Annotated in this window: 217 protein-coding genes, 5 tRNA genes, 1 pseudogene and 1 riboswitch (2 of these 224 only partly in view); of the genes and pseudogenes, 90 read left to right on the forward strand and 133 right to left on the reverse strand. The window is 42.5% G+C overall.

What is annotated here, in order from left to right:
- The 3 genes from acnB to Q91_RS05535 form a co-directional block, all read left to right on the forward strand.
- Nucleotides 1-1,768, forward strand: the 3' portion of a protein-coding gene (gene acnB / locus Q91_RS05525) for a bifunctional aconitate hydratase 2/2-methylisocitrate dehydratase (protein WP_015005902.1). Its footprint begins 830 nt before the window's first position; 1,768 of the gene's 2,598 nt are visible here — the last part of the coding sequence; its start codon lies off the left edge, out of view; its stop codon occupies nucleotides 1,766-1,768.
- Between the two features lie 390 nt (nucleotides 1,769-2,158).
- Complete coding sequence (locus tag Q91_RS05530; RefSeq protein ID WP_015005903.1) at nucleotides 2,159-5,581, forward strand: PAS domain S-box protein; 3,423 nt, start codon at nucleotides 2,159-2,161, stop codon at nucleotides 5,579-5,581.
- Nucleotides 5,568-7,241 (forward strand): EAL domain-containing protein, encoded by a 1,674-nt coding sequence (locus tag Q91_RS05535; RefSeq protein WP_041230503.1) that lies wholly within the window; start codon nucleotides 5,568-5,570, stop codon nucleotides 7,239-7,241. Before Q91_RS05530 ends, Q91_RS05535 begins: the two co-directional genes overlap by 14 nt.
- A gap of 239 nt (nucleotides 7,242-7,480) precedes the next feature.
- On the opposite strand, the gene Q91_RS05540 is transcribed toward Q91_RS05535, so the two are convergent.
- The 7 genes from Q91_RS05540 to sthA all read right to left on the reverse strand — a co-directional run bounded on the left by Q91_RS05540 (nucleotide 7,481) and on the right by sthA (nucleotide 16,343).
- On the reverse strand, nucleotides 7,481-9,160 hold the full coding sequence (locus Q91_RS05540; RefSeq protein WP_015005905.1) for an ABC transporter ATP-binding protein: 1,680 nt from the start codon (nucleotides 9,158-9,160) through the stop codon (nucleotides 7,481-7,483).
- A 10-nt stretch (nucleotides 9,161-9,170) separates the two neighbouring features.
- Nucleotides 9,171-10,322, reverse strand: a complete 1,152-nt coding sequence (locus Q91_RS05545; RefSeq protein WP_015005906.1) for an ABC transporter permease — start codon at nucleotides 10,320-10,322, stop codon at nucleotides 9,171-9,173.
- 73 nt (nucleotides 10,323-10,395) lie between these two features.
- Nucleotides 10,396-11,787, reverse strand: a complete 1,392-nt coding sequence (locus Q91_RS05550) for a CmpA/NrtA family ABC transporter substrate-binding protein (RefSeq protein WP_050999770.1) — start codon at nucleotides 11,785-11,787, stop codon at nucleotides 10,396-10,398.
- Nucleotides 11,788-11,957: 170 nt separating this feature from the next.
- Nucleotides 11,958-12,536: an ANTAR domain-containing response regulator gene (locus Q91_RS05555; RefSeq protein ID WP_015005908.1), complete on the reverse strand. Its 579-nt coding sequence runs from the start codon at nucleotides 12,534-12,536 to the stop codon at nucleotides 11,958-11,960.
- A 50-nt stretch (nucleotides 12,537-12,586) separates the two neighbouring features.
- Nucleotides 12,587-13,873, reverse strand: coding sequence for a hypothetical protein (locus Q91_RS05560; protein WP_015005909.1), 1,287 nt, complete (start codon nucleotides 13,871-13,873; stop codon nucleotides 12,587-12,589).
- A 307-nt stretch (nucleotides 13,874-14,180) separates the two neighbouring features.
- A complete protein-coding gene (locus Q91_RS05565) occupies nucleotides 14,181-14,870 on the reverse strand; it encodes an SIMPL domain-containing protein (RefSeq protein ID WP_015005910.1) in 690 nt (229 codons plus the stop codon).
- A 60-nt stretch (nucleotides 14,871-14,930) separates the two neighbouring features.
- Nucleotides 14,931-16,343, reverse strand: a complete 1,413-nt coding sequence (sthA, locus tag Q91_RS05570; protein WP_015005911.1) for a Si-specific NAD(P)(+) transhydrogenase — start codon at nucleotides 16,341-16,343, stop codon at nucleotides 14,931-14,933.
- An 86-nt stretch (nucleotides 16,344-16,429) separates the two neighbouring features.
- Between sthA and Q91_RS05575 the strand changes: the two genes are divergently transcribed.
- Complete coding sequence (locus Q91_RS05575) at nucleotides 16,430-17,251, forward strand: ferritin-like domain-containing protein (RefSeq protein ID WP_015005912.1); 822 nt, start codon at nucleotides 16,430-16,432, stop codon at nucleotides 17,249-17,251.
- Between the two features lie 24 nt (nucleotides 17,252-17,275).
- On the opposite strand, the gene Q91_RS05580 is transcribed toward Q91_RS05575, so the two are convergent.
- Together Q91_RS05580 and Q91_RS05585 are read right to left on the reverse strand one after the other, a co-directional pair.
- Nucleotides 17,276-18,001: a UDP-2,3-diacylglucosamine diphosphatase gene (locus Q91_RS05580; RefSeq protein WP_015005913.1), complete on the reverse strand. Its 726-nt coding sequence runs from the start codon at nucleotides 17,999-18,001 to the stop codon at nucleotides 17,276-17,278.
- Nucleotides 18,002-18,004: 3 nt separating this feature from the next.
- Entirely contained in the window at nucleotides 18,005-18,601 is a 597-nt protein-coding gene (locus tag Q91_RS05585; protein ID WP_015005914.1) for a peptidylprolyl isomerase, read from the reverse strand.
- Between the two features lie 198 nt (nucleotides 18,602-18,799).
- Between Q91_RS05585 and cysS the strand changes: the two genes are divergently transcribed.
- Nucleotides 18,800-20,191 (forward strand): cysteine--tRNA ligase, encoded by a 1,392-nt coding sequence (gene cysS / locus Q91_RS05590; protein WP_015005915.1) that lies wholly within the window; start codon nucleotides 18,800-18,802, stop codon nucleotides 20,189-20,191.
- Here cysS and folD read toward each other — a convergent pair.
- Nucleotides 20,188-21,042: a bifunctional methylenetetrahydrofolate dehydrogenase/methenyltetrahydrofolate cyclohydrolase FolD gene (folD, locus tag Q91_RS05595; RefSeq protein WP_016390713.1), complete on the reverse strand. Its 855-nt coding sequence runs from the start codon at nucleotides 21,040-21,042 to the stop codon at nucleotides 20,188-20,190. The genes cysS and folD overlap by 4 nt on opposite strands.
- Nucleotides 21,043-21,169: 127 nt before the next feature.
- Between folD and Q91_RS05600 the strand changes: the two genes are divergently transcribed.
- From Q91_RS05600 to Q91_RS05700, 22 genes are all read left to right on the forward strand, one after another.
- A tRNA-Pro gene (locus tag Q91_RS05600) sits at nucleotides 21,170-21,246 on the forward strand.
- Between the two features lie 18 nt (nucleotides 21,247-21,264).
- Nucleotides 21,265-21,341, forward strand: a tRNA-Arg gene (locus Q91_RS05605).
- 77 nt (nucleotides 21,342-21,418) lie between these two features.
- Nucleotides 21,419-21,494 (forward strand) — tRNA-His (locus Q91_RS05610).
- Between the two features lie 95 nt (nucleotides 21,495-21,589).
- Nucleotides 21,590-22,369, forward strand: coding sequence for a class I SAM-dependent methyltransferase (locus Q91_RS05615; protein WP_190274375.1), 780 nt, complete (start codon nucleotides 21,590-21,592; stop codon nucleotides 22,367-22,369).
- 163 nt (nucleotides 22,370-22,532) lie between these two features.
- Nucleotides 22,533-24,827 carry a DNA translocase FtsK gene (locus Q91_RS05620; RefSeq protein WP_016390711.1) on the forward strand — a complete coding sequence of 765 codons (2,295 nt, stop codon included), beginning with the start codon at nucleotides 22,533-22,535 and terminating at the stop codon, nucleotides 24,825-24,827.
- A 3-nt stretch (nucleotides 24,828-24,830) separates the two neighbouring features.
- Nucleotides 24,831-25,463: an outer membrane lipoprotein chaperone LolA gene (gene lolA / locus Q91_RS05625; RefSeq protein WP_015005918.1), complete on the forward strand. Its 633-nt coding sequence runs from the start codon at nucleotides 24,831-24,833 to the stop codon at nucleotides 25,461-25,463.
- Nucleotides 25,463-26,761 carry a replication-associated recombination protein A gene (locus Q91_RS05630; RefSeq protein ID WP_015005919.1) on the forward strand — a complete coding sequence of 433 codons (1,299 nt, stop codon included), beginning with the start codon at nucleotides 25,463-25,465 and terminating at the stop codon, nucleotides 26,759-26,761. Before lolA ends, Q91_RS05630 begins: the two co-directional genes overlap by 1 nt.
- A gap of 64 nt (nucleotides 26,762-26,825) precedes the next feature.
- On the forward strand, nucleotides 26,826-27,170 hold the full coding sequence (locus Q91_RS05635) for a BON domain-containing protein (RefSeq protein WP_016390708.1): 345 nt from the start codon (nucleotides 26,826-26,828) through the stop codon (nucleotides 27,168-27,170).
- 10 nt (nucleotides 27,171-27,180) lie between these two features.
- Complete coding sequence (locus tag Q91_RS05640) at nucleotides 27,181-27,657, forward strand: FKBP-type peptidyl-prolyl cis-trans isomerase (protein WP_015005921.1); 477 nt, start codon at nucleotides 27,181-27,183, stop codon at nucleotides 27,655-27,657.
- Between the two features lie 53 nt (nucleotides 27,658-27,710).
- A complete protein-coding gene (locus Q91_RS05645; protein WP_015005922.1) occupies nucleotides 27,711-29,111 on the forward strand; it encodes a mannose-1-phosphate guanylyltransferase/mannose-6-phosphate isomerase in 1,401 nt (466 codons plus the stop codon).
- A gap of 227 nt (nucleotides 29,112-29,338) precedes the next feature.
- Complete coding sequence (locus Q91_RS05650) at nucleotides 29,339-32,092, forward strand: YdbH domain-containing protein (RefSeq protein ID WP_015005923.1); 2,754 nt, start codon at nucleotides 29,339-29,341, stop codon at nucleotides 32,090-32,092.
- 16 nt (nucleotides 32,093-32,108) lie between these two features.
- The gene (locus tag Q91_RS05655) at nucleotides 32,109-32,312 is read left to right on the forward strand and encodes a YnbE family lipoprotein (protein WP_016390705.1); all 204 of its coding nucleotides are present in this window, start codon (nucleotides 32,109-32,111) and stop codon (nucleotides 32,310-32,312) included.
- Nucleotides 32,313-32,320: 8 nt separating this feature from the next.
- Nucleotides 32,321-32,653 (forward strand): YdbL family protein, encoded by a 333-nt coding sequence (locus Q91_RS05660; RefSeq protein ID WP_020162142.1) that lies wholly within the window; start codon nucleotides 32,321-32,323, stop codon nucleotides 32,651-32,653.
- A 327-nt stretch (nucleotides 32,654-32,980) separates the two neighbouring features.
- Nucleotides 32,981-33,622 carry a RimK/LysX family protein gene (locus Q91_RS05665; RefSeq protein ID WP_159430355.1) on the forward strand — a complete coding sequence of 214 codons (642 nt, stop codon included), beginning with the start codon at nucleotides 32,981-32,983 and terminating at the stop codon, nucleotides 33,620-33,622.
- A 3-nt stretch (nucleotides 33,623-33,625) separates the two neighbouring features.
- Nucleotides 33,626-35,149: an inactive transglutaminase family protein gene (locus Q91_RS05670; RefSeq protein ID WP_015005926.1), complete on the forward strand. Its 1,524-nt coding sequence runs from the start codon at nucleotides 33,626-33,628 to the stop codon at nucleotides 35,147-35,149.
- Nucleotides 35,146-36,108 carry an alpha-L-glutamate ligase-like protein gene (locus Q91_RS05675; RefSeq protein WP_015005927.1) on the forward strand — a complete coding sequence of 321 codons (963 nt, stop codon included), beginning with the start codon at nucleotides 35,146-35,148 and terminating at the stop codon, nucleotides 36,106-36,108. Before Q91_RS05670 ends, Q91_RS05675 begins: the two co-directional genes overlap by 4 nt.
- Nucleotides 36,109-36,196: 88 nt before the next feature.
- Nucleotides 36,197-37,378 carry a CHASE domain-containing protein gene (locus tag Q91_RS05680; protein WP_015005928.1) on the forward strand — a complete coding sequence of 394 codons (1,182 nt, stop codon included), beginning with the start codon at nucleotides 36,197-36,199 and terminating at the stop codon, nucleotides 37,376-37,378.
- A 74-nt stretch (nucleotides 37,379-37,452) separates the two neighbouring features.
- On the forward strand, nucleotides 37,453-37,953 hold the full coding sequence (locus tag Q91_RS11645) for an ATP-binding protein (protein ID WP_202948159.1): 501 nt from the start codon (nucleotides 37,453-37,455) through the stop codon (nucleotides 37,951-37,953).
- Nucleotides 37,954-37,979: 26 nt separating this feature from the next.
- Complete coding sequence (locus Q91_RS05685; protein WP_015005930.1) at nucleotides 37,980-38,405, forward strand: response regulator; 426 nt, start codon at nucleotides 37,980-37,982, stop codon at nucleotides 38,403-38,405.
- Nucleotides 38,406-38,417: 12 nt separating this feature from the next.
- The gene (locus tag Q91_RS05690) at nucleotides 38,418-39,185 is read left to right on the forward strand and encodes an SDR family oxidoreductase (protein WP_015005931.1); all 768 of its coding nucleotides are present in this window, start codon (nucleotides 38,418-38,420) and stop codon (nucleotides 39,183-39,185) included.
- Nucleotides 39,186-39,204: 19 nt separating this feature from the next.
- Complete coding sequence (locus Q91_RS05695; RefSeq protein WP_015005932.1) at nucleotides 39,205-39,648, forward strand: tautomerase family protein; 444 nt, start codon at nucleotides 39,205-39,207, stop codon at nucleotides 39,646-39,648.
- A 19-nt stretch (nucleotides 39,649-39,667) separates the two neighbouring features.
- Nucleotides 39,668-40,501: an MBL fold metallo-hydrolase gene (locus Q91_RS05700; RefSeq protein ID WP_015005933.1), complete on the forward strand. Its 834-nt coding sequence runs from the start codon at nucleotides 39,668-39,670 to the stop codon at nucleotides 40,499-40,501.
- 209 nt (nucleotides 40,502-40,710) lie between these two features.
- On the opposite strand, the gene Q91_RS05705 is transcribed toward Q91_RS05700, so the two are convergent.
- The 3 genes from Q91_RS05705 to tnpB all read right to left on the reverse strand — a co-directional run bounded on the left by Q91_RS05705 (nucleotide 40,711) and on the right by tnpB (nucleotide 44,421).
- On the reverse strand, nucleotides 40,711-42,183 hold the full coding sequence (locus Q91_RS05705; RefSeq protein ID WP_040514660.1) for an IS91 family transposase: 1,473 nt from the start codon (nucleotides 42,181-42,183) through the stop codon (nucleotides 40,711-40,713).
- Between the two features lie 232 nt (nucleotides 42,184-42,415).
- Nucleotides 42,416-44,002 (reverse strand): IS66 family transposase, encoded by a 1,587-nt coding sequence (locus Q91_RS05710; protein ID WP_015005934.1) that lies wholly within the window; start codon nucleotides 44,000-44,002, stop codon nucleotides 42,416-42,418.
- A 68-nt stretch (nucleotides 44,003-44,070) separates the two neighbouring features.
- Nucleotides 44,071-44,421: an IS66 family insertion sequence element accessory protein TnpB gene (gene tnpB, locus Q91_RS05715; RefSeq protein WP_007105253.1), complete on the reverse strand. Its 351-nt coding sequence runs from the start codon at nucleotides 44,419-44,421 to the stop codon at nucleotides 44,071-44,073.
- 508 nt (nucleotides 44,422-44,929) lie between these two features.
- Here tnpB and Q91_RS05725 point away from each other — a divergent pair.
- The 9 genes from Q91_RS05725 (at nucleotide 44,930) to Q91_RS05765 (ending at nucleotide 58,074) form a co-directional block, all read left to right on the forward strand.
- Entirely contained in the window at nucleotides 44,930-46,645 is a 1,716-nt protein-coding gene (locus Q91_RS05725) for a GGDEF domain-containing response regulator (RefSeq protein WP_015005935.1), read from the forward strand.
- 35 nt (nucleotides 46,646-46,680) lie between these two features.
- Nucleotides 46,681-47,166: a hypothetical protein gene (locus tag Q91_RS05730; protein ID WP_041230504.1), complete on the forward strand. Its 486-nt coding sequence runs from the start codon at nucleotides 46,681-46,683 to the stop codon at nucleotides 47,164-47,166.
- A 317-nt stretch (nucleotides 47,167-47,483) separates the two neighbouring features.
- Nucleotides 47,484-50,381 carry a DEAD/DEAH box helicase family protein gene (locus Q91_RS05735; protein WP_015005937.1) on the forward strand — a complete coding sequence of 966 codons (2,898 nt, stop codon included), beginning with the start codon at nucleotides 47,484-47,486 and terminating at the stop codon, nucleotides 50,379-50,381.
- Nucleotides 50,382-50,391: 10 nt separating this feature from the next.
- Nucleotides 50,392-51,864 carry a restriction endonuclease subunit S gene (locus Q91_RS11415; RefSeq protein ID WP_015005938.1) on the forward strand — a complete coding sequence of 491 codons (1,473 nt, stop codon included), beginning with the start codon at nucleotides 50,392-50,394 and terminating at the stop codon, nucleotides 51,862-51,864.
- 2 nt (nucleotides 51,865-51,866) lie between these two features.
- A complete protein-coding gene (locus Q91_RS05745; RefSeq protein ID WP_015005939.1) occupies nucleotides 51,867-52,712 on the forward strand; it encodes a DUF1837 domain-containing protein in 846 nt (281 codons plus the stop codon).
- A gap of 2 nt (nucleotides 52,713-52,714) precedes the next feature.
- Nucleotides 52,715-54,820 carry a DEAD/DEAH box helicase gene (locus Q91_RS05750; RefSeq protein WP_015005940.1) on the forward strand — a complete coding sequence of 702 codons (2,106 nt, stop codon included), beginning with the start codon at nucleotides 52,715-52,717 and terminating at the stop codon, nucleotides 54,818-54,820.
- A 3-nt stretch (nucleotides 54,821-54,823) separates the two neighbouring features.
- On the forward strand, nucleotides 54,824-56,314 hold the full coding sequence (locus Q91_RS05755; protein ID WP_015005941.1) for a class I SAM-dependent DNA methyltransferase: 1,491 nt from the start codon (nucleotides 54,824-54,826) through the stop codon (nucleotides 56,312-56,314).
- Nucleotides 56,314-57,147 (forward strand): GIY-YIG nuclease family protein, encoded by an 834-nt coding sequence (locus Q91_RS05760; RefSeq protein ID WP_015005942.1) that lies wholly within the window; start codon nucleotides 56,314-56,316, stop codon nucleotides 57,145-57,147. Before Q91_RS05755 ends, Q91_RS05760 begins: the two co-directional genes overlap by 1 nt.
- Before the next feature lie 135 nt (nucleotides 57,148-57,282).
- Nucleotides 57,283-58,074: a hypothetical protein gene (locus Q91_RS05765; protein WP_015005943.1), complete on the forward strand. Its 792-nt coding sequence runs from the start codon at nucleotides 57,283-57,285 to the stop codon at nucleotides 58,072-58,074.
- 41 nt (nucleotides 58,075-58,115) lie between these two features.
- Here Q91_RS05765 and Q91_RS05770 read toward each other — a convergent pair.
- Together Q91_RS05770 and Q91_RS05775 are read right to left on the reverse strand one after the other, a co-directional pair.
- A tRNA-Leu gene (locus Q91_RS05770) sits at nucleotides 58,116-58,203 on the reverse strand.
- A gap of 64 nt (nucleotides 58,204-58,267) precedes the next feature.
- Nucleotides 58,268-58,915, reverse strand: a complete 648-nt coding sequence (locus Q91_RS05775; RefSeq protein ID WP_015005944.1) for a response regulator — start codon at nucleotides 58,913-58,915, stop codon at nucleotides 58,268-58,270.
- Between the two features lie 66 nt (nucleotides 58,916-58,981).
- A riboswitch (cobalamin riboswitch) is annotated at nucleotides 58,982-59,189 on the forward strand.
- 110 nt (nucleotides 59,190-59,299) lie between these two features.
- On the opposite strand from Q91_RS05775, the gene Q91_RS05780 reads away from it, so the two are divergent.
- Nucleotides 59,300-61,123, forward strand: a complete 1,824-nt coding sequence (locus tag Q91_RS05780; protein ID WP_015005945.1) for a TonB-dependent receptor domain-containing protein — start codon at nucleotides 59,300-59,302, stop codon at nucleotides 61,121-61,123.
- Between the two features lie 36 nt (nucleotides 61,124-61,159).
- Here Q91_RS05780 and Q91_RS05785 read toward each other — a convergent pair whose 3' ends face one another.
- The 4 genes from Q91_RS05785 to Q91_RS05800 all read right to left on the reverse strand — a co-directional run bounded on the left by Q91_RS05785 (nucleotide 61,160) and on the right by Q91_RS05800 (nucleotide 64,326).
- Nucleotides 61,160-61,942: an ABC transporter ATP-binding protein gene (locus Q91_RS05785; protein ID WP_015005946.1), complete on the reverse strand. Its 783-nt coding sequence runs from the start codon at nucleotides 61,940-61,942 to the stop codon at nucleotides 61,160-61,162.
- Complete coding sequence (locus Q91_RS05790) at nucleotides 61,939-62,940, reverse strand: iron ABC transporter permease (RefSeq protein ID WP_015005947.1); 1,002 nt, start codon at nucleotides 62,938-62,940, stop codon at nucleotides 61,939-61,941. The genes Q91_RS05785 and Q91_RS05790 overlap by 4 nt, the downstream gene beginning before the upstream one ends.
- 22 nt (nucleotides 62,941-62,962) lie before the next feature.
- Nucleotides 62,963-63,808, reverse strand: coding sequence for an ABC transporter substrate-binding protein (locus tag Q91_RS05795; protein ID WP_015005948.1), 846 nt, complete (start codon nucleotides 63,806-63,808; stop codon nucleotides 62,963-62,965).
- A gap of 107 nt (nucleotides 63,809-63,915) precedes the next feature.
- The gene (locus Q91_RS05800; RefSeq protein ID WP_015005949.1) at nucleotides 63,916-64,326 is read right to left on the reverse strand and encodes an MAPEG family protein; all 411 of its coding nucleotides are present in this window, start codon (nucleotides 64,324-64,326) and stop codon (nucleotides 63,916-63,918) included.
- A gap of 107 nt (nucleotides 64,327-64,433) precedes the next feature.
- Between Q91_RS05800 and Q91_RS05805 the strand changes: the two genes are divergently transcribed.
- From Q91_RS05805 to Q91_RS05815, 3 genes are all read left to right on the forward strand, one after another.
- Complete coding sequence (locus Q91_RS05805) at nucleotides 64,434-65,282, forward strand: fumarylacetoacetate hydrolase family protein (protein WP_015005950.1); 849 nt, start codon at nucleotides 64,434-64,436, stop codon at nucleotides 65,280-65,282.
- 194 nt (nucleotides 65,283-65,476) lie between these two features.
- Nucleotides 65,477-66,073: a LexA family transcriptional regulator gene (locus tag Q91_RS05810; RefSeq protein ID WP_015005951.1), complete on the forward strand. Its 597-nt coding sequence runs from the start codon at nucleotides 65,477-65,479 to the stop codon at nucleotides 66,071-66,073.
- A 25-nt stretch (nucleotides 66,074-66,098) separates the two neighbouring features.
- Nucleotides 66,099-67,379: a Y-family DNA polymerase gene (locus Q91_RS05815; RefSeq protein ID WP_015005952.1), complete on the forward strand. Its 1,281-nt coding sequence runs from the start codon at nucleotides 66,099-66,101 to the stop codon at nucleotides 67,377-67,379.
- Nucleotides 67,380-67,489: 110 nt separating this feature from the next.
- Here Q91_RS05815 and Q91_RS05820 read toward each other — a convergent pair whose 3' ends face one another.
- Together Q91_RS05820 and Q91_RS05825 are read right to left on the reverse strand one after the other, a co-directional pair.
- Entirely contained in the window at nucleotides 67,490-68,725 is a 1,236-nt protein-coding gene (locus Q91_RS05820) for an ABC transporter permease (RefSeq protein WP_015005953.1), read from the reverse strand.
- Nucleotides 68,719-69,405, reverse strand: coding sequence for an ATP-binding cassette domain-containing protein (locus Q91_RS05825; RefSeq protein WP_015005954.1), 687 nt, complete (start codon nucleotides 69,403-69,405; stop codon nucleotides 68,719-68,721). Before Q91_RS05825 ends, Q91_RS05820 begins: the two co-directional genes overlap by 7 nt.
- A gap of 161 nt (nucleotides 69,406-69,566) precedes the next feature.
- On the opposite strand from Q91_RS05825, the gene Q91_RS05830 reads away from it, so the two are divergent.
- A complete protein-coding gene (locus Q91_RS05830; RefSeq protein ID WP_015005955.1) occupies nucleotides 69,567-70,178 on the forward strand; it encodes a DUF3299 domain-containing protein in 612 nt (203 codons plus the stop codon).
- A gap of 30 nt (nucleotides 70,179-70,208) precedes the next feature.
- Here the strand turns inward: Q91_RS05830 and Q91_RS05835 are convergent, their stop codons facing one another.
- Genes Q91_RS05835 through Q91_RS05855 form a run of 5 tightly spaced genes read right to left on the reverse strand, consistent with a single transcriptional unit; the run spans nucleotide 70,209 to nucleotide 73,137 of the window.
- Nucleotides 70,209-71,213 (reverse strand): GTP-binding protein, encoded by a 1,005-nt coding sequence (locus Q91_RS05835; RefSeq protein WP_015005956.1) that lies wholly within the window; start codon nucleotides 71,211-71,213, stop codon nucleotides 70,209-70,211.
- Nucleotides 71,203-71,625 (reverse strand): phosphoribosyl-AMP cyclohydrolase, encoded by a 423-nt coding sequence (hisI, locus tag Q91_RS05840; protein ID WP_015005957.1) that lies wholly within the window; start codon nucleotides 71,623-71,625, stop codon nucleotides 71,203-71,205. The genes Q91_RS05835 and hisI overlap by 11 nt, the downstream gene beginning before the upstream one ends.
- Entirely contained in the window at nucleotides 71,622-72,050 is a 429-nt protein-coding gene (locus Q91_RS05845) for a MerC domain-containing protein (protein WP_015005958.1), read from the reverse strand. The genes hisI and Q91_RS05845 overlap by 4 nt, the downstream gene beginning before the upstream one ends.
- 19 nt (nucleotides 72,051-72,069) lie before the next feature.
- A complete protein-coding gene (locus Q91_RS05850; RefSeq protein ID WP_015005959.1) occupies nucleotides 72,070-72,531 on the reverse strand; it encodes a Fur family transcriptional regulator in 462 nt (153 codons plus the stop codon).
- Nucleotides 72,532-72,540: 9 nt separating this feature from the next.
- Complete coding sequence (locus Q91_RS05855; protein WP_016390653.1) at nucleotides 72,541-73,137, reverse strand: DUF2796 domain-containing protein; 597 nt, start codon at nucleotides 73,135-73,137, stop codon at nucleotides 72,541-72,543.
- 897 nt (nucleotides 73,138-74,034) lie between these two features.
- Between Q91_RS05855 and Q91_RS05860 the strand changes: the two genes are divergently transcribed.
- From Q91_RS05860 to Q91_RS05875, 4 genes are all read left to right on the forward strand, one after another.
- A complete protein-coding gene (locus tag Q91_RS05860) occupies nucleotides 74,035-74,346 on the forward strand; it encodes a hypothetical protein (protein WP_015005961.1) in 312 nt (103 codons plus the stop codon).
- Between the two features lie 175 nt (nucleotides 74,347-74,521).
- Nucleotides 74,522-75,082 (forward strand): CBS domain-containing protein, encoded by a 561-nt coding sequence (locus Q91_RS05865; RefSeq protein ID WP_015005962.1) that lies wholly within the window; start codon nucleotides 74,522-74,524, stop codon nucleotides 75,080-75,082.
- A 149-nt stretch (nucleotides 75,083-75,231) separates the two neighbouring features.
- Entirely contained in the window at nucleotides 75,232-76,668 is a 1,437-nt protein-coding gene (gene nhaD, locus Q91_RS05870; protein WP_015005963.1) for a sodium:proton antiporter NhaD, read from the forward strand.
- A 291-nt stretch (nucleotides 76,669-76,959) separates the two neighbouring features.
- Nucleotides 76,960-77,958: a dihydrodipicolinate synthase family protein gene (locus tag Q91_RS05875; protein WP_015005964.1), complete on the forward strand. Its 999-nt coding sequence runs from the start codon at nucleotides 76,960-76,962 to the stop codon at nucleotides 77,956-77,958.
- Nucleotides 77,959-77,985: 27 nt separating this feature from the next.
- Here the strand turns inward: Q91_RS05875 and Q91_RS05880 are convergent, their stop codons facing one another.
- Nucleotides 77,986-79,047, reverse strand: a complete 1,062-nt coding sequence (locus tag Q91_RS05880) for an alanine dehydrogenase (RefSeq protein ID WP_015005965.1) — start codon at nucleotides 79,045-79,047, stop codon at nucleotides 77,986-77,988.
- Between the two features lie 133 nt (nucleotides 79,048-79,180).
- Here Q91_RS05880 and trxB point away from each other — a divergent pair, with 133 nt between their 5' ends.
- The 4 genes from trxB to infA all read left to right on the forward strand — a co-directional run bounded on the left by trxB (nucleotide 79,181) and on the right by infA (nucleotide 81,932).
- Nucleotides 79,181-80,140: a thioredoxin-disulfide reductase gene (gene trxB, locus Q91_RS05885; RefSeq protein WP_015005966.1), complete on the forward strand. Its 960-nt coding sequence runs from the start codon at nucleotides 79,181-79,183 to the stop codon at nucleotides 80,138-80,140.
- Between the two features lie 16 nt (nucleotides 80,141-80,156).
- Nucleotides 80,157-80,849, forward strand: a complete 693-nt coding sequence (gene aat, locus Q91_RS05890) for a leucyl/phenylalanyl-tRNA--protein transferase (protein WP_015005967.1) — start codon at nucleotides 80,157-80,159, stop codon at nucleotides 80,847-80,849.
- A complete protein-coding gene (locus tag Q91_RS05895) occupies nucleotides 80,846-81,619 on the forward strand; it encodes an arginyltransferase (protein WP_015005968.1) in 774 nt (257 codons plus the stop codon). The genes aat and Q91_RS05895 overlap by 4 nt, the downstream gene beginning before the upstream one ends.
- A 94-nt stretch (nucleotides 81,620-81,713) precedes the next feature.
- Complete coding sequence (gene infA / locus Q91_RS05900; RefSeq protein ID WP_015005969.1) at nucleotides 81,714-81,932, forward strand: translation initiation factor IF-1; 219 nt, start codon at nucleotides 81,714-81,716, stop codon at nucleotides 81,930-81,932.
- 83 nt (nucleotides 81,933-82,015) lie between these two features.
- Here infA and clpA read toward each other — a convergent pair whose 3' ends face one another.
- The 5 genes from clpA to aceB form a co-directional block, all read right to left on the reverse strand.
- The gene (gene clpA / locus Q91_RS05905; RefSeq protein ID WP_015005970.1) at nucleotides 82,016-84,280 is read right to left on the reverse strand and encodes an ATP-dependent Clp protease ATP-binding subunit ClpA; all 2,265 of its coding nucleotides are present in this window, start codon (nucleotides 84,278-84,280) and stop codon (nucleotides 82,016-82,018) included.
- Nucleotides 84,281-84,283: 3 nt separating this feature from the next.
- On the reverse strand, nucleotides 84,284-84,613 hold the full coding sequence (clpS, locus tag Q91_RS05910) for an ATP-dependent Clp protease adapter ClpS (protein WP_015005971.1): 330 nt from the start codon (nucleotides 84,611-84,613) through the stop codon (nucleotides 84,284-84,286).
- Between the two features lie 373 nt (nucleotides 84,614-84,986).
- Nucleotides 84,987-85,550 carry a hypothetical protein gene (locus Q91_RS05915; protein ID WP_015005972.1) on the reverse strand — a complete coding sequence of 188 codons (564 nt, stop codon included), beginning with the start codon at nucleotides 85,548-85,550 and terminating at the stop codon, nucleotides 84,987-84,989.
- 141 nt (nucleotides 85,551-85,691) lie between these two features.
- Entirely contained in the window at nucleotides 85,692-87,290 is a 1,599-nt protein-coding gene (locus tag Q91_RS05920) for an isocitrate lyase (protein ID WP_015005973.1), read from the reverse strand.
- A 100-nt stretch (nucleotides 87,291-87,390) separates the two neighbouring features.
- Nucleotides 87,391-88,974 carry a malate synthase A gene (gene aceB, locus Q91_RS05925; RefSeq protein WP_015005974.1) on the reverse strand — a complete coding sequence of 528 codons (1,584 nt, stop codon included), beginning with the start codon at nucleotides 88,972-88,974 and terminating at the stop codon, nucleotides 87,391-87,393.
- A gap of 124 nt (nucleotides 88,975-89,098) precedes the next feature.
- Between aceB and Q91_RS05930 the strand changes: the two genes are divergently transcribed.
- The 6 genes from Q91_RS05930 to Q91_RS05955 all read left to right on the forward strand — a co-directional run bounded on the left by Q91_RS05930 (nucleotide 89,099) and on the right by Q91_RS05955 (nucleotide 94,659).
- Complete coding sequence (locus Q91_RS05930; RefSeq protein ID WP_083856989.1) at nucleotides 89,099-90,007, forward strand: LysR family transcriptional regulator; 909 nt, start codon at nucleotides 89,099-89,101, stop codon at nucleotides 90,005-90,007.
- Nucleotides 90,008-90,151: 144 nt separating this feature from the next.
- Nucleotides 90,152-90,601 carry an NUDIX hydrolase gene (locus tag Q91_RS05935; protein ID WP_015005976.1) on the forward strand — a complete coding sequence of 150 codons (450 nt, stop codon included), beginning with the start codon at nucleotides 90,152-90,154 and terminating at the stop codon, nucleotides 90,599-90,601.
- A 22-nt stretch (nucleotides 90,602-90,623) separates the two neighbouring features.
- A complete protein-coding gene (gene mnmA, locus Q91_RS05940) occupies nucleotides 90,624-91,721 on the forward strand; it encodes a tRNA 2-thiouridine(34) synthase MnmA (RefSeq protein WP_015005977.1) in 1,098 nt (365 codons plus the stop codon).
- A 14-nt stretch (nucleotides 91,722-91,735) separates the two neighbouring features.
- Nucleotides 91,736-93,115, forward strand: a complete 1,380-nt coding sequence (gene purB / locus Q91_RS05945; RefSeq protein WP_015005978.1) for an adenylosuccinate lyase — start codon at nucleotides 91,736-91,738, stop codon at nucleotides 93,113-93,115.
- Between the two features lie 207 nt (nucleotides 93,116-93,322).
- Entirely contained in the window at nucleotides 93,323-93,841 is a 519-nt protein-coding gene (locus Q91_RS05950; RefSeq protein WP_015005979.1) for a hypothetical protein, read from the forward strand.
- A complete protein-coding gene (locus Q91_RS05955) occupies nucleotides 93,838-94,659 on the forward strand; it encodes a NolW-like protein (protein ID WP_015005980.1) in 822 nt (273 codons plus the stop codon). The genes Q91_RS05950 and Q91_RS05955 overlap by 4 nt, the downstream gene beginning before the upstream one ends.
- A gap of 3 nt (nucleotides 94,660-94,662) precedes the next feature.
- Here the strand turns inward: Q91_RS05955 and Q91_RS05960 are convergent, their stop codons facing one another.
- The 6 genes from Q91_RS05960 to Q91_RS05985 all read right to left on the reverse strand — a co-directional run bounded on the left by Q91_RS05960 (nucleotide 94,663) and on the right by Q91_RS05985 (nucleotide 99,636).
- Nucleotides 94,663-96,018, reverse strand: coding sequence for an ATP-binding protein (locus tag Q91_RS05960; RefSeq protein WP_015005981.1), 1,356 nt, complete (start codon nucleotides 96,016-96,018; stop codon nucleotides 94,663-94,665).
- A 17-nt stretch (nucleotides 96,019-96,035) separates the two neighbouring features.
- Nucleotides 96,036-96,716 carry a response regulator transcription factor gene (locus tag Q91_RS05965; protein WP_015005982.1) on the reverse strand — a complete coding sequence of 227 codons (681 nt, stop codon included), beginning with the start codon at nucleotides 96,714-96,716 and terminating at the stop codon, nucleotides 96,036-96,038.
- A gap of 15 nt (nucleotides 96,717-96,731) precedes the next feature.
- Nucleotides 96,732-96,998, reverse strand: coding sequence for a PepSY domain-containing protein (locus Q91_RS05970; protein ID WP_016390636.1), 267 nt, complete (start codon nucleotides 96,996-96,998; stop codon nucleotides 96,732-96,734).
- Nucleotides 96,999-97,082: 84 nt separating this feature from the next.
- Nucleotides 97,083-98,054, reverse strand: coding sequence for a S49 family peptidase (locus Q91_RS05975; protein WP_015005984.1), 972 nt, complete (start codon nucleotides 98,052-98,054; stop codon nucleotides 97,083-97,085).
- 2 nt (nucleotides 98,055-98,056) lie between these two features.
- Nucleotides 98,057-98,701, reverse strand: a complete 645-nt coding sequence (locus Q91_RS05980) for an HAD family hydrolase (protein ID WP_015005985.1) — start codon at nucleotides 98,699-98,701, stop codon at nucleotides 98,057-98,059.
- Nucleotides 98,698-99,636 carry an RluA family pseudouridine synthase gene (locus tag Q91_RS05985; RefSeq protein WP_015005986.1) on the reverse strand — a complete coding sequence of 313 codons (939 nt, stop codon included), beginning with the start codon at nucleotides 99,634-99,636 and terminating at the stop codon, nucleotides 98,698-98,700. Before Q91_RS05985 ends, Q91_RS05980 begins: the two co-directional genes overlap by 4 nt.
- Nucleotides 99,637-100,127: 491 nt before the next feature.
- Here Q91_RS05985 and Q91_RS11420 point away from each other — a divergent pair, with 491 nt between their 5' ends.
- The gene (locus Q91_RS11420; RefSeq protein ID WP_015005987.1) at nucleotides 100,128-102,695 is read left to right on the forward strand and encodes an Rne/Rng family ribonuclease; all 2,568 of its coding nucleotides are present in this window, start codon (nucleotides 100,128-100,130) and stop codon (nucleotides 102,693-102,695) included.
- A 109-nt stretch (nucleotides 102,696-102,804) separates the two neighbouring features.
- Here the strand turns inward: Q91_RS11420 and Q91_RS05995 are convergent, their stop codons facing one another.
- Nucleotides 102,805-103,257: a PaaI family thioesterase gene (locus Q91_RS05995; protein WP_015005988.1), complete on the reverse strand. Its 453-nt coding sequence runs from the start codon at nucleotides 103,255-103,257 to the stop codon at nucleotides 102,805-102,807.
- 499 nt (nucleotides 103,258-103,756) lie between these two features.
- Between Q91_RS05995 and Q91_RS06000 the strand changes: the two genes are divergently transcribed.
- Genes Q91_RS06000 through Q91_RS06020 form a run of 5 tightly spaced genes read left to right on the forward strand, consistent with a single transcriptional unit; the run spans nucleotide 103,757 to nucleotide 108,175 of the window.
- Nucleotides 103,757-104,155 carry a Zn-ribbon domain-containing OB-fold protein gene (locus Q91_RS06000; protein WP_015005989.1) on the forward strand — a complete coding sequence of 133 codons (399 nt, stop codon included), beginning with the start codon at nucleotides 103,757-103,759 and terminating at the stop codon, nucleotides 104,153-104,155.
- Nucleotides 104,156-104,158: 3 nt separating this feature from the next.
- On the forward strand, nucleotides 104,159-105,310 hold the full coding sequence (locus Q91_RS06005; RefSeq protein WP_015005990.1) for a thiolase: 1,152 nt from the start codon (nucleotides 104,159-104,161) through the stop codon (nucleotides 105,308-105,310).
- 1 nt (nucleotide 105,311) lies between these two features.
- Nucleotides 105,312-106,505, forward strand: coding sequence for a CaiB/BaiF CoA-transferase family protein (locus Q91_RS06010; protein ID WP_015005991.1), 1,194 nt, complete (start codon nucleotides 105,312-105,314; stop codon nucleotides 106,503-106,505).
- Nucleotides 106,506-106,533: 28 nt separating this feature from the next.
- A complete protein-coding gene (locus tag Q91_RS06015) occupies nucleotides 106,534-106,995 on the forward strand; it encodes a flavodoxin family protein (RefSeq protein WP_015005992.1) in 462 nt (153 codons plus the stop codon).
- 13 nt (nucleotides 106,996-107,008) lie between these two features.
- Nucleotides 107,009-108,175, forward strand: coding sequence for an acyl-CoA dehydrogenase family protein (locus tag Q91_RS06020; protein ID WP_015005993.1), 1,167 nt, complete (start codon nucleotides 107,009-107,011; stop codon nucleotides 108,173-108,175).
- A 19-nt stretch (nucleotides 108,176-108,194) separates the two neighbouring features.
- On the opposite strand, the gene Q91_RS06025 is transcribed toward Q91_RS06020, so the two are convergent.
- From Q91_RS06025 to Q91_RS06050, 6 genes are read right to left on the reverse strand one after another with little or no spacing between them, the layout of a single operon-like run.
- Nucleotides 108,195-108,974 (reverse strand): citryl-CoA lyase, encoded by a 780-nt coding sequence (locus Q91_RS06025; protein ID WP_015005994.1) that lies wholly within the window; start codon nucleotides 108,972-108,974, stop codon nucleotides 108,195-108,197.
- A 47-nt stretch (nucleotides 108,975-109,021) separates the two neighbouring features.
- Entirely contained in the window at nucleotides 109,022-109,447 is a 426-nt protein-coding gene (locus tag Q91_RS06030; RefSeq protein ID WP_015005995.1) for a MaoC family dehydratase, read from the reverse strand.
- Nucleotides 109,444-109,842, reverse strand: coding sequence for a MaoC family dehydratase (locus Q91_RS06035; protein ID WP_223253227.1), 399 nt, complete (start codon nucleotides 109,840-109,842; stop codon nucleotides 109,444-109,446). The genes Q91_RS06030 and Q91_RS06035 overlap by 4 nt, the downstream gene beginning before the upstream one ends.
- 41 nt (nucleotides 109,843-109,883) lie before the next feature.
- Nucleotides 109,884-110,900, reverse strand: coding sequence for an MBL fold metallo-hydrolase (locus Q91_RS06040; RefSeq protein ID WP_015005997.1), 1,017 nt, complete (start codon nucleotides 110,898-110,900; stop codon nucleotides 109,884-109,886).
- 15 nt (nucleotides 110,901-110,915) lie between these two features.
- Complete coding sequence (locus tag Q91_RS06045) at nucleotides 110,916-112,046, reverse strand: acyl-CoA dehydrogenase family protein (protein WP_015005998.1); 1,131 nt, start codon at nucleotides 112,044-112,046, stop codon at nucleotides 110,916-110,918.
- A 17-nt stretch (nucleotides 112,047-112,063) separates the two neighbouring features.
- The gene (locus Q91_RS06050) at nucleotides 112,064-113,263 is read right to left on the reverse strand and encodes an acyl-CoA dehydrogenase family protein (RefSeq protein ID WP_015005999.1); all 1,200 of its coding nucleotides are present in this window, start codon (nucleotides 113,261-113,263) and stop codon (nucleotides 112,064-112,066) included.
- 528 nt (nucleotides 113,264-113,791) lie between these two features.
- On the opposite strand from Q91_RS06050, the gene Q91_RS06055 reads away from it, so the two are divergent.
- On the forward strand, nucleotides 113,792-115,180 hold the full coding sequence (locus tag Q91_RS06055) for an MmgE/PrpD family protein (protein WP_015006000.1): 1,389 nt from the start codon (nucleotides 113,792-113,794) through the stop codon (nucleotides 115,178-115,180).
- Nucleotides 115,181-115,238: 58 nt separating this feature from the next.
- On the opposite strand, the gene Q91_RS06060 is transcribed toward Q91_RS06055, so the two are convergent.
- The 4 genes from Q91_RS06060 to Q91_RS06075 form a co-directional block, all read right to left on the reverse strand.
- Nucleotides 115,239-115,853, reverse strand: coding sequence for a TetR/AcrR family transcriptional regulator (locus tag Q91_RS06060; protein WP_015006001.1), 615 nt, complete (start codon nucleotides 115,851-115,853; stop codon nucleotides 115,239-115,241).
- 42 nt (nucleotides 115,854-115,895) lie between these two features.
- On the reverse strand, nucleotides 115,896-117,548 hold the full coding sequence (locus Q91_RS06065) for an electron transfer flavoprotein-ubiquinone oxidoreductase (protein WP_015006002.1): 1,653 nt from the start codon (nucleotides 117,546-117,548) through the stop codon (nucleotides 115,896-115,898).
- An 80-nt stretch (nucleotides 117,549-117,628) separates the two neighbouring features.
- On the reverse strand, nucleotides 117,629-118,567 hold the full coding sequence (locus Q91_RS06070; protein WP_015006003.1) for an electron transfer flavoprotein subunit alpha/FixB family protein: 939 nt from the start codon (nucleotides 118,565-118,567) through the stop codon (nucleotides 117,629-117,631).
- Nucleotides 118,567-119,313, reverse strand: a complete 747-nt coding sequence (locus Q91_RS06075; RefSeq protein WP_015006004.1) for an electron transfer flavoprotein subunit beta/FixA family protein — start codon at nucleotides 119,311-119,313, stop codon at nucleotides 118,567-118,569. The genes Q91_RS06070 and Q91_RS06075 overlap by 1 nt, the downstream gene beginning before the upstream one ends.
- A 249-nt stretch (nucleotides 119,314-119,562) precedes the next feature.
- Between Q91_RS06075 and Q91_RS06080 the strand changes: the two genes are divergently transcribed.
- Nucleotides 119,563-120,228, forward strand: coding sequence for a nitroreductase (locus tag Q91_RS06080; RefSeq protein ID WP_015006005.1), 666 nt, complete (start codon nucleotides 119,563-119,565; stop codon nucleotides 120,226-120,228).
- A 61-nt stretch (nucleotides 120,229-120,289) separates the two neighbouring features.
- Here Q91_RS06080 and Q91_RS06085 read toward each other — a convergent pair whose 3' ends face one another.
- The 8 genes from Q91_RS06085 to Q91_RS06120 all read right to left on the reverse strand — a co-directional run bounded on the left by Q91_RS06085 (nucleotide 120,290) and on the right by Q91_RS06120 (nucleotide 128,228).
- On the reverse strand, nucleotides 120,290-121,492 hold the full coding sequence (locus tag Q91_RS06085) for an NnrS family protein (RefSeq protein ID WP_015006006.1): 1,203 nt from the start codon (nucleotides 121,490-121,492) through the stop codon (nucleotides 120,290-120,292).
- 114 nt (nucleotides 121,493-121,606) lie between these two features.
- Entirely contained in the window at nucleotides 121,607-122,008 is a 402-nt protein-coding gene (locus Q91_RS06090; RefSeq protein WP_041230508.1) for an MAPEG family protein, read from the reverse strand.
- An 85-nt stretch (nucleotides 122,009-122,093) separates the two neighbouring features.
- Entirely contained in the window at nucleotides 122,094-122,930 is an 837-nt protein-coding gene (locus Q91_RS06095) for a CoA transferase (RefSeq protein WP_015006008.1), read from the reverse strand.
- Nucleotides 122,931-122,945: 15 nt separating this feature from the next.
- Nucleotides 122,946-123,809: an SDR family oxidoreductase gene (locus Q91_RS06100; protein WP_015006009.1), complete on the reverse strand. Its 864-nt coding sequence runs from the start codon at nucleotides 123,807-123,809 to the stop codon at nucleotides 122,946-122,948.
- A gap of 29 nt (nucleotides 123,810-123,838) precedes the next feature.
- A complete protein-coding gene (locus Q91_RS06105) occupies nucleotides 123,839-124,603 on the reverse strand; it encodes an enoyl-CoA hydratase-related protein (protein WP_050999771.1) in 765 nt (254 codons plus the stop codon).
- A 5-nt stretch (nucleotides 124,604-124,608) separates the two neighbouring features.
- Nucleotides 124,609-125,379, reverse strand: coding sequence for a 3-hydroxyacyl-CoA dehydrogenase (locus tag Q91_RS06110; RefSeq protein WP_015006011.1), 771 nt, complete (start codon nucleotides 125,377-125,379; stop codon nucleotides 124,609-124,611).
- A gap of 11 nt (nucleotides 125,380-125,390) precedes the next feature.
- On the reverse strand, nucleotides 125,391-126,563 hold the full coding sequence (locus tag Q91_RS06115) for a thiolase family protein (RefSeq protein ID WP_015006012.1): 1,173 nt from the start codon (nucleotides 126,561-126,563) through the stop codon (nucleotides 125,391-125,393).
- A gap of 39 nt (nucleotides 126,564-126,602) precedes the next feature.
- Nucleotides 126,603-128,228 (reverse strand): long-chain fatty acid--CoA ligase, encoded by a 1,626-nt coding sequence (locus Q91_RS06120; protein WP_238538318.1) that lies wholly within the window; start codon nucleotides 128,226-128,228, stop codon nucleotides 126,603-126,605.
- 295 nt (nucleotides 128,229-128,523) lie between these two features.
- Here Q91_RS06120 and Q91_RS06125 point away from each other — a divergent pair, with 295 nt between their 5' ends.
- On the forward strand, nucleotides 128,524-129,084 hold the full coding sequence (locus tag Q91_RS06125; RefSeq protein ID WP_015006014.1) for a DUF2889 domain-containing protein: 561 nt from the start codon (nucleotides 128,524-128,526) through the stop codon (nucleotides 129,082-129,084).
- A gap of 154 nt (nucleotides 129,085-129,238) precedes the next feature.
- Here the strand turns inward: Q91_RS06125 and Q91_RS11650 are convergent, their stop codons facing one another.
- Both Q91_RS11650 and Q91_RS06135 read right to left on the reverse strand, forming a co-directional pair.
- Nucleotides 129,239-129,634 carry a hypothetical protein gene (locus tag Q91_RS11650; RefSeq protein ID WP_015006015.1) on the reverse strand — a complete coding sequence of 132 codons (396 nt, stop codon included), beginning with the start codon at nucleotides 129,632-129,634 and terminating at the stop codon, nucleotides 129,239-129,241.
- A gap of 122 nt (nucleotides 129,635-129,756) precedes the next feature.
- The gene (locus Q91_RS06135; RefSeq protein WP_015006016.1) at nucleotides 129,757-130,314 is read right to left on the reverse strand and encodes a hypothetical protein; all 558 of its coding nucleotides are present in this window, start codon (nucleotides 130,312-130,314) and stop codon (nucleotides 129,757-129,759) included.
- 108 nt (nucleotides 130,315-130,422) lie between these two features.
- Here Q91_RS06135 and Q91_RS06140 point away from each other — a divergent pair, with 108 nt between their 5' ends.
- On the forward strand, nucleotides 130,423-130,668 hold the full coding sequence (locus tag Q91_RS06140; RefSeq protein ID WP_015006017.1) for a hypothetical protein: 246 nt from the start codon (nucleotides 130,423-130,425) through the stop codon (nucleotides 130,666-130,668).
- A 390-nt stretch (nucleotides 130,669-131,058) separates the two neighbouring features.
- On the opposite strand, the gene Q91_RS06150 is transcribed toward Q91_RS06140, so the two are convergent.
- The 5 genes from Q91_RS06150 to Q91_RS06170 form a co-directional block, all read right to left on the reverse strand.
- Nucleotides 131,059-131,625 (reverse strand): SLATT domain-containing protein, encoded by a 567-nt coding sequence (locus Q91_RS06150; RefSeq protein ID WP_041230510.1) that lies wholly within the window; start codon nucleotides 131,623-131,625, stop codon nucleotides 131,059-131,061.
- The gene (locus Q91_RS06155) at nucleotides 131,603-132,484 is read right to left on the reverse strand and encodes a nucleotidyltransferase domain-containing protein (RefSeq protein WP_015006019.1); all 882 of its coding nucleotides are present in this window, start codon (nucleotides 132,482-132,484) and stop codon (nucleotides 131,603-131,605) included. Before Q91_RS06155 ends, Q91_RS06150 begins: the two co-directional genes overlap by 23 nt.
- Nucleotides 132,485-132,525: 41 nt before the next feature.
- A complete protein-coding gene (locus Q91_RS06160) occupies nucleotides 132,526-133,170 on the reverse strand; it encodes a hypothetical protein (protein WP_015006020.1) in 645 nt (214 codons plus the stop codon).
- A 170-nt stretch (nucleotides 133,171-133,340) separates the two neighbouring features.
- Entirely contained in the window at nucleotides 133,341-134,366 is a 1,026-nt protein-coding gene (locus Q91_RS06165; protein ID WP_015006021.1) for a MaoC family dehydratase, read from the reverse strand.
- A gap of 16 nt (nucleotides 134,367-134,382) precedes the next feature.
- Complete coding sequence (locus Q91_RS06170; RefSeq protein ID WP_015006022.1) at nucleotides 134,383-135,237, reverse strand: CoA ester lyase; 855 nt, start codon at nucleotides 135,235-135,237, stop codon at nucleotides 134,383-134,385.
- Nucleotides 135,238-135,689: 452 nt separating this feature from the next.
- On the opposite strand from Q91_RS06170, the gene Q91_RS06175 reads away from it, so the two are divergent.
- Complete coding sequence (locus Q91_RS06175; protein WP_015006023.1) at nucleotides 135,690-137,717, forward strand: FAD-dependent oxidoreductase; 2,028 nt, start codon at nucleotides 135,690-135,692, stop codon at nucleotides 137,715-137,717.
- 37 nt (nucleotides 137,718-137,754) lie between these two features.
- Complete coding sequence (locus Q91_RS06180; RefSeq protein WP_015006024.1) at nucleotides 137,755-138,957, forward strand: acetyl-CoA C-acyltransferase; 1,203 nt, start codon at nucleotides 137,755-137,757, stop codon at nucleotides 138,955-138,957.
- A 118-nt stretch (nucleotides 138,958-139,075) separates the two neighbouring features.
- Here Q91_RS06180 and Q91_RS06185 read toward each other — a convergent pair whose 3' ends face one another.
- The 5 genes from Q91_RS06185 to Q91_RS06205 are packed head-to-tail and all read right to left on the reverse strand — an operon-like array spanning nucleotide 139,076 to nucleotide 146,439.
- The gene (locus Q91_RS06185; RefSeq protein WP_015006025.1) at nucleotides 139,076-140,875 is read right to left on the reverse strand and encodes an acyclic terpene utilization AtuA family protein; all 1,800 of its coding nucleotides are present in this window, start codon (nucleotides 140,873-140,875) and stop codon (nucleotides 139,076-139,078) included.
- Nucleotides 140,868-142,838 carry an acetyl-CoA carboxylase biotin carboxylase subunit gene (locus tag Q91_RS06190; protein ID WP_015006026.1) on the reverse strand — a complete coding sequence of 657 codons (1,971 nt, stop codon included), beginning with the start codon at nucleotides 142,836-142,838 and terminating at the stop codon, nucleotides 140,868-140,870. Before Q91_RS06190 ends, Q91_RS06185 begins: the two co-directional genes overlap by 8 nt.
- A gap of 3 nt (nucleotides 142,839-142,841) precedes the next feature.
- Nucleotides 142,842-143,648 carry an enoyl-CoA hydratase/isomerase family protein gene (locus tag Q91_RS06195; protein WP_015006027.1) on the reverse strand — a complete coding sequence of 269 codons (807 nt, stop codon included), beginning with the start codon at nucleotides 143,646-143,648 and terminating at the stop codon, nucleotides 142,842-142,844.
- A 1-nt stretch (nucleotide 143,649) separates the two neighbouring features.
- Complete coding sequence (locus Q91_RS06200) at nucleotides 143,650-145,269, reverse strand: acyl-CoA carboxylase subunit beta (protein ID WP_015006028.1); 1,620 nt, start codon at nucleotides 145,267-145,269, stop codon at nucleotides 143,650-143,652.
- Between the two features lie 9 nt (nucleotides 145,270-145,278).
- Complete coding sequence (locus Q91_RS06205; protein ID WP_015006029.1) at nucleotides 145,279-146,439, reverse strand: acyl-CoA dehydrogenase family protein; 1,161 nt, start codon at nucleotides 146,437-146,439, stop codon at nucleotides 145,279-145,281.
- Between the two features lie 163 nt (nucleotides 146,440-146,602).
- Between Q91_RS06205 and Q91_RS06210 the strand changes: the two genes are divergently transcribed.
- Entirely contained in the window at nucleotides 146,603-146,797 is a 195-nt protein-coding gene (locus tag Q91_RS06210; protein ID WP_015006030.1) for a hypothetical protein, read from the forward strand.
- 10 nt (nucleotides 146,798-146,807) lie between these two features.
- On the opposite strand, the gene Q91_RS06215 is transcribed toward Q91_RS06210, so the two are convergent.
- The 8 genes from Q91_RS06215 to Q91_RS06250 all read right to left on the reverse strand — a co-directional run bounded on the left by Q91_RS06215 (nucleotide 146,808) and on the right by Q91_RS06250 (nucleotide 155,743).
- Entirely contained in the window at nucleotides 146,808-148,250 is a 1,443-nt protein-coding gene (locus Q91_RS06215; RefSeq protein ID WP_015006031.1) for an NAD-dependent succinate-semialdehyde dehydrogenase, read from the reverse strand.
- 38 nt (nucleotides 148,251-148,288) lie between these two features.
- Nucleotides 148,289-150,385 carry an acetate--CoA ligase family protein gene (locus Q91_RS06220; RefSeq protein ID WP_015006032.1) on the reverse strand — a complete coding sequence of 699 codons (2,097 nt, stop codon included), beginning with the start codon at nucleotides 150,383-150,385 and terminating at the stop codon, nucleotides 148,289-148,291.
- 140 nt (nucleotides 150,386-150,525) lie between these two features.
- Nucleotides 150,526-151,329, reverse strand: a complete 804-nt coding sequence (locus Q91_RS06225; RefSeq protein ID WP_015006033.1) for an enoyl-CoA hydratase-related protein — start codon at nucleotides 151,327-151,329, stop codon at nucleotides 150,526-150,528.
- A 14-nt stretch (nucleotides 151,330-151,343) separates the two neighbouring features.
- Complete coding sequence (locus Q91_RS06230) at nucleotides 151,344-152,675, reverse strand: acetyl-CoA hydrolase/transferase family protein (RefSeq protein ID WP_015006034.1); 1,332 nt, start codon at nucleotides 152,673-152,675, stop codon at nucleotides 151,344-151,346.
- A 74-nt stretch (nucleotides 152,676-152,749) separates the two neighbouring features.
- The gene (locus tag Q91_RS06235) at nucleotides 152,750-153,163 is read right to left on the reverse strand and encodes a MaoC family dehydratase (protein ID WP_015006035.1); all 414 of its coding nucleotides are present in this window, start codon (nucleotides 153,161-153,163) and stop codon (nucleotides 152,750-152,752) included.
- Nucleotides 153,164-153,178: 15 nt separating this feature from the next.
- Nucleotides 153,179-154,327 (reverse strand): acyl-CoA dehydrogenase family protein, encoded by a 1,149-nt coding sequence (locus Q91_RS06240; RefSeq protein WP_015006036.1) that lies wholly within the window; start codon nucleotides 154,325-154,327, stop codon nucleotides 153,179-153,181.
- Between the two features lie 26 nt (nucleotides 154,328-154,353).
- Entirely contained in the window at nucleotides 154,354-155,136 is a 783-nt protein-coding gene (locus Q91_RS06245; protein ID WP_148271132.1) for a crotonase/enoyl-CoA hydratase family protein, read from the reverse strand.
- On the reverse strand, nucleotides 155,126-155,743 hold the full coding sequence (locus Q91_RS06250; protein ID WP_015006038.1) for a TetR/AcrR family transcriptional regulator: 618 nt from the start codon (nucleotides 155,741-155,743) through the stop codon (nucleotides 155,126-155,128). Before Q91_RS06250 ends, Q91_RS06245 begins: the two co-directional genes overlap by 11 nt.
- Nucleotides 155,744-155,876: 133 nt before the next feature.
- Between Q91_RS06250 and Q91_RS06255 the strand changes: the two genes are divergently transcribed.
- The 7 genes from Q91_RS06255 to Q91_RS06285 are packed head-to-tail and all read left to right on the forward strand — an operon-like array spanning nucleotide 155,877 to nucleotide 164,185.
- Nucleotides 155,877-157,037 carry an isovaleryl-CoA dehydrogenase gene (locus Q91_RS06255; RefSeq protein ID WP_015006039.1) on the forward strand — a complete coding sequence of 387 codons (1,161 nt, stop codon included), beginning with the start codon at nucleotides 155,877-155,879 and terminating at the stop codon, nucleotides 157,035-157,037.
- 2 nt (nucleotides 157,038-157,039) lie between these two features.
- Nucleotides 157,040-158,221, forward strand: a complete 1,182-nt coding sequence (locus Q91_RS06260; protein WP_015006040.1) for a thiolase family protein — start codon at nucleotides 157,040-157,042, stop codon at nucleotides 158,219-158,221.
- A gap of 32 nt (nucleotides 158,222-158,253) precedes the next feature.
- On the forward strand, nucleotides 158,254-159,861 hold the full coding sequence (locus tag Q91_RS06265; RefSeq protein ID WP_015006041.1) for a carboxyl transferase domain-containing protein: 1,608 nt from the start codon (nucleotides 158,254-158,256) through the stop codon (nucleotides 159,859-159,861).
- Nucleotides 159,862-159,873: 12 nt separating this feature from the next.
- Entirely contained in the window at nucleotides 159,874-161,877 is a 2,004-nt protein-coding gene (locus Q91_RS06270; protein ID WP_015006042.1) for an acetyl/propionyl/methylcrotonyl-CoA carboxylase subunit alpha, read from the forward strand.
- A 3-nt stretch (nucleotides 161,878-161,880) separates the two neighbouring features.
- On the forward strand, nucleotides 161,881-162,780 hold the full coding sequence (locus Q91_RS06275) for a hydroxymethylglutaryl-CoA lyase (protein WP_015006043.1): 900 nt from the start codon (nucleotides 161,881-161,883) through the stop codon (nucleotides 162,778-162,780).
- Nucleotides 162,781-162,816: 36 nt separating this feature from the next.
- Nucleotides 162,817-163,518, forward strand: a complete 702-nt coding sequence (locus Q91_RS06280) for a CoA transferase subunit A (protein WP_015006044.1) — start codon at nucleotides 162,817-162,819, stop codon at nucleotides 163,516-163,518.
- A 10-nt stretch (nucleotides 163,519-163,528) separates the two neighbouring features.
- On the forward strand, nucleotides 163,529-164,185 hold the full coding sequence (locus Q91_RS06285) for a 3-oxoacid CoA-transferase subunit B (RefSeq protein ID WP_015006045.1): 657 nt from the start codon (nucleotides 163,529-163,531) through the stop codon (nucleotides 164,183-164,185).
- 242 nt (nucleotides 164,186-164,427) lie between these two features.
- On the opposite strand, the gene Q91_RS06290 is transcribed toward Q91_RS06285, so the two are convergent.
- Nucleotides 164,428-165,186 (reverse strand): NUDIX domain-containing protein, encoded by a 759-nt coding sequence (locus tag Q91_RS06290; protein WP_015006046.1) that lies wholly within the window; start codon nucleotides 165,184-165,186, stop codon nucleotides 164,428-164,430.
- 92 nt (nucleotides 165,187-165,278) lie between these two features.
- On the opposite strand from Q91_RS06290, the gene Q91_RS06295 reads away from it, so the two are divergent.
- The 3 genes from Q91_RS06295 to Q91_RS06305 are packed head-to-tail and all read left to right on the forward strand — an operon-like array spanning nucleotide 165,279 to nucleotide 168,526.
- Nucleotides 165,279-166,421, forward strand: a complete 1,143-nt coding sequence (locus Q91_RS06295; RefSeq protein ID WP_015006047.1) for an acyl-CoA dehydrogenase family protein — start codon at nucleotides 165,279-165,281, stop codon at nucleotides 166,419-166,421.
- Nucleotides 166,422-166,478: 57 nt separating this feature from the next.
- Nucleotides 166,479-167,336, forward strand: a complete 858-nt coding sequence (locus tag Q91_RS06300) for a MoxR family ATPase (RefSeq protein WP_015006048.1) — start codon at nucleotides 166,479-166,481, stop codon at nucleotides 167,334-167,336.
- A gap of 8 nt (nucleotides 167,337-167,344) precedes the next feature.
- Complete coding sequence (locus tag Q91_RS06305; protein WP_015006049.1) at nucleotides 167,345-168,526, forward strand: VWA domain-containing protein; 1,182 nt, start codon at nucleotides 167,345-167,347, stop codon at nucleotides 168,524-168,526.
- A gap of 9 nt (nucleotides 168,527-168,535) precedes the next feature.
- Here the strand turns inward: Q91_RS06305 and Q91_RS06310 are convergent, their stop codons facing one another.
- The 9 genes from Q91_RS06310 to Q91_RS06350 all read right to left on the reverse strand — a co-directional run bounded on the left by Q91_RS06310 (nucleotide 168,536) and on the right by Q91_RS06350 (nucleotide 179,386).
- Complete coding sequence (locus tag Q91_RS06310; RefSeq protein ID WP_015006050.1) at nucleotides 168,536-169,153, reverse strand: flavin reductase family protein; 618 nt, start codon at nucleotides 169,151-169,153, stop codon at nucleotides 168,536-168,538.
- Between the two features lie 280 nt (nucleotides 169,154-169,433).
- Complete coding sequence (locus Q91_RS06315; protein ID WP_015006051.1) at nucleotides 169,434-170,342, reverse strand: SDR family NAD(P)-dependent oxidoreductase; 909 nt, start codon at nucleotides 170,340-170,342, stop codon at nucleotides 169,434-169,436.
- 36 nt (nucleotides 170,343-170,378) lie between these two features.
- Entirely contained in the window at nucleotides 170,379-171,179 is an 801-nt protein-coding gene (locus Q91_RS06320) for a crotonase/enoyl-CoA hydratase family protein (protein WP_015006052.1), read from the reverse strand.
- A gap of 17 nt (nucleotides 171,180-171,196) precedes the next feature.
- Nucleotides 171,197-172,231 carry an acyl-CoA dehydrogenase family protein gene (locus Q91_RS06325; protein ID WP_015006053.1) on the reverse strand — a complete coding sequence of 345 codons (1,035 nt, stop codon included), beginning with the start codon at nucleotides 172,229-172,231 and terminating at the stop codon, nucleotides 171,197-171,199.
- A complete protein-coding gene (locus tag Q91_RS06330) occupies nucleotides 172,228-173,376 on the reverse strand; it encodes an acyl-CoA dehydrogenase family protein (RefSeq protein WP_015006054.1) in 1,149 nt (382 codons plus the stop codon). The genes Q91_RS06325 and Q91_RS06330 overlap by 4 nt, the downstream gene beginning before the upstream one ends.
- Nucleotides 173,377-173,451: 75 nt before the next feature.
- On the reverse strand, nucleotides 173,452-174,624 hold the full coding sequence (locus Q91_RS06335; RefSeq protein WP_015006055.1) for an acyl-CoA dehydrogenase family protein: 1,173 nt from the start codon (nucleotides 174,622-174,624) through the stop codon (nucleotides 173,452-173,454).
- Between the two features lie 13 nt (nucleotides 174,625-174,637).
- On the reverse strand, nucleotides 174,638-175,783 hold the full coding sequence (locus Q91_RS06340; protein ID WP_015006056.1) for a CaiB/BaiF CoA-transferase family protein: 1,146 nt from the start codon (nucleotides 175,781-175,783) through the stop codon (nucleotides 174,638-174,640).
- A 249-nt stretch (nucleotides 175,784-176,032) separates the two neighbouring features.
- Entirely contained in the window at nucleotides 176,033-179,071 is a 3,039-nt protein-coding gene (gene amt, locus Q91_RS06345) for an ammonium transporter (protein ID WP_041230511.1), read from the reverse strand.
- Between the two features lie 225 nt (nucleotides 179,072-179,296).
- Nucleotides 179,297-179,386, reverse strand: a tRNA-Ser gene (locus tag Q91_RS06350).
- Nucleotides 179,387-179,584: 198 nt separating this feature from the next.
- Here Q91_RS06350 and Q91_RS06355 point away from each other — a divergent pair.
- Nucleotides 179,585-180,256, forward strand: a complete 672-nt coding sequence (locus Q91_RS06355; RefSeq protein ID WP_015006058.1) for a Bax inhibitor-1/YccA family protein — start codon at nucleotides 179,585-179,587, stop codon at nucleotides 180,254-180,256.
- A gap of 59 nt (nucleotides 180,257-180,315) precedes the next feature.
- Here Q91_RS06355 and serS read toward each other — a convergent pair whose 3' ends face one another.
- The 3 genes from serS to crcB are packed head-to-tail and all read right to left on the reverse strand — an operon-like array spanning nucleotide 180,316 to nucleotide 182,294.
- Complete coding sequence (gene serS, locus Q91_RS06360) at nucleotides 180,316-181,593, reverse strand: serine--tRNA ligase (protein WP_015006059.1); 1,278 nt, start codon at nucleotides 181,591-181,593, stop codon at nucleotides 180,316-180,318.
- A gap of 24 nt (nucleotides 181,594-181,617) precedes the next feature.
- Nucleotides 181,618-181,923: a DUF190 domain-containing protein gene (locus tag Q91_RS06365; protein WP_015006060.1), complete on the reverse strand. Its 306-nt coding sequence runs from the start codon at nucleotides 181,921-181,923 to the stop codon at nucleotides 181,618-181,620.
- Nucleotides 181,920-182,294: a fluoride efflux transporter CrcB gene (crcB, locus tag Q91_RS06370; RefSeq protein WP_015006061.1), complete on the reverse strand. Its 375-nt coding sequence runs from the start codon at nucleotides 182,292-182,294 to the stop codon at nucleotides 181,920-181,922. Before crcB ends, Q91_RS06365 begins: the two co-directional genes overlap by 4 nt.
- 388 nt (nucleotides 182,295-182,682) lie before the next feature.
- Here crcB and Q91_RS06375 point away from each other — a divergent pair, with 388 nt between their 5' ends.
- The 5 genes from Q91_RS06375 to Q91_RS06395 are packed head-to-tail and all read left to right on the forward strand — an operon-like array spanning nucleotide 182,683 to nucleotide 187,456.
- Nucleotides 182,683-184,017, forward strand: a complete 1,335-nt coding sequence (locus tag Q91_RS06375) for a TRZ/ATZ family hydrolase (protein WP_015006062.1) — start codon at nucleotides 182,683-182,685, stop codon at nucleotides 184,015-184,017.
- A 9-nt stretch (nucleotides 184,018-184,026) separates the two neighbouring features.
- Nucleotides 184,027-184,737 (forward strand): bifunctional 2-polyprenyl-6-hydroxyphenol methylase/3-demethylubiquinol 3-O-methyltransferase UbiG, encoded by a 711-nt coding sequence (gene ubiG / locus Q91_RS06380; protein WP_015006063.1) that lies wholly within the window; start codon nucleotides 184,027-184,029, stop codon nucleotides 184,735-184,737.
- Nucleotides 184,738-184,743: 6 nt separating this feature from the next.
- Entirely contained in the window at nucleotides 184,744-185,427 is a 684-nt protein-coding gene (locus Q91_RS06385; protein WP_015006064.1) for an HAD-IA family hydrolase, read from the forward strand.
- Nucleotides 185,428-185,442: 15 nt separating this feature from the next.
- Nucleotides 185,443-186,711 (forward strand): DNA recombination protein RmuC, encoded by a 1,269-nt coding sequence (gene rmuC / locus Q91_RS06390; protein WP_015006065.1) that lies wholly within the window; start codon nucleotides 185,443-185,445, stop codon nucleotides 186,709-186,711.
- Entirely contained in the window at nucleotides 186,704-187,456 is a 753-nt protein-coding gene (locus Q91_RS06395; RefSeq protein WP_015006066.1) for an SDR family NAD(P)-dependent oxidoreductase, read from the forward strand. Before rmuC ends, Q91_RS06395 begins: the two co-directional genes overlap by 8 nt.
- Here Q91_RS06395 and Q91_RS06400 read toward each other — a convergent pair.
- The 3 genes from Q91_RS06400 to Q91_RS06410 all read right to left on the reverse strand — a co-directional run bounded on the left by Q91_RS06400 (nucleotide 187,444) and on the right by Q91_RS06410 (nucleotide 190,193).
- Nucleotides 187,444-188,562: a cysteine desulfurase family protein gene (locus Q91_RS06400; RefSeq protein WP_015006067.1), complete on the reverse strand. Its 1,119-nt coding sequence runs from the start codon at nucleotides 188,560-188,562 to the stop codon at nucleotides 187,444-187,446. The genes Q91_RS06395 and Q91_RS06400 overlap by 13 nt on opposite strands.
- Nucleotides 188,563-188,576: 14 nt before the next feature.
- The gene (gene cysE / locus Q91_RS06405) at nucleotides 188,577-189,365 is read right to left on the reverse strand and encodes a serine O-acetyltransferase (protein WP_015006068.1); all 789 of its coding nucleotides are present in this window, start codon (nucleotides 189,363-189,365) and stop codon (nucleotides 188,577-188,579) included.
- A 69-nt stretch (nucleotides 189,366-189,434) separates the two neighbouring features.
- Complete coding sequence (locus tag Q91_RS06410; protein WP_232228598.1) at nucleotides 189,435-190,193, reverse strand: RNA methyltransferase; 759 nt, start codon at nucleotides 190,191-190,193, stop codon at nucleotides 189,435-189,437.
- Nucleotides 190,194-190,251: 58 nt separating this feature from the next.
- Between Q91_RS06410 and Q91_RS06415 the strand changes: the two genes are divergently transcribed.
- Nucleotides 190,252-191,052 carry an inositol monophosphatase family protein gene (locus Q91_RS06415; RefSeq protein WP_015006070.1) on the forward strand — a complete coding sequence of 267 codons (801 nt, stop codon included), beginning with the start codon at nucleotides 190,252-190,254 and terminating at the stop codon, nucleotides 191,050-191,052.
- A gap of 71 nt (nucleotides 191,053-191,123) precedes the next feature.
- Here the strand turns inward: Q91_RS06415 and secF are convergent, their stop codons facing one another.
- From secF to Q91_RS11835, 9 genes are all read right to left on the reverse strand, one after another.
- Nucleotides 191,124-192,059: a protein translocase subunit SecF gene (secF, locus tag Q91_RS06420; protein ID WP_015006071.1), complete on the reverse strand. Its 936-nt coding sequence runs from the start codon at nucleotides 192,057-192,059 to the stop codon at nucleotides 191,124-191,126.
- Between the two features lie 3 nt (nucleotides 192,060-192,062).
- Complete coding sequence (secD, locus tag Q91_RS06425) at nucleotides 192,063-193,922, reverse strand: protein translocase subunit SecD (RefSeq protein WP_015006072.1); 1,860 nt, start codon at nucleotides 193,920-193,922, stop codon at nucleotides 192,063-192,065.
- Between the two features lie 21 nt (nucleotides 193,923-193,943).
- The gene (gene yajC / locus Q91_RS06430; protein WP_015006073.1) at nucleotides 193,944-194,303 is read right to left on the reverse strand and encodes a preprotein translocase subunit YajC; all 360 of its coding nucleotides are present in this window, start codon (nucleotides 194,301-194,303) and stop codon (nucleotides 193,944-193,946) included.
- A gap of 36 nt (nucleotides 194,304-194,339) precedes the next feature.
- Complete coding sequence (tgt, locus tag Q91_RS06435; RefSeq protein WP_015006074.1) at nucleotides 194,340-195,455, reverse strand: tRNA guanosine(34) transglycosylase Tgt; 1,116 nt, start codon at nucleotides 195,453-195,455, stop codon at nucleotides 194,340-194,342.
- A gap of 1 nt (nucleotide 195,456) precedes the next feature.
- Nucleotides 195,457-196,485 (reverse strand): tRNA preQ1(34) S-adenosylmethionine ribosyltransferase-isomerase QueA, encoded by a 1,029-nt coding sequence (gene queA, locus Q91_RS06440; RefSeq protein WP_015006075.1) that lies wholly within the window; start codon nucleotides 196,483-196,485, stop codon nucleotides 195,457-195,459.
- An 817-nt stretch (nucleotides 196,486-197,302) separates the two neighbouring features.
- Nucleotides 197,303-198,025, reverse strand: coding sequence for a hypothetical protein (locus Q91_RS06445; RefSeq protein WP_020162242.1), 723 nt, complete (start codon nucleotides 198,023-198,025; stop codon nucleotides 197,303-197,305).
- A complete protein-coding gene (locus Q91_RS06450) occupies nucleotides 198,015-198,296 on the reverse strand; it encodes a heavy-metal-associated domain-containing protein (RefSeq protein ID WP_015006077.1) in 282 nt (93 codons plus the stop codon). The genes Q91_RS06445 and Q91_RS06450 overlap by 11 nt, the downstream gene beginning before the upstream one ends.
- A gap of 10 nt (nucleotides 198,297-198,306) precedes the next feature.
- On the reverse strand, nucleotides 198,307-198,705 hold the full coding sequence (locus Q91_RS06455) for a hypothetical protein (RefSeq protein WP_015006078.1): 399 nt from the start codon (nucleotides 198,703-198,705) through the stop codon (nucleotides 198,307-198,309).
- Nucleotides 198,702-198,929 carry a GDCCVxC domain-containing (seleno)protein gene (locus tag Q91_RS11835; protein WP_083857009.1) on the reverse strand — a complete coding sequence of 76 codons (228 nt, stop codon included), beginning with the start codon at nucleotides 198,927-198,929 and terminating at the stop codon, nucleotides 198,702-198,704. The genes Q91_RS06455 and Q91_RS11835 overlap by 4 nt, the downstream gene beginning before the upstream one ends.
- A 74-nt stretch (nucleotides 198,930-199,003) precedes the next feature.
- Here Q91_RS11835 and Q91_RS06460 point away from each other — a divergent pair, with 74 nt between their 5' ends.
- Complete coding sequence (locus tag Q91_RS06460) at nucleotides 199,004-199,438, forward strand: helix-turn-helix domain-containing protein (protein ID WP_020162243.1); 435 nt, start codon at nucleotides 199,004-199,006, stop codon at nucleotides 199,436-199,438.
- Nucleotides 199,439-199,521: 83 nt separating this feature from the next.
- Here Q91_RS06460 and Q91_RS06465 read toward each other — a convergent pair whose 3' ends face one another.
- From Q91_RS06465 to Q91_RS06580, 24 genes and pseudogenes are all read right to left on the reverse strand, one after another.
- A complete protein-coding gene (locus tag Q91_RS06465) occupies nucleotides 199,522-200,892 on the reverse strand; it encodes a dicarboxylate/amino acid:cation symporter (RefSeq protein ID WP_015006080.1) in 1,371 nt (456 codons plus the stop codon).
- Nucleotides 200,893-200,942: 50 nt separating this feature from the next.
- Nucleotides 200,943-201,209, reverse strand: coding sequence for a DUF5676 family membrane protein (locus tag Q91_RS06470; protein ID WP_041230512.1), 267 nt, complete (start codon nucleotides 201,207-201,209; stop codon nucleotides 200,943-200,945).
- Nucleotides 201,210-201,247: 38 nt separating this feature from the next.
- Nucleotides 201,248-201,718 carry an ion channel gene (locus Q91_RS06475; protein WP_015006082.1) on the reverse strand — a complete coding sequence of 157 codons (471 nt, stop codon included), beginning with the start codon at nucleotides 201,716-201,718 and terminating at the stop codon, nucleotides 201,248-201,250.
- A complete protein-coding gene (locus Q91_RS06480; RefSeq protein WP_015006083.1) occupies nucleotides 201,715-204,921 on the reverse strand; it encodes an efflux RND transporter permease subunit in 3,207 nt (1,068 codons plus the stop codon). The genes Q91_RS06475 and Q91_RS06480 overlap by 4 nt, the downstream gene beginning before the upstream one ends.
- Nucleotides 204,914-206,458: an efflux RND transporter periplasmic adaptor subunit gene (locus Q91_RS06485; RefSeq protein ID WP_015006084.1), complete on the reverse strand. Its 1,545-nt coding sequence runs from the start codon at nucleotides 206,456-206,458 to the stop codon at nucleotides 204,914-204,916. The genes Q91_RS06480 and Q91_RS06485 overlap by 8 nt, the downstream gene beginning before the upstream one ends.
- Nucleotides 206,451-207,818: a TolC family protein gene (locus Q91_RS06490; RefSeq protein WP_020162249.1), complete on the reverse strand. Its 1,368-nt coding sequence runs from the start codon at nucleotides 207,816-207,818 to the stop codon at nucleotides 206,451-206,453. The genes Q91_RS06485 and Q91_RS06490 overlap by 8 nt, the downstream gene beginning before the upstream one ends.
- 94 nt (nucleotides 207,819-207,912) lie before the next feature.
- On the reverse strand, nucleotides 207,913-208,263 hold the full coding sequence (locus tag Q91_RS06495) for a hypothetical protein (protein ID WP_015006086.1): 351 nt from the start codon (nucleotides 208,261-208,263) through the stop codon (nucleotides 207,913-207,915).
- Between the two features lie 119 nt (nucleotides 208,264-208,382).
- Nucleotides 208,383-208,700: a hypothetical protein gene (locus Q91_RS06500; protein ID WP_015006087.1), complete on the reverse strand. Its 318-nt coding sequence runs from the start codon at nucleotides 208,698-208,700 to the stop codon at nucleotides 208,383-208,385.
- 26 nt (nucleotides 208,701-208,726) lie between these two features.
- Entirely contained in the window at nucleotides 208,727-209,086 is a 360-nt protein-coding gene (locus Q91_RS06505; protein WP_015006088.1) for a hypothetical protein, read from the reverse strand.
- A gap of 105 nt (nucleotides 209,087-209,191) precedes the next feature.
- Nucleotides 209,192-209,446 (reverse strand): hypothetical protein, encoded by a 255-nt coding sequence (locus Q91_RS06510; RefSeq protein ID WP_041230513.1) that lies wholly within the window; start codon nucleotides 209,444-209,446, stop codon nucleotides 209,192-209,194.
- Nucleotides 209,447-209,524: 78 nt separating this feature from the next.
- Nucleotides 209,525-210,187 (reverse strand): isoprenylcysteine carboxylmethyltransferase family protein, encoded by a 663-nt coding sequence (locus Q91_RS06515; RefSeq protein ID WP_015006089.1) that lies wholly within the window; start codon nucleotides 210,185-210,187, stop codon nucleotides 209,525-209,527.
- A 21-nt stretch (nucleotides 210,188-210,208) separates the two neighbouring features.
- Nucleotides 210,209-210,505: a DUF2933 domain-containing protein gene (locus tag Q91_RS06520; protein WP_015006090.1), complete on the reverse strand. Its 297-nt coding sequence runs from the start codon at nucleotides 210,503-210,505 to the stop codon at nucleotides 210,209-210,211.
- Between the two features lie 4 nt (nucleotides 210,506-210,509).
- Nucleotides 210,510-210,875: a cupredoxin domain-containing protein gene (locus tag Q91_RS06525; protein WP_015006091.1), complete on the reverse strand. Its 366-nt coding sequence runs from the start codon at nucleotides 210,873-210,875 to the stop codon at nucleotides 210,510-210,512.
- 12 nt (nucleotides 210,876-210,887) lie between these two features.
- On the reverse strand, nucleotides 210,888-213,164 hold the full coding sequence (locus tag Q91_RS06530) for a heavy metal translocating P-type ATPase (protein WP_015006092.1): 2,277 nt from the start codon (nucleotides 213,162-213,164) through the stop codon (nucleotides 210,888-210,890).
- A gap of 4 nt (nucleotides 213,165-213,168) precedes the next feature.
- Nucleotides 213,169-213,435 (reverse strand): MerR family DNA-binding protein, encoded by a 267-nt coding sequence (locus Q91_RS11745; protein WP_238538374.1) that lies wholly within the window; start codon nucleotides 213,433-213,435, stop codon nucleotides 213,169-213,171.
- 33 nt (nucleotides 213,436-213,468) lie between these two features.
- Nucleotides 213,469-213,627, reverse strand: a pseudogene (locus tag Q91_RS11750) (MerR family DNA-binding transcriptional regulator); the annotation flags it as partial.
- Between the two features lie 746 nt (nucleotides 213,628-214,373).
- Complete coding sequence (locus Q91_RS06545; protein WP_015006094.1) at nucleotides 214,374-214,724, reverse strand: hypothetical protein; 351 nt, start codon at nucleotides 214,722-214,724, stop codon at nucleotides 214,374-214,376.
- 16 nt (nucleotides 214,725-214,740) lie between these two features.
- Nucleotides 214,741-215,295: a cytochrome c gene (locus Q91_RS06550; protein ID WP_015006095.1), complete on the reverse strand. Its 555-nt coding sequence runs from the start codon at nucleotides 215,293-215,295 to the stop codon at nucleotides 214,741-214,743.
- A 90-nt stretch (nucleotides 215,296-215,385) separates the two neighbouring features.
- On the reverse strand, nucleotides 215,386-215,685 hold the full coding sequence (locus Q91_RS11570) for a hypothetical protein (protein WP_026362614.1): 300 nt from the start codon (nucleotides 215,683-215,685) through the stop codon (nucleotides 215,386-215,388).
- Between the two features lie 56 nt (nucleotides 215,686-215,741).
- Nucleotides 215,742-216,494 carry a copper resistance protein B gene (locus Q91_RS06560; protein ID WP_015006097.1) on the reverse strand — a complete coding sequence of 251 codons (753 nt, stop codon included), beginning with the start codon at nucleotides 216,492-216,494 and terminating at the stop codon, nucleotides 215,742-215,744.
- A gap of 13 nt (nucleotides 216,495-216,507) precedes the next feature.
- Nucleotides 216,508-218,382: a copper resistance system multicopper oxidase gene (locus Q91_RS06565; protein WP_015006098.1), complete on the reverse strand. Its 1,875-nt coding sequence runs from the start codon at nucleotides 218,380-218,382 to the stop codon at nucleotides 216,508-216,510.
- A gap of 27 nt (nucleotides 218,383-218,409) precedes the next feature.
- A complete protein-coding gene (locus Q91_RS06570) occupies nucleotides 218,410-218,919 on the reverse strand; it encodes a DUF411 domain-containing protein (protein ID WP_015006099.1) in 510 nt (169 codons plus the stop codon).
- A gap of 113 nt (nucleotides 218,920-219,032) precedes the next feature.
- Complete coding sequence (locus Q91_RS11575) at nucleotides 219,033-219,410, reverse strand: hypothetical protein (RefSeq protein WP_148271133.1); 378 nt, start codon at nucleotides 219,408-219,410, stop codon at nucleotides 219,033-219,035.
- A gap of 213 nt (nucleotides 219,411-219,623) precedes the next feature.
- Complete coding sequence (locus Q91_RS06580) at nucleotides 219,624-220,334, reverse strand: hypothetical protein (protein WP_148271134.1); 711 nt, start codon at nucleotides 220,332-220,334, stop codon at nucleotides 219,624-219,626.
- A 589-nt stretch (nucleotides 220,335-220,923) separates the two neighbouring features.
- Between Q91_RS06580 and Q91_RS06585 the strand changes: the two genes are divergently transcribed.
- The 3 genes from Q91_RS06585 (at nucleotide 220,924) to Q91_RS06595 (ending at nucleotide 222,020) form a co-directional block, all read left to right on the forward strand.
- The gene (locus tag Q91_RS06585) at nucleotides 220,924-221,460 is read left to right on the forward strand and encodes an STY4526/YPO1902 family pathogenicity island replication protein (RefSeq protein WP_015006101.1); all 537 of its coding nucleotides are present in this window, start codon (nucleotides 220,924-220,926) and stop codon (nucleotides 221,458-221,460) included.
- A 97-nt stretch (nucleotides 221,461-221,557) separates the two neighbouring features.
- Nucleotides 221,558-221,797 carry a hypothetical protein gene (locus Q91_RS06590; RefSeq protein WP_020162263.1) on the forward strand — a complete coding sequence of 80 codons (240 nt, stop codon included), beginning with the start codon at nucleotides 221,558-221,560 and terminating at the stop codon, nucleotides 221,795-221,797.
- Between the two features lie 4 nt (nucleotides 221,798-221,801).
- A complete protein-coding gene (locus tag Q91_RS06595; RefSeq protein WP_015006103.1) occupies nucleotides 221,802-222,020 on the forward strand; it encodes a hypothetical protein in 219 nt (72 codons plus the stop codon).
- Nucleotides 222,021-222,066: 46 nt separating this feature from the next.
- Here Q91_RS06595 and radC read toward each other — a convergent pair whose 3' ends face one another.
- The 6 genes from radC to Q91_RS06625 form a co-directional block, all read right to left on the reverse strand.
- Complete coding sequence (gene radC / locus Q91_RS06600; protein ID WP_015006104.1) at nucleotides 222,067-222,558, reverse strand: DNA repair protein RadC; 492 nt, start codon at nucleotides 222,556-222,558, stop codon at nucleotides 222,067-222,069.
- 113 nt (nucleotides 222,559-222,671) lie between these two features.
- Nucleotides 222,672-223,145: a DUF3577 domain-containing protein gene (locus tag Q91_RS06605; protein WP_015006105.1), complete on the reverse strand. Its 474-nt coding sequence runs from the start codon at nucleotides 223,143-223,145 to the stop codon at nucleotides 222,672-222,674.
- Between the two features lie 212 nt (nucleotides 223,146-223,357).
- Nucleotides 223,358-224,902: a conjugal transfer protein TraG N-terminal domain-containing protein gene (locus tag Q91_RS06610; protein ID WP_015006106.1), complete on the reverse strand. Its 1,545-nt coding sequence runs from the start codon at nucleotides 224,900-224,902 to the stop codon at nucleotides 223,358-223,360.
- A 345-nt stretch (nucleotides 224,903-225,247) separates the two neighbouring features.
- Nucleotides 225,248-226,597 (reverse strand): integrating conjugative element protein, encoded by a 1,350-nt coding sequence (locus Q91_RS06615; protein ID WP_148271136.1) that lies wholly within the window; start codon nucleotides 226,595-226,597, stop codon nucleotides 225,248-225,250.
- Nucleotides 226,594-227,607 (reverse strand): TIGR03756 family integrating conjugative element protein, encoded by a 1,014-nt coding sequence (locus tag Q91_RS06620; RefSeq protein WP_015006108.1) that lies wholly within the window; start codon nucleotides 227,605-227,607, stop codon nucleotides 226,594-226,596. The genes Q91_RS06615 and Q91_RS06620 overlap by 4 nt, the downstream gene beginning before the upstream one ends.
- Nucleotides 227,607-228,086 carry a TIGR03757 family integrating conjugative element protein gene (locus Q91_RS06625; RefSeq protein WP_041230517.1) on the reverse strand — a complete coding sequence of 160 codons (480 nt, stop codon included), beginning with the start codon at nucleotides 228,084-228,086 and terminating at the stop codon, nucleotides 227,607-227,609. The genes Q91_RS06620 and Q91_RS06625 overlap by 1 nt, the downstream gene beginning before the upstream one ends.
- A gap of 289 nt (nucleotides 228,087-228,375) precedes the next feature.
- Between Q91_RS06625 and Q91_RS06630 the strand changes: the two genes are divergently transcribed.
- A complete protein-coding gene (locus Q91_RS06630) occupies nucleotides 228,376-230,337 on the forward strand; it encodes a cytochrome c/FTR1 family iron permease (protein ID WP_015006110.1) in 1,962 nt (653 codons plus the stop codon).
- 23 nt (nucleotides 230,338-230,360) lie between these two features.
- Here the strand turns inward: Q91_RS06630 and cadR are convergent, their stop codons facing one another.
- Nucleotides 230,361-230,686 carry the 3' portion of a Cd(II)/Pb(II)-responsive transcriptional regulator gene (gene cadR / locus Q91_RS06635; protein ID WP_015006111.1) on the reverse strand. Its footprint extends 82 nt past the window's final position, so the window shows 326 of its 408 coding nt (coding positions 83-408); its start codon lies off the right edge, out of view; the stop codon is at nucleotides 230,361-230,363.

The raw sequence follows: 230,686 nt of genomic DNA on the forward strand, positions 1-230,686 counted from the left end.
AATTGCGCCAATTTTCTTTAACACAATGGAAGATTCAGGCGCATTACCGATTGAAATGGATGTGTCTAAATTACACATGAATGATGTTATTGATATTTATCCATATGAAGGAAAAGTCACTAAAAGTGGCACCGATGAAGTGTTGGCTGAATTCAAATTAAAATCAAACGTGATTCTTGATGAAGTTCAGGCTGGTGGCCGTATTCCTTTAATTATTGGACGTGGTTTAACATTACGCGCACGTAAATCACTTGGCTTGGAAGCATCAGAGATATTTAGAACTCCAGAAGCTCACGAAGATAGTGGTAAAGGCTTCACCTTAGCGCAAAAAATGGTTGGTAAAGCCTGTGGCGTAAAAGGGATTAGAGCTGGCGTTTACTGCGAACCACATATGACCACTGTTGGTTCACAAGATACAACAGGCCCGATGACTCGTGACGAATTGAAAGATTTGGCTTGCTTAGGTTTCTCAGCAGACCTAGTGATGCAATCTTTCTGTCATACTGCGGCTTACCCTAAGCCAGTTGATGTTACAACTCACCACACCTTGCCAGACTTTATTATGAATCGTGGTGGCGTGCCGTTACGTCCGGGCGATGGAATTATCCATTCATGGTTAAACCGTATGTTGCTTCCAGATACTGTGGGTACAGGTGGTGACTCTCATACACGTTTCCCATTAGGTATTTCATTCCCTGCTGGTTCTGGTCTAGTAGCCTTTGCTGCAGCAACAGGTGTTATGCCATTGGATATGCCAGAGTCTGTTTTGGTGCGCTTTACTGGTGAAATGCAACCAGGTATTACGCTACGTGATATGGTCAATGCTATTCCTTTAGCGGCTATCGACAAAGGTTTACTAACGGTAGCGAAAGAAGGCAAAATTAATGCTTTCTCTGGTCGTATTCTTGAAATTGAAGGCTTACCTGATTTGAAAGTTGAGCAAGCATTTGAACTATCGGATGCTTCTGCGGAGCGTTCAGCGGCCGGCTGTACTATTAAGTTAAACAAAGAACCTATCATTGAATATCTGAATTCAAATATCACCATGTTGAAATGGATGATTGCTGAAGGTTATGGTGATGTTAGAACGATTGAACGTCGTATTACTTCAATGGAAGAATGGCTGGCTAATCCAGAACTAATGGAAGCCGATGCCGATGCTGAATATGCAGAAATCATTGAAATTAACATGAGCGATATTCACGAGCCTATTCTTGCATGCCCTAATGACCCTGATGATGTCAAAACATTATCAGATGTTGCTGGTACAAAGATTGATGAAGTTTTTATCGGTTCTTGTATGACAAATATTGGTCATTTCCGAGCAGCGGGTAACTTATTGCAAGAGTATGGCGGTGTAACCCCAACTCGTTTGTGGATTGCACCTCCAACTAAAATGGATGAGGCGCAATTGACAGCAGAAGGTTATTACAATATTTATGGAACATCAGGTGCACGTACTGAAATGCCAGGGTGTTCGCTTTGCATGGGGAACCAAGCACGTGTTGCAGAGAAGTCTACAGTTATTTCAACCTCTACACGTAACTTCCCTAATCGTTTAGGAAATGGTGCTTTTGTCTACTTAGCGTCGGCAGAACTGGCAGCAGTGGGGGCAATATTAGGTAAGATTCCAACTAAAGAAGAGTATATGGAATACGCCAATAAAATTGATACCATGGCGGATGAAACATACCGATACTTAAACTTTGATCAAATTGAAGAGTATCAAAAATCAGCGGATACAGTGAAGATTGCTGCTAAAGCTTGATATTGCTAGATAGTTAGGTAAGAAAAAAGGCGCTGTTTTAACAGCGCCTTTTTTTGTGATATTGTTTTTTCAAATGATTTTAAATTCATCTAAAAAAATGATGCGTGAATTTTGCAGTATGAAAGGCTCTGGGGATATTCAAATCAACTTATTATTTAATGTACCCCAGTCATAGATGGGTGAATGAACTGAATAAAGTTGTTTATCAATAATTTAATGATACAGTTATATATAAATTCCCGCTGTTTTACTTAGTTTCAAGTTTCGGGCAATATACCAATAAATATTATTATTTTGGTAAAAGTGAAACTCCATATGAATAGTAGATAAGGACTATGTTGATTTAGAAAAAAGGAATATTTTCGATTTTATTAACTTGGAGCGTTCTTAATGAGACTAAGTACCCGTTTATCCATTATTGTTTTTAGCCTTGGCTTAACAATAACTGTACTTAATTTATATGCTGTAAGACATGAGGTCCTCCAACAGCAAACACACACACACAGAATATTTGCTGAAACGTTAGTTCGCACCATGGCGAGTGTGGTTGCCGATGATGTGATTAATGGTGATAAGGAGCAATTAACACAAATGCTGCAGGTTGCTCAAAACTACAAGAATAACTCGATTGAGTATTTGTATGTTATAGATAGGGAGGGTCATCTTTTTGCCCATTCATATGATACAGACTTCCCTAAATTTTTAAATAAACAGATTGCTAAGTACCCATCAACACTGAATGGTTCGAGACCAATTAATCTCGTTGCTCAATATAATATTGAAAATCGGGGGCTTATTTATGAATATGCTGTTGCACTAACTCCCAGCCTTTCGGGGCAAATGCACCTTGGATTAAACCAAACGAAAATTCAGGTAGCTGTTAATACGGCTAGTAAAAAAACACTCTTCTTCGGTATGGTGTTATCTATGCTATTTACATTGCTAGCATGGCTCGCTACTCGCTATGTAGTTCGTCCAATTGAACAAATTTCCACTACGTTACAGAATTATCAACCTGGGGGAAGTATCGACTTTTCATTTAAGCAATCAGACGCCCTAGATATTCAAACACTTAAGTACTCGTTAAAAGAAGCTTTCAATTCTCGTGATTACTATGAAAACCTTTTAAAGCAACGAGAACAAGACTTAGAGGTGACATTGAGTAGTATTGGAGATGCGGTTATTACTACTGATGAACAGGGACATGTGACTCGAATGAACCATGTTGCAGAAACGTTAACTGGCTGGTCAATAGAAGAAGCGCAAGGGCAGACAGTCAAAACAATTTTTCCTATTATCAATGCGTCTACAAAAGAGCCAATACCAAACCCTGTGGAAAAGGTACTCGAAACCGGTGAGACGGTTTATTTGAGTAACCATACGACCTTAATATCAAAAGAAGGTGATGAATATCAAATTGCAGACTCAGCAGCAGCTATTCGTGATGTAAATAATAATATTTTGGGCATGGTGTTAGTGTTTAATGATGTAACTGAGCAGTATGAGTTACGCCAAGCAGCGCTTCAAGCTCAACAGCAAGTTGAAAAAGCATTTAATGATATGCAGACGATGGTCGCTGTCCTAGATACTGATTTTAGAGTTACTTTTATCAATAATACGCCGCTAGAATCTCTCAGTCTTAAAGCAGAGGATGTTATTGGGAAAGAATTTTGGATGAATGACTGGTTTACTTATAACTCAGCTCTCCAAAAGACTATTCAGAGTGATTGTATCGAAGCCTTTAATGGGCGAAAGACGCTACGCGATATTGAGATAATGACTAATAACGGTGTACTGGCTCTTCAGATAGGCTTTCACCCTATACGCGATGAGAACAATAAAGTTACTCAGTTAGTAGCTGAAGGTGTTGATGTCAGTGTACGTAAGCACCTGGAAACTGAGATGCGCGCATCAATGCAGCACCTACAGCTATATCGCGAACAAACGCCATTGGCAGCTATAGAATGGAGCATCGATTTTGAGGTTGTTAATTGGAATAAAGCGGCAGAGTTAATGTTTGGTTACACACTCAAAGAAGTCGAAGGGCGTAACTTTTCCGACATGATATTACCAGAAAGTGCAGTGATAGATGTCGATAAAATATGGCAGGGCTTGATGACGAATACGGGTGGTAAAAACAGTAGAAATGAGAATGTTACAAAAGAAGGCAAGATCATCTTATGTGAGTGGTATAACAACCCGCTGATTAATGAGTCAGGTCAGGTGATTGGTGCAGTCTCGCTGGTTCGAGATATAACACAGGAACATGCTTCGCAACAAGCATTGATGAAAAGTGAACAAGAGCAACGCGATATTCTGGACACACTCAGGGACGGCATTATTACGCTTAGTGAGACGGGGGTCATACAGTCCTTTAACCGCGCTGCCGAGCATTTATTTGGTGTAAGTAGCGTAGAAGCAATTGGTCAAAATATATCGATATTAGTACGTGAAAAAGATGAAGGTCAGCCTGAGGGTTATAGTCAAGCAAACGCCATGTGTCTTTTAGCTGGTTCTCGCGAAGCTGTTGGTGTATACAAAAAAAACACCACATTCCCTATGCGCCTTACCCTTGCAGAGTTGCCAGTTTCAGCTAATGGACAACACCGATTTGCCTGTTCATGCCAAGACTTAACTGAAATAAAGTCTCAGCAAGCTCAGATTCAACGGGCACAGAAAATGGATGCTTTAGGCAAACTGGTGGGTGGTATAGCGCACGATTACAATAATATGTTGGGGGTTATTTTAGGTTATACCAGTCTCATGGAAATGAAATTTTCCAATGTTAAAGGTTTGCAAAAATACATTGGAAATATAAGCCAGGCAGGGGAACGAGCAAGACAGTTGACTAAGCGGATGCTTGCTTTTTCTAAGCAAAAGAGCACAGAGGCTGAAGCCGAAGCCGAAGCGGTTGATGTTAATAGTCTAGTGGATGATCAAAAAGATCTAATTAACAAGTCACTAACAGCAATGATCACAGTTCATTACCAACTGTGTGACTCACTAGGGCTTATATGGATTGATAAAAGTGAACTTGAAGACACGTTGCTGAATTTAGTGATCAATGCTAAACATGCCATGCCAGATGGAGGGCAACTAACTGTTAGTACAGGTGCCGTGCACCTTTCTCAGATAGAGGCAGAGATGCTTGGATTAACTGAAAATGATTATATAACATTATCGGTTAAAGATAATGGCTGCGGAATAGATAAAGACATTGTAGATTTCATCTTTGACCCATTCTTTACGACGAAAGGTATTGATGGAACAGGGCTTGGTTTAAGCCAAGTATATGGTTTTGCAGGGCGATCTGGCGGTACGATAAAAGTATATTCAGAAAAAGGCCTAGGCAGTGAGTTTACCTTATATTTCCCTCTGTATCGTGGTGAGGAAAGGAATGATACTGGCCCTATTGAAGTAAAACCATATCGTCAAGGTGAAGGGCAAGCAATTTTAGTCGTCGATGACGAACCTGCTTTACGAAAGCTAGCTCTAGAAATTTTAACGTTGGCTGGCTATCAAGTGTTGCTAGCAAGAAATGGTAACGAGGCTATAGAGATGTTAGCAACAACGAAATTTGACTTGGTTTTAAGTGATGTCATTATGCCTCAAATGGATGGTTATCAGCTTGCGAAGCATATCAAAGAAAATTATCCGAGTATTAAAGTTCAATTGGCTACGGGCTTTAGCAGTAATCGTCACTCAGCAATGAAAGATAAAAGTTTGCAGAACAACATGATGTATAAACCGTATCGTACAGGTGAATTGCTAAGGCGAGTTTCAACGTTGATCTATGGTAATGATGATGATTGAAGTTAAAAGTTATGAGCTATGGCATTGGGCTCCAGAGATGAGTGTAGGGATAGATGCTATTGATAAATATCACAAACGCTTATTTCAGTTATTTTATGAAGCTCATGTGATAGCCGAGAATGGGGGTGAGAGGGCGCTGCTAAATAAATTAGCAATGGGCCTTCTCCTATATGGAGAATCATATTTTACGCGTAAAGAAGCTATTATGCAGTCATTGAGTTACCCGTTTGCTGATAGTGAAGTCGCTCTTCACCAAATGATAAGTCAAGAATTACACCAGAAATTCAAAAATACCGTTAAAGAAAATGGGGACATTGCAGGGTTCATTGTGTATCTAAAAGACTGTTTTATAGAGTATCTAAATAAAACGAATCAACATATTAAGCGGTTTAGCAAGGAGCATGAACGAGAAATTGAAGACGCTCTAAATGTAGATGGGTTTCTTACGCTACCAGAGGAAATTATTATTTATGTGGTAGATGATGAGCCGCAACAAGTTGAAATGCTTAAAGAATTGATTGAGGTAGCTGGGTTTTCTGCAAAAGGTTTTACATCGGCAGTTGAGTTTATCAATCAGCCTGTTAGTAGTGATGATATCGTGGTGCTTGATTTAAATATGCCAGAAATGGATGGTATCGAAGTGATGAGGCACCTTCATGCAAAGGGAAGCGTGCCAAGTTATGTACTGATTAGTGGATTTGATGAGAAAGTGCTACATTCCGCTAGACAATTTGCTGATGCAAAAAAAGTGGTCGTTGCTAGAACATTAACAAAACCACTGGAGCCATATAGTTTTATTGATGAAATAAAGCAAATATATACCCATAAGAAGATCATGCTTGATAAAACTGACCTTTCTCCATTAATCTCAACATCTAGCACATCATTATTTACTCTGGCAGATTTACAGCACGCAATTGAGTCTCACTATTTGGTTATTTTTTATCAGCCACAGATTGAATTAAGGTCAGGGAAAGTAGTTGGTTTTGAAGCATTAGTTCGTTTGCAACACCCCGAGCGTGGCATGATATTTCCGGATCAATTTATAGGTCTAGCAGAACAAAATAATCTGATTTCAAGTATTACCAATGAAGTGATAGATTTGGTCATCACTGATTACGGCTTATTTTGTGAAAAAAGTATTGAACCAAACATTTCAATTAACATTTCTGCACAAGATTTATTGGATTTATCTTTACCAGAGCAATTAAGTACGAGGCTAGCTAATGTTGGTATCCCAACAGGAGCCATTACTTTTGAGTTAACAGAATCAGCAGTTTTAACATCTATTTCTGACTCGCTAGATATTATGAATAGACTCCGAATGAAAGGCTTTGCCTTATCAATTGATGATTTTGGTACAGGTCACTCATCACTTGTGCAACTTTACCAAGCACCCTTTACAGAGCTGAAAATTGACCGTAGCTTTGTGATGAAAATGTTAGACGATGACGAAGCAATGTCTATCGTCAAAGTTTGCATTTACCTTGCTAAAGAATTAAAAGTGGAAACGGTTGCTGAAGGTGTTGAAACAGAGGAGATATGGAATAAACTAAAGGAGCTAGGCTGTGACATTGCGCAAGGCTTCTACCGCGCAAAACCAATGTCATTAAAAGCGTGTTGTGATTGGTTAACGACAGAGTTTAATATCAAGAGTTAGCGTGAACCATGTTTAGCGGCTTGATAGCAAAAACAATTCGAACATAATGATATTAAACTGAAAGAAAGTCTCTATAAGGTTTAACGAAAAATGTAAATAATAAGCGCCTTTAAAAGGTTTGAGGTTAGCAGAAATTTGTACGAAGGAGCGTTTTTGAAAAATGGACCAATCGGCTGGTTTGTTAGATAAAAAGGCGCTGTTAAAACAGCGCCTTTTATGGCTTTAGCGTTTCTAATAGCTTAGTGATTATCACACTCTGCTAGGAAGGTTAGCAGCTCTTCCCTGTATTTATAATAATCAGGGTGCGATACCAGTGCCTTACGTGTTCGAGGACGTGGTAAATCCACTTTCATAACTTTACCAACCTTAGCATTAGGTCCATTGGTCATCATCACAACACGATCAGCCAGTAAAATAGCTTCATCAACATCGTGTGTCACCATAATGGCAGTGACTTTAGTCCGTGTCCAAACTTCCATTAACACCTCCTGAAGCTCCCACCTTGTTAAAGAATCTAACATACCAAATGGTTCATCGAGTAACAGTAATTTAGGGGAGAGGGCGAAGGCACGTGAAATACCGACACGCTGTTTCATACCATTTGAAAGTTCAGCGGCTTTCTTATTGAAGGCTTCACTTAAGCCCACTTTACTTAAATAGTACTCAACAATGCTATTTCGTTCTGCTGGGGTGCAATGCGGATAAACTCGCTCGACGCCTAAAGCAACATTTTCTTTCGCACTTAACCAAGGAAAAAGGCTAGGGGCTTGGAAAACAACTGCTCTGTCAGGGCCCGCGGCACTGACTTCTTTCTTGTCCAAAACAATACCGCCATCGCTGATGTCGGTTAACCCTGCGGTCATAGACAATACAGTCGATTTGCCACAACCGGAATGGCCAATAATTGAAATAAACTCGCCTTTTCCTATATTTAGTTCAAATTTATCGACTACTGTTAAGGGACCTTTCGGTGTTGGGTAAACCTTGGTTAAATTAAAATACTCTAAGTATTTTTTATCACCCATATTATTTGAATAAGGTTTCAGTGCATCAGGCTTCTCGTCGTCACTAAGACCAAAGTCACTGGCTGTATTAGGCTGGACATTGGGTAATTGATAAACATTACTTGTTGAATCAGCACTATCACCGATGCCGACACTCATTAAATATTGAGTAATATCACTGCGTAATTTTTTAAAATTTTCATCATGGTTCATGGCTGTTCTATCGCGCGGCCTTGGCAGATCAACAATGAATTCGGGACCAAACGTAGCATTTGGCCCCGGGTTTAATGGAATAATCCGGTCGGCCATTATCAACCCTTCATCTACATCATTCGTGATGAGTACCACGGTTTTTTTCTCTTGTTCCCAAATTCTAATGATTTCATCTTGTAGGTTCGCGCGCGTTAATGCATCTAGTGCGCTGAGTGGCTCATCTAATAATAAAACATGTGGGCTTGCCGCCAAAGCTCGTGCAACATTAACACGCTGTCGCATACCACCAGATAGTTCAGAAGGGTGCCTATGCGTCGCATGCGACAATCCCACCATATTGATGTATTTTTCTATGCGTTCTGTTCGTTCAGAAGCAGAAAGATCACTAAAGACAGAATCAACAGCTAATGCAACGTTTCCAAAAACAGTTAACCAAGGCATTAAGGAGTAGCTCTGAAAGACAACACCGCGTTCTGAACTGGGGCCAGTAACTTTTTTACCTTCCATTGTCACTTCACCACTATCAGGTTTAATTAAACCTGCAATAGTGGAGATAAGGGTAGTTTTACCTGTGCCCGAGAACCCAACAATAGCAACAAATTCACCTTCTTTAATATCAAGGTTAATATTGCTCAGAACGTCACTTTTATTGTGACCACTACCGTAGGATTTACTAATATTTTTAAGTGCTAAAAATGACATATCTTTTCTCCTACATTGCGTCGCCGTATGAAAAATATTTTTGCAGCGTCAACATGATACGATCGAGCATAAAACCGATAATACCAATAGTAAACACAGCAACCATAATTTTTCCTAACGATTGAGAACTGCCATTTTGGAATTCATCCCAGACAAATTTACCTAAACCTGGGTTTTGCGCTAGCATTTCTGCAGCAATTAATACCATCCAACCGACACCAAGTGATAGACGTAAGCCTGTAAAAATTAATGGCAGCGAACTAGGTAAAACAATTTTAGTGACTGTTTTCCACCACCCGAGTTGTAAAACCTTTGAGACATTCATTAAGTCTTTATCAATAGTAGATACGCCGACGGCTGTATTAATTAGAGTTGGCCATAATGAACACAATGTTACTGTGATGGCCGATACAAGAAAGGACTTGCTAAATGTAGCGTCCCCCTCAACCACATACAGTGCACTAACAATAAGTGTGACTATAGGTAACCAAGCCAATGGAGAAACAGGTTTAAATATTTGAATAATCGGGTTAATGGCAGCATTAAAAGCAGGGCTTAATCCGCAAATAACACCCAGTGGAATAGCCACAACAGAGGCTAATAAAAAGCCTGCGAAAACAGTCCATAAACTGGTCATAATTTGTTGCGGATAGGTTGCTTTGCCAGTGTAATCACGAATTTTAATAACCGCATCTGGGTTCTTTTCAAGCTTTTTAGCATTACGAACTTCCTGACGTTTGTAAAAAGCGACTTCTTTTTCTTTCTCTTTGTAGTGGTCGGCGGCAAGGCTTTTTGTTTCTTGCCATACCGCAGCAGGGCCAGGAATAGCGCCTAGGCTCGTTTGGATTTTCGCAGCGCCCCAGTCCCAAAACCCAATAAATATCAACATGGCTAATACCGGCACACCAATAACTTTTATCGCTTCTTTTAGCTGTACAACAGGGTCTTCACCAGCCAACAGTTTTACGATGGGTATAAACCAAGTAAAGCCAATTAGTTCTAAAAAATTATTAATTTTTACGGAAATTTTAACGCCTTCATTGGCGACCTTTTTTTCAGGCTTATTGGCAACAGACTCTTGTGAGTCTGCTGATGAATTTGTAGTGTTACTCGCTTCTTGATTTTTCATATTTTTATCTTCTAATGCTGTATCAACAGGCATAGTGTTACCTCTAGTTTTTTTGTTAAATAGGTACCCGCATCATCACGGGTACCTATCATTGTCATACCGTTATTTACTTAACAGTGTCTTTTCCTTTTAAACCAATGTTGAACTTCTCTAGGTAAGCATTGGGTGTGCGGCCATCAAAGGTGATGTTATCGATAAAGTGAGTTTGTGGTTCGCGGTAACCATCGGTATCCCAAGGCATATCTGCTTTAGAAATTTTCCCTTCTTCTAACAACTCTTTAGCGGCTGCTAAATAAATGTCTGGACGGTAGACTTTTTTTGCAATGTCGTGGAACCATTGATCTGATTTTTCGTCGGTAATTTGACCCCAGCGGCGCATTTGGGTTAAGTACCAAATAGCATCTGAATAATAAGGGTAGGTAGCAAAGTAGCGGTAGAAAACGTTGAAGTCTGGTAAGTCACGTTTATCGCCTTTTTCATACTCAAATGTGCCTGTCATGCTGTTAGCGATTACATCGTAGTCAGCACCAACATATTCAGATTGAGACAGGATTTTTACCGCTTCTGGACGGTTTGCATCGTTGTTAGCATCTAACCATTGCGCTGCACGAATTAATGCTTTAATAACGGCTTTATGTGTATTGGGGTTCTTTTCTGCCCACTCTGCACTAACGCCAAATACTTTTTCTGGGTTATTTTTCCAAATTTCATAATCTGTCACAACAGGAACGCCAATACCTTTAAAGACGGCTTGCTGGTTCCAAGGTTCTCCAACGCAATAGCCATAAATAGTACCGGCTTCAAGCGTTGAAGGCATTTGAGGAGGAGGGGTAACCGATAATAAAGCATCCGCATCAATTTGACCGGTGATATCCGTTTTTGAATAATAGCCCGGGTGGATTCCGCCTGCAGCTAACCAATAACGTAGCTCATAGTTATGTGTTGATACGGGGAAAACCATGCCCATATTAAAAGGCTTACCTTCAGATTTATATCGATCAACAACTGGCTTCAGTGCGGTCGCACTAATAGGGTGCACTGGCTTACCATCAGCACCTTTGGGGATATTAGGTTTCATTTCTGCCCAAATATCATTTGAAACAGTAATCGCATTACCATTTAAATCCATACTAAAGGCAGTAATAATATCCGCTTTAGTGCCAAAACCTATGGTTGCACCAAGTGGTTGCCCGGCAAGCATATGTGCACCGTCTAGCTCGCCATCAATCACACGGTCAAGTAACACCTTCCAATTCGCTTGTGGTTCAATGGTGACATACAGGCCTTCATCTTCAAAAAAACCTTTTTCATAGGCAACCGCTAACGGTGCCATATCTGTTAATTTGATAAAACCAAACTTAAGTTCATCTTTTTCAAGTTCTTCAACGGCATGTGCAGCCGTTAAACTACCTGCCATTGTTAACGCTAAAGCAGCCAGACAGCTTTTAAACATGCCTCCGATGTTTCGTTTACTGAAAGTCTTACGATTTTTTTTCATTTTTTTTCCTGTTTACGTTTATAAAATGCAAAAAAAACGCCCGCCGCTTATTTTCGTTTTAAAGAAAACAAGCTAGCAGACGTCTTTGTCTTGTGACCTTATAAGGTCTATTAAGTTTTAAGCCCCAAGTTCGGGGGTGGTACTATTCGTTAGAAATTAAAAAGCAATACCTATGCCAATATTTCACTTGCTGAGATTATGCTTTCTGCTAGATCTACCATTTTGATATTTTTATTCATCGCCATTTTACGCATTGCTTTATAAGCTTCATTTTCACTAATTTTAGAGCGTTGCATAATAATGCCTTTTGCTTTATCGATAATCTTACGTTCACTTAACGTATTTTTCGTTCGCTCTAACTCTTCTTTAATAAGCTGTTGCTCGTTAAAACGAAAACAAGCGGTATCAATAATAGACACAATACGTTTGGCCTGAAGGCCATCTACAATATAAGCACTTACACCTACTTTAATGGCTGCTTGAATAACATCTCTACTGTCTTCGTAGGTAAAGACAATAACCGGAATAGGGTTTTGCACGTTAATTTGTTGTATACAACTAAATAATTGATCAAAACGTTTTTCCGTTACTGCCATCACAATATCTATAGAGCCAGTAAGAGCAGCACGACTAATGTCGCTTAACTGTGATGTAACGGCTGTTACCTCGTAAATAGAGTCAGATAAATGCCCCTGAACATCTAGGAGGTCATCAGCCGTTGTATTAAATAATAGGATTCTAGGTTTCATTAAGTGTCGATTAATGCTTCTTTAAAAAAAGGCTTATATCAATGCCATGACTAGAATTTTGCGCTTACAAAAGCCCACAATTTAGTCGTATCAACGGCTGTTGGGCCGATATTTAAAGCATTATTGTCAGCATTGTAATCTGCATACTTGAGACCAACGGTGTAGTTTTTACCTACTTTTTTAGTAGCCATCAAATCAAACTCAGTACCGTAATCGTAGCTATTATTATCTGAACTAAAGTCATGATAAGCTGCCACAAATTTTATGCCATAAGCAGTCGTCACAGCTGTTAAGTAAATATCTTCAACACCATCACCTGGGGTTACTAAGAATTTATCCGCCCAGCCTTGGTAAGCGTGATTTGTTCCAAGAATTGTTACAAAACGGTCAGCGCCGCCATTACCTTCTTGTAATTCATAACTGGCTTTTAACAATAGCATGTTGATAGGCCCATTAAATGATATTTTTGTGCCGAGTTCAGCCAAAATATAATCAGCATCTATTGAGTTAGGGTTATCAGCGGCATCTGATTGGGTGGCGTATTCAGCTGTATAAATAACCTTAGTCGCATCACTGATAGGCTTAGCACCGCTAAGTCTTAGACCATATGTATTGGTTGAAAAAGCATCTGCATTTTCAAAGTCATATAAATATGCATAAGCTTCAATTTTTGCAGCTTTAAAACCACTATATTGGATATTAAATAAATGTGAATCACTGTCAAAATTATCAAGTGGTTCAGGCGCATCTTCACCAAAGATACGATTTACATTCCATACATAAGCATAATTAATGGTTGTATCACTAAGCGACTGATTAGAAATAGAGAATGCATCCAGTGTTTGCCAATTTTGACGCCAAGCAACCGTACCGATATGCCGATGAAAGGGTGCACCACGATATGTCAATGCTTGTCGCCCCAATTTTACAGACATGTCTTCAAGCCCTGTGTAAAACAAGTAACCTTGATTAAGCTCTGTTTCATTAGGATCAGCAATAACAGGGTATTTAGCACCTTTGGCTTGAGATGGATGCGCATAATTGTTACTAAATAAGCTATGAACACTTTCTACTTCACCAAAAAGCCCAAACCCATAATACGTTCCTGTTTTATAGGCCGCCGTTAATCTAGCGGTATAAGCGTTTGCTTCTTCAGATAAGTTTTCTTGATCGACATTTTCATAACGTAGTCTAGCGCTGTAACTGGCTTTACCACTGGATAGGGCATTTAATATAGATTCCTCCGCCTGCGCTAAAGGAGCTGTTGTCATTAGTATCGTGCTAGCAATAGCGCCTACTATGATAGGGTTTGAGTGACTTTTTTTGTTGCTTTTCATATTAACTCTCTACGTTAAATTTTTTTAAAAAAACATAAAACCTAAAGCAACCAACACGAATATACCGAGTTAGCGCCTTTGCTTTATAAATTAAGGTGTTCATGACTGCGCCGTTACAGTGTGTTATGACTTAATCGAAAGAAATAACAGCTACAAGTAGTGCAATGGTTATGCCAAGTTTAATTTATTGGCAATACAGTGATTGGTAGAGGCTTATGAGGCAAATAAATGCTGCGTCGCATCCTTTAGGTGCTGATATGATAGATAGGCACTAAAATGGTGCGAATGAGAATTAAGCTTGTTAGCCTTAGTCTACTAGGCGAATTGAGCCATTAACATTGACTTGGATAGTTGACGTGTTCTGTTGTAAGTTAGCAGGAGCAGCTTCATCAGTTGCACTGCTTGAAAGCATTCTTGATTTGGCGTAATAGACTGGGCGATGCTGGTTGTTCGAATGGATATTAATTTGATGAACAATATACATATTTTTATCGAACTCGTTAGTGATCGTTTGTGCTTGCGCCTTAAAGTCGGCAATAGCTTGTTTTGTTAATAATTGTTTAGTTGCATTTAATTTTTCTTCTGAGACTTGGTAGCGCAAGGATTTAATTAGTAATTCTTTTTGTAATAAGCCAATCAGCTTGCCTAAGTCCTCACTGTCTTTACTTTCTAGCGTTATAGTTTGAATACCACGCCAAGCTTTAAAAATACGTTTGTTATAAAGTTGATGAGATGTGTATTGCCCACCTTTAACTTTAACGGTTTTAAAGGGGGCGGCTGTTTTAAGAGCCCAAGACATTTTTTGGTTGATTTGTTCAGCCAAAACAGCGGGGTCGTAATGTTCAGCTTCAACAGCAATACTGGCCAGCATCGTATCGGTTTCAACCTCTAAACTAGCAGAAGCTTGTAAATTAACAACTCCATCAAACGGCTTATCATGAGCCATTAGAGGGCTGGTTAAAAATATTAAATTAAACAACAAAATCCATTTATTCATCTTTAACTCATTATTTTATTGGGGTGTAACTTACTATACGGGCCTAAGCTGAATACTATCTTAATGGTTATCTAGTCGGTTTAAACCATTTAAAGCAGCCACTCGATAAGCCTCAGCCATTGTTGGGTAGTTAAAGGTTGTATTAGTAAAATACAGCAGGGTATTTGCTTCGCCTTTTTGCGACATAATCGCCTGCCCAATATGTATAATTTCAGCCGCTTGGTCACCAAAGCAGTGCACACCTAATATTTGTAATGTTTCTGAGTGAAAAATTATTTTTAATAAACCCTGAGTTTCACCAGAAATTTGCGCTCTTGCCAGTGAATCGAAACGTGAATAACCGGTTTCATAAGGTACTTTTTGCTCGGTCAATTCTTTTTCTGTGTAGCCAACTGAACTAATTTCCGGATTAGTATAAATGCCTGTTGGAATGTCTTTAACCAGAGTAGCATCACAAAAACCATCAACGATATGGGTTGCGGCAAAACGGCCTTGATCATAAGCGGCGCTGGCTAAACTTGGATAGCCAATAAAATCTCCAACCGCATAAATATGTTCTTTACCTTCCACTTGGTAATTCTCGTTAACATTAATTTGACCGCGAGAGTTAGGGGTGATGCCGACTTTGTCTAATGCTAGGTCATCAAAGTTACCGGTCCTACCATTGGCCCATAGAAAAATATCAGTTTTAATCTTTTTTCCTGAAACCAATTGGGTAACAACGCTTTTATCGTCAGGTATTATTGAATCGTATTCTTCACTAGAGCGGATAACAACACCTTGGTTTCGCATATCATGGCTTAAGGCATGTACGATTTCTTCATCTAAAAAGGCCAGCAAAGTAGAGTGCGTATTAATAAGGTTAACTTTAACCCCTAACCCTTGAAAGATAGAAGCATATTCGGAACCAATAACGCCCGCTCCATAGATTGTAATTGAGCGTGGTGTGAAGTCTAAGTCTAAAATAGTATCGCTATCAAAAACATTATGATGATTAAAATCCACATCATCAGGACGATAGGGGTGAGAGCCAGGCGCCAACACAAATACCTTGGCAGTTATTTTTTTTACTTTACCACCGGCATTAGGTTTAACCTGCATTGTATTTTCATCAACAAAACTAGCTGTGCCGTATAGCAAGTCAAGATTGTTGCGTTCATAAAAGCCATCTCGCATATCAACCTGTTTTTTTATCACGTCGGTAGCAGAACTTAAAAGTTGAGGAAACGTTAAGTGAAGTCGGCCACCGCAGGCTTCTTTAAACCATCTATTGCGATTAAATTGAATAACACGCTGAACCGCTTGACGTAATGCTTTTGAGGGAATTGTTCCCCAATGAGTACAGCCACCGCCAACCTCTTTATATTTTTCTATGATGGCAACTTTTTTACCTTCTTTACAAGCCTTCATTGCGGCGCCTTCACCTCCTGGGCCTGTGCCTACAACAATTACATCATAGTCATATGTACTCATTAATTGTTCTCATAATTATTTATAAACGTCTGAGCAAGTATACAACAGATACGATAAAATCTGCTTTTCGCCAAGAGTATTTATTAATGCCTGATTTTTTTAATTCGCTCGAAAATGCCTTATTGAGCTCATCGGTTAACGAAACGATTGAGATGACACGGCAAGCTTTTGAGTTGTGCCATCAAAATAGCTCTTTTATTGAGCCAGTAAACCGCATTATTAAACCAATAGACTTCGTACGTTTTCCTGACAAGCCCATCTGTGTTGCACCCAGAGATTTACCACGTAGGCGGCTAGGAACAGAAGTAGGTAAGCGCTCATTTATACACGCTATCGCACACATAGAGTTTAATGCGATTAAATTAGCCCTAGATATTGCTTATCGTTTTAAAGGTATGCCGGCACAGTTTTATAAAGACTGGGTCTATGTTGCTAATGATGAATGTAAGCACTTTCAATTACTATGCAATCATTTAGCGACCTATGATTGTCAATATGGTGACAATCCATCGCATGATGGTTTATGGAGTATGGCCGTTAAAACAGACGATAATTTACTTGCTCGTTTATCATTGGTTCCACGTTACCTAGAAGCTCGTGGGCTTGATGTTACCCCAGCCATGTTGGAAAAACTATATGCCCAAAAAGATATGGACACAGCGGCCATTTTAGAAATTATTTTAGAAGATGAAGTGACACATGTTGAATTTGGTACAAAATGGCTAGATTTTGTTTGTGAAAACGAAGGAGTCGAGCGTGAAGATGTGTTTTTCGAACATGTTGAACGCTTATTAAAAGGTCAAATACTCGGCCCATTTAATAAACCTTTACGGCTCCGGGCCGGTTTTACGCCCAGTGAGTTGTTAGAGCTTGAACGCCTTGATAAACGTAAATTAAAGCAAACATAATATATAGAACCAGCTACGTTAAGACTAAGAAAGTTCGATGAGCTGATAACCGTCTTCACTCCAGTCGAGAACACTGCCGCTATGATCCCATTCTGCTAAAACAAAACGTTCAATCTCTTCCCCGTCCGCAATATGCGAGTGAATATCTGGTCTGTGTGTATGCCCGTGAATAAGACGTTTTACCTGATGTTTTTTAACATAATTAACAACGGTAGAGGTATTAACATCCATAATCTCCATCGACTTGTTTGCTTTATTTAAATGACTTTCTTGCCGGTAGTGTTGAGCCATCGCCAAGCGTTCTTGAAGAGGTTTAGATAAAATGCTTTGTTGCCATTCAGGCGTGTGCGTTAAGTCTCGAAATTTTTGGTATTCGACATCATCACTACACAACAGGTCGCCGTGCATTAATAAGGTACTCGTGCCAAATAAATCAATAATATATTCGTCTTCTAAGCTGACCACCTGAGTATCAGCAAAAAACTTTTTGCCGACCAAGAAGTCTCTATTGCCCGCCAAGAAGTACACCTTAACTCCCTTGGAAGTAACTTTGGCTAAGTGTGTTTTAACTGCTTCATTAGGCGGGGTTGGGTCATCGTCACCAACCCATACGTCAAACAAGTCGCCCAAAATATATAAAGCTGACACATCACTACTTAAGGACTCAAGATAGGCTAAAAATCGCTGCGTATTTTCAGGCCTATCTTGGGTAAGGTGTAAGTCAGAAATAAAATGTATGTGCTGAGTCACGAATTACTTAATAACCTCAGCTTTCTCAATAATGACAGTTTCTTGAGGAACATCCGTTGGGAACATACCACCAGAGCCAGTAGGAATAGCGGCCATTTTATCAACAACATCCATACCGTCAGTTACTTTGCCAAAAACAGCATATCCCCAACCTTGTTGTGTTTTTGAACTGTGGTTTAAAAAGTCATTGTCAGCCAAGTTAATAAAAAATTGTCCTGTTGCTGAGTGCGGGTCACCAGTTCGTGCCATTGCAATCGTGCCACGGTCGTTAGCTAAACCATTATCGGCTTCATTTTGTATAGCACTGTTGGTTTCTTTCTGTGCAAAATCAGCGGTAAAACCACCGCCTTGTGCCATAAAGTTAGGAATGATTCGGTGAAAAATAACGCCTTCATAAAAGCCTTCTTCAACGTAAGTGACAAAGTTTTTAACAGTATTAGGTGCTTTTTCGGCATCCAACTCTAGAGTAATATCGCCTTGGTTTGTGGTTAGTTTAATAGTTGTCATGCTCATATTTTTATCCGTTGCGTAAGTTGCAGTTGCGAAAAGTAGGGCGCTAGCAATAGATACCTTTAAAAATTGGATTAACTTTTTGGTCATCAGTAAAACTCCTACAATAAATTAAGCTGTGTATCTTATCTTCTTAGCTGGTTTTGATAAAGCTCACACATTCGTTATTTTAAAAACTCGAGCTTTAAACAAAACAGGGCGGCTTAATATGATTAATATCGCATGCTAATCATGCCGAGATTCAATGAATCGGTTATTATTCGCCCTTAAATAATGTTGGTTATAAAAATGAGCGCACTAAAAATACACAATACCTTAACAAAGCAGAAAGAAACTTTTGTTCCAATCAACAAAGGAGAGGTTAATTTATACGTATGCGGTATGACCGTTTATGATTTTTGCCATATCGGACATGCGCGAGTTATGGTCGTTTTTGATGTTGTTTCAAGGTACTTAAAGTACTTAGGGTATAACGTTAAGTATGTGCGCAATATTACTGATATTGATGATAAAATTATTACTAGATCGATTGAATCGGGTGAGGATTTCAAGCAATTAACTAAGCGCTTTATCGATGAGATGCATCAAGACGAAGCTTCATTAAACGTCCTTTCTCCCGACATCGAACCGTTAGCAACCGACTCGATGGAGGCTATTATTACTATGATCGAACAGTTGATTGCTAATGATAATGCCTATGTTGGGCCAAATAATGATGTGTATTATTGCGTTGAATCGTTTGAGAATTATGGCCAATTATCAGGCCGAAAACTAGATGATATGAATGCAGGAGAGCGGGTAGATGTTGATAGCAGTAAACGTAACCCCTTTGATTTTGTTTTATGGAAGTCTGCTAAGCCTGATGAACCTTCATGGTCATCGCCTTGGGGTAATGGTCGGCCTGGATGGCATATAGAGTGCTCTGCAATGGCAACGTGTTGCCTTGGAAACCATTTTGATATTCATGGAGGTGGAATGGATTTACAGTTTCCTCACCATGAAAATGAAATTGCTCAATCAGAAGCAGCAACAGGTGAAAAATACGTTAACACTTGGATGCACAATGGTTTTGTGCGCATTGATGATGAAAAAATGTCCAAATCACTGGGTAACTTTTTCACCGTGCGAGATGTGTTGAAAAAATACCGCGGGGAAGAAATTCGCTTTTTCGTGCTATCAAGCCATTACCGCAGCCCATTGAATTATTCAGACGATCAGTTAACTGAGTCACGTTCCGCATTAGAACGGCTTTATACAGCGCTACGTGATGTCACGCCTGTAAAAAATGAGGTTAAATCAACGTATATCGAACAATTTGAAAATGCGATGAACGATGATTTTAATTCTGCAAAAGCCATTGCCGTACTGTTCGAATGCGCAAACGAATTAAATAAATTAAAACATACACAACCAGAGCAGGCGGCAAAAACCGCAGCTGACTTATTAACAATGGCCGAACCGCTGGGTCTTTTGAGCCAAGACCCGGATCTGTTTTTAAAATCAATGGCGGGACAAGATGCCAGTATCAGTAATGAAGAGATAGAAGCTCAAATTAATCAGCGCCTTGAAGCTAAAGCGAATAAGAACTGGGGCTTAGCTGATCAAATTCGCGATAGCTTAAAAGAACAAGGCGTTATTTTAGAAGATAAGGGGCCTGAAACAACTTGGCGCAGGGGTTAACTGCTTTGTAATTCAGCTGCTTGTAAGGTGTTTTCAAGTAAAGAAGCGATGGTCATTGGGCCAACACCACCTGGTACGGGTGTTATCCAACTTGCTTTTTTTGAAGCCGTTTCATAATCAACATCCCCAACCAGCTTACCTGACTCTAGACGGTTAATACCGACATCAATAACCACAGCGCCTGGTTTAACCCAGTCACCCTTTACAAAACTTGGAATCCCAACCGCGGCAATAATAATATCTGCACGTTTAACATGCGCCTCAAGATCAACTGTACGACTGTGACAAGTGGTTACGGTACAACGAGCCATTAATAATTCTAATGAAACAGGCCGACCCACAATATTAGAGGCGCCAATAACAACAGCTTCTTTGCCCTCAAGGGCAAGCCCAGTGCTTTTAAGTAAGGTCATAATGCCTTTAGGTGTACAAGACCTTAAAACCGGCATACGAAGCGCTAAGCGACCTATATTATAAGGATGGAAGCCATCTACATCTTTAAGCGGGTCAATCGCTTCGATGATTCTTTCCTCATTAATATGCTCTGGTAACGGTAGCTGGACAAGAATCCCGTTAATAGCCGAATTATTATTTAGGTCATCAATTAAATTAAGGAGCTCCTCCTCAGTAACACCATAAGGAAAGGTCTTTGATAAAGAATAGAAGCCGACTTCTTCACAGGCATTACATTTATTACGTACATAAACTTCAGAAGCGGGGTTTTCACCTACCAAAATGACCGCTAAACCGGGTTTTGATAAACCACGAGAAATTCGACCGTCTGTTTGTTTTTTTATTGCAGCTCTTAGTTCAGCTGAGATTTTTTTTCCATCAATCGTTTGAAATGTCATATTTTTTAAATTTTTTAAGGTTCTTTGTTAAATTTGTTAAAGAAGCGTTGACCAAAATTACCGTGTGCCGTATTATCGCCCACCTACAGACTTATTGCATTATTTATGCATTTTTTCTGAAGGAAGTCGGGGTGTAGCGCAGCCTGGTAGCGCAACTGCTTTGGGAGCAGTGGGTCGGGAGTTCGAATCTCTCCACCCCGACCAATTTTTACTTATGCTGAAGCGCTTGTAGCTCATCTGGATAGAGCATCGGCCTTCTAAGCCGAGGGTAACAGGTTCGAGTCCTGTCAAGCGCGCCATTAAGGCTAGGTTAAGTTGGTTATACCCTTTAAGAGATAAAAATTGTAAATTTAAGTTCTGTTTAAAATCGTCGATGGTGGGTGTAGCTCAGTTGGTAGAGCCCCTGACTGTGACTCAGGTTGTCGAGGGTTCGAGTCCCTTCATCCACCCCATTTTACGATTATTCTTTCCGTTAAATATGCCTAGTCATTTCACTGTTTTAGTTTTTAAACTAAAATTCGGTGTTATTTTCTTAGCAGGCCATATTTTGCCATTTAAACCATTTCCCATCTTGCTCACTGAGCCAAGCGAACCACCTCCTGAGATCAAATACCTTATTAATAAGGGTGATTATCGACTCATCGACACTGACGATACCTCTGAAGCTTGTTTGTTAATCTATAACGATAGACGCCTTAACCTTCAACTACGAACGACTAATAAACCTTTGCAGCTATGCATTGATTTCATCAATGGCAAAGCTAAGCACCGTAGACAATATGGTGGAGGTAAAAACCAGCCTCTGGCAAAAGCGTGCGGGCTAAATAAACACCCAGATTGGAGTATTTTAGATGCCACTGCTGGACTGGGAAAAGATGCCTTTGTTTTAGCTAGCCTGGGTGCGCAAGTCACTTTATGTGAAAGACACCCCGCCTTATATGGTTTATTAGCCGATGCCCTTGATCGAGCCACTCATGATAGTAGCGTTGCGGATATTGCTGATAGGATGAAATGCATTTATCAAGACTCAATAACTCACTTAAATACTTACCAACATATTAATAGTAAATTACCGGATATAATTTACTTAGACCCCATGTATCCAGAAAGAAAAAAATCGGCAAAAATAAAAAAAGAAATGCAAGTATTACAATATCTTGTCGCACATAATTCAAATAATAATGAGCTTTTAGAGACGGCACTGAAAACTGCCATGCATCGTGTTGTAGTGAAGCGACCAAAATCTGCAGCTCCACTCAATGAGTGCTTTCCGAGTTACACTATTAATAGTGTGAATACACGATACGATGTGTATGTTAATTCATAGATTATGCCTGTCGAGAAGATCCCTTCTTTAAGCTCAACATTTGTTATGAAAATGATAAGATAGAACATGAGAATAGTCGCCTATCAGTCTTAAAGTAGCCTGTATATTGCAATTAATCAGTCGGAAAAAAGCACACACTTAACCAGTTTAAATAAATTATTACGTGAATCAAAAAACGACAACTTCAACGCCTTCGCCCGCACATTTACAGATTGTAAAGCTGTTAAAAGAGTCGGCTTTTTTGGTATTACTTGCTGTCAGCTTATTTTTGCTGGGCTCACTTTTTAGTTATCACGTGGACGATCCTGGTTGGACGCATAGTGGCACGGGACAGGCTGTATTAAATATCACCGGAGTTGTTGGCGCATGGATAGCAGACTTCATGTTATCTATCATGGGATTTATGGCGTTTGCTCTTCCTTTTATGTTAATGAGCAGCGCATGGAAGTTCTTATCTGAAGCACGTTCCAAACATGTTGATACACTCACGCACCAAGTCATTCGTTGGGTTAGCTTTATTGTATTTTTAGTTGCCGGAGCTGGCTTGTTAGACATGCATTATTACCAACGTTGGCTCACCATTCCTGGTTCACCGGGAGGCATTATTGGCTTAGAGTTAACAGATTTTCTAACACATCTGTTTGCTTTTCAGGGCGCAACACTTATTCTCTTGAGCTTCTTCCTTATCGGTATCACACTTTCTACTGGGCTTTCATGGCTAGGTCTGATGGATAAACTTGGTGCCTTATCAATAAAAGCATTTCGCCTGTTAAAAGCCTACATTGAAGATAGCAAAGAACGTAAAACGTCTGTTACCGTCAAAAAACAACGTAGTGATTCATTCAAAAAGCAATCGAAAATATTTGCAGCCAAGCCGAAAGCACGAATTGAGCCTGTTATTAGAGAAATAAAAAGCAGTGAGCGTGTTGAAAAAGAGCGACAAGTAGCGTTATTTGATGAGCCTGCAGGTGCCTTGCCAGGCTTGGCATTATTAGATAAGGCTACCGAGCAGGTTGAAGGGTATTCTAAAGCAGCGCTTGAAGCACTGTCGAAATTGGTTGAATTAAAACTGCAAGATTTTGGTGTTGAGGTCGATGTAGTCGCAGTTAATCCGGGCCCTGTTATTACACGGTTTGAAATTCAACCCGCGCCGGGCATAAAAGCCAGTCGAATTAGCGGCCTTGCTCAAGACTTGGCGCGCTCGATGTCCACACATAGCGTACGTGTTGTAGAAGTTATTCCTGGCAAATCTGTGATTGGCTTAGAAATACCCAATGAAGCACGTGAAATGGTGAGGCTTAGTGAAATACTATCTTCTCAAGCGTATGAAAAATCAAACTCTCCTTTAACATTGGTGTTAGGTAAAGACATTTCCGGTCAACCTACGGTTGCTGACTTGGCTAAAATGCCGCACTTATTGGTTGCTGGCACAACCGGTTCGGGTAAATCTGTTGCCATTAACGCGATGATTTTAAGCTTGCTATATAAAGCAACACCGGAACAAGTTCGAATGATCATGATTGATCCAAAAATGCTTGAGCTATCAGTCTACGAAGGTATTCCACATTTATTAACCCCTGTTGTAACTGATATGAAAGAGGCATCCAATGCATTGCGTTGGTCTGTTGCCGAAATGGAAAGGCGTTATAAATTAATGTCCTTATTGGGTGTGCGAAATTTAAGCGGCTATAACAAAAAAGTAAGAGATGCAATAAAAGAGGGGAGCCCTTTAGCTGACCCATTATGGGAGCCAACACCCTTTATTGATGAGGATGAGGCTGGCACACTGACTGAGTTACCTCAAATAGTCATCATAATAGATGAGCTTGCCGACATGATGATGGTGGTTGGTAAAAAAGTTGAAGAGTTGATTGCCCGGCTTGCGCAAAAAGCACGGGCCTCTGGCTTACATTTAGTGTTGGCAACACAACGCCCATCGGTTGATGTGTTAACTGGCCTAATTAAAGCCAATATTCCTTCAAGAATAGCCTTTCAAGTGTCATCAAAAATTGACTCGCGTACGATACTCGATCAGTCCGGTGCAGAATCCTTACTAGGTAATGGTGATATGTTGTATCTACCCCCAGGTTCTGGTTTGCCACAACGTGTTCATGGAGCATTTGTGGATGATCATGAAGTGCATAAAGTTGTTAAACAACTTAAAAAATCAGGCAAAACAAATTATATAGATGGCATTTTGACCGCCTCTGACCCGGCTGAGTTTGACGGGGGAGGGTCTGGTGGTGGCTCGGAAGATTCCGATGAGCTGTATGATCAAGCCTTAAAAATTGTAACAGAGACACGCAGAGCATCCATTTCTGGTGTACAGCGCCAATTAAGGGTTGGTTATAATCGAGCCGCACGAATGATTGAAGAAATGGAACGCTGTGGCGTTGTCGGTCCATTACAATCGAATGGTTCACGTGAAGTATTGGCCCCACCACCACCTGAGTTATAAATTATGAATACACTTCGTAGCGTTTTTTGCTGTTTTGTCTTATTTGCTTTTACTTTACCAAGCGTCGCAAAAAGCAGCGAAGATAATCTAGCGCTTCATTTGCAACACTATGTAAACCTTAGCGGTCAATTTACTCAGGTCATTAGCAGTGAACAAAGCTCTTTTATTCAATCATCAACCGGTGAGTTCTGGATAAAAAAGCCCAATCAATTTCGTTGGCACTACGCAACGCCTTATGTGCAAAAAATTATCTCAAACGGGGATAAGCTTTGGGTCTACGACGAAGACCTTGAGCAAGTTACCATCAAAGATGCGTCGCAATCGGTTGGTTCCTCGCCTTTAGCAGTAATTCTTGGCTCTATTGAACTTGATACGCTTTTTAATATTACTCAGTTGGATAACAGCGAGCAATTAGAATGGTTAATGCTAACGCCTAAAGAAGACTCAAGTGGTTTTGAATTTATTAAGGTGGGTTTTAAAGATGGCCTACTCAACAAAATGCGTCTGCATGATAGTTTTGGCCAAACCACCAATTTATTATTTACTGATGTGACCATTAACGAGCCTATTGTAGACGAAACCTTCGAGTTTATTGTGCCCGATGGCGCTGATGTTTTTGAAGAAACACCGAACTAATGAAACCCAGTGAACCGTTAGCCGATCGCCTTCGTCCCACCTCGTTACAGGAATTTTCAGGTCAACAACACCTTTTATCTGAGGGTAAACCCCTTTATGAAGCAATTCAATCAGGGCAATTACACTCGCTCGTTTTATGGGGCCCTCCAGGTGTTGGTAAAACAACCTTAGCAAGAATCATTGCGCAACAAGCCGAGGCCGACTTTATTTCACTTTCAGCTGTTTTAGCCGGCGTTAAAGATATTCGAGCCGTTGTTGAGCAAGCAAAAAAAAATCGTATAGATAAACAACAAAACACGCTTCTTTTTGTTGATGAAGTACACCGTTTTAATAAATCACAACAAGATGCTTTTTTACCACATGTAGAAGCCGGAGTTTTTACGTTCATTGGCGCGACCACTGAAAACCCCTCTTTTTCGCTCAATAATGCATTATTATCCAGAGCGCGTGTTTACACATTAAAATCACTTGAAGAAGACGATTTGCGAGCTATCCTTAATCATGCCTTAACGGATAAAAACAAAGGGCTCGATAGCCAGTTTACTATCGACAATGAGGCCATTCAATTATTACTGAATGCCTCAGATAAAGATGCCAGACGGTTATTAAATTTTATTGAATTAAGCGCTCAACTGGCTTCTGCAAACGAACATAAAACCATTACAACCAATATAATTAATGAGGTTGTTCAAGACGGAGTGCGGCGTTTTGATAATCACGGTGAAGACTTCTACAATCAAATATCGGCGTTACATAAATCCGTTCGTGGTAGTGACCCCGATGCCTCGCTATATTGGTTAAAACGCATGCTTGATGGCGGATGCGATCCGTTATATGTCGCACGACGTATTGTCCGTATTGCCTCTGAGGATATCGGTAATGCAGACCCACGTGCGTTACAAATAGCTTTAAATGCCTGGGAAACACAAGAAAAATTAGGCAGCCCTGAAGGTGAGTTAGCACTTGCGCAAGCAGTAATTTACTTGGCCTGTGCAGCAAAAAGTAACGCCGTATATAGCGCTTTCAATGCAGTTGACAGCGTTATAAAAAAAACAGGTAGTTTGGATGTTCCTTATCACCTTAGAAATGCGCCAACAGCCTTAATGAAACAAGAGGGCTATCATGAAGGTTATCGTTACGCACATAATGAGCCCAATGCCTTTGCTGCAGGGGAAAATTATTTACCAGAGGCGCTTATTGGTTCGACTTATTACGAACCAGTTGATCGTGGACTTGAAATAAAGATTGCTGAAAAGCTTCGATACTTAAGAGAACTTAACCAACAAGCAAAAAAATAAAATATTCCGCTATATTAAAAGGTATTATTACCACTCATTAACTGACACATTAATTGATTTAGCAATGAATAAATTTATTACTCTGCTTATTTTACCCCTTCTGCTTTTCCTAAGTGCTTGCACAACCGTGTTAATTGGTGGCGCTGGTGCTGGCGGTTATGCAGTTGGTACTGACGAGCGACCTGTTGGTGTTATATCAGAGGATATTTCTATAACCACTCGAGTCAAAACTACATTAATCAAAGATAAGCAGATTGATGCTTTTGATATTAATGTTGATACCTACCGTTCCGTGGTCACCCTATATGGACATGTTAAGAGCTCAGCTCAATTAAATCGAGCCATAAGTCTTACAAGCTCGGTAAAAGGGGTTAGTAAAGTGATTTCAAAATTGACGGTCATTCAATAATAGAGCTGCTATGAAAATTTTACTTATTATTGTTGTCATTGCAGCCGTTTTTTATCTGGTTCAGTATTTTTTAAATGGTAAAGCAACGTTAAACGCTAAAGATAATATTCAAGCTGGTGAAGAGTTCTTAGCAAAAAACGCTGAACAAGAGGGCGTTATAACCACCGCATCAGGTTTACAATACAAAGTTCTTTCACCAGGTGATGGTGAAGTGCACCCAACTTCGACCGATAAAGTGACCGTTCATTACCATGGTACTTTGTTAGATGGAACGGTCTTTGATAGTTCTGTAGATCGAGGTGAGCCCATTGCCTTTGGCCTAAACCAAGTCATTAAAGGCTGGACTGAAGGTGTGCAGTTAATGGTAACAGGTGAAAAAACACGTTTTTTTATACCCAGCAAATTAGCGTATGGCAACCAATCTATGGGGGCCATTAAAGGCGGTTCAACGCTTATTTTTGATGTTGAGTTGATTGCTATTGATTAACGTATTTTATTAGGCATTATGCAGTTACTGAGTAGGATTAAATAAGGAAGTTTATGATTCCAGTTATTATGTCGGGTGGAAGTGGTACACGCCTGTGGCCACTGTCTAGAAAGAACAAACCTAAGCAGTTTATTGCTTTATTTGGCGAAAATACCATGTTTCAAGAAACGCTAAATCGACTTAGTGGACTTGAGGGTATTCAATCACCTATTGTTGTCTGCAATAACGATCATCGCTTTATGGTAGCAGAGCAATTGCAAGAATTAAGAATCACCTCAGCTAATATTATTTTAGAACCTGTTGGGCGAAATACTGCGCCAGCGCTCGCTACATCAGCGTTAGAAGCTCAAAAAATGGGCGATGATCCAGTTTTATTAGTCTTAGCCGCAGACCATGTTATTGATGACCTTACAGCTTTTCATCAAGCTATTGAAGCTGCAAAAATACAAGCAGAACAGGGCAAGATTGTAACGTTTGGTATCGTGCCCACTTCCCCAAACACCGGTTACGGTTATATTCAGGCCGATCAAAAAAACACCATCAGCCCCGTTAAAGCGTTTGTAGAAAAACCAGACTTACAGACTGCTACGCAATATGCCGACTCAGGTAATTTCTATTGGAATAGTGGGATGTTTATGTTCAAAGCATCCACGTTGATTTGTGAATTAGAAAAATATTCACCTGAGATTTTGTCCAGTTGCCGTGAAGCTTTAGCTAAAGGTACGAAAGATCTCGACTTTACTCGTTTGGATGTTGCTTCATTTGAAGCTTGTGACTCAGACTCAATAGATTATGCAGTGATGGAACATACCAGCAAAGCCGTTGTTGTACCGTTAGATGCCGCCTGGAGCGATGTTGGTTCCTGGTCTTCCTTATGGGAATGCGCGCAGCAGGACGCCGATAATAATGTTTTACAAGGCGACGTGATCGTTGAAGATGTGCAAAATGCTTATATTCATAGTGAGCACCGTTTGGTATCTGTTATAGGGTTAGATGATATTGTTGTTGTTGAAACCGCTGATGCCGTCATGGTCGCGAGTAAAAAATCTGCACAAAATGTAAAAAGCATAGTCAACCGACTGGTAAATGAAGACCGTAAAGAGGCAGAAAACCACCGTCTATGTTATCGCCCTTGGGGACATTATGACGCTATTGATGTTGGTGAACGGTTCCAAGTTAAACGAATTACGGTTAAACCAGGCGCTTCATTATCATTACAAATGCACCACCATCGTGCTGAACACTGGATTGTAGTGACAGGCACGGCAGAAGTTACCTGCGATGATAAAGTTATGCTGGTTTCAGAAAACCAATCCACTTACATCCCAGTTGGTACCAAACATAGATTACATAACCCTGGTCGAGTTTTGCTCGAAATGATTGAGGTACAGTCAGGGGCTTATTTAGGTGAAGATGACATTATTCGTTTTGAGGATGATTATAGTCGGACATAATCATCGAGCCCTCTGAGATATTATATAAAGCTCTATAATGACTAATACAGGGTTGTTTTTGAATTAATTAGATAGAACCCGAATGTCGACGAGTGCGAATTAACATCTATTTTTATCGTCTGTAGAAAAATGTTTTTAAATGAAAAATGGCGTATTATTTAAAAGCTCTTTAATCACGCTTGCTAACTATTGTATGTTTGCCTCCCCAGGACGATAGATTGTCTTTCATGCCCAAAATACGTGGTGTACTTATAGCGTTTAGCGCTATAGTTTTCTTATTCCTTCTCTCATACATCGCGTTACCTTGGCTTGTACAAACAGCACTGACATCTTCATTAAGCAAGTACGACATTGAAGTTACAAACATTCAGTTCGATCGCCCATCGTGGAAACAACTTTCTTCACGCTCATTTCAGTTAAAGTCATTATCATTAAGATTTGAAGAGCAGGTAGACGTTGATATAGCAAATACATTCATCAACTTTAATACACCTTCCGCATACTTGGTTTTGGTTAACATCGACTCTATTGATATACGGATAAATAAACCTTCTTCGAATAACACTGTTACTGACATTAATTTATTTGATGTTTTGCCAAGTGCTTTAATCGATGATCTACCTCAAGTACGTATGCTTGTTAACTCGTTAACGGTCCATCAACCTCATTTAGAACTCAAGGCGTTCAGGATTGATTTATCAAATGGATTATTAACCGTCCAAACCATATTAGGTGACGGTTTTTTTAACAAAGGTTCCAAAGTATTTAAGCAGTTAATCGACACCAATATTTTATTAAAAATAAATACGCAAAATGAACTTGAATTAAACATATCAGATACCGCCGCTAATCCATTACTAGCGTTGAGCCTTAAGTTAACAAAACAAGGTGATCTACTGAAAGGGGACGTGCAGCTTAACAGTGAATTAAATGCTTTCGAGTGGCCAACAATTAATGGTAGTGCGATAAGTGTTAATAGCAATCAATTGGTCAGTAGCAACCAATTCACATTACCTGCCACACAACGGTTCTCTATAGATGAGATTACACAACTTACCGGCGTTACTAAGATACAAAATACCAGTCATTTTTCTAACCAACACACAGCAGCAACGACTAAAGTCACCACCGACACAACGCTAAGGTTTTCATTAGACAAAGGAAAATTTCGTTTAACGCTCGTAGACCCTAAACAACCTATTGTAGAAATAAACGGCTATCTAAAACGTTTCCTTATGCCCGATAACAACTACAAAATGATGGATGAAATGGGCACTTTGCTTGCCAATCTAAAGGAGCCTCTCACCATCGAGTATGATCTATTGGCTGATTTGAATAACCCTTTCTCAATTATAGATGGCAGCTTTACCCTAGAATACATTGAAAAGAACAAAAAGCTGATCGATGTACAGTTTTCTAACATGGAGGTTATTACCCCAGAAAACAGTCACAGAAGCCATTATCAGTTTCAGCTCAAAGGTAATCTACACCTTGCTAATATTTATCGTCCACTCGATATAGAAAACCTCTTTATTAGCAAACTAAGAGGTGAGGTTAACAGCCGAGTAAGCATTCAAGATCATCACTTGATGATTCAGCCGTTGTCGAAAAATCGTTTTGAAATACATTCTTTACGTTTTAATGAATACAAAGCCAAAACACTTTTCGTAAACATTCCAAACCAAACGCTTTCTATTAATTTAAACACGCAAGATGTTTCCGCTATGAAATTTGCATTAGGTGGTCAAAACCTTGATAGCAATCAATTAAACATTAAAAAATGGGGGCTTACAGCAAACGCAAGCCTCCAGCAGCATAAGATGAGTATTCGTTCTTCAATTGACGCAATGAATCTGGCGTTGTTAGATCAGACATACTATATCCCACCCATGATTATTAAAAACCAACTCTGGTTTAAAGACTTAAGTGCAACTAAAGCATCGCTTAAACTCGCCAATATTTGTAACGACCCCATCCTTTTCGCAAACTGGCAACCTAAAAACAGTACAGAGCATTTAATTGATATCCATTGGCAGCAGACTTTTTCAACACATAAGACATTCAGAAAATGGCTTAACACACCAATACTTCCATTTGACATGACTGGCGGGAGCTTTGCGGGAGACGCGGTTATTGAATTAAACAAGGGTGAAACTGAATTTAAGCAATTCAAGGTCTCATTACACGACGCACAAGGTGTTTATCAGACAGGTACATTTAAAGGGGTTCAGCTTCAGTTAAGTTCACCCTCGCAACAATTGGGGTCATATAAAACACAACAGGCGGTTACGTTTGACACCTTTTATGCTGAACTTAACGGCCACATTAATGAATTAAATATGGGTATCAAGGCAAACAATATCGAGCTTAATGGCGTACTTTATAATCAACTAAACGAGTGGCATTTTAAAACCCCGTTAAGCAAAGCGACCGTTTTTTCAGGTTTAGTAGAAATTCAAAATGAAGACATTAATTTTAACAATGCTATACAACTGGAGTTGATCGTAGATCGCTTGGATTTATCTGAATTGGTCAGAACGCAAAACATGGATGGCTTATATACCAGTGGCAAATTATCAGGACGTATTCCTGTGCACTATATAAACGGGCAATTCAACGTATCGGATGGCCATATGAATAGCATCGATGGCGGGAAAATACGTTACACCACACCTTTAAGCCAAAGCACAAATATAAATGATCAACTCAAATTAACCTTCGATGTACTGGAAGACTTTAACTACACAACGTTAAACAGCAAAATAATTTACGATGATGATACGCTATTGTTTAAATCTGCTATTTCTGGGCGTAATCCAACTGTTGCCAATGGCCGTTTAATCAACTTAAACTTAAATACTGAAGTCGGCTTAAAAGGGGCTCTTGAAACAATGCGCATTCAATCAGGTATTGATTTAAACATAGAAGCGTTTATACGCTCTAAAATAAAGCATTCAAATAATCAATATTATTGCCAATAAAAACATGAGGTTTTGTATGAAAAAAATAGCCCCCATCGCATATATAACATGTATTGGCTTGTTGCTAAGCTCGATATTTGGATGCACGCCAACCGTCAAAGTAGAAGCGTCAGACAAGCCCATTACAATCAATTTAAATGTAAAGATTGAACACGAAATTCGAGTCAAGGTTGATAAAGAGCTAGACTCCATACTGTCTGAAGATTCAGGCTTATTTTAAGAGGAACGATGATGAAATACGTACAAATTTTATTAACTGTTTTTATGCTCACACTATCAACAGTTTCTTTAGCCATTGATCTACATAGTGCAAAAGATCAAGGTTTAGTAGGAGAAACGCCGAACGGGTATTTAGCCAGCCCCGTTAGTGCTCCATCAGCTGACATTAAAGCACTCATCAGTGATATTAATGCCAAACGGAAACAAAAATATGCCCAAGTTGCAGCAAAAGTTGCTAAGCCATTAAGCGTCGTTGAACAACTGGCAGGGAAAAAAGCTATTGAAAAAACAAGCAAAGGGCATTTTATTCAATTTCCAGATGGCCAATGGGTCAAAAAGTAACGACAAACGCTTATCCCTTTAACTTTGAAACTATTTTGCTTTTAGCATTAAGCGCTTGTACATGCCTAAGTAATTAAAATTTATTGGCATCAATTTCTGCAGTGACAGGCATAACATATTAGCGAATACTACGGAGTAGTATCTGTCTACACTGTACGCTGCTGAGCAAGAAGTTAAATTAAATACTGTGTTATATTAGGCTCCAGCAAATACTCGGAATTCACTTCTTTATTCATTTTTTTATGCTCTAACCAGCACAAAAATAGCGTGATACCATAATGGACACGGCTATACCTAAACTTTCAATCTACTTTGTCGGTGACGTTTGTGAGCACACTGTTTTATCCCATCCAACTTCTTCGTTCTACAACAAGCTTTATTTACACCTTATTTCTATTAAGTGTTTTGTTTATTAGCGGTTGTAGCACAATACCACCGATCGATAAAAAGGAACCAGTAATAACTGCACCGGTATGCCCTGTGTGTAAACCAACGACTTGCCCTAAAGTTGCTGAACCCATAAAAAAAGTAGCTAAAAAAACAAGAGGGGAGTTAAATCTACCCGTGATAGGAGGCGTTGAAAATGTTGTTGTTGAGCCTCTAAATTTAAAATTTGAAGCACGTATAGATACCGGAGCAAAATCCACCTCGATACATGCAGAAAACATCCAGCTCATTGAACGTGAAGGCAAGCGCTTTGTGCGCTTTTCATTATACGATAGTAAAACCAAATCACTCGTTGAGGTAGAACGTCGTTTTCGTAGGCGAGTAATTATCAAACAGCAAGATGGGAATAATGAAATGCGATACGTCGTCACATTATGGTTAACTCTCGGCAAGAATAAAGATGAGGTTGAAGTGAACTTGACCGACCGATCTGCCTTTGACTATCAGCTATTAGTTGGGCGTAATTTATTAACTGACCGAGCTATAGTTGATGTTAGTTTACGTCATACCTTAAGGCCTTAAAACTTGTCATCTACACATAAAATCACCATCATCGCGCTATTTATGATCCTGCTCGGTCTTGGCTTGACCTTGTACAAAAATATAGTGTTAGGGTTCCCGCTTTTACCGGGTATTAGAGAAGATGTTTGGACAATAGAATCCAAAATAAACCTTAAACCCCTACATGAAGGGCCTGTTCAAATAGCGCTAACCTTACCTGAAGAAGATGCTGGTTGGGTGTCTTTAGACGACCACTTTGCCTCATCTGGCTTTAATTTTTCAGTGACTGAACAAAACGGTCATAGACGAGCACATTGGACACGCGAAACAATGGAGCGGGCTACGACCTTGTTTTATAAAAAACAAGTTTATCGTATGCGAGACAGGGCGCTCACAGACCGAGTTGTCCCTAATGTTGAGCTGCCTATTTTAACCACCACGAATGAAGAGGTGATGGAAAAGGTGGTCGAATCCTTAAAGACAAAATCGACAACGCCCGCAGAGTTTTCCACTTTATTATTCGACAGTATCAACCTGCCGCAACCCGACCCAGACATGAGCTTTCTTTTGTCGAGCTATGGTGGCGTACATCTAGATGTGGTTATGGATGTTCTAGCTTATGCCAACATTCCAGCACAACTCATTAAAGGCATTTTCTTGGAAGATGGTCGACGTCGACAACGTATCAGCAGCCTTGTTGAAATAGTCGCTGGCGATCGCTGGTTAATTTTTGACCCTACAACAGGTGCTGAAGGGCTGCCGGATAACTTTTTTGTTTGGCAACACGGTTCCACCTCAATATTAGACGTCATTGGAGGGCGCAACTCGTCCATTGAGTTTGCGTTAGTAAAAAACACATTACCTCTTAAATCCATCCTTTTCATGGAAGGGCATCTTGAAGAACAACCCTTATTAGATTTTTCAATTTATGCTCTACCTGTAGAGCAACAAGGTATTTTTAAGGGCTTATTACTGATACCAGTGGGTGCTTTAATCATCGTTTTACTGCGAATACTGGTTGGCTTAAAAACATCTGGCACCTTTATGCCTATTCTGATTGCACTCGCCTTTATTCAAACCTCACTCTTAGTGGGATTGGGTATTTTCCTTACCGTGGTCGGCTTCGGCTTATGGATACGCTATTATTTGTCTTACCTCAATTTATTATTAGTAGCACGAATAACCGCTGTGGTCATCGTGGTTATTCTATTAATGGCAGGTTTAAGTATTATTAGTTATAAACTTGGCTTTCACCAGGCTTTAACAATCACCTTTTTCCCAACCATTATTCTTGCTTGGACTATCGAAAGAATGTCACTTTTATGGGAAGAAGAGGGCGCGCACGAAGTCTTAGTACAAGGAGGCGGGAGCCTATTAGCGGCCATTTTGGTTTACTTAACCATGTCAATGTCGATGGTAGAGCACCTTACCTTTAATTTCCCCGAATTAATGATCAGCCTACTGGGCATTGTTTTATTATTAGGTAAATACACAGGTTATCGCTTGTTTGAACTGTATCGTTTTCGTGCTTTCGGCCACACTGAATGAAGTGGATATCGCCTAAAAAACTAAGGGAACTTGGCATCCTTGGTATGAACAGCCGAAACATTGATTATATCGGCCGTTCAAATGACAGGCGTCTTTTTCCATTAGTAGATGACAAGCTAAAAACTAAAAGACTCGCTGAAAAATTTGGCATGTCTGTGCCTCGACTTTTTGCTGTTATTAATAATCAACATGACATACAAACATTAGAAAACCAACTTAGTGGGCGAGACCAGTTTGTTATTAAACCAGCGCAGGGCAGTGGTGGAAAAGGCATTTTAGTCATAGCCGAACGTGTAGACGATCAATACATCAAATCCAGTGGCCCCTCGCTTAAACTAAGGGACTTAAAACATCATGCCACCAATATATTAAGCGGTTTGTATAGTTTGGGTGGCCGCCCCGATGTTGTCATGATCGAAGATATGATTGTTTTCGACCCTATTTTTTCACAGTACAGCTATGAAGGCGTTCCAGACATAAGAGTTATCGTTTATAAAGGATACCCTGTTATGGCCATGCTTCGTTGCTCAACCCATGCATCAGATGGCAAAGCGAACTTACACCAAGGTGCCGTCGGGGTAGGGCTTGATATAAACACAGGAAAAAGCCTTTTCGCAGTGCAAAATAATATTAAAATTGAAAAGCACCCAGACACTGGGTTTAGCTTTGATCAGCTAGTAATTCCTAACTGGGACCATATTTTACAGCTCGCCTCTCATTGTTATGAAATGGTCGGCTTGGGTTACTTTGGCGCTGATATTGTATTGGATAAAAATAAAGGCCCTATGATCTTAGAACTCAATGCTCGCCCAGGCCTCGCTATTCAGGTTGCAAACCAAACCGGTTTAACCAAACGACTTCAACATATCGATCAACATATATTAGCTATGACACATGACGTTGAGGCGCGCATCGCGCTAGCAAAACAATGGTTTGCTAACTCCCTACGCAACGCCTAACCCTGTACTATATATTTAAAAACAACAGGTAATGACATTGAAGCACCCAGCAAATAACTAATATGTAACCATTACAGAGTTTAAATAAATGGTAGAACCCGAAAAAAAAATCATACAAAGAGAGAAGTTAATACAAGCAGGGCAAATGCATTTAGTGCATTGGTTAATTGTATTACTTTCTATTGTACTAACTTTTACAGCTTGGCAATTTTCTAGGTTGCAACTTAATCAAAAACTTGAAACTAAATTTCATCGTAATGCAGAGCAAGTTGTTAACTCAGTAAAAGAAAGAATGAAGCTTTATGAAAATGCACTTTGGAGCAGTGTCGCATTCATTGATGCAGTTGACACACCGATTACCTACAGAACATGGTTATCTTATTCACGGAGCCTTAAAATAGACGCTACCTATCCTGGCATTAATGGGATTGGTGTTATTTATAATATCCAACCACCTCAACTGGATAGTTATCTACTAAAACAGCGAGAACTTAGGCCACATTTCACCATACACCCTAAGCATCATGAATCTGAATATTGGCCCATTACCTATATTGAACCCGCATTACCGAACCAAAAAGCGATAGGCCTCGATATGGCTTTTGAGAAGAATCGCTATGTATCCATTCAAAAAGCACGTGATTCAGGGCAGGCGCAGCTAACAGGACCAATTACCCTAGTACAAGACGCAAAAAAAACGCCCGGGTTTTTATTCTACACACCCTTTTATGAAAATGGTGCTAAGCCAGACAACCTTGAAACACGAAGAGCGTTAATTGAGGGTGTGACGTACGCCCCGTTCATTATGAAAAACCTTATGCAAGGCACCTTGGCTGAAAAATATAGGCATGTCAGTATTCAAATACATGATAACGGACAATTGTTATTTGACGATCATGCTGACAGAAGCCTTGAGAACCTAGATCAGGATCCGCTGTTTAGCAAAGAAGAACATGTCGAGTTATATGGCCGAGTATGGACTTTTTCAATTCAATCAAATTTGGCCTTTAGAAATGAATTTTCGTCAAACCAATCCGCATTCATCTTAATTGGCGGCTTAGTAATCGATGCCTTATTACTCACACTCTTTTTATTATTAACTAAAGCTAATCGCGAAGCACTAGCCTATGCCGATAAAATAACTCAAGCCCTAAAAGAAAAAACACTTACTTTAGAAAAATCAAATAGTGATTTAGAACAGTTCTCATATGTTGCCTCACATGACCTTAAATCGCCTCTCAATGCGATCACAAACCTCGAGAATGGATAACTGAAGACTGCCAAGATATTATTCCTGACGAATCAAAAAAGCACTTGGCGTTATTAACTCAGCGTAGTGGCCGTATGATGAGGTTACTGGATGACCTTCTTGAATACTCACGTATTAATCGCAATAAATTTAAAAATGAGCCTGTAAACTTAAAAGATATCAGCACAGATGTGTTTTCAATGCAGGATAAAACAGAGGGGTTTACATTATCTGCGCCAGATGTAGAAATAACTATCCCTAAAACACCCTTAGAAATAGTACTCAGAAACTTGATTTCAAATGCAATAAAACATCATGAAAGTAAAAGTGGTGCTATTAATGTCTTATATGAAAGCAATCCAGATTACCATATTATTATCGTTGAGGATGATGGCCCGGGCATTCCATTAGAATTACATGAAAAAGCACTGGAAATGTTTCAAACATTAAAGCCGAGAGATAAAGTGGAAGGCAGCGGTATGGGATTAGCGATGATTAAACGAATTGTCGAACATTACAAAGGCAAGATATTAATTACTTCTGATGGTAAACACGGAACAAAGATATCTATTTATTGGCCACTATCAAATTCATAAATATTGACATTATGGAAGGATAAACTATGAAGACTAACTCAAAAGACGTAACCTTATTATTAGTTGAAGATGATGATATCGATGCCATGACAATTGAGCGGGGCTTTCTTAAACAACGCATCGCCAACCCAATCGTTAGAGCTTACGATGGTATAGAGGCATTAGAGTTATTAAGAAGCAATAAAGTATCTCGCCCATTGATCATCTTACTTGATTTACAAATGCCACGAATGGGCGGTATTGAATTCTTAAAACAGTTACGAGCTGATGAGGCCTTGTCTGATTTAGTAGTTTTTGTATTAACAACCTCTAAATCTGAAGAAGATATGTTATCAAGCTACAAACAACATATCGCAGGATATTTTATAAAAGGCGATTCAGGCGAAAAGTTTTTAGACATTGTGAATGTTTTAGATAGTTACAGAGAGTACAATATGGCAAATACATTTTAAAAGGAGAAAATCTTGACTACTGAATCAAACAATCCCCGTGAATTGGCTGTTATGGTGGGTGCTACCGGCGCGTTAGGAAAATTTGTCGCACGTCGGCTGGTGGCTTCAGGCCTGGATCTGTTGGCTGTCGGACGATCAGAAAAAGAGCTCAAGTCGCTGAGCGAGAGCTCCCCTCATATTCGTTATTGCGTGGCGGACATCAGTGAGGATTCCTCTATCGAGACAATTGCGCAACACGTGGATAAAACCGTGCGCATGGCCATTCATGCGCCGGGCGTGCCGGTGGCCGGTGGCGTGTTGGAGGCGAGCCCGCTGGTGTTGGGACAGGCGGTCAACATTAAAGCCGGAGGCATGCTGCGTCTTTTTCGCGCGGTGGAAAGCCACTTGGTGCGTGGCTCGCGGCTCGTTGCCGTAGGCGGGCATTACGGTTTTGAGCCCACAGCTTATGCTGCAACAGCAGGTGTGGCCAATGCCGCGCTCACTAATTTAATGCGCCAGTTGAGCTGGGCACTGGGCGACCGCGGCGTTACTGCGCATCTGGTTGCACCCGGCCCGGCAGAAACCGAACGCCTCCACGCCATTGCAACAGCAAATGCAGCAAAGCGGGGGGTGACACCTGACGTGGTGCTCGATGAAATCCGTCAGCAGTCAGCTATCCACGCCTTTACTTTGCCGGAGCAAGTAGCATGGGGCATCTGCCTGCTTTTAGCCCCCGAAGCCGATGCCATGGCCGGCTCGTCCTTGATGCTGGATTCTGGTCGGCGTCACGGTTTGCCGTAAAAATTTCAAGGAGATCAGTATGCCTGTTGCTCATATCAACGTATTGCAGGGCCATTCGAAAGACGTTTTAAAACGTGTGATTCGTGATGTTTCAACGGTCATGGTCGAGGTGCTCGCGGCACCCAAAGATCGGTTGGAGATCTGGGTTACCGAGATTGATCCTGATCTTTGGGGTATCGCGGGCGAGCCTGCCAGTGAGGTTTTAAAAACCCGGCCGCGTGGCCAGGTTGAGATGCCGTATATCGAAATGGTCCTGATGGAAGGGCGCAGCCTGGCGCAGCATCATCAATTGATTGTTGCCGTGACGGATGTGATTGAAAAAAACTTGGGCACAGAACGAAATCGTATCCGGGTGCATATTGCCAACTGCACGCCGGATCACTGGGGCATTGGCGGCATTCCTGCTGCGATCAGCAGAAAAGCAGAAATCGAAGCGCGTAAGATCGAAATGGGTGGTGCTTAACCATTTGTGAAGGGAGTCGATGAAACTTTCATTCCATGGCGCGGCGCGCGGTGTTACTGGCTCTTGCTATCTTGTTGAGAGTGCAGGCAAGCGACTCCTCATTGATTGCGGTTTATATCAGGGCGGTCGTGAATTAAGCGAGGAAAATGTAGCGCCCTTCGGCTTTGACGCCGCGGCGATTGATTTTGTTTTGCTCACCCATGCGCACCTTGATCATTGCGGCAGGCTGCCTTTGCTCGCCAAGCGCGGGTTTCACGGTGAAATCATTACCACCGCCGCGAGCCGCGAACTGGCGAAAGTGGTGATGCTCGATTCTGCCCATCTGCAAGAAGAAGATGCGCGTTGGCAATCCCGCAAACTCATGCGCCAAAACAAAGACAAGGGAGAGTTGCCGCAGCCACTGTATACCCAGCTTGATACCCTCAATTGTCTGGATTATTTCGGCCGCACAGCGCATTACAACCAGCCCATGGTCATCGCACAAGGCATCACCGCCACTTTCCTTGATGCGGGCCATATCCTGGGTTCGGCCAGTATTCATTTGCAGATTGAGGATGAGGGCGAAAAACGCAGCATTGTTTTTTCTGGCGACATTGGCAACGCAAAGCGGCCGATATTGCGCGACCCCACGCCGCCGCCCATCAGTGATGTGGTGGTTATGGAAACAACCTATGGCGACCGGCTGCACAAACCACTTGAGCCCTCTATCGAAGAACTTTATCAAGCCATTGAAGAGACTTTCCGCCGTGGCGGCAATGTCGTTATTCCGACCTTTGCATTAGAGCGCGCGCAAGAGATTCTTTTTTATTTGCGTGCCGGCGTTGAAAGCGGCCGGTTACGGCACAGGGTATAGGTAGGATTAATACCCCCGTCATCTTCCCAATCTACAATAAAAAACAGGCTATTAGCAATCGCCAAGTTATTATCAACCCATTAGCGGTACCATTATTAAGCACAAATCAATAATGCGCCGACCTTTTTAGCGTTTTGCGCATTCCGACCCGCACCCTATCCTGCCAGCCTCATCCTTGAGTAGCACCTATCATCCTCTCCCTTGCTTCCCTAATCGAACAAGCTCTCTTGTGGCGGGGCGCGGGGCTCTGCTAATTGATTCACTGCTACAGCGGCCCCGGACTTCGCATCCAGGTGAGCTAAAATCTTACTGATGATCGATGGGTTTTCAATACAAGCAATAATGCGCACCGCGCCACCACAGCAGCTACAGATAGTCACATCAATATTGAATACGCGCTTAAGCCGCTCGGCCCACGTCATGCTTTGATGACAATCAACCCGCGCAGGCTCATCAGCCTTCACGCACTGCTTTTGAGTGCTTCCCTTGCCGCGCTTAGCGGGAGTAACAAAGATACGCCGCTTGCTGTTAGGGGCCAGTACACCATGGTACCGCGTCAAATTTGCGCGTGGCTTCGGAACCAAGGCTGCTAATTTCGCCATGAAATCTAACGGCTCGAAGATAACGTGTGTTGTGCCATCTCTGTAGGGCGTCTTTAGCTGATACCTGACCTTGCCCTGCGAAGTCAGTGCCAGTCGCTTTTCTGATACCGCAGGGCGGGAAATATAGCGGCACAAGCGTTCCAGCTTTTTGCGTTCTCGTGTTTTTGTAGCCACCCCGGCATGCAGGGAGAAACCGGCGATTTTACCGACCTGGTTTGTACCAAAATCATCATCTTCCCAGGATGGGATTGTTTGTAGTGTGAAGACCTTGCGGCCCTGTTGTGGGCCCACTGCAATACGATAGGTGATGGAGTGCCCCTGAAGCTGGTTCATCGCATCGTCGTCTTGTAAATCTAGCGTCAGATAACTGCTTTCATCATCGCGCACCAACAATCCCTGGCGCTCTAAATGGCCTGCAACACGCTGGCTAATTGTTGCCACCAGCGTATTGAGTTCACTGGTGGTCGCCGCGTTAACGCGGTGAAACCTCAATTGTCCGTTGTGTTTTTCTTGGTAGACTCCGTCAATAAAGAGCATATGAAAATGGACATTAAGATTTAGCGCGGAGCCAAAACGCTGTATCAGAGTAACGGCGCCCGTTTGTGCTTGTGTGGCTTTAACCCCCGCTTTTTTGATCAAGTGCGTTGAAATGACTCGGTTAACAATGCCCAGCACCTTACTCATGACCAGAGGGTTGCTGGATAAAAGGAATCGCAGCGGGTATGGAAAACTGAGTACCCATTGACGGATAGGTTTGTGCGGTAAGACGTCATCGACTAACAGCGCTGCTGTTTCTGCCATTCGCCTCGCTCCACAGCTGGGGCAAAAGCCTCGGCGTTTGCAGCTAAACGCTACCAGGTGTTCAAGGTGACAATCTTCACAGCGGACCCGCAGGAATCCATTTTCGAGCCTGCCACATTCAAGGTATTCATTAAATTCTCGTGCGACATGGCGAGGTAAAAAATGCTCCCTCTCACTGATATACAATTGAAAATCGGGCCAATAGCGCTCGATGAGTTGATAAAGCAGTGTTTGCTCTGGTCGGTGTCGGGCATAGCTAAACACATCACCGTCAGACATCCTGTACTCAGAGCACTCGCTGTGCTCGCGGGGCAAGCTTTCCGGCCTTGGCTGGGTCATACAACGCATCCTTGCGTTATTTCATGGCGATGAGTGTGTCAGCCAAAAGTATCCATTGAAAATTCTGACTTACAACCTCATTTGAGGGGGCACCTGTTTATTTTCAGTACCCCCAGAAGTAAACACGCTGTTAAAGATCAGCCACCTACGATATGCAGGTTTATTTAACTCGCTAGGCCGCGATGTCGACGGCGCCCACCCGGGCCAGTGCGATATTCCAAGGCAGTAGGGCCTCGTAGTCTTCCACCGTTTGGCAATAGGGGATGGCTTTCAATATTTCGACATAATACCGATAAGGATCTAACCCATGGCACTTAGCTGTCCTAATCAGGCTGAAGTGAAGACACAACGCTTTAGCGCCATTCACAGAGCTGCAAAATAAAAAATTCTTTCTGGCAATGACAAAGGGTTTGATTTCCTGTTCCGTCAAATTGTTATCGGCTTCTAAGCGACCATCGTTGAGAAATTCACACAGGCCATCCCAAAACTTCAGTGTGTAGGAAAAGGCTTTGCCTAAAGATGATTTCGGCAGTACCGAGGGATAGTGTTCATCAAGCCACTGCTTAAATTCTTCCATGATGGGTTTTGAGCGCAGTTGTCGCAAAGCATAGCGCTGCGCGGGCGTCATCTTCTCATCTTTGGCTTTGCGCTCAATGCCGTAAAGTCGCTTATAGAATCGCATCGCCTGCTTGGCCAAACCGTTCCCTTCGCTGGCTAGGGCAATGGGCTCAAATTTACGTCGTGCATGAGTATTACAAAAACTGGGCTTAACCGTCTCGGATTCAAATAACAAATCAAAAAATGGATCGCCATCACAATGTAGTGTGCCACTAAAGCCCGCAAACCAATCATTCACAAACGGCTTATGTTTTATCGCATTATATTCATAAAGAACAACCTCCTTCCCCGGTGCTCCACCGCGAAAGCAGTATGCATAGGATTTTGTGGTAGCCGATCGGCCTGGTTCGCTTAATACTTGCAGCGTGGTGGCATCTAACGCCCCCACACCATAGTCTATGACTTCATCTTTCATTAAATTGAACAAGGGATATAAAGGATTAGTGCAATCGATGACAGCGCGGGCCATGGTTTGTCTTGATAGCTTAAATCCTGCCCTTTTTTCGAATTGTTTTTCTAGGTGGTAGTAAGGCTGGCGGTCGTCGAGCTTACTAACGATGATGTAGGCCAAAACAGATTCAGTAAATGACGCCTTGGGCAGGATGTGTTTAGGCTTATTTGCCGTGGTAACTTCACCGTGGCAGCCCTTCGGACAAGCCACCACTTCACGCAGTTCGACAATGACTTCATAAACCGGGGGCTGATAATTAAGCCGTTCATGACGTTCGTGATTGATCACCTTCTTTTGGCAACCGCACTGACAGATTTTGTGGTGCGCTTCTACGGGGATTATCTGCTCTTTACGCAGTAGATGCTCAGCAAAGGTTTTCTTTGGCTTTTTGGTGTCGCGCTTTGAGTGAATAGCGATGACATTGCCGCCTAGGTCATCGCGGGCTTCCTGATCCTCTTCTTCATCAGCTACTGGCTCGAGAGTCGCATCACCGTACAATGCCAGTTGTGGATTATCGAGATCGATATAGCGTTCTGACTTCTGTCCAAACCGATGCCGAATCATCTGTTTTAATTGATGCAATAATAGCGCATAGGCTTGTTCAGATTGCTGATACTTTTTTCGCAACAAATCGCATTCCAGGGTGAGCTGGTCGACTTGATGCTGTAAGGATTTTTCAGTGTCGGTCATGATGGACTGCACAGTGTTTTTATGCCTGTTATTATAGACTATTCTGATAGTCAAAAGTGAAAATAGTGTTAATAAAACCGCGTGTATTGGCATTTTTCAGGCGGTTTTTGTTGCGTAAAATCAATCCCTGACAACAACCACTGCAATTGCTGCATGGACAGCTCCATTGCTTCGTCGACAACACCGGGAAACTTAAATATCCCTTTTTCAAAACGTTTGTATAGCAGCCAAAAACCACCCGACTCCCAATACAACATTTTTAATTTGTCGGCCTTTTTATTTCTAAAAACGAAGAGCTGACCTGAAACAGGATTTTTTTGCAGCGTATCAGCCACCAAAATAACAATGCCATCGATCTGATTACGAAAGTCAATCGGCTGCCGGTAAAACCAAATAGTGGTATTGAACGGTAACAGCATGGCTGACTATCTCGTGAGAAGGCTGGGTAACAGTGCCAGTAATTCAGGGGAGTGAATCACTAGACGTGCACCATTGGGATATTCCAGGACACCTAGTGGAACGCATGCAGCTTTAGGTTGTGGCTGAAGTTGAGCCTTAGCTGTTACATTGACTGGAATAAATGCGCTTGGTGATTTGGCCTTATTGAATTTTTGAGACCAGTACACGAATTGGTGATAAACCAGCTTGTGACTGTCAGCATACTCCCGCTTAGATAGGCCGCTGCTATTGTACGCCTTAACATGAGTTTGCCATTGCTGTTTTTTCATGGGAATGCCCTCGATAAATGGAGGAGCGACTATGACAGGCCGTGCTGGCTCAGGCTAGAATGGTGTTTATAGATCGCTTACGATAGTTATTGGAAAATTGTCCAATTACCAAAATGAAAGACAATAAAACCAAATAATATAAAACATAGCAACTACACTGATTTTAATAGCTGGTTAACTTTGGAAAGCGTGTCAAGATATGAATATACTAATAGTTGATGATGATATTGTTGACAGAGAACTTATTACAAGGACTTTAAAGCGCAGCAATATATCGTGTGAAATTTCGGGTGTAGAGTCAGCAGATCAAGGACTTGAACAATTAAAAAAAATGGAATTTGATGCCGTTTTACTCGATTATAACTTACCAAAACGTAATGGTATTGAGTTATTAGTTGAGCTAAGAAACGCCCATGAACGACATGACGTCGCAGTTATAATGATGAGCACGTCAAAAGACGACGAGCTAGCGCTTAACTGTATTAACGCAGGCGCGCAAGATTTCCTTGTGAAAACTGAAATAAACGTTTTTCGATTACAAAGAGCCATTGTTAATTCACATGCGAGAGCTGATCTAGAAAAACGTCTCTATCAAAGCTATCAACACACTAAAGAACTTGCAGAACAAGATAGTTTAACTGGCATATCCAGCCGTTATCATTTTGATGAATCTTTGAGTAATGATTTAAAAAGTAACGAAAGAAATAAAACAACGCTCGCGTTATTATTAATTGACCTCGACCATTTCAAATACGTTAACGATAATTATGGACATGACATTGGTGACAGCTTATTAATAGAAGTAGTCAACCGAATACATCGTTGCTTAAGAGGAAATGAATTATTTGCTCGTCTTGGTGGTGACGAATTTGCAATAACCTTAACCAATATAAACTCAGCTAATAATGCCACGCATGTTGCACAACGTATTATAGATGCATTAAGTGAGCCATTTACGATTGATAATCACATCATCACTTCAGCAGCGAGTATTGGTATTTCCATTTCTCCAGATGATAGCGTTAACCCAAAAGAACTATTTAAATACGCTGATATAGCAATGTATAAAGCTAAAAGCAAAGGGCGTAATCAATTTTCGTTTTTCGAAGAAGCAATGCAAGTAGAGTTTTTATCGAATTTTCATATTGAAAATCAGTTAAAAGAAGCGCTTAAAAATAAACATTTTAACCTGCATTACCAACCTGTTATGGATCCAAAGACTCAACAGTTAACAGGGGTAGAAGCATTAATTCGCTGGGAAGTCGATGGTGTAGCAATAAGCCCAGATAAGTTTATACCTATTGCTGAAAAATCTAGGTTAATTTTAGATATTGGTCAATGGGTGATTGAAGAAGCGATAAAACGATTAAGTGATTTAAATCTAAACCATTCGCAATCAATTACTATGGCTATTAACTTATCAGCGGTACAGTTAACAAATGACAGTGTAATCGACGTCATTCAGGACTGTATAAAACAATATAATGTCGATGCCAATTTAATTGAATTTGAAATAACAGAAACAGCCTTAATTGTTGAACCAGAAAAAACGGTGAAAATAATACAAGCAATCAGTGATTTAGGTTGCAAAATATCACTGGATGACTTTGGTACTGGCTTTTCTTCATTGTCGCACTTACATAGCTTTCCTATTGATATTGTAAAAATAGACAAATCTTTAATGCCTAGTTATTTCTCAACAGAAAAAGTGAAAAAATTATTATCAGGTTTAATTGTCATGCTTAAATCTTTAAAGCTTCAAATTGTTGCCGAAGGTGTTGAAACACAGGATGATTTAGATTTATGTATAAATTTAGGCGTTGATAAAGTTCAAGGCTACTTTTTTGATAAAGCACTGCCAGTTGATGTGTTTGAACGGAAATATTTACAACTAAATAACAAAAAAGTGCTGTAAAACTTTATACCCTCCTTAATTTTAGAAATCCCTCTGTGGATATGGGAATTAAAGTAACGCCAAAAACGTTCAATCGCGCCTGCTTGTTTCTTCAAGGTATTATTAAGCTGTTTGATTCTTATGGTTGGATAATGCAGAAAGGTATTGGGAACGCTAATCAAGCTGCCTTTGTATTTGAGGGTGAGCGATTAAGCTTTGAATTGAAAGAACCCGTAACGCAAGTCCCTGCTGAGATTACTAATCTCAAGAGAAAAGACGGATATTTATGGCCTACAAAAGAATACGCCCCTTCAGGTTTGCTTGAGTTCACTATAAGCGGTATGTATTTGACTGGGTTACAAGCATGTTGGAAAGATACTACAAAAGAAAGGCTTGAAAATAGACTGCCGAGTATTGTGCAAGGGTTTAGGCAGGCTTTCGAATATAAGAAGCTTGAAACCATTAAAAGAAAAGCCAGGGATCTCGCATGGAAGCAGAAAGCAAAGATAAATCAGGAGTTGTTACGTTTAAAGGAAATCTAAGAAGCCCGGCGCAATCATTTATTCAAACTGGCTCAGGCATTTGATCAGGAAAAATCAATACGTAACCTAGTGTTGGCCCTGCGAAATCAAGTAACACTGAAGCAGGCTTTGATCATTGGTTAGATTGGGCTGAGAAGATAGCTAACCAAATTCATCCAATTGAAAAACAAGCAGAAATTTTGTCCCGTTGTCACCATATAGAAACAGCGGAAAAATAGCGTTGGCAGTAATGTTCTCTTAGTTACTGACATGAACTTAATAACCTATTACGATGGGTCTCATTTATCAACATAAACAGAAGAGATTAGGCAACAAGGATGACACCGCCTCGCACTGATAAAGACGAACTCCAAACGCGCATAGAAATAGACCAAAAGCTAGAGCAAGCAGGCTGGTCTATTCAAGATAAAAAGAAACTCAATCTTCACGAGTCTTTAGGTGTTGCTGTCCGGGAAATGGATACCGATACCGGCCCCGCTGATTACATGTTATTTGTCGATGGTAAAGCATGCGGCATTATTGAAGCCAAGCGAGAAGGGGCTAACCTAGGGAAAGTTGCCGAGCAATCTGGCCGCTACGCAACATCTAAAACCAAACACGTACAGCGCTGGGCGGCTAACGATCAACCTCTACCGTTTTTATACGAATCTACCAACCATGAAATCCGCTTTCGAGACGAGCGTGATCCAGCCCCTCGTTCTCGTCATGTATTCCATTTCCACCAACCCAAAACTTTAAAAGCTTGGTTAGAGCAGGGCGATACCTTTAGAGCTCGTTTGCAACAACTTCCAGAACTCAATACTAAAGGTCTTCGTGTTTGCCAAATCGATGCCGTTGACGGTATTGAAGATTCTCTAAAGCAAGGTCGCCAGCGCGCATTATTACAAATGGCTACCGGTGCGGGTAAAACTTTTACTGCTTGCACTCAAGTGTACCGCCTAGCCAAGTTTGCCAAAGCCAAGCGCGTATTGTTTTTGGTAGATAGGGGCAATCTAGGTAGACAAGCACTTAAAGAATTTCAGCAATACACCACGCCCGACGACGGCCGTAAATTCACCGAACTCTACAACGCCCACATACTCGGCCCCGGTGGTATCGGTGATGAAATCAAAGTCACCATCTCTACCATACAGCGCATGTACTCACAACTCAGTGGCAAAGAGCTGGATGAAGAAATAGAAGAACACTCTTCCTATGAAGTGGGTTTTAATACAGCCGCAAACAATTACAAGCAAGAAGTCGTCTACAACCCCAGCATCCCCATCGAAACCTTCGATGTCATCATCATTGATGAATGCCACCGCTCCATCTACAACCTGTGGAGCCAAGTACTCGACTACTTCGATGCCTTCTTAATCGGCCTCACTGCCACACCCACCAAAAAAACCATCGGCTATTTTCACCAAAACGTCGTCTCAGAATACACCCATGAAGATGCCGTCATCGATCGCGTCAATGTCGGCTACGACATCTACCGCATCAAAACCGAAAAAACCGAACAGGGCGGCTTAATCGAAGCCAACACCAATGTCGAAATACGCGACCGCCTCACCAAAGAAAAACGCTGGGAACTATTAGACCAGGACGAAGAATATCGAAGCAAACAGCTAGACCGCAGCGTTATCGCCCCCAACCAAATACGCACCATCATCACAGCCTTTAAAGAACGCTGCCTGCCCGAATGCTTCCCGCAGCGCAGCTGGGTGCCCAAAACCCTGTTCTTCGCCAAAGATGACGACCACGCCGACCGCATTGTGGATGCCGTGCGCGAAATCTTTAACGAAGGAAACGACTTCTGCAAAAAAGTCACCTACAAAGTCGGCAAGAAAAACGCCGAAAACACCATCGCCGAATTTCGCACCAGCCCACGCCTGCGTATTGCCGTAACTGTGGATATGATCGCCACCGGCACCGACATCAAACCGCTGGAATGTGTCGTCTTCATGCGTGATGTAAAAAGCCCCGCCTACTACGAACAAATGAAAGGCCGAGGCACCCGCGTAGTGGATAATGACGTACTGCTTAAAGTCACACCCGACGCCCCCACCAAAACCCGCTTTGTACTGGTGGATGCCGTAGGCGTAACCGAAACCGACAAAACCGAAACCAAAAGCCTCGAGAGCAAACCCTCCGTCTCAACCGAAAAACTCATGCAACAAATCGCCATGGGTGATCGCAGCCCAGAAAGCCTGCAAAGCCTCGGCAACCGCCTCATCCGATTAGACATGAAACTCACCGACGGCCAGCGCAAACAAGTCAACAAACAACTTAAAGACACTTTCGAAGCCATGGGTGAAAGCACCGAAGTAGCTTATTTAACCCTGGTGGCCAGCAAACTCGTACACGCTGGCAATGTGGATTACATTAATGAATTAGCCATAGCAAAGTTCGGCACAGACGATGTGCAGGGAAGCACAAGTGCCGCGGGCGCAGGAAGCGCAGGAGCGGCAGAAGTGAGCGAAAAAGAAGCCAAAGCCATCTTCGAACCCATTGCAGATGAAGCCGTAAAGCCCTTCCATAACCCAGACCTACGCGAACTGCTCGAAACCCTGCGCCGCGACACCGACCAATTGATCGACGACAGCGCCGATGAGCTACTAGACGCCGCTTACGATGAAGAAAAAGCCCAGGGCATCATCACCCGCTACGAAGAATTTATACAGCAACACAAAAACGAACTCGACGCCATACAACTGGTATACAACCAGCCCTATAAAAAACGCCACCTCAGTTACCAACAACTCAACGACCTGGTGGAAGAAATAGAACAGCCACCTTATAACATCGCCCCCAAAGATGTTTGGCAGGCTTACGAGATGTTAGAAAAACTCAAAGCCAAAGGCGCAGCACCCAGCGAAAAGCTGCCAGCGCTAATCAGCCTTATTCGCTGCTCCATTAGTGTGGCCAACGAATTAGAACCCTTTCCACAAATTGTCAATCAACGTTTTGAGGCCTGGTTGAAACAACAAGAACAAGGTGAATCGCGTAGCGAGCGAGGGCAGCTAGGGCTGGGTGGGAGTCCATTTAACAAAGAACAATTACAGTGGTTAGAACGTATCAAACAACAGATTGCCAACAACGCCGAATTTGAAATGGATGATTTTGATTTTATTCCCGAGTGTAAGCAGCAAGGTGGCTTGTTAAAGGCGCAGGCGCTGTTTGGTAAAGAACTAAATACAATCGTTCAAGAGTTGAACGGTTATCTAATTGCATAGAAGATAAATAGTGAATCACGAAAACGTATATGAAAATTTGCCAGATGACTGGAAGGTTGTTCCTTTTAGTGAAGTTATGGATATTCAAGGTGGAAGCCAGCCAGCAAAAAAGTTTTTTAAATCTGAGCCTCAAGAGGGTTACATAAGACTCTTACAGATTCGAGACTTTGGTAAGAAACCTGTCCCAACATTCGTACCGAAAGACTTAGTGACCAAGTTTTGTAAAAAAGATGATATTTTTATAGCACGTTATGGTGCTTCCCTTGGAAGAATTCTAACGGGAATGGAGGGGGCTTATAATGTAGCTTTAGCTAAAGTCCTTTATGAGCGAGATTTTTTTGATAAAGGGTATCTGTTCTATTTATTGAAAACACCCATTTTCCAAACTCCTATTAAAATGATATCTCGATCTGCGCAAAATGGATTTAATAAGGATGATCTTAGGCCAATAAAAATACCCATTGCCCCCCTCGAACAACAAAAACGCATCGTCGCCAAAATCGAAGAACTCTTCTCCCATATCGACGCCGGCATAGACGCCCTCAATAAAGCCAAACAACTGCTCAAACAGTACCGCCAATCCGTCCTCAAAGCTGCCGTAACCGGAGAACTCACCAAACAATGGCGTGAAGACAGGCTTAAAGACGATGTGCAGGGAAGCACAAGTGCCGCGGGCGCAGGAAGCGCAGGAGCGGCCAAACTAGAACCCGCCAGCCAACTGCTAGAACGCATCCTGAAAGAGCGCCGCCAAAAATGGGAAACACAGCAGCTAGCGCAGTTTAAAGCGAAAGGGAAAGTGCCTAAGGATGATAAGTGGAAGGGGAAGTACCCCGAGCCAAATATTGACGTCAAGAAGTTTTTTGAAGAGCCAACTGGGTGGGCTTGGGCTGAGATTGGAACAGTTACCGATATGTTGTCAGGGCATGCTTTCAAAAAAGCTGAATACACAGGCTCTGGAGTACGTTTGTTTCAGATTGCGAATGTATCCTTTGGTCATACAAAGTGGGATGAGGTTGAGCATCTTCCAGAGTCATACCTTAAGGATTGGGCGAATCTGTCATTAAACGAAGGTGATATTCTTATGGCGTTAAATCGTCCGCTACTGTCAAAGCGGTTAAAAATATCACGACTATCTAAAGCTGATGTCCCTGCAATTCTTTATCAGCGAGTTGGCAAGTTTCAATTTTATTCTGATCTTATATCAGATTATTTTCTAATCTACATGCAGAGTCATTTCTATATAAATAGGCTGGAAGAGCAGCTTCAAGGAGTAAATATACCATTTATAAATAAAGGGAAACTTCTTGAAACGCCAATTTCAATACCTTCAAGTATACAAGAAATGGAAATGATAGTTGAAAAGGTAAATTCAAAATTAGCCTCTATAGACCGAATTGAAAATGAAATTCAAGTGCATCTAAAGAAAGCAGAAACAAATAAACAGTCGATTTTAGCTTCGGCTTTTTCAGGGAAGCTAAATTAGCCATGCATAAACCAACAGACTTTTTTGAAGTGCGAGTTCATGATTTAAGCCTCGACCCTGGTTTAACAGGCCTATGTGTCGGATATGAGCTGGGGGAGTGGCGTTATGATGGCTTAGTTGATCACTTGATGGAGTGGATGCCCGAGTTCTGTTTAACTTATGAAGAGATCACAACTCTTGACTCAGGCAACATGATCTCGTTGATGCGTGAAGCATTTAGGAAGTTATATACGTCAGGTAAATTTAAAAACCGTGGTGAGTTTGGCGAGTTAATGCTCCATGCTGCAATTAGGCAGGTTTTTGGTTCATTGCCAGCAATATCTAAGATTTATTATAAATCCGCAGCAAATAATACAGTTAAAGGCTTTGATGCGGTTCATGTCGTACCTAATGGCCAAAACTTAGAGCTATGGTTGGGTGAAGTTAAGTTTTACAAAGATCTAAATGGTGCAATTAGAGATGTCGTTGAAGAGCTTGATGATCATACTAATAAAGATTATTTGAGAGACGAGTTTTTATTAATTAAAGGAAAGATAGATTCTAGTTGGCCGCATGCCCAAGAGTTAGAGCGTCTTTTAGACCCTAATGTCAGTTTGGATACTGTTTTTCAGCAGGTAGTGATACCTGTATTGCTAACTTATGAAAGTAATGCTGTTGATAGCTTTTCTAATTGTAGTGATGAATATAAAGCTGTATTTGAAGAAGAGATTGTTAAGAATCACGGAAAGTTTGCAGGCAAAGCATTGCCAAAAAATGTCGTAATTCAATTGTTTTTAGTGCCATTAAAAAACAAAGAAGAATTAGTTACTAAGTTGGACGAAAAATTAAAGACTTGGCAGGCGTTGTGATTATGGAAGATCTAATAGCAGAGATATCCTCATTGGGGTCTGACTCTACAAATCAGTTTGAAATATTGAGAATCGTTTCGACAGTAATAAATGAAGATGAAAATCAATCATTTTCCAGAGAGTTGGTTCTTAGGGTTCTTGACCAAAGAAAACACTTTGAAGAGTTCAATGAGATCGTCGATGCGCTAGTAAGGGAAGTGGGCTTGTTGCCGTATATTGATGAAGACACTTTGGGTTTAAGAGATAGTTTAGCTTATGAGTTTTTTAAACCAATAAATGATGATGGAAGTATAGTTTTTCATCGTGCTCAGGCTGATGTATATCATAAGCTCCTTTCCGGTGAAAGTGTGATTTTGAGTGCGCCAACAAGTTTTGGAAAAAGCAAGATTGTAGATTCTATTATTGAATTGAATCGATATAAAAACATTGCTGTAGTCGTACCTACAATTGCTCTTATTGATGAAACTAGGAGAAGGCTATCTAGATTTTCTGGTTTATACAAAATAGTAACGCAAATAACGCAAGAGCCTGCAGATAGAAATATCTTTATATTAACTGCAGAGAGATTAAATGCTTATGAAAAACTTCCTAAGATAGATTTTTTTGCAGTAGACGAGTTTTATAAAATAGGAGCCTTGGATCGCGATGAAGAAAGGACAATATCTTTAAATCAGGCATTTTATAAATTATTTAAAATGAGTGGGCAGTTCTATCTACTAGGTCCAAATATCCAACAAATTCCAGATAACCTTGATCGTGATTTGAAATGTTACTTTTACAATACTTCTTTTTCTACAGTAGTAAGCGAGGTTCACTACATACAACCTGGAGAAGATGAGCTAGATTCTTTGATGCATTTGCTAGCCGAGTTGGATGGGCAGACTTTGGTATACTGTAAGTCACCTAATAGAGTTAATACAGTCGCACATAAGCTTCTGGAAAGGCTCGACGTGATAGAGGATGTTGGTGTTAATGAAGCAGCAGAATGGATAGAAGGTGAATTTCATGAGGAATGGGTTTTTCCAAGATCTTTACGGCATGGCATTGCGCTGCACCATGGAAGATTACCTAGGTCGTTAGCCCAGGTATCTGTAAAGCTTTTTAACGACTGCAAAGTTAAATTCTTGTTATGTACTTCAACTTTGATTGAGGGTGTGAATACGTCTGCAAAAAATATTGTTATTTTTGATCATAAAATAGGAAATAGTAAATATGACTTTTTTACTTTTAATAATATTAAAGGTAGAGGAGGAAGAATGTTTCAACATTTTATTGGGCATGTTTATATTTTCAATGCACCACCACAAGAAGAACTTCCATTTGTAGATTTCCCATTTTACTCACAAGGTGAAAATGTTCCAGATAGTTTGCTTATTCAGTTAGATAAAGCTGATTTAAAAGAAACCTCTAAGCAAAGACTAAGCGAATACTTTGATCAGAATACATTGCCAATTGAATTAATTCGCTTTAACTCAGCAGTTAACCCCCTTGACCAAATAAACTTAGCTAAGAAAATTGATGAGTTAGGTTCTGAAGATATTTCCAAGCTGATTTGGGATGCATGCCCAAACTACAAACAGCTTGAATTTTGTTGCGATTTGATATGGGAACACCTTGTTAGTAGAGGAAAAGCAGGGGTAGTTTCACCCAAACAATTAACTTTGAAGGTTTTTTCTCTATATAAAGACCGAAACCTTAAAAATAGGATTGCTGCTGAGCTTGAGCCGGGAAGGTTTCAGGCAAAAGATGCTGACGAGGCTGTAGAAAAGATATTAGATTTTGATCGCAACTGGGCAGGGTATACATTTCCTAGACTTCTAATGATATTGGATAGCATACAGCGATATATTTTAGGACCTAAGTTTGGAGCTGTTGGTGATTACTCTTTCTTTGCCGCTAATGTTGAATCTTTTTTTGGAAAATCATCTTTAATAGCTCTTGAAGAGTTTGGGCTTCCGATACAAATTGGAGAAAAAGTTGATGCCCAAATAACTATATCTGAAAATATTGATTTAGCTATTTCACAACTTCGAGGCTATGAATATGATCAAGGAATTTATACTCATTTTGAAAAACACATCATTGATGATGTGAAGGAACATATTTAGCCTATGAGCACATCAGAAATCGTCAACAAAGTCTGGAACTACGCCCACGTACTACGTGATGACGGCGTTGGCTACGGCGATTACGTCGAGCAAATCACCTTCTTAATCTTCTTAAAAATGGCCGATGAGCGAGAAACGTCGGGGCAGCTAGTGGCCGTTCCCGAAGCTTACAGCTGGTCAAAGTTGGTAAAGCTTGATGGTGATGCCCTGGAAATACAATATCGCCATACTCTCGAAGATTTAGGTAAAGAAGGGGGGATGTTGGGTACTATCTTCCGCAAAGCGCAAAACAAAATACAAGACCCGGCCAAGCTCGAACGCCTAATCAAAATGATCGAAAAAGAAGCTTGGTCAACTCTGCCGATGGATGTCAAAGGAGAGATTTACGAAGGTTTGTTAGAACGCAACGCCCAAGATGTGAAAGGCGGTGCCGGCCAATACTTTACCCCGCGCGCTTTAATTCAGGTCATGGTTGATGTGATGCAGCCTAATGTAATGGATACCGTTGCCGACCCTGCTACTGGTACCGGCGGTTTTTTGTTAGCGGCTTATGATTATATGGCCCCTCAAGCCACCTCAAAAAAAGAACAAAAGCATTTACGCGAAAATGCCCTGCGCGGTAACGACATCGTCGATAGCGTCACCCGCCTATGCGCTATGAACCTCTACCTGCACGGTATTGGCAGTGCTGACGGTGAATGCCCTGTGATCAGTCAGGATGCCTTAGCCAAGGAAGTGAGCGAAAAAGATCTGGTGGATATCGTGCTAGCCAATCCACCCTTCGGTAAAAAAAGCTCCATCACCGTGATTAGTGAAAAAACCGGCAAAGCCGAATCTGAAAAGCTTACTTACGAACGCGAAGATTTCTGGGCAACCACATCCAATAAGCAACTTAATTTTGTTCAGCATATTGCCAATATGCTGAAAATCGACGGTAAAGCCGCCGTAGTAGTACCCGACAACGTACTCTTTGAAGGGGGTGCTGGTGAAACTGTTCGCAAAAACCTGTTAGAACGTACCAATTTTCACACTATTCTTCGCCTTCCTACGGGTATCTTTTATGCGCAAGGCGTAAAAGCTAATGTTATCTTCTTCGATAACAAACCTGCTGCGAAAACAGCATGGACAAAAAAGCTTTGGGTTTATGACTACCGCACCAATGTACATAAAACGCTAAAACAAAATCGCTTAAATAAAGGTGATTTTGAAGAGTTTATTGCGCTTTATAAACCCAACGATATTAAAAAACGTAAAGCGACTTGGGATGAAGAAACAGGAGAAGGGCGCTGGCGTAGTTACAGTTATGATGAAGTGATAGCCCGTGATAAAACCAATCTAGATATATTTTGGTTAAAAGATGACTCACTAGAAGACACAGAAAACCTGCCTGCACCGGATATATTGGCATCCGAGATTGTTGAGCAATTGGAAGCTGCTTTGACCGAATTTCGTTCAGTTGAGGAAATACTAACGATTAATGGCGTTACGACATAATGGCTTACCCAACTACTATCAAACTGTTTTTAGCAAACGGTCAACCTGATGGTTTGCGCACGGCGGAAATTTCTAATTGGTCTGGCTTGGCGATAGCTGGCCCTCGTTCAGAGCTTTCTGAACTGCGATCACGACTAGAACTAAAATCCCCTGGTATTTATTTTTTAATTGGTGTTGATGAAAATACAGGTGATCAAAAAATCTATATTGGTGAGGCAGATAATGTTTCGGATAGACTCGGCCATAAGTCTCACAAAGACAGAGAGTTTTGGACCAAGGTTATTAGTTTTATCAGTAAAGACAATAACCTGACCAAGGCACATATTAAGTATCTTGAGGGGCAAGTAATTAACAGAGCAAATGAATTGGCGCTTGTTACCGATAATGGTCAGGGAAGTGGCTCTAGTTTGCCTGAGTCAGATGTTGCTGATATGAAACAGTATCTAGACAAAATTTTCCAATTATTACCGGTATTGGGATTAAATACTTTTGAAGTGCCTGAAGCTATCCCGTCAGATGCAAAAGAGTGGATGTTTTGTTCAATTAAAGGATTATCCGCAAAGGGACGACGTACATCAAACGGTTTTCTTGTTGCAGAAGGTTCGCAAGCGGTGAAAAAGCATCGCCCTTCAGCTAAATCTTGGCAAATTAAACGGGAAGAATTAATTGCAAACAAAACACTAACGGACGCGGGTGATCATTATGTATTTACCCAAGATTTTGAGTTTAGCAGTCCAAGCGCAGCAGGAGCTACAGTTAGAGGCGGGTCGACGAATGGTTTAACTGCTTGGAAAAACAAGGCAGGGCAAACGCTTAAAGATTTGGATAATTAAGTTGCTATTTTTAATTATATTACGACGTTAATGGATATTTTTACGCCGCTTAAATTAACCAGTACCGTCCTATCAATAGTAGGTCAGGTCTGTAAACTTCTTGGTATCAAAAGTTTTATCAAGCCCAAAAATCAGATGAGCGTAGCTTCACGCTTTTTCTTATTATTCGAAAATCACGGCATTCACAAAAACCAAATACCTGGTTTCTTTGGCCATGGGTTAAAGCTCGTTGATGTAAAAGATGAAGACAGTATTCTGATTAAACTTGATGAAGAGATACTGAATGATGCTTGCGAAATGTTTGCTGTACGTCGTGAATGGCTAGATGGTGCCGACAGTCAGATTTACCCATTACATGATTTTTACAAACAGCCAAGGGAATTTGAGGCATTCATTTGTGAAATTAAAAGCAACGACCCCGATAGTTTGTACGCTGAGCTAATTGTTTCGTACGATAGACTCCAAGAAGAAGACGCCCTGTTAATTTTAGAAGAGACGATTGGTTATATTGGTGAGAAGCCAATATATCGCCACCATATTTGCAATGGGTGGGTTTTTAAATATTGGAAGTGTCGCGCCTACTTGGCTGCATGTATTGCACTGTCGTGTAAAAACAAAGTTTGGGTTAAAGGATATGAAGTACCCATTAAAGAGATAAACCGCCTGAAGGAGGGCTCACAGTTTATTTTTAGTAATGATAACCAGCACAATGGTTTTTCTACTAAGACATGGTACCCGGAGGATATGGCGTTATTACCGGACGTATATTTGAATAAAATTGACCCGGAAAAAGATAACTTTGGTGTTCGTGCTGCTTTATCGCTTTGGTTGGAACTATACGACAAGGGGCTAATGCATACTGACTACCCAGGTGAAAACCCTAGAAGTAGGTTCGAGGGTGCTTTGAAATTAACTGCCAGGCAATAAAAAAGACCTAGTCCGAAACGAACTAAGTCCTTGTTATTCAATGGTGCCTGGGGCCGGAATCGAACCGGCACGACTGTTAAGGTCGCGGGATTTTAAGTCCCGTGTGTCTACCAATTTCACCACCCAGGCAATCAAATTGAGCGCGAATTTTACCCTATGATGACGATAATGACGAGTGGAAATTATTATAAATTTATAAATTTTTTAGCAGACCTTCATTAATGGCCAATTTAACAAGTTCGATATCGTTAGAAACGCCTAGTTTTTCGTGTGCTCGATAGCGATGCGTGTTAACTGTTTTGGGGCTGATCGATAATGAATTGGCAATATCTGCAATTCTATGGCCATCAACAATTTTTGTTACTATTTGTAACTCTCTACTGCTTAACTGGCTAAAAACATTCTTTTCTGGTTCTTGCCCACTGAAGATTAAGTTGGTTGCCACTGCAGAGGACAGGTAGTTTTTACCTTGGTAAACCGACATAATCGCGCTTGTCATTTCATCAACCGCGCAGCCTTTATTGATATAACCTTTAGCACCTAACTTTATAGCCTGATGCGGGATAGGGCCATCGTCATACACACTTAGGGCAATAATTTTAGAACTGGGTTCGCGCCTTAATATTCGTTTCAAAGCTTCGGCGCCACCTATACCCGGCATATTTAAGTCCATTAGGATAACGTCTGGCTTGAGTTGTTCGGCTAATTTAACAGCTTCTTCACCCGAAGAGCCAATCGCCACAACTTCAATATCCGGGTCAGATTGCAAGATGTGCTCTATACCGCTTCTAACTAACTCATGATCGTCAACAAGTAGAACCTTAATACTATTCGAATTCATTAGATATTGATTTTCTTCAATTAATTAACCTAGCGCTCATCTTGACTAGCATAGACTAAATCAAAGATAATGCCCACGCTTTTTGGTATTAGGCCTTTGCCTAATTAAAAGGGAAGTTGGTACGATTTAATCAAACCCAACGCTGCCCCCGCAACGGTATATAAGTAACATGTATCAACAGCCACTGTGTCAAAACATGGGAAGGCGATACATCGGTTAACAGAACATTAGCCACTTATGAGCCCGGAGACCTGCCAAAGGCAAACCGGTACGTTGCGGGTGGGCAACTGGGCTGACGTTGTTTACTCTATTTCAACTTCATCACATTTCCTCACGTGCGTCTTTTAACTGGCGCGGGGCTGCGCCTTCTAACGAGGAAATCTCATGAAAAAAACCCTTTTGGCTGCAAGTGTTGCCGCCGTTCTACCTTTTGCTCCTTCAATTGTATTCGCCAGTGATGATGCGCTTATTGTGACGGCTACACGTACGACGCAAACGGCTGATGAAACATTAGCCTCTGTCTCAGTTGTTACCAAAGAAGAGATCGAAAAGTATCAATATAAAACGGTTGCGGAGGCTATTTCAGGGCTTCCTGGTGTAACGATTGCCAACACAGGTGGTTTAGGCAAGCAAACGTCATTATTTTTACGTGGTACAGAGTCGAACCACACCCAGGTTTTATTGAACGGCGTTAAGTTGGCAACGAATGCCTTTGGTGCGCCTCAAATTGAGCATATTCCACTTAACCAAATTGAGCGTATTGAGTTAGTGCGTGGGCCGCAATCAAGCTTATATGGCTCTGGTTCTATTGGTGGAACAATTCAAATTTTCACTAAAAAGGGCACCGGTGAGCTAACACCTCATCTTTCGGTTGGTTTTGGTACGCATGATACGAAAGAAACCACCTTTGGCATTTCTGGTGGAGATGCATCTAACTGGTATAGCTTAAGCGGCGGCTATACAGAAACAAATGGTTTTAACAGTTGTGATGGTCGAAGCGGCACATTGTTCATTGGTTGTTTCGCTACCGAGCCTGACGACGATGCTTATAGAAACACTAATGCCTCTATTAGAGCAGGGCACCGCTTTGCAAACTCTGCTGAGCTAGAGTTTTTTAGCTTATACAGTGAGGGGCAAAGTGAATACGATGGTTATTTCAACACAACGGACTTTTTGCAACATACCTTTGGTGCTAAGTTGACGGCTGATGTGTCAGATAGATGGACTGTAAAAGCAACCTTAAGCCAAGGCAGAATTGAGGCTGATAACGAAGGAGCATTTGCAACCAGTTTTGCTGATAATCAACAGGACCATTTTAGCCTGCAAAATGACTTTCAAATTAATGATGAACACGTGTTGGTGTTAGGTTATGACTACGAAGATGACAAAATAAAAGAATCGGGTGGCTTCACAGAAACCAATCGTCATAGCAATGCCGTTTTTGCTCAATTATTAGGTGAATATGGTGCGCATTCTTACCAAATAGCCGTTAGAAATGAAGATAATGAGCAGTTTGGTAGCAATACTACGGGCAACATTGCTTGGGGTACGTCGCTTTCTAATAATTTACGCTTAAACGCATCGTTTGGAACAGCTTTTGTTGCGCCAGCCCTTGTTGATCTTTATTCTCCATTTGGTGCAAACCCTAGCCTAGATGCCGAGCGCTCTAAGTCCTTTGAATTAGGTTTAGTGGGCAAACACGCAGATATTACGTGGTCGGCCAGTGCTTATCGCACAAAAATTAAAGACTTGATCGCGCTGGATAGTTTCTGGGTTCCTCAAAATATTTCCGAGGCGTTGATAAAAGGGCTTGAGCTTCAAGTAGCCACTGATATTGCTGGAATAAATGTCGATGGCCAGTTTTCTTGGATTGACCCTGAAAATAAAAGCGGCGGCGTAAACGATGGTAATGTGTTGGCTAGACGTGCTGAACAAACCTTTACCTTGAATGCTAATAAAGCATTTGGTGATTTCAGCCTTGCAAGTAAGGTGTTTGTATCGGGCCGTCGATTTGATGATGTTGCAAACAATCGCCGTCTTGCCGGTTTTACCACCGTCGATTTAGTAGGTGCTTATAAAATAAACAAAGACTTAACAGCACAAGTAAAAGTTGCTAATTTATTTAATGAAGAATATGAAACAGTAGCGGGTTACAACACAGATGGTGCGAATGTGTTTTTCTCATTAAGCTATCAACCGGCTAATTAGTCTCGTTAGAGTTTCTAAATGGACTAGGGGGAGGGCCTATGCCTTCTCCCTTTTTTTATGCTGCCAAGGTAAAACCCATTGGCTCCCTTGGTGCTCGCCAAAAATTGCATCAACACCATAAACAGCCTGCATGTTTTCAGTCGTTAGTACTTCGTTGGCGATACCTTCAGATGTTTTTATCCCGTTATTCAGTAAAACAAGATTCTCACAATACCTCATCGCTAAGTGCAGTTCATGTAAAACAATAATGACTGTTTTTCCTTTTTTCGCCAGCGTTTGCAATAACGCCATTACCTCAATTTGATGCCGTGGGTCGAGCGATACGATCGGCTCATCTGCTAGTAAAATAGGGCTCTCTGTGGCCAGCGCTCGGGCTAACATAACCCGTGCTCGCTCACCGCCAGATAGCTCATTAACCGAGCGGCCGATTAGGTGTTCTATATCCACTTCTTTAATAGCTTTTTCTACTGCCTGTAAACTCAAATTGTCTGCATGATGGCCATCATTATGCGGGTGCCTGCCTAACATAACGACCCGTTCAACGGTTAACGGCCAATGGCATTCGCCGAGTTGCGGCAAATAGGTTATTTCTTTCGCTAATTCAAGCGCTTGCAAGGCGTGAATGTCTTTGCCTGCCAAACGTATTACACCCGATTCAATCGGCAGTAAACCAGCTAAGGCACGCATCAGCGTGGATTTACCGGCTCCATTAGGGCCAATTAATCCAGTGAGTTTTCCTGCTGGAAACTGAATACTCATATTTTTTAATATGCTGTGGCCGGATAAACTAACAGCTATGTTTGATGCCACTAAACTCATGACAGCCACTCTCGTCTGGATTTTAAAATTAAATGTAAAAAGAAAGGGGCGCCTAATAAGGCGGTTAATACGCCAATTTTAAGTTCTTGTTGCGTCGGTATTAAACGAACAAGCATATCGGCTGCTAATAGTAATATAGCACCACCCAGTGCGCTGCATATTAATAGCCGCCCGGGTTGGTAGCCCACATATGGCCGCAGTAAGTGGGGGACTACTAAGCCTACAAAGCCAATACCACCGCTTACCGATACCGCAGAACCAACTGCTAAGGCAACGCCTAAAATAATACGTCGATTAAGCTTTGCCAAGTTAACACCCAAGGATTGGGCGGTGTCTTCACCCAGTGAGAGTACATCTAAATCGCGCCGTCCTTTTAACATTAACCACCAGCCTAATAGGGTTGGCAGCAAAATTAACCAAACGTGTGTAAAGCTTCTCTCGGCTAAGGAGCCCATTAACCAAAAAAATATTTCAAGAGAAGCATAGGGGTTAGGCGATAAATTGAGCGCTAACGCTGTTAAGGCCGCTGCAAGGCTACTAACAGCGACGCCCGCCAATATTAGGGTGAGCATGCTGCTATTTTTACCGGTTAATAAGTACAGAAAAACAACCGCTAATAAAGCACCGGCTATTCCCCCGAGCGGTAATGCCATTGGGAAAATGGCGCTTAAGCCAAAGTAAAAAACAATCACTGCGCCCAAGGCGGCACTGCTTGATACGCCGATAACACCGGGTTCGGCTAATGGATTTCTAACCATGCCTTGTAAAGCCGCGCCGGATAAACCTAATGACGCGCCAATCAGCACAGCGAGTAGGGTGCGGGGCAAACGAATTTCTTCAAATACAATAGATTCTAATGTAGACTGGTTATTAAGAATACTTTTTAAGCTATTGATAATACTTATATTTAATTCGCCTATTATTAATGACAATGCCATTAACACTAACAGGCCCATTAATAAGATTGATGTTAAACGGGTTTCGTTATGGTTAGTCATTAAGCGAGTTTGCATGGGTGTATTAAAGGGGTTGCGCTAATAATTGCTGCTGTAGGTAACTCGCTGCAGCGAAACTAGACGGTCCTGCACAACTCCAATATCTATCAGGAATGGTTATTCTTTTTACCTGTTTGAGCGCTGCATACCGATGGATGGCCTGGTGCTGCAAAATTTGGTGCGCTAAGCTGTTGGTGTTGTTATTGGAGCGTCCTAATAGAAGAATGTCTGGCTTTGATGCCAGTAGAGATTCTAGCGATAGCGGGGCAACATAATCTAAATTCAACTCCGCAGCAATATTTCTTAGCCCCGCCATTGTTAAAATTTCATTGACGATAGTCTGCTGGCCTGCGGTAAAGCCGTTGGCATAGTAAACAGCTGCTCGTTGATATCTGTTATCTTGTGCCCCAATAATGTTAGCTAACTGTTTGTGCATAGCCAGAACAAGCGCCTCGGCACGAGCAGGTTCACCAATTTGCTGACCTAAAAAGCGCACTTGCTGAAAAATGCCGTCACTGTTAATAGGTAAGCCTAACTTGATCACCTTATAACCTAACTCTTCAAGTAGCTGGTTAGTTGGTTGGGCGGTAAATTCACCAGCAACAATTAAGTCTGGCTTAAGTGCCATAATCTCTTCAATACGGCTACTATGTTGATGATACTGAGCCGCTTTTTGGTATAAATAAGAGGCTTCTGGGTTCGCTGCTAATGGCGTAATAGCAATTAACCGCTCGGGCGGTAATAGTGCCATTAATAGCTGATCGGCACATAGGTTTAGCGAAACAATCCGTTGAGGTTTTGCTAGTACATTAGCGCTGATCAATAAGCTGATAAAAAAGGCGATGAGTCGCTGTGTTTGTTTCAATTGCATGCCAGTAATTATACGGCTATTTAACAAAAAACAAGGGATATAAAAAAGGCTAAACCTGAAGATAAGGTTTAGCCTTTTTGTTGACTCACTAAAAAATGTAACCTTTCTTACATAATAATCTGCCAGATATAAGAGATTAATAATGCAACTTGAACAACAAAGAAGATACCGCGAATCAGCACAGCAATAGCTGAAGTAGAAATCAGATGTACGATAGATTGAGCCACTCTAGCATACAGAATATACATAACGGTTGGTTCCAATAAAGCCATTTGACCCGCCAAAGAGGCCGTTAATACGACGGCAGCAAAAACCGGTAGCAGTTCAAGGCTGTTTAAGTGTGCACGGGTTAATCGTTGACCAAAACCCGGTACATCTGAGCCATCCGGTTTAAAGCCGTTTATAGGAATACCGCGCTTAAGAACAAGGTCACTAATCGCACGAAATGTGGCTATCGATAAAACAAGAATTAAGGTCCAAAACGCGAACCCGCCTAAGGCTACAACTGCATTACTCATATTTATATCTCCTAAATTTATTATTAGTTTGTATCACTGTTCACCAACATAGTGATTCAGATATAGTATCAGAGTATTTAATTAACCCTTAATGAAAAGGCTCCTCTATGAAATTACTCAATGTTGGTTTACTCGGTCAGGAAATTCCTTGCCTGTTAGACAGTAACAATAGAATTCGCTCTTTAGAGGGTGTGTGTGATGTTATTTCATCTGATTTTTTAGCCAACGATGGTTTACAGGCACTGAAAAACCTCGATGTTGATAGTCTGCCCATTATAGAAAAACCTGACCGCATTGGCGCGCCGTTATTAAACCCAGGCAAGATTATTGCTGTTGGTTTAAATTATGATGAGCACATTAAAGAAACAGGGGGCAAGCAGCAAGACGAGCCGGTGCTCTTTACCAAAGCAGTTAGTGCTTTAAGCGGCCCCTTTGACCTTATTGAGCGACCTAAAGGCGCGACACAAGTGGACTGGGAGATAGAGCTTGTCGTTATTATTGGTAAGCCAGCTCGATATATTTCAGAAGACGATGCAGAAGCGCATATTGCTGGTTTCTGTACGGGCATTGATGTATCTGAGCGATATTTTCAAAAAAGCCGAAGTGGCCAGTGGCTTAAAGGTAAAAGTGCAGATACCTTTGCCCCCATTGGACCATACTTTGTGACCTTGGATGAGTTTAGACAGTACCAATCATGCGCTGTGAGCTTAGATGTTAATGGTAAACGGATGCAGGCCAGCAACACCGATACGATGATTCATTCAGTTAAAAAATTGGTGAGCTATATTAATGAGTTTATGAGCCTTCAACCGGGTGATTTAATTTTTACCGGCACGCCAGAAGGAGTAGGGCTTGGTATGAACCCACCACAGTTTCTTAAAGCAGGCGACAAAGTGGTTGCCGAAGTCGAAGGACTCGGTGCTCAACAGCATAACGTTGTTGATTATAGCGCTTAGAAACTAGCAAAATATTATGGCTGGTCAAAATTAGACCAGTTTTTATAAGTAGTCGCCAGCACTACCTTTTTTTCGCTTTACGATACTTCTTCACAAAGTTATCCACAGTTTTAGTGGATAACTTTTAAAAGCCCTTTTCATTCCAACTTGATTTACGTACACTATTCAAGTGTCTTATAGAAAAGAGTTTTATCATGGTCGAAAAAGTAACAAAACATGGAGGAGCGCGTGCAGGAGCAGGTCGCAAAAAAGGCTCTTCAAGCTATGGCGAACCTACCAAGGCCGTTAGAATACCAGAAAGCCTTATGGCGACTGTTAGCGAATTACTGGAACACAAAAAGCAAAAAATTAACGCTGAAAAAATACCTTTTCCTAATATTTTTTTACCCGATTTAGATAGCCCCGTACCATCTATCCCACTCTATGGTGTCAGTGTTGCTGCTGGTTTCCCGTCACCGGCCGATGATTACATAGAAAAAAGACTTGACCTGAATGAACTCCTTATTAACAAGCCGGCGACTACTTTTTTTGTTAGAGCAGAAGGGGAGTCTATGCTGGGTGCTGGTATTCACCCCGATGATATCCTTGTGGTTGATCGATCCGTTCATGCAAGCGTGGGTAAAATAGTTGTTTGCGCTCTAGATGGCGAGTTAACTGTTAAACGGCTGCGCTCAAAAGAAGGTAAATTGGTGCTTGCTCCCGAGAACCCAGATTACCCAGATATACCCATAAAAGAGGAAGTAGACATGGTTATTTGGGGTGTGGTAACGAGCGTTATCCACAATGTATAAAAACCTATAAAAACGCTAACTTACCGTGAAATACCCCGCAAACATTGCATTGGTTGATTGCAATAATTTCTACGTCAGTTGTGAGCGATTATTTCGTCCCGACTTATTGAATAAACCGGTGGCCGTGCTCAGTAATAATGATGGTTGCATTGTTTCTCGTAGCCAAGAGGTTAAAGACCTAGGCATAAAAATGGCCGTCCCTGTCCACCAAGTCAGGCAGCTGGTTAGACAGCACGATATACAACTGTTTTCCTCTAATTACCCTTTGTATGCAGATTTATCCGCACGCATCATGCATAGCCTGACTGCTTTTTCGCCCTCGGTAGATGTTTACTCGATAGATGAGGCTTTTATCGATTTGGAGCGACATAACGTTAACGCAACTGACTTAGGCTTAGAGATAAAAAACAGCCTAGCACGCTGGGTTGGTATACCGGTTGGGGTAGGGATAGGCCCAACAAAAACGCTGGCTAAACTGGCAAATTATGCGGCAAAGAAATGGCCAAGTAGCGGTGGGGTAGTAGATATTAACGAACCCATTAGGCGCCAGAAGATAATGCAAATAACGCCGGTTGGCGAAGTGTGGGGCGTTGGCCGCCGATTAAACGAAAAGCTTAATACGTTGGGTATTGAAACTGTATGGGATTTGCAATCTCAACCCATCAATTCAATAAAAAAGCACTTTAATATTACCTTGGCTCAAACAGTGCAAGAATTGCAAGGGACTCCAGTTATGTCTTTTAATGAAGAGCAAAAACCAAAGCAACAAATTATTTGCTCTAGAAGCTTTAAAGATAAAGTGACTGATCGGCAAGAACTTGAACAAGTATTGAGTGTTTTTTGTCTTAAAGCAGCTGAAAAACTAAGAGCCCAGAAAGGTGTTGCGCTGCAAGTGAGTGTTTTTATTCGTACCAGCCCATTTGATAAAAAACCGTTTTATTCTGAAAAAGCGACTTATAAATTAAAATCGGGCACACAAGATAGTCGGGATTTAATTAAAATCGCCAAAAAACTATTAGCGGGTATTTTTCTCCCAGGCTATCAATATCAAAAAGCGGGTGTAACCTTAGGAGATATACAGCTGGCTCAAAGCAGTGTGATCCATCAGCAGGATATATTTAACAGTCAGTCGACAGGCAATGAAAAAAGCGTAACTCTGATGAAAACGATGGATGCCATTAATTCACGATTTAATAACAGCCTTCGTTTTGCTGCAGCAGGTAATAAGTCATTACAGCAGTCAGTTCCCATTAATAGGTCTAGCCTTTATACAACAAACTGGAAAGAAATAGCGCGGGTTAAATAGATTCTATAAAGCATCTATATTTCAATAAGTTGCAATTAATAAGAAACCTAATTTATTATTATTTAGCTACTACTCTCTACCGGATTTGTTTTGCTTACCAATTAGACCAGCTATCCTCTAGCTTTTCGGTAACTGCTCAACGCAGGAATGATGGCGGCAAAAATGGACGTAATGATTAACGCAGCCATCAAATACAGGCTATTTTCGGTCAATAAATTTAATTGAATAGGTAGCCCGAAATGCGATATTAAATAATCCTGTAAGAAAAATAGGCAAAGAGCCAAAAGAGCGATTGCTAAAACACAACTTAGCAGTGTAATCAGTAGGGCTTCTAGCTCAATGAGTAAAAACAAAATATAGGGCGGTGCGCCAATAACACGCAGTAAGTGGATTTCACGGCTGCGCTCGCGAATCGATGCCAGTAGCATTGCGCTAACCCCCAAGCAGGCAGCAATAAAAACCAATGCAGAGACTAACAGTAGCGTATTTTCTAAAACACTCATCATTTGCCAGAGTTCTGATAAAGCAACCCCTGGCAAAATAGCCAGTAAAGGTTCTTGTTTGTATTGATTGATCATCCTTTGAAACTGGAATGTGGTCATTTTTGATTTAAGACCCAGCATAAAAGCATTAAGGCTTTTGGGTTTTAAATTGGTTTGTTCTAGCTCTGCTTGAGTGAGTGTATTGTTATGTGTTTTCACGCCTTGTTGCCAATCGGTATGAATGGCTTCAATACCTTGCAAGCTAACATGCAAGGTTTGATCAACCGGCGTTCCGGTAGCTGCTAAAATCCCAACCACGGTAAAGGGTCGATCATCGTGCATACTAAAACTAGTGGCGGCAAGACCATGAGCCAAGGTGATTTTATCACCCAATTGATAACCGAGTTGTTGTGCGACATTGGAACCCAATACGACATCAAACAACTGACCAAATGCCTGTCCTTGAGTAAATGCTAAACGATGCTGTTTGCCATAGCTGAAATAGCGAAAATAGTCTGTCGAGGTGCCCAGCACACGATAGCCTTTGTGTGAATCACCGAGAGACATCGGGATCGCCCATTTCACTTTTTCATTGCTGGCAATATTGTCGTAGGTTTCCATACGGATATTGTTGGTCGGCGAGCCGATTCTAAAAACAGAATATAACAGTAAGTTGAGACTGCCTGTTCTAGCACCAACAATCAGGTCAACACCGGACACGGTATTAGAGAAATTCTCTTTAGTTTGTTGACGAATTTGCTCGACACCAAGTAACACAAAAATACTCACTGTCATCGCCATCAATGAGAGCATAACTGAGCCTTTACGGTCGAGTAAGCTTTGCAGGGCCAGTTTGGCTAGCATGAGGCTGAACCCCCTAATTGATTGATATCATGCAAAGATTCAACATTCTCAAAATAACTGGATAAGCTAAGGTCATGGCTGACGAACAGTAATGTCATGTTGTTATCAGCCACTATCGTCATTAACAAGTCCATAAAGGCGTCTCTATTTTTCATGTCTAGCGAAGAGGTAGGTTCATCAGCCATCAGTAAACGCGGTTTGTTGATCAAAGCGCGGGCAATGGCAACGCGTTGCTGTTGCCCAATACTTAGCTCGCGGGTAGGGCGGTACCATTCTTTCTTGGCGATGTGCAATGCATTTAATAGCTCTTGAGCTTCTTCGTTTAGGTCGATTGAGGACTGTCGTTTTGCAAACCGAGTCGCCAACAAGATATTGTCGACTGGACTGAGGTAGGGAACCAAATTAAACTGCTGGAATACATAACCGATATGCGCAGCACGGAAGCGATCACGCTGTCGGCCGCTCATTTTATCTAAAGGTTGGCCAAGAACGTTCAACTGTCCATCGCTCGGCGGAAGTAAACCACTCAACAGGCTCAGTAAAGTTGATTTGCCACTACCTGAAGGGCCGTGTAAAAATATCCGCTCTTCGCTAGCTAAAGACCAATGGGGAATATTTAATATATTCTGCTCAGGCTGTGCCGGGTAGTGAAAGCGGATATTAGTGAGCTCAATGGCCATTAAACGCCTCAACAATGCATCAATTAAAGTGCTATAAATGATATAATGTAACATTGCAGAATGAAATCAATTTTTAAAATTTTTGAGTGCTTAACATAATGCCTAAACTATTAAACGTAACGTTTTTTATATTCGCCACATTGACGCTCTTAGCATGTGAGATGCCAGATAGTGAGGTTGTTAACGAAGCAATAGATCCAGTATTGAGGCCAGAAGTAGTAGAGTCGCCAACTAAGCAACCGTTAATAACTGATAAGCCTGAACAGGCAACACTGTCAGAATCGAGCTTCAAAACCATTGAATGGACGAAGTTGATGCCGAAAGAAGACTTAGAAATACTTCTTAATCCGCCTAGCTACATAAACGATATTGAAGATCGTTCATTTGAAGATCAGATTAGTAGCCAAGTTGCTAATGCCCTTGCTGCTGCTAGTGATGATCCCTATCAACAGGCACTCTCTTCAACACGGATTGTTCAGGAAATGGATGGGCAAGCGATTCGTATTCCAGGCTTTATTGTGCCCTTAGAGTTTGATGATGAACAAACCATCACTCAGTTTTTTTTAGTACCCTTTTTTGGTGCCTGCATTCATGTGCCGCCACCACCACCCAATCAAATTATTTTTGTAAACTACCCAAAAGGCTTAAAAGTAGAGGCTTTGTATGACCCTTTCTGGGTATCGGGTATTGTAAACACCTCGCTTGTTGAAAATGAAATGGCAACAGCCGCTTACAGCATGGAGATGCAATCATTTGAGCTTTACTCAGAATAAACCATTAAAAATGAATAAACCGATTAAAAATCAATCGGCGATACAAGCCATTAGTTGCGGTTCTAAGGCGTCATCGAGGCGGTCAGAAATAATTTCAATACGGCTTTCCAAGCACTCGTCCAGTCCAATCTCTGTTAACGTATCGTTAGCAAGGTTATAAGCAAAAAAACCAGCCTCAGTTATAAAAACGGCCTTCATTCGTTCGACTTGCAAGCCGGTTAAAAATACCAGTAATTTTTCGCGCTGAAAAACCTTATGAGGAGAAAAGCGCCAGCCGATACTTTTATATCCTTCACCCTCATTGATGGCCTTTAAGAATCCGCAAGCCGGTATGTCAGCCTCTGAAACAAGTGGTTTTGAACCCGATGCGTGATGATGGGGAAGGGACGCTTGGTATGAACTGGAGGTTGAGCCCTGTAATGCTGAAAAGGGTATTTCCCCATGCTGGGTAAAAATAACACGTGTGTTGGTCTGTCCTCGTTGTTTCACGTAAGCAATTAAGTTGGCCTTATCAGTGTCTTGATATAAGTCCAACTTATTTCCAACAACGGTATCGGCAATTGCAATTTGCTGGTTAAACGTTTCATGCTGGGTATAGCGTGAGTCAGACAAGTTTCTTGCATCCACCAAGGTAATAGTTTTCTGCAAAGACAAGACCTCCTGATAATACTCCATAGAAAGCGCCTGCAATACTTCTTTAGGGTGTCCGAGCCCGGTGGGTTCAATCAGTAAACGATCTGGTTTAGCTTTCGCTAAGAGTTGGTTTAAGGCAGTTTGCATAGGTAAGCCGGCAGCACAACACATGCAGCCTCCGGGTACTTCACGAATGAAAATCCCCTCGTCGGTTGAATGTTGACCGGCTACAACACTGCCGTCGACACCAATTTCTCCAAATTCATTGATTAATACCGCCCAGCGTTCATCGTTTGGTTTGCATTTAAGTAAATGCAAAATTGCAGAGGTTTTTCCAACACCTAAAAAGCCTGTAATGATGTTGGTGGGAACGGCTTGAATGTTACCGCTTTCAGAGCTCATTGCTGTCAGTGATCCTAACGTGCTGACTATCAACGTCAACGTGCAAATAAAAACACGATTTGCGGCCGGTATGGCAAGCAGCTCCTTGTTGCTCGACTTCACAAAGAATAACATCGCCATCACAATCGAGCGACATGGCTAGCAATTTTTGCCAGCTACCACTGGTTTCACCTTTAATCCAAAGCTGCTGACGGCTTCTCGACCAGTAGGTCATGCGCTGAGTTGCAATTGTCTGTGCAAGTGCCTCTTTATTCATCCAGGCGAACATTAATACCGACTGGGTGTTTGCATCTTGAGTAATAACAGGAATTAAACCTTGCTCGTTAAAAGCAAGTTGCTCTATAACTTCAGGTAATGCTAATAAACTGTTGTTACTTTTTTGCTCTAAGGTGATAAAGTAGTCGCGTTTCAATTTACACCAGAATCTTTATCGTTAGGGCAGGCGCAGTTTTCATGGTCTAGTGCATTACAAAGGCGGTAATTAAACCAATGGCCAATGGCAACGAAGCAGGCGCCTAAAACTGTCAGTGTCTTTTCACCTGACTCACCAATTCGCTCTTCTCCTAAAGCTAAGGCCAAGATGAGTAGCGCCACTCCAATTGCGCCTAAATAGAACAGTTGATAGCGTTTGTGCTGTTTGCAGCCCAAGGTTAAAGCGTAAAGACTGCTTGGAATGACAGCCACAACCATCCATAGATGGAAGTTCTCATTATCTAATCCCAGTGCCGCCATACTGGGTAGTAAAACCAATAAAATCGGTAGGGCTAAGCAATGGAAGGTGCATAATAATGATAAACCAATCGCTAGTTTGTCTGTCATCACTTGTGTTGTTTTCATTTAATAGTTTCCTAGGTTGTTAGGCTGTATGTGCTAAACAATCAGCACAAATGCAGTTCATTTCAAATTGGGGGCTGATAAGCTTGAATCCGGCTTCGTCAACGGTCGTTTGAAGTTCCGCCATAGTAGCTGGCTTAATGTTGATTTCTTTAACTTTATTACATTGCCCGCAAATCAAAAATTGCGACACGCCATGAGCATGGTCGCAGCTAATATGCTCGCAAGCGATGTACTTATTTGCTAATTTGAGCTTATGAACCAGTTTTTCACTTTCTAGAAAATCTAAAATACGATAAACCGACATGGCGGCAAGGTCTTGATTGTATTGTTTCTTTACCTCAGCGATTAATTCATAAGCGGAAAGAGCCATCTCAGACTGTATAAGCCCCGTTAAAACTAGCTTTCTTTTTTCCGTCAATCGGGTGCCGTGATCTTTGCAATGACGTTCTGCAGATTGAAGGATGCTATCTGTGTTATCCATAAATGTGACCTAAAAGTTAATAGTACGGTTATTGTGTCGGAGTGTTACCGCACCTTGCCCTGTTTGATTAATCCACATGGTGTTTATTTCTTCAATACCCGTAAAAAACTCAAATAAATTCACGGTTATTGAGGGCAGGGAAGTGCTGTCTTGGCAGTGGTATTTATAGGTGACCATTATTTCACTGTGGTTCTCATCATGATGCTTCCCATTATCGTTATGTTCATGCTTATGGTTACTTGAACTTCTGTCATGATCATTATCCTGATGGTCTATGTCGATAATTTTGGATAGGTCGACAGACATATTAATCAGCTTGCAATGGGCATCAGACATTAAGAAAAGAGCCTCAGGTTGACGAAGCGTTGAAGCAGCTTTATCAACCGCCTTAAGGTCTTTTGATGATTTCGCCTGATGCTCAAAACCAACGAGGTTCATAGCGGGTGATTTAAATTGAATTTCAAGCGCATTCTCTTCGGCCACTACCATTAGCTCAGATACGCCATGAACATGTGCATCTAAGTTCGTCCTTGCTTCCTCAGCCTGTATTGCAGCGCTTAGGAAAACTAGATTAAAGCTAACGAACTTAAGTAATGTATTCTTCATTCTAGTGACCCTCTAGGTAATAGTTTTTTTAATCTTCAATCTGCCAGAATGGTTAAGCGGTATATCGCTTTAGATATCGACATACCTGATATTATTAGTATCAATTACATCATTGAGATAGCATGCATCCCATGCGATGAAAGTTATGATACAACATAACATTTATATCGTAAAGGCTACACGTTTAAGCCAAAAACCAAAACGTGACCAAAGGGTTTCGACATAACTTTGTCTTAAGCCTGTACCTTGGCCGAGCAGATAATAAATAACCTCGCTAATTCACACATTAAATAGAGTAGCCCCTGTTAAATGGCTTTATTTAAATAAATAACCCGTTAACTAAAAATTAATAAAGTGAGGTCCTAAATTCATTAACCCTCTTAATTTTCAACTGTCGTTTAGGTATTAATTTAACATAATATACATTATACGAAGTAGGATATTCGGCAATATCATTAAAGCTAAGGATTACAGCGTGTACTCTTCAGATGCTATGGAAAATTTTTCCAGTTATATAAAAAGGCTTTAGGCGACGTTAAACGTTCAATATCTTCTTTTAGCCTGGTGTTCTCGTAAGCTCTAAAATCAATCGTCACATTAAGGTATTAATGAGCGCGAATTTTACCCAGTGTGACAAACTCATTTTCAGGTGTAACCAGTTCATCATCAATAAACTGAAAGCCGATCCAGTCATCAACCGAATGCGATAAATCGATTTTAATGGCGACTGAGAGCTAATTATTCTTTATCTTTATGTAAACAGCAGGCTCTACGAACGACAAAGGTTTTTATACAAATTCCATTGACAATATCATTAACCTTCAGCAATATTCCTTATTAGGCAATCTACACGCACTGGCCATTAATTTAAGTTGGACTAACCTCATCAGATTCCTCATGTTAATTAAGAAATCAAAGATAGGTCTATTTTTTCTGTCTTTAACACTGATCGCCGTCTCATCGGCGGCTCTAGGTGATACACAGCACCTATATTCAGACAGCTCTTTTAAGCCTGCCTCTTCGCTTGTAGAGTTTGAGTTATCAGATGAAAACAATCCTTTTGATAACGTTGATGATTTTTTATCAACGCACGTCTATCACAACAAAAAACACGCTACTCATAGCGACCGTTCACACCCTATTTACGTTTCAGCACATAATATTGCTGGCAAATTTTCTATCCGCGCCCCTCCCTCCTTCATCGGCTAACGTTATACAGACTAGACTTTTCTGGTCAAAAACAACTATTTTTTAAGGGCTGCCTAATAGCTGCGTATTCGCAATAGCCGTCACAAGCTATGCAATACTGTAAGACAACACGCCTCCCTTAAAGTCATTTTCTGCCTTCCCATGGCATATCATTTAAAAACCGGAGAGCACAACGATGAAAGACTTAGCATTTTACGATACTACTCCCTTCGATGAATTAGCTTGGCCAGAGCTAAACAAACAAATTAGCTTGAAGTCACCAGCGTTCGAAATCTTCACCGATTTTGAAAAAACCCAACCGATGGTTATAAACTCCTCTATGTCTGCCATAGATGCTGAAAAACTCATGCAAACAGAACATGTTCGCTTAAAGTTTGTTGTTAATAGTAACAATCATTTATTAGGTGTCGTTAGCCTAGAGGACTTAAATAGCCGGGAAATACTTAAGCGTGTATCTAAAGGTGAAAACAGAGAAGAACTGTCTGTTACTGACTTTATGAGACCGAGAAATAAATTAAAGTCTTTTGATTATTCGGATCTGGCACACGCCTCTATTAAAGATGTTATTGGTAGCCTTAAAAACAGCGGTTACCGACACTGCCTGGTTGTGGACCATAAGCATCACAAAATTCGAGGAATCATTTCAGCCAGCGACATTGCTAGATCACTTCAATTACAGATAAACATTAAAAGTGACTCCAGCTTTGTTGGGATTTTTAAGGCCATTCAACATTAAATTAAACCTTATAACGGTGAGGCTGGGTTCCCACGATCAATCGTGGGAACCTTTACCTTAATAGAACAGATATCTACGTTCATTTCGTTTCATACTCGATAATTTTTTTAGCATTTTTAACACAGTGCTAATAATAAGGAGCACTTTAGATGAAAATACTTATGATACTAGCCGCTTTACTGCTGCTAATAACCCCCTGCCTTGCATGGTCCTCCTCAGCTACTTACCAACCGATAGACCTTACATCCACTATAGTTGGATATTTATCATTATTAGTTTTTGCTCTCGCCTACACACTAGTGATCTTTGAAGAGCAACTTCACTTACGTAAATCCAAACCGGTCTTATTGGCTGCTGGGCTCATCTGGATCATGATCGCAATCGCATACAAGACCCATGGGTATGATCATGCTGCAGAAATCGCCTTACGCCATAACTTTCTTGAATATGCCGAATTATTCTTCTTTTTATTGGTAGCAATGACCTATATAAACGCGATGATAGAGCGCAAAGTATTTGATGCGCTCCGTGGCTGGTTAATTGATAAAGGCTTCAGTTATAAAAACCTATTCTGGTTAACCGGTACCCTAGCCTTCTTTATATCACCGGTGGCAGACAATCTAACAACGGCACTTATCATGTGTACTGTTGTGCTTACCGTTGGCAAAAACGCTCCTAAATTTGTGTCTATTTCCTGCATCAGCATCGTTGTTGGTGCAAACGCAGGCGGTGCGTTCAGCCCGTTCGGCGACATCACCACGTTAATGGTGTGGCAAAAAGGCTTACTTCAATTTACTGAATTCTTTAATCTTTTTATACCATCACTGGTAAATTATTTAGTACCCGCAGCCATTATGAGTGCTTTCATCCCTGCTGGAATGCCTAACTCTGTCGATGATAATGAAACATTGCTTATTAAACGAGGCGGTCTAACTATTGTTATGCTTTTTGCATTAACCATTTTGACCGCTGTCTGCTTTCATAACTTCCTGCACCTACCTCCTGCCATTGGCATGATGACCGGTTTAGCCTACCTGAAATTTTTTAGTTATTACCTTAAAATTAGCGAGCATTCACGAAACTCACCAGGTTTTGAAGAAAGGTTTCAAGAAGGCAGTAAAGATAACGCACAGACTGATTTTCGTGAATTTGATGTTTTCGAGAAGGTTGCAGGCGCTGAATGGGACACCCTATTCTTCTTCTATGGTGTGATCATGGCGGTAGGAGGGTTAGGCTTTCTTGGCTACCTAGGTCTGGCTTCCGAATTCATCTATGGCGACCTAGGGCCAACTACCGCAAATGTATTACTGGGCCTTATGTCTGCCATTGTCGACAACATTCCAGTGATGTTTGCCGTTTTAACCATGTCGCCCGATATGTCTCAAGGTCAATGGTTACTGGTTACATTAACCGCTGGAGTTGGAGGAAGCTTATTATCAATTGGCTCTGCTGCAGGTGTTGCCCTAATGGGGCAAGCACGTGGTATCTATACATTTGCTTCACACCTTAAATGGGCACCGGTTATCGCTCTCGGTTACGCTGCCAGTATTTATGTTCATATGTGGATCAACGCGGGGCTTTTTTAAATAACATGTTCTATAAAATAGCTAAAGCTTAATATAAAACATTCGATTAATTAACCCCATGGAGTCACCGCTTAGGCCCAATTTATTAATTTTTTTGCGCACTTTAATAAATAATATTAAGATTTTTATACAGTTAGAATAAAATTAAAATGCGTATTAAATACCTCGACTGTCAGGTTCAAGTTGTATATAAGAAAAAACTGATAAAAGTCCTTGGTATATAAAATGTTATCAATATACAATTCTCGCTCTCATATTTATTTTAAAAATAACAAATAGGTGGACATAATTATGGCTAGAAGACAAGACAGGTTAACAGTAGAAGATGTGAATGGTGCTTGGGCAATCATTCCTACACCAGCGATAGAAACTGGTGATCAATGGCAAACAGAAGACAGCGTTGATTATGACGAAATCGCTAGAGCTGTTGACGGCCTTATTGAATCTGGTGTTGACGCCATCATGAGTCAAGGAACTTTTGGAGAAGGCGCTACCCTTACTTGGGAAGAAAAGAAAAAAATGATGGAAGTCATGGTTGAAACTTCAGCCGGACGAGTACCTATCTTTGTTGGTGTTACAACAATGAATACTCGCGAGACTATTCGTCAATTACGTCATGCACGAGATATTGGTGCTGACGGAACAATGTTAGGCTTACCAATGTGGCAGCAAATTGATGTACCTGCAGCTGTTCGTTTCTATCAAGATGTTGCTGAAGCTGTGCCTGAAATGGCAATCGCTATTTACGCTAACCCAGAAGCATTTAAATTTGATTTCCCAGCTCCATTTTGGGCTCAAGTTGCTAACATTCCACAAGTCATCACTTGCAAGTACATAAATATTGGTCAACTACACTTGCACACGATGGTTTCAAAAAAGCAAATTAGATTTTTGCCACTAGAAATCGATCACGCAGATGCTGCTAAAATGGATCCAGAATTCAACACTGCTTTTTGGTCACCACTTGCTTGTACAGGCCCTGAGCTAACCATTCATTGGCGTGACAGTGTTAGAGAAGCGGCTAAAACAGGTGACTGGAGTAGACCAGACGAGCTTTACCCACAAATGGCATTAGCACTGTCTAGCTTATTCCCTCCTGGAGGCTTTGCTGAATTTTCTAAATATAACATTCAGTTAGAAAAAGCGCGTATTAATGCAGCTGGTTGGATGAAAGCAGGTCCATGCCGCCCTCCTTACATGACAGCACCAGAGCACTATTTAGAAGGCGCTGCTAAATCTGGTACAGGTTGGGCTGAGTTAAATAAAAAATTACTTGAAGGCACGCTTTAAGTAAAATATTGATCTCGTCATTAATGTCTAAAGCAGGTCAATAAGTACTTTTCCTGCTTTGACATTAATGGCCGATTTCATAACCGCATCTCGTTCAGACCACTCTTCTTGTGCAAATCGATGAATATATGCGGGTAACACTTCTGAAAGAGCTTGCGTAGCCGTTCTAGGTACAGCTCCTGGCATATTAGCCACACAAAAGTGAGTAACTCCCTCCTCTACAAAAGTCGGTTCGTTATACGTTGTCGGACGAGTTGTTTCAACACATCCCCCTTGATCCACTGAAATATCCACAATGACAGAACCTTCCATCATTAATTTTAAATGGGAACGGTTAATAAAATGCGGCGCTTTCTTCCCGGGAACATGCAAAGCAGCCACTAACAAGTTTGTGGTAGCCATTAACGACAAACATTCCTCTTGATTATTTATAGGGTTAATTAAAGGATCCAGTTGAGTGACTGATGCAAGTGCCTCAAGTGACTTATCATAAACAGACACTTTCGCGCCTATATTTCTTGCTAATAAGGCTGCTTGCCTTCCAGCAGAACCAGCCCCAAGTACCAATACTTGCCCTTTTTCGACACCATCGTCTTGCAAACCGCCTAACAATAAACCAGAACCACCGCGGTATTGATGTAATAAAGTAGCACCTATCTGAACAGATAGTTTTCCGGCTATTTCACTCATGGGTTTAAGGATTGGCAGCTGTTTATTATCACGCACCGATTCAAAACCAACAGCCGTCAGGCCTATTTTTGATAATTTACTCGCTAGTTCTTCGTTCGCAGCAAGGTGAAGAAAACAAAAAAGAAGGTGATTAGGTGTTAAATATTGAAGGTCCCCCTCTTGCGGCTCTTTTACCTTTACAATTAAATCGCCTGCCTTATAAAGTGCTTGCGCTGTAGGGCAAACAATCACACCAACTTGCCTATATTGGTCATCATCAAAGCCGCTTAAAACACCAGCCTGATGTTCAATATAAAGGCGGTGCCCCTTCGCAATGAGTTCCTGACAAGCCATTGGCGTTAATGCAACACGCCCTTCAGCTGTTTTAATCTCTTTTGGAATACCAATATTCATCAGCATAATACTTTACCTAGTTAGATCTTATCGCCATACTACAGCGCTTTAAAATTAAATTAAATGAGCCAGCGCTCATTTTCAAACATACCCCCTTGGGTATAAGCATAGTTTAAACACAGTTATTTAGGAGCCACTTATGAGCGACAACTCACATCATCGATTAATTATTTTAGGGTCCGGCCCTGCAGGTTACACAGCTGCTGTATATGCTGCTAGAGCCAACCTAAACCCCTTATTAATCACCGGTATTGAACAAGGCGGCCAACTGATGACAACTACTGAAGTTGATAATTGGCCTGGTGATGTAGAAGGCTTGCAAGGCCCAGCTTTGATGGAAAGAATGAAGCAACACGCTGAACGCTTCGATACAAAAATTCAGTTTGACCATATCCATACTACCGAATTACAACAACGCCCATTCACTTTAAAGGGCGATGCAGGCACATACACTTGCGATGCCTTAATAATCGCCACCGGAGCTTCTGCAAAATATTTAGGCTTACCGTCTGAAGAAGCATTTAAAGGAAAAGGTGTTTCAGCATGTGCCACCTGTGATGGTTTTTTCTATAAGAACCAACGTGTTGCTGTTATCGGCGGCGGCAATACTGCCGTTGAAGAGGCACTTTACTTATCTAACATTGCAGAACACGTTACAGTTATTCATCGACGTGACTCATTTCGTTCGGAAAAAATCTTATCCGATAAATTAATGAAAAAAGTGGCCGATGGTAATATTTCAGTCGAATGGTTTAACCAATTAGATGAAGTACTCGGCGACGATATGGGTGTCACGGGTATTCGCATTAAAAACACTCAAGATAATAGTACGAAAGAGATTGACCTTGAAGGTGTTTTTATTGCCATCGGTCATTCACCTAACACTCAAATTTTTGACGGCCAATTAGATATGTCTCATGGGTACTTACATACTGAACGTGGCAGCTCAGGCAATGCAACACAAACCAGTATTCCAGGTATTTTTGCCGCTGGGGATGTCGCTGACTCTATATACAGGCAAGCCATTACATCGGCAGGCTCTGGTTGTATGGCTGCGCTTGACGCCGAGCGTTTTCTTGATGCTTTAGAGGATGCATAAAGATCTGTAATCTATCATGCTCCACTGGTTAGATATAGAAAATGATGCTGAACCATTTCCTTCTCTAGATTACGCATTAGAGGAGCCAAATGGCTTACTAGCAGCTGGGGGAACTTTAAACCCCCAGCGCTTACTAAATGCCTACCGTTGCGGTATCTTTCCTTGGTTTGATGAAGATCAGCCTATTCTTTGGTGGTCACCTGACCCTCGGTTAGTTTTAAAACCGGATGATCTACATATTTCTCGCAGCCTGAAAAAATGTATCAATAAAAATTTATATAGCTGCACCGTTGACAAGGCATTTAATGAGGTCATCGTGGCCTGCTCTACGAGTCGAAAGGATCAACAAGGCACTTGGATTACCGATTCAATGATTGATGCTTATCAAACTCTGTTTACTTTAGGTCACGCTCATTCAGTTGAAGTTTGGGCGGACGAAAAACTAGTTGGTGGTCTTTATGGTGTCAGCATTGGGCAGGTTTTTTTTGGCGAATCAATGTTCAGCCGGTTAGATAACGCATCCAAAGTGGGGTTTGCTTTTTTATGCAAACAGTTAAGTCAATGGGAGTTTCAGCTGATAGATTGCCAAGTCCACTCTGACCATCTAGAGCGATTGGGCGCATCAACCATACCGAGAAAAGAATTTGCTGAACAACTTGCAGTTTATTGTCTAAAAAAACCGTCGACAAACGCGTGGTTACTTTCATGAGCTCACCCTCCCCAGCTGGCAGACAGTTACAACTCTATATATCAACACCACAAGCGTGTGATTACTTAACGGATCGACAATCACAAAATATTTTTATTTCGCCTGATGTCACAGTAACACCTAGCATTTACGAATACCTTATTAGCATCGGTTTTAGGCGAAGCGGACAACATACATATCGCCCACACTGCCCTAGTTGTCGTGCCTGCATTTCTTCGAGAGTGGATGTACAAACATTTAACGCATCAAAAAGCCAACGAAGAGTGTTAACAAAAAATAAAGACCTAAGCGTTAGCTCTGTGCAATCTATTTTCTCAACAGAACACTACGAGCTATACTGCCGATACCAAGCTTTTAAACACCCTGGTGGCTCTATGGAAAGTTTCGGTGAAAATGAATACGAAGAGTTTTTATGTCAATCATTTGGTAACAGTTTGATGTTTGAAACCCGTTTGGGTGAAAAACTATTAGCTGTTTCAGTAACAGATATTTTTGGTGATGCCCTCTCTGCAGTTTATACTTTCTTCGACCCAGAATACTCAGCTAGAAGTCTGGGGACCTTTTCAATTTTGCAGCAGATCAAGGCCACTCAAAACCGCGGGAAAAGGCATTTATACCTTGGGTATTACATAAAAAATTCAGTAAAAATGGCTTATAAAACTAATTTCATGCCCCTTGAGATGTTAATTGAAGGAAAATGGCGTCGTTACACTAAAGATGATGAGCTACCCGATCAAAGCGCATCTTTGGACTCCCCAATAACTTTTTAAACCAATTCGTACTTAACACCGCTCAAATAGTGTAAAATCGCGCCGCATTAGCTTGTTAATCAAGTGTTTAGTTTATTATTTTTTAAAGGAAATCATGGCAAAAGAAGATCAAATTGAAATGGAAGGCGTAGTAAAAGATACGCTACCAAATACAATGTTTCGTGTTGAGTTGGAAAATGGTCACATTATCACAGCGCATATCTCAGGAAAAATGCGTAAGCACTATATTCGTATTTTAACGGGTGACCGCGTTAAAGTAGAAATGACACCATACGATTTAACAAAAGGCCGAATCACCTACCGAGTTAAATAAGCATCACTCTATACGTATTACTTAACGGGGACACACCCCGTTAACTCATACCCGATCAGAACCTTATCATTTGGTAAGCGTTATTAACGCTGCTCAATTAAGTCTTTCGTTGCTTCTGTGATAATAAAATCAATCTTATTATCCTTTACGTAAACCTTCACTGTTCCGCCGTTGGTTAATCGACCAAATAACAGTTCGTTAGCCAATGGTTTTTTGATATGTTCTTGCACAGTACGTTCCATCGGTCTTGCGCCCATTTTAGGATCGTAGCCTTTTTTCGCTAACCAACTACGTGCTTCCGGCTCCAATGTTAACGATACATTCTTATCATGTAATTGAGACTCTAGTTCAAATATAAACTTGTCTACCACATGAATAATGGTGTCTTCGTCTAGTGATTTAAATTGAACAACCGCATCGAGTCTATTTCTAAATTCTGGTGAAAATGACTTTTCAATCACTTGCATACTATCTGATGAGTGCTCTTGTTCAGTAAAACCAATTGAGGCACGACTCGCTTCTTGCGCGCCAGCATTCGTCGTCATCACTAACATGATGTTTCTAAAGTCTGCTTTTCTGCCGTTATTATCTGTTAACGTGCCGTGATCCATAATTTGCAGTAATAAATTAAAGATATCAGGATGGGCTTTTTCAATTTCATCAAGCAACAAAATTGCATACGGGTGCTTGTTCACTTCCTCTGTTAGTAAGCCACCTTGGTCATAGCCAACATAACCTGGGGGTGAACCGATCAAACGAGAGACCGTATGACGCTCCATGTACTCTGACATATCAAAGCGAATTAAATCGACACCCATTATTTTGGCTAGTTGATTGGTCACTTCTGTTTTACCTACACCCGTAGGACCAGCGAATAAAAATGACCCTATGGTTCTTTCTTCTTGGCCAAGCCCAGCTCGACTTAAAATAACAGCATCAGACAGTTTCTCAATCGCTTCATCTTGGCCGAAAACAACCATTTTAAGATGGCGCGCCAAGTCCTTCAGCTTGTCTTTATCTTGAGATGAAATGCTTTTCTCAGGAATTCTCGCAATTTGAGCAATGATTTTTTCGATATCACTAGTTAAGATCACCGGTGGCCGATCCGCTTCAGGCAACAAACGCTGTTTTGCGCCAGCTTCATCAATAACATCAATTGCTTTATCCGGTAAAAACCTATCATTGAGATAACGGTCTGCTAATTTAGCTGCCGTTTCGATACTTTCAGCACTGTATTCAATATTATGATGTTCCTCATAACGTGGTTTTAAGCCTTTTAAGATACGAATAGTATCGTCAACTGATGGCTCATTGACATCAATTTTCTGAAAACGTCTTGCTAAGGCATGATCTTTTTCAAAAATACCGCGGAATTCTTTATAGGTAGTAGAACCAATACAGCGCAACTCACCCGATGCCAAAGCTGGTTTGATCATGTTTGAAGCGTCCATCACACTACCTGAGGCTGAACCTGCTCCAATGATAGTATGTATTTCGTCAATAAATAGTATGCTTTTTTCTTGTTTTTTAAGTTGATTGACCAAACCTTTTAGTCGTTTCTCAAAATCGCCTCGGTATTTTGTTCCGGCAACTAATGTGCCCATATCTAATGAATAAATAGTGGTTTCTTCAAGTACTTCAGGAACATTACCCTCAACAATCTTTAACGCTAGGCCTTCCGCAATTGCTGTTTTACCAACGCCTGCCTCACCAACCAATAAAGGATTATTTTTACGGCGGCGACATAGGGTTTGAATCGTACGTTCTAACTCTTTTTCACGGCCAATTAAGGGATCAATTTTTCCAAGTTTCGCTTGTTCATTCAAATTAACTGCATACTTTGTTAGTGGATCATTTGAAGCCTCTTCTCCCTCTGATGCAGGAACTTCCTCAAAGTCAGACATGTCGTCCTCTTCAATTCTTGCAATACCATGAGATATAAAATTAACCACATCAAGCCGAGTCACATTTTGGCGGCTCATTAAATATACCGCTTGTGAATCTTGTTCGCTAAATATAGCCACCAGTACATTCGCACCAGTCACTTCTTTTTTACCGGACGACTGAACATGAAATACCGCTCGCTGAAGAACCCGCTGAAAACCTAGTGTCGGTTGAGTTTCACGTTCGACATCACTTGGAATGATCGGTGTAGACTCTTCTAAATATGCCTCAAGATCACTGGTCATTGCCTCTACATTGCCACCAGATGCTTCAAACACTTCACACGCAGACTTATTACTCATCATCGCTAACAGCAAGTGTTCTACTGTTATAAATTCGTGACGTTTCTCATGCGCTTGTTTAAACGCATCGTTTAATGACTGTTCTAACTCTTTGTTAAGCATTGTTCACTCCACTTCTTCTAATGTGCACTGCAAAGGATGCTGGTTCTCTTGAGAATGCGCTATGACCTGTTGCACTTTTGTTTCCGCTATATCTTTAGTATAAATACCACATACACCAATACCACTAGTATGCACATTCATGGTGATTCTAACGGCCTCTTCTTTATCTTTATAAAAAATTGTTTGCAAAATAGACACCACAAAATCCATTGGCGTGAAATCATCATTTAACAACAACACCTTATACATCGGCGGCTTTTGCAACTTCGGTTTTGATTCTTGAACAGCTAAATTGCCGTCGTCTTGGTCATCTTCAAAAGGTAAATCAGGCATACGTTTCAATAATTAAAATTAAGTTATGTCATTTTGACAGAAAAAACATCATCTTGTTCTATATAGTCGAACTAAATAGATAGACTTTTTCATCAGGCCGTTGAGCAATGGTATACCATCTGCTTCAAATCTGAACAGCCTTTTAACACCACTATATTTTATTGCTACAAACTCCAGTTAACTTACTAAATGGTGCCTGTGGAATGATTTTTCAAGTTAACTTAAATCATCCGCACGTTCACATAAGTGCACTGCTTGTGTTTATAACACCTTATGCTTTAGAAAAAACAGCTCAACTTAATTTTATAAACACATGTACTGATAACTCCTACAGCACACTATTTAGGCCTATTAATCGCTTCAACCCTTTTTTTCACTCAGACACCAATGAAATAAAGTCTGCCTTAATATCTTCATTAATATAGGCCATTCCGAGCTTATTTAAATAGTCTAAACGAGGTGCGTTCTTCAACTCTATACGCAGTTCTCCGGCCTGACAGTGTTGATAAAGCGCGGCAACATACTCAAGGTAGTCCTGCCCGTCCTTAATCATTAACAAACTGGCTGCGCCAACATCAGGGCGAACAGCTTGATGTTGTTCTTGCGTTAATGCAATAGCAAAAACAACCGGCGATTCTTCAACGTCAACCCGTAAACGTCTACGGCGTACAGTTTGCTGAGCCCAGTAATAGGCCAGTTCTTTACTGGGTGTTAAAAAAACTGGCTCAGTCGTTTCACGATAAGTATTTCCAATAGTCGCCATGGTGCTCTTTGCTGCTTCGTTCATAAGGTGATCACCTGAACGTTTTAAGCCAGCAGACAAAATAGAGTCAACTAAAGATGAGGAGGTACCGTGATACCAAACATGACTAGTAATAAAACCGTTTCTGCTTAGAAGCATGTTGGCATCTTTTAAATAATGGGGTATCTCACGCATTTAATGGTCCTTTCTATCTATACTAACCTTACGTCGAATTTTAAACTCAGCCAAATAAAAAGGCGACTTCAGTAGAAAAAGCCGCCTTTAAAGTACATAAGTTTCAACAAATACGCTTAGCTAACGCATCTCTCTAGGTATTTAAGAAAACTGATTGGAGGTGTTTTTCGCGCCACCCGCTTTCAGTGCATTTTCACCTGCAAAATATTCTTTGTGGTCATCGCCCATGTCTGATCCCGACATATTTTGATGTTTAACACAGGCAATACCCTGACGAATTTCTTTTCGCTGTACGTCCCTTACATAGCCTAGCATTCCAGCCTCACCGAAATACTCTTTAGCCAAGTTATCTGTAGACAATGCGGCTGTGTGGTACGTCGGCAATGTAATCAAGTGATGAAAGATATTTGCTTCTCGAGACGAGTCAGCTTGGAACGTGCGAATTTTATCGTCTGCATCGGCAGCCAATTCCGTTGCATCATATTTAGCATTCATCAGATCTTCTCGGTCGTAAGCCGATACATCCTTACCCTCTTCGACCCATCGATCGTAAGCCTGTTGACGGAAATTAAGCGTCCAGTTGAATGATGGGCTATTGTTGTACACTAACTTCGCATTAGGAATCTCTTTACGTACTTCGTTCATCATGTCTGCAATGTCTTTAACGCTTGGTGTTGCCGTTTCAATCCAAAGAAGATCGGCACCCGCTTTAATGGCTTCGATTGAGTCAAATACGCAACGTTCAGGACCAGTACCTTGACGAAATTGGTATAGACCAGAAGGTAAGCGCTTAGGGCGAACAAGTTTACCGTCACGATTAAAACATACGTCACCTTCAGCCATATCAGCTACGTCAATTTCTTCAACATCTAAGAAAGAATTGTATTGATCGCCTTGGTCACCAGGCTCTTTAACCACCGCGATTTCTTTGGTTAGGCCAGCACCTTCAGAATCTGTACGAGCAACAATTAGCCCATTGTCGATACCCAATTCTAGAAATGCGTGACGTAATGCACGAATTTTGGCATGAAAATCAGCATGAGGAACCGTGACTTTGCCATCTTGGTGACCACATTGTTTTTCATCCGCCACCTGGTTTTCAATTTGTAAACAACAGGCCCCCGCTTCAATCATTTGTTTGGCCATTAAATAAGTCGCTTCCGCATTACCAAAGCCCGCATCAATATCAGCAACAATCGGCACAACGTGGGTCACATGATTATCAATTTCTTCTTGGATTTGTTCGACTGTAGCCTCATCACCTGCTTCGCGAGCCGTATCTAATTGACGAAACAGGCCTCCTAATTCACGCGCGTCAGCCTGCCGAAGAAATGTATAAAGCTCTTCGACTAATGAAGCAACCGCGGTTTTTTCATGCATTGATTGATCGGGTAAAGGACCAAACTCAGAGCGTAAGGCCGCCACCATCCAACCAGAAAGGTAAAGGTAACGGCGATCCGTCTTGCCACCAAAGTGCTTCTTAATAGAAATCATTTTTTGTTGACCAATAAAACCGTGCCAGCAACCTAATGATTGTGTGTATAGCGTGTTGTCTGCATCGAAGGCCGCCATGTCTGCATTCATAATATCAGCGGTATATTGCGCGATATCAAGGCCCGTTTTAAATTTGTTCTGTGCACGCATACGTGCAACAGATTCTGGGTTAATGGCAGCCCAAGAATCTCCCTTAGCTTGGACTAACTCTGAAACAGCATTTATATCATTTGTATAAGATGACATTTAGATCTCCTTTCAATTAATGACGTAAAAAGTAAACATGTATAGCGTTAAAATATATGGACATTGTATTGCCCAACCTAACGTGACTGATTCCTAGCAACTACAAATACTCGTAAGCTGGTACCGTTAAGAAATCCACTAGTTTTTCAGATGTGGTAAAGCGGTCCATTATTTTTGCCGCCTCGCTGAAACGGCCCTCTTTAAAGCGCTTTTCACCAATCTCACTCTTAATAGTTTCCATTTCTTCAAGCATTAATTCGCGGAACAATTCAACGGTTACTTTTTTGCCGTTGCTTAAGTTTTTGCCGTGATGTATCCATTGCCAGATTGATGAGCGTGAAATCTCAGCAGTTGCCGCATCTTCCATCAAACCATAGATCGGCACACAACCATTACCTTGGATCCATGCTTCAATATATTGAACAGCTATTCGCAAATTAGCCCGCATCCCCTCTTCTGTTCGATCGCCTTCACAAGGCTCTAATAAATCCTCTGCTGTCACGTCGGCATCTTCAGTACGCAATACGTCCATTTGGTTTGCTTTGCCTTCACCAATATATTCATTAAAGACCGCCATTGCTGTATCTGCCAGACCTGGGTGCGCGACCCATGTTCCATCATGGCCATTTTTTGCTTCTAGCGTTTTATCGCCAACGACTTTTTTTAAGACAGTGGCATTAGCCTCGGCATCTTTTGCGGGTATAAACGCTGCCATTCCGCCCATTGCTAAAGCACCGCGTTTATGACAAGTTTTAATTAATAGCCTCGAATATGCACTCAAAAAGGGTTTATCCATGGTCACAACTTGGCGGTCTGGAAGCACACGATCTGGGTAATTTTTAAGCGTTTTGATGTAGCTAAATATATAATCCCAACGACCACAGTTAAGTGCCACAATATGATCACGAAATTCGTAGAGAATCTCATCCATTTCGAAGACAGCTGGTAGTGTTTCAATCAAAACAGTTGCTTTGATAGTACCCCGCTCTAACCCTACCAAATCTTCAGCTTTATCCATTAAGTCAGCCCACCAGCGAGCTTCTTTATGCGATTGCAATTTAGGAATATAAAAGTATGGCCCTGAACCTTTTGCTAATAAGGTTTTATAGTTATGGAAAAAATAGTATGCAAAATCAATTAAACCACCAGGAATTTCCTGTCCGTTTAAATGAATGTGCTTTTCAGGAAGATGCAAACCTCGTGCGCGGCAAACAAGTACCGCAGGGTCATCATTTAGTTCATAGTGTTTGCCTGATTTAGGGTCATCTAATGAGATAGTCCCATTAACTGCATCACGCATATTAACTTGGCCCTGAGCGACTTTATCCCACGTCGGCGACAATGAATCCTCAAAATCGGCCATAAACACTTTTACATTGGCGTTTAAAGCATTAATGATCATTTTACGATCAACAGGACCGGTAATCTCTACTCGTCTGTCTTGTAGGTCATCTGGAATACCTAAGATACGCCAATCACCCTCACGTATATGTTTTGTTTCCGCTAAAAAGTCAGGCAATTGACCCGCATCAATTTCGGCCTGCCTTACTTTACGTGCCTCGAGTAACGCTGCAACACGAGGGGAAAACTCTTCCGCTAATGTTGACACAAAAGCATTTGCTTCATCGTTATAAATACTGGCATAACTTGGTAACAGTTCACCTTTAAACGTTAATGCATTCATTTAAACCTCCTAAGTCGGTTATAAAATAATGTTTGTGCAGTGCATTATATTAACTTTATACCACCGTACAATCCCAATAAAGCTATTTCTATCATTAATTAAATTAATGATAGAATGCAATCCAATGGAAGAACATACGATAAAGTCTAACCGTCATAAGCAATTAAGGTCATTTTGTATGGCCGCCAAAGTTGGTGGCTTTTCAAAGGCCGCTGATTTATTACAATTAAGTCAACCGTCCGTATCACTGCAAATTCAAAGCTTAGAAAAAGAATTAAACGCTAAGTTATTTACTCGAAATGGTCCGAAAATAACCTTAACGGATGCGGGGAAAAAATTACTGGAACTGGCAAAACCACTTGTTGAGCAAATGGATACTCTGCCAACACGGTTCACTGCCGCCAACAACCCAGAAGAAACAACTGAAATTAACATCGCTGCTGGTGAGGCGAGTATCCTTTATTTATTACCGAATATCGTAGAACGCTTTAAACAACGATACCCTCATGTACATATTAAGTTGCATCAGGTATCAGGAAACACCAGCATAGAGGCCATTAGAAATGATGAAGTAGACTTTGCTGTTGGCCCGATGTTAGAAGTCCCCGCCGATATTCTATACAAGCAAGTTTATCGCTTTGTCCCTGTGCTGATTATGCCATTTGGTCATCCGCTAGCCTCGGTCGACGAGGTTAGCCTGCATGAGATTGTTCAATATGACCTTATTTTGCCACCTAAACACTTAAATACATGGCGTATTGTTGATGACGTATTACAAAAACACAAATTACGCTATCGGGTTTCATTAGAAGCTTGGAGTTGGGAAATCATCAAAAAATACGTCGAATTAGGTTTAGGCTTATCAATCGTTACCAGCGTGTCATTAACGGGCAACGAACAGCTCATCGCAAAACCATTGTCAAAATACTTTCCTGATTATTACTACGGTGTCACCATGAAAAGACAAGGGTCATTATCATTACCAGCCAAAAACTTTCTTGAGTTAATAGACCCCAGCTTTTTTCAAGGTTGATAAATACAGCATAGCTTTATTCAACAATAAATATTTTTAAATTCAAAACATTAGCACTGTTAAATCCATAAGTTTAATTCAATTGAAGCACTCTTCAATTAATTCAATTAAAATACGTACTCTAAATAATTTTTACTACACCCGATGATCTGGAAACCAAACGTCACCGTCGCATCTATTGTTGAACTTGACGGAAAATTTTTGATGGTTGAGGAAGAGTCCCCAGTCGGCCCTGTCCTTAACCAGCCTGCTGGACATTTAGACCCAAACGAAAGTATGGAAAACGCTGTCATTAGGGAAACTTTAGAAGAAACGGGTTACCGTTTTACACCGGAAGTAATTATCGGCTCGTATTTATGGCATAACACTGATAATGAAACCACCTATTATCGAAGTACTTATGCTGGCAGCGTGTGTCATAAAGAAGTCTCAACAGAACTTGATGAAGGCATTATTCGTGCGTTATGGATGAGTCTCGATGAAATCAAAGCAAATACCGATCGCTTACGTAGCCCTATTATTTTAGAAAGCCTTAATGACTACCTGTCAGGGGTTAGTTACCCGCTTTCAATCATTAAATCTTACATTAAATAAAACCTATAACCTACTGTTTTAAATGGACAATAAAAAAATAATGATCGGCATGTCAGGTGGGGTAGACTCTTCTGTAGCCGCATTGCGCTTGCTTGAACAAGGTCACGAGGTAACCGGTTTATTTATGAAAAACTGGGATGAGGATGATGGCAGCGAATATTGTACAGCGAAGGAAGATTTAGCCGATGCCCAACAGGTCAGTGATAAATTGGGTATTGAACTTAAAACCGTCAATTTTGCAGCTGAGTACTGGGATAACGTTTTTGAAGACTTTTTAAGCGAATATGCCGCTGGTAGAACACCCAACCCCGATATTTTATGTAACCGTGAAATTAAGTTTAAAGCCTTTTTAGATTATGCCACTGAACTCGGAGCTGATTACATAGCAACCGGACATTACACACAAATTGCTCAACAACACAATCAATTCCAACTCCTGCGTGGTTTGGATAACAATAAAGACCAAAGCTACTTCCTTTATACATTGGGGCAAACGCAATTAAGTCGCTCACTCTTTCCTATTGGGAATATGGAAAAACCGGCTGTTAGAGAACTTGCACAAAAAGCGGGGTTTATTAATAGTCGGAAAAAAGATAGCACCGGTATTTGTTTTATTGGTGAACGCAAATTTAAAGATTTCTTACAACGCTACCTGCCCGCTCAACCAGGCCTTATGAACACACCAGAAGGTGAAACCATTGGCGAACACCAAGGTTTAATGTATTACACCTTGGGCCAGCGTCAAGGGCTCGGTATTGGCGGCATTAAATCCGCTGCCGAAGAACCTTGGTATGTGGTTGAAAAAGACCTAAAAAATAATATTTTAGTAGTCGCTCAAGGGCATGACCATACCTTAATGCAAAGCAATACACTCAACGCATCACAGCTCAGCTGGGTTAGCGGTCAAGCTGTATCAAACAGCTTTCGCTGCACCGCTAAAACACGCTACCGTCAAAAAGACCAAGCATGTCAAGTCACCCTGATTGGTGATGATCATTGCCTAGTACAATTTGACGACCCTCAACGTGCCGTGACCCCGGGTCAATCTGTTGTTTTTTATAACAATGAGGTTTGCCTTGGTGGCGGTATAATAGACGCCACTTCCACTATAAACTCATAATTCACTATAATTTCATGACATTAAATAAACTAAATGCCCTTTCCCCAGTTGATGGCCGTTATGCCAGCAAAGTTGATGAACTACGCCCTATTTTCTCAGAATTTGGCTTAATTAAAGCACGTGTGACCGTTGAAGTCCGCTGGCTACAAGCCTTATCAGAACACGATGAAATTTCTGAAGTTAATCGCTTTTCGGACACTGCTCATGCCTTACTTGATAGTATCGTCGAGCAGTTTTCATTGGACGATGCTCAACGTGTAAAAGACATTGAAAGCACAACAAACCACGATGTAAAAGCAGTTGAGTACTTTCTTAAAGAAAAAATCGCTGACAATGCCGAATTACTGACCATTAGCGAGTTCATTCACTTTGCATGCACTTCTGAAGATATTAACAACTTATCTTACGCCTTAATGCTTAAAGAAGGTCGCGACGAAGTAATAGGCACTGCGATCGCAAATGTTATTGATGACATTAAAGAGAAAGCGCTTGACTATGCGGCAGCGCCATTGCTCTCAAGAACACATGGGCAGACTGCCTCGCCAAGCACAATGGGGAAGGAGTTTGCTAACGTTGTTGCCCGCTTAGAGCGCCAATTATTGCAACTGGAAGATGTAGATATCATGGGTAAAATAAACGGTGCCGTGGGTAACTACAACGCACATTACTCAGCCTATCCAGCCGTTGATTGGCCAGCGTTTGCAGAAGCATTTGTTGAATCATTGGGTTTAACCTTTAACCCATACACTATCCAAATCGAGCCTCATGACTATATTGCTGAATACTTTCATGTCCTAGCAAGAATCAATACTATCCTGATTGATTTCTCACGAGATGTCTGGGGTTATATCTCAGTCGGTTATTTCAAACAAAAAACCATTGCTGGAGAAGTTGGCTCATCAACTATGCCACATAAAGTTAACCCCATTGACTTCGAAAACGCAGAAGGTAATTTTGGTATTGCTAATGCCTTAATGAACCACTTTTCTGAGAAATTACCTATTTCAAGATGGCAACGTGATTTAACCGATTCTACTGTGCTTAGAAACCTAGGCACTTGTTTAGCACACAGCTTAATTGGCTTTAAATCATTACAAAAAGGCATTTCAAAACTAGAAATCAATGAAGCAAAACTATTAGCTGACTTAGATGCCAACTGGGAAGTTCTTGCTGAACCTATCCAGACGGTGATGCGTCGCTATGGTATTGAAAAACCCTATGAAAAATTAAAAGAACTCACTCGAGGGCAAGGCATAGATCAAAACTCCATGAAAGCCTTTATCGAAACTTTGGAGATTCCTAACGATGCCAAACAATTACTGCTTGAAATGACACCTGCTAGCTACACCGGCTGTGCAGAAACACTAGCAAATAATATTAGTAAACTCTCATAAATGTGACATAACTCATACTCAAATTATTTTAAATAATTATAATGAATCACCTGCAAGACGACACCTAAAGTCTATTTTTTCCCCATTTATAGGCTTTAAGTCTTGTACGTTAACCGAATCAATTGATTCGGTTTTTTTTGCTTTATTTGCTATTCCTTACCGGCACTGGTTAACTATTAGTAATATTCATTTTACTTGGAGTTTTCAATGTCAATTTATGAGCTTGAACACGCCGTCTTTAGAGAAACAAAAACAACATTTAACCTAAACTCTTTTGAACAAAACAAACTAGCCCTAGTTTGTTTGATTAATCAGGCCCACACTGACATTAATATCTACAGTCACACGCTAAACCCTTTAGTTTTTGATACCGAAGCAGTTATTTTTGCTTGTGAACAGTTTTGTTTAAAAAATCATCGCACTCATATCAATGTATTAGTGAATGAGACACGTCCAATCACCCGAATATCTCATCGCTTACTAGGTTTATCACATCGATTTTCTAGCAGCATTTCGTTTAAGAAAGTGGCCGCTGCTAGCCCTCCTCGTGAGGATGATTTTGTTTGTTTCGACAAAAGCGCCTACCTTCAAATACCTAACTATCAACATTATGTTGGCCTCTGTAATTTTTCAGACGCAGACCGTACTGCACAGTTCTTATCCTATTTTAAAAGTGCTTGGGAAATCAGTTCGCCAGACATCGAACTTCGGTCACTGCCATTATGATTAATAAGTTTACTGCTGCTTTTCTTTTGTTACTGTTTACCACACCTGTTCTTGCTGAACTTATTTTTCACCCTTTAAAGCACAAACAACCTGTCGATGTTATCAGTAGCATCAAACCTTTTTTACAACCTCATGAGACAGTGGGAGCCGGTTACAACGAATTAATTCTGCGCGTTGACCCTCAAAACCTATCCGATATTAAAAGACTCATTGAGCGATTAGACCAACCTGCTCACCGCTTAGTTATTCATGTAAATCGCGATGGTCAGTTTAATCAGCAAACAAAGGGGTATAACGTCAACAGTCATATCAATATTGATACACGTCATAATGCAAAAAGTGCCATCGATGGCGAACTAAAAATATATAGTACAAAAGACCAATCAAATGAAAAGAACAATCAGAGCATACAAGTTTTAGAAGGACATACCGCTTATATATCAGATGGTGTCAGTGAACCTGTTAATAGTGTCCATATCCAACAATATAACAACCATCATCATATCTCAGCCTCTACAGACTATCGTGAAGCCTCAAACGGGTTTTACGTTACGCCTCGGTTATCGAACGATTCCGTTATTCTAGACATTGCTCCTTGGTATGAAGAAGCCTTGTCTGAAAATAGAACCTCGGCCCACTTTACCCGCGCCTCAAGTGTTATTCGCGGGCGGCTAAACACCTGGATTAAATTAACAGGCATTGATGAAATCACTCAGCAAACCAACTCTAAAATTCTTGGCAGTCAGTCTAAAACATTTATAAAAAATAATACTATTTGGGTAAAAATTGTCGACCTAGATGCACAATCAACTCAATAAATGTCAGTTTTTAGGAAACACTATTGTCCATTTTTGCCCGCCTAACCGACTTTGGCCCGATGTTAACGTTCCTTTATACAGTGATACCAATTCATTCACGACCGCTAAGCCAATGCCATGACCATGAACAGACTCATCAGCCCTAATCCCCCTTTTTAAAACATTTTCAATTTCATCATCACAAATCCCAACCCCATCATCCTCAATGGTAATTTCAATACTTGAAGATGAATCATTCGTTACCTTTTTAACACTAACTTCTACAACCGTGTTCGCCCATTTAAAAGCATTATCTAATAAATTACCAAACAGCTCAAAAATATCCCCTTTTTCTGCATTAAACAAAAGATTCGGCTCAATATCTTTTATCACCTTCAATGATTTATCAGCATAGACTTTGTTTAATGAATCAATAATTTGCGACACTATTAACTCCACATCTAACGGTTTTGCTAACGTCTGGTGTCCTTTAGCTGCAGCTTTTTGCAACTGATAATCAACCATTTGCCTCATTAGCAAGGTTTGATTCTCAATAACTTTTTTATCGTCTTGCGATAAATTTTCTTTTTCATAAATCCCCGTTAAAACGGATAAAGGGGTTTTTAAACTATGTGCCAAATCAGCCAAGGTATTTCGGTAGCGTTTTAAATGTGTTCTCTCGTTATCAATAAGCTTATTGAGTGTATTAGCAACCTCTTTTAATTCATGACTATAATCGTTATCTAAATACTTTGCATCGCCGGTTTGAATGCTTTCTAGGTCATCAACTATATGCCTTAACGGCCTTAAGCTAACCCTTATAATCCAAAACTGTAAAATAATTAATATCAGCCCGATGCCACCTAACCATTGCCATAAAACAGATCGGAATCCAGCTATCTGATAATCCACACTTGAGGTAGACTCAATAACAACAAATTCAAAAGTCTTCTGTTGAGAGTGTTCGTTTTCCAGCGTTGCTTTATAGTGTAAAGCAACACTTTCTTGACGGCCCGGGTGGTTTTTTATATAGGCTTTTTGACCTAGCTTTAAACGCTTAATGGGCTCTATTAATTTACCTATCGATGAGGTACTTCGCCAAACCATTTCACCGTTAAGGTCAAAAATATAGGCATATAAGCCTGAACTAAGCTGTGAGAACCTCGGTTCTGATAAGTTAGTCGGCATCACTAGTTTATTGGCACGGCTGATTTCGGCTTTTCCAAGAATAGAGTACAGGTGAATTTGAAGTCGGTCGTTTAAAGCATTTTGTGCGCCTTTTTGATAGGCCGCATCTAAAACTACGCCTGCTAAGCCTAAAAAACAAAACAGCACCACACTGGCAGAAAAAATTAACCGAGACTGTATGCTGTTATTCATCTACAGCTTTAAACTAACTAGTGATTAAGCGGAATGGAAAAGCGATAGCCTCTTCCTCTTAGCGTTTCTATCGGCTTGTGTTGATCATTGGGGTCTAATTTTTTGCGCAATCGGCCTACAAACACTTCAATTACATTACTATCACGGTCAAAATCTTGATCATATATATGCTCCGTAATTTCAGTTTTTGAAATAACCTTACCAGAATGCATCATCATATATTCCAGCATTTTATATTCATAAGCGGTTAATACAACAGGCTTTTCATCCACCAAAACCTGCTGTGCACTGCTATCCAATGATATTGGGCCACACACAAGCATTGGAGATGCAACACCGGCAGAACGACGAATCAACGCATTCATCCGCGCTAATAGCTCTTCGGTATGAAATGGCTTAACTAAATAGTCATCTGCGCCTGCCTCTAAACCCTCAACCTTTTCTTCCCAACGTGCACGAGCTGTCAATATAAGTATTGGGAAATTGATATCTTTAGCACGAAGCTGCTTTATAACTTCCATCCCTGGGATATCTGGCAAGCCAAGGTCTACAATCGCAATATCAATGGGGTACTCTGTACCAAAATAAAGAGCATCAGTACCATTATCTGTCGCATCGACAGCAAACCCCCTCTTCGTTAAATTCTCAACCAGTTGCTCCTGCAAGGATTGATCATCTTCAACTACAAGAACTCGCATAAAAAAACCTTTCCGTTATTTTCGTGTACCTTGAACACGAATTTTTTTAACATGTCCTTTATCAGTCAACACCTTGATTACGTGAACTGGTTGCCCATTCATTTGCTTTGTTTGAGCGTCAAGAACCTTCCCTTTACTATTCTTTTTAACTGTCTTGATCGCTTCATCCAAACTGATAATATCTGCAACAGCTAACACAATCATCTCATCACACGCTAAAACATGACTCGAAATAGCCATATTGCAAAAAATAGTGAACAAAATTACTTTTAAAGTGCGCATATCATTATAAAAAGCTCATTGAGTGGTTAACAGTTTATTCATTTCGCATGAATTTTAGCTGAATATTTTATCTTCTATACGCCTCTAAAACAAAAAGACTTTATTCAGTGTTGTAAAGTTAGCCATGAACGATGCCGTAGCAGCGCCCATACTTTTTGCCAATTTCTCAAGAAAGGGTTGCTGGGCTGTAAAATCAACAATTTTCTCTTCGCCAATTTCATTCTTCGCAACAGATCGAACATCACCAATAGCATCAGTCAAACCTAATTCAATACTCTCAGAGCCAGCCCACACTAGACCACTAAATAAATCTGGGTTTTCTGCTAAACGCTCTCCTCTGCCACTTTTTACAGACTCGATAAATTCTGTATGAATATCGTTCAACATCCCTTGAACGTGTGCTTTTTCAGCAGGTTTTACGTTGGAAAATGGGTCTAAAAATCCTTTATGCTCTCCGGCAGTATATAAACGACGCTCTACACCCAATGATTTCATCGTGTCCGTAAAGCCAAAGCCATTCATCACCACGCCAATTGAGCCGACAATGCTAGATTGGTTGACAAATATTTTATCCGCCGCTGACGCGATAAAATAACAGCCAGAGGCACATAAATCCTCAACCACTGCATAAATTGGTAGTGTTGGGTGAGTATTTTTGAGCTCTCGAATAGCCTCATAAACATAACTCGATTGTACGGGACTTCCACCAGGAGAATTCACCCGTAAAACAATTCCTTTAGTGTTGGGGTCTTTAACTGCATTTTTTAGACTTTTAATAATACTCTCAGCATCTGCCTCGCCACCCGAAACAATGATTCCTTTAACATCAACCATCGCGGTATGTGGACCTTTTGATAATGTGCTTACATCAGACATCGGTGACATAGCCAAGCTACTGATAAAAATGATGTAGGTTAACAATAAAAGCTTGAAAAAAATATTCCATCGTCGTGTCCGTCGTTGCTCTATGACAGAAGCCAAAGCGACCTTCTCTAATACAGATCTCTCCCACTGTTGATCATTCGGTATTGATTTATCTTTGTTAAAAAACGCCATTCTTACCCCTCAAATATTTCCATTAAATTATTAATACACGCTACCGGCATCTGTTTTGATAATATTTCATGTGAGTGGGCACCCGTGGTGACGCCTATGCTGGATACACCTGCATTATTCGCCATCTTTAAATCTAATGTTGAGTCACCAATCATTATCGCCTTGTCTGGCTGGATACCACTTTCGTCAAGAATATCAAATAACATATGTGGGCTAGGTTTCGATTGCATTTTTTCAGCACACCTAAGGTGGTCGAAATAAGGGCGAAGCCCTGTTCCATCAAGGCTTCTATCCAAACCTGATTGCCCTTTACCCGTCGCCACTGCTAACGTTTTACCCATTTGTTTTAACTTTTCCAAGGTCGGTAATGTATCAACAAACAAGTCTTTTGTTGAAATCTTTTTAGCTAAATAAACCTCACGATAGGCAGCAACCATGGCTATTTTTTCATCATCAGACAGCTCTGGAAATAAGGTTACCATTGCCTCTGACAGGCTCAGGCCAATAATATCTTTACAGGCTTGTTGGCTAGGTTGATCTATGCCTTGGTGCTTAGCTATTATCTGAATGCACTCAACAATCCAATCAATAGAGTCTACTAGGGTGCCATCCCAATCAAAAATTATTAAATCGTACTGAGTAATCATAGTGTTTTTAAAAACATTTCAAGTTCGTTATCTAGAGGCGCTTCAAACATGACCTTTTTTTCACTTAAGGGGTGTATAAACTCAAGCTTGCTTGCATGTAAAAAAAGCCTCATTAAGCCTTTCTCGCGGTAAGATTTATACTGTGCCGGTGTTGAATAGCGCTCATCTCCGGCAATAGGGTGACCAAAATGCTTAGCATGCACCCTTATTTGGTGTGTTCGACCCGTTTTAGGCGACGCTGATACTAAGGTTGCCCCTTTATATTGCGCCAATTTCTCAAACAAGGTTTCCGACTTTTTACCCTCAGGGTGAACACGCACCCTGTGTTCGCCACTTTCTAATGTCCGCTTTTCCAACGGTGCATTCACGTTGACGGACTGTTTATGGATAACACCACAGAGTAATGCTGTGTATGTTTTGCTTATTGTTCTATTGCGTAATAATGATTGCAGTCCATTTAACATTTTTCTATTTTTTGCGATCAATAAACAGCCAGAGGTCGCCTTATCTAAACGATGAACTAATTCCAAATAACGCTCCTCTGGGCGTAAAAACCGTAATGTTTCAATTACCCCGTGACTGTTTGCCGTTCCGCCATGAACAGCCATACCAGAAGGCTTATTAAGCACCAATAAGTGTTCGTCTTCATATATCACCCTTTCCTCAAGGCTCGACAACATCCACTTTGCTGGTGATGACGCACTTTTTTCTTCCATTTTTACTGGTGGCACCCTCACCAGGTCATTGACCTTTAAACGATAGATGTTTTTTGCTCGCCCTTTATTAATCCTGACTTCCCCACGGCGAATAATCTTGTATATATGGCTTTTAGGAACGCCTTTTAACTGCGTCATTAAAAAATTATCCAAGCGTTGACCTACTGAATTTTCGTCGACCTCAATAAACCGAACTTTGTCATACGCCTCTGTTTTCATATAGTTTTAACTTTAGTGTATATCTGATTGATGTTATTAGCTTAATTTGCTATAGTCCGAAAAGTTTAATAGGTATTAGATAAGAATTATTAAACTCAGTGAACATGATAACGATTGTCTGTTAGCAAAGCTAATCTGTCGTTTTATAACTCGCCCTTTGGGGTGGTTACATTGAAGTAGGTCAGCTACTTTATTCAGCTTTACAACAGGATCTGAATGCATCAGTTACACAACTGGCATTCAAACGGGTTTTATTTGCTCGACCCATGATGAGCGATTTTTAATTGCCCATAAATACAGAAATTTAATACGGACATTTCAATAAAGCCAATTAATAAAATAAGTTTAAGCTTTTATGTCTGAACCAAGTGAGAAACAAACTATTTTTAAACCACTAAAATTTAAAGATAACAATTAGTATATGAAACTACTCCACCTTTCTCGCCTCCCAATAATTTCTGTGCACTATGCGGCATCAGGAAAAGAAACAAATGAAAAGAATGTTAATCAATGCCACTCACACAGAAGAGTTACGAGTGGCCCTTGTCGACGGACAAAAACTATATGACCTTGATATAGAGGTACCTGCAAGAGAACAGAAAAAATCAAATATATATAAAGGACTTATTACCCGCGTAGAACGTAGCTTAGAAGCCGTTTTTGTTGACTATGGTGCTAACCGCCATGGTTTCCTTCCATTTAAAGAAATTACCGGTCAAGCGATTGGCTTAGACACCCAAGATATAAAAGACAAAAACCAAATTAAAGAAGGTTTGGAAATTGTCGTACAAGTTGAAAAAGAAGAGCGTGGCAATAAAGGCGCAGCGCTGACAACACAAATTAGCTTAGCAGGTAGCTATTTAGTATTAATGCCAAACAACCCGGGTTCGGGCGGTATTTCACGCCGTATTGACGGTGATAATAGAACAGCTTTACGCGAAGTACTTGATCAACTTGAAATTCCAGAAAATATTGGCCTCATCGTTCGTACTGCCGGTGTTGGTAAGTCAGTCGAAGAGCTCCAATGGGACTTAAACTATCTTACACATTTGTGGGATGCCATTAGTCTCGCTTCAAAAGACCGTAAAGCGCCCTATTTGATCTTCCAAGAAAGCAACTTTGTTATCCGTTCTATTCGTGATTACTTACGTGCTGATATTGATGAAGTTCTGATTGATAGTGAAGCATCATTTAATTTAGCACATGATTTTATGCAGCAAATTATGCCGCAATATTTATCGCGCGTTAAACTTTACGAAGACTCCGTTCCTTTGTTCACGCGTTACCAAATCGAAAGCCAAATTGAAACCGCTTACGGACGTGAAGTCCCTCTTCCATCTGGTGGGTCTATTGTTATAGACCCAACTGAAGCGCTCACCTCCATCGACATCAACTCAGCTCGTGCTACAAAAGGTGCTGACTTTGAAACGACCGCACTCAATATCAACCTTGAAGCTGCTGATGAGATTGCAAGACAACTTCGTATTCGTGATATGGGCGGCCTATTCGTCATCGATTTCATTGATATGGGGCCTACTAAAAATCAACGGATGGTAGAAAATCGCATTAAAGAAGCGATGAAGCATGACAGAGCACGTATTCAATTCAGCAGAATTTCACGCTTTGGTTTATTGGAAATGTCTCGTCAACGAATCCATTCATCGTTAACAGAGTCTAGCTTGCCTGTTTGCCCACGCTGTCATGGCCAGGGTACTATTCGAAGTGTTGAGTCGCTCTCTTTATCCATTATTCGCATTCTGGAAGAAGAAGCGATGAAAGAGCATACAGCGCGGGTAGTTGTTCATGTCCCCATTGATTGCGCGACTTTTGTTCTTAACGAAAAACGTTCTGAAGTTGAGCAAATAGAAGAGACTCATAAAGTATCGTTGATTATCGTTCCTGATAAACATCTTGAAACACCTCATTACGAAATAGAACGAATTCGTACAAAAGAAGCAAAACAAGATACGGCTGCCAGTCATGAGCGCTTACAAAATAGTAAGACTCGAGATGCTAAACCATATCAACGTGAAGCCGTCAGCCAAGAAACGGCCGCCGTTAAGAATGTTATGCCTGCTACACAACGCCCAACAGCACCATCAAACGTAGCCAACGATGGTTTCTTTAAGCGTTTGTTAAGCAAAATAGTGCCGTCATCAGAAAAACAACCTGTTAAAAAAGAGCCGGCTAAAGCAAATAAAACGAGCAATAATCAGCAAGGCAACCAACAACGCAACGCTAACCCAAACGAAAATAAAAATAGAAACCGTAATAAAAACAGAAATAAAAATAGAAATAACAAAGATCAGAGTAAGCAGAACCCAAATACATCACAGGCTGCTAATGTTGATGGTTCAAACGAAAAAACAAACCCAAAACCAGCTCAAACCAAACAAAACGATGCTGAGCAACCATCACGACCTAGAAGACGACGTAGATCCAATAAACGTTCACCTAACAGCGATGCACCTAAGTCACAAAACACTAATATTGCCGAATCTAAGCCTGTAGAGTCTAAACCTGTAGAGTCTAAACCTGTAGAGTCTAAACCTGTAGAGTCTAAACCTGTAGAGTCTAAACCTGTAGAGTCTAAACCTGTAGAAGCTAAGCCCACTGAAACTGGTAACACAGGGGTTAAAAACGGTACTCGCCACCCTCGCAGAAGAAGGCGTACAACAAGCAACAAACCTAAGCCTCTCGACACGGCAAATGGCTCACCAGAAGCCAATCAAGGTGCAGCCACTTCAAAGCCAGTAGATGTAGAGTCTAAGCCTGTAGAAGCTAAGCCTGTAGAAGCTAAGCCTGTAGAAGCTAAGCCTGTAGAAGCTAAGCCTGTAGAAGCTAAGCCTGTAGAAGCTAAGCCTGTAGAAGCTAAGCCTGTAGAAGCTAAGCCTGTAGAAGCTAAGCCTGTAGAAGCTAAGCCTGTAGAAGCTAAGCCTGTAGAAGCTAAGCCTGTAGAAGCTAAGCCTGTAGAAGCTAAGCCTGTAGAAGCTAAGCCTGTAGAAGCTAAGCCTGTGGAGCCTAAACCTGTTGAGTCATTAACCAAAGATCAACAGTAATCACACACTGTCAAAAAAAGTAGTTAAAACGTTATAAACCAATAAAGGCCTCAGCAAAAACTGGGGCCTTTATTGGTCTTCTAATCTTATAAACCGAACAAACTAAGAGTCACTGTGCTGCTTTAAGTTGAATCGCTACTACATCGCCTCTGACACAGGTTATGCCATCACTTTGTAACTCTGTTTTAATAAAATATTTTCTACCCTCAACCTTTTCCACTGTGGCACGTAATTCAACTTCCCTCATCGGAACTGGTTTTATATAGCGAAGGTTCATTGAGCCGGTCACCATCTGAATGCTTCGGTCGTATTTATCATCATTTCCGACTTTTTTATGAGCATACGACAAGGCTGTATTGACTGAGTGACAATCAATTAAACTGGCAGAAATTCCGCCATACAAATAATTTGGCGGCCCAATCATGTACTCCTTAGGCGTCCATTGGCAAACTACTTCGTCACCTTCCCAATGACTTTCAATTTGCAAACCATAAGGGTTATCTTGCCCACAACCAAAACATCCATTGGGTCTCATTTTTTCTTGTATTGATATTTTTTTCATAACATCCTTTAAATAAGTGCTTCAATTAATAACTAACGAGTTGTTGTTTTTCTAGATACCGCGAATCATAAGAATAACAAAGTCTATTATTTTTCTTAGACTAATTTAAAGCCCAAGCTTTTGTCGCCATAATTTCAACGAGGTTCATGAACAAGCAATAGGAGCCTGAATATGAGCCCTGTATAAAAAACCCCAAGCATAACGACTGACATCCGTTTTTTTCTCTTGCCAAGTCACCTAACGATTTTTATTGTCAGCATCCCTAGGTACTTTTTTATTCGTTGCATAAAGAGTTTTTATCAATTCTTTATTGTCTGCGTGGTTATTAAGAAAAGCTTTAACTCGTCCTGTTAATATTCACTGGTAACCACTCAAGCGATCATTATTCTCGCGTCCATTTGTATTAATTCACTGGATAAACAACATAACAATTGTTAGAATTTCAGGTTTATAAAAAGACTATTTAGCCTCAACAAAACCTGTACAGGAGTTAATATAAATGAGCACCAAAAATGAGCGATTTAGCGGCCCAGGCCCTGATCAAATCTACGATGATTTTTTAAAAAAAGGTGTTTTTTCCTTACCAAAATGTCAAGACTGCCAAGAATTTCATTTCTTCCCTCGAGTCGTTTGTCCTCATTGCGGTAGTTTTAACCTTGAATGGACAGCGGTCAGCGGAAAAGGTGAAGTTTATTCAACAACAACCGTTCGACGTAAGCCCGAACGCGGCGGTAATTACAATGTATGTCACGTCACATTAGAAGAAGGCCCTCGCCTGATGAGCCGCGTTGAAGGTGTTGACCCATTAGATGTAAAAATTGGTGATCAAGTCAGCGCCGTTATCAAAAATGATGAAGACAGTTCTTTTATTGTCTTCGTACCAGCACAGGGAGTTTAAAAGATGTCACATGAATTAAGAGGTTCATCTGCGGTTGTTGGCGTTGGTTTGGCCGGTTGCGGCGAAGCTCATGGGAGAATGCCATTAGATATCCTAGCCGAGGCTACGCATAACGCGTTAGATGACGCTGGCTTAAAACTATCCGATGTAGACGGTATTTTCACCGGTTCGTCTTATCATTTTATGCCGGCATTGAGTACAGCAGAGTACTTAGGCATCAAACCGCGTTTTTCTGACAGCAGTATGGTGGGTGGTTCATCATTTGTAGCGCATACACTAAATGCTGCTATGGCCATTAAAACAGGCCAATGCGATGTTGCTTTAATTTGTTATGGCAGTAATCAACGCACAGCCGGTGGCAAATTGGCCACCATGTCTGAACAACAAATTTATGAAGCACCTTATAAACCCCGTTATCCAATAAGCTCCTACGCACTCGCTGCGGCTCGTCATATGCATCAATACGGTACAACGCGTGAACAAATGGCTGATGTAGCTGTTGCAGCTCGTCAATGGGCGCAATTAAACCCGGCAGCCTTCGCTCGCGATGAACTTACTCGCGACGATGTGCTTAATTCACGCATGATTAGCGACCCTCTTTCCTTACTAGATTGCTGCTTAGTAACCGATGGTGGTGGTGCTGTTATTATGGTATCGAGTGAACGGGCAAAAGATTTTCCGAATAAACCCGTTTATGTATTAGGCACTGGTACCGCTCACTGGCATCGTCAAATCACTCAAATGCCGGACTTAACAACCACCGCTGCCGTAGACGCTGGAAAGCGTGCGTTTGCAATGGCCGGTTTAACAAAAGACGATGTTGATGTAGTTGAGCTTTATGATGCGTTCACCATTAACACTATCCTTTTCCTTGAAGACTTAGGTTTCTGCGCTAAAGGTGAAGGTGGTGCTTTTGTCGAAAATGGTAATATTGCACCCGGCGGTAGCCTACCAGTTAACACCAATGGTGGCGGTCTATCATGTGTCCACCCAGGTATGTACGGCATCTTCATTCTTATTGAAGCCATTCAACAACTACGTGGTGGGTGTGGCGCACGACAAGTTGATAACCCAGAAGTTGCTCTGGTTAACGGCAATGGTGGTGTACTATCCAGTCAGGTAACAACAATTCTAGGAACAGAGGCAGTTTTATAGTATGAGTAACCCTTCTTTAAACGGCATAAAAGTCGTTGATTTATCACGCGTTTTAGGCGGCCCCTTATGTACTCAAATTTTAGGCGACCATGGCGCAGAAATTCTAAAAGTTGAACCTCCCGCAGGTGATGAAACCCGCGGCTGGGGCCCTCCTTATCATGAACGTGGAAGTGCCTATTACGATGGGGTTAATCGTAATAAAAAAGGCATTGCCTTAGATATGCGTCAGCCTGAAGCACACCAAATTCTATTCCGCTTACTTGAAACAGCAGATGTTCTTGTTGAAAATTTTAAGGTTGGCACACTCGAAAAATGGGGTATAGGCTTTACTGATGTATTACAAAAGAAATTCCCTCGCTTAATTCATTGCCGTGTAACTGGTTTTGGCAGTAATGGTCCCTACGCTGGTTTCCCTGGTTATGACGCCGTTGCTCAAGCCACATCCGGCTTAATGAGTATTAACGGTGACGCTGATCGCCCACCTGTTCGAATTGGTGTGCCTATCGTTGACTTGACCACCGGCATGAATGCAGTTATTGCGATATTATTAGCCTTATATGAGCGAGAAACTTCTGGGCTAGGCCAATCAATAGAAGTCAGTTTATATGATACAGCGGTGAGCTTAATTCACCCGCATGCCGCCAACTGGTTTTTAGATGGTAAACCACAAAAACGCCTAGGTAGCGCGCATCCAAATATCACACCTTATGACCTCTTCCCTACCGCTAATGGGATGTTGTTTCTAGGGATTGGTAATGATCGTCAGTTTGCTGGCTTATGTAAAGAATTAGGTCACCCTGAAATAGCACAAGACCCACGGTTTACGATTAATGCTAACCGCGCCAAAAATAAAGCTGAGTTGCGCGTTATTCTTGAAGATTTACTGGCTGACCGCGATGGCAAAGCGATGACTGCAGAATTAATGAGCAAAGGTATCCCCGCAGGTGCAGTACAAACGGTTGAAGATGCTTTACAGCACCCGCAAACTAAAGCAAGAGAAATGGTCATAGAGTCGGGCGAGTACAGAGGCACAGGCATTCCTATAAAACTGTCGCGAACACCGGGGAAATTTAAATGCCGCCCTCCCCAATATGGTGAAAACAATACCGAAATATTAACGGATGCCGGCTACAGCCCAGAAGAAATAGAGCGCTTTAAAGAAATGCAAATAACATTAGAAAAACCACGCAAATAACTGATAAATAATTGTTTTTTTATATAAAATGAAAAGCTTAGCTATTATTGCTCATGCACCCTCGCCGAATATAAAACGGATGATAAATGCCGTCTTAAAGGGTGCAAATAGTGATGAGGTAAACGGCGTCGAAGCTATTTTTATACCCGCGCTAGAAGCAAAAGCAGAAGATGTAATCAATGCAGATGCATTAATTTTAGCTACCCCAGAAAACTTAGGTTATATGAGTGGTGGCTTAAAGGATTTTTTTGATCGTAACTATTATCCGTGCATGGATAAGACAGAAGCCATGCCCTGTGCAGTCCTTATTCGTGCAGGCAATGATGGCACTGGCACAAAACGAGCGATTGAATCTATTTTAACCGGCCTACGATGGAAAGTTGTTCAACAACCGCTTATTTGTCGTGGTGATTTTAAAGAAGAGTTTATAAACCAGGCAGAGGAGCTCGGGCTTTTTATGGCTGCCAGCTTAGAAGCAGGAATTATTTAATAGATAATGGATCATGAACTTCTCATACACTGATGAACAAGACGCCATTCGGGACGCTATAAAAAAAGTCTGCGAGCCATTTACTGATGATTATTGGTTAAAGCGCGATCAGCAAGGTGGTTTTCCGCATGACTTTTACCAAGCAATGGCAGAAGGTGGCTGGATGGGAATTTGTATTCCTGAAGCTTATGGTGGTTCAGGTTTAGGTATTACCGAAGCTGCCATTATGGCGAGTACCATTGCTGAATCAGGAGCGGGTATGTCTGGCGCATCAGCCGTTCACATTAATATTTTTGGCTTAAACCCCGTTGTCGTGTATGGTACCGAGGAGCAAAAAAATCGCATGCTACGACCCATGGCTGAAGGTCGCGAAAAGGCTTGTTTTGCTGTTACTGAACCGAACACCGGATTGAATACGACGCAGCTTAAAACCTTGGCTATCCGTAAAGACGACCGTTATATTGTTAATGGGCAAAAAGTATGGATTTCCACTGCGCAAGTGGCTGATAAAATCTTATTATTAGCACGAACAACTCCTTTAGAAGACGTTAAAAAACCTACGCATGGTTTAAGCCTTTTTTATACCGACTTCGACCGTAATAAAATTAGCGTTCATGAAATTGAAAAAATGGGGCGCAAAGCGGTTGATTCAAATGAATTATTTATTGATGGCCTAGAAATACCGCTTGAAGACCGTATTGGCGAAGAAGGAAAAGGCTTTGAATACATTCTTCATGGGATGAACCCTGAACGTATTTTAATTGCAGGAGAAGCCATAGGCCTTGGAAGGGTTGCGCTAAAAAAAGCAACCGATTACGCTAAAGAACGTAATGTTTTTAATCGCCCCATTGGCCAAAACCAAGGCATACAACACCCATTAGCTGTGTGCTGGTCTGAGTTAGAAGCTGCTTGGCTGATGGCCATGTCGGCTGCTTGGCAATATGATAATAATCAACCCTGTGGTGCAGCGGCTAATGCAGCTAAATATTTGGCTGGAGAAGCAGGTTTTCATGCTTGTGAAACAGCAGTTATGACTCACGGTGGTTTTGGCTACGCAAAAGAATATCACGTTGAACGCTATCTTCGTGAATCAATGATACCAAGAATTGCCCCTGTCAGTCCTCAGCTTGCCTTATGTTATATTGCAGAACGCGTATTAGGTTTAGCTAAATCGTATTAACCATTATTAGGTAATCAACCTAGTCATCTAATGTACGTTTGCCGGTATACGGCACTGTGTCTTCAATGTGCGAGTAAATAAATGGTGCAATGGGGTGTTCCCTTTCTTCACTTATATGGCCTAGCAGACCAGCACTGCGAGTCACTACTGCTATACCACGCATCACATCCCATGGCACACCAATTTCTGATAACACGACCGCTATCGCACCGGTTGCATTAATGGTTAAGTGCTTGCCGTATACCTGATCAACCGTTTTAGATAGTGTAGTAACAATATCTATATAATGCCCCTCTACACCTGCTTGACGAGCTATTTCAAAGAGTCGCGGCGTTCGCGGGTCATCTGGTTTGTGAAAGGGGTGACCAAACCCGGGGATTGCTTGGCGTGTTGCTTTGAAGCCGTTCACAATGCGTAAACAACTGGCCTCTAACCCTTCTTCTGCGGTGATAATATCTTGTAAATTCTTAGCCATGCCCTCCATTGTGCCCACTAATCCACTACCAATTCCCTGTAAACCTGCCGATATAGCACCTTGAACCGATTCTGGGGCTGCCATTATTGTCAATCGAGTGGCTATCGCACTGGGCGTTAAGCCATGCTCCATTAAGGTGACCAAAACAGCATCGAAAATAGCTATTTCTCCCTTACTAGGCATGCGTTGCATCAAATGTAAAAAGAACATTTCGGTAAAACTAACATGCCCCATCAACTCATTGACCAGATCTTTGTTTCGAACCAAAATCTGTTGCTCATTTGTGGTCGATATTTTCGTTTCAGGTGTTAAGTGCTTTGCCATACATACCCCCTTTTTACCGCTAAATAGTTAACCGATTGCCTGTGTCCTTATTTTGATATTTTACTAATGACAAAGCCTTTTAAAACGGTTCTTTCACCACAGAAACATACCAGTTGGCATCGAGCATACACGCCATCTTCTCTTTTCTCTATCTGTTCAATATCACCTGATACGCGCACAGTATCACCGGGGTAAACGGGGCCTAAAAATGACACATTCAATTCACCACCATAAGCCCATCCTTGCCAGTTCCAAGCTGATAAAACTCGCGAAACAAATGCAAGTGTCAATAAACCATGAGCAATCGTCCGACCAAAAAAAGTGGTTTTCGCAAACTCAAGGTCAATATGTAAAGGATTGATATCGCCTGACGCGTCAGCATAAGCATTAATCATGCTTTGATCGACAGCTTGAGTCAATTCACCTATTGAAGCACCGACACAATACCCTTCATAAGATTTTAGTTCGCTCATGCCTCTTTCCCCCAGATCCGTGTAATCATCCCGCTGGTCACTAATTCCCCTTCTTGGTTGTGCGTTTGCGTTGTCATTTCAACGTAGTTACGCCCTTTCCTTTCATACAACTTAAGAACTTTTGCCGAGGTATAGAGCGTTTCACCAATATAGGCAGGCCGATGAAATTTAAATTGTTGTTTTGCATGAATTCCGCCCGGTGGGCCTACGCGTGTTCGTAGTGCTTCAATCACATATACCGCCGCCAACATGGGTGGTGCAATACGGCGCCCTTGTTGATCCTCTTCTCTTAGCTGAGGTGTTTCATCCTGTGTCGATTCAATGTATTTATCCACACGCTCCGCTGTCACCTCAAAAGATGGTACTGGGTCGAGAAAATCATCACCTTCAGACATACTGCTATACTTCACATAAGTGCTCATCATCAATTCTCTGTTTAATTTGTTTTGTATTGATAAACCAGGTCGCCACTACGTGTCACCTCACCTGTTCCAATTAAATAATTTAAATGCGCCATCGCTTCACCCGTTGCCAACGATAAATTGAATAGACTTAATCGTTTGCCATAGAGCATATGCAATACCTCCAACCCTGACCGAGCTTGTTGGCAAAATGCTAAAATTTGATCTAATGATTTACGATGCCCTTCTTTAAGCATTGTTGCACGTTCCTTAATGCCCTTAAAAATTCGACCGTGTGATGGCAATACCACCGTATCGGCACCTAAGGTTGCCAAGGTGTCTAAACTGGATAAATAATCAGCCAGTGGATCTGCATCACTTTCATAGAAATTAACACTGACATTCGGCGAAATATTAGGCAATATTTGATCTCCGGAGACAAGAAGGTCTCGTTGCTTATTATGCAGACAAATATGCCCGGGGCTGTGGCCATTAAATTGTAATAAATGCCATTGCTCGCCATTAATCAACAGTGACTGCCCATCAACCAAACGCTGATATGAGGTAGGTGCCTCCGGAACACCGGTAACATAACCGCCGACTTTATCTTGTAGCTGTTGAATGTCTTCTTGAGCTAAACCAAAACGCTCAAAATATTCCCTACGTCTAGCTTTTTGCTGCTTAGAATACTCTTGACATGCCATCTGGGTAGTCAAAAATTCAATTTGACTCATATGCACGGGCGCATTTGTTTTATGCGCTAACCATTGAGCCATGCCTACATGATCAGGGTGAAAATGAGTAATGATTATTTTCTGAATCGGTTCATTATGACAAAAATCTACCAATACCTTATTCCATAGTAAGGTTGCCTCTTCACTATAAAACCCAGAATCAATAATCGTCCAGCCTTCCCCATCCCTCAACAACCAAAGATTGATATGATCTAACGCATAGGGAATAGGCATTTTCAGTAAGAAAATGCCTTCTTCTACCTTCATTGGAAGACCAAACTCCGGTTTGCTGGCTATCGGAAAGGTCAACATCCCCATATATTAATACGTCCTTTAAGCCTGACTAAAACGCTGTAGATGATAATCACGGTCTCCAAACACTGCATTCATCATGGTTAAACGTTTTACATAATGTGCAACATCTAATTCATCGGTTACGCCGATACCACCGTGTAGTTGAGCGGCTTGCTCACCAACAATTGATCGAGCGTCTCCCAAATAAACTTTAGCCGCAGAGACACTTTTTACACGTTCAGTCGTATCATCTTCTGACACCTTGATAGCGGCCAGATAGGACAACGAACGCAGTTGTTCTTCGGTCATAAACATATCAACACAGCGGTGCTGAAGTACTTGAAAATTACCAATGGGCTGATCAAATTGTTTACGTGTTTTAAGGTATTCTACAGTTTTATCACGCAACTCAGTCACCACACCAACCCCTTCGGCACAAACTGCAGCTGTTGCAGCATCAATCACATATTCAATGTCGGAAAATGCACCATCTAAGTCACCAACAAGGGCGCTTTCATCTACCATGACATTATCAAATGTTAATTCAGAAGCACGTAAGCCATCGACTGTTTCATAATCACGCGAGGTTAAGCCCTCTATATCTTTATCAACAATGAATAAAGAAATCCCTTCTGGCGTAAAATTATCACCACTGGTTCTAGCTGAAACGATTATTTTATCCGCCGTTTCTGCATTAAATACCACCGATTTTGCACCAGACAAACAGTATTGAGCTGCTTTTTTCTGTGCGCTAAATTCAACGTCAGTTAAGTTATAGCGTGATTGACGCTCAGCATAGGCAAATGCTAGTTTCATTTCCCCTGCAATAAGAGCAGGTAAAATGGCTTCTTTTTGTTCAGTATTTGCAGCTCGTTGAATCAATAAACCACCCAATACAATAGAGGCTAAATACGGTTCAACAACAAGACCTTTACCAATCGCCTCCATTATTACAATCAAACCTGTTTGGCCAAAACCAAAACCGCCAAACTCTTCATCAAATGGCACGCCCAATAAACCCATATCAGCAAAATTTTGCCAATTTTCTTCGCTGTAACCAATGCCTGTACGACTAAGTGATTGGCGAGTCTCAAAGTCATATTCATTCTGCAAGAACTTATGTATCCCATCTTGCAACATGATCATTTCTTCAGTAAATTCTAAATTCATTTAACTACTCCTACTGCTTAAAGGCCCAACACGGCCTTCGCCATGATGTTCTTTTGAATTTCATTTGATCCACCATAAATGGATGATTTACGCCAATCTAAATAGTGAGGCGTCAGTACTGATGCTTCTTCCGGCCCAATAGGTTCTTCTTGCCAACCTTCGGTCATAGACTCTTTTACGTAAGGCAAGGCAAAATAACCAACTGCTTCCATTAATAAAGCAGTGATTGCTTGTTGAACCTCTGTCCCTTTAACTTTTAAAAGCGAGGACTCAGCACCCGGCGCATCGCCCAATGCAAGTTTGGACAACACGCGCATATTAGTCATTTCTAAGGCCATTAATTCAATTTCAACTGCTGATATTTTCGCTTTAAACATCGCATCTTCAATCAATGGCTTACCATTATATTTTTCTTTTGAAGCGAGCTCTTTAAGACGTTTAATTTGTCTTTTTGAACGAGGTACTTGCGCAATATATGTACGCTCATGCATCAATAATGATTTAGCAATTGTCCAGCCTTCACCTTCTTCGCCCACTAGGTTCTCTACCGGCACTTTCACGTTTTCTAGAAATACTTGGTTAACCACATGCATGCCATCAACCGTAATAATCGGCGAGGTTGAAACACCTGGCGATTTCATATCAATTAATAAAAAGCTAATGCCTTTTTGTTTTCGATCTTCTTGGCTGGTCCTTACCAGTGTAAACATCATGTCGGCGTAATGGCCGTGTGTTGTCCATGTTTTTGAGCCATTGACAATGTAATGGTCGCCCTGTCTTTCAGCTTTTGTTTGTAATGAAGCTAAATCTGAACCTGCATTAGGTTCCGAATAACCTTGGCACCACCACACATTACTATGAAGAATATCATTTAGATATTTATCGCGTTGTTCAGGCGTACCATATTTCATCAACACCGGTGCTAACATCACTAAACCAAAAGCTACTGTCCTAAGGCAATTAGCTGCACCGCACTCTTCCTCGAAGATATATTTTTGCACCGGCGTCCAACCTGGGCCACCATATTCAGCAGGCCAACCTGGAGCAACCCAACCATCTTTAGCCGCCAGAATTTTTTGCCAGCGTACGTAGTCTTCTTTTTTAAGGGCAATACCTTTAGCTACTTTTTCTTGTATATCTTTAGGGTAATTTTCCTTAATAAATTCACGCACTTCCTGCTGGAAGGCTTTTTCCTCGGGGGTATAATTTAAATCCACGTATAACTCCTTTATTGCCTTAGTTTATTAAATTTATCTTTTAAATAAGTTTTATTGATTGGTTATCTACACCCTAAACGGTATGGGTTGATAGTTTTATTGTTGATCTATAGCCGCTTAACTCTCGTTTTATAGTCTTCAACTAATTCGTGAAGCCATTATAGACACCCGGGCGGTTAATAGTGCGTCTGCCTAACTCTTGTTAGTGTCTTAGTATTACCTACTGTTAGTTATCATCTTGCTTTGGATCACTAGAAACAGGCACACCTCTTCATTTACGCCCTCACGTTTCTAGCCTTCAATTGTTTTACTTTGCCTAAATTACTAAGCTTTCATAGGCAGTGGCTACCAATTCAAAAATTCGGCATCAATAAACAAAATGCCTTCAAGGCAATTTGCTCCTCACCCTTAGGGCATAAAGCACAACCATATAAAATACTAACAATCGTTAGATTTTGCAAGTAATTTAAGCTTTTTTATGTTATTTTTCACAATAAAATAACATTTACTCACATTGGATAACGCTAAATGAATAAACAAGCTTCTCAAACCATCTCAACTAAACTGTCTCAATTTGTTCATGGTTTCAATCTCAATAACGTCCCCCTTGATGTTCAGCAATATGCCTTACAACTAATTCTAGATGGAACAGGTATCGCCTATGCTTCAACTCAATATGATTTCAGCAAAAAAGGGCTCGAAGCACTACGTCTCTTTAAGGAGCCCGGTGAGCATATTGTACTCGGAACAGGTGAAAAAATGCCCTACCGAGATGCTGCGCTGGCCAATGGTTTACTCATACATGGACTAGATTTTGATGATACTCATGTCGCAGGTGTAGTGCATATGACCTCAGCAGTTTGGCCCTGTGTTTTAGCAGTTGCTGAAAAATGTAATTCAACCGGTGAAGAGATGTTAGCCGCCTATATAGCAGGCATGGAAGTCGGGGCTCGACTTGGAATGGTTGCAAAAGGAGCCTTTCACCAAGTCGGTCATCACCCCACCGGAATCGCAGGAGCATTTGCCTGTTCCCTTGTCGCTGCCATGTTAATGAAGCTGCCCGTAGAACAGATGACGATGGCGCAAGGTATTGCCTTAAGTATGGCTTCAGGTAATTTTGAATTTTTGGAAGATGGCGCATGGACCAAGCGTTATCACCCAGGCTGGGCTGCCGTATCTGGCATTATGGCAGCGACCTTTGCTAAGGCCGGATATATTGGCCCGAGTTTGCCTTATGAAGGGCGTTTTGGTTTATACAACAGTCACTTGATTGGGCTGGAACCGGGTTGTGATTATGATTTGGCAACCGCCGGCTTAAATACTGTTTGGGAGGTTATGAATGTAGGCGTTAAGCCTTACCCTTCTTGCCATTTCACCCATGCTTGCATTGATGCTACTTTACACTTAACGAAAGAGCATCAATTAACGGTCGATCAAATTGAGAGCATTACAGCACTAGTTCCCGAGGAAGTTGTTAAAACAGTGTGCGAGCCGCTTGAGAACAAACAAGCACCAACCTGTGCATATGAAGCTCAATTTAGTGTGCCTTACTTAGTTGCTGTTGCTTTAGTCCGCCACGATTTTACTTTAGCAGATCTAGAACCTACACCCTTGGCAGACCCTGTCGTTGCAGCATTAGCAAAAAAAGTGATTTATCAGGTAGACCCAAACTCTGGTTTCCCAACCTATTACTCCGGTGAAGTACATATCACCTTAAAAGATGGGCGCGTCCTGAAACATCGCGAACATAAAAACCGAGGTTGTTTTGATAGGCCGTTAAGTGCTGACGATATTGCTAAGAAATTTTTCCTTAACTGCCAATTGGCAATCTCAAAAAACAAAGCAACTGAGATTCAACAAGCTATTTTAAATTTGGCCTCATTTTCTAGCGTGACAGAATTAACAAGTCATTTATAACGACCACTAAATTTAAAGTGAATAACGTAACAGTTGGCTGACGTTATTCACTTTAATACTATGACCCTTTAATACCATCCCAGAAAAAACCAATTTGAATTTCTGCAATTTCATCAATTGTTTTACCACCAGGTGAATACCAAGCGAGTGTTCTATTAAGTGAGCCTAGTAAAGACAGCCTTAATATTTTTAAATCGACATCGGCTTTAATGTCACCTTTTTCCTGTGCGGCAACTAGCCATTTTCGCCAAATATTTTCGTACCTATCTCGTCCTACACGCCCTTCTTCTTGGACTGCAGTTGGCATTTGCCCATAGTTACGAATACTCGTTGAGGTATAGTCTCCTTTTTCAAGCAAAGCAGTTAAATGTCCCTTTGCAGCCTCCATCAAGACCTCTTGAGTCGATGCGTCTTCTGGCAACGCATTAACACGAGCAAGCACGGTGTTAATTATATTTTCAAGACCAATCTTTAAAATCTCAAGAACTAGCTGTTCTTTCGAATCAAAATGATAATAAAGACTACCCGCCTTCATATCTAATGACTTGGCTATATCTCTTAATGCTGTACCGTTATAACCTTGCTTACTAAACAAAGCTGCTGAAGCATCTAAAATTCTCTCTCTGGTTTTCTTCACTTTATTTTTTGGAGCAGCTGCTGGTATTGTCGACATGGCTAAATTTACGATTAACTAAATTGAATGATTATAACATAACTACATATTGGCATAGTTCGGCCCACCGCCCCCTTCAGGCGTCACCCAGGTGATATTTTGTGTAGGGTCTTTAATATCACATGTCTTGCAATGCACACAGTTTTGGCCATTAATCTGAAACGTTGGTTGGCCCTCAGCATCTTCAATCACTTCATAAACCCCAGCTGGGCAATAACGTTGAGCTGGCTCATCATACAGCGGCAAATTATGTTTAATTGGAACAGAAGGATCTATTAATTTTAAATGGCAAGGCTGATCTTCTTCATGATTCGTGCTAGATAAAAAAACAGATGACAATTTATCAAACGTAAGCTTTCCATCAGGTTTTGGATAATCTGGTGCCTCGCACTGTGAAGCTTGTTTTAAAGTTTCATGATCGGATGTGGTGTTATGCCAAGTAAAAGGCATCTTCCCTGCAAAAATATTTTGGTCTAACCAAGCAAATGAGCCACCCAGTAACGTACCAAATTTATGTAACGCTGGGCCGAAATTACGGGTTTTATACAATTCATCAAATACCCAAGATGATTTGTATTTATCGTCCATTACGGTTAATGCCTTATTTGCAATATCACCGGCTAACATCGACTCCATAATTGCTTCAGCAGCTAACATTCCGGTTTTCATGGCCGTATGATTGCCTTTAATTTTTGCACCATTTAGGAAACCAGCATCACAACCCACTAACAGCCCACCAGGGAAACTAAGCTTAGGAACTGACTGCATTCCTCCTTTGTTAACTGCACGTGCACCGTATGCGATCCGTTTTCCACCTTCAAGGAACTGAGAAATTTTAGGGTTAAGCTTCCAACGTTGCATTTCATCAAACGGGCTCAAATGTGGGTTGTCATAATTTAATGCAACGATAAACCCAAGTGCGACTTGATTGTTTTCCATATGGTACAAAAAGCCGCCGCCTTCAGTGTGGTTATCAAGCGGCCAGCCAGCCGTGTGCACGACAAGCCCTTCTTCGTGTTTTTCCGGCTCAATTGTCCAAATTTCTTTAATTCCTAAGCCATAATGCTGGGGGTCAACATTTTCACGCAGGTTAAAGGTTTCCATTAATTGCTTACCAAGGTGACCGCGGCAGCCTTCAGCAAAAATCGTCTGTTTAGCCAACAACTCCATACCTGGCATGTAGCCATCTTTTTCTGAACCATCTTCAGCAACGCCCATGTCGCCGGTTAAAATACCCTTAACACTGCCATCATCATTATATAAAACCTCTGATGCCGTGAACCCAGGGAAAATTTCAACACCCATCCCTTCTGCCTGCTCAGCCAACCAACGACACACATTAGCCATGCTAACAATATAATTACCTTCATTATGCATCGGTTTAGGAATTAAAAAGTTAGGGGTTTTGATACCTTTTTCTTGGCCAGTTAAATAATAAACATCATCTCCTTTGACCTTTGTTTTTAATGGTGCGCCTTTTTCTTTCCAATCAGGAAACAGCTCATCCATCGCTGTGGGTTCAATCACCGCACCCGATAGAATATGTGCGCCAACTTCCGAGCCCTTTTCAATAACACAAACCATTAATTCTTGGTTTTTTTCTTGCGCTAACTGCATCAGTTTGCAGGCCGCTGATAAGCCAGCAGGCCCAGCACCAACGATCACTACATCAAACTCCATTGACTCACGTTCCATATTACCCCCTAACATTAATACGAAAAAAAGGTGCCAGCGCTTATCAGTAGCCCTGGCACCTTCATTATTTTATAAAGTACTTATAAGGCTTTTTCAAGCTCTTCAATCACTTCAAATAAATCACCAACCAAACCATAGTCAGCCACTTCAAAAATGGGCGCATCCGCATCTTTGTTAACAGCAACGATAGTTCCAGCATCTTTAATACCTGCTAGGTGTTGAATAGCGCCTGAGATACCAAAGGCCATGTAAAGTTCCGGTGCAATAATTTTACCCGTTTGACCAACTTGATGATCATTAGGAATAAAGCCCGCGTCAACGGCTGCTCTCGATGCACCAACACCCGCCCCTAACTTATCAGCCAAACTATAAATAACACTGAAGTTTTCTTCGCTACCAACACCACGTCCACCAGAAACAACTTTTGTAGCCGCTTGAAGATCAGGGCGATCGCCGCCGCCACTGGTGGTAAGGCCTACATAACGCGTGTGTGAAGGCAAGTTAGCCGCTACTTCGCGTGTTTCGATCACAGCAGAACCTTCTGTTGAGACTGCTGAATATGATGCCGTTCTAACCGTCCCAACCACTAACCCTTCTGGCGCTTCAACCGTTACAACCGCATTCCCAGCGTAAACTGGGCGATCAAAAACAGTTGCACTTTCAACACGCATAATATCGCTGATTTGCGGCACACCCAAGTGTGCAGCAACGCGCGGCATTAAATCTTTACCAAATGTTGTGCTTGGCGCGAACACGTGACTGTACTCTGATGCTAACACCTCAATTTGCGGAGCTAGCAATGCTGCCACAGCGTGCTCATTAACCTCGTTTTGAACCAAAATGACTGTTGCAACACCCGTTAGCTTAGCCGCTTGTTCTGCCACCGATTGTCCATCGGAAGCTAACACAGCCACATCGACAGCCTCTAAACCAAGTTCACTTGCACAAGCTACAGCACGTGCTGTAGAACCATTTAATTCACTACCATTATGTTCTGCAATAACCAGTACTTTGCTCATTAGACCAACCCTTTTTCTTTTAATACGCTAACCAGTTCATCAACAGACTCTACTTTAATACCTGCTTGGCGTTTTGCCGGTGCAGATGTTTTTAAAACCTTGACTGGTGCTGCTGCTTCAACATTTAGTTCCGCAACGGTTACTGTTTCAATCGGTTTACGCTTTGCTTTCATAATATCGGGAAGTTTGACATAGCGCGGCTCGTTTAATCGTAAATCCACACTAATAACAGCTGGCAAATCAACTGATAACGTTTCAAGCCCAGCATCAATTTCACGAGTCACTTGTGCTGTGTCACCCTCAATTTTTACTTCTGATGCGAATGTTGCTTGTGGCCAATGTGATAACGCACCCAGCATTTGAGCTGTTTGATTATTATCGTCATCAATCGCTTGTTTACCTAACAACACAATCTTAGGCTGCTCTTTATCAGCCAGTGCTTTTAAAATACGTGCCCCTGTTAACGGTTGAATTTCATCATCTGTTTCAACATGAATTGCACGGTCTGCACCCATCGCTAGCGCAGTTCTTAATTGCTCCTGACAAACTTTAGGGCCTATCGTTACAGCGATCACTTCTTCTGCTGTTCCTGATTCTTTGAGACGTAACGCCTCTTCAACAGCAATTTCATCAAACGGATTCATGCTCATTTTAACGCCATCAGCGGCAACGCCTGAACCATCGGCCTTAACCTGTATCCGAACGTTGTAATCAACAACTCGTTTAACACCCACTAAAACTTTCATTTACTTTACCTTCATTTTCGTTACTTTAAAGGACATTCTAACAATCATTAGGTTTCTTTTAAAGATAATATTGAGTTGACCTACGATAAAATCTAATAGATATTTGAATTTAAATTGTACAACAAATTGAAAGCTTTAATCTTTCTAAAAACTGAGTAAAGACACATCGACCTTTAACCCCGTTTTATTTTATTAGACGCTCACAAAGCTGATAATATATATTTTTTAAAATGAATCGGTCTTAATTCCATGGATATAAAAGAAGCAATTAAAGGACGAATCTCGGTACGTGCCTTTCAAGATAAACCCGTAGCGAAAGAAGTAATTTATGATGTACTAGATACTGCGCGTTGGGCTCCATCTGGTACCAACACACAACCTTGGAAAGTCGTTGTTGCCCAAGGTAAAACAAAACAAACTATTTCAGATGCCTTATTAAACGCCGCCAAAAATGGCGTTAAAGCAAACCCCGATTATCAATACTACCCAAAAGAATGGGTCGAGCCGTTCAAAGGCAGACGCTTCCAATGTGGAATGGATCTCTACCAAGCCTTAGATATTGGCCGTGAAGACAAGGAAAAAAGAACCGAGGCAGCCTTGGCTAATTATCGATTTTTTGATGCGCCCGTCAGCATATTTTTCTTTATCGATAAAATAATGGCCCAAGGCTCATGGTTTGACATGGGGATGTTTGTACAAAGTGTTATGTTAGCCCTCCGCGGCCATGGTCTAGGAAGTTGTCCGCAGGCCTCAACCAGTGATTACCCTGATCTGGTACGTGAGAGTTTAAACGTCTCTGATCAATACTCCTTCATCTGTAGCTTATCTGTCGGTTACCCCGATAATGATAAAGCTGTAAATCAATATCGAACACAACGTGAAGACGTGGACAGCTTCACAACATGGGCAGATTAACACCTCGCTTAATCGTGTTATCCATTGTTTTTATAAAGAACCATGCTGCTAAGGGACACGTTTAACCTTCAGCAGCATCGGCTCTTGCTTTTGTTAAAAAAGGCACATTAACAACAAGGAAAATGGCAAAACCTATTATCCAAAGCAGTTGCGACATAAAAACCGACTCGAGATAAAAACGCTGAAAAAACAATGGTACGACAACTCGGCTAATAACCCCCATTACTAATAACCATTGCGCCACCGTAATCCACGAAGAAGGTTGCTTAACCTCTCTTCCTGTGTGACCCAAGGTAACACGTGACATCATAGAAAGCGTCAACAAGCCAAACCCGCCTAAAGTAAAAGCATGAATTGAAAGCGAACGTGTTACTACATCCACATAAGGCACTAAAGCAAACAATAAAAAGCCCAAGGTTATAACCATAAAAGCGCTATAAATTCCCCATAAAAGCGGTTTACGCCATATGCCCTTTGCATACCAATTATATAAACGGGCGGAAGAAACAATAAATAACAATAACGCCAAATAACTACTTGTCATCACATCCAGAATAAATACTTCATTTATCCCAAATAGCAAAAACAGCACAATGCTTGCGCTATCCAAAAACAAGGAGTTTTTCAACTGAACCGTTTCATCGAGACCTTTTTCAATAAAAAAAGGCATCACACGTCTCAGCATTATCATCACTAGCGCTAACAACAAAAATAAAGCGCCATAAATACCCCAATAGGTACCGGCATCAACGACCCCAAACACGCCAAGATAAAACAACGTATTGAACAACGCCATTAAAAAAACCACTAACACAATGCCTGCTTGCCGCCACTGTTTCACCTTAAAAACAGGCACTAACACGGCCAACAATAAACAGAAGTTAAAACCTAAATCTAACATCGCCGCAGGAATGAAAAAATTCGCCCCAAGCAACATACAAGCTCGAGCAGCCAGCCACATTAAGCACAGCATTATTAAAGCTGTATACTGAATAGTTTGCTGGCCAGTCCAATTCTTAATAGCCGTTAATAAAAAACCAGCCACCACCGCCATCGTATAGCCGTACAACATTTCATGCGCATGCCAATACGAGCTAGGCAAACCAGCTATAGGAATTTGTAACCCAGCACCATATATCGCCATCCAGGCCGACATACTGACTATTGAAAACACACCGGCTGCAAGGAAAAATGGGCGAAAGCCTAAAACAAATATATTGAATTTTATTTCTGCTTGCGAAGGATTTTCGTTTAACGTACTCATACAGTTAGCATCATATAAAGATGCTAACCCTATAACAAATGCCTTTGCCGCTTATATGACCTGCATCATAGTCAAGTACTTTAAAAACTCACAACGATGGGTATCTCACAGTAACTAAAGAATAGCTGCGTTAACCGCCATATAAAAAAAACCCGCACAGCAAAAAAAACCAAGTGTAAACGCCGTGAAACGTAACATAGCCATATTCGCTAAATAAGCAAAAAAATAAACACACCGAATAACCACAAAAGCAACCGAGAGCATACCAACAGTTTCAATATTCGCACCAGCAAGAAACACAGCCAATATCGCTACAGAGAAAAGTATTAATGCCTCCCAGCAGTTGGCTTGAAGGTATTGTGATCGAGCGCCAGCGCCGACTAATTGCAGAGCTTGCGCACGAGGGTTAACAAGATCATACGTACCCTTTTGTGATACGCGATAATAACCACCAATAGTCGATGCCACATACGGCATAAAAGCGATGCAGCTTAAGCAAATGATAATAGTTAGCATGTGTTGTTCTCCCCTTAGTTATTTATTATTTTCTACAAAATATTTTAAATATCGCACACTAATCAGCAAACACAGTATGCTCGTTTTAATCTTTTTTTACTGCCACTAACGGAATATCTTGCTGATTAGCCCACGCCACCCATTCACTCGATGATTTTTGTTTTAACCTAATCGCAACTTCTTGTTTATTAAATGACTTAAGCGCTAACTGCTGTTTAAATTTAGTTTTAAAATGTGATTCAAGAGCTGCCACAGCAACCCAACCATCCAGTGTTTCGTATAAATCATACTCAGCTAAAGCGCCGCTTAATAAACCACCGTCGCTTGTTAAACCATAATTAAACGGTTGAGCCATGTACTCAGCTGCATCCGACAAGGCGACTAAAGCCTGCCTAGCTTTTTCACCTTCTCTAGTAGCCATTATCATTGCCAAACCTTCAAATGCAGCACGTTCTGCACCGGCTAAATCGGCAGTTAATGTTTTAGGCATATGAGGTGGATTCAATAAACCCAGTGCGGCTTGATACGTTAAGTCATGACCAGCGTGATTATCATTCGGCGGCGGATAACCGACTACCGCAAGATGGTTTAACAATGGAAATTTTTCGTGCAATTCATTCCAACCAAGCCCTAATCGCTCTAATGCCGCTGGCCGTTGAGCGGTCAATAATAAGGTGGCTGACGACAGCAATGTATTTAATTGTGCACGCCCTTCAGTTGACTTTATATCGATAACTTCACGTTGCTGCCCCTCATTTAGTTGCGCATACCATTCTGGGCAATACTGCTCAAACGGATCGCCTTGAGGTGGTTCAACTTTTACAACGTTTGCGCCTAGCTCGCAAAAACGTTTTGCTGCCAAAGGCCCAGGAAGGTTTAAAGCTATTGTAACAATAGTTATATTTTTTAATGGTTTAAACATTATTTTTAAAGCAATTTATTTAAAAACGTCCGCTGTTATTTGACGATGAAAACCATTAAATGGGGTTGAGTTTTTCGCCTGAGCTAATGGGTAAATAGCCGTATTACCCTGTGATGCAGCACCATCTACTCGAATAGTTGTGCCACTGATATAACTGGCTGAATCGCTTAACAAAAAACAAATAGCTGCGCTAATTTCAGCTTCATTACCTAAACGGCCTAATGGCACGGCATCTTTTAGTGTTTTAAGCCTCTCCTTAAATTCAGCGTCATAGGTATCCATTCCGCTCGACATAATCCAGCCTGGAGCCACCGCATTCACTCGTACATTTGCATGCCCCCATTCATAAGCGGCTGTCTGTGTAAAATTAGCCATGCCTGCACGTGCAGCCCCTGAATGCCCCATACCTGGCATACCGCCCCACATGTCTGCCACGATATTAACAATAGCCCCTCCATGAATTGACATGGACTGCTTATAAACTTCACGCGCCATTAAAAAACCGCCCGTTAAATTCGTGTTAACCACAGCATTCCAACCGTTCTTACTGATTTTTTCCAATGGCGATGGAAATTGCCCGCCCGCATTATTCACCAAACCATAAATTTGCCCATGGTTTTTAATGAATGTTGCCACCCGTTCTGTAACCGCTTGTTCATCACGTATATCACAGCTGCCAAGGTCACAAACCCCACCATCTTCGATAATTTCGTCGCGAACCATTTCAAGTTTTTCAATTTTACGGCCCACTAACAAAACACGGGCACCTAAAGACGCTAACTCATGCGCATTACATCGCCCAAGACCACTGCCTGCCCCTGTCACAATAATATTTCTATTGTTAAATAAGCCAGCACGAAAATCTGATTGATACCCCATTGTTAATCCCTTATTTCAATGATTAGAAACTAGTTCGATTTATTTAAAAATGCCGTCATCATTTGTTTTGCATCTTCTGTATCAAACAATGGAATAAATGCGTTTCGTTCAAACAATAAGCCCTCTTCTAATGTAGAACTCATCGCCTTATTGACACAAGCTTTACCTGCACGTACCGCCAAGGGTGCTCTGGCAGCCAGTTCTGAAGCCAATTGAACGGCTTCGGCTTCTATCTCAGTAGGCTCGATTACGCGGCTAACAATACCTCGTTGGTGTGCTTCTTCAGCAAATAGGGCTCGCCCATTCATAATCATTTCCATTGCTAACGATTTACCAATAATTTGAGCAACACGTTGGGTACCACCCGCCCCAGGAATAACGCCTAAATTCACTTCAGGTAAGGCAAATTTTGCCCCTTTCGTCGCCAATAAAATATCGCACTGTAATGCGAGTTCAAAACCACCTCCTAATGCCATACCGGAAACAGCACAAACAGTCGGTTTGGTAAATGTCGATAAAGCCCTCCAACCGGTTGAGGCTTCAACCATTTCAAGCATCTGTTGACCACTAATACCGACCATTTCTGCAATATCTGCTCCGGCAGCAAACGCTTTATCAGAGCCGGTAATAATCACCGCGCCAACCGCATCATCGGTTTCAAAATGGTTTAGTGCATCACCTAACTCAACCAATAAAGTTGAATTAAGGGCATTATATTGACGAGGTCTATTTAGGCGAATTAAAGCAACACCTTTAGCCGGGGTTTCTATTAATAATGTTTCGAATTGCATCATATCGCCTACTTAGCTGTTAACCGAACAGCACCGTCCAATCGAATCACTTCACCATTTAACATGACATTTTCAATAATATGCCCTGCAAGTGAAGCAAACTCATTCGGCTGCCCTAAACGTGGCGGGAAAGGAACAATTTGACCTAAAGATTCACGTGCTTCATCTGAAAGTTCTGACAACATTGGCGTTTCAAAAATGCCCGGTGCAATAGTACAAACTCTTATGCCATATCGAGCTAATTCACGCGCAATGGGTAAGGTCATTCCCACCACGCCTGATTTAGATGCAGAATAACTGGCTTGGCCAATTTGCCCCTCATACGCAGCGATGGATGCTGTGTTGATAATAACTCCCCGCTCACCACCTTCTGTTGGTTCATTTTTAGCCATCATCTGCGCCGCTAGGCGAATAACATTAAAGGTGCCAATAAGGTTAATAGTAACCCCTTTCGTAAATAGCTCTAACGAGTGTGGGTTACCGTCTCTATCTAGCACCTTACCAACAATGGCTACGCCCGCTGCATTAATGACACCATGCACACCTGTAAATGTAGTCTTTGCCAGCTCTATCGCTGCCATCACTTCTTCTTCACTGGTCACATCTGTTTTTATAAACCGGCTATTTACCCCTAATTCAGCTTCTTTCTCTTTACCGGCTTGCTCATTAATATCCAATATAACAACATAAGCCCCTTGCTCAATTAGCATAGACGCCGTTGCACCACCTAAACCAGACCCTGCACCGGTTACCAAAAATGTTCTATCTTTATAATCCACTCTCTAACTCCTTAAATTCGTTCAATAATTGTGGCTGTTGCCATACCTAAACCAATACACATGGTCTGAAGCGCAAACTGTCCATCTGTCGCTTCTAAACCTGCCAGCATTTTTGCCATCAGGCCTGCGCCGGTTGCGCCTAATGGGTGCCCATGTGCAATCGCGCCGCCCCACGGATTAACTTTTTCTGGCGCTGGGTTTATTGCTTTCATCCACGCCAATGAAACCGTTGCAAAGGCTTCGTTTATTTCAAACCAATCTATATCATCTACCGTTAAACCAGCCTTTTTTAACGCTAATTTAGTGGCCGCAATTGGCCCGTCTAATTGTAAAACAGGGTCACTACCTACAACGACACGAGCACGGAACCTAGCCCTTGGCTTAAAACCATCCGCCACGGCTATCTTTTTATTGGCGATCAGAACGGCGGCAGCACCATCTGAAATTTGACTGGCATTACCCGCTGTTACTACACCGTCGCCTTTCGGGCGAAAAATGGTTTTTAGCGAACTTAATTTATCAGAATCTATAACCGCTCGAACACCTTCATCGGCCTCTAAAATAATGCTATTTCCTTCCTTGTCTAACCCTTGCATTGGGCTTATTTCCTTGTTCGCGCCGGTATTAATAGCCGCTTGAGCTTTAGCATGGCTATCAATAGCAAAGGCATCCACGTCAGCACGGCTAATACCCCATTTATCCGCTATTAATTCAGCACTAACACCCTGATGCACTAGCGGGTATTGTTTAAGTAATTCTGCCCCCATTGGCGCAAAGTCTTTATACGGTTCTCCCAGAGTCATATCTGTTAACATCGCAACACGCGTCATGCTTTCCGCACCACAAGCAATAATATAATTGGCATCTCCAGCATCAATAACTTGTGAGCCAAAATGCACCGCTTGCTGACCCGAGCCACAAAAACGATTCAACGTAACACCGGCCACTTCCACCGGAAACCCAGCCATTAAAGAGGATTGTCTGGCAATATCTGCGGCTTGTTCACCAATTTGAGTTACAGAGCCTGCGATAACATCTTCGATTTTTTCTTTATCAATACCCGACCTAGACACCACGCTTTGTAACGCATTAGCTAGTAATTTATTGGCAGGTATGTCTCTAAATGCGCCATTATATTTAGCAAAAGGTGTGCGTACTGCTTCGATAATGACCGCATCTTTCATATTATTCGTCCTATTTAATTGTTAATTAACGTTTCTAATTTATTCCCAAACCCAGTGTTTATACTGTTCTCGCAGTGCCATTTTCATAAATTTACCCGTTGATGTTTTAGGAATTTCAGCAATCACCTCCACCGCATCAGGCAACCACATTTTAGTAAACTTACCGTCTAGAAATTGACGTATATCGTCCGTTGTTATTTGCTTATCTTCCTTAACCACAACAACCGCTAAAGGCCGCTCATCCCATTTAGGGTGTGCAACAGCAATGACTGCTGCTTCTAATACATCAGGGTGCCCCATAATTGCGTTTTCAAGATCCACCGAACTAATCCATTCGCCGCCAGATTTAACAAGGTCTTTTGTTCTATCGGTCAGTTTGACATAACCCTCTTGATCTATCTGGCAAACATCCCCAGTTTTTAGCCAACCATCTTCGCTAAAACTATCCTCAGCACCTTCATTCTTATGGTATGCAGCGGTTACCCACGGCCCTTTCAACTCGGCATTACCAGATGTTTTACCATCCCAAGGTAATTCAACACCCTCTTCATCGACAATTCGTATATCAATAAAGGGCAACGTTAACCCTTGTTTAATTCGGCAGGCATATTTTGCATCTTCATCAAGGTCAGATAGGCTTTCTTTAACGATACCTACGGTGGCTAACGGCCCAGTTTCAGTCATTCCCCACGCTTGAATAATAGTCATATCAAACTTATCAAACGCCCGAAATAAAGACTCTGGAACAGCCGCTCCGCCAACCACCATTCGCATATTAGGCGCTGTCTTCCAGCGATTCGGCTCTGCTTCTCTGGCTGTTTTTATTGCCATCCAAATGGTGGGCACACCAGCGCTCAACGTTACTTGTTCGCTTTGGTATAAATCCATCAAACTCTCAGCATCTAAATGTGGGCCCGGTAACGCTTGTTTTGCACCGACTAGCACCGATGTATAGCTTAGCCCCCAAGCGTTGGCATGAAACATTGGCACCACAGGCGTCACCACATCAGACTGACTAACACCCAATGTATCAACCATAGCCTCTGCCATTGCATGTAAAACCGTTGAGCGATGGCTATACACAACCCCTTTAGGGCGGCCTGTTGTGCCCGAGGTATAGCACATCCCCGCTGCATCATTTTCATCAATAATAGGGTAGCTAAAGTCATCATCACCAAGCTTTAAATAATCCTCGTAATCAGTATATTCGCTATTAACCTTTTCGCCTGTTAGCGGAACAACGATCACTTCATCTAACGCCACATCATCTTTAAACTGCTCATATAAAGGCAGCAAAATATCGTCAATAATAAGTACCTTATCGCCAGCATGATTAATAATATAAGCAATATCTTTGGGTGATAATCGTAAATTCACAGTATGGAGAACACCGCCCATAATAGGCACCCCAAGGTAAGCCTCAAGGTGCCCGTAATGATTCCACATTAGGGTCGCTACACCTTCTCCTTTTTTAACACCCCGCTTTGTTAACGCCGAAGCTAAGCGCTTAGTTCGTTTATGAATATCTAAATAGTGTGTTCTATGCAGAGTTTTATCTGGCAGTCTTGACACCACCTCCACTCGCGGATAATACGTCTTTAAGCGCTCGACTAAGGTGCTTAATGTTAATGTGTAATCCATCATTGTGCTTTTTATAGACATCATATTTCCTCGAACGTATACTTAAATTCAAACTAGCGCTAGGTAAAATATGACTATACCCAAGCCATCCCTCAGGCGCAACGAGCTTATCGTTACAACCCCTTGGTTCTGTAACGAACAGCCACTCAAGCTAACTACAACCAAACATAGGCCATGCAACACCTAAGCAACCACGCTACGTTTACAAATACAAAAAACATATCCAAATATTACACTCGCTCGCACAACAAACGACTAGAAACGATTATAATTTCAAGCAAGAAGCAACTCCCCACTGTAACTAAACGCAAAAAATCTTATGCCTTTACCTGAAAGTACCTATCCACGAGAAAACATACATACTCGCCAAATTACTTGTAACGGCTTTAAAAGGCCTGACGGTTTATGGGATGTCGATGCACAGATTACAGATATTAAAACCTACCCTCTTGAGAACTCTTACCGTGGCACCATTAAACCGGGTGAACCCATTCATGAAATGTGGATTCGCTTAACAGTCGATACCAATCTGTTGGTTCACGATTGCATTGCAGTAACAGACCATTCACCCTACGGTTGTTGTGGCGAGATCACGCCTATATTCAACAAACTAATTGGTAAACAAATCGCCCCGGGGTGGACTCGTTTAGTAAAGTCTTTAGTAGCCGGTATTCAAGGTTGTACGCACCTAGCCGATCTTGTAGGGCCAGCCACGACAACGATTTACCAAACAATGGCGGGAATCGCAAAAGGCAAAACTGAGAACGAAACATCAAAACCCTTCTATATTGATGGTTGCCATGCATGGAGTAGCGATGGCGAACAAGTTCTTGCCTATCACCCAGAGTATTACACTGGAAAAAAAAGCACGCCCGAATAAGCGCAGCAAAGGTATAAAAAGGCGCAGAAACTATGGCTTTCAAATACAGCCATGGTCAGCTTTATTGTCTAGCTTTAACGTACGAACCAATATCTATTGAATAAAAATAGCCACCATCTTCTACTGGCTCAGGGAAATCTATATAAATGTAGGTTCAGTGAACCTGCTCTGCTGGAATAAGCAATTCATAGAATTTTCCTTCTTCTGTATCATCAAGCCGGTTCAAAAAAGACCTTTCTGTTGGGCGCAGCGGAATAATCGATTCAACGCCAGACAGGCTTAATTCTTTACCCCAAAAACGCGCTCGCTGATTCTGTTCATCAGGCGGAATAGACTGTGGTGTTGTTATAACCCACGCTTTTTTATACGGGTATGCAACCGCTTTTAGCCTTACCCGATATAATTCCTTATTGTCATCCACATGCACTACAGAAACTGTTAGATCAAATTCACTTTCTGTTACAGAAGACACATACGCATAACTGCTCCAAAACGCATAAACGTACGATGAGGCGGATAAAAGCAGTAAAAACACAAAAAGCTTACGCATAGTTGGGTCCTTCCATATAAAGCTAATGTTAAATATTAAGGCGATAAATCAATCGAGTCTGACCCCATTGATTTTGCCATTGATTTTAAAGCGCGGTTTTTAATGGCCTTGTTAGAGGGCGGTTAACTACTAGCATAAGCGGCCCATGCTACAGTTATAAATAAGCCGATAATGCTTGCTAAGGCTAATGTAGATTCTGAAATCCAAGTAAAAGCTAAGTTATAAAAACGAACAGCATTAACGACAGCCATACAGAATGCTGCCACAGTAATAATAGCTTTGTACTTTTTTATGCGTTGCCACATACAATGGCTAAAAAAGAATAATTTACAACGTATTAATCCAATTTTGCCATGAGCTAAACTATCGTACTTTCGCCCTTTTGGGGTCACTCTATATTCTAAACGAGGAGGAACCATTCCTCTTTTTCTTTCCATAAGCCCTAACTCACAGAGCACTCCTGCATTATGGATTATAGCTTCCATTAATTCTTCCTCTCTTCCTTGCCCTTTCTCGTAAGCAATGCCATTAAGCGAGAGCCTTTCTAGTTCAAAGCGTTTAGCAAAATCATCAATGTTTATAAAGCCGCCGTTATTATTCGAGGCTCCATCATCTTGAATTTTATATATAACCACTCCAGAGAATAGTGACAACCAGGGAATATATGAGTCTCCGAGCATATTTAGCCCTCTAACGTTTTAAATAAGTGGCGCGCGGCTTTTTGCGCGTCCCAGTGAGCACAGCGAACGACTTAAATTTTTTGTTATACATTTTGGAGACATAAGACGATGCTAGAAAAAATAGAACTAGACCCCACAGACCCTGAAGGGAAGAAATTTGTTGGCAGGAATGATTTTGGCGATGATATTAAAAATTTATTCTGCGCCCTTAATGACTTAATGCACCAGATACGAAACCAGCCAGAAGATACACCAGCGGCTTTTGGTACAAATTTAAAATTCATAGAAACCGTCTCGTTTAAAAATGCAGAAAACACTTATTTACATTATTTACCACAGGTACTCACGCCATAGTTACTCGATATTTATGAAAGAAATATCTCCTAACACATGGCTTACCTGCTTTGAATCATCGTATATTTTCGGTTGCTTCAACTTTGCCATGCCTCTACAAGTATTAACGACTCTGGAGCAGCACTGCGCCGAATACGTAGAAAGTCCTCTCTCCTGCATCATTGAGCAAATCAGTTCAATTTTTGGAAGAATCGCCTTTCTTCGAGCGGGAGCTGAGAGCCTAAATTCATCAAAGGTTTCTTGTAGCTGTACTACTAAATCATGCTGAGCCATAAACGGTACCAATTTATTTTATGTATAACAGTATTAATATGTATAACGCCGCGCTCTGCGGAAATTTGGGAGCGACAGCGAGTAAATTTTCTGTAGCAGCGCCTTGTTATAAGCACTTCAACGCTCAGACTTCCTTAGTGACTTTGGCAGAAAAGCATCAATTTCATCATCTGAAAATGTCAATTCTTCCATCTTTTTTAAGCCTTTTGATGCTTCTTCGTAAGCCTTGGTAATGGTCCTTGGTGAGCCTTTGTAAAGCTTGTGTAGATCGCTTTGTAATTTATCTCTAAGTTTACGTATATCTTCCTCAGCCATTAAGCCTGCTCTAATGTCAGTTAAAAGGGAGAAATATTTTTCTCTAACATCCCATATTGAAATTGCTGCTGCCGCATGCTTTTGAGCCATACTCCCTAAATCATATTTTTTAACATAAGTGCTTAATGCAAGAGTAAGCATCGACATTATTGCTGCTATTACTCCAGCCTCTTTACTTTCACCCAATACAGTTATAAAAACACCTGAGGTTGTTATGGCAGATAAAATTATTTGCCATAGTTTTATATTACTATTCCTTGAGTTAAGAATATCGGCACATTTCTCATGAGTTTTATGAGTCCATACTACACGCCCATAACATTCTCTTATTTGATCCTCAAGTATTTCAATCTGGGAACTTTGTGCCATATATTTCTCGCCATTTTTGGTTTGCAGACCAGTTCTTGTCGTTGCTTTGATGTTCGATCGCTTCTAGGGATATGTTGTAACAGCGTAGTGCTTTGTACTCAAAATTGCCTTTCCTATATACATATTGCCCGCTGCCCACAGCAAGCCAATACTCTTGCTCAGAATCTTGATCTTTCAAATACTTAAAGAAATCACGACTCATCCAATCGTAGTAAATATATGACTTATCTCGATATTCCCACTGTTTCATGAAGTTGTACGCAAGGGTGTCTATTAGCAACCCTCCCATTGGTACGTTCCACTTATCTTTCCAAGCTCTAGCCATACGGCAAAGACGTCTTAAGTTGTTATTCCAAAGCGCATCTCCATTTTTTAGCTCATTAATTTCCGCTCTTGGCTTTGTGACTTTCCAGCTGCCCCCATCATTGGTGTCGGGGTAGGTAAAGCTTTCTTTATCTTTATTAATGAACCCAGGAACAATTTCGTAGCAGATTCCATCATCGAAATTCAGCTGAACAACCTGACCGTCACCGCGTATGTGTGTGGTTGAATAAGTTTTTTTTATAGAGTCTCTCACTGCTTGCAATAAAGCCGTCTGTCCATTTCCAGAGTGATTATCATATTTCTCATAAACTGAATATGGCAATTCTATAATCATGTCAATATCACTTACATGAATGGCCGTCCCCCTGCCATAAGATCCCACGTACAAGCTATAAGCCGTATCTGAGTTCAAGTCTCTAAAGTCTGCATTTAACTGCTTTGTAATTCTCTTATATCTATATTGAACGTTGGACACTACCGTGTCGCTCATCCTTAAGTTACTACAAAACGTCTTGAAATTTTCGCTAACACTCATTCATTTTCCTTGTGCTTATAACGCTCAAATTAGCGGCGAGTTTACGAGTCCGCTACATTTTCTTGTTGTACGCTCATTCGCGCCCGAACTTCTGGAGGCAAATGATCACGCCATTCAATGCTGTCAGCTTCGGGGTTGTAGGAAACCAGAATTGTTCCTCCCGGCGCACCACTCCTAGAAATTTGCTCTGCTGCAGCGGAATCAAGGCCCAGCGCATGATACTCGGCAATAAAATCCATAAATTTTAGTACTATGGCCTCATAGTTAATACTGGATGAATATTTTGGGATCAAGAGCTTGAACCTATAGCCATTGTTGCCCTCAGCGAGAATTGAATAAGCCATTGAAAATGGATTGTCACTACTTACCTTTCCCGATGTACTCATCAATACAGGCTCAATACGAGGCTGACTGACAGTTTTCTTGGACAGCTTTGCAAGCGAAGATTTAAGAGCGTTGTAATGATCTTTGCCCATCTCCTTCAAGAACTCTTCAAAATAAGCTTTCCCGATGAAGGCTATGATAGCCGTAGGAATTAACCACTCAACTGTTGCGAAAGGCCCCGGCTCAGGAATTTCCTGTATTTGAAGATCCAAATTCTCATGTTCTATTTCAGATAGAAACTCCTCAAAGATAGAGCTATCGAATCTTTCGGTATGGAGTATCCCTACTTGTGGTTTTTGCACACTCTCTCCTATGACGTACAACAGTATTAATAAGCGGAAAGCCAATGTCCACGTATTAGTTGTATATAGGTGGATAGTACTTCCATGTATTTTGATATTAGCACATCAAACATGGATAAAACCCTTTTAGCCGCCCTACTTTCTTTAACGGTAGTACCTTAGCGGTGGGCTTATGCCATAAAAATAACTAATCCCCAGTCTAGTACGTGGTCATTTTTGCATTCTTTAGGTGCATTTTCTCCGCGGTCAGCCCATACATTGATTTGTAAATCTACTAGCCCACCACCCGATGCTAACGGTGTTTTTTTCAATACTGATATTTCGCTACGTAAAATATCGTCTTCAAACACGGGGGCTAGGTGATTACAATGCCGCCAAGCTAATATTGACAAGGTGTTTGGCAGGGCTCTTATTAGTTGGGCTGCTGCCATCGAGATAGTGTGCCCACCATATACCAAGCGTTTGCCATAAACGCTGGCGCCAGCATCTGTATGTGTCATAGCTAGGTTAAGCGTTGTTCTGGTTAGTTCTGGCGCGGAGGTTACTGTGTCCCTTGCTTTAATTTTAAATAAAACGTCTGTTTCTACTTGGTCAAAATGGATGCCCGCAAAACGCTTTTTATACGTTGCCAAGTCCCAGTCTGTTGGTACTGCCTCTACCAAGCTTTGCGTAGAAATATTAGACGGCATAATATCTAAGTCATCTGCATGGGTGGTTTGTACTTTTGGATCACGACACGGCACCATTGGGCAGCGCCAAAAGTGCAAAATTTCTTCACCCCGTTGGTTTGTGGTGGTAATTTCAAGCCCTACCATACCTGTTGAGGGACGCCCGCCTTTGACTTTATTTTGCCGTAAGGCAACAATTTTTGTCGTTGTGCTTAAAGTATCGCCAATATAGACCGGTTTTTTAAGAACCAAGCCTCTATAAAACAAATTACCCATTACATTTTGCGTGGCATAGGTTGTTTGCCCTATCGCAAAACCCATCGCCATAATAGCGTTTGCTAACGGGCGATCTGAACCGGTTATTTCGTGCGTTAAATGACGATCTAACGGCAGCCTTAAACGATCACCAAACAACATTTGATGCAAGGTTGCATGGCCATCGGTAATGGTTATGGATGGCGGTTCTTCTAGGAACTCGCCAATTGTAAAGTCTTCAAAATAAGGGCCATCAATTAAAATCTCTTTCATGCGTATAAGTCTCTTATTATTGCGCCATTTGATAGCGCCTTAAAATACTCTGTTGGGCGCGAATAACAGGCAGGTCAATCATTTTATTTTGGAAGGTAAATACCCCGTGGCCTTCTTTTTGAGCAACATCCCAAGCCGCTAAAATAGCTTTTGCGTTGTCTACTTCATCCAGTGTTGGGGTATACACTTTGTTAACAATGGGCACTTGGTTGGGGTGTATGCATAGCTTTCCAGCATACCCGAGTTTTAGGCCTTTTAAGCTGTCATCGTGTATTGCTTTTTCATCGGCAATTTCTAAGCAAACATTATCAATAGGCGATGCGCCAAACGCTCTTGCCGCTAAGGCAACTTGACAGCGTGACTGGTAAATAACCCCTTCACTGGCATCGGCTTCATTAAGCGCCATATCGGCAGCAAAATCCACATGACCAAAACAAACAGAGTCTTGCGGTGTTAATACCTTTGAAATTGACGCTACATCCAACACGCCTTTTGCTGTTTCAATAATAACAAACAGCGCAATATCGGCTTTATTAAAATATTTTTTTACCGCATTAACGTCTTCTGGCGTTTCGCATTTTGGCAACATCACTGCACTATTACCAGCCGCGACAACTGCCTTAATGTCTTCTTCAAACCAAGGTGTAGAAATGCCATTGATTCGCACAATCAATTGTTTGCCTTTAAAAGCGGACGACTTTAAGGCTTCTACCACCTGTTGCCTTGCACGCACTTTATCATCGGGCGATACGGCATCTTCCAGATCAAAAACTATCGCATCTGCAGGAATGTTCGCCGCTTTATCTATGCGCTTTTGAATCGCACCTGGAACAAATAAAATCGAGCGGCATAGTTGTATAGTGTTAATCATATTATTTATATATTTATTATTAAAAACGCAGCAAACCAAGGCTTTTCAAGCGCTATAGTTTAATAGCATTTCATCAGTCATTAGGTTTGTTTTTTAATTGGCTAGCTGATACATAGCGTTGCTATCAACACTTTTAATAAACTATTAGCCTATAAACACCATCGTGCAGCATTAACCGTTGTTATTGAAGTTAATCTTTATTATTTCTTCATCCGGCATCTGGGTCACTCACTTTTCTTTTCGTCCATTTAACGTAATATTCACAACACCATTGCCAAATTGATAGATTAACCCATCGTTATCATCGTGGCGCTATGCTGTATTTGTTCTGTTTGAGCGGTATAATTGCTTAACAATCTATCAAACAATCGTTAGTTTGTGAAGCGCTTTAATCTGCTTCAAAACCTTAAAAGCAAAGACGCAACAATACACTCATGCAAAAAAGGAAACGTATGCCAAATCACTTATTTTCACCCATTAAAATTGGTTCTTTAAGCTTAGCTAACCGTTTCATAATGGGCTCTATGCATACTGGGCTAGATCATAGTGACGATCCTTTTGGCCGCTTAGCTGTTTTTTATAAAGAACGTGCAGACGGCGGCGTTGGCCTTATTGTTACCGGTGGTGTTTCGCCTAATGAGCAAGGCTTACTCAGCCCAGGTTCAATGAAACTAACAGACCCTGAGCAAGTTGCCGATTATAAAATCATTACAGATGCTGTACATGAATCAGGTAGTCATATTATTTTACAAATTCTTCATGCTGGGCGTTATGCAAAGCAAAAGAACCTAGTTGCGCCCAGCCCTATTCGTTCACCTATTAATAAATTTGAACCCAAAGAAATGTCTGAGAAGGGCATTCTAAGTACCATTGACGATTACGTAAAATGCGCCTCCCTTGCGCAACAAGCTGGTTTTGACGGCATTGAATTATTGGGTTCCGAGGGTTATTTCCTTAATGAATTTACCGCCTCACGTACAAATCAGCGAACCGATCAATGGGGTGGCAGTTTCGAAAACCGTGCCCGTTTCCCATTAACAGTATTGCAATCGATTCGAGAAAAAGTAGGTTCTCAATTTTTTATTCAATACCGCATGTCAATGCTTGATCTGGTTGAAGATGGTTGGACTATTCATGAAGCGCAACAATTTGCCCAGCTCTTAGAGGCTAACGGTGTCGACTTGATCAACACGGGTATTGGTTGGCATGAGTCATCTATACCAACCATTGCGATGCAAGTTCCACGAGCTGCCTTTAGCTGGGCTACCCGTATGATTAAACAAGTGGTCAATATCCCTGTTGCCGCTGCCAACCGGATTAACACCACCGAGGTGGCCAACACGCTTATACAACAAGGAGATGCCGACCTAGTCTATTTATCTAGGCCTTTTTTGGCTGACCCTGATTTTGTTATAAAAGCCCAGCAACAACGAAGCGATGAAATAAATAGCTGCATTGCCTGCAATCAGTCTTGCTTAGATAATTTATTTAATTTTAAAACTGTTAGCTGTTTGGTAAACCCGCGTGCCTGCCACGAAACAAAAATGCCCAAATTACCACCAGCCCCTAACCCACAAAATATTGCCGTAATTGGTGCTGGGGCGGCTGGTTTATCTTTTGCTATTGAAGCTAAAAAACTTGGTCACAACATTACGTTGTTTGACGCTTCTGCTGATATTGGTGGACAAATGGCTTACGCACGTAAGGTACCGGGTAAAGAAGAGTTTGATGAATTACTTCGGTATTTCAACGTTATGCTTAAAAAATACCACGTTAATACTCAGCTAAATACGACGGTCACCTTAGCGCAGCTAAACGATACAAAGTATGACTCAATTGTCATCGCTGCTGGTATTAAGCCACGCAAACCAAATATTCCAGGCATTCATCGCCCTAATGTCTTTAGCTACGAAGAGGCCTTTAATTCACCAGAGAAAATAGGTCAAACCGTGCTTATAATAGGTGCTGGTGGCATTGGTTATGATATGGCTGAATTTTTAACCCATCAAGATGACGGCCTAGAGCCCATTGACTCGTTTAACAAACATTGGGGAATTGATCCAACAGGTCTTCAGTCTGGTGGGCTAAACGCGTCAGTTAAACCGATAATAAAAAGCAACCGTACTGTCACGATTTTACAACGTAAGGCTGGAAAGTTTGGGCGTACGCTTGGAAAAACAACCGGCTGGATTCATCAAGCAGAATTGCAAAAACGTGGTGTTAAATTGCTTGGTGAACTTAATTATATAAAAATTGATGAAACAGGCTTACACATAGAAAAAGAAGGAACCACTCAGTTATTACACGCTGACAGCATTGTTATTTGCGCAGGCCAAGAATCACGCGATGAACTTGCCCAACAACTTGGCGATTTAGCTCCCAATGTATACAAAATAGGCGGCGCTAAAGAAGTACGAGAACTTGATGCAGCACAAGCCATTAGCGATGGCATTAAACTCGCCTACACATTAAGCACTTAATCAACATTCAACCACAACTTAACTTAAGGAGACATCCATGTTAGATGCCTACATTTACGATGGAGCAAGAACTGCTTTTGGAAAATATTGCAGCTCACTGGCACACGTCCGACCGGACGATTTAGCCGCTAGCGTTATTAAGGCGCTGGTTACACGAAACAATATTGACCCATTATTAATTGACGATGTTATTTTGGGCTGCGCTTGTCAATCCGGTGAAGATAGCCGAAACGTAGCACGTTATGCGACATTAGCCGCAGGCTTACCTGTCGAGGTAAGCGGGCAAACCGTTAATAGGCTTTGTGGCAGTAGCTTAGCCGCAATTATTGACGCCGCTCGTGCTATCTCCTGTGATGAGGGTAGTTTATTTATTGCAGGTGGTGTTGAAAGCATGACACGCGCCCCTTTAACCTTTAACAAAAGCAACACCGCATTTAGTAAAGACATTACGGTTTACGACAGCGCCATTGGTGTGCGTTTTCCAAACCCAATAATTGGAAAACTATATGGTCACGAAGCCATGCCAGAAACTGCTGATAACGTCGCTAAAGCTCTGGGTATTACGCGTGAGCAATGTGATGTTTTTGCTTATCAATCACAACAAAAATGGGCTGACGCAACAGCGAAAGGCTATTTTGATAAAGAAATAATTCCCGTTAACATTCCACAAAAACGTGGCAAACCTGACATTATTGTCGATAAAGATGAGCACCCACGGGCCGATACAAGCTTAGATAAAATGGCCAGCATGCGCACGCTTTATGAAGATGGCGTTGTTACTGCCGCCAATGCATCTGGTATTAATGATGGCGCAGCGGCTTTAGTTATTGGCTCACGTGCTTATGGTGAACAACATGAGCTTAAACCTATGGCCCGTATTCTAGGCGGCGCATCAGCGGGTGTTGAACCATCGATGATGGGATTAGGCCCCGTGCCTGCCTGCCAAAAATTATTAAAACGACTGGGTTTAACACTTCAACAAATGGATATTATCGAAGTGAATGAAGCGTTTTCTGCGCAAGTGCTTGGTGGTTTAAAACAACTGGGTATTGCCGAAGATGACCCCCGTATTAATCCCAACGGTGGCGCTATTTCTGTTGGTCATCCACTAGGTGCGTCTGGTGCAAGGCTTGCGATAACTGCCAGCCATCAACTACAACGCACACAAGGTCGTTATGCTCTTATTACAATGTGTATTGGTGTTGGGCAAGGGATAGCAATGGTTATTGAACGTTCTTAACGGGCGCTCCGCTACGTTTATTTAAAACGTTTAGTTAAAAAGGGGGTGTATTAAACACACCCTTTTTTATGCTGCGCTTGAATACCCTATTGACTAGCATAGAAGAACTCTAGACACTTTAACGCCTTTCATTTTTTAACAAGCCAGCTGGGACCTTAACTGGCATTTTTAAAATTTGCTGTGCGTAAGTTTTACCCTGTGTATCTATATTCATGGAACTGACCCCTCCTCCCCCTAGCGCATCTTGTAAGAGGAAATTAAACGCATCGATACCCGGCAAATAAAAACGTTCTACACGGCCTTTTACTACATGAGAAAACCAATCAGATACTGTCTGCTCGGTTAAGGCTTGAGCAATATACGGCATATATTCAGGCCGACGTGCAATCACCCCTATATTGGCAAACCGCCCTTTATCACCACTTCGCGCGACCGCCAGTTTAACCAAAGGTACTTGTATGGCATTTTTATCACTTTGCCTTACTATTGGGTCAGGCTTACGATGAACCATATTGTCATTAAACGTATTACCAGACGCTTGTGGGTAGGTTAACGGCTTACCCTCTACCTCAACCACGGCGTTTACCAAGTTTTTATCGATTAGAAATGAATATAAACTAATCACTGGCGACACCTTAGGCCGGCCTGCCTGACCAGCTGCACAACGCCCCGTCGTCATATTTAAGATAACGCCCATTACTTCTCTTGAAAATAAAGCAACCGCATCACGCTTATCATGATGAACCACTATTCTTAACACTATTTCTTGTATCTCTTGCGGTATAGAAAAGTGTTCTTTATTCCATAACGCATTAGCGCCTAAGTAGTTAATTGAATGTTGTTTAAAGTTTGCGTAACCGGCGTTAGCCAACAGTTTTTCGCAACGCTCTAAAATTGCATTGGCCGTTAGCTCGGCTTTTTTTAATACATCAAAGCCCGTTAATAGCTGCGTATAAACGGCGCGATAACCATCTAAATAAGTCGCCGAGACTTTATATTGAGCGCTTGGCGGATAGCCAATAGCGCCCGTAACTAATACCCGATCAGTGCTTTGTTCGGTTAATTTAACCTGCGAAAAATCACAAACAACATCGGGTAAGAAATAGGTTTGCGGATCGCCTATTTCATACACCAATTGTTCTGCAACAGTCAGCTTAGAAACCAAGCCCCCCGTTCCAGTAGCTTTTGTAACAACAAAATCACCACTTTCATCACATTCAATAATGGGGTAGCCCATGTCAGCCCAGCCATCACAGCTGTCATGCCAGTCGGTAAAGTTACCTCCTGTTACCTGACAGCCACATTCGATTAAATGCCCTGCTAATGCCCCCATCGACAGTTTATCTAAGTCATCAACCGACCAGTTATATTCATGAATCAAGACCCCTAATGTGGTGGCTGAATCAACAACGCGACCGGTAATGACAATATCTGCACCCGCATTGAGTGCCGCCGCTATGGGGAAAGCGCCTAAATAGGCATTAATGCTGGCTAGTTTGTTAGGAAACGGTTCACCAGTTTCCATTTCAGTTATGCCAGATGCGCGTAATGCAGCTTCTTTTGGCATTAAATTATCACCATCAACGGTGCCAATTTTCAGTGCTAAGCCTTGCTCATCTAAAATGGCTTGGATCGCCTCTTTACACGCAGGTAAATTGACACCCCCTGCATTGGCAACGACTTTTACCCCACCTTCGGCGATCTGTTGTAAATTAGGTTTCAGTATTTGCTGCACAAAATCAGTTGCATAGCCAAGCTGTTCAGATTTTGACTTTGCATTCGCCAACAGTGACATGGTGACCTCGGCCAAATAATCATAAACCAAATAATCAACATTACCTTTTGTCAGTAATTGTTCTGTTGCATAGGCGCTATCCCCCCAATAGCCAGAAGCACCGCCAATTTTGATTTTATTCATCGTTAGCCTGCTCACTGGTGACGAGATCTATCAACGGCATATTCACTTCTACTTGCTGATTAGGCTTTATATAAACGCCCGTTACCAGGCCGTCTTGTTGGGCCATAAGCTCTTGGTACATTTTCATTGACTCAAGCACTACCAGCACATCACCCTTGTTAACCGTGTCACCTTTTATCACCTTAACCTCGGCAATTTTTCCACTCATCGGTGCGATAAGGTTTGCACCGAGAGTGTCTTGGTTTTGTTTTTCTGAAAATGATAATTTTTCAAACATCGCGACCTGTGAACGATTATCAATATAAACAGTGTGTCGCTCATCTAGCGCAACATTAAGCTTGCAGCAAATACCATTAATCTGAAGCAATAGCTCGCCATCAGACTCCGCTAAAATAAGGATATTTTGTATTTCATCATCGCTGTATTCAACACGGTATGCAGAACCGTCTTGGAAAACCGTAACGTCACGTTGTTGTTGCTGGTATTTCAACCTGACCGGCCAGCTGAGGGTGCCAGTACTTCGCCAACCTGTTGTGCCGGGCATTCGCGATAACAAAATGGCGGCTATTGCCCACATTGAGTCACCCGGGCCCTGAGCCGCCTGTTTTTGTTGCGCGGGTAGGTATTGCTCTTCAATATACCGCGTGGTTGCCTCAGCATTCATGAACGCAGGGACTTCTAGCAAGCCCAGTAAGAAAGTTTTATTACTGGGCAAACCTAATAAAACCGTGTCTTTTAAGGCCCGTGTTAAGCGCCTAATCGCTAGTTCGCGCGTAGCACCATAGGCAATAATTTTTGCCAGCATTGAGTCATAATAAGGACTAATAATTTGCTCATTGACAATTCCATTATCAACTCTAATACCCGTAGCGACTGGCATTTTCCACTGCCTTATACGCCCTGTTTGCGGCATAAAATCGCACTCACAATCTTCAGCATATAAACGCACCTCAATGGCATGCCCCTTTAGCTCAATCTCATCTTGTTGTAGCGCTAATGGTTCACCAGCCGCTACTGATAACTGCCATTCAACTAAATCTAAGCCTGTTATCAATTCTGTTACTGGGTGTTCAACTTGTAGGCGCGTATTCATTTCCAAAAAGTAAAATGATTGATCCTCACATAATAAGAATTCAACGGTACCGGCACCAACATAATTAACCGCCTCAGCCGCTTTTACTGCGGCATTACCCATTTTTTTTCGTAAGGTGGCATCGATATTCGGCGCAGGGGCTTCCTCAATAACTTTTTGATGCCGTCGCTGCATCGAGCAGTCTCGTTCACCCAAATAAACCGTGTTACCAAGTTGATCTGCAAATACTTGAATTTCAATATGTCGGGCCTTTTCAATATATTTTTCAAGCAGTAATTCATCAGAGCCAAAACTGCTAAGTGCCTCTGCTCTAGCCGCTTCAAGTTCTGTTATTAAGCGTTGTGGGTCTTTAACAATGCGAATACCACGCCCACCACCACCGGCAGCTGCTTTAACCATCACCGGGTAACCGATGCGCTTAGCTTCTTTTTGTAACGTTGGGTTGTCTTGCGAAGGTCCATCATAGCCTGGCACTAGGGGTACATTTGCCTCAAGCATTTTATGTCGGGCAACCGTTTTGTTTCCCATAATGGCCATTGCCTTTGAATCCGGCCCAATAAACACTAAGTTAGCTTCTTCACAACGCTGCGCAAATTCAGCTGATTCGGATAAAAAACCATACCCCGGATGGATAGCCTGAGCATTAGTTTTCAGCGCTGCGGCTATTATTTTGTCAATATTTAGGTAGGGTTTTTCAACGTCTGACTCGCCAATACCTATCGCTTTATCAGCAAGAGAAACATGCAGTGCTTCACGATCTGCCTCGCTAAAAACAGCAACCGTTTCATAGCCCATCTGTTTAGCCGTTTTAATGACCCTAACGGCTATCTCGCCACGATTCGCAATCAAGATAGTATCAAAATAATTCATTAATCAGGCCATCCAGTGCGGTTTTCTTTTTTCAACAAAGGCGCGATGTCCTTCGCGACCTTCATCTTGCTTGTTTAGTCTGGAAAAAACATCTGCCGAAAACTCAATCATCTCATCATCAATTTGATGAGCCACCTTATGCATAATGTCTTTTGTTGCGGCACATGCCTTAGGTCCACAACGTTCTACTTGTTGGATCACAGACTCTAATTTGTCTCTGAGGGCTTCGTTAGAATCGGCAAGGTATTGCGCTATGCCTAAGCGATATGCTTTGTCGCCATTAATCCTTTCACCGGTTAATGCCATTTGCTTAGCAGGTGTTAAGCCAATTCGCTGAACGACATAGGGAGCAATTTGCGCAGGTGCAATTCCTAATGTTGTTTCTGGCATGCCCAGTGTTGCATCACGATGAACCAACGTAAGGTCTGCCAAACACGCCAAGCCAAAACCACCGCCCATTGCCGAGCCTTCCACAACTACGATTAAGGTTTGCGGTAAGCCAAAAAATTTTTTAAATAGCTGCCCCGATCTAATATTTCTGTCACGCGCAGGGTCTAGGTGTTGAGCCGCATGATCGGTTTGGTTTTTACGTTCTTTAATATCGCCACCGGCGCAAAAATGACCACCGGCACCTTGCAATACAACCAGACGAATTGCTGCCGACTTAGCTAAAAAATCGGCCATTTGATGTAACTCGTCATTCATCTGATCGTTCATTGCATTACGCCGTTCAGGCCTATTTAACGTAATGTATAGACGCCCGTTCACATGCTTTAGTAATAACGTGTCCACCTTGGGTAGATTAATCATTTTAAATCCTCGCCACGCCAAAGGTATTGGCATCTAATTTGGTTTCACGCCCTTGAACAACAATATCAATCAGCTCGGCAAGCAAACGACGACTTTTACGTGGGTCAATTATGCCTTCATCCCAAACCTGTGAGGTGCAATAAAATGCAGACGAAACACTTGAGTAGTAGTCTAAAATATCTTCTGTTTGCTTGGCTAAAAACGCTTCATCAATCGGCTTATTATTCGCTTTTTGTTTATTTTCATAAACAATGGACATCACCGTTGCGGCTTGCTCGCCCCCCATTACGGCCAATGTATTAGTGGGCCAGGCAAATAGAAAGTCTGGCTCAAATGAGCGGCCCGACATAGCATAATTTCCTGCACCAAAGGCGCCACCAATATTGAGTGTTATTTTAGGCACAGTGGCATTCGCCACCGCTTGAATAAGCTTGGCACCATTTTTTATCATGCCATTTTGTTCATGCTCAATACCAACGATAAAACCCGTAGTATTTTGTAAAAAAATCAACGGTTTATTTGATTGGCAACAGAGTTGAATAAACTGTGTCGACTTACCGGCTCCCTTATTAGTAATAGGGCCATTATTTGCAATAATGCCGCAATGTTGACCTTCGATTTCTGCAAAACCGCAGATAGTAAACGGATCGTAATTCGCCTTAAATTCAACAAAGTCAGAATCATCAACCAAGCGTGCAATCACTTCACGGCTGTCGTAGGGTTTATGGTAATCAGCCGGCACAATGCCGCATAATTCATCAATATCGTATCGCGGTTCTTTATAAGTTTTTTTTGCCGTTGTGGTTAGGCGGTTATTCCAATTTAAACTTTTTACAATTTCTCGGGTCATTTCAAGCGCATGCGCATCATCTTCAGCTAGGTACTCGGCAAGCCCCGATTCACTTGCATGCATCTCAGCGCCACCAAGCTCTTCTTCCTCAGCTATTTCACCGGTTGCTGCTTTTAATAATGGTGGGCCAGCAAGATAAGCTCGGGCTTTATTTTTGACCATCACCACGTAGTCTGACATGCCAGGTATATACGCACCTCCTGCGGTAGATGCGCCATGCACTACCGTAATTTGCGGAATACCCGCGGCAGACGCCTGTGCTTGTGACATAAACCGGTGTCCGGCCAAGTTAAACCCAAGGTGTTGTAGAAATAAATTTCCTCCCCCGCTTTGCACTAAACAAATAAAAGGCAACCTAGAGGTACTGGCAATCTCTTGCGCGCGACGTAATTTTTTATACGCATGGGGCATGTTTGTCCCCCCTTTAATCGCCGCATCATTGACATACACCATACACCTTGTGTTTTCTACAAAACCGATACCAACAATAATGCCCGCACCATAAACATTTTCTTCGCCATCATCGTCATGTTGGCCTAGGCCAGCTAGCGTACTAAGCTCAATAAAACTGGCACCTGGGTCTAACAACATGTCTAAACGCCTTCTCGGTAATAACTGCCCTCTTTGCTCAAAGACCGCTTGCTTTCTTTGTGAGGCTAGATGCACCTTATTTTCGAGCTTATTTAACTGATCGATCAGCTTTAATAACTCTTTCCTATTGTTTTTAAAGCCATCGCTTCGGGTATTTACCTTACTTTGTATAACAGCCATAACGTTTACTTAGCTTAGTGATGATGGGTGAATACCCATCCGCTTTGAAACAATTTCAAGCATCACTTCGTTTGCTCCCCCACCGATTGAACACAAGCGCGTATCACGAAAAATACGGCTAATTAAGTTATCCCACATAAAACCTTGCCCACCCCAGTATTGCAGGCAGGCCGAGGGTATGGTTTGTCCTAATTGGCCAACTTTAAATTTAGCCATTGAGGTGAGCATATCGACATCTTCGCCGTTGATATACTTTTCACAAGCATGGTAGATAAGCGCGCGAACAGCCTGAATATCGGTTTGCATTTCTGCTAATTTAAAATAAATATCTTGATTAGCAATTAACGGTTTACCAAATGCTTTACGCTGCTTTGTATATTCAATCGTAATATCTACCGCATCTTGAACTTGACTCAGGTATTTAGACATCGCAAAAAAACGCTCTTCTTGAAACTGTTTCATTTGATATATGAAGCCGCGCCCCTCCTCACCGATACGGTTAGTAACCGGCACTCGTACATCATCAAAGAATAATGGTGCGGTGTCCGAGCTATGCGCACCTAGTTTTTTTAGGCGTTTACCACGCGTTACGCCTTTAGCATCCAGTGGCACAATGATTAGCGATTTATTTTTATGGGGCCCCTTATCGCCACCGGTATTGCATAACAAACAGACCCAATCAGCTTGCGTTGAAGTGGTAATCCACATCTTACTGCCATTAATAACGTATTCGTTACCAATACGGCGTGCTTGCGTTTTAATTGAGGCCACATCTGAACCCGCACCTTCTTCACTCACACCAATACAGCCAACTGATTCCCCTTTGATTGCTGGAACCAGAAAATTACGTCTTAATTCGTCACTGCCATAATTTGCCAACGCAGGTGTGCTCATATCTGTTTGTACACCAATGGCTGTTGAAATTCCCGAGCAGTTAATTCGCCCTATTTCTTCGGCAAACACTAAGGAATAGGAATAATCTAATCCTAAGCCTCCCCATTTTTCTGCCTTATTAATGCCGAGAAGTCCTGCGTCTCCCATCTTTTTAAATAACTCATGAGCAGGAAAAATACCGGCTTCTTCCCATTCATCAACAAACGGGGCAATTTGACGCTCAACAAAAGTTGATACCGAGTCACGTAACATGGCATGTTCATGGTTAAACAACATAGTTAATTATTTTTATTATTGGGTTGTTCAGTATAAACAGAAAAATATCAAACTAACAACAGTTAGGTTAAATACTGCAATACATTTTAGATATTAGTGAGTTAGATCAATACTTATTTTTGGCAGGGTCGAAGGGATAACCTTCTATTGCAGAAAGACTTCGATGCCAAACGAAACAATTAAATTTGCAGATATACGTTATGAGTTAATAGCGCAACACACCACTAATCCATTGATGATTACACAGATTATCGACGTTTATGACAGCGGTTTTTTATTAAGCGCGAGTCCCTGTGTAAAAACACAGGGACTCGCGCAAGCACTAGAGGTTTTAAACGCCGTCGAACGGTATGCTTAGCAACATTCAGCTAAATAGCACTTTGACTAACAAATTTTACAATTCTATAGGCATCCAATCCCTCATAGCCACCTTCACTTCCATAGCCTGATTGACGCCGTCCGCCGAGTGGTGAGTCTAGAAAAACAACTGGGTAACCATTAATACCCACTTTGCCCGAATCTAAATCGTTACCCAGCTTATCAATGGTTTCTTGCGAGCCACTAAATGCATATGAAGCCAGTGCAAAATCAGTATTGTTGGCTTTTTCAATCGCTTCATCATAGCTGCTAAATTTATTAATAATTGCAATCGGGCCAAAAGGCTCTTCTTGCATTATTCTTGCTGTTGCTGGCACATCGGCCAATACCGTCGCTTCATAAAAATTTCCTGGACGATCAAGACGTTTACCACCCGTCATTAAGCGCGCACCTTTACTCACGGCATCTTGAACCAAATCATCTATTTCAGCAATTCTACGTGGGTTTGCCAAAGGCCCCATTTGAGTATCGTTATCCAAACCATTACCAATCCGAAGTGCTGCAAATTTTTCTGTAAAACCTGTTAAAAATTTATCGTATACAGCCTCTTGCACAAAAAACCGTGTCGGAGAAATGCACACTTGTCCTGAGTTACGGCTTTTAGTCGTTACTGATAAATCAATTGCTTTGTCTAACTTCGCATCATCAAAAACCAATACGGGCGCATGACCACCCAGTTCCATCACACAGGGTTTTGCCTGATCTCCGGCTAACGCAGCCAGTTTTTGACCGACAGGTGTTGAACCGGTGAACGATATTTTTTTAATAACCGGTGATTCAATTAGTTTTTTGCTAATCAGCGAAGAATCACCCATAAGTATGTTAACCACACCTTTCGGTAAACCTGCCTTATCAAGTGCATCAACTACCGCCATAAATGAAACCGGGGTTTCTTTTGCCGGTTTAACAATAACCGAACAACCGACAGCTATCGCTGAGGCCATTTTACGCGTTGCTAATGAGGCTGGAAAATTCCATGCAGGAAACGCCGCCACAGGACCTATTGGCTCTTTACGCACGGTTCTGTCTACAAAACCATTTAACTCAGGCAAGGTGCGGTCATCATGGTCCGCAGCTGCCGTAGAACACCATTCCAATAGACATGCGCAATTTTCTACCTCGCCTTTTGAATCTGCAAGCGGTTTTCCATGCTCCATCGTCATACAACGGGCGGTGTGCTCAGCATTTTCACGAAGAATCGCTGCGGCACGGTGCATAATTTCAATTCGTTCGTCATAACTTGTTTTACGCCATTGTTCAAAAGCGGCTTCAGACGAAGCAAGTGCACGCTCAATTTGCTCTTCATCTGCGATAGGAAATTTAGCTAATACTTCATCTGTCGCTGGGTTTAGTACCTCACCATAGCGACTGGTTTGTGTTACCCACTCACCATCAATAAACAAAGCAGGTTGTGTATAGTCATTGTCTTGCATGTTTGTTCTCCAAATAATTATTTTAGTGTTCAATAAATTTAATAATGCCTTGCCTCATCCATACGAAGGACGAGCGCATCTAAAGCGACTACTTTATCAGCCATCGCACGTAGGGGGTTAATCTCAATACTTGCGACCGTCTCAGTTTTTTGCACCGCCAATACAGACAATCGACTCACCACCTCAGCAACTGCTTGTATATTGATCACAGCTTGGCCACGGGCTCCTTGAAAAATGCCCGCACCACGTAATGATGTCAACATTGATAAAGCTTTGTTTGGCGTAACCGGTGCTAACGACAAACTAAGGTCTTTTAAAACTTCTGTATAAATACCCCCGAGGCCAACCATGATAATCGGCCCAATTGTAGGATCCTGTTGCGTACCAACAATAAAATCAACGCCCTCTTTAATCATTGGGCTCACCAGAAGTCCTTCGATATTGGCCGTCGGTTCACGTTCAGCCACCGTTTTAAACATTGAATGTGCAGCTGTGCGCACAGACTGCTCGTTTAGCAGATCAAGTGCGACACCTCCTGCTTCGGATTTATGTGCAATATCGGCTGAAACAATTTTAATGGCGACAGGAAAGCCAAGCTCTTTAGCACATAGAACTGCCTCTTCTGCAGTGCTAGCAACCTTTTCTTTTAATACAGGGATACCCGCTTGTTGTATCAATCGTTTGGCCTGCGCTTCACTAATTTTTCCTGCCGGCCACTCGGTTGTTGGAATAGAGGGTAATACACTTTGATCTTCATTAACTGTTTGAAAGGCCGTATTAAACTTGGCCAATGCTGATAAGGCCGCAATTGCTCTTGATGGGTCTTCAAAGAACATCATCCCCGCAGATTCATATTTTTCTTTAATACTTTCGCTTGACTGGCCAATCACAGCAAATGGTTTTTTATGCGTTTTCATACCCGTATCTAGGGCATCAAAAAGCTTATCTCCATGTGCTGGTGATCCGACCCATGAGGTAAAAAATGCAACCAACAAGTCATAATGGCCTTCTTCGCACATGGCCGCTAAACTTTCACCCACTAAGGAAAAGTCATTAAGCGTACTACCGGTGACATCAATTGGGTTGCGCGGTGCACATAACGGATTTCTCGCAATAAGCTTTTTTTGTGCCTCTATAGGCATTGGCGGCACAGGAAGACCGACTTCCTCGGCGGCATCTGCCATTAGTACCCCTGCACCACCTGATACCGTTAAAATACCTAATTTATTGCCATTGGCAGGTGGCGAAATACTGAAGGCGTAGAGGATATCAAACATTTTCTCGGTTGTTTTCGCACGTTGCGCACCGTATTGATCAATTAGTGCTTGGAAGCTTGCATCGGAGCCTGTTAACGATGCTGTATGCGATTGAACCGCCTTTGAACCAACCTCGGATACACCGACCTTCATAATAACAATCGCTTTACCTTTAGCACGCGCTTTTTCAAGCGCGCGAATCAATACTTTTGGCTTTTTAACCCCTTCCATATAACAACCAACGACATCAACTGTCTCTGAATCGATCAAATATTCCAGACACTCGGCCACCGTCAAATCTGATTCATTACCGGTGGATACCCATTTTGAAACCCCTAAACGCCGAGTTTTGGCCATCGTCAACAAATGTGTGCCGTATGCGCCCGATTGAGTAATCAGGCCAACGCGTCCGTTGATTGGAAAGCCCCCTTCCAAACCAGAGGTAAAGGTAGGACAGTTTCCGGTATCTCCATTGTATAAACCTAAACAATTAGGTCCAAGAATGCGCATACCATAACTCTGCACAATGTGGTCCAGTTGAACTTGTAATAAATCACCCGCCTCACCTTGTTCAGAAAAGCCAGCGGAAAAAAGCACCACTGCCTTAACGCCCTTCTCGCCACACGCTGTTAAAGCCTCGGCCACCAAATTAGCTGAAATAGCTAGTACCGCTAAATCAACCTGATCGGGAATCGATGTGATATTAGGGTATGCTTTTAAGCCTTGAATCTCCGTTCTTTTCGGGTTAACAGGGTAAATACGTCCTTTAAAACCAGCCTTTAAATAATAGTCTAGCGGTCGCCCACCGATTCGCGCAGGGTTAGATGAGGCGCCAATAACCGCCACTGATCTCGGTTCAAATAGTGCTTTTAAACTCATAAACCTGCTCCTTTATGTATTCAACACCACAATTTATCGCGCGCTCTTTAAAAAAAACTAACCGTCTCATTTAAAAATTACGAAAAAAATTTATTTAAATTAAATCAATATAAACAGTAAGTTAAAGAAACTATTTATTGTTATTTATTAGATTTTTTATTGAAAAAATTTTCTAACGCTGCTTGGTGCTCAGCGGTATGGTGAAACATCGCTTGATTTGCTGAACAAAGATCCAAGTGATCGGCATAACTTAAGCTATCGGTTGATCTTAGTAATCGTTTAGTGACCACGAGTGTTTCGCGTGATTTTTCTGCAATACTGCTTGCCAGTTCTGTTGCGGCTGTCATCAGTTGGTCATGTTCAACTAGCTTTAATAAAAGCCCCATTTCCAAGGCCTCTTGGGCAGCCACTGTTTTGCCCGTCAAAATTAATTCTGCTGCCTTTTGTGCACCTACGGTTTTACGTAACAACCAGCAGGCACCATCGCCAGGAATAACGGCTAAATTTAAAAATGAAGAGCAAAAACTGGCTCGTTCCGAGGCAATTCTAATGTCGCATAATAAGGCCATATCAAAACCTGCCCCGGCCGCCGCACCATTAACAGCTGCAATAATCGGTATTTCAATGGAGTACAGTAATTTAGATAAACTATGAATGCCTTTGCGATAATTGTTTTGCACCGCCAACTGATCACCTGCAAACATTTTTTCTCGATTGAGCATGTCTTTAACATTACCACCCGAGGAAAACCCTTTACCTTCACCGGTCAAAATACAAACCGATACAGCTGGGTTATCTTGAATACCCATAAAAACCGTTTTAACTTCTTCTAATAACGTAGGGTCCGTAATCGCGTTACGTGAGGCAGGGTCACTTAACGTCACCGTTGCAATTTTATTATTTATTTCTAATTTAACTGTTTTATAGCTCAATTTTTTATCCACTTAATGGCTGCAGGCTAGCAATAACGACGTGACACAATGCCACTGTCACGGGCTTGCTGTAACAAGCTTTCACGGTCATCGGGATGCGCAATGCTGATCAGTGCTAATGCTCTTTCACTAATGCTTTTACCTTTCAAATTAACAATACCAAATTCGGTCACAACATACATCGTATCCGACCTAGGTGTCGTCACGACGGTCCCCTCTTCTAGCCCGGGCACAATTCTAGAGCGAGGTCGGCCTTCTTTATCCATAAACCTAGATGAAAGGCAGATAAACGACTTCCCGCCTTTAGAAGCCACTGCCCCTCGGACAAATTGCAACTGCCCCCCAGTACCTGAAATTTGCCGATGACCATTACTCTCTGAGGCCACTTGACCGGTTAAATCCACTTGCAAACAGTTGTTAATAGAAATCACATTGTCATTTTGTGCAATTTTGTTTGTCAGGTTTGTTTCATCCACAGGAATGCTGACACACAATGCATTTTTATGAATAAAGTCATACGTTCTTTTGGAACCCAACGCAAAGGTATAGACAATTTGACCACGATAAGTTTGCTTGTAGTTCCCTGTTACTTTTCCTTTTTCAACCAGATCTACCATCCCATCAACAAACATCTCCGTATGAATCCCGAGGTCCTTGATAGTTGAATGTGCTAAAGCAGAACATACCGCATTTGGCATTCCACCAATGCCAATTTGCAAGCAACTTCTATCCTTTATCAGTGGCACAATATAATCAGCGACTTGCCGGTCAATATCGCTAATAGGTGCGCTTGGTAACTCAAATAATGGCGCACTATCACCTTGAAAAACAGCCGCTACCTCGCTGATATGAACGGTGTTTTCATTACCGTAACAAACAGGAATGGCGCTGGATGTTTCTATGATAATTTTTTTCGCTATATCACAACACGCTCGTGCAAATGTGTTGGAAACACCAAAATTAAAATAACCATGCTGGTCCATCGGTGATGTTTTTAATACCAACACATCTGTTTTTAAATATTCGCGATAGATATGAGGGCCTTCTCCAAAATTAAAGGGGATATAACTAACCAGTCCTTGTTCAGATTTTTTTCTATCGTAGCCAGAAAAATGCCAATTTTGATATTCAAAGTGCTGTTGATCTGGGTCCTGTTCAATAATTTGCCTAGCAGCGACCGACAATGTACCTCTAACAATCACATCTTTTAATCGATCTTTCTGTTTGGCTAACTCAGTATCAAATATATCTGATTGCGTAACACTAAACCCATAATCAATGGTGTCGCCACTGTTAACTAACGCTACCGCCTCGCTAACGCTCACCATTTTTTCCTGAAGCATTTGTTGTACTGGCATGTATCCCCCCCAAGCCTAACGATCTCTATATTATTTTTATAATGTTTTACCGAGTACGCTTCGTACTCAAAAAACTATGGTTTCATCATTGCACAATCACCAATAACTACTTTTGTCTCTCCAACCATACATACCGTATCTAATTTAACAATTTTCTTATCGATATTAATATCAGTAATGGTGACCGTCGTTTTAACCGTATCGCCAATTTTAACCGGTGCTTTAAACTTCATATTTTGGCCTAAATAAATACTGCCCGGCCCAGGCAACTTCATCGCTAATGTTGCACTAATAAAACCTGCTGACAGCATGCCATGAGCAATTCGTCCTTTAAACATGCTTTGTTTGGCATATTCTTCATCAATATGAGCGGGGTTAAAATCACCCGTAATACCGGCAAATAAAATAATATCTGCTTCCGTCACTGTTTTGCTCATAGAGGCAGACTGCCCCACCTTCATTTCTTCAACACTAAACCCTTCTGACATTTTTATTCCTTTTATTTAATTAATCATTCTTTTTGAAACTTCTTCGAGCATTACCTCAGTAGCACCGCCGGCAATGGCTTGAATACGAGCATCACGATACATTCTTTCTATTGCACTTTCACGAACATAGCCAAAGCCACCATGAAATTGAAGACAGTCATACATGACTTCATTCACCAGTTCACCGCAGTAGGCTTTCACCATAGAGACTTCTTTTATGCAATCAAGCCCTTGTGCATCTAACCAAGCAGAATGATAAACAAGCTGCTTGCCCGCCTCAACACGTGTTGCCAACGACGCTAAACGTTGGCGTATAGCCTGCTTATCAAACAAAACACCGCTAAAGGCTTTGCGTGTTGTCACGTAATCCATCGTTAACTCAATCGCCTTAGATGCTTCGCCCATTGATTGAGCGCCCAATACCAAACGCTCATTTTGAAAATTACGCATAATGGAATAAAAGCCTTTATTAAGCTCGCCAATTATATTGTCTGCTGGCACGCGACAATTATCAAAAATTAACTCAGCTGTGTCTGACGATAACCAACCCATTTTTTTAAGGTTTTTACCAACACTAAACCCTGGGGTGCCTTTTTCAACCGCAAATATAGTAATACCGCGCGACGGTTTAGCATCCAAGTCTGTTTTAGCCGCAACAAAAAACAAATCACCTTGCACACCATTGGTAATAAACATTTTTGAACCGTTTATCACATAGTCATTACCGTCTTTTACTGCACGGGTTTTCATCGCAGCAACATCAGAGCCGACATCCGGTTCTGTTACCGCAACACCGGTAATTTTTTGCCCAGAGATAATCTCGCTCATGTATTTATTTAATTGCTGTTTATTACCAAAATTATCTAAATGAGGGGACGCCATATCTGTATGTACTAGCACCGTCACTGCTAAACCGCCAAAGGTTGAGCGGCCAAGTTCTTCAGCCAAAATAACAGACCCCAAAGCATCCATTTCACTACCACCATAGTCAGTTGAATAACGAATACCCAGAAAGCCTAAATCACCCATTTGCTGTAAAATTTCTCTCGGGATATAGCCTTTTTCTTCCCATTCATCAGCAACAGGCACTACCTTTTGTTCAACAAATCGTCGAATCTGATTGCGTAAAATCGTGTGCTCTTCAGAAAAATAAATTGAATTCATTCAATACCCCCCCTAAGACTAAAAACTTAAGCCCAGCTTGCTTTGCGTTTATTTAAAAAGGCTTCTATGCCTTCTTTACCTTCTTCTGTTTCCCAGGCATCCGCCAAATTATCGGCCGTGTAAATTGCATTTTCTTCTGCTGTATGGGTATCTACATAGTCAATGAGTTTTTTAGTCGAGGCAATCGCTCCAGGCGCGCACTTTAAAATCATTTTTACTTCTGTTTCTATCGCTTGATCTAGTTCACCAACTGTTACAACATCTGTTAAAAGGCCGATTGTTTTTGCTTCCGTCGCACCAAACACTCTTGCGTTTAAAAAGTTTCTGCGTGCATTTGCTGCACCAATTCGTTTAACGACATACGGTGAAATAGTCGCGGGGGTCAGCCCCAATTTCACTTCTGTTAAGGCAAATTTTGCTGTCTCAACGCCGATATTAATATCGCACACCGACACCATACCAACACCACCGCCATAAGCTGGCCCCTGAATACGGCCTATTATAGGTTTACTTAAGTTGTTTAAAGCCGCTAACATTTTTGCAAGTTTGCTAGTTTCTTCTACACGTTGCGCTCTTGTTTTACTGATATTGCTTTCCATCCACTTTAAATCACCGCCGGCACAAAATGTTTTACCTGCTCCCGTTAAAACAACCACACGAACAGCAGCATCCAATTCCACAGTGGCACAAATATGTTGCATCTCTTGGATAAAATCAGCACTCATAGCATTGTGTACGATTGGTCGATTGAAGGTCACATAAGCCACCCCTCTATCATCAATATCCATAATTATGTTTTTATACTGCACCGTGCTCTCCATCTACATAACAACCATTAAGAAACAAATCAGCTTGTGATTGTGCAATTGCTTCCACGCTTGCGCCACTATCAACATACCAAATACTTGCCCAATTCATACTCCCGAAAATGGCAAGACGCAATAAATGCTTATCTACCCCTGTACGTATAACACCATCTTTTTCAGCTTGCTCGAATAAATCACGCCAAAAATTCTCATAAGCATCACGGTCAGGTTGTGCCGCATTATGAACGGTTTCTGGCACTTGCCCATAATTCCTAATACTGGCTAAGGTATAGTCCGAGTGCCGCAAGATAGCGATTAAATGCCCCCGAATAGCAGCCCGTAACAAGTCAGGAAAAGAAGGCGCCTTAGCCAACTGTTCTACTTCGTATTCAACAATATCTCGGATCAGATGGACACTTTTATTAAGTACTTCCTGCACTAAAGCTTCTTTTGAGTTGAAGTGATAATACAAACTCCCTGCCTGCATGTTTATTGATTCTGCAATATCTTTTAAATAAGTTCCATGATAGCCATGCTGACTTAATTTTTTAGCCGCTGCATCTAAAATTAACTGACGGGTAACGGAGCTTTTTTTTATTGTATTTGTCACTGAACCTAACCCTTTGATGAAGCCATAGTTTAAATCTAATGCAGATTAGATTCTAATTAGCGTTAGAATGAGTATAGTGATATGATCCGGCAAACGCAATATACAATAACTCAAATAAACACAAGGAAATCCAATGACTTTTAATGTTCAAATTAATGATGAAGTGGATGCGTTACGTGAGGCTGTACGTAAGTTTGCAAACGGTGAAATCGCCCCACTCGCTGAATCTGTTGATAAAGACAATGAATTTCCAAATCAACTTTGGCGTGCCTTTGGAGACATCGGTTTATTAGGCATGACTATTCCTGAAGAATACGGTGGAACTGGGCTAAATTACCTATCACACCTTGTCGTCATGGAAGAGATATCAAGAGCCTCTGCCTCTATCGGTTTATCTTACGGCGCTAATTCTAACCTTTGCTTAAACAACCTTTACCTAAATGGTAGTGAGGAACAGCGGCATAAATATTTACCTAAACTATGTACGGGTGAATATATTGGCGCATTAGCTATGTCTGAGCCCGGGGCTGGTTCAGATGTTGTTGGTTCGATGAGTTGTAAAGCCGAAAAAAAGGGTGATAAATGGGTCGCCAACGGTAACAAAATGTGGATTACCAATGGCCCTGATGCTGACGTATTGATTGTTTATATGCGCACTGCTGGGCCAGAAGCTGGTTCACGTTGCATGACTGCTTTTATTGTAGAAAAGAGCATGCCTGGTTTTTCAACCGCACAAAAACTAGATAAACTCGGTATGCGTGGCTCTAATACCTGTGAATTGGTTTTTGAAAACTGTGAAATTCCTGAAGAAAATGTACTCGGCAACGTTAACGAAGGGGTTAAAGTTCTAATGAGCGGCCTTAATACCGAGCGCATGGTGTTATCCGGTGGCCCTATCGGCATTATGCAAGCCACCATGGATATTTGCTTACCGTATATTCATGAACGGAAACAATTTGGTAAAGCTATTGGCCTGTTTGAGCTAATGCAAGGAAAAATGGCTGATATGTACGTTGCTCTTCAATCGACGCGAGCTTTTGCTTATCGTGTGGCTGAACAATATGACAAAGGCAATGATTCACGTAAAGATGCTGCTGGGCTTTTACTATTTGCTTCAGAAAATGCTGTAAAAGTTGCCTTAGAAGGCATCCAAACGTTAGGCGGTAATGGCTATATTAATGAGTTCCCTACTGGCCGTTTACTACGAGATGCCAAACTTTATGATATTGGCGCCGGTACCAACGAAATTCGTCGGATGTTAATTGGCCGTGAATTATTTGAAGATACAAAATAGATATGAATAAAAAAAGCGTTGTTATTGTTGCCGCCAAACGAACGGCTTTAGGTAGTTTTCAAGGTCAATTTTCCTCGCTTAGCGCATCAGACCTTGGCAGTTACGCCATAAGCGCCGCTATCGAAGACAGCCATATTGAACCCACTCAAGTAGACAGCGTGCATATGGGCTGCGTATTACCTGCCGGACAAGGCCAAGCACCCGCACGGCAAGCCTCATTAAAAGCAGGTCTACCGCTATCGGTCCCTTGTAATACTGTTAACAAAATGTGTGGATCTGGCATGCAAGCGGTGATGTACGGCTATAACCAAATATTAGCGGGCGATGCTAACTGCGTGGTCGCAGGTGGCATGGAATCGATGACTAATGCTCCCTACCTTTCAACCAAACTACGTGGGGGCCTTAAAATGGGCCACAGCGAAATGATTGATCATATGTTTCACGATGGCCTGCAAGATGTTAAACATGGCAAATTAATGGGTTCATTTGCTGAACTGTGCGCAGAAAAATACGGCTTCACGCGTGAACAACAAGATGATTTTGCCATTACCTCATTGCAGCGAGCTAATGCAGCGACTCAATCAACGGCTTTTGAGTCTGAAATAACACCGGTTGTCGTTAAAAATCGCAAAGCTGAAACGCGCTATGCAACTGATGAACAATCGGCCAAGGCCGACCTTAACAAAATCAAAACACTACGTCCTGCTTTTAAAAAAGATGGAACGGTTACCGCCGCCAATGCCTCGTCTATTTCTGATGGTGCGGCTGCCTTGGTATTAATGGATGTAGATGAAGCGCGCAAACAAGGCCTGCAAGCGCTTGCAACCATCACCGCGCAAGCAGTACATGCACAAGATCCTGATTGGTTCAGCACCGCGCCTATTGTTGCTATTCAAAAAGTATTAGAAAAATCGGGCTGGGCTATTAACGATGTTGATTTATTTGAAATAAATGAAGCCTTTGCTGTAGTCACCATGGCAGCCATTGAAACGCTTAATTTAGACCCTGAAAAAGTGAATGTTAATGGTGGTGCATGCGCCTTAGGTCACCCGATTGGTGCATCAGGCGCGCGCGTTCTAGTCACATTAATTCACGCATTAAAAGCTAGGCAACTGACTAAAGGGGTCGCCACGTTATGTATTGGCGGCGGTGAAGCCACTGCAATGGCAATTGAAATAATTTAACCCTGAGCACTTAACAATTATTAAGGTAAACAATGCCGGTCATTAAATCAAAAATTGAACCAGCATCTGCTGATTTCAAAGCAAACACGATTCAAATGGAATCGCTTGTTGATGAGCTTAACGAACGCATCACCACCGCTGCCAAAGGTGGCGGCGAGCGTGCACGTAAAAAGCATTTAGCTCGCAATAAACTACTGCCAAGGGACCGGATTAAAGCCTTACTGGACCCAGGCAGTGCTTTTTTAGAGTTATCACAGTTAGCCGCTTATGGCATGTATGATAATGCTGCACCGGCAGCAGGCATCATTACCGGCATTGGCCGTGTCCACGGTGGCGAAGTGATGATTATTGCGAATGACGCCACGGTTAAAGGTGGCACTTATTACCCACTCACCGTCACCAAGCACCTACGAGCACAAGAAATTGCCGCTGAAAACCGCCTACCCTGTATTTACTTGGTTGACTCTGGCGGTGCCTTTTTACCTCTACAGCACGAAGTATTCCCCGGCAAAGAACATTTTGGCCGTTTCTTTTATAACCAAACACGAATGTCAGCCGATGGCATTCCGCAAATTGCCGTGGTAATGGGCTCCTGTACCGCTGGCGGTGCTTATATCCCATCACTGTGTGACGAGTCTATTATTGTTCGCGAACAAGGCACTATCTTTTTAGGTGGGCCACCTTTAGTGAAAGCCGCTACCGGTGAACAAGTGTCTTCTGAAGAGCTAGGCGGCGCAGAGCTACACTGTAAGCAATCGGGCGTTACCGACCATATTGCTGAAGATGACTCACATGCCCTTTCTATTGCACGTAACGTTATTGAACACCTCAACGAAACCAAAGAGCTTCAAGTAAAAGTTCGTCAGTCTCGCGAGCCCTTATATCCAAGCGACGATATTTTAGGCATTATTCCTAAAGACCCAAAACAACCGTACGACATACGCGAAATTATTGCCCGCTTAGTAGATGGTTCTGAATTCCAAGAATTTAAACCGCTGTATGGCCCAACGCTAGTGTGTGGTTTTGCCCATATCCACGGCTACCCAGTTGGCATTATCGCCAATAATGGTATTTTATTTTCACCCTCAGCACTGAAAGGCACGCATTTTATTGAGTTGTGCAATCAACGTGGCATTCCACTTCTATTTTTACAAAATATTACTGGCTTTATGGTCGGTAAAAAATACGAAGAAGAAGGTATCGCAAAAAATGGTGCCAAAATGGTCACCGCTGTGTCTTGCGCTAGTGTGCCAAAGTTCACCGTGTTAATTGGTGGCTCCTATGGCGCCGGTAACTACGGCATGTGTGGCCGTGCGTTTGGCGCACGTATGCTTTGGAGTTGGCCAAATTCTCGTATTTCAACCATGGGTGGCGAGCAAGCAGCCGCCGTACTAGCAACGGTTAAACGTGATGCACTTGAAGCCGCTGGCGAGAGCTGGGCTGATGAAGAGGAAGAAAACTTCAAAGCACCTATCTTGGCTCAATTTGAAGAGCAAGGTAACCCCTATTTTGCTACCGCTAGACTTTGGGACGATGGCTTAATCGACCCACGAGATACTCGCCGAATTCTCGGCCTATCACTCGCTGTAGCCGCTAAAACGCCAATAGAAAAAGCCAATTTCGGCGTTTTTAGAATGTAGAGAGTTGATCGAATGTTTAAAAAAATACTCATAGCAAACCGTGGTGAAATCGCTTGTCGGGTGATCTCCACACTTAAAAAAATGGGCATCACCAGTGTGGCTGTTTATTCAGACGCCGACCGTCATGCATGCCATGTCTCACTAGCTGATGAGGCTTATTATATTGGTGCTTCAAGGCCAGATGAATCTTACCTAAAAGCTGATGACTTACTGGCACTCGCTAAAAAGAAAAACATTGATGCGATTCATCCTGGCTATGGTTTTTTATCTGAAAACAGCCACTTTGCACAGGCCTGCTCAGAGGCGAAAATTACCTTTATTGGCCCCTCGGCTGACTGTATTGAAAAAATGGGCGCTAAAGATGCAGCAAAAGCGCTTATGGAAGCTGCCAATGTGCCGGTTGTGCCTGGTTATCATGGTGAAAATCAAGCACCTGAACACTTGCAAAAACAAGCTGAAAAAGTAGGCTTCCCCTTGTTAATAAAAGCGGTGTCTGGCGGTGGTGGTAAAGGCATGCGTGTTGTTAACAAAGCCGCTGAGTTTGCTAAATTGCTAGACTCAGTAAAACGTGAAGCGATGAATGCCTTTGCTGATGACCGTGTCTTACTCGAACGCTATATCTGCAAGCCTCGTCATATAGAGTTCCAAATATTTGGTGACTGTCATGAAAACTACGTACATTTACACGAACGCGAATGTTCATTACAACGTCGTCATCAAAAAATTATTGAAGAAACGCCCTCGCCCTTCTTAGACGAAAAAACACGTCAAGCCATGGGTATTGCTGCTGTTAATGCGGCACGTGCTATTCGTTATTCGGGCGCTGGAACTATCGAGTTCATTGTCGGTGAAGACCGTTCTTTTTACTTTATGGAAATGAACACACGCCTTCAAGTAGAACACCCTGTGACCGAAATGGTCAGCGGGCAAGACTTGGTTGAATGGCAAATTCGTGTTGCCGCTGGTCAAGCCCTTCGCTTAAAACAAGAACAAATCCCGCGTACAGGCCATTCGTTTGAGGCACGCCTCTATGCTGAAAACCCTAACAATCAATTTCTGCCATCCACCGGCAAACTTCAGCATTTACGTTTCCCCACAAGCGATAAAAATCTGCGCATTGAAACCGGGGTAGAACAAGGCGACACCATCAGTGTGTTTTATGACCCAATGATCGCAAAATTAGTGGTTTGGGGTGAAGACCGCGAAGCAGCACGCGAACGTTTATTAAATGCCTTAGGCGAAACCGGCATTATTGGCGTTGAAAACAATATTGCCTTCTTAGAAACATTAGCAACACACCCAGACTTTATTGAAAACAAGATTGATACTCAATACATTGATAAAAAGTTAGACAAGCTTCTTGCAGATAGCGAAGTGGAACTACCAGACAATGTCTTACTTGCTGCAACTGTAAAGCGTCTTCTGGAGGGTAAGCAATTAGTTAAGGAAATGGCAGCCACATCAGTTGATGGTAATTCGCCTTGGTTTGATACCACTGGTTGGCGACCCAATGGGCAAAGCCAGCGTAGCTTATTTTTTAGCTATGAGGAAACCAATGAGATAGAAGTCAAAGTGACCGAGAATGACGAGCACTTTATTTTCCATCTAGACGATGACCTAGATGTTCTCGCTGAGCCCTTGGCTAACGATGCCATCCGATTACAAATTAATGGCAGCTGGGAGCGTTTTATAGTCTTAAGGCACGAGACAAGCCTGCTTATTTCTTGCAAAAACCGTTGGTACGCCTTAACTGAAATTAACCCTTTCGAACCCGACCTGTCAACAATGAGCGCTGATTCAAACATTATTGCGCCAATGCCCGGTAAATTACTGAAAATACTGGTGAACAATGCTGATACCGTTTCTGAAGGCCAACCCTTAGCCATTATCGAAGCGATGAAAATGGAACATACCTTAAACGCACCCTTTGATGGTGAGATTGATCAAGTATTTTATAGCGAGGACGATTTTGTAGAAGCAGATGCCACCTTAATTACTTTTAAGGAACAGGCGTAAAGCATGCTTCGCAATTATCCAAGCCAGGTAAGAATTGTAGACGTCTCACCACGTGATGGCCTGCAAAATATTAAAAACTCTGTCCCCACTGAGGTTAAAACTACCTTAATAAACAAACTCTGTGATGCCGGCATTCAGCATATAGAAGTAGCCAGCTTTGTTAGCCCTAAATGGGTGCCACAAATGGCAGATGCAGAAGCTGTTCTACAACAATTACCGCCTAAAGAAGGTACTTCGTATATCGTATTAACTCCTAACCTTCGTGGTTTTGAACGTGCAATAGACAGTGGTGCTAAAGAGGTCGCTATTTTTGCTGCCGCCTCAGAAACCTTTAGCCAAAAAAACACCAATTGTAGTATTGCCCAATCGCTTGAACGCTTCGAACCCATCATGCTCAAAGCGGCTACTTTGGGAGTTCGCGTTCGCGGTTATACCTCCTGCGTTTTAGGCTGCCCCTATGAAGGCGATATAGCTGTTGCTGAGGTTGTTCGAGTATCCAAAGCACTGATAGATATGGGTTGTTATGAAGTATCGTTAGGCGACACCATAGGCATTGGAACACCCATCAAAGCACGTGAAATGATCGCAGCTGTGATTAAAGAAGTACCTGCAGAAAAACTAGCGCTGCACTTCCACGATACGCGCGGGCAAGCATTAGCTAACATTTTGGCCTGTTTAGAGTATGGAGTGGCAAATATTGATGCCTCAGTCGCTGGCCTAGGTGGCTGCCCTTATGCCGCGGGCGCATCGGGTAATGTTTCAACTGAAGATGTTGTTTACATGTTACATGGCATGGGCATTGAAACTGGTATTGATTTAAAAAAATTAGTCGCTGCTGGGCACTACATTAGCGAACAAATTGCTGGCCCTAATCATAGTAAAGTTGGCGCAATTTACAAATAAGCCTTATACATAAAAAAATTAAACAGGAGTAAAGCCATGAGTGGTTTTAACAAAGTGGTATCAAGCTACCAAGAAGCAATGGCTGGACTAGCAGATAATATGACCATTATTGCCGGCGGTTTTGGGCTTTGTGGCATTCCTGAGGGCTTGATCAGCGAAATTAAACATAGCGGCGTTAAGGGTTTAACTATCGTCTCTAATAACTGCGGTACCGATCACTTTGGCCTAGGCATGTTATTAGAAGACAAGCAGATTAAAAAAATGGTTTCCTCGTATGTAGGTGAAAATGCAGAATTTGAACGCCAATATCTATCTGGTGAACTCGAGGTTGAACTCACCCCACAAGGCACCTTAGCTGAAAAAATGCGTGCCGGTGGTGCTGGCATACCTGCTTTTTATACGGCGACCGGTGTTGGAACCCTTGTTGCTGAAGGCAAAGAGCTTAAGCAGTTTAATGGCCGAGACTATATTTTAGAAGAAAGTATTAGCGGTGATTTTGCGATTGTAAAAGCATGGAAAGCAGACAAAACGGGGAACCTCATTTACCGTAATACCGCCATGAATTTCAACCCAATGGCGGCTACCGCAGGCAAAATATCCGTTGTTGAAGTTGAAGAAATTGTTAAGGTGGGTGAGCTTGACCCAAACCATATTCATACTCCCGGTATTTACGTTGACCGTATCATCCAAGGGAGTTTCGAAAAACGTATTGAAAAAATCACTCTAGCTAAAAATTAAGGAGCCTCAAATGTCATTAAATCGTGACCAAATTGCCATGCGAGTGGCTCAAGAGTTAGAAGATGGCTATTACGTTAATCTTGGTATTGGTATTCCAACCCTAGTCGCTAACTATGTACCTAGTGGTATTGAAGTGATGCTGCAATCAGAAAACGGCTTACTGGGCATTGGCCCCTACCCGACCGAAGAGCAAGTGGATGCAGATATGATCAACGCCGGTAAAGAAACCGTGACAGCGGCTTTAGGCGCCTCACTCTTCTCATCGGCGGAAAGTTTTGCAATGATTCGAGGCGGCCATGTGGATTTAACCGTACTGGGGGCTTTTGAAGTTGATCAACAAGGTAATATTGCCTCTTATATGATTCCAGGCAAACTCGTTAAAGGAATGGGCGGCGCGATGGATTTAGTCGCTGGCGCCGAGAATATTATCGTTACCATGAGCCATGCAGACAAACGCGATAATTCCAAATTATTAGACAACTGTACATTACCCTTAACAGGCGCTACTTGTGTTAAGCGCGTCGTTACCGATTTAGCAGTCATGGACATTAAAGAAGGCGCTTTTCACTTAATTGAACGAGCGCCTGGTATTAGTGTTGAAGAAATTAAGCAAAAAACTGCCGGTAGATTAGTCGTGCCGGCTTATGTTCCAGAGATGTCATTTTAAGAAATATAACTGACAAAAAAGTTAAAACAATACCCACTAGCTCTGTTACCAGTAAATAATTACGCATTGCCCCATATTCAAAGCTAAAACAGGTAAAGCCAATTTAGAACTGATTAATAAGGTATCAGCTGTATGTTAATTTAGCGCAGAAATTGGTTTTTTTGCTTAAATTGTACATTCTACTTCCCCTTCTATAGTTATCTCCCAAGTTACACATAGTAACTTTTATTACAAATTAAACCTCAAGCTTTGGCCTTATAAAGAGAGTATTCAACAACCCCTTCTGGCAAATGAATAGTGACGGAGACTGGCTTGCCTGCTTCGTCAACGTTTAGAAGCGGCTCAATGATTGGAACATTATTCTGTTTTTTAGCAAACGCTAAAACATCACTTACTTTTTTGAAGGTCGATAAGCGCTTCAGTTGAACATGTGTTACTGGCATTAACTTAACCTCGCCTTGCTCATAAAGCGATAAAATCTCTTCAGGCAAGGCCCAGCAAGACGAGTCAGTTTCTATATTGTCATGACTAACTTGGTGACCCATTGAGCCTTTGGCTATAAAAAAACGTGTATCAAAACGCTTGGGTGTACCATCGGGAGCTATCCAATGGTCATAAAAAATAACCCTGTCTAAATCTAGCGATGCACGGTGCTCCCTTAACAGGCTCTCAAAACTCACATAACCTTTATGCAGTTTTTGACGTAATGCTGCGTTAACCTGAATATCATCATTTCTCGTAGCGGCAAGGATGCCCGCCTCCTCTAAGGTTTCACGAATAGCCGCTATTTTATAAGCGTGTATCGATAAATCAGTGTCATTTGTATAAAAACAAAGGTTATTATTTAACCTAAGCTGTTTATCTTGCTCATCAACGACACCGCCGGGAAAAACATAAGCCCCTGCTGCAAAACCTGTTGTTTCGACCCGGCGTAACATACAAACTTCTGGGCCTTTTTTTGTATCCCTTAACAGGATTAGTACAGCAGCTTCTCTGATCATTTCAGCCTATTATTTTCAATGGTTAATTATTCGCTTTATAACGCCATAAAGACCATACTATAACAAGTGTTAGATAGATCACAGGATTGAGTATGAACAATGAAAATGAACAGTTAATCTTAGATGCAGTTGATAAGTTTTTAATAAAAATAAAACCATCTGTACGTTCATTAGAAGCAAGCGATGAATACCCCGATGATATTGTAGAAGGAATGAAAGAAATGGGCTTATTTGGTGCTGTTATTGACCCACAGTACGGTGGTCTTGGCCTCCCCGTCTCGACTTATGCAAAAATTGTAGAACGCGTTGCCTGCGTATGGATGTCTTTAACGGGTGTGTTTAATTCCCATCTGATTATGGCCATGTCTGTACAACGGTTTGGAACTGAAGAGCAAAAAAACAAATGGTTACCGTTATTTGCCTCGGGTGAGATACGCGGCGCATTAGCACTCACCGAGCCGAACTGCGGAACCGACCTTCAAGCCATTAATACTGTGGCAAAACGTGAAGGTGATAACTACATTATTAATGGCTCTAAGGCATGGATTACCAACAGCGTGCATGGTAGTTGTTTTGCTCTGTTGGTAAAAACCAATGTCGCATCCAAGCCTGCACATAAAGGTATGAGTCTTTTTATCGCCCCCAAAGGTGAAGGTTTTGTAATGGGTAGCCAACATAAAAAACTCGGTTATAAAGGCATAGATACTGCTGAGTTTTTCTTAGATAACTACCAACTGCCAAAGGAAAACCTGATTGGCCTGCAGGAAGGGCATGGCCTACAGCATGCCTTAGGTGCGTTAGCCTTAGGTAGAATCAACGTCGCATCACGAGGTATTGGTGTCGCCTCTGCCGCGCTAAAAGACTCTATTGAATATTCACAACAACGTAAAACCTTTGGTAAACCCATTTGCCAGCATCAATCCATTCAAATCTATTTAGCTGATATGGCCACACGGGTCGAAGCGGCTCGTCTGCTCGTACAATCTGCCGCAACCGCATTTGACCGAGGTGAGCGCTGCGATATGGAAGCTGGCATGGCTAAGTTATTTGCCACAGAAGCGGCGATGGAGAACTCTGCCGAAGCATTACGCATACATGGTGCGTATGGCTACTCAACCGAATTTAATGTAGAACGATATTATCAAGATGCCCCACTACTCGCCATTGGTGAAGGGACCAATGAGCTTCAGCGCATTATTATTGCAAAACAACTCATTCAACAAAACCCACTTTAAATTCATCTATATAGCTTTACAATAACCTTTTCTTCGCCACATTAAGCAGCTAATTTTATGAGCAATAATCATTTTGAAAGTACCAACAATTACATCGCCACTGAAGAACTCAGTATGGCTGTTAACGCCGCTATAACGCTTGAACGTCCTCTATTAATAAAAGGCGAGCCGGGTACCGGTAAAACGCAACTCGCTCTTGAAGTAGCTAAATCCTTAGATGCACCGTTAATTGAATGGCATATAAAATCCAGCACAAAAGCGCACCAAGGCTTGTATGAATACGATGCGGTCTCGCGTCTTCGCGATTCTCAATTAGGTGATGATCGTGTGCACGATATTAGCAATTACATTGTTAAAGGTAAGGTCTGGGAAGCGTTTGCCTCAGATAAGCGTGCGGTATTATTGATTGATGAAATTGATAAAGCGGATATTGAATTCCCAAATGACCTTTTGCAAGAACTCGATCGTATGGAATTCTTCGTGTACGAAACGCAAGAGCTTGTTAAGGCAAAAAATAGGCCTCTCATCATTATCACCAGCAATAATGAAAAAGAACTACCTGATGCCTTTCTAAGGCGTTGCTTCTTCCATTACATTCGTTTCCCCGAGCTAGAAACAATGCAACAAATTGTTAATGTTCACTTCCCTAATCTGAAAAAAGATCTACTGGCTGAAGCACTCGGTATATTTTTCGATGTACGAGAGATTGCTGGCTTAAAAAAGAAACCTTCTACCTCTGAGTTGCTCGACTGGATAAAACTACTGTTATCTGAAGAGCTAACCGCTGATACATTACGCGAGGCGAATACTAATAATATTCTGCCAAAGCTACACGGGGCACTATTAAAAAACGAGCAGGATGTCCACTTATTCGAACGCATCGCGTTTATTAACAGGCGTAAACAAGAGCAGTAATAGCTTATATGTTTATTTCTTTCTTTTTCAGCCTGCGCAAGGCCGGTTTACCGGTCAGCATTACAGAACTGCTTAGTTTACTGAGCGCCCTTGATAAGCGACTTGCCAGTTTTAACATTCAAGCTTTTTATTATTTATCGCGCACTGCTTTAGTAAAAGACGAGCGTTATTACGACCGATTTGACCAGGTATTTGCCGAGACATTTAATGGGCTTGAGTACGACCACGCATTAGAAGATGTCTTTAATCAAATTCCTGAAGAGTGGCTTCGCAAACAAGCCGAAAAACTACTCAGCGAAGAAGAGAAACAAAAAATCCAATCGCTGGGAGGTTGGGAAGAATTAATGAAAACGCTTAAAAAGCGTTTAGAAGAACAAAAAGAAGAGCACCATGGTGGCAATAAATGGATTGGAACTGGTGGTACATCGCCTTTTGGTGCTTATGGTTATAACCCTGAAGGTGTACGTATAGGGCAAGATGAGTCTCGCCATCGTCGAGCTACCAAAGTATGGGATAAACGAGAATTTAAAAATTTAGACGACAGTGTTGAACTAAACACTCGAAACTTAAAAGTAGCCTTACGAAAACTTAGAAAATTTGCCCGCCAAGGATCTGCTGAAGAGTTGGATCTAGACGACACCATTCGTTCTACTGCATCCAATGCCGGTTATTTAGACATTAAAATGGTGCCTGAACGCCACAACGCCATTAAAGTATTATTGCTATTAGATATTGGCGGCTCAATGGATGACCATATTCGTATTTGCGAAGAGCTTTTTTCTGCCAGCAAAGCTGAATTCAAGCATTTAGAGTATTATTATTTCCATAATTTCACCTATGAATACCTTTGGAAAGATAATACACGCCGATTTGATGAGGCCACCCCTACCGCTGAGGTGATTAACCGCTACCCCAGTGACTACAAGCTTATTTTTGTTGGCGATGCCAGTATGAGTCCGTATGAAATTACCTACCCTGGCGGCAGTGTAGAACATTGGAACGAAGAAGCGGGCGCCGTTTGGTTCCAGCGACTGTTAGCCGCATTCCCTAGCAATGCTTGGCTTAACCCAGATGCCGAACAAAACTGGGATAGACGTCAATCTAACCGCCTCGTTCGACAGCTAAACGCCGAGAAGATGTTCCCCTTAACGATTGGCGGCCTAGATAGCGCGATCAAGTCGTTGCTTTAATAATAAAGCCTATTTATCCGCCTTATAAACCGGTTGCTTCATCTCAAAAAGATTATCAACATGGCAGTAACTATGCCCACCTAAACGCCCCACCACATCAAGCCCTTTCATATCAACGTAACGACCATCATAGAGCTCATCGTTAATATGGCAATAAACCACCTCTGCGATCACTAATCCACACTCTCGCCGGGTTCCTTCGTTAATCGGCACCACTTGCTTTAAACGGCATTCAAGGCTAACCGGAGACTCAGCAACACACGGTGGCGTTATCAACTCAGAAGGCATTGTGTTTAGACCGGCCAGTTCAAATTCATTCACTTCTGTTGGGTATTCAGCGGCTGTTTTATTCATCGCTTCGGCAATATCGCTATTAACAAGGTTTACAACAAACTCACCCGTTTCTTCAATATTCACCAAGCTATCTTTTGACTTTGCGCCGGCAAAACGTGCAATCGATACGCTAATAGTCGGCGGCACATAACAAACACCATTAAAAAATGAAAAGGGTGCCAAGTTTAAAATACCCTCTTTAGATTGTGATGATATAAAGGCAATTGGCCTAGGGGCCACCACTGCTTTTAAAATATTGAAAAATTTATCATGCGTCTTTGGGTCAATTTTCATCTTAAATCCTTCGTTTAACTTTTCATCTTAATAATTCTAGCATCAACTAATTTGCCAATCTGCTGAATAACTTGTCAGCTGCAATACTGTTAATCACTGAAAGATTGCACCCTGTTCAATCTTTTCAGTATTAATACAGCCTTTGCTTAAATTTCCAAGTAATTCTAGTTATGGCTTTAAATCCCCCCATTAAAAAACGCTTGTATAAGCAAATAGTTAGCATAAGCGTTTTGATTAATGGGGTTGCTGTCAGTTCATTAACGTCAAAGCCGTGTTTTCTTTATACCGGATCCCAAGAAAACACATCAGGCGAACGCTCTAGAGGGTAGAAACTACTTTTCAATGCAGGAATTGCATGCTCTGAAATGGTTTGTGGCGTCCAACCTTCTGATCGATGAGTAGAGCGTAATGGTCTGGACTGTCCCATCAAGAAAACTTCATTATTACGCACCGCAAAAATCTGCCCAGACACTTCACTGGCCTCATCACTGGCTAAGTAAACAGCCATTGGAGCCACCTTATCGGGTGTCATTTCTTTTAATTTATCAACTCGGGCTTGTTGTTCTGGTGTATCAACAGGGATCGCTCCAATCATTCGGCTCCAAGCAAAGGGGGAAATACAATTAGAACGCACGTTATAACGCTGCATGTCTAATGCAATACTTTTAGATAACGCAGCAATACCAGCTTTTGCGGCAGAATAATTTGCTTGACCAAAATTACCGATTAAACCGGATGTTGATGTCATAAATACAAAACTACCGCTTTCCTGTTGTTTGAAATGTTTCGCAGCAAAATGAGCCGTATTAAAACTACCATTCAAATGAACATTAATCACCGCGTTCCATTCTTCAGGTGACATTTTATGAAAAATTCTATCGCGCAAGATACCGGCATTATTAACAACGGTGTCAATCCGACCAAAGTTATCGATAGCCGCTTGGATCATAGCCTCTGCACCATCAAGCTCTGCAACATTATCACCATTAATTACCGCCTCACCACCCGCAGCACGGATAGTTGAAACGACTTCCTCTGCTGGGCTTTCGCCAGTTTCTTCTCCACCAACGCCGGCACCTAAGTCATTAACAACCACTTTTGCGCCTTCTTGCGCCATCATTATCGCCATTGCTCGGCCAATACCTCGACCTGCTCCAGTAATTAGTACTACCTTATCTTTCATTATCATTTTATTGTCTCCAATTTTGTTGTTTTCTAACCTAGCTTATCGGCCTTTAAATTCACCCTGGCGTTTATCAAATATTGCATTCATTGCCTCTCGGTGGTCATCGGTACGATGCGATACCGCTTGCATAACAGCAGCCGTTTGTAAGTGCGTATCCAAATCGGTTTGTTGCCCCTCGCGTATTAACTGCTTGGTCATCCGAACCGAAACAGGTGGATTAACCGCAATTCGTTTCGCCAGCGCCATTGCTTCATCGATCAACTTATCATCTGCGACGACTTTTGAAACAAGTCCAAATTTCAACGCTTCTTGGGCATCAATCGGGTCACCTGTAAAAGCCATTTCAGAGGCTTTTGCCAAACCAACAGCTCGTGGTAATAACCACGAACCACCATCACCTGGAATAATGCCTAATTTAACAAAGCTTTCAGCAAACCGAGCACTTTCAGCAGCAATTCGCATATCGCACATACAGGTAAGGTCGCAACCCGCACCAATAGCTGGCCCATTAACCGCCGCTATAATAGGAACATCTAACGCTTGAAATGCACGTGGTATTCGCTGAATACCTTCGCGGTACCACGTGGCTAACTCGTGGGGCGTTTTATCTGATTCGGTCATTTCGGCACGAATCTTTTTAACATTACCACCTGATGAAAAGGCAGGCCCGTTACCCGTTAAAATGATCACCCTTATTTGGCTGTCTTTTTGTGCTTGTTCGGCCAATGATACTAAGTCATCAATCATTTTATTGTCTGTTATCGCATTACGTGTATCAACACGGTTCATACGCCAAACAGCAATGCCATCTGTTACTTCAGTTATTACTTCTGTTATCACTATTGTTTCCTTAATTGTTAACCTGTTTGCGTTGTTAACCAACTCCATAAACTATCAGTATCAAGCGCGAAGCACTGCTGACCTAATTTTGCAGACCAATAGGCCTCATTGCCATACTCATCACGCCAAGACCATAGTCGACGTGTACTCAGTTGTAATGGGTATTCTTGCGTAAATCCAATCGCGGCATGTACTGCATGAGAAGTTTTTGCTGCATAACCGGCGGCTTCTCCCGCCGTGATTTTTGCACAAGCAATCAACTCCCATTCTTGTTCTGTGTTTAAGTGATCTATAGCGGCATCAACAGCGCAAATAGCGGCACTGGTCATTTCAGCTAAAACGGCCATTTGTTGCTGAACTGCTTGAAATTTACCAATAGGCCGGCCAAATTGTGATCGCTCATTAGCAAAATCAACGGTCATTTCTAATACCCGTTGCAACGTACCTGTTATTTGGGCCGCGCGACAAAGTGCAAACCATGATTCAAGCTGTTTGAGACTCATCGCCTGTACATCGCTCGCATTATCCAGCAAGCTAGCTTTAAAGGTCACATCATCACGTGGCTCACCAGCCATATTCTGACCAGCATTAATCGTTATATCCTGAGCTTTAACAAGGCTCAACTGTGTTTTATTATTCTGAGTAAAAATAACCACTATCGATGCTGCATGACGCGCCCAAGGGATTCCATATAAATGGATATCAGGCTGCTCGTTGAACGGTGCATCAAGTATCACAGGGATAATCAATTCATCGCTAAATTCTGCGCCTGACTTAAGCGATAAATAAACGCCCATTAACGCTTCAGCAACCGGCAACGACACGTTGTAGTACCCAGCTAACCTCATTAATACACACCCAGCTTCAAGGCCAAGGCCCGCACCACCATCCTCTTCAGATAACAACGTTGTTAACCAACCATCTGCCAAGAAATCTGCCCAAAGTACTTCTGGAAACTGTCCTGTTTCCATTAACTCATGACCGTTAGTTGTTGAAAAGTCGTCAAAAAGACGGGTTGCTGACTCTTCAATTAATTGAGCAACTTCGTTCATCGTAACCCCAAACCTCTGGCAATAATGCCACGTAAAATTTCACGCGTACCACCACGTAATGAAAAAGATGGCGCTTTTAGTATTGATTCAGATAATAAGCGCGCAACGCCGCCGTTTGCAGTTGGGCGCGCTTCGGTTGCTAAAATCAATCGCATGGCTTCAGGAAGCTCTTGTTCGAACGAGGTCCCTAAATCTTTAACTACCGATGCTTCGTTAACCGGTAATTTGCCTTCTTGTAGTTGATTCGCGACCGATAAAGACATTTGGCGTAACACCATTAAGCGCGCTACAAATTGACCAATAACGGGTTCTGCTTGGTGCGTTAGATTCGCATCACGTAGTTCTTTAATCGCCGCTTCAAGTAGTTGATAACTGCTTAAAAAACGTTCTGGCCCGCTTCGCTCAAATGCTAGCTCGGCCACTACTTGACCCCATCCTTCGTTGACCTTACCTACCAGTCGATTATCTGGCACAAATACATCATCAAAGAAAATTTCATTAAAATGCGCCTCTCCGGCCAACGTAACAATGGGCCGAACCGTAATACCTTCATGCTTCAGGTCAACAATTAGTTGACTCATACCTTGGTGGCGATCATCCGATACTGGCGCCGTTCTACATAACGTGATCATTTGGTGACAAACATGCGCCCAACTGGTCCAAATTTTGGAACCATTGATAAGCCAACCGCCCTCTACTTTCTGTGCACGAGTTTTAATCGACGCTAGATCTGAGCCACTATTAGGCTCACTCATTCCAATGGCAAAAAAGCACTCCCCTTTTACAATTTTAGGCAAAAAGTGTTGTCGTTGCTCTTCGGTACCAAAACGCAATAAAAGTGGCCCGCTTTGACGATCTGCCACCCAATGGGCACCAACTGGTGCGCCCGCTGCGAGTAGTTCTTCAATAACTACATACCGCTCAAGATAACTGCGACCGCCACCACCGTATTCAGTGGGCCAGGTCATACCCAACCATCCTTTTGCAGCTAGGGCGCGACTAAGTTCGGGGTCACAAATAGACCATGAATCAATGATATTTGAAACATTAAAAGCACCATAGTTTTTTAAAAAAGAACGAACTTCATTCCTTAAAGCTGCTTCCTTTTCACCCGTTAAAAGGGGTTTAAAATTTAATTTTTTCATATGCTATAGACAGGGCTTAGGCTCTATAAATATTTTGGTTCAAAGGCTGAAACCCTATAGACTTGCTGTCTATTTTTAGTAAGATTTAGGCATGCCCAGTACATGTTGGCCAATGTAGCTTAAAATCATATTGGTTGAAATAGGTGCTATTAGATACAAACGCGCTTCACGCCACTTTCTTTCAATATCGTATTCTTTAGCAAAAGCAAAACCACCGTGAGTTTGCATACATGCCTCTCCGGCGTTCCAAGCAGCCTCAGCACATAGCATTTTTGCCATATTAGCCTCGGCTCCACAGGGTTCGCCCGCTTCAAACAGTGCTGCTGCTTTTCTTGCCATTAACTCAGCGGCCTCAATTTCAGCATAGGCTCTAGCTATGGGAAACTGAACACCTTGGTTTTTACCAATTGGCCCACTAAATATTTTGCGTTCGCTGGCATAGTTTTTGGCTCGTTCAATAAAAAATCGTGCATCACCTATACTTTCTCCGGCTATGATCACTCGCTCAGCATTCATACCACTCATGACATACCGAAAACCCTTACCTTCCTCACCAATCAGTGAATCAGCAGGAATTTCCATATTATCGAAAAAAACTTCCGTTGTATTATGGTTAATCATGGCGTCAATCGCACGAATTTCCATGCCATTACCAACAACATCACGCATATCGACTAAGAAAATAGACATCCCATCAGTAGGTTTTGACACCTCTTCTAAAGGCGTAGTTCTGGCGAGTAATAACATCAAATCTGATTGAAAGGCACGGCTAGTCCATACTTTTTGGCCATTAACGATATATTTATCGCCTTTCTTTACCGCTTTCGTTCTGAGTTTTGTCGTATCAGACCCTGATGTAGGTTCTGTTACACCAAATGCTTGAAGTCTTAATTCACCTGTTGCAATTTTTGGTAAATACTTTTGCTTTTGTTCTTCGCTACCATGGCTTAAAACCGCGCCCATAATATACATTTGAGCATGACAAGCCGAGGCTGAGCCACCCGATGCATGAATCGTCTCCATAATGACAGCCGCTGCGCGCAATGGTAGCCCAACACCGCCGTATTCCTCAGGAATCAAAGCTGATAAAAAGCCCGATTCGGTCAAGGCATTAACAAATTCTTCAGGGTATGCACTGTCGGCATCTAGTTTTCGCCAATATTCGCCCGGAAAGTCAGCGCAAATCTTACTAACGGCATCACGAATATCAGCGTAGTCATTGCCTAGTGGAATGGAAATCTCTTTCATGTATCTTTCTCCGTTAATTTTTATAGGTGTCGTTATCAGCACCTAAGGCAGGCGCTTCATTTTGTAGCGGTGGCCGCTGGCCGTTAAACTTCATTGGCAGACCCACTAGCTTCATTGCATGTTCAACTGATTCTTGAACAATGCCTAATGATTGCGTTTGCGGGTCGTTTAATACCTCATCAACCAATTGAATTGGCGAATTAGGAATGCCTACATCATCTAATTTTTTCTGCCAATGAGAACGAGGTTCTTTTATTAAAATCTCTGTCATTCGACGATTCAATTCAACCTTATTCTCAAAGCGTTTAGGATTGGTTTCAAAATGCGCTTCATCCGCCCAAGCCGGGTTCCCCATAACACCTTTCAACAAATCAAATAATTTATTATTTGGCGCAGCTACCACAAGATAACCATCTGAACACTCATAGGCTTGATAAGGCGAAATACCTTGCACGCCAGAACCTTGCGGTGTTGGCAGGTTACCTGTCGCGTGATACCCAGCCATGTGATAAGTCATCCAACTTAGTGCTGTTTCGTACAAAGCCGTATCAACGACACAACCTTTCCCCGTTTTTTGGCGATTAAACAAGGCAGAAATAATAGCAATAGAACACCACATACCTGTTCCCATATCGATGGCTGATGTCCCTATTCGTACAGGGGGACGGCCTTCTTCACCATTTAAGCTCATTAAGCCGCTATATGCTTGCATTAATGGATCATAACCCGGTTTATCAGCCATTGGCCCAGTTTCACCAAATGCCCAAATATTACAATATACAAGCTTAGGGTTTTCCTTGCGCATTTCTTCAGCTCCAAGCCCAAGGCTAGTCACTTTACCCGGACGCATGTTTTGCAACACAACATCCGCCTTAGTGACTATTTCATTTCGAAGCCAAGCTTTATCTGCAGGGTCTTTCAAATCTACAGTGACTGATTTCTTATCCCTATTCAATGCTTGAAACATTGCAGAGGTACCATTCCAAAATGGAGGCCCCCAATGACGACAATCATCACCACGACCTTCTGGTTCAACTTTAATCACTTCTGCCCCTAAAGCGGCTAAAATCCATGTACCAAAGGGAGCGGCTACGCTAGTCCCAATTTCATATACGCGAACTCCACTTAATGGCAGTTCGATTTCTTGCTTATCCGACATTTTGTTCCTAGTGTGTATTGAAAAACCATAGTGTATGGTTGAAAAAAACGAGGCATAAAGCCTCGTTGGTAAATAGCACTGAACGCCATCTAACGCTTGTTATAATACAATAACTTTGTATATTATAAAAACAAATAATTGACTCAACATTAATGTCAAAACGTTAAGCCTCGACCTAAATGGTTAAACACCTATGTGACACTTCTTTGAAACAAAATATTTCGAGTCATTACTACTGTTAACCAGCCATTAAGGCCTTTTTAAAAGGACCTCAACATCACTAGCAGGGAGTGGCCTACTGTATAGGTAGCCCTGATAAATATCACAGCCTTGCTGTTGTATAAATTCTAACTGCTCTAGCGATTCAACACCTTCAGCCACTATTTTAAGCCCTAAACTTTTAGCAAGTGAAATAATCGCCATACAAATAGCGGCATCATCAGGGTTATAAGCGCACTCATTAATAAATGAACGGTCAATTTTCAATACATCAATTGGAAATTTCTTCAAATAACTTAACGATGAATACCCCGTACCAAAGTCATCCACAGATAATTTAATACCCAACTTTTTTAACTCGGTCATCGTTGCAATACTACTATCAGTATCGCCAGTTAAAGCATTTTCGGTTATCTCCACCTCTAATAGGCTTGGGTTAAGTTGATACTGATGCGCCAACGCTTTTATAAATAACGACAGTGACTCATCATGTAAATGAAAACCTGAAATATTGACAGCGACCGGCAATAACTCATAACCTGCCTTACGCCATTCAACTAACTGACGTGCAACTTCGGTTAGCACCCACTCACCAACATCAACAATCAAACCAGATGATTCAACAACCGGAATAAAATCTCCTGGGGGAATCAAGCCAAACTCTGGGTGCAACCAACGTAATAACACTTCAAAACCTACAACTTCGTTCGTTAAACACGATACTTTAGGTTGGTAATTTAATAGTAATTGATTTTGAGAAATAGCATCAGGAAGGTCAGCTTCAATTTGAATTCGTTTGCGTACAAACAGCCCCATTTCCTCGGTATAAAAACAAAAATTGTCCCTACCCAATTTTTTTGCCTGATACATGGCAACATCAGCGCACTGTAGTAAACGATCCGCTGATCGTTCACCATCAACCGAAAAAGCGACCCCAATGCTTGTTAACACATTTAGCGTATGCCCAGGCAGTTCAACCGTTTCACGCATTACATGAAGAATTTCTGTTGCTTTACTATTAATAGCTTCCTCATCCAAGGCACCACTTATCGCCACAACAAACTCATCGCCACCCCAACGACCCACCAAGTCATTACCACGCACTACTCCACTGAGTCTCTTACCCACCTCACAAAGCAATTGATCGCCTACCTTATGGCCAAAAACATCATTCACTTTTTTAAAGCGGTCTAAATCTAAAAACATTAACGCCACCACTCCAGCATGAGATTTATGGTAATTAATTCGTCTTTCAAGCTCACGAATAAAGGCGGCTCTATTATATAAACCAGTTAGCGAATCATTAAACGCTAAGGTTTCTAAACGTTTTTGTAACTTAGTTTGTTCGCTCAAATCGCGAATATGTAGCGTATACTCCAATGGTTCACTCGCTATGCTAACCGTTCGAGTCACTACTACTTCGGCAGGAAAAGACTCTCCGTCATAACGTTGTAATTCTGTCATATTCCTACGCTCCAGAACCCACCCACTGGTTAGCAAAAAGCCCTCGTCTAAACTCGCTGAATTTAACTCCTGAACCCGGTCTCTAGTAAACAGCTTAAAAAAGCTACGGTTAATAATCGCACCCGCTGTTTGACCAAAGCAACGCTCTGCCGCAGGATTAAAGCTTTGAATCCTGCCTTTCGAATCAATGCCAATAATGCAATCCATTGCTGCATCTAAAATAGCACCCTTTCTACGTTCACTTTGTTTAAATGCTAAGAAGGCCTCATCTCGCTGTTTAATTTCTTCGTTAACCTGGTCAATAACGTGATTATATTTTTCGGCTATTTGCCCCACCTCGGTATAGGGCTCAACGGCTACTTGAGTTGAAAAATCTGCTTTTTCCTGCTGTTTATGCATGGCGCTTAGCAAGTCAAAAACTTCGGTGCTTATATTATGTTCAGCAACATTTAGGCCTCTTAACTCATCTTGCTCACTGACTCTTAACGAGTAAACCTTGTTAACCAAACTAAATACTACATATGCAAGGCCAAAACTATAAAAACCAACACTGACGACCCCAATTAATTGGGTCCCTAATTGTTCCCACACTGAAAGATCATTTTGAAGTTTAGCCGGCAGCGCAAAAAAAGGTAACGCGATTGTTCCCCAAACCCCAGCAAATAAATGAACAGGCACTACGCCAATAGCATCATCGATTTTCTTATCGGCCAGGTACTTCTCACCAAAAAAAACAACTGAGCCGGCAACGGCGCCAATCATGACAGCCCCTCCTGTGCTCACAATATGACAACTGGCGGTAATAGACACTAAACCACCTAGAACACCATTAATTATTTGATCAACCTCAATATAATGTTCTGCACGAAGCTTTAACATCGTCGCAACCACCCCACCGGCCAAAGCAGCAAGGCATGTATTTAATAAAATAAGTGGAACTGAGTTATTCCAAGCTAATGTACTGCCGCCATTAAAACCAAACCAGCCCAGCCAAATTAATAAACAACCCAATATAGCTGTTGGGATACTACTACCTGGAATAGCGCTAGCACTGCCGGTAAATCGCCCTATACGAGGCCCAATAACTAATACTGCCGCCAGTGCTACCCAACCACCCACAGAATGCACAACGGTTGAACCCGCAAAATCAACGAAGCCAATTTTTTCAAGCCAGCCTATCGGCTCACCCGTAATGATTCCTGCCCAAGCCCAATGACCAACAAAAGGGTAAATAAACAGTGCTATTGTCACCGTTACTACCATATACCTCATAAAACTCATGCGCTCAGCGACGGCGCCAGAAACTAACGTCGCAGCCGTGCCACAAAACATCATTTGGAATAAGAATATTGCGATGAGTTTTGTATCTGCTGGTTCAGCGAATGCAAAATCAGACCATCCAAACAAGCCCCATTGACTATCTCCAAACATTAAACCGAATCCAAACAACCAGTACAGACTACTCGACACGATAAAGTCACTAATATTCTTGGCCGCGACATTAATGCTGTTTTTACTTCTAACAAGCCCGCTTTCTAAACACAAAAAGCCCGCTTGCATAACAAACACCAAAATGGTCGATACTATTACCCAGACAATATCCAAACTCTAAATCTCCTTTATGTTTACCTCTTGCGCGCGGCCAAAGGATGTTCGATTTAATAGTATCAGAACCTCTATGTGCTTTGTAGTCGGCCACAACGATGATTTTAGTTTTGTAGATAGGCTTTTTTAGTAGAAAAAAACAAACTGACTGTCCGTATTTCTAATGGTTTACTTTTTGTTAAGGCATAAAAAAGCCCTACGTATCAGATACATAGGGCTCTTGAATGGCGGAGAGACAGGGATTCGAACCCTGGAAGGGTTTGACCCCTTGCCGGTTTTCAAGACCGGTGCATTCAACCGCTCTGCCATCTCTCCAGTTTTAAGCGATTATATTGAGAGCAATCATTAAATGTTTTGCTTTCAAGCCGCGCATATTACTTAAGTCTGAGGATTTTTTCCAGCGGAATTGTTAAAAGACTTGAAGTATTTTATTGAATACGTAAGATTGAACCTTCTATGCGGTACAGAGTCATATCTGTTGAGCATTTTTTAATTATCAATGAGGTATTTTAAGTGAACCAATTTAATCAATCTATTTCTCGTAGTGAAGAGAGTATTTTAGCTACCAATAAGGTGTTAAAAAACACCTATATGCTACTTGCCATGACATTACTCTTTAGTGCAGGTACTGCTGCATTATCAATGAGCTTAAACCTTCCACATCCTGGGTTGATCATTACATTAGTCGGCTACTTTGGCTTACTATGGCTAACAACAAAATTTAGAAATAGCTCTATGGGTATTGTTTGCGTATTTGCTTTAACCGGCTTTATGGGAATAACACTCGGCCCTATCCTTAATATGTATATCAGTGCCTTTTCAAACGGTCATGAGCTGATCATGACATCGTTAGGCGGCACAGGTGTTATTTTTCTAGGCTTATCTAGCTACGCACTAACCACTAAAAAAGACTTTAGCTTTATTTCTGGTTTTTTAATGGTGGGTATTTTAGTGGCTTTCTTAGCAGGCATTGGCGCTATGATCTTTAACATCCCTGCTTTATCTTTGGGTGTTTCTGCTATGTTTATTATGTTGATGTCCGGCATGATTCTTTATCAAACTAGCGAAATTATTCATGGTGGTGAAACCAACTATATTATGGCAACCGTGTCGCTATACATTAGTTTATTCAACTTATTCACTAGCCTTTTACACATACTCGGTGCAGTAAGTGGTCGTGAGTAGTCTTTAGCTTTACCCATAAAAAAAGCCCCTTTTAGGGGCTTTTTTTATGCGTCGATTATTTACAACGTAATCGAGGTGACTTTTCCCATATAAGGTTGTAAAGCATCAGGGACTTTAATGGACCCATCGGCTTGCTGATAATTCTCCATCACGGCAATTAACGTCCGACCTACCGCTAAACCCGAACCATTAATCGTATGCACTAACTCTGGTTTACCTGTTTCTGGGTTACGCCAGCGCGCTTTTAACCGGCGTGCTTGAAAATCATTAAAATTACTACACGATGAAATTTCGCGATACGCCTCTTGACCAGGTAACCAAACCTCAAGATCATAGGTTTTTGTTGCCGAAAAGCCAGTATCACCTGAGCACAACAACATGAGGCGGTAAGGCAAGTTCAACGCTTGCAAAATACTCTCTGCATGTTGAGTTAACTGTTCATGAGCCTGTTCAGAATCAGACGCCTTGACCACTTGAACCAACTCAACTTTTTCAAACTGATGTTGGCGAATCATGCCTCTTACATCCCTACCATAGGCGCCTGCCTCACTTCTAAAACAAGGCGTATGGGCAACAAACTTTAGCGGCATTTGGTCTGCAGCGATAATCTCATCACGCACTAAATTCGTAACAGGCACTTCTGCCGTTGGAATTAAATAATACGGCGAGTCGTCTGAAATTTTAAATAAATCTTCTTCAAACTTAGGTAACTGCCCCGTTCCTAACAAACTGTCTTTATTAACAAGGTATGGCACATAAGTTTCTTTATACCCATGCTGATCGACATGCATATCTAACATAAACTGCGTCAATGCACGTTGAAGCCTAGCTAATGGACCCGATAGGGTAACAAAACGTGAACCCGCTATTTTTGCACCGGCTTCAAAATCTATTCCCGCCAATGATTGACCCAAATCCACATGGTCTTTAACGTCAAAATCGTACTGCGGTATCACGCCCCATTTACGAAGCTCAACGTTATTCTCTTCATCTTTACCGAGTGGTACATCATCAGCAAGAATATTGGGTAATGAGAGCTGAATAGCCTGCAATTTGGATTGGATTCCCTGTAATTCCGTTTCAGCGGCTTTTAACTCATCACCTAATTGAGAAACACTGTCTAATAAAGGCTGAATATCTTCGCCTTTGGCTTTCGCCATGCCTATCGACTTGGAGCGTTTATTACGTTCGTTTTGTAAGTTTTGAGTTTTCACTTGAATATCTTTACGCTGTGTTTCAAGCGCATTAAATACCTCTAGATCCAAATCAGCACCATGACGTTGCATGGCTGTTTTCACTTCTTCAGGGTTGTTTCTTAAAAGCTGTGGGTCAAGCATGTAGCTTTCCTTTTTAAATTTAGTTTAGTGGTGGTGTTCAGCTAACCAACTAAGGGTTTGACTGACATTGAAGTTTTCTTTTACATGTTTAATTGCCATCAACACTTTTTCTGATTGATCAAAAAATTCAATGGTAACAGGCAAATCAAACGACAAATCAATTAACGACGAGTCATGCATCTTTCCAGATAAGCCATAGCCCTCAACGCCTCTATAAGCCGTTGCGCCAGAGATGCTTTCATGATCATGAAGGTATTGCATAATTTTATTAAGCTGATGATCCGCTTCGGTTAAATAAATTCGAGCGATTCTGACTGATTCTGTTTTCATAATTGCCTCGCGATTAGCAGGCCAACCCAAGCAGCTAGCACGCATAAAATGACGCTAGCTAAAACATTAACAATGGCCTTTATTACATAACCTTGCTCAATTAAATTAATGGTCTCTATTGAGAAGGTAGAAAATGTTGTAAACGCACCCAAAAAGCCAACCAATAACACTGCTCTTACTTCAGGTGAAACCGACAAACGCTGCAAAAATAGTTCGTACAACAGTCCCATTAATAACGAACCAATAACATTAACAACCAAGGTTCCATAAGGGAACCCACGGCCAAGCCAGCTATATATGCCCGTCGATACAATAAAGCGCATCACTGCGCCGACTGATCCACCTGCTGCTATTGCCAGAAGTTGAGCCATTAAATTACCATTAATGCTAATTAATTAAAGCCTTCATTTTACTGTCATCTGGCGCTTCAAGCACCTTTTTTTCGGTCACAATCGTTAATATTTGGCGCAACTCATGGCACGTTATCAATTGTTAGCTCCCTGTCTTCACTAATGCCTCGCCAAAAACCCAGCTTTTAATACAAAAATCGCCGCTGAACCAAAAAGCTACTATCAGGCGCTAACAACACTTTTGAGCCTACTTTTTTATCAAATGGCTAGGGCTTGCGTACTGTTTAGATCTGGCTATACTTTATTATCACGTCATGACTGCTGGCCCTATTTAACACTTACTATTATCGCGTCATCTAGCCGAGCGAATGGCGCCCTATATTAACGTTTCTGGTTTCATCACTTAATTATGCAAGTAAGTCTTCAAATTAATGCCCGCTGGGTTATCACCGTAGATGCTGACGATAACGTTTTAAAAAATCACGCTGTTATCATTCAAGACGATATTATTATTGATGTTTTACCTCAACAAGATGCGAAGAAATACAGCCCCGTTGAACTAATAGAATGTAACGATCACGCCTTAGCACCCGGTTTTATAAATGCGCACACTCATGCGGCTATGAGCCTCTTAAAGGGCCTTGCTGATGATTTACCGCTAAACGAATGGCTAAACGACCACATCTGGCCTGCTGAAACAGCTTTAGCCGATAGTGATTTTGTCAAAGACGGTACTGAGCTTGCCATTGCAGAAATGATTAGGGGCGGCACAACCTGTTTTAATGACATGTACTTCTTTATCGACCAGACTGCAACTGCCGTCTCGAACACGGGTATAAGAGCATGTCTTGGTATTCCGGTTATAGATTTCCCAACGCGTTGGGCTAAAGACTTAAATGAATATATCAGTAAAGGCCTTGCAGTTCATGATCACTTCCGTAGCAATGAACTCATTCATTTTACCTTTGCCCCGCACGCCCCTTATACCGTTTGTGATGATTCTTTAAAAACCATTCAACCCATCATGGATGAACTGGGCTTGGCGATGCATATTCATTTACACGAAACAGAAAATGAAGTCGAACAGTCAATTGCCAAACATGGTGTAAGCCCTATCGCACGATTAAACAATCTTGGCCTATTAAACCCCGACTTAATGGCCATACATATGACCCACCTAAGCGCCACCGATATTCAGTTAATCGCCGAACACCGCGTTAATGTTATACATTGCCCCGAATCAAACTTAAAACTTGCCAGTGGTTTTTGCCCTGTTAATGAATTAATCACGTCAAATATTAATATTGCTATTGGAACAGACGGTTCGGCTAGCAACAATGATATTGATATGTTGGGTGAAACCAAAACGGCTGCGCTGTTAACCAAAGGCCGCTCTAAACAAGCAGATGCATTACCCGCAAAAACTGCTTTGCGTATGGCTACCATAAACGGCGCGAAAGCCCTACGATTAGATAAAAAAATAGGCTCCCTTGAAATTGGAAAACAAGCCGATATGTTCGCAATAAATCTTAATAGCATTGAAACTCAACCTATTTATGATGTTATTTCTACACTGATTTATTCTGCAAACCGCTCTCAAATTACTGATGTATGGGTTGCTGGCCAACGTTTAATGCAAGATCAGCAATTAACCACCCTGGATGAAGCCCAGCTAATTGAAAAAGTAAAACACTGGCAAAGAAAAATTAACCCGTTTCATCATCAACCCAATAAAGCGGTGTAAAATAATCAAATGACGCAGACTAAAGACAATGTAAACCCAAGTGAAATCGAAAAATTTAGCGCTATGGCTTCCCAGTGGTGGGACACCGAGGGCAACTTTAAAACACTGCATCAAATTAACCCGTTACGTCTTAACTTAGTTGATAAAACAGTTTCGTTGTCCGGCAAAGATGTTTTAGATGTTGGCTGTGGCGGCGGTATTTTATCTGAGTCAATGGCGCTTAAAGGCGCTAATGTAACGGGTATTGATTTAGGCAAAGAACTGCTAGACGTTGCTGACCTTCATAGTTTAGACAGCGGTGTTTCCGTCAATTACCAGCACATCAGTGTTGAAGCATTGGCCAGCCAAAAACCGGAGCAATTTGACTGTGTTACCTGCATGGAAATGCTCGAACATGTTCCTGACCCGGTAGCAATTATTAACGCGTGTTCAACACTCGTTAAACCGGGCGGCTACGTTTTCCTATCCACCCTAAATAGAAACCCAAAGGCCTACCTATTATCCATTATCGGTGCCGAATACATCCTCGGCATGATGCCCAAAGGCACACATGATTATGCCAGCTTCATAAAACCTTCCGAACTAGCCTTATGGGCACGACAAGCAGGTTTAACACTGGAAGATAGCCGAGGTATTGAATACAACCCTTTTAACAAGTCCTTCTCTATGTCCGATGACATCAGTGTGAATTACATTTGCGTCTTTAAAAAGACGGTCTAATCCATTATGTCCATTGCAATGCATGATTGGCAAGTCGATGCGGTTTTATTTGACCTTGATGGCACCTTAGTCGATACCGCGCCAGACCTTGCCGCCGCATTAAATGTCGCCTTAGTACAAAACAATCAGCCAGCGTTACCTTATGAAACGATACGACCTATCGTCTCAAACGGTGCTAATGGTTTAATAGAGCTCGGCTTTGGGTCTGCCCTATCCAGTGACCAGCATGAAAAAATTAAAGCATCCTTACTTGGCCATTACCAACAAAACATTGCTAATGAATCAACACTATTTGATGGATTTGAAGACAGCTTACTGTTTCTTGAAAAACATCAAATCCCTTGGGGTATTGTGACGAATAAACCAGCCTATTTAACACTGCCCCTCTTAGAGAAATTAGCGCTAATTAATAGAGCCAGTTGTATCGTTTGCGCTGATCAGGTCAACCACCCAAAACCACACCCCGAATCTATTTTATTAGCCTGTAAACAGCTGGATGTTTTACCCATGAACGCACTCTATCTTGGTGATGCAGAACGTGATATTCGTGCAGGTCGATTAGCTGGCCTAAAAACAATAGCCTGTACCTTCGGTTACATTCCAGACAGTATTGACTTTAATGACTGGCAAGCTGATAGATATATTGATAAACCCGCCGATTTATTAACATCTCTACAACCCTTACTCTAAGCGCATCAATTAATCATGGCTGGCATTAACGATATTTTTTTCCTTTTAGGTGGCATCGTCATAGGCCTTATTAGCGGTTATTTGCTCATGTTACGCACTAACACAGCACTTAAAAAAGAATTACTGACGCATGAAACACGCCAAGCCATTGAAAAGGAGTTAAGAGAAAAAACGAAGGCCGATGAAGACAGTATGATGCAAAACTTTCGCGATAGTTTTTCTGCCTTATCCAGCCAAGCATTACGAGACAATAATGAAGAGTTTCTAAAACTTGCTAGAGAAAACTTTAGCAAACAACAAATGACCGTCGAAACGCGCTTAAATGAAAAAGAGAGAGCCTTTAGCGAGATGGTCTCCCCGATTAAAGAGATACTTAAACAAACCGATGAACAACTCAAAAAACTAGAGGCCGATCGACAACAAACTCACGGCTCAATCAGTCAATATTTACAAAATATGACTGAAACCCAGCACCAGTTACACAGTGAAACACGAAATCTTGTTCAAGCCCTAAGACGGCCTGAAGTCCGTGGCCAATGGGGCGAACTAACCTTAAAGCGTCTTGCCGAATTAGCCGGGCTGGTAGAGCACTGTGACTTCTTTCAACAAGAAAACTTAAACACCCAAGAAGGTGCTATGCGACCTGATATGATCATTCGCATGCCAGACCAACGCGATATTGTTGTTGACGCTAAAACACCTCTTGACGCCTATCTATCGGCTACCGAACAAAGCAAAGATGGCGAACGAAAAGCACACCTTATCCGACACGCAAAGCAAGTAAGGGATCGAGTCAAAGAGCTATCGAAAAAGGCTTATTGGTCACAGTTTAAAAACACACCCGACTTCGTTGTTCTGTTTATACCCGGCGACCAATTTCTTAGTGCCGCCTTAGAGCAAGACCACTCACTACTTGAAGATGCACTCGCTCAACACGTTATCTTAGCAACGCCCACCAGCTTGGTCGCCTTACTAAGAGCAATAGCATTTGGTTGGCGCCAACAAGCCAGTAGCGAAAACGCCGAAGCGATTCGAAAACTCGGTGAAGAAATGTACTCCAGACTAACAACCTTTGTAGAGCACATCAGTAAAATTGGTAGCTCCTTAGAGAAAAGCGTAGATCATTACAACAAAGCGGTGGGCTCTTTAGAGCGGCAAGTCTTCCCGAATGCACGTAAATTTAAAGACCTTGGTATAGAAACACGCAAAACCATGTCTGAAATAGAACCCATTGAAAAAGCAACCCGAAAACCAACACCTATCAGCAATATAAAAGATGACTAAACCTATAATAATCAACCCGATAAACCTTCAGCCTCAGGCGCTCAAAGATCACGTTTACTTAGTAACTGGCTCAACCGGAGGCTTAGGGCGAGAAACTGCCCTTGCACTTGCCAAACTCGGTGCAACAGTGGTTTTAACCGGCAGAAATGAAAAGAAATTAGAAGCCTTGTATGATGAAATAGAACAGGCCGGCAACCCAACGCCTGCTATTGTTCCCTTTGATTTAAGCCAAGTAGACGAAGAGCTTTACCAGCAATTAATAAAATCTATTTATAATGAATTCAAAAGGTTAGATGGTATAGTTCATGCGGCTTGTGATATGGGAATCATTGGCCCCATTGGCAGCCAAGAAGGCTCGATCTGGCAGAAAGTTCTACAAGTTAATTTAAACTCAGCCGTGTTACTAAGCAAAGTTTGCTTGCCACTTTTACATCAGGCTAAACAACCATCTATCACTTTTATTTCTGATTCCTCTGCTCGCCAAGGAAAAGCCTACTGGGGCGCATACGGTGTTTCCAAGGTGGCACTTGAATCTTTCTGCGCCATGTTAGCAGATGAGCTAGAAGCAACGACTGTGGTCAGTAATGTCTTCATTCCAGGCCCCAGTATGTTACCGATTAGAAAGAAGACACATCCAGCTGAAGACGAAAAAAACCTAAGCTCGCCCACTGAATTAGCCAATAACTTGATTAACGTTATTCTTAGCGAGAAGTCTGGCCAGTGCTTTTCACATCAAGCCGACTGAGTCACAACCGACTTTAAGATTAAAACAAACTCTGCTACTTCTTGTTGAGTGTTTTGTTGCCCCAAACTTACACGAATAGCACTTAGGGCTCGCTTATCGGGCACGCCCATCGCCGTTAATACGGCGCTTGGGCTTTTACTATTGCTTGAACAGGCTGAGCCACTTGAGATTGCCACGCCTTTTTGGTCAAGCTGCATCAAAAGCATTTCCCCATCAACCGATTCAATAAGCAATTGACTTGTATTGGGTAGACGGTCAACATCTGAAGCAACTACCCTCACCCCTTCAATGCCTTTAACCCCTGCTTCTAATGCTTGCTGAAGAGCTAACAAGTGCCTAGAGCGATTATCCAGCGTTTGTTGGGCTAACTCAGCTGCCCGCCCAAAACCAATAATAGCCGCAGCATTTTCAGTGCCGGGCCTAATATTCATTTCTTGCCCACCACCATAAAGCATAGGCATTAACGACGTTTTTTTATCGTGAATAACCGCGCCAACACCTTTTGGGCCATAAATTTTATGACCTGATATAGACATTAAATTGACACCCAATGCATTAAAATCAACGGGTATTTTACCAACTGATTGAACCGCATCCGTATGAACAATAGCGCCCTTTTCTTTAGCCAACGCAGCTAATGGTGCTATATTTTGAAGCACACCAGTTTCATTATTAGCCTGCATAATACTCACTAGGCCAGTGTCCTCGCTAAGACCACGTTTTAGTGTATCTATTGAGATCAGGCCATTATCATCAACGGCTAATTGATCAAAAAAGAAACCTTTTTTTGACAACTGGCGTATTGGCTCAACCACAGAAGGATGCTCTGTAGCGCCTAATAAAAGGTGTTGTTTGTTCGAACAAACAGCCGCTGAGATACAAAGATTATTTGCCTCAGTTCCACCACTGGTAAAAATAACTTGCTCAGCACTCACATTAACAAGGTTAGCCACGTGTTGCCTTGCTTGTTCAATCGCTGTTTTAACCACCCGCCCGTGTCTGTGCAAACTGGAAGGGTTACCATAAAAGGTCGTTAAGAATGGCTCCATCGCTTCAAAAACAAGAGGATCTATCGGCGATGTCGCATTATTATCAAAATAAATCATCAGTGTTCTAAATTCTAGCCTTCTTTAGCTCGCGCTTCTGGACAAGTAGAACCTGTTCCATCATCAACCGGTTCACTGTTAATTTCTTCGACCGACCGATCATCCATTCCACCACCCAATGATTTTATTTCATGGCACATGCGTTCCATTTCTTTATCCATTGTGTGGATATGCTCCAACATACTATTAATAGCTACCGCTACTGGGTCAGGTAGTTCTTGAGAGGCGCCGTATGCGTCAAAACCAATTTTTTTAGCCATCTCTTCTTGCTCAGGACTTGGTTTAACAGAATCAGTGGTTGCAACACGACCGGGTATACCGACGATTGTGGTGTCAGCAGACACCGATCTAACAACAACCGCATTAGAGCCAATCCTGGCATTATCACCTATCTCTATCGGCCCCAGCACTTTAGCACCAGCACCTACGACCACACCATTACCTAGCGTAGGGTGTCGCTTACCCTTTTTCCAACTCGTACCACCTAAGGTCACCCCATGATAGAGCGTACAATCATCACCAATAACAGCTGTTTCGCCAACCACGACGCCCATTCCGTGGTCAATAAAAAAACGCTTGCCTATCACCGCACCAGGATGTATTTCTATACCGGTTAACCAGCGTGAAAAATAAGCGATAAAACGAGAAATAAATTTTAAATTCACTCCCCACAGCCAATGATTTAAGCGATGAAGCAGGAGCGCATGAAACCCCGGGTAGGTCATGATCACTTCAATTTTGCTACGTGCCGCAGGATCCCTGTCAAAAACTATATTAATATCTTCTTTTAATTGGTTAAACATAATGCTTTTTTATTTAATAGTGACTCTATTCTAACGTGCGTGATTTTATTAACACATTTTTTTACAACGTTAGGCTTTTTTGATTCCATCTATCTTATTATTGATCGCCGTTAACACGCCACGTAGGATATTCACCTCTGTTCGATTAAGTTCAGAACGGTAAAAAATACGCCTGATGCGTTGTTGCAGCCTTTTAGTTTTATAGAGCTGTAGAAAATCTGTTTTCTCAAGCGTCTTTAAAAGGTGCTCAAAAAAACCTTCAAACTCTTGGCTGGTTGCAGGCCTATCTTCAACATCAGGTGATTCAATTACCTGTTCACCTATCACTGCTGAATACACCTCATAACATAACACTTGCACAGCAGATGCAACGTTTAATGAACTAAAATTTGGATTAGTTGGAATATGTAATAAGTGCTGACACAATTCCAACTCTTCATTCGTGAGCCCGGAGTTTTCTCGGCCAAACACCAACGCAACCTTTGCATTCTTTGCCGATGCAATGGCCAATTCACTGCCTTTTTTAGGGCCAACCTCTGACCAACCCAAATGCCTAATTCTAGCGCTAGCCCCCAAGACTAACTCACACGGCTCCAAGGCTTCTTTTAAACTATTATAAACATTTGCTGTTGCCAAAATATCATCGGCACCAGACGCACGTGAGGTGGCCTCAGAACTCGGAAATATTTTAGGGTTAACTAAGGCTAAATCACTAAGCCCCATATTTTTCATGGCCCGCGCTGTTGCGCCTATATTCCCAGGATGTGAAGTTTGTACCAACACAATCCTTATATTTGACAATATTTCGTTATTTTCATCGACTTTCAAAAGACATCCTCCGGCTGTATCTGTTATCCTTGCGCCACATAAATAGTTAGGCATCATCATGCACCCAATGTTAAATATTGCCATTAGGGCAGCAAGGCAAGCAGGCGATATTATAATACGTTCAGCTGACTCAATTGACACACTTAAGATAACTATTAAAAATCAAAATGATTACGCCACAGAAATTGACCGGCGTGCTGAAGAAGAAATTATTAATATCTTATTAAGTGCTTATCCCGATCACGGTGTTTTAGCCGAAGAATCGGGCTATCTAAATCAAGACGCTGAATATATTTGGATTATAGACCCTCTTGATGGAACCACGAATTTTATACACGGTTTTCCGCATTATGCGGTATCTATTGCTTTAAAAAGAGGCGATACCGTAGAGCAAGCCGTAATTTACGACCCTGTTCGTCAAGACCTATTTACTGCAACACGCGGTAAAGGGGCAATGCTGAACAACAGACGTCTACGTGTTGGCCGACAACGAAAAATCGAAGGTTCATTTCTAGGCACTGGCTTCCCTTTTAAGAACGATAAAGATATTGAACCTTACCTCGATATCTTTCGTGATATTTTCTCTTCCACCTCTGGTGTTAGACGTGCAGGAGCTGCTTCTTTAGATTTAGCTTATGTAGCTGCTGGAAAACTAGATGGTTTTTTTGAAATCGGTCTAAAACCTTGGGATTTTGCTGCTGGCGTCTTACTCATTCAAGAGGCTGGTGGTGTTGTTAGTGATTTTTCTAATAATCACGATTTCCACAAAACAGGTAACATTGTTTGTGGCAACCCTAAAATGCATCAGGCCTTATTAAACAAAATTACACCGCATGCAGAAAAAGTAATTAACAGTTAAACAACACACAAAACTTGATCAATAAAAAAGCCGCTATAAAAGCGGCTTTTTTATTACCAATTATCAGCTCATCAAGGAATTTTATCTAACTCATCTTGATCAACCTTAACAACCATCAGGTCTTCTTTCGTCACTCCCAAGGCAAGCGTTATGGGGCTAGCAACATAAATAGAAGAATAGGTACCAATTAACACGCCAACAATCAGCGCAAGTGCAAAGTCATGAATAATTTCACCACCTAAAACAAACAATGCTATTAACACTAACAAAGTTGTTAGCGAGGTCATCACGGTTCGAGTAAACGTCTGGTTTAACGAGATATTAACAACATCAACCGGTGAGCCTTTTCGCAATGTTCTAAAGTTTTCTCTTACACGATCAAACACAACAATAGTATCGTTCAATGAATAACCAATAATCGCTAAAATAGCCGCCAGTACTGTTAAATCAAATTCAAACTGAAAAACAGAAAAGAAACCAAGGGTAATAATAACGTCGTGCGCCAGTGCCGCCACAGAGCCTAAGCCAAAGCGATATTCAAAGCGAATAGCGACATAAATCAGGATACAGATTAAGGCATATAATAGTGCCAAACCGCCATCTTCTTGTAACTCTTCACCAACTTGTGGGCCAACAAATTCTGCCCGTCTTAACTCACCTTGTTGTGAGAAATTCTCATTCACCGCAGCCAACACCTTATTACTTAACGCTGCAGTATTTAACGCATCATTTGGTAATAAGCGGATGAGCACTTCTTTTGATGAACCAAAATGTTGTACCACAGCGCCACTAAAATTAGCCTCTGTTAACAAATTCCTTAAACTTTCCAGCTCAACTGCTTCGGGAAAGCTAAGCTCTACCAACGTTCCACCAGTAAAATCAATCCCTTTTTTTAACCCCATGGTCGCTAAAGAAGCGATAGAAACAATAATTAATAGAGTAGAAAAAATAAGCGCTATTTTACGTTTACTTAGAAAATCAATCTTGATTGTATGTTGATTACTCATAATTTAAATCTTCAGTTTTTCTATTTGACGACTACCAAAAGTCACATTAACTAATGCACGCGTACCAATAATAGCGGTGAACATAGAGGTTAAAATACCGATACTTAAGGTAATAGCGAAACCTTTAATAGGCCCTGTACCAAAACCGAAAAGGATAATCGCGGCAATCAATGTCGTGATATTTGCATCCGCAATGGTAGAAAAGGCTTTATCGTAGCCCGCCGCAATACTAGCTTGAGGTGAGTTTCCATTTTTAATCTCCTCTTTAATGCGCTCAAAAATTAGCACATTAGCATCTACCGCCATCCCCACTGTTAGCACAATGCCGGCAATTCCAGGCAGCGTTAACGTGGCTTGCAAGAGTGACAAGACAGCAACGATAAAAACCAGATTAAAGGCCAAGGCCACATCGGCAAAAAGGCCGAATGTCTTGTAATAAATAGCCATAAAAATTAAGACTAAAACAAAACCAATCATCACAGAATTGAAGCCTTTATCAATATTATCTTGCCCTAGGCTTGGCCCAACCGTGCGCTCTTCAACAATATCAATCGGCGCAGCCAAGGCACCTGCTCTTAATAATAAAGCTAGATCACGTGCTTCAGCTGAATTATCTAAGCCTGTTGTTTGAAAACGGTTACTAAAGTGCCCACGAATGGTCGCCACATTAATCACTTCCTCGACGACTGTTTTGTAGCGTACCGGCTCGCCGTTAACCATTTTTATATCGGTTCTATTTTCAATAAATACAACCGCCATTGGTTTACCAATATTTTCTCGTGTGGTTTTGCTCATTTTTTTACCACCTGGACCATCTAATGACACAGAAACCATCGCGGAGCCTGTATCACCTTCTATCCCTGATGAAGCATCTACAATCTCATTACCAGTCACAATAACCTGTTTTTTCAACAGGATTTGGCCACCATCTCGACGGTTATATAACTTAGAGCCAATCGGCACTCTTCCAGCTAATGCAGATGACACTGAATTTTGCGTATCAACCAGATGATACTCAAGTGTGGCAGTTGCACCTAAAATCTCTTTTGCACGAGCCGTGTCCTGGACACCAGGTAATTCAACAACAATACGGCTTTCACCCTGTCTTTGAATAACAGGCTCTGCAACACCTAACTCATTAACACGATTTTTTAACGTAATGATATTTTGCTGAACAGCATAGTTTCTTACGTCCATTAACTCATCATCTGACATCGTTGCCGTTAAGGTGGGCGTTGAAGACTCGCTAACTTCAGGCTTAAAGTCCCAAGTACGGAACTGAGACTCCAATTTGCTGATCGCCTCGTCATGAATCTGTTGGTTTCTAAATTTAATACCAACATTGTGGCCATTGACCATAACGCTTAGATAACGCAATTTATTTTCGCGCAAATATTGGCGAAAATCAGCCGCACCACGGTCTACTGCTTGCTTCTCAGCAGCTTGCATATCCACTTCCAGTAAGAAATGCACACCACCTCTTAAATCCAAGCCTAAATACATAGGCGCTGCATTTAACGAACGCAACCATTGAGGGGTTGTTGGCGCCAAATTAAGAGCCACAACATAGTTATTCCCTAAGACCGACTTAATAATATCAACCGCCTTAAGTTGATCATTCGAATGCTTGAAGCGCAACAAAATTTGGCTGTCATTCAACTCACCTTTTAATAAGGCAACACCATTTTGTGCTAGCTGATCTTTTACATCAGCTAAAACAGAACTGTTGATGACCGCACCACGCAAAGGCGAAATTTGTACAGAAGGGTCTTCACCGTAAAGATTTGGTAGTGCGTAAATAATAGCAACAACTAACGCCATTATTATCATTAAGTTCTTCCAAGCAGGAAAATGATTCGTCATAACAATAACTCGTTTGGCAGTTTATTTTTTTGCTTTTCCAGCAGATGCGTATGTGCCTTTAGGCATCACCGTTGAAATTGAAGTCTTCATCACTTGAACCGATGTATTAGGCGCAATTTCAAGTGTAATAAAATGATCATCCACTTCTGTAATTTTACCCAGCAAACCACCATTGGTTACAATTTCGTCGCCTTTCTTAGCGCCTGCAACAAGTTGCTTGTGTTCCTTATTACGCTTTTGTTGAGGACGAATTAAAAGAAAGTAAAAAATAACAATTAACGCAATTGGAAAAAGTAATCCTTCGAACCCTGGTGCTGCTGCTTCTTGAGTTGCGGCTGCGGTATCTGCTGCGATGGCGTTTGAAACTAAAAAATCTAACATATTTTTTCCTTATTAATGAATTAACTCAATCACGCATTATGCCACAGCATCTCGTGTTTTGCCTTGCTGCTCATAAAAATCATCCACAAATTCTAACAAGCGCTCTTGCTCAATAGCCTGACGTAAGCCACGCATCAAGTCTTGATAATAATGAAGGTTATGAATCGTATTTAAACGCGAGCCTAAAATCTCTTTACACTTATCTAAATGTCGCAAGTAGGAACGCGAATAATTCTTACAGGTATAACACTCACATGCCTCATCAACTGGCTTGGTATCAAATTGGTACTTTTCATTTCTTATTTTCACTAAGCCTTTACGGGTAAACAAATAACCATTACGTGCATTCCGTGTTGGCATAACACAATCAAACATATCAATGCCTTTTAACACCGCTTCAACAATATCTTCGGGTTTACCCACGCCCATCAAATAGCGCGGTTTATCACTGGGCATAGCCGGAACAATATGTTCCAAAACTCGCTCACGGTCGTCTTTAGGCTCACCAACAGACAAACCGCCAATCGCAAAGCCATCAAAATCAATTTGCTTCAGCGCTTCTAATGACCTGTCACGTAAATTTTCATACATGCCCCCTTGAACAATACCAAATAAGGCCGAAGGGTTATCGCCATGAGCATCTTTACTTCGCTTGGCCCAGCGTAGCGATAACTCCATAGATATACGCGCTTCTTCTTCGGTGGCTGGGTATGGTGTACATTCGTCAAAAATCATTACAATATCCGAGCCTAATTGCCGTTGCACTTGCATTGACTCTTCAGGCCCCATAAATACTTTTCGGCCATCCACCGGGGAACGGAAATGAACACCCTTCTCTGTAATTTTACGCATTTCATCCAAGCTAAATACTTGAAAGCCACCGGAGTCAGTCAAAATAGGCTTTTGCCAGTTCATGAAGTCATGCAAGTCACCATGCGCTTCAATAACCTCCACACCCGGACGCAACATTAAGTGAAACGTATTACCGAGCACTATTTCAGCACCGGTGTCTAATAACTCCTCTGGTGCCATTGCTTTAACCGTACCGTACGTGCCTACAGGCATAAAAGCGGGGGTTTCAATAGTACCGCGATCAAACGTTAAACGTGCACGGCGGGCCTTAGCATCGGTATTTAATAAATTAAATTTCATATTATTCAGTTGTATCTGACATTTTTGTTAAAAACATAGCATCACCATAGCTAAAAAACCGATACCGTTGGGCTATTGCATGTTGATACGCCAATTTCATTCGCTGATAACCAGAAAATGCACTCACTAACATTAATAAAGTAGATTCAGGCAAATGAAAATTCGTTACCATCGCATCCACCACATTAAAGTGGTAACCCGGCGTAATAAATAAATCTGTATCGCCTGTAAAAGGCTTAATAGCCCCCTCTTTTGCTGCAGACTCTAATGAACGCATCGCCGTTGTACCCACTGCAATAACACGCCCACCATTTTTTTTAGTCGCTTCAATTTGTTGAACCGTTTGCTCATCTACCGTTAGCCATTCTTTATGCATAATATGGTCAGCAAGGTTTTCTTCTCTAACCGGCTGAAAAGTACCACTACCAACGTGCAAGGTGACATAAGCAAAGTTCACCCCAAGTGATTTTATGTCGTCAAGCAGGCGCTCATCAAAGTGCAGCCCTGCTGTTGGCGCAGCAACTGCCCCAGGTTTACGACCAAACACCGTTTGATAGCGTTCAATATCCAGCGTTTCATCGTCCCTATCAATATAAGGTGGTAATGGCATATGCCCGATGGCCTTCAACACAGTATCAATCGAGTCATCAAACGTAAGTTGAAACAAATCGCCTTCACGACCATCAACCAAACACTTATAACCATCATTTAAAATAATGTGGGTACCGGCTTTGGGTGATTTACTGCAACGAACATGTGCCAACGCCGTCTTATCCCCCATAACACGCTCAATAAGGATCTCTAACTTACCGCCTGTTTCTTTATGGCCGAACAGGCGCGCAGCAATAACGCGGGTATTGTTAAAAACTAACAGATCCCCTTCTCTCAATAACATCGGCAGATCAGCAAAAACCTTGTCGGAAAAGTCATTCTCACCCACCACCAGCAAACGGCTATCAACCCGCTTCTCTAATGGGTAGCGAGCAATCAATTCATTGGGCAAGTCGTAATTAAAGTCACTTTTTTTCATGGCGACGGATCTTAACAGGAACGACCCTCATCAGCGAGCGCAAAACAGGCTATTAAATTAAAATTTTAATAGAGTTTGAATTTGAAACTGTCTATAATGCCCACACTTATTTGCCGGGGTGGCGGAACTGGTAGACGCGCCGGATTCAAAATTCTCAAGCGATTTTGTATCCCAAGTGAAAATTAAGCTTTTCTGTAGTGTACCTGTGAAAGGATTTGCGGGTAGTATAAAGAAGGATTGTCGGCAGACAATAAATGTATTTAGTGCCAGAGTGGTGAAATTGGTAGACACAGGGGATAAGCGAAAGCCAGTGTCTTTAAAAAACTGAGTCCCCCTCGCGAGCAATCGCGAGTGAGAAAAACTGGATGAATTGCTGGAAACTCTAAGTCTAGAAATAGATACGACAATCAGCAGCCAAGCCGTCTGAGACGGAAGGTTCAACGACTACCTGAGCTGTTGCGAGATGGCTTAATAACAGGAAGTAGCTTGGATTAGAACCCAAGTGAAACAGCGTCCAGCCCCTAAGTATATTAGGGTGATGATATAGTCTGGCTAGCATCGAAAGATGGTAGGTTAATGTCAAAATCCCCCGCCTTCACGGGTGTGCCGGTTCGAGTCCGGCCTCTGGTACCATCTTCCCCTTCACATAAACGCAACGGATTATTTCCTACTCCAGATCCTAGATAAAGCCTTGGGATACACTGGGGATACAAACAGGAGTAATTCCCGTGATCGTCGGGTAATGATAGGTAATCAACCTAACGATATACAGCAGGCTCAAAATGCAACAATTTGCATAATCAGTAAACTCTTTATCTCAATGAAACCGTATGCTGAGCAAGAAACCGGTAGCATCCGGACCATTCAGGTCCTGAATAACGCCTCCCTCTAGTACCCAGCGCCCTTGTGTCCACTGCAGGCCCAAGGTGAATTGGTGAACCATCGAAGCCCCCTTTTGCCAGCGGCCACCCAGCTCAACGACTCCATACAACTCTGACTGAATCCCCCACTCTGGATACACCGCTGGCATCAATCGATGCTGCCAGGATAGATCATAGCGTGCTGAATCCCGTCGATCACCGGTACCTCGCTGATATAGAGCATCAATATCCCATTCGTTCTTATCCCGAAACCAAGTAGCTACTGCACCAGCTTGAAACGCCCCATCCCGTGAACTATCAGTTGGAATCACTGCACCACCCAATAGCCCTATACGACGCGTGCCTTTAGGGTCATCCCCCTGAGAAACAATCTGCCGGTATAGCAGGCTAAAATCACCTAGCTGTTTATCATCACCGGATGACAGGCGATAAGGAACACCAAATAACAGCGTCTTTTTGTGATCGATACCATAGGCCAAGTTGGCTGTTAGCTGGTTAATATTGGTTTCATTGTCGTGACTAACAATACCACGTAAGACCGTACCGCCCTTCTCTACCGGTAGCGCCACGAAAGAGCGCAACCCCATACCCAACGCGCTCGACTGAAAACACAGCTCAAGCAAACCGATCCACAGTAAAATCGCCCATCTATTTGACATGAACCTTGACCGGCGTAAAACCTGAATCAATGATTGCCTGTTTGATTGCATCAATATCGGCCTTTTTATCACCAGTATCGACCCTAACCTTTTTGTTTTTTAAGCTAACATCTACCTGGGCAATTTCAGGTAACTTGCCCAATTTACGTTGCAAGCTGTCGACGCAGAACGCACACGTCATACCGTTGATATCAATTTCCAAGGTCTCCGAAAATACTGTGGCGGGAAATGCGATGCCCACTAACAGTATCAATAAGGTTATGGTTTTCATCTTAACCTCCCTAAATGCCCAACAGGTTCCTGAGGGGCAATAACAAAAAGGCAGCAGTAAATCCTACCGACCACACCACCAAAGCCAGAAAAAAAATGCGGCGATTCCAGATCTGCGCTCTCTTGCAGCGGTCAGCCAAAACTGGATCAGCAGGGCAACTAACAGGGCTTTTCCAGAGCACCCATGCAGCAACCCCCAAAATCAGGGCTGAACCACCAAACATCCACGACTCATAGGATGCCAACGTGACCAACACGGGAAATTGGCTAGTTAAAGACGCGACGACTGCTCCCATACCAATGCTGACCAATAGGATAGGTAGCGCGCAGCAAAGCAAGGTTCCGGTGGAAGCAAAGAGAGCCAACCACCCCAACGCTTTTTTGGAGCCCTCGCCAGATTCCCTATTCATCGACAACATCCTGTTTTTTCGCTGGATTCATTGGTCTTCTGGACCGGTGGACAGGGAATACTGCCATAAGAACAAAATACGCAGCAGTCGCCCGCCACAGGCTTCAATACCACAGAACACTGGGGACATTGAAAGAAATACATGCAGGCATCTTCCGGCATAATTTCCACTGTTTTGTGGCCACATTCAGGGCACATAAGCTCAGATTCAAGCATGGTTGTCATCGGCATACCTCTATCATTTTGAGCCATTAGTGCTAGTATAAAATCTGTAGTAACTACAGGTTCATGTGATTTATATGCAAGAACGTTCAGCCAAGGCACCCTTCGGAGTCGGAGATCTGGCCCGCGCGGGCCAGTGTAAGGTCGAAACAGTGCGCTACTATGAGAAAATCGGTCTGATGCCAACACCGCAGCGCACGGAAGGCGGGCATCGGGTATATCACCGGCCAGAATTGAAACGACTGATTTTCATCCGCCGCAGCCGGGACCTGGGCTTTAGCGTGGCGCAGGTCCGTGACTTGTTGCAGTTCGTCGACGAGCCAAATCACACCTGTGGCGAAGTGAAAGCCCTTACCCTGGCGCAATCAGAAGAGGTGCAACGCAAGATAGATGATTTGCAAAGGCTTCATCAAGCATTGGTTACGATGGCTGAACAGTGCAAAGGACACTCTTATACCTTGGATCAGTGCCCGATTATCGACGCACTATTTGAAGACCCCAATGAACAATAAGGGCATACAGAGAACAACGCTGGTGCCTATCGACAATCATATTGTTGCTCGAATACAGCAGAAATAATAAATGCATATTCAATTCACACCACCTCCCGATCAATAGGTTTGGATGGAAGCCATCTATCCATCACCACACAGGCCGTTAAATCCCCAGTCACGTTTATTGCAGTGCGAGACATATCAAGGATTCGGTCAACTCCAATGATCAAGGCTATGCCGCTCGCTGGTACGCCGATGTTTGTCAGAATCGTAGCAAGAATGACGATACCAACACCTGGTGTGCTAGGCGAACCAATTGAGGCACCAATGGTTGTTGTGATCAGCAATAGAAGCTCTCCCGAAGAAAGCTCAACCCCAAATACTTGCGTGAGAAACACGGCAGCGACAACTTGATAAAGCGCGGTGCCATCCATATTAATCGTCGCGCCTAACGGCACGATAAAATCGGCAGTTGAGGATTGCACACCAAGTTTTTCTTCCGCCGTTTTGATGGAGAGAGGCATCACCGCAGCCGAGCTGGATGTTGAGAATGCCAGCAATTGGACTTCTCTTACCCTAGACAAAAATTTTGAAGGACGTACACCAGCCACAATCAACACAACTGTCAGGTAAAACCCAAGCAGCATCCCCAAGCCAAGTAGAACAGTACCCACATACACCGACATTCCCATGAGCGCGTCAATGCCGACTTGCATAGTGATTTGAGCCAATAATCCCAGTACCGCCAGGGGAGCAATCACCATCGCCCAACTGACAATCTTCATTGACAATTCTTGTACGGATCTGGAAATATCGAGTAAGGGTTTAGCCCGATCCTGAGTAATAGAGGCTAGCGCAACCCCCGTAAGGATCGCAAACACGACGATTTGCAACATGCTTTCTTCAAGCGCCGCACTCAATGGATTAGCCGGTATTAGACCGACTATACGGTCATGAAGTGTCAGTACTTCCTGATTTTCACTCACCTTCACAGGTCCTGTATCGGCGAGTGCTGCAGAGAGCATGTTTGGATCGATGTACTGCCCTGGTTCAACGAACGTTGCGAGCACTACACCAATTAGGACAGCGACAGTTGTTGTAGCTACGAAATAGGGAGCAATTCGCAACCCCATTTTGCGAAGTTTAGTCAGGTCTTCAGCGCCTGCTATACCAAGTACAATTGACGATACGACAAGCGGAAGCATAATCATCTGAATCAGAGCCAAAAACAAATGTCCAGGCAATACAAGCCACCCAGTAATAAGCTCAGCCGTTTGATCAGACACCAAGGCCGCACCTTCCGGAGACACCAATAAACCAATGCCGATACCCAAGACCATGCATACAACAATCTGCACCCACAGTTTGCTGCGGATCAAAAATGCCAATTTCTCAGCTAGCGCTCCAAGCTCTGAGACAGTTTCAATTGTCGACGCAAAGCCTGGCTGAAAATATCCCTTCTTTTCAGCCACTAGCAGTACCGCTCAAAATAATTGCTCTTCAGCATACCCAAATATTTATCCTAACTAGCTCCACTGCCAACCATCCGGTTATAGATAACTGCCAGTAACGCTCCTGCAATACCGGCAAGGATCATCCAACCGACTAACCCGACCAGAAACCCAGACCATGTCAACGTCCATCCCATCTGTGTTATATCGACGTGAATCATATGCGCTGTCATTAGCAGCATGTAATGAGGAAAAAGGGCTACAAGAATGCTACATATCACCCACAATAGCCCCGCACATAGTCCGCTTGCCACCGCAAATTTATTCCTGTTGATCATATCCTCCTCCTCGTTCGTTGACTCCAAATGCGTCGCGACTAATCGGTGCTATTTCTTTGCCCATCGATTCGACCAGTGCACGAGTCATCCCATGGCCATAAACGACCCATTGCAAGAAACGTAAACGACGCAGACCAGGTGATTAAAAGAAAACCATTCAGTGCTTCCATGGCGGTTATAAAGCGAATGTGCCCTTCGGGCTGTATATCTCCCAAGCCCAGTGTTGTGTAAATAACCCCTGAGTAATATAAATAACTCATTGCATCACCCACTGGTGCCCCTTGAAACATACCCAACTTAAGCGAAGATACACACCAGCTGTAAGTTATTGCGTAGAAAGCAATCTCAACGATATGTGTTAGGAAAAGTACGACGACAATAACTAACACCTGCGTTTGTGTTGGCAAATTCATCTTTGGCGTATTCAAACCAAGCCAAAGCAGCACTCGGTAATGAAATGTAAAAGTGACCGCAACCAGACTGAATGCCAACACAATCGCAAATATCATGCAGTGTCTCCTTTTTCAGTTAACACCTGGTATTCGGCATTCGCAGGTAGCTCTCGGTGCTTCTCTTGGTACTGTAGAATGAGGCTATAAATCACAGGCAGCACCAAAAGATTCAGTATCATGACTGTCAACATCCCGCCTAACATCGGCGCGGCAATACGGTGCGTAACATCGGAACCAGTGCCGCTACTTAGCATGATAGGAATCAGTCCAGCCATCGTGGATATCGCCGTCATCGCCACAGGTCGTACCCGCTTTGACGTTGCCGACAGTACTGCATCCTTTATTTCCTCTAGCGATAGCAACTGCCTCTTCTCGGCGCGTCGTTTGGCGACCTCGACATCAATAAAGCTTAAGACCAGAACACCAATTTCTGCCGCCATCCCTGCCAACGCAATAAAGCCCACAGCAACAGTCACCGACATATTGTAATCATTGATATAGATAAGCCAGATTCCGCCTACGAGACCAAACGGAATCGACATCATCACAACTAATGGCTCGGTGATGTTTCGGAAATTGAAGTACAGAAGTAGGAAAATAATGAGCAGCGTTGCTGGAGCCACAATACTTAAACGCGCAGCAGCTCGTTCCATATATTCGAACTGGCCGGACCAGGTAATAGTGTATCCCGCTGGAACCGTAACTTGTTCATTCAACACCTGCTTAGCCTTGGCAACATAACCACCAATGTCCGAAGTGGAGATATCGACATAAATCCAGGCGTTAGGCCGCGCATCTTCGCTTTTAATAACGGGCGGTCCACGCTGATAATCAATATCCGCCACCATCGCCAGGGGAATCTGGGTGCCCGTAGGCGTGGGTATTAATACACGCTTGAGGGTTTCCAAGTCATCGCGCAACTCACGCGGGTAGCGTAGATTGACCGGATACCGCTCAAGCCCCTCGACAGTTTCGGTGATATTCATACCGCCAATCGCGCTTTGAATAATATCCTGAACCGCTCCAACCGTTAGCCCGTAGCGCGCTGCGCTTTCCCGATTAATGTTAAAGTCCAGGTAATAGCCTCCAACCGCCCTGTCACCAAAGACCGAAGTAGTCTCCGGCAGTGTTTTCATGGCTTGCTCAATATCCTGAGACACCTGTTGTAAGACATTCAGATCGGGGCCGGAGACTTTGATACCAATAGGCGTTTTAATACCCGTCGATAACATATCGATTCGGGTTTTGATCGGCATTGTCCAGGCGTTAGCCAATCCGGGAAATTGAATCGCCTTATCCATTTCATTCATCAAGTCTTTGGTTGATTTTTTGGGGTCTGGCCATTCGTCCTTCGGTTTTAATCGAACCGTGGTTTCTATCATGGCCAAAGGTGCCGAGTCTGTTGCAGATTCTGCGCGCCCTACTTTGCCGAACACATGATGCACTTCAGGGAAGGTCGATAATATTTTGTCGGTTTGCTGCAACAACTCCTTGGCTTTGGTAATGGAGATACCGGGGAAGGTAGTCGGCATATACAAAATATCGCCCTCATCTAACGGTGGCATAAACTCGCTACCCAGCTTGGAATAGGGATAGTAGGTCACTGCCAACAAGCCTACAGCCACAATTAAAGTAATGCTTCTCCACCGCATCGCCAGCGTCAATGCAGGTTTATGCAACGCATGTAGTGCCCGATTAATCGGATTCTTGTGTTCAGCAATGATTTTCCCTCGTAGGAGATAGCCCATCATCACTGGTACCAAGGTAATGGCCAAAATTGCCGAAGCGGCCATGGCATAAGTAGCAGTAAAGGCCAGCGGGCTAAATAGCCGACCTTCCTGGGCCTGCATAGTAAAGATCGGTAAAAACGATACTGTAATGACCAACAGAGAGAAAAACAGGGCTGGGCCGACTTCATGGCAGGACGCGCCAATCGTCTTCCAGCGCTCATCCAGTGTCAGTTCGTTGCCTTTTCCTTCACTTGCCTTTTTTTCACTGGCTTCGGCTAACCGGCTATGCGCATTCTCGACCATCACAATAGCCCCATCGACCATGGTGCCGATGGTAATAGCGATACCACCCAAGGACATAATATTGGCGTTGAGCCCCTGGATGCGCATGACGATAAAAGCCATCAAAATACCCAATGGCAGCGTAATGACCGCCACGAAAGCCGAGCGCGCATGTAGCAGAAACAGGATAACCACTAAACTGACGATTATCAGTTCCTGCATCAGTGAGGTGTTCAGGCTTTTCACTGCACGCTCGATCAAGTCACCACGATCATAGACTGGGACAATCTCTACACCGTCTGGTAAACCGGCTTTCAATTCCTCTAACTTAGCACGCACCGCTTGGATAGTAGCCAGAGCATTTTCGCCGAATCGCATAATCACCACACCACCGGCAACCTCGCCCTCGCCATTCAAATCTACGAGACCTCGACGCAGCTCAGGGCCAATTTGAACATGCGCCACATCCTGTAGGCGTATGGGCGTACCGTTCGCATCAACAGCTACTGGAATACTGTTGAGATCATCAATCGACTGTATGTAACCCAGGCCCCGAACCATATATTCGGTTTCCGCCATCTCAACCAGACGCCCACCCACATCCTTGTTGGACATTTTGATGGCCATCTTAATTTTGTTCAGCGGGATGTTGTAACGCAACAAGGCATTGGGATCGACTTCTACCTGATATTGTTTAACGTAGCCTCCCACTGAGGCGACCTCTGAAACACCCTCAACGGTCTGCAACGGGTAACGTAAATACCAATCCTGCAAAGAGCGGAGTTGGGCTAAGTCATGTTTACCCGTTTTATCCACCAGTGCATATTCGTAGACCCAACCAACACCTGTTGCATCTGGCCCTAACGTCGGTGTAATGCCTTGCGGTAATCGGCCACTGACATAGTTAATAGATTCCAGCACCCGAGAACGTGCCCAGTACATATCGGTGCCATCTTCAAAAATGATGTACACGAAGGAAAGACCAAAGAAGGAGTATCCCCTAACCACTTTGGTACGAGGTACCGCCAACATCGACGTGGTTAGCGGGTATGTAACCTGATCCTCTACTACTTGTGGCGACTGGCCGGGATATTTGGTAAAGATGATGACCTGTACATCCGATAAATCCGGTATTGCATCTAGCGGGGCGTTTTTATAAGCAAACAAGCCGACTAGCGCAATAATGACAGTCGCGATCAGCACCATAAAACGATCGCGCAAGGAGGCATTGATAATGGCATTAATCATGGTCATGCACTCCATGCCCTGAGCCATCCATCTGCTCATTCATTTCCATATCAGCGTGACTTTCCATCTGCATCTGGGAGTGATCAGTCATCTCCTCACTGCCGTGAACCATCCCCTTGTGGCTTTCCACGCTCCTCGAATCATCTTCTGAAGTACCTTCAGAGTTGTTTAGCGCGTCCATCATTTTGGCCGTCGCTTCCCGCAACTTGGATTCGGAATCTACCAGGAACTGGGCGGAGGTCACGACCTCCTCGCCCGCCGAAATACCTTCCAGTACAGCCACTTGGCCGCTGGACTCAATACCCAACTTAACGGTTCTCGGTTCGAATTTACCGGGGCCTCTGACAACAAAAACTTGCGTCCTGCCACCGGAGCGGATAACCGATTCAGCGGGTACAACGACGGCGTTATCCAGCGTATCGGATTGTATGCTGACCTCCGCAAACATATCCGGGCGTAGTAACAGTTCACGATTATCAAACACCAAACGTACTTTCGTGGTCCGTGTTTTCGATTCCGCATAGGGGTAGATATAGTCCAGAGAGCCTTTAAAGGTTTTACCGGGCACGGATGCCAAGGTCATCTCGACTTCATCGCCAAGCTTGACCCAAGGTAATTCGTATTCATAGACATCGGCGTAAACCCATACCTGGCTAAGGTCAACCATCATGTACAACTCGGTTTTTGGCGTAACATATTGCCCTTGGCGGGAGCCAATACGAATAACCGTACCGGCTACCGGTGAATGTATATGCAAACTTTTCTTAACTTTTCGGGTTTGTTCTAGCTCTTGAATCTGATGCTCAGGCACGTCCAGTAATTCCAAACGTTGGCGAGAACTCTTTACCAGATCCTCTGCACCTTGCCTGATTTCATCAAATTGGCTTTTGCTCAAAGCAGACAGGTTATTGAGTGCCAATAAATATTCCTGCTGAGTCGAAACCAACTTGGGCGAGTAGATGCTTAGCAAAATATCGTCCTTAGCCACATTCTGCCCCGTCTTATCAACACGGATTTCTTCGATCCATCCTTCAACCTTGGGGTGCAATCGCGCCATAGTTTCTTCATCAAAATCCACTCGACCAACAGCACGAATGGTTCGGCTGATTGACTCTTGCTTGGCTATGGCGGTACGAACACCAATATTCTGAACCACCACCGGGTCGATCTTCACTGTACCTGCAACCTCACTGACTTCGTTGTCGGCGTAAACTGGCACATAATCCATTCCCATCGAATCCTTAGCCGGTACAGGCGAAGTCACTGATGGATTCATGGGGTTTCGATAGAAAAGGATTTTCCGTTCGGCCGATGGCTTATCTTCATCCGCATAGACAGGTATGTAATCCATACCCATGGAGTCTTTTGCTGGTACCGGCGATGTAATGCTCGGGTTCATCGGGTCGCGGTAAAACAAAGGCTTTTTATCCTGCTCTGTTACTGCCACTGTCGAGCTGCTATTACCGGACAACCAGTAACCAGTGCCGATCCCAATACCTAGCATCAGTACGGCGATTAAAAGGGTAGATTTATTCATAAACAGTTTCCTCGCCAACGGCGGCCTCTAGGCGGGCTAATGCTTGCTTTGCATCGCTTAACGCCTTCCAGTATTGCAGCTCGTAATTAAAAAGTGTCATCTGGCTTCGCACCAAGTTCAGGAAGTCCACTTCACTGACCTGATAACCTGCCAACATTGATTGAACCGTTTGTTGAGCTTGCGGAACAATGCCGCTACCAAAGAGCGAATATTGTTTCTTTGCCCGGTGGTAATCTGTAACGGCGGATGAAATTGCCGCTGTCACCAAGCCTTTTTCATCGAGCAGTGCGTAGCGGTTTTTCTGTAGCTCCAAACTTTTCTGAGAAACTGCCTTGGATTGTTTCCGGCCAGCGTAGAGCGGGATTTTTACTCCCACCATGACAGAAAGAAAATCTGAACGTGCTCCACCTCGGGGTAATGGATTGTCTCCGGTTCGATCACCGTAGGTCACACCCAGTTTAAAATCAGGATAATAATCGCGCTTGGCCAGATCGAGACGGGATTTCGCTGCATCAATCTGCGTTTCCATTTGTTTCAAGCGTGGTCGCACGGACGCCGCCTTCTGGTAAAGCTCACTCTCATCAACAAGATTTGGCATCATTTTAGAAACCGTATCCGGCAGCGTTATAGGATCGTTAGCAGGTCTGTCCATCAAGATATTGAGCTGTATGGCCTGATTGCGCCGTATGGCTTCTAGCTGAATTTCCTGATCCATTAATCGGGAGAGTTCCAGCTGCGAAAGCAAAACATCTTGTTGTAAGCCCTTACCGGTTTCGTATTTGGTTTTAGCGACGGTAATAAACTGACGCAACAAAGCTTGATTGCTGTCCACTGTCTCTAGGGCACGATCCATATAGTAGAGCTGCCACCATTTGCTCTTCACATTCTTTATAAGCTGCAAACGCAACTCATCGACAGAATGCCCCGCCGCCCGCGCATCGTACTCGGCGGCCTCTTCCTTTAAGCTCAACTTTCCTGGAAAAGGAAAGACCTGACTGAAGCCCACTTGGAGCTGTGTCATCGCTTCCTGATCCCTTTCGTAGGTATCAGTAGGGAAGTTCATCGCATTGAAATTAACCATCGGGTCCGGCAAGGTACCCACCTGTGAAGGGACTTCGGCCAACGCTTCATACCTTGCTTGCATTTCAGCAAGGTTAGGGTTGTCCCGGATTGCGACTTCAACCGCAGAACCCGCGGTCAATACCGGAGCGCTGCTATATTCGCTGGCGTATACAGTAATATTCGCGGCACCTAGAGCGACTGCACTTAAGAAAAGCCAACGCCTATGGATTGTTACTCGCGCGAATTGCGTCAACAGGCAGATCGCTACCCTCGAATAGAAACTAATATGTCGTTTCATAGTGATTCATCCTCAAGCGCGAGCCCCCAAGCAGATACAAACTGTTTGGGAGTAGAGAATGAAAACATGCCTCTGTGGTCTCGCTTCTTTTTCATCATTTTTTAAGTTCTACAATGTCGTGCTTCTTAACATTGCCCTTCGTGCTTATTGCCCGTGCAAAATGGTCATTAACTACGGACTTGATCTGTAAGGTGCCAACATAATCAACTCGATAGTCATCATCACCTTCCTCAACAGCGCCTTCCCAAACATAACGGTATACCTGGAGTTCTTGCCCCGTTTCAGCGCCATCCTCACTACCTATGCAGACAACGACTTCGTCATTATCGATGCCGACCACCTGACCCCTCATAATGTTTTCGTGATAAAACTGACTGCCAGCACAGGCGGTTAAAAGCCCTACAAAAACCACCAGAAAAGTTACCTTCATCATTCTGTTTAACATTTTAAGTACTCCTTTAATAAAAATTGATTAAGCACGTACCTAGTCGCGCTCAATGCTATTCTGAAAATGATGCTTTGATATACTTCAATGCTGCATTCAGGTCAGCATCCGAGAGCTGACTATTTCCACCTCGCGGCATTAAAGCTACCATCTTCCGATTCCGAATCGGTGTAGCCTACATCGGCATAGCCAGCCATGTGGATCAACGTATCGGGCTGTAGCCATTCACCAGCGGTAGCGACATCCTTTTTGATGACCTGGACTTCTTCTTTAGTCGCACTATTCTTAAGCTGCTGTTTAAGCTGATCCATTTCCTGTTGCATACGCTCCAAGCGCTCGGCCAACTCTTCAACCGAGGGTTCAGCTAATGCCGCCGTTGAAAAACTGGAAGCGACGACAGCGAATACGATAGTTTTTGCTACTCTATTGATGTTCATATCTTGTCTCCGTTGTTGGGTTAAATTTACCTACCAGGTGGTCGCTTGTGGCAACTCCATGGTTCATGACTGGCGTTGTCTTTCACGTTCTGATCGACAAATTTGTAATAGCCCTCTTTAAAATGCGTCCACCAGTCATGAGCAATGTCGCACTCGTGCTTCCTGACAATTTCCTCAATTTCATCCAACTGCCGTTTAGTGGCGTCATAGGCCACATTGAGTAAACTTTCTGATGCGTTTATCGAGACAGCATCGACACCTAACAGCTGATCAATTTCTTGTACGATTAACTGATGATTGTTTTGCACGGGGCCTTCTAACCGTAAATGACGTATCATCAGAGAGCCTTCATTCACACCGAATTTGTGCTGTTGCTTACTGTTCATTACAACCTCCTTTAAATGCTTTTCTCCCACCTAACCACCCAGTTAAAACAGGGTGGTTAGGCAAGGAAAAAAGCTGCACACTTTTGATAACTAATGAATTAACCACTATTTGTGCACTTTCTTGTGGTTATGCACTTTCTTCTTTTTCGGTTTTTCAGTGTTTTCATCGTTATCAGCTGCATCCGACCGGGAGGCCGATGACAGTCCCTTGTGCTTTCGGTGATCGTGCTTGAACTTATTCTGCTGTTCAGCCTGCTTCACCTCAGGTTCCTGGCCAGATGTTTGTGATTCGTTAGCCATCGTCATTGAAGACAGGCTTAGCGTAATTAGTACAGCTATCGGTAGTAATAAGAGTTTCATGGGTATTCTCCATTAATCATTTGGTGGTTTGTTCGTACTCATTGAATATTGGGTTTTTATCTCATAGGCACTTACCTCCTAAATCAATCGCTTAATTTTTCTCCACAGAAACCGGTCCCATCTTGGAATAAACGCCGGCGTGCTGTTTCTGTAATGAAGATACTGATCACCAAACTGTTTGATCGCCTGATTTTCTTCTGCTTTCGCAAGACGGAGATACACCACCAGCAAGATGGGAAACATGACCAGCGTTGGAATGGTTGGCCATTGCATCAAAAAACCAAACATAATCAGGACAAAAGCAACGTATTGAGGATGGCGCATGCGCGCATACCAGCCCGACGCCGCGAGTGCACCAGCCTGCTGTGCCTTGTGTAAAACGCTCCAGGCGGACGCCAATAAGAAGAACCCCAACACGATCAGCACATTGCTGGCGATATGTAACGGATCAAAGTGTGCGTTGCCCTCAAAACCGAAGAGCGTATGTAGCAGGTGGCCGTTTTCATGGGCTAGAAAATCAACACCTGGATATTTCTCAGCCAACCAACCGGACAGGAAGTAAATGGTGAGCGGGAAGCCATACATTTCCGTAAACAAGGCGACAATAAACGCGGAAAATGCCCCAAGACTACGCCAGTCCCGCTGAGTCTTTGGCTTGGTGAAACTGAATGCAAAGAAGATAAATATTGCCGAATTCAGAATCACCAAGACCCATAAACCGTATGATTCGTGCTCATGCATGACGCTGCTCCTCAACCAAACCTATTGGTTTTTCTCTTGTTCTTCGCGATCACGAAGACCATCTTCATAACCCTTTTGATAACCAAGATCGTTTTGCCCATTTCGGGCGTTATCTTCTCCATGCCCACCGTGTCCCCCATGACCATGGCCTCTATGCATAAAGATGTGCATCAGCGGGCACAGCAACAAAATCAGAAAAGGCAAAAACTGAAACAGGTGTTCACGATGCTCCATAAATAGGAAATAGCTGACGGCACCGATTAAGGTCAGGGCTGCCAAACCATTGGAGCTAAACCAGAATGATTGTTTTTGTGCCATGGCCTTAATCTCCGTTCTCGTTAACAATCAGCGCGCCTCGATACATTTGCATTTGGCAAGTGAAAGAGTATTCACCTGATGCCAGGGGCGGCAGGCTGATGTCTTTGGGTTTATTTAATGGCAACTCTTCACTGATATCGAAATCTGCAAAAACCACGGTCGCCGCACAAGGCGATGCATCTTTGCGGAGGAAGCGTAGCGTCGTGTCCTGGCCTGCCACTAATCGAATTCTTGAAGGCTCATAGGTACCGTTATCTACCACGACGGTCACGGTGTTTTTATCCACTGAAACTGCCTGCGGCTTATAAACCCAAAACCACCAAACAATCAGTGCGATCAGTAGTAGGCCCAGCAGGTTAATGATCATCATGTCGGTTTCTCCCTAATGCTTCTGCGCTGTAAATAAGCGCAGACGATTTGCATTGGTCACCACAGTCAGCGATGAAAAGGCCATCGCTGCACCTGCAATGACGGGACTTAGCAGCAATCCCAGGAACGGATACAGCACACCAGCCGCGACCGGCACACCGGCTACGTTATAGATAAAGGCTCCCAATAGGTTTTGCTTGATATTGCTGAGCGTCGCCTTACTGACCGCAATGGCATCAGCCAAGCCATGCAGGGAACCCCGCATCAAGGTAATATCTGCACTTTCAATGGCGACATCCGTACCCGTGCCAATGGCAAAACCGACGTTCGCCAAGGCCAAGGCTGGGGCGTCGTTAATACCGTCGCCGGTCATGCCTACGATCTCGCCTTGTCCCTGCAATTCAGCGACCTTGTCAGATTTTTGATCGGGCAGAACTTCGGCAAAATACTCGGTAATACCGACTTTTTCTGCGACTGCTTTTGCGGTAGCCCGGTTGTCACCTGTCAGCATGACAACGCGCACACCATTTTTCTGAAGACGTTTTATTGCTTCAATGGAGTCCTCTTTAATGGGGTCAGATACGGCGATAATCGCGGCTAGCTGATCATCAACCGCTAGATACATTGGCGTTTGTGCAAGCGATGCCATACGCTGTGCGCTTGGAAGGTATTGCTCAATATCGACTCCCCTATCACGCATCAGTTTTTCATTACCAAACAATAAGGCATGACCATCGACAATACCCTCGACACCATGACCGGTAACTGAGTGAAACTGTTCAACAGGCTCGAGCTCAAGACCTCGACTCTTTGCCGACTCGATAATCGATAAAGCCAACGGATGTTCAGATCCTGCTTCCAGGCTGGCTGCCAACCGCAGAACCTTACTCTCGTTGTTTTCGTGTACCAGCTCAATATCAGTGACGGCAGGTTGACCTAGTGTGATGGTCCCTGTTTTATCCAAAATCATGGCCGTGACTTTCGATGCGGTCTGCAACGCTTCGCCATTACGGATCAGCACGCCAGCCTCGGCAGCCTTGCCTACGCCAACCATTACTGACATAGGGGTAGCAAGACCCAGCGCACAGGGGCAGGCAATAATGAGTACGGTCGTTGCCGACACAATCGCAAAAGCTACTCGGGGATCAGGGCCGAAATTGAGCCAAACCAATGCGCTGATCACAGAAATAATCATCACGACAGGGACAAAGTAAGCTGAGATGACATCAGCTAAGCGGCCAATAGGTGGCTTTGAATTTTGCGCCCTTTTCACCATGTCTATGATCTGCGCCAGAGCGGTATCTTTACCCACTCGCGTGGCTTGAAAGAGAATCGAACCACTCTTATTGATCGTACCGGCAACCACTTCATCACCTGTTGCCTTTTCTACGGGCATGGGTTCACCGGTCAGCATGGATTCATCTACCGCTGTCAGGCCGTCCGAAACAATGCCATCAACCGATATTTTCTCGCCGGGACGCACTCTAACGTGATCACCGAGTTGCACCCGTTCGATGGCAATGTCCACCTCTTCACCATTGCGCACAACCCTAGCCGTTTTTGGCTGCAATCCAATTAAGCGCTTTATTGCTTCCGATGTCCTACCACGCGCTTTAATTTCCAGCGCTAGGCCAAGGTTGATCAAGCCGATAATCATGGCTGTCGCTTCAAAATAGACGTGCCGCGCCATTTCCGGCACCAGCGAGGGAAAGAACACGACAAACATGGAATAGATCCATGCGGTGCCCGTACCCAAGGCAATCAAGGTATCCATGTTGGCGCTGTGATTGGCAAAAGACTTCCAGGCACCGATATAGAAATGCCTGCCTGCGAAAAACATCACGCTAAATGTCAAAAGACCTACAATCAACCACACCGCTCGCTCCATCGTTGTGGTAACGGTCATCTCTCCGACAACCAGGCTGTAGATCATCAATGGCACACCAAGGGATAGCGCAATCCACATTTCCCGCATTAAGCGCTTGTGATATGCCTCGTCGGCTTTTTCCTTTTCATCGAGCACACTCTGATCCGAGCTATCGGTGATGCTTTCCGCATCATAACCAGCAGCCCTAATTGCATTAATCATCGCTTCGGCTGTAGCATGACCTGTAACAGAAACCGTACTCTGTGCCAGGTTCATCACCGCCTCTTTAACACCTTCAACCTTGTGTAGCGCGCCTTCAATCTTGCTCACACAGCTAGCACAGGACGCGCCGTGAATCCGGAGATATTCGGTCTCCTGCAGGCCATTGGCTTTATCTAATACGTGAATATCGGTTGGTTGCATCGCTCTAGTCCTCTGTGGAGTTAGCATGATCGCCAAAACTGTTGGCGCTATCCCAGGTTTCGATTAGGTGACAAATGCTCTCCCCTGAAGGAGCACGATCAGGTAAATCACGCCAATCACTCGAAGCCGACTCCATACGCGCCATTAGCTTCTGCGCATCGCGCATCTCTTCGCGTATAGCCTCTAATCGCTGGTCAATCAGTTTTCGAACTATTGGACAAGGGGTATCGCCGGACGCCGCCATATCCAGGATTTCTCGAATATCCTTCAAGCTAAAACCCAGCCTTTTGGCCGACAACAGAAAACGCAAACGCCTCTCTTGCTGTATTCCATAGCGCCGATAGCCATTGGCCGTATCCCGCTCCGGTGAAAGCAAACCCAGCTTGGTGTAGTGCCGGATCGTGTCAGCACTGACGTTAAATCGTCTGGCGATTTCAGTTACCGTTTTCATAACACCCTTCATCTTGATGTGTATGCGCAACCAACTAGCGGTATCGCAAATACTTTCCAGTTACTTTCCGAGTGCTGAAATTAGACGCACCCGGTCAAGGAATTGATCGTACAACCTGGGTGTAACACCTAGGTCAATAGGTCAATGTTTAGGAATTCCGAAATAACAGGCGCAGTGACGCCTATCGGAAAATCAGGTGTGTTTTGGAGGATGGAAAATACGAGAGGGGAGCCCGTAGGCACGTGCTCCAGAGGAAGCAGCCCGTAGGGTACTGCTAAACAGATCGAGATTAATTGATGATTTCTGGAATGCAGCTGCCCCACTGATCACACAGGACGAGGCGCATATTCCATTCATGCAATCGATATCGCAATTGTCGCAGGATTCGGAGGAAGCAGTGTCAGTGGTATTTTCGTGGCAAGGAGCTTTCGATGGTTCTTCTTGATTCCCATGATGAGCCATGGCAGAGGCCGCTATACTAGAATCCGCCATGATAAGGGAATGGGAGCTATCGTCCGTCATTGGTGCAGGCATAGCAGCCATTAGTGGCTGAGCAATCAACCCCCAAATAACCAACACTATGCCTATCGAACGAAACATAAACTTTCCCTTATATTGAGCAATTGCAGCATATACCCAGTGTACTGCAAGTTTTGACTTAAATCAAGCGATACACACTTAGGTTTTAATCCTAGGAGTCACTCCTGCAATAACGGCAGAATGAATGCGAGCGGCTAGTGGCCATGGAATATAGTGGATCAACTGTCTACCGCTGCTTCTAGTTGCTTAAGTAACTTTTGCATGTCTTTCAGACTGTTCTTTATTGCTACCAAATAGTCTAAATCATACTTACTTAAATCAGAACGAACTGACCGATTCTCTTTAACCAGCGAATTTCTCAGTAATAAAATTGTACTTTGTAGCGTAGACACTTGCTTCTTGATGTTACGAATTCGCTCTTCTTGACTTGTCGCAGCTGGGTATTCCTTCTGATACTGGAGTACATAGGATCGCTTTTTTACTACTTCTGCGGCTGGATCTTCACCGTTGTGCGCACTAGCCGTCATGGATAAAAATAGTACAGCTATTGCAGGAAAAATTGTTTTCATTGTTCTCTCGCTTTGATTAGTGATGTGACGAACCATTGGTTTCGTCTCGTGCTGTAAGGATTTGATATTGCTCTGGAGTTAAGTCGGGCAATTTTTGTAAAAACGCGACCATTGCCCAAATGCGCTGATCGTCATGTGTCGGTCCCCAAGCCGGCATACCGGACGCCTTAATTCCGTGTTTAATAATCCAGAATTGACGTCGAGCGCTTTGCTCGGAATCAGCATGATCGTGCCCATGCTCATCTTCTTTTTTACTGAGATTAGGCGGTGCGGGATACATGCCTATACTCATATCACTTTGTATTTTTCCGGGTTTTAGGTGGCAAGCGACACACATATCGTTATAGTCCGGCCCACCCGCCAGAAGCATCTCTGGGTCATCTAACGAAGGAACACTTATGTTTTGTGCTGCCCTCTTGATTGATTGTTCGCGCACCGTTTCCAAGAGCCAATAAGTCAACTTATTGTGAGGCACATCGGCTCCCATTGGATAAGCACCGGAATACACATAAATTGCTCCACCTGCGAATACACCGATGACAATAAGAATGAGGTATTTCACTGTTTTCATTTTTATATCCCTGGCGACATCAGTGGTCGCGCTTGTCAAAATTGGCTGCGGCAAGCCTGATTACAACCCGCCACATCTCAACAGTTCAGGCTAGTGGTTATGACCATCATTATGTTGATCCACTTTGTTAGCATCGCTGTCATCGGTTGTATTTTTTTCAGTATCACCATCATGATGGTTTTCAGCAGATTCTTCACTCATACACTTTTTCATCATTGCCATCATGATTGGATCATTCGCATCCATTTTTAAATGATCCATATTTTTCATTGCTTCACACTTGGGCTTCTCCCTCTTTGTCTTATGTTCAGATGGATCGTGAGCATGAACAGATGCGATTGAAAATAAGCTGACTAACAAAAAGCAAAAAGTGACATGTATATTCTTCATTGGTAAATCCTCATATTGATTTAGAGTATATTTAGTTAATTAAAGTGGTATAGGCGTTAAAACCATGCCCGCACGCCTATCACCCATTGGAGATCATCGGTGTCCCCTCCTTCGGCACGCGTGAAGTCAGCGGTATTACCAAAACTTTTGTTCCAGTTAACACCTATGTATGGGGCGAATTCACGTCGAATTTCGTAGCGCAACCTTAATCCAGCCTCAACATCAGAAAGACCGGAACCGATGCCGAGATCTTCATCGTTTTGCCCATAAAAATTGACTTCGATCTCAGGCGTTAAAATCAGCCGCTGGGTAAACAACAGTTCATACTCGGCTTCCAGTCGTAATGCAGTACGCCCACTTTCTCCGATAAATAATGCTGTGTCGATTTCAAAAAAATAGGGCGCGAGACCTTGAAAACCAAAGACCGCCCAGCTCCGATTCGGAGTGGGCTGAAAGTCCTGCCGTAACCCCACCTGTACATCCCAAAACGGTGCTATTGCCTGACTGTAGAGTGCCTGCAATTCGGCTTCCTCGGTTTCTCCATCATTTCGTTCTACTTCTGCCTTGAGCCATAGCTTTTGCAAATCTTTTCCAATCCAACCTTGCCCATCCAAAACCCACGGATTGCCATCATCTGCGTTGTGCACTTCAAGTTGATCAATTAGCACCTTAGTTAATAGCGGATCATCCTTAGCGCCCGCTAACACATGGTTTGCAGAACCCAGCAACAAAGATACGATAAGTGTGGATAAGCAGAATTTCCTGTTATACATGAGTGAGTTTGGTGATTGTCTATTAAATAACTTCATCGATTGATTCTCCTTAGCTCACTCGCACTTCGCGAAACATACCGGGCATGTGATACACCAAATGACAGTGGAAAGCCCAACGTCCAATGGCGTCAGCAGTGACTAAATAGCTAATTTTTGATCCCGGCTGAACGATCACCGTATGCTTGCGAGGAATAGCCTTCGGATCACCAGTTTCCAGCTCACTCCACATGCCATGTAGATGCATGGGGTGGCTCATCATGGTGTCGTTTACCATTGTGATTCGTACACGCTCGCCGTATTTCAAGTGTAAGGGGTCAGCATCAGTAAACTTAATCCCATTCATTGACCACATATAGCGGCTCATATTACCGGTGAGATGCAGTTCTATTTCCCGAGTGGGTTCACGTGGATCAGATGTTGGATATAGATTTTTAATGTCGCCATAAGTCAGTACCCTTCGTCCATAATTCTGCTGGTGATTTCGCAAACCAATACCTGGGTCATTCAAACCGCTTTGAGGGCTCTCAGCACGCATATCAACATGAGGGCCCGTTTCACTGGCAACATGGGTTATTTCACGAGTGCTGCCAAAGCCAGCTTTCCCTAACGCTTCTACTTTTTTCCCATGGTTTTTGTGCTCCATGGTCTTCATGCCGCTCATCTGATGTTGATCATGATCCATACCTGGCATGTCGCTCATGTCGTGCGCGCTGTGATCCATAGCGGCCTTTCCCGCCATACCAGTCATACCGTGCATGCTGTGATCCATACCCATGCCCATATCACGGTGCCCTAATGTTGGTGCATCGTCCATGGCGGGTACCGATGGGGTCAGCCCGATATCCGGTGTTAATGTGCCACGGGTATAACCTGTACGGTCAATGCTTTGTGCAAAAACGGTATACGCGCTGTCATTACTGGGCTCGACAACAACATCGTAGGTCTCGGCAACACCGATACGAAATTCGTCGATCGTCACCGGCTCAATATTCTGACCATCAGCGGCCACTACTGTCATTTTTAAACCAGGAATACGCACGTCAAAAATGGTCATTGACGAGCCATTGATAAATCGTAAACGTACCTTTTCACCGCGTTTAAACAGACCGACCCAACCCTCATCAGGGGTGACACCGTTCATTAAATAGGTATAGGTGTAACCCGTAACATCGGATATATCGGTCTCACTCATGCGCATTTGATTCCACATAGAGCGCTCATTCCATGCCTGCGCGACACCTTTATCCTTAATATCCCGCCAGAGATCGCCAACTGTGCGTTCACGAAAGTTGTAGTAATGACTGAGTTTTTTTAATTTAGCGTAAATCGCCTGCGGGTCTTCATCAGACCAATCCGACAACATGACCACATAATCTCGATCATAACTAACGGGGTCGGGGTCTTTGGGGTCAATGATGATCGCACCGTACATCCCTGTCGGCTCCTGAAAGCCCGAGTGACTGTGGTACCAATAGGTACCACTTTGATTAATATCGAACTGGTACTCAAAAGTTTCACCCGGCTTTATGCCGTTGAAACTAAGACCGGGCACGCCATCCATGTCCGTTGGTAAGATAATGCCATGCCAATGAATAGAACTATCTTCAGCAAGGTTATTCTTAACCCGTAACTTCACTCGGTCACCCTCACGCCAACGCAATACCGGCGATGGCACTGAACCATTGATAGCCGTCGCCATACGATTCTTACCAGTGAAATTCACCGGTTGATAGCCTATGTTCAGATCAAACTCATTTCCTCTTAGCGTCGTTGGCCCCAGACGATTTGAGGGCGATGCCATTGATAATCCCGATCTAAGCCCTAAACCCAAAAGGGCACTACCCGCTGCAATGCCTGTCACAAATCGTCGGCGGGATATTAAAAGCGGCTCCAATAGTGTTTCGTCTTGCAAACTGTTTTTCATTTCATACCTCTCAAAATCAAATGCCAGCTAGCGCTTTCCATTGATATGCTCATAAACTGTGTGGCTACCATCTTTGCTTAAAAGCAATACATCGTATTCGTCACGGCGATCACCCACCTCCATACCAGGGCTACCCACGGGCATACCAGGCACAGCCAAACCAATGGCATTTTTAGGGGGGTCGGCAAGAAACTGCTGGATGATATGACCAGGGATATGGCCTTCAAATACATAACCATCACTTGAGACAGCGGTATGGCAGGACTGATAACCTGGCTCTATGCCTTTATCAGATTTTATCTTGTTCAGATTCGCGGGGTGATGCACTTCGGATTCAAAGCCGAAATCCTCAATATGCGAGATCCATTTTTTACAGCAACCGCAAGTTCGACTTTTATAGACATCCAGCGAGACTATTTCGCTGGCAATTGAACTCGATGCAGTGGTTAAACTTTCCTTATCGGAACACGCAACAACACTCATCAGCAACAGCGTGGTGGTGGCAAACCACCCCAAACTTCTAACAACCCATTTCATGACAACTCCCACAGAGCACAAGGCCTTTTCAGACTTTCTATTCGGGAGTTTGGTGACTCCCGCCAACAACTATCGAGTAAGAAGCGCCGAATTTCAGGCGCACTTACCCTGTATTAGCGGGAAATGGGAGGACGAAAGAGAGAAACAGCTAACTGAAAATGAGCCGACTCGTCATAGTGACCAGTTGTCGAATTCAGGCTATAAGAAAAAGTGGGCTGCTGTGCAAGTAATGCTGCTACTGAGGAGGAGCACCCACCCAAGCTGCAATCGCAATCAGGACAACAATCGGCGGTAGCCGCACCATCTAACGAAAGTACATTTGAGCCCATATGCTGAGAGTGATCCATCATACCCGAATCCATCATCTGCTCCTGAGCTTGCAAAGGGGCAGACAGGCTTTGGCAAGACATGCTCGTAGACGCAACGACCTGACCGATGAATGCCATCATCAGTAGCGCAACGATCAACTGTCTGTATTTTACTGTCCGCATGATTCGGTTTATTGCAAGTAGTGGGTCAATTTAGCTTCAGCTTTCATAGAGTACATCGTGGTTAGAATAGTTCAATTATTTTACTTCCGCAAGGGCTTGCCACGCCTTATCACAAGACACCTGACCTCAAAAACAGTCCTAACCAACTGTTTTTATATGATTTAATCCAAATATGCGCTGATCACATTTTGATCACCCTTCAGCTTCATCAGTCTATTCCGCACTGGGCAGTTTATAGCTATTACGTGCGTCCTTATCAATCAGTCCTGCCAAATACAGGTGCATCAGTACTTGTCTGATTGCATCCATATCAAGCTCATATTGCGCTGCCTTGATCTTCCGAATAACTGGCTGTATTTGGCCTCGAATAATGTCGTTAGAAAGATTGACTATCTTTTCTCGCTGCACAGAGTCATCGACAGATGCTTCCGGCTTGATAGCATCGGCCGTCGCTTTATCAGAACACAAAGCTTCGCGCCGCATCGAATTTGCTAAACTAATGGCACCTAATGTAATGACTTCCAACAACAACGCCAGTAGTCCATAGCCGAAGTTTCTAACGGTTTCTATACTCACACCAAAAATCCGCCCCAAGACCGCAAAAAAGCGTGTTATTGGCACTTCATTCAACGCCGTATTCTTGCCTGCATTTGAAGATAGCTCCATCAGCCTTACCAGTGAACCTTTTAGTTCACGTATTCTCTCAGCGTTTTTTTCCCCTTCGACCCACTGTCGATGAAACTCACTATTGAGGCGTTTCTCCAGCAAACGCTCATGGTGGTTTATCTCCTGTCTAATCGCATCAGCCCTCTCTTGCAATACCCTATATTCCATGGATTCTAAGCGGGAGTTGTTAATAGCGACGAATTCTGCGGAAAGGAAAAATGCGCAACTAGCCAACAACGAAAATCCTGTAAGGATCAAAGCCATAACCCCATAACAATAACTACGCTTCCTTTCGGACCAAAATAAATATTTACCAAAATCGATACAACATCCGATCAGGATAAACAAACCCGCTGCCAGTAGATTTTTACTTAGCCCATTCCCATTCATGAAATCACTGGATGACACGGCCGACAGAGAAAGAGCAAACAGACTCGTCAGAATCATGCTGACGAGGCAAAAAATAATTTTAGTGATTTGAATTAGACGGTGCATAGGAGAGGAACCACCACAAAGTAATGTAGCCCTAATGCTGGTCATAGCCGCTTATAACAGCAATCGAATAACTATCGGGCCATCAATAAACTTTCCATCTAACGCTATTAATCAGGTCTCAATTGTTAACAACTTAACTCAGCGACAATTACAGATGTGAACTGGATCACACAATTTTTGGCAAGCCAGGTGCCAACACATAAAACCCCGCTCTGTTGAGACGTCACGGGCAATACTTTCTTGTTGTTATGAAAAGTTTCTCAACGTTATTTTTCCTCATTGTCAATAGTATGGAACCACAATCAACAACAAAGGACAGAGTGACTGTCAAGGAACGATGGTGTTACTGCTTATGGGAAATTTTGAGGATAAAATGTGCCGCTCTGCGGCCAAGACATTGATGTCATCCCTAGAGTCTCTTCAGTCAATTCATTTCAAGACAAATACCCTACCGGACAATCTGATTACCTTGATGTCCAAACTCAATCTCACCGAGCAGAAATCTCTGGTACAAAGTGCACAGCATTATGTCGTTATCAATATCAACACATCCGCACTGGAACGCCAAATCAAAGAACTAGAAGATAAGCGAGAAGAAAAAGAGCTCGAAGATATCTACCTTCTACAAGGCGCACCACTCATACTGATGCGTCGGTTGTTTGGCATGCATGCTTCAGAGTTCTCCCGTCGCCGAAATGTTCTTAATATTCGTGGAGTAGGTAGTGGTAGGCCACCTCTATGTGACGAATCCTCCGATCATCGGATTTGGAAGCTTTGGCAGCACCATAAACAACTGGAGGAACGTGAACGTTTTCTCAAAATAGCCGACGAAACCAGTCTGGATCTTCACCTTATATGGAGCGCTTTACGCGAGCATATTGACAGTTGACTGCCTGAAATGTGACCTCGAAACCTCATTTTCTCATCCCAAATACAGTATAATTATTCATCCCTAAACGGACTCCAACCTTGAAGGAGAACAATGGATGTTTACTCAAAGCTCATTTCGCATCTCATGCATCTTGGCCATGCTACTTTTGTCCACGTCGGCAACAGCGGAGCAAAACTGGGAATATCTGGTCAAAACCTACCCCTTACTCGGCAATGACGGGGCATTAACCCAAACGTTGAATAAATTAGGTGAGCAGCAGTGGGAGCTTGTGAATTGCGCCAAAGGCAGTGCAAAGCTTACTTGTATTTTTAAGCGCCCTGCAAAAGGTGCCTAATCTGATGAAATGGCTCAAAGCATCTTATCTGTTCATTGCTGCATTAATTGTCGGTGTGCTCAGTTTATGCTGGCGCACCCTGCTATTTTTAATTGATCTAATCGATGGTGGTGATGACGAAAATGATCACGCCCCAACCGACAACATTATTCATTACAACCACCGAAGCGGTGAAATCGATCCGGTAAAACGTGTCGACGGCCTTTACGACAATAAGTTATAGAAAATGCCCGCAAAACCGAAGTTCTACGGGCATTGGGTTTGATCAACTAAAGCAACCCTCGCTCAGCAAACGATTCCACTGTCTCATCACCTACTATAAAGTGATCCAGTACCCGGATATCTATCAATGACAAAGCCTCTTTCAGCCGTTGTGTGATATTTCTATCACTCTGACTGGGCTCAGCCACTCCAGATGGATGATTGTGAGCAAAAATCACTGCAGCAGCATTCACCTGCAAAGCGGCCTTGACCACTTCACGGGGATAAACACTGCAACCATCAATGGTGCCCGCAAACATTTCCCGATACTCAATCAGTCTATATTGGCTATCAACAAACAGGCAGCTAAATACTTCTCGCTGCTGGCCTGCTAGCTGTAAGCGCAGATAGTCGCGTACTTCATGCGGGGAACTAAACACCTGGTCACGGGTTTTCAGTCGTGCATAGAGCAAGTGTTTGGCTTCAGCAATCAGTTGGTTTTCCTGCTCGAATGCCGTTTCGGTAGAATACATTTCATTCGAAGGTTTAACGGTTTTCATAATGTGCTCCCATAGGAATAGGGAACACACCAGGTCCTTATGGGAACGGTGGTTCCCATAAGGATGAAATGGACAGCATATTAACGCTAGGTCAATACTGCCCTGGTGGCGTGTTATCCATTTGCGACTTGAGGCGTGCCCTCATGATCATCAAAAGTACGTTGGTCTTCATAGACCAGTTCACCGTTGATTTTCATAGAGAGAATGCGCGTCAAGAAGCCACCTATCGCAGCCCCCAATTCACCGGCACGTTCACCTTGTTTATAGATGAATGCTTTGGCACGAGGGTTAGCCATATTGAAGCGAATCAGCACATTGGCATCCTCGGCTTCGATAGCTTCCCGGTGTTCTAACACAACACCGAGCACGGTTTCAGACGAAATAACGAGATCATGATATTCATAGTGCACGTTATCCGCTGGCCCCTGGATAACCGATACTTGAGCTGCATAGCGCTCAGGTTTACCTTCAGCACCGAATTCACGAATGCTGTTCAGATAACCGATGCCATTGGCATACTCGTTGAAGTACCGATTGTTTTCTGCAGTAGCAGAGGACGTTGTTGTATTTTCAGTTGGTTTACTCATAGCAGTGCTCCTGATTCAATGAGTTGATGTGATAAAAAGAGCCGCCGACCCAATGGGGCAACAAGCTCCCCGGTTGGGTGAGTGAACAAACAGATCATTCCGTACTCCCGTAGGAATTACTGCATACCACGCCGAAGCGTTGATCCGGGTATGTAAGGTGCTATTGAGACAGCAATAGCGACTGTTGGTAACTGTTAGGCTGGCTGACAACATCATTTACTTGCCCCTTTCTTCCCCTTAAAACGCCCTCCTAGTCTGGGATTAATTCGCCCCGCTCCGGCTGTGCCACGGGTGATCGCCTGGGTAGCACCATCGAGCTGAGAAGCCGCTCGAATACCTGCCAAACCCAGGTAGACGGATAGCAGTAACGGCAATACCAAATACAACCCACCAGTGAGAAAGTTAAGAATGATCCGCTTGAGCGTGAGGTCAGTGCTAAACAGCGTGGTCACGCTGCCAGGGTCGGGATAAAACGCCTGAATCAGGTTTTGATCCACCCACCAGGCAAAGAACCAAAGTACTGTCCAGAACTTCACTGTGAACAAAATCAATGCGCCAATAATCAACAAAGAAAACTTGTAGCGGCTGATTAAGATAAAGAACGGCAACAGCGCGTAGAGTCCCATTAGGATCAGCGCTTGCACCATGGGTGCCGCTTCAAGAAATACGCGCAAATAGGCGGCAAAAGACACACTGGTCTTTCCAAGGCCGTAAGCAGCCAGACCTTGTTGCGCAGCATTCTGCACCGATACCATCACCCCAGGCTCCCCGACGCTGAAATCGACCAGATTCCCATAGGCGAAGTCGTAGCCGCGAGTAGTCCAACGCGGCGGAGAATTAATCAATGCAATTTGTATAACCGTATCGCGACGTGGCGCAGGGTCCCACCCCGGTTCAGCGGCAGCAGAAAGTAAATCGAGATCACCTAGCTCATTAAGAATTGATTGTTGAATGCCTTGCCACCATTCTGTGCAGAATGGCTTTCCATAAACAGGGTTATTAGACGCATCCCACTCTACGTCCCTGAGGGCCGACCAAGGGTATCCTTCCCTGACGGTATCAGCACGGATGCTATTGTAATATCCCGGTATTTCCTGATACACATGCGAGCCAATCCAATCAGGGTCACTCTCACCATAACGATTTAGCAATGCTGTAATTGCTGCACTGCTGGGACGTTCGGCCAAGTATTTTGATCGCGCCTCAACGAAACAGTCTCGAAAGAAATCGTTGATCTCATGTTGCAAATTAGGGTCTTGAATGGATGCATCGCGCAATTCATCGACATACCCCCGAAAATCCAAAGTGGGCGGTACATTTTCCATCACTGCGCGATTAAAACCCGAACTAAAACTCATCACCGCATACCAGAACACGGGCACGCTCACAGTAACCGGTGCGGCATTAAACGAAATGCCTCCCCCATAGGTAGTGCGTGAGTTATTGACCGTCGCCACTGGCTGTGCAGGTGTTCCAATGACTGCGCGTGGAGTAAACGACAAATCGACAGCATTCAGCGGTGTCGCCGGTACAGCTGCAATCAAGATCACGAAGAAGGCCACCTCGACAATACGTAATGTGGTATTGCCCGCTTCCTCGGCATCTTCACCCGCATACGAACGAATAATAGTATCGAGAAGAATACCCAGAAACGGCAGAAACACGATGCCGGTAGCCACCAGCACGTCCCAAATACTGTTATAAAACAGCCAACCAAATAGCGTGGTGTAAAGTTCTAACGTACTATCAACAGCCATACTATTAAGCCACCCAACCCAGCAAAGCCGCTAAAGGATTCTGAACAATCAAACATTCGTAAAGGATGATCAAAATAACTAATGGGCGACGGCTTGCTGAGGATGAAGAGTCATGCCGACGATGACGGGTAAGATGGCAAACAAGCCGAGGCCAACACAGCACCAGCAGACTATAGATAACAGCGCGCCACCAACCCAACGGCAAGTTCGCGACCAGTGTACTTATCGCCTGAGGAGGCTGCGAACTCCCCCAGATACTGACCGCGACGCCCACTATGAGTAACAGTACCAACGCAACGGAGGTATACCCCCAGAACAAAAACTGCCTCTTTACAGAGTAAAATTTCATTGCTCCACACCACCATTTTTCAAGGGACGAGGGTCAGTCGGTACTGTGGCAGGCGTATTCACAGACGATTGGCGGATCGCATTGTCCCGCAGCAATAGCTCTACAACGGTCGAAGTGACAAATTTATCGCGGGCATCTTTCTCGAAAATCACATTACTGATTTCACTTTCCAGCTCATCCAGCGCCTGGATTACCTCTTGCTGTGCAATCTCATTAGCTGCAACATAGCCCTCTTTCCGACCTGCCAATAACAAGCGACGAATAATCATGGCCTCTTCCATAACCCGCGCCTCAGCAATCTCCTGGCTGAGTTTATTAATCACAATTGATATTTCGTCGGGAGACTGATTCCGAATCGCCAGAATAACCTGCAGTGTTATCGCAATACCCGGCGCTTCAACTTGCTCCAGATTTGTCCGAGTAGGTGGTGTTGAACCTGAAACCAGATCCACTAGAAGCTGCACAATATCTTCTGTGGTTTCCTCAATATAGGGAATCAATCCTTTTCCAGGCCGTGTCCCTTTGTTACAGCTGTCGCAAAGACCTACCTCAATCTCACCTAATACATTGTTGATCCACTGATCAACAGCGTTAGGTCCAGTGAAATGTTGAGCAAGGGGTGCGCTATTAGGTAAGTTGCTACTTGTTTCTGGGGGCCGTTGCGACAATATATTCAACCCAGCTTTGGCAACATCTGACAACACGCGAATGGGAGGCTGGTTAACACCACCCGCCCTTAGGCCACCTACCCATTCAATCCCTTCGTTAGGCGCATCTTCTGCATCGTCGACCGCATCGTGAATATTGGCTCCACCGATACCTACTGAACGCTTCCAGGAATCGCCCCAACTGACTGTAATCCACTCATCAAAGGGGTTTGTGTTATTGGCGATCTCGTATTGAATACGCTCGCAGCTTTTAGTGGCCAGCGAAAAGGATTCGTTGGCGCGCAATAAGGCGTTTTGAAACAAGTCATACAGGCCCGGATTTGCCTTTTGAAGAATATAACCAGGCAAATTTGCTATCGCGGCTGTGGCTGCCAATTCAATGGCATTAACAGCGTTATCGACACCATTTCGCAAATTCTCCAGTGAACTTTCGATAGCCACCATTGGATCAAAACCGCTGCAACTGAGAGCAGAGGCCTGTCCGCTTAGTGATAAATCAATCGTAGTGATATTGAGGCTGGGGGGGATTGCAATATCCCGCCCCCCACCAATCTTGTAATAGAACAGGCTATCGTCGCTTGGCGCTTCTGCGGCAATGAGCGGATGACAAGTTATAAAACTAACAATCAAGATCATTACCCGCCAACAAAACCGGGGGGCCGCATATTCAAAAATCATAAACAAACCCTCACCGGAACAGTGAATAAGTAAGCACCTTTTGCCTCACAGCACTCGTAGGGACGCCACAAGGTGAACGCGTATCGGTTATCTTCGGAATGACGCCCTTCGGACCAGGACGTACTCAACACATCGTTTTCACCAAAGGCATAACATTGCTCATCAACTTCAGGAGCCAGCATTTGCCATACTCCCGTATCCGGATCATTCTCAACCAACTCGCCCGGTAACCAGGTACGGTTGTAACCATTACCATCAAGTGCGTTATAGACATGGGGTTGGCGGGTTTGGGTAGCGATATTGCCAGCCCGCTGTGCAACTACCGCAGCCGCTTTGGCATCATCCTTTTGATTGATAAATCCTGTACGCGGCCAAACCGGCCCCCATTGTTGCTGGATACCATCACCCACGACACGTCGACCGGGTAACAGGTTTTGTAAATACAACATTTCTGGCAAACCAAGACGCCAAGTCAAAGCATCCAGTGAAGAGAGCAGGTACGGGTTGAAGGACTCGGCTTCGGATGGGCAGTAATACCCAGTGTTGCCGATAAAGTCAGATACTGAAGAGAAAGGATGACCAATCGCGGTGACTTCTTTGAATCGCAAGCTCTGGTCAGTCGCTGGATTAGCGCCTTCGGTTCGATGTCCTCCTCCTACAAAGGCACCATGAAAGGTACTAACGATCCCACTGACTATTCCTGAATCTAACGAGCCAAATAAGGATTCCATCTCCTGCCATGGGTTATCGCCGGGCTCGTCGTAGACACTCACCACCAGATCCGGATTGTAGTGTGCGACTCGGATGCTGGTCTCGATAGAACATTCATAAATACTGCAACGCAGCCAGACACAGACGCCAGTAATGCAATAGTTCAAGCAGGAACGATCCAGCGTAATTGCTCCAACAATATCCGCAGTTGTTATCGTCGTCGGTTCTGCCTCAAAGGCCTGTAGTTTGTATCCTTGCAACAGCACAAATAGCATGACTACTTGAATAAGTTTATTCATCAATTACCCCCTCCATTTTTATCTTTAAGCCACTGACGGTAGCGATTGATGGCTAGAGAGAGATCGGTCATTCCATAGATCACCTCTCGCTTATCGAAAATAATTACTGGATAACGGTCAAGGCCATACGCCATCATAGTGCCCAGAGGAAGATATGCAGCGCGCAATTCGTCTTCCAATTTAGAACGTCCTAATTCAGCAATTTTCTGCTGAACCAAGGCGCGGGCCAATGTTTCATCATTGGGCAGCCCTTCGCTCAATTGCTCCTGGATAGACTGGACTGCATCAAGACTTAGGATGGTAATTTCTGAATTGTTTTCGGAAGGACTCGTGTTATTCCAATCGGCTGGCTGAAAAGGTCGTTGATTAGAGGTGATCGCAATAATTGACAGTGGCAAGTCGTCAGCACTAGCTGACGATATGGTCAGTTCCACGAGTACGATTGCAGCAGATACAACAAAAATCTTCAGTTTCGACACGCTCTAATCTCACACATAGGCTCAGTTGGCCCTATGGTTAATCAGTTGCCGAAATAGAACGATAAGAAAGCTTTCATGCTGAAAAGTAAGATATTTGGAGACTTAGAGGTGCTTTTCCGGGAATTAGATCAGGAAGCCGTCCAATGAGTACCACCTCGACAAATGACCGGCGGGAATAACTACAACAAGTATTGAAACTATGAATATCGAATACAACTCAGCTTGACTCTATAGCTACTATAGACATTACAATTGCGAATAATTATCAGTTAGCCCAAGGAAAACCCATATGCCGCCGCTTGTAATGACCCTTTCATCTGAACGAAAGCATTCTATTAGGCGTATTTATGCGTTTTGCCTTTTATTTGTGTTCGTATCTTGGTCAATCGTGGGCCTTGCCGCATCCGAAGATCACCTGGTGGAACTACGGCAGATTGCACAACTAGCAGAATATATCGGTGTTGATTACTCCGAAGCTGTCAACGACGGTCAGATAACTGACAACGGTGAGTATCAGGAGATGCTGGAGTTCTCCAGCCTAATTACTACGAAAATCTCGCGTGTAGCTGAATCTTTTAGCAAGCTCCAACCTATTGTCCACCAAGCAAAGTCGCTTCAATCATCTATCCAGAACAAACAAAGCATCAATACCGTGCGAGTGTTAACCGCTGAATTGAGGTATTCAGTACTGACACTGGCACCACAATCATCTCTGCCCACTGCGCTAATGGCGATAGCTAAAAGGCAACAGATGTATGAAAACAACTGTGCTAGCTGCCACGGTGTAACCGGACAGGGAGATGGAATTGCAGCTGCAAATTTAGAGCCATCCCCTACTGATTTCACTGACAAAGAACGCGCATTAAACCGATCCATCCTCGGCCTATATGATGCGATTGCCAACGGTATCGACGGCACGGCTATGCCTGCTTTTGCTCAATTAACCGACCAACAGAAGTGGTCGCTGGCGTTCTATGTGGGTAGCCTTGCTTTCCAGCCATCTGAGCAACTTCCCGCTCAAGCCGACCCCGCCATTTCTCTGCACCAGCTTGTAAACTATAGTCCCTCGTTGTTAGCCAAAGAGCTGCCCGACAAGCACACAAATGTCATTGAACAACTTCGAGCCAACCCAAACCCATTGTTTGTCGCAAAGAGTACACCATTAACTGTCACCCGAGAACGGCTTAAAGCAGCGCAATCTGCGTACCACATGGGCGAATATGATCGGGCACACAATCTCACTGTTAGCGCTTATCTGGATGGTTTTGAATTAGTTGAAAACAACCTGGATGCAAGAAATCAAGCATTGCGGAAAAGTATTGAAACCACCTTGATTAAACTTCGTCATGCTATCAGCCAGCCACAAAATGACCCCGAATTGGACAGCGTGATGTCCAATGCATTCAATCAATTGGATCAAGCCGAACGGCTTTTAACTGAATCGGCCCTATCGAATGGAACGCTTTTTTCAGCGAGTTTGGTGATTCTGCTACGCGAAGGCTTGGAAGCGCTGTTAGTCATTATTGCGTTAACGACAGTGCTGATACGAACGCAACGCCGGGATGCACTAAAGTATGTGCATGCTGGGTGGATTTCCGCGCTATTCGCTGGTGGTGCCACATGGCTGGTAGCCCAAACACTAATCAGTATAAGCGGTGCCAGTAGGGAAGTAATGGAGGGTGTCGCCGCGATGTTAGCCGCGGTGGTGTTATTTTATGTCGGCATCTGGATGCATGACAAAACTCATGCTGAGCAATGGCAAGCCTATATCCAGCAACATATTAACACCAAACTTAAGTCTGGAACCCTCTGGGGATTAACCGCCCTTGCATTTATCGCAGTGTACCGCGAAGTATTTGAAACGGTTCTCTTTTACCAATCGCTGCTGACACAATCTGTTGATGCTCAATTGTCTTATGTCGCAGGGGGGTTCTTTCTCGGCACAATTATACTCTTCGTGTTGGCGTGGGTATTGATCAAGTATTCAATCAAGCTCCCCATAGCTCGCTTCTTCGCGACAACCACCTATTTATTATTGACCCTCTCGTTCGTACTAATGGGCAAGGCTGTATCAGCTCTTCAAGAAGCTGCTTTTATCGATATTTCACCATTGCCGGTTAGTTTTTCAATTGAATGGATTGGCGTTAATTCAACATGGCAGGGAGTATTGTCCCAGGCACTGATACTACTCGCTTTCGCTGTGGTCATACTACGGTCGAAAGTTAGGAGGAATTCGATACGGCAGGCATAGCGTCCAATAACAAGGAATAGGCTTCACGGATTCTCCAGTTGCTTTGCCGACAAGTTTCTCAAAATACCGCACTCCTCGACAGTGCGGTTAGTTGAGCAGCTATCCCGTAGCGATGTTAGATGTCGCCGAAGCCCTTCCAGTTCCTTCATACGTTGCTCCACTTGCTCAATATGATTATCAATCATCTTGTTCACATCATCACAATGCATACCAGGCGATTGGTTTAATTCAATCAACTGACGAACCTCTGATAAAGCAAGGTCAAGGCTACGGCAATTTTTAATAAACATAAGTTGTCCAACAGCCGACTGGTCATACAGACGAAAATTCCCTTCACTGCGCCTTTTCG

This window comes from Cycloclasticus sp. P1 (assembly GCF_000299965.1).
GTDB classification, from domain to species: domain Bacteria; phylum Pseudomonadota; class Gammaproteobacteria; order Methylococcales; family Cycloclasticaceae; genus Cycloclasticus; species Cycloclasticus pugetii.

What these genes read in the sequence shown, in the direction of transcription:
- Q91_RS05745 (WP_015005939.1), top strand. Translation starts at nt 51,867, where the DNA reads ATGCATAAACCAACAGACTTTTTTGAAGTGCGAGTTCATGATTTAAGC.
- Q91_RS06290 (WP_015006046.1), bottom strand. Translation starts at nt 165,186, where the DNA reads ATGATCAGAGAAGCTGCTGTACTAATCCTGTTAAGGGATACAAAAAAA.
- aceB (WP_015005974.1), bottom strand. Translation starts at nt 88,974, where the DNA reads ATGAATGCATTAACGTTTAAAGGTGAACTGTTACCAAGTTATGCCAGT.
- Q91_RS05575 (WP_015005912.1), top strand. Translation starts at nt 16,430, where the DNA reads ATGCCTGATTTTTTTAATTCGCTCGAAAATGCCTTATTGAGCTCATCG.
- Q91_RS05680 (WP_015005928.1), top strand. Translation starts at nt 36,197, where the DNA reads ATGGTAGAACCCGAAAAAAAAATCATACAAAGAGAGAAGTTAATACAA.
- Q91_RS06590 (WP_020162263.1), top strand. Translation starts at nt 221,558, where the DNA reads ATGTTTACTCAAAGCTCATTTCGCATCTCATGCATCTTGGCCATGCTA.
- Q91_RS06015 (WP_015005992.1), top strand. Translation starts at nt 106,534, where the DNA reads ATGAAAAGCTTAGCTATTATTGCTCATGCACCCTCGCCGAATATAAAA.
- Q91_RS05950 (WP_015005979.1), top strand. Translation starts at nt 93,323, where the DNA reads ATGTCAATTTATGAGCTTGAACACGCCGTCTTTAGAGAAACAAAAACA.
- Q91_RS06325 (WP_015006053.1), bottom strand. Translation starts at nt 172,231, where the DNA reads ATGAACGAAGTTGCTCAATTAATTGAAGAGTCAGCAACCCGTCTTTTT.
- Q91_RS05810 (WP_015005951.1), top strand. Translation starts at nt 65,477, where the DNA reads ATGGTCGAAAAAGTAACAAAACATGGAGGAGCGCGTGCAGGAGCAGGT.
- clpA (WP_015005970.1), bottom strand. Translation starts at nt 84,280, where the DNA reads ATGCTTAACAAAGAGTTAGAACAGTCATTAAACGATGCGTTTAAACAA.
- Q91_RS05835 (WP_015005956.1), bottom strand. Translation starts at nt 71,213, where the DNA reads ATGAGCTCTGAAAGCGGTAACATTCAAGCCGTTCCCACCAACATCATT.
- Q91_RS05860 (WP_015005961.1), top strand. Translation starts at nt 74,035, where the DNA reads ATGTTAATTAAGAAATCAAAGATAGGTCTATTTTTTCTGTCTTTAACA.
- Q91_RS05795 (WP_015005948.1), bottom strand. Translation starts at nt 63,808, where the DNA reads ATGCAATTGAAACAAACACAGCGACTCATCGCCTTTTTTATCAGCTTA.
- Q91_RS05875 (WP_015005964.1), top strand. Translation starts at nt 76,960, where the DNA reads ATGGCTAGAAGACAAGACAGGTTAACAGTAGAAGATGTGAATGGTGCT.
- Q91_RS06415 (WP_015006070.1), top strand. Translation starts at nt 190,252, where the DNA reads ATGCACCCAATGTTAAATATTGCCATTAGGGCAGCAAGGCAAGCAGGC.
- Q91_RS05650 (WP_015005923.1), top strand. Translation starts at nt 29,339, where the DNA reads ATGCCCAAAATACGTGGTGTACTTATAGCGTTTAGCGCTATAGTTTTC.
- Q91_RS06470 (WP_041230512.1), bottom strand. Translation starts at nt 201,209, where the DNA reads ATGATCAACAGGAATAAATTTGCGGTGGCAAGCGGACTATGTGCGGGG.
- Q91_RS06550 (WP_015006095.1), bottom strand. Translation starts at nt 215,295, where the DNA reads ATGAAAACAGTGAAATACCTCATTCTTATTGTCATCGGTGTATTCGCA.
- radC (WP_015006104.1), bottom strand. Translation starts at nt 222,558, where the DNA reads ATGAAAACCGTTAAACCTTCGAATGAAATGTATTCTACCGAAACGGCA.
- Q91_RS06095 (WP_015006008.1), bottom strand. Translation starts at nt 122,930, where the DNA reads ATGTTTAAACCATTAAAAAATATAACTATTGTTACAATAGCTTTAAAC.
- Q91_RS05530 (WP_015005903.1), top strand. Translation starts at nt 2,159, where the DNA reads ATGAGACTAAGTACCCGTTTATCCATTATTGTTTTTAGCCTTGGCTTA.
- Q91_RS05780 (WP_015005945.1), top strand. Translation starts at nt 59,300, where the DNA reads ATGAAAAAAACCCTTTTGGCTGCAAGTGTTGCCGCCGTTCTACCTTTT.
- Q91_RS06215 (WP_015006031.1), bottom strand. Translation starts at nt 148,250, where the DNA reads ATGCAAGACAATGACTATACACAACCTGCTTTGTTTATTGATGGTGAG.
- Q91_RS06615 (WP_148271136.1), bottom strand. Translation starts at nt 226,597, where the DNA reads ATGATTTTTGAATATGCGGCCCCCCGGTTTTGTTGGCGGGTAATGATC.
- Q91_RS06620 (WP_015006108.1), bottom strand. Translation starts at nt 227,607, where the DNA reads ATGAATAAACTTATTCAAGTAGTCATGCTATTTGTGCTGTTGCAAGGA.
- Q91_RS11650 (WP_015006015.1), bottom strand. Translation starts at nt 129,634, where the DNA reads ATGCGTAAGCTTTTTGTGTTTTTACTGCTTTTATCCGCCTCATCGTAC.
- Q91_RS06365 (WP_015006060.1), bottom strand. Translation starts at nt 181,923, where the DNA reads ATGAAAACAGAATCAGTCAGAATCGCTCGAATTTATTTAACCGAAGCG.
- Q91_RS05645 (WP_015005922.1), top strand. Translation starts at nt 27,711, where the DNA reads ATGATTCCAGTTATTATGTCGGGTGGAAGTGGTACACGCCTGTGGCCA.
- Q91_RS06570 (WP_015006099.1), bottom strand. Translation starts at nt 218,919, where the DNA reads ATGAAATGGGTTGTTAGAAGTTTGGGGTGGTTTGCCACCACCACGCTG.
- secD (WP_015006072.1), bottom strand. Translation starts at nt 193,922, where the DNA reads ATGACGAATCATTTTCCTGCTTGGAAGAACTTAATGATAATAATGGCG.
- Q91_RS05535 (WP_041230503.1), top strand. Translation starts at nt 5,568, where the DNA reads ATGATGATGATTGAAGTTAAAAGTTATGAGCTATGGCATTGGGCTCCA.
- Q91_RS06195 (WP_015006027.1), bottom strand. Translation starts at nt 143,648, where the DNA reads ATGATTAATCTACCCAAGGTGGACACGTTATTACTAAAGCATGTGAAC.
- rmuC (WP_015006065.1), top strand. Translation starts at nt 185,443, where the DNA reads ATGGCTGGCATTAACGATATTTTTTTCCTTTTAGGTGGCATCGTCATA.
- tgt (WP_015006074.1), bottom strand. Translation starts at nt 195,455, where the DNA reads ATGAAATTTAATTTATTAAATACCGATGCTAAGGCCCGCCGTGCACGT.
- Q91_RS05760 (WP_015005942.1), top strand. Translation starts at nt 56,314, where the DNA reads ATGGCTTACCCAACTACTATCAAACTGTTTTTAGCAAACGGTCAACCT.
- Q91_RS06235 (WP_015006035.1), bottom strand. Translation starts at nt 153,163, where the DNA reads ATGTCAGAAGGGTTTAGTGTTGAAGAAATGAAGGTGGGGCAGTCTGCC.
- Q91_RS06280 (WP_015006044.1), top strand. Translation starts at nt 162,817, where the DNA reads ATGAGTGGTTTTAACAAAGTGGTATCAAGCTACCAAGAAGCAATGGCT.
- Q91_RS06305 (WP_015006049.1), top strand. Translation starts at nt 167,345, where the DNA reads ATGTTTATTTCTTTCTTTTTCAGCCTGCGCAAGGCCGGTTTACCGGTC.
- Q91_RS06105 (WP_050999771.1), bottom strand. Translation starts at nt 124,603, where the DNA reads ATGATGCAATTCGAAACATTATTAATAGAAACCCCGGCTAAAGGTGTT.
- Q91_RS06480 (WP_015006083.1), bottom strand. Translation starts at nt 204,921, where the DNA reads ATGATTAATGCCATTATCAATGCCTCCTTGCGCGATCGTTTTATGGTG.
- Q91_RS05980 (WP_015005985.1), bottom strand. Translation starts at nt 98,701, where the DNA reads ATGATTACTCAGTACGATTTAATAATTTTTGATTGGGATGGCACCCTA.
- Q91_RS06200 (WP_015006028.1), bottom strand. Translation starts at nt 145,269, where the DNA reads ATGGCTGTTATACAAAGTAAGGTAAATACCCGAAGCGATGGCTTTAAA.
- mnmA (WP_015005977.1), top strand. Translation starts at nt 90,624, where the DNA reads ATGGACAATAAAAAAATAATGATCGGCATGTCAGGTGGGGTAGACTCT.
- Q91_RS06275 (WP_015006043.1), top strand. Translation starts at nt 161,881, where the DNA reads ATGCTTCGCAATTATCCAAGCCAGGTAAGAATTGTAGACGTCTCACCA.
- Q91_RS06125 (WP_015006014.1), top strand. Translation starts at nt 128,524, where the DNA reads ATGCCTTTACCTGAAAGTACCTATCCACGAGAAAACATACATACTCGC.
- Q91_RS06175 (WP_015006023.1), top strand. Translation starts at nt 135,690, where the DNA reads ATGCCAAATCACTTATTTTCACCCATTAAAATTGGTTCTTTAAGCTTA.
- Q91_RS05805 (WP_015005950.1), top strand. Translation starts at nt 64,434, where the DNA reads ATGAAATTACTCAATGTTGGTTTACTCGGTCAGGAAATTCCTTGCCTG.
- Q91_RS11420 (WP_015005987.1), top strand. Translation starts at nt 100,128, where the DNA reads ATGAAAAGAATGTTAATCAATGCCACTCACACAGAAGAGTTACGAGTG.
- Q91_RS06495 (WP_015006086.1), bottom strand. Translation starts at nt 208,263, where the DNA reads ATGTTAAACAGAATGATGAAGGTAACTTTTCTGGTGGTTTTTGTAGGG.
- Q91_RS06255 (WP_015006039.1), top strand. Translation starts at nt 155,877, where the DNA reads ATGACTTTTAATGTTCAAATTAATGATGAAGTGGATGCGTTACGTGAG.
- Q91_RS06185 (WP_015006025.1), bottom strand. Translation starts at nt 140,875, where the DNA reads ATGAATAAAATCAAAATTGGCGGTGCTTCTGGCTATTGGGGGGATAGC.
- Q91_RS05660 (WP_020162142.1), top strand. Translation starts at nt 32,321, where the DNA reads ATGATGAAATACGTACAAATTTTATTAACTGTTTTTATGCTCACACTA.
- Q91_RS06005 (WP_015005990.1), top strand. Translation starts at nt 104,159, where the DNA reads ATGTCACATGAATTAAGAGGTTCATCTGCGGTTGTTGGCGTTGGTTTG.
- Q91_RS06155 (WP_015006019.1), bottom strand. Translation starts at nt 132,484, where the DNA reads ATGAGTGTTAGCGAAAATTTCAAGACGTTTTGTAGTAACTTAAGGATG.
- Q91_RS06485 (WP_015006084.1), bottom strand. Translation starts at nt 206,458, where the DNA reads ATGAATAAATCTACCCTTTTAATCGCCGTACTGATGCTAGGTATTGGG.
- Q91_RS05565 (WP_015005910.1), bottom strand. Translation starts at nt 14,870, where the DNA reads ATGAATAAATGGATTTTGTTGTTTAATTTAATATTTTTAACCAGCCCT.
- Q91_RS06210 (WP_015006030.1), top strand. Translation starts at nt 146,603, where the DNA reads ATGCCAAACGAAACAATTAAATTTGCAGATATACGTTATGAGTTAATA.
- Q91_RS05855 (WP_016390653.1), bottom strand. Translation starts at nt 73,137, where the DNA reads ATGAAGAATACATTACTTAAGTTCGTTAGCTTTAATCTAGTTTTCCTA.
- Q91_RS06070 (WP_015006003.1), bottom strand. Translation starts at nt 118,567, where the DNA reads ATGAGCAAAGTACTGGTTATTGCAGAACATAATGGTAGTGAATTAAAT.
- Q91_RS05965 (WP_015005982.1), bottom strand. Translation starts at nt 96,716, where the DNA reads ATGCGAGTTCTTGTAGTTGAAGATGATCAATCCTTGCAGGAGCAACTG.
- Q91_RS06085 (WP_015006006.1), bottom strand. Translation starts at nt 121,492, where the DNA reads ATGAGTACGTTAAACGAAAATCCTTCGCAAGCAGAAATAAAATTCAAT.
- Q91_RS05915 (WP_015005972.1), bottom strand. Translation starts at nt 85,550, where the DNA reads ATGCGTGAGATACCCCATTATTTAAAAGATGCCAACATGCTTCTAAGC.
- Q91_RS05800 (WP_015005949.1), bottom strand. Translation starts at nt 64,326, where the DNA reads ATGAGTAATGCAGTTGTAGCCTTAGGCGGGTTCGCGTTTTGGACCTTA.
- Q91_RS06605 (WP_015006105.1), bottom strand. Translation starts at nt 223,145, where the DNA reads ATGAGTAAACCAACTGAAAATACAACAACGTCCTCTGCTACTGCAGAA.
- Q91_RS11575 (WP_148271133.1), bottom strand. Translation starts at nt 219,410, where the DNA reads ATGCGGACAGTAAAATACAGACAGTTGATCGTTGCGCTACTGATGATG.
- Q91_RS05995 (WP_015005988.1), bottom strand. Translation starts at nt 103,257, where the DNA reads ATGAAAAAAATATCAATACAAGAAAAAATGAGACCCAATGGATGTTTT.
- Q91_RS05935 (WP_015005976.1), top strand. Translation starts at nt 90,152, where the DNA reads ATGATCTGGAAACCAAACGTCACCGTCGCATCTATTGTTGAACTTGAC.
- Q91_RS05755 (WP_015005941.1), top strand. Translation starts at nt 54,824, where the DNA reads ATGAGCACATCAGAAATCGTCAACAAAGTCTGGAACTACGCCCACGTA.
- Q91_RS06010 (WP_015005991.1), top strand. Translation starts at nt 105,312, where the DNA reads ATGAGTAACCCTTCTTTAAACGGCATAAAAGTCGTTGATTTATCACGC.
- purB (WP_015005978.1), top strand. Translation starts at nt 91,736, where the DNA reads ATGACATTAAATAAACTAAATGCCCTTTCCCCAGTTGATGGCCGTTAT.
- Q91_RS05750 (WP_015005940.1), top strand. Translation starts at nt 52,715, where the DNA reads ATGGAAGATCTAATAGCAGAGATATCCTCATTGGGGTCTGACTCTACA.
- sthA (WP_015005911.1), bottom strand. Translation starts at nt 16,343, where the DNA reads ATGAGTACATATGACTATGATGTAATTGTTGTAGGCACAGGCCCAGGA.
- Q91_RS06395 (WP_015006066.1), top strand. Translation starts at nt 186,704, where the DNA reads ATGACTAAACCTATAATAATCAACCCGATAAACCTTCAGCCTCAGGCG.
- Q91_RS06140 (WP_015006017.1), top strand. Translation starts at nt 130,423, where the DNA reads ATGCTAGAAAAAATAGAACTAGACCCCACAGACCCTGAAGGGAAGAAA.
- Q91_RS05930 (WP_083856989.1), top strand. Translation starts at nt 89,099, where the DNA reads ATGGAAGAACATACGATAAAGTCTAACCGTCATAAGCAATTAAGGTCA.
- Q91_RS06545 (WP_015006094.1), bottom strand. Translation starts at nt 214,724, where the DNA reads ATGAAAACAATTTTTCCTGCAATAGCTGTACTATTTTTATCCATGACG.
- trxB (WP_015005966.1), top strand. Translation starts at nt 79,181, where the DNA reads ATGAGCGACAACTCACATCATCGATTAATTATTTTAGGGTCCGGCCCT.
- serS (WP_015006059.1), bottom strand. Translation starts at nt 181,593, where the DNA reads ATGCTTGACCCACAGCTTTTAAGAAACAACCCTGAAGAAGTGAAAACA.
- Q91_RS05790 (WP_015005947.1), bottom strand. Translation starts at nt 62,940, where the DNA reads ATGACTAACCATAACGAAACCCGTTTAACATCAATCTTATTAATGGGC.
- Q91_RS05640 (WP_015005921.1), top strand. Translation starts at nt 27,181, where the DNA reads ATGAAAATTTTACTTATTATTGTTGTCATTGCAGCCGTTTTTTATCTG.
- Q91_RS06330 (WP_015006054.1), bottom strand. Translation starts at nt 173,376, where the DNA reads ATGAAAAAATTAAATTTTAAACCCCTTTTAACGGGTGAAAAGGAAGCA.
- Q91_RS06265 (WP_015006041.1), top strand. Translation starts at nt 158,254, where the DNA reads ATGCCGGTCATTAAATCAAAAATTGAACCAGCATCTGCTGATTTCAAA.
- Q91_RS05675 (WP_015005927.1), top strand. Translation starts at nt 35,146, where the DNA reads ATGAAGTGGATATCGCCTAAAAAACTAAGGGAACTTGGCATCCTTGGT.
- cysS (WP_015005915.1), top strand. Translation starts at nt 18,800, where the DNA reads ATGAGCGCACTAAAAATACACAATACCTTAACAAAGCAGAAAGAAACT.
- Q91_RS06300 (WP_015006048.1), top strand. Translation starts at nt 166,479, where the DNA reads ATGAGCAATAATCATTTTGAAAGTACCAACAATTACATCGCCACTGAA.
- Q91_RS06000 (WP_015005989.1), top strand. Translation starts at nt 103,757, where the DNA reads ATGAGCACCAAAAATGAGCGATTTAGCGGCCCAGGCCCTGATCAAATC.
- Q91_RS06240 (WP_015006036.1), bottom strand. Translation starts at nt 154,327, where the DNA reads ATGAATTCAATTTATTTTTCTGAAGAGCACACGATTTTACGCAATCAG.
- lolA (WP_015005918.1), top strand. Translation starts at nt 24,831, where the DNA reads ATGAATACACTTCGTAGCGTTTTTTGCTGTTTTGTCTTATTTGCTTTT.
- Q91_RS06260 (WP_015006040.1), top strand. Translation starts at nt 157,040, where the DNA reads ATGAATAAAAAAAGCGTTGTTATTGTTGCCGCCAAACGAACGGCTTTA.
- Q91_RS05825 (WP_015005954.1), bottom strand. Translation starts at nt 69,405, where the DNA reads ATGGCCATTGAGCTCACTAATATCCGCTTTCACTACCCGGCACAGCCT.
- Q91_RS05725 (WP_015005935.1), top strand. Translation starts at nt 44,930, where the DNA reads ATGAATATACTAATAGTTGATGATGATATTGTTGACAGAGAACTTATT.
- Q91_RS06565 (WP_015006098.1), bottom strand. Translation starts at nt 218,382, where the DNA reads ATGAAAAACAGTTTGCAAGACGAAACACTATTGGAGCCGCTTTTAATA.
- Q91_RS05710 (WP_015005934.1), bottom strand. Translation starts at nt 44,002, where the DNA reads ATGACCGACACTGAAAAATCCTTACAGCATCAAGTCGACCAGCTCACC.
- Q91_RS06585 (WP_015006101.1), top strand. Translation starts at nt 220,924, where the DNA reads ATGGGAAATTTTGAGGATAAAATGTGCCGCTCTGCGGCCAAGACATTG.
- Q91_RS05705 (WP_040514660.1), bottom strand. Translation starts at nt 42,183, where the DNA reads ATGTCTGACGGTGATGTGTTTAGCTATGCCCGACACCGACCAGAGCAA.
- Q91_RS05540 (WP_015005905.1), bottom strand. Translation starts at nt 9,160, where the DNA reads ATGTCATTTTTAGCACTTAAAAATATTAGTAAATCCTACGGTAGTGGT.
- Q91_RS06530 (WP_015006092.1), bottom strand. Translation starts at nt 213,164, where the DNA reads ATGCAACCAACCGATATTCACGTATTAGATAAAGCCAATGGCCTGCAG.
- Q91_RS06135 (WP_015006016.1), bottom strand. Translation starts at nt 130,314, where the DNA reads ATGCTCGGAGACTCATATATTCCCTGGTTGTCACTATTCTCTGGAGTG.
- Q91_RS06080 (WP_015006005.1), top strand. Translation starts at nt 119,563, where the DNA reads ATGGATATAAAAGAAGCAATTAAAGGACGAATCTCGGTACGTGCCTTT.
- Q91_RS06075 (WP_015006004.1), bottom strand. Translation starts at nt 119,313, where the DNA reads ATGAAAGTTTTAGTGGGTGTTAAACGAGTTGTTGATTACAACGTTCGG.
- Q91_RS05865 (WP_015005962.1), top strand. Translation starts at nt 74,522, where the DNA reads ATGAAAGACTTAGCATTTTACGATACTACTCCCTTCGATGAATTAGCT.
- Q91_RS06025 (WP_015005994.1), bottom strand. Translation starts at nt 108,974, where the DNA reads ATGGCAAAGCACTTAACACCTGAAACGAAAATATCGACCACAAATGAG.
- nhaD (WP_015005963.1), top strand. Translation starts at nt 75,232, where the DNA reads ATGAAAATACTTATGATACTAGCCGCTTTACTGCTGCTAATAACCCCC.
- Q91_RS06505 (WP_015006088.1), bottom strand. Translation starts at nt 209,086, where the DNA reads ATGAACAGTAAGCAACAGCACAAATTCGGTGTGAATGAAGGCTCTCTG.
- Q91_RS11645 (WP_202948159.1), top strand. Translation starts at nt 37,453, where the DNA reads ATGATGAGGTTACTGGATGACCTTCTTGAATACTCACGTATTAATCGC.
- Q91_RS05975 (WP_015005984.1), bottom strand. Translation starts at nt 98,054, where the DNA reads ATGGCGTTTTTTAACAAAGATAAATCAATACCGAATGATCAACAGTGG.
- Q91_RS05765 (WP_015005943.1), top strand. Translation starts at nt 57,283, where the DNA reads ATGAGCGTAGCTTCACGCTTTTTCTTATTATTCGAAAATCACGGCATT.
- Q91_RS06190 (WP_015006026.1), bottom strand. Translation starts at nt 142,838, where the DNA reads ATGAATTATTTTGATACTATCTTGATTGCGAATCGTGGCGAGATAGCC.
- Q91_RS06515 (WP_015006089.1), bottom strand. Translation starts at nt 210,187, where the DNA reads ATGCATGAGCACGAATCATACGGTTTATGGGTCTTGGTGATTCTGAAT.
- Q91_RS06270 (WP_015006042.1), top strand. Translation starts at nt 159,874, where the DNA reads ATGTTTAAAAAAATACTCATAGCAAACCGTGGTGAAATCGCTTGTCGG.
- clpS (WP_015005971.1), bottom strand. Translation starts at nt 84,613, where the DNA reads ATGCCTGATTTACCTTTTGAAGATGACCAAGACGACGGCAATTTAGCT.
- Q91_RS06220 (WP_015006032.1), bottom strand. Translation starts at nt 150,385, where the DNA reads ATGAGTTTAAAAGCACTATTTGAACCGAGATCAGTGGCGGTTATTGGC.
- Q91_RS05585 (WP_015005914.1), bottom strand. Translation starts at nt 18,601, where the DNA reads ATGACCAAAAAGTTAATCCAATTTTTAAAGGTATCTATTGCTAGCGCC.
- Q91_RS06170 (WP_015006022.1), bottom strand. Translation starts at nt 135,237, where the DNA reads ATGATTAACACTATACAACTATGCCGCTCGATTTTATTTGTTCCAGGT.
- Q91_RS06315 (WP_015006051.1), bottom strand. Translation starts at nt 170,342, where the DNA reads ATGATAATGAAAGATAAGGTAGTACTAATTACTGGAGCAGGTCGAGGT.
- Q91_RS06060 (WP_015006001.1), bottom strand. Translation starts at nt 115,853, where the DNA reads ATGTCGACAATACCAGCAGCTGCTCCAAAAAATAAAGTGAAGAAAACC.
- Q91_RS06055 (WP_015006000.1), top strand. Translation starts at nt 113,792, where the DNA reads ATGAATAAACAAGCTTCTCAAACCATCTCAACTAAACTGTCTCAATTT.
- Q91_RS05735 (WP_015005937.1), top strand. Translation starts at nt 47,484, where the DNA reads ATGACACCGCCTCGCACTGATAAAGACGAACTCCAAACGCGCATAGAA.
- Q91_RS06035 (WP_223253227.1), bottom strand. Translation starts at nt 109,842, where the DNA reads ATGTCTGAAGGTGATGATTTTCTCGACCCAGTACCATCTTTTGAGGTG.
- Q91_RS06040 (WP_015005997.1), bottom strand. Translation starts at nt 110,900, where the DNA reads ATGGGGATGTTGACCTTTCCGATAGCCAGCAAACCGGAGTTTGGTCTT.
- crcB (WP_015006061.1), bottom strand. Translation starts at nt 182,294, where the DNA reads ATGGCTCAACTTCTGGCAATAGCAGCAGGTGGATCAGTCGGCGCAGTG.
- Q91_RS06230 (WP_015006034.1), bottom strand. Translation starts at nt 152,675, where the DNA reads ATGCCAGTACAACAAATGCTTCAGGAAAAAATGGTGAGCGTTAGCGAG.
- infA (WP_015005969.1), top strand. Translation starts at nt 81,714, where the DNA reads ATGGCAAAAGAAGATCAAATTGAAATGGAAGGCGTAGTAAAAGATACG.
- tnpB (WP_007105253.1), bottom strand. Translation starts at nt 44,421, where the DNA reads ATGCTGTTACCGTTCAATACCACTATTTGGTTTTACCGGCAGCCGATT.
- Q91_RS06375 (WP_015006062.1), top strand. Translation starts at nt 182,683, where the DNA reads ATGCAAGTAAGTCTTCAAATTAATGCCCGCTGGGTTATCACCGTAGAT.
- Q91_RS06335 (WP_015006055.1), bottom strand. Translation starts at nt 174,624, where the DNA reads ATGAAAGAGATTTCCATTCCACTAGGCAATGACTACGCTGATATTCGT.
- Q91_RS06500 (WP_015006087.1), bottom strand. Translation starts at nt 208,700, where the DNA reads ATGAACATCAATAGAGTAGCAAAAACTATCGTATTCGCTGTCGTCGCT.
- Q91_RS06205 (WP_015006029.1), bottom strand. Translation starts at nt 146,439, where the DNA reads ATGTTGTTTAACCATGAACATGCCATGTTACGTGACTCGGTATCAACT.
- Q91_RS05635 (WP_016390708.1), top strand. Translation starts at nt 26,826, where the DNA reads ATGAATAAATTTATTACTCTGCTTATTTTACCCCTTCTGCTTTTCCTA.
- Q91_RS06475 (WP_015006082.1), bottom strand. Translation starts at nt 201,718, where the DNA reads ATGATATTTGCGATTGTGTTGGCATTCAGTCTGGTTGCGGTCACTTTT.
- Q91_RS05785 (WP_015005946.1), bottom strand. Translation starts at nt 61,942, where the DNA reads ATGAGTTTAGTGGCATCAAACATAGCTGTTAGTTTATCCGGCCACAGC.
- aat (WP_015005967.1), top strand. Translation starts at nt 80,157, where the DNA reads ATGCTCCACTGGTTAGATATAGAAAATGATGCTGAACCATTTCCTTCT.
- ubiG (WP_015006063.1), top strand. Translation starts at nt 184,027, where the DNA reads ATGACGCAGACTAAAGACAATGTAAACCCAAGTGAAATCGAAAAATTT.
- Q91_RS06045 (WP_015005998.1), bottom strand. Translation starts at nt 112,046, where the DNA reads ATGAATTTAGAATTTACTGAAGAAATGATCATGTTGCAAGATGGGATA.
- Q91_RS05695 (WP_015005932.1), top strand. Translation starts at nt 39,205, where the DNA reads ATGCCTGTTGCTCATATCAACGTATTGCAGGGCCATTCGAAAGACGTT.
- Q91_RS06120 (WP_238538318.1), bottom strand. Translation starts at nt 128,228, where the DNA reads ATGATGTCTATAAAAAGCACAATGATGGATTACACATTAACATTAAGC.
- Q91_RS05630 (WP_015005919.1), top strand. Translation starts at nt 25,463, where the DNA reads ATGAAACCCAGTGAACCGTTAGCCGATCGCCTTCGTCCCACCTCGTTA.
- Q91_RS05985 (WP_015005986.1), bottom strand. Translation starts at nt 99,636, where the DNA reads ATGAAAACAGAGGCGTATGACAAAGTTCGGTTTATTGAGGTCGACGAA.
- Q91_RS06510 (WP_041230513.1), bottom strand. Translation starts at nt 209,446, where the DNA reads ATGAAACTCTTATTACTACCGATAGCTGTACTAATTACGCTAAGCCTG.
- Q91_RS06065 (WP_015006002.1), bottom strand. Translation starts at nt 117,548, where the DNA reads ATGGAACGTGAGTCAATGGAGTTTGATGTAGTGATCGTTGGTGCTGGG.
- cysE (WP_015006068.1), bottom strand. Translation starts at nt 189,365, where the DNA reads ATGTTTAACCAATTAAAAGAAGATATTAATATAGTTTTTGACAGGGAT.
- Q91_RS05895 (WP_015005968.1), top strand. Translation starts at nt 80,846, where the DNA reads ATGAGCTCACCCTCCCCAGCTGGCAGACAGTTACAACTCTATATATCA.
- Q91_RS05955 (WP_015005980.1), top strand. Translation starts at nt 93,838, where the DNA reads ATGATTAATAAGTTTACTGCTGCTTTTCTTTTGTTACTGTTTACCACA.
- Q91_RS06455 (WP_015006078.1), bottom strand. Translation starts at nt 198,705, where the DNA reads ATGAATAGGGAATCTGGCGAGGGCTCCAAAAAAGCGTTGGGGTGGTTG.
- Q91_RS11835 (WP_083857009.1), bottom strand. Translation starts at nt 198,929, where the DNA reads ATGACAACCATGCTTGAATCTGAGCTTATGTGCCCTGAATGTGGCCAC.
- Q91_RS05830 (WP_015005955.1), top strand. Translation starts at nt 69,567, where the DNA reads ATGCCAGATAGTGAGGTTGTTAACGAAGCAATAGATCCAGTATTGAGG.
- Q91_RS06090 (WP_041230508.1), bottom strand. Translation starts at nt 122,008, where the DNA reads ATGCTAACTATTATCATTTGCTTAAGCTGCATCGCTTTTATGCCGTAT.
- Q91_RS05820 (WP_015005953.1), bottom strand. Translation starts at nt 68,725, where the DNA reads ATGCTAGCCAAACTGGCCCTGCAAAGCTTACTCGACCGTAAAGGCTCA.
- Q91_RS06560 (WP_015006097.1), bottom strand. Translation starts at nt 216,494, where the DNA reads ATGAAGTTATTTAATAGACAATCACCAAACTCACTCATGTATAACAGG.
- Q91_RS06165 (WP_015006021.1), bottom strand. Translation starts at nt 134,366, where the DNA reads ATGAAAGAGATTTTAATTGATGGCCCTTATTTTGAAGACTTTACAATT.
- Q91_RS06385 (WP_015006064.1), top strand. Translation starts at nt 184,744, where the DNA reads ATGTCCATTGCAATGCATGATTGGCAAGTCGATGCGGTTTTATTTGAC.
- Q91_RS06490 (WP_020162249.1), bottom strand. Translation starts at nt 207,818, where the DNA reads ATGAAACGACATATTAGTTTCTATTCGAGGGTAGCGATCTGCCTGTTG.
- Q91_RS11570 (WP_026362614.1), bottom strand. Translation starts at nt 215,685, where the DNA reads ATGAAGAATATACATGTCACTTTTTGCTTTTTGTTAGTCAGCTTATTT.
- yajC (WP_015006073.1), bottom strand. Translation starts at nt 194,303, where the DNA reads ATGTTAGATTTTTTAGTTTCAAACGCCATCGCAGCAGATACCGCAGCC.
- Q91_RS06285 (WP_015006045.1), top strand. Translation starts at nt 163,529, where the DNA reads ATGTCATTAAATCGTGACCAAATTGCCATGCGAGTGGCTCAAGAGTTA.
- Q91_RS05655 (WP_016390705.1), top strand. Translation starts at nt 32,109, where the DNA reads ATGAAAAAAATAGCCCCCATCGCATATATAACATGTATTGGCTTGTTG.
- Q91_RS06030 (WP_015005995.1), bottom strand. Translation starts at nt 109,447, where the DNA reads ATGAGCGAACTAAAATCTTATGAAGGGTATTGTGTCGGTGCTTCAATA.
- Q91_RS06100 (WP_015006009.1), bottom strand. Translation starts at nt 123,809, where the DNA reads ATGGGGTATCAATCAGATTTTCGTGCTGGCTTATTTAACAATAGAAAT.
- Q91_RS06460 (WP_020162243.1), top strand. Translation starts at nt 199,004, where the DNA reads ATGCAAGAACGTTCAGCCAAGGCACCCTTCGGAGTCGGAGATCTGGCC.
- Q91_RS06180 (WP_015006024.1), top strand. Translation starts at nt 137,755, where the DNA reads ATGTTAGATGCCTACATTTACGATGGAGCAAGAACTGCTTTTGGAAAA.
- Q91_RS05685 (WP_015005930.1), top strand. Translation starts at nt 37,980, where the DNA reads ATGAAGACTAACTCAAAAGACGTAACCTTATTATTAGTTGAAGATGAT.
- Q91_RS05560 (WP_015005909.1), bottom strand. Translation starts at nt 13,873, where the DNA reads ATGAAAAGCAACAAAAAAAGTCACTCAAACCCTATCATAGTAGGCGCT.
- Q91_RS06525 (WP_015006091.1), bottom strand. Translation starts at nt 210,875, where the DNA reads ATGATGATCATTAACCTGCTGGGCCTACTACTGATCGCACTGATTGTT.
- Q91_RS05850 (WP_015005959.1), bottom strand. Translation starts at nt 72,531, where the DNA reads ATGGATAACACAGATAGCATCCTTCAATCTGCAGAACGTCATTGCAAA.
- folD (WP_016390713.1), bottom strand. Translation starts at nt 21,042, where the DNA reads ATGACATTTCAAACGATTGATGGAAAAAAAATCTCAGCTGAACTAAGA.
- Q91_RS06295 (WP_015006047.1), top strand. Translation starts at nt 165,279, where the DNA reads ATGAACAATGAAAATGAACAGTTAATCTTAGATGCAGTTGATAAGTTT.
- Q91_RS06630 (WP_015006110.1), top strand. Translation starts at nt 228,376, where the DNA reads ATGCCGCCGCTTGTAATGACCCTTTCATCTGAACGAAAGCATTCTATT.
- Q91_RS06115 (WP_015006012.1), bottom strand. Translation starts at nt 126,563, where the DNA reads ATGAAAGATGCGGTCATTATCGAAGCAGTACGCACACCTTTTGCTAAA.
- Q91_RS06020 (WP_015005993.1), top strand. Translation starts at nt 107,009, where the DNA reads ATGAACTTCTCATACACTGATGAACAAGACGCCATTCGGGACGCTATA.
- Q91_RS06610 (WP_015006106.1), bottom strand. Translation starts at nt 224,902, where the DNA reads ATGGCTGTTGATAGTACGTTAGAACTTTACACCACGCTATTTGGTTGG.
- Q91_RS05880 (WP_015005965.1), bottom strand. Translation starts at nt 79,047, where the DNA reads ATGCTGATGAATATTGGTATTCCAAAAGAGATTAAAACAGCTGAAGGG.
- Q91_RS06340 (WP_015006056.1), bottom strand. Translation starts at nt 175,783, where the DNA reads ATGTCGGATAAGCAAGAAATCGAACTGCCATTAAGTGGAGTTCGCGTA.
- Q91_RS06450 (WP_015006077.1), bottom strand. Translation starts at nt 198,296, where the DNA reads ATGAAAACCATAACCTTATTGATACTGTTAGTGGGCATCGCATTTCCC.
- Q91_RS06595 (WP_015006103.1), top strand. Translation starts at nt 221,802, where the DNA reads ATGAAATGGCTCAAAGCATCTTATCTGTTCATTGCTGCATTAATTGTC.
- Q91_RS05845 (WP_015005958.1), bottom strand. Translation starts at nt 72,050, where the DNA reads ATGAAAACAACACAAGTGATGACAGACAAACTAGCGATTGGTTTATCA.
- Q91_RS06520 (WP_015006090.1), bottom strand. Translation starts at nt 210,505, where the DNA reads ATGGCACAAAAACAATCATTCTGGTTTAGCTCCAATGGTTTGGCAGCC.
- Q91_RS05700 (WP_015005933.1), top strand. Translation starts at nt 39,668, where the DNA reads ATGAAACTTTCATTCCATGGCGCGGCGCGCGGTGTTACTGGCTCTTGC.
- Q91_RS05545 (WP_015005906.1), bottom strand. Translation starts at nt 10,322, where the DNA reads ATGCCTGTTGATACAGCATTAGAAGATAAAAATATGAAAAATCAAGAA.
- Q91_RS05920 (WP_015005973.1), bottom strand. Translation starts at nt 87,290, where the DNA reads ATGTCATCTTATACAAATGATATAAATGCTGTTTCAGAGTTAGTCCAA.
- Q91_RS06445 (WP_020162242.1), bottom strand. Translation starts at nt 198,025, where the DNA reads ATGTCAAATAGATGGGCGATTTTACTGTGGATCGGTTTGCTTGAGCTG.
- Q91_RS06310 (WP_015006050.1), bottom strand. Translation starts at nt 169,153, where the DNA reads ATGAAAATTGACCCAAAGACGCATGATAAATTTTTCAATATTTTAAAA.
- Q91_RS05555 (WP_015005908.1), bottom strand. Translation starts at nt 12,536, where the DNA reads ATGAAACCTAGAATCCTATTATTTAATACAACGGCTGATGACCTCCTA.
- Q91_RS05960 (WP_015005981.1), bottom strand. Translation starts at nt 96,018, where the DNA reads ATGAATAACAGCATACAGTCTCGGTTAATTTTTTCTGCCAGTGTGGTG.
- Q91_RS05970 (WP_016390636.1), bottom strand. Translation starts at nt 96,998, where the DNA reads ATGCGCACTTTAAAAGTAATTTTGTTCACTATTTTTTGCAATATGGCT.
- queA (WP_015006075.1), bottom strand. Translation starts at nt 196,485, where the DNA reads ATGAAAAAAAGTGACTTTAATTACGACTTGCCCAATGAATTGATTGCT.
- Q91_RS05775 (WP_015005944.1), bottom strand. Translation starts at nt 58,915, where the DNA reads ATGAATTCGAATAGTATTAAGGTTCTACTTGTTGACGATCATGAGTTA.
- Q91_RS06400 (WP_015006067.1), bottom strand. Translation starts at nt 188,562, where the DNA reads ATGATTTATTTTGATAATAATGCGACATCGCCGATAGATCCTCTTGTT.
- Q91_RS05550 (WP_050999770.1), bottom strand. Translation starts at nt 11,787, where the DNA reads ATGAAAAAAAATCGTAAGACTTTCAGTAAACGAAACATCGGAGGCATG.
- Q91_RS06150 (WP_041230510.1), bottom strand. Translation starts at nt 131,625, where the DNA reads ATGGCACAAAGTTCCCAGATTGAAATACTTGAGGATCAAATAAGAGAA.
- secF (WP_015006071.1), bottom strand. Translation starts at nt 192,059, where the DNA reads ATGAGTAATCAACATACAATCAAGATTGATTTTCTAAGTAAACGTAAA.